This is a genomic window from Burkholderia seminalis (genome assembly GCF_001718535.1).
Classification (GTDB): Bacteria; Pseudomonadota; Gammaproteobacteria; order Burkholderiales; family Burkholderiaceae; genus Burkholderia; species Burkholderia seminalis.
The window spans coordinates 2,504,526-2,733,598 of sequence record NZ_CP013398.1; the positions used below are offsets into that span (position 1 = coordinate 2,504,526).

Below are 229,073 nucleotides of genomic sequence, written 5' to 3' on the forward strand. Positions count from 1 at the left end.
CGAAGCCGCCCTGGGCGTCGGGCACCGGCAATGCGGTCAACCCCAGTTCGGTGAATGCGCGCCATTGCGCGTCCGAGACACCCGTGTCGCCGCGCACGATCGCCTGACGCGCGTCGAAGCCGTATTGCTCGCCGAGATACCGGCGCAGCGCGTCGGCGAACTGCTGCTGCTCATCGGTAAAGCTGAAATCCATGGTTGTCTCCGTTCCCTGATCACAGCCCCAGAATCATCTGCGCGATGATGTTCTTCTGGATCTCGTTCGAGCCACCGTAGATCGACGTCTTCCGGTAATTGAAGTAGTACGCGGCAAGCGGCGCCGCATCGTCGTCGCCCGCGATGCTGTGCTCGCGCTCGCCGTCGAGGAACGGCACGTCGAACGGCGCGGCGAGCGGGCCGATCGCATCGACCATCAGTTCGGTGAGCGCCTGCTGCACCTCGGTGCCCTTGATCTTCAGCATCGATGCCTCGGGGCCGGGCCCCTTGCCGCTCGTCTCGCGGCTGACGACACGCAGCACCGTCACCTCGAGCGCCATCAGCTCGACTTCGAGCGCCGCGACCTTCGCGGCAAATACCGGATCGGCGAGCAACGGCTTGCCGTTCTTGCGCTGGTTCGACGCCACGCGCTTCAGGAACGCGAGCTCGCGTTTCGACGCGCCGACGCGTGCGATGCCGGTGCGCTCGTGGCCGAGCAGGTATTTCGCGTAGGTCCAGCCGCGGTTCTCGTCGCCGACGAGGTTCTCGACCGGCACCTTCACGTCCTCGAAGAACACTTCGTTGACCTCGTGGTCCTCGTCGAGCATGACGATCGGGCGCACGGTGATGCCGGGCGTCTTCATGTCGATCAGCAGGAACGAGATGCCCTCCTGCTTCTTCGCGGCCGGATCGGTCCGGACGAGGCAGAACATCATGTCGGCGTGCTGGCCGAGCGTCGTCCAGGTCTTCTGGCCGTTGACGACGTAGTGGTCGCCATGGCGCTCGGCGCGCGTGCGCAGCGATGCGAGATCGGATCCCGAACCGGGCTCCGAGTAACCCTGGCACCACCAGTCGGAACCGTCGAGTATGCGCGGCAGATAGTGGCGTTTCTGCGCCTCGCTGCCGTACTTCATCAGCACCGGTGCGACCATCGACACGCCGAACGGCAGCACGGTCGGCGCGCCGATCCGCGCGCACTCCTCATCCCAGATGTGTCGCTGCGTCGCGTTCCAGCCCGGGCCGCCGTATTCGACGGGCCACGCGGGCGCGGACCAGCCGCGCTGGCCGAGAATCCGGTGCCAGCTCGCGAAATCCTCGCGGTCGAGTCGTTTGTGATCGAGTACTTTGGCGCGCAGCGCGTGAGGCAGGTTGGCCTCGAGCCAGGCGCGGACGTCAACGCGGAACGCGTCGTCGGCGGGGGAATAATCCAGATCCATGCGCAGTGTCTCCTGTCGGCCGGAGTGCGCGCTTCAGCGGTTGCTCCGGTCTCATGCAGACGCTCGCCGCGGCCGTCCGCCCCGGCAAGGATCCGCTGCATGCGTCATTGCAGCGGTTCTTTCAGCGCGGCAGGAATCGGCAGCGGCATCACGTCGATGCCTTCTTCGGCCAAGGATTGCGCATCTTCCGGCGTCGTGACGCCACGAATGCTGCGTGCGGGCGCCTCGTTGTAATGGATGCGCCGCGCTTCCTCGGCGAAGCGCTCGCCCACATTCTCGGTTTTCTCCAGCACCTCGCGCAGCGCACGCATCACCTGCGCCTGCAGCGCACGCGGATCGGCCGGCCGGGCCTGCGTCGCGCCCGACAAGTTCAGGCGCGGCGCCGACGGCAGACGGTTGACCTCGGTCGTTCCGCACACCGGACATTCGACCAGCTTGCGGGACAACTGCGCTTCGAATTCATCGGCGGAAGCGAACCAGCCTTCGAACCGATGACCGTGCGGGCACTGTAAATCGAGGACCTTCATGCTGAATCAGGGCGTGTGACGAGTGTAGCGCAAATTGCGGTTTTGTGAACGATCGTGCTAAATCCCGATCGCGCGGGACGAACGCACCGCGTCACCGGATTGTAACGCGGCGCCCCGCCCGCCGTTGGCGCGACGCTCAGGGCGTCAGGACCGGCCCGAGCGGCCAGGCGCCGGACAGCGCCTTGTCGAGCCACATCATGCCGATGATCGTCTTCACGTCGGTGATCTGGCCCGTGCGCACCCACTCCTGCAGATCGGCCTGCGTCGCGGTGAAGGTCTCGAGGAATTCGCCTTCGTCGAGCTTGCGCTCGCCGGCCGTCAGCCCGCGCGCAAGGTACAGGTCGATGAATTCGGTCGAATAGGAAATGATCGGGTGAATGCGGGCCAGGAACACGTATTCACGCGCCGTGTAGCCCGTTTCCTCGCGCAGTTCGCGCACCGCGCACGCGAGCGCGCCTTCGTCCGGATCGAGCTTGCCGGCCGGGAATTCGGCCATCACCTTGCCGATCGGATAGCGATACTGGCTTTCCATCAGCACGCGGCCGTCGTCGAACAGCGGGATCACCATCACCGCGCCCGGATGCTGGACGTATTCGCGCGTGGCCTTCTTGCCGTCCGGCAGACGGACGGTGTCGCGCTTGAGCTTGAGGAACGCGCCTTCGAAAATCGCCTCGCTCTCGAGGCAGGTTTCGGTCAGTGCGGCGTCGTGATTGGGTAGTTCGGCCATCGGCGGCTCCTGGATGAGCACGACGGACGGCCGGGGGCCGTCAGCGTCGTTTGACGAGATACTGGAACGTGAAGCCGGGGAACGCGAACACGACGAACAGACTGAACGTGATCGCGTAAAACTGCCAGCCCTGTTCAAAGCGGTTGCCGGCACGCGATTCGAGCCAGAAGCCGAGCGCGCCGACGATGAAATACAGCACGATCAGCTCGCCGATCCGCACCCACGCGCTCTTCTTCGCCGCGCCGAACGGCACGACGGCGAAGAGGCGTTGGTTCAGGAACGGGAGGTTGGCGCATACGAGCGCCAACAGCACGATAAACCAGCCGGCTGCCGACATTACAGCGGCAGCGTGTGACGAATTGCCTGCAGGCAGGCCGTCAGCAGCGGGCTCGGAATCAGGCCGAGCACGACGACCGCCAGGCCGTTCAGCACGAGGATCGTGCGCTTGCAGAAATCACCCGTGATCGGCGTCGAATCCTGCGGTGCATCGAAATACATCAGCTTCACGATGCGCAGGTAGTAGAACGCGCCGAACAGCGACGTGATCACGGCCAGCACGGCCAGCCACGTGAGGCCCGCGTTGACGGTCGCCTCGAGCACGGCCAGCTTCGCATAGAAGCCGACGGTCGGCGGGATGCCGGCCAGCGAGAACATCATGACCATCATCACGAACGCGAACACCGGGCTGCGCTTGTTGAGGCCCTTGAAGTCGTCGATCGTTTCCGCTTCGAAATCGCGGCGTGCGAGCAGCATCACCACGCCGAACGAGCCAAGCGTCGTGATCAGGTAGACGATCGCGTAGAACATCGCCGAGCTGTAGGCGTTCGCCGGTGCCGCCGCGTCGCCCTTCACGATGCCCGCGAGCAGGCCGAGCAGCACGAAGCCCATGTTCGAGATCGCCGAGTAGGCGAGCATCCGCTTGATGTTGCGCTGGACGATACCGGTGATGTTGCCGACGATCAGCGACAGCGCGGCGAGGATCACGAGCGCGGTCTGCCAGTTCTGAGCGAGCGGCAGCAGGCCCATCACCAGGAAACGCAGGCCCCACGCGAACGCGGCAACCTTCGGGCCGCCGCCGACGAACAGCGTCATCGCGGTCGGTGCGCCCTGGTAGACGTCCGGCACCCACATGTGGAACGGCACGGCACCCAGCTTGAACGCGATACCGGCGACGATGAAGACCACGCCGAACATCAGCACGGCTGCGTCGGTGTTGCCGCCGACGGCCTTGTACACCTCGCCCAGCTCGAGCGAGCCGGTCGCGCCGTAGAGCATCGAGATGCCGTACAGCACGAAGCCCGACGCGAGCGCGCCCAGCACGTAGTACTTCATCGCGGCTTCGCTCGACTGCGCGGCGTCGCGGCGCAGCGCGATCACGGCATACAGCGACAGCGACATCAGTTCGAGACCGAGGTACAGCGTCAGGAAGTTGTTGCCCGACACCATGACCAGCTGGCCGAGCAGCGAGAACATGCCGAGCAGGAACACGTCGCCGCGGAACATGTCGCGATCTTCGAGGTACTTGCGCGAATAGACCAGCGAGACCGCGAAACCGAACGACACGACGGCCTTCATCGTGCTCGCGAACGAGTCGACGACGACCATCTTCGAGAAGAAGTAGTACTGCTGCGGGTCGAGTGCCTGCACCGCGAACCACACGCCCGCGACGACCGACGAAACGACCGCGATCAGATAGGTCAGGCGGCGGCCGGAAGCACCGGTAAAGGTGTCGTTCAGCCATGCGACGACGATGGCGGCCATCACCAGCGCGTCAGGCAACAGGACATTCATAGGAGCATTCATGATCTTGGTTTCCTCCGCTCGCGATTACTGGGCCAGCGGCAGCTTCGACTGCGCGACGTGGGAGAGGAGGTTTTCCACGGAAACGTGCATCACGTCCGTGAAAGGCTTCGGATAAAGACCCATCAGCAGCGTGAACGCGGCGAGCACGGCCAGCATCAGGAATTCGCGACGGCCGATGTCCTTCAGCTTGGCAACGTGATCGTTCGCCACCGCGCCGAAGTACACGCGCTTGTACATCCACAGCGTGTAGGCCGCACCGAGGATCAGCGTGAACGCCGCGCCGAAGGCGATCCAGAAGTTGTACTGGACGGCCGCGAGAATCACCATGAACTCGCCGACGAAACCCGACGTACCCGGCAGGCCGCAGTTGGCCATCGAGAACAGCATCGCGAATGCCGCGAACTTCGGCATCACGTTGACGACGCCGCCGTAATCGGCGATCTGGCGCGAGTGCACGCGGTCGTACAGCACGCCGATGCAGAGGAACATCGCGCCCGACACGAAGCCGTGCGAGATCATCTGGATGATCGCGCCTTCGACGCCGAGCTGGTTGAAGATGAAGAAGCCGAGCGTGACGAAGCCCATGTGCGCGATCGACGAATACGCGACCAGCTTCTTCATGTCGGCCTGCACCATCGCGACGAGGCCGATGTAGATCACCGCGATCAGCGACAGCGTGATCACGACCGGTGCCAGGAAGTGGCTCGCGTCAGGCGTGATCGGCAGCGAGAAGCGCAGGAAACCGTAGGCGCCGAGCTTCAGCATGATCGCGGCCAGCACGACCGAGCCGCCCGTCGGCGCTTCCACGTGCGCGTCCGGCAGCCACGTGTGCACCGGCCACATCGGCACCTTCACCGCGAAGGCGAGGAAGAAGGCGATGAACAACAGGATCTGCGGCGTCATCGCGATCTTCGCGTTCTGCCACGTCGCGAGGTCGAACGAGTGCGTTTCCGTGTACAGGTAGATCAGCGCGACCAGCATCAGCAGCGAGCCGGCCAGCGTGTACAGGAAGAACTTGAACGCCGCGTACACGCGGTTCGGGCCGCCCCACACGCCGATGATGATGTACATCGGGATCAGGGTCGCCTCGAAGAACACGTAGAACAGCAGGCCGTCGGCCGCCGAGAACACGCCGATCATGATCCCGGACAGGATCAGGAACGCCGCGAGGTACTGCGCGACGTTCTCGGTGATCACTTCCCACGCGGCGATCACGACGATCACCGTGATCAGCGCGGTCAGCACGACGAACCACATCGAGATGCCGTCGACGCCGAGGTGATACGCGATGTCGAAGCGTTCGATCCAGGTCGACTTCTCGACGAACTGCAGCGCGGCCGTGCTCGAGTCGAAGCCCGTGATCAGCGGGATCGTGACCGCGAGACCGAGCAGCGAGCCGATCAGCGCGATCCAGCGGGCCGTCCCCGGATTTTTGTCGTTACCTACCGCGAGTACCAGGAGGCCGAAAACGATCGGCAACCAGATCGCGGTACTGAGAATCGGAAAAGCGTGCATTGTTCTTGTCCCCTCGCCTTATTTGCCGCCGAGCGTTACAAACAGGGTCAGGAGCCCCAGCATGCCGATGATCATGGCGAACGCGTAGTGATAGATGTAACCGGATTGGAGGAAGCGGATCACGCCGGCGAACCAGCCGATGAACCGGGCGCTGCCGTTGACGAGGCCGTCGATCACCACGACGTCGCCTTCCTTCCACAGGCCGCGGCCGATCGCCACCGAACCACGGGCGAACACCACTTCGTTGATCTTGTCCAGGTAGTACTTGTTGTCCAGCAGCGTGTAGATCGGGCCAAACGCGCGGCGGATCGACGCCGGCAGTTCCGGACGCTTCAGGTACAGGAACCAGGCGACCACGACGCCGGCGAGCGCGAGCCAGACCGGCAGGCCCGACACCGAGTGCAGGCCCATGCCCACCCAGCCGTGGAACTCTTCGGCCATCTCGGCGAGCGCCGGGTGGTTTTCGCCGATGAAGATCACCTTGTCGAAGGCGACGCCATGCTGGAAGAAGTCGCCGAACAGCATCGGGCTGATCGCGATCGCACCGATGATCACCGACGGGATCGCCAGCAGGACCAGCGGCACCCACACGACCCACGGGGTCTCGTGCGGCTCGTGCGCGTGGTCGTCATGACCGTGGCCATGGCCGTGATCGTCGTGGCCGTGCGCGGCCGCCATGCCCATCGGCGACTCCGGATGCTTCGGCTTGCGGAAGCGCTCCTCGCCGTGGAACACCAGGAAGTACATGCGGAACGAGTACAGCGCCGTGACGAACACGCTCGCGACGACCGCGAAGTACGCGAAGCCCGAACCCGGCAGGTGCGACAGCTTCACCGCGTCGATGATCGAATCCTTCGAGTAGAAGCCCGAGAAGAACGGCGTGCCGATCAGCGCGAGCGAACCGACGAGCGACGTGATCCACGTGATCGGCATGTACTTGCGCAGGCCGCCCATGTTGCGCATGTCCTGGTCGTGGTGCATGCCCATGATGACCGAGCCGGCGCCGAGGAACAGCAGCGCCTTGAAGAACGCGTGCGTCATCAGGTGGAACACGGCGACCGGGTAGGCGGACACGCCGAGCGCGACGGTCATGTAGCCGAGCTGCGACAGCGTCGAGTACGCGACCACGCGCTTGATGTCGTTCTGGACGATGCCGAGGAAGCCCATGAAGAGCGCCGTGATCGCGCCGATCACCGTGATGAACGACAGCGCGGTATCCGACAGCTCGAACAGCGGCGACATGCGCGACACCATGAAGATACCGGCCGTCACCATCGTCGCCGCGTGAATCAGCGCCGAAATCGGCGTCGGACCTTCCATCGAGTCCGGCAGCCACACGTGCAGCGGGAACTGTGCCGACTTGCCCATCGCGCCGATGAACAGGCAGATACAGGCCACGGTCAGCAGGCCCCAGTCGGTGCCCGGGAAGTGCAGGCTCGCGAGTTCCGCGCGCTTCGCGAACACTTCGCCGTAGTTCATCGAGCCGGCGAACGCGAGCAGCAGGCCGATGCCGAGCAGGAAGCCGAAGTCGCCCACGCGGTTCACGAGGAACGCCTTCATGTTCGCGTAGATCGCGCTCTCACGCGTGAAGTAGAAGCCGATCAGCAGGTACGACACCAGACCCACCGCTTCCCAGCCGAAGAACAGCTGCAGGAAGTTGTTGCTCATCACGAGCATCAGCATCGAGAACGTGAACAGCGAGATGTACGAGAAGAAGCGCTGGTAGCCGTCTTCTTCCGCCATGTAGCCGATCGTGTACACGTGCACCATCAGCGAGACGAAGGTCACGACGACCATCATCATCGCGGTCAGCGAATCGACGAGGAAGCCGACTTCGAGTTTCAGCGAGCCGACGTTCATCCATTCGTAGACGGTCGCGTTGAAGCTTGCGCCGCCCATCACGTCGAGGAAGACTTTCGCCGACAGGAGGAACGCGATCATCACGCCGAGGATCGTGATCCGGTGTGCGCCCTTGCGCCCGACTGCGTTCCCGAACAGCCCCGCAATCAGCGAGCCGGCCAGCGGAGCGAGCGGAATCGCCAGCAGCAGGTTTTCATTGAGTGTCGTTGACATAACAGCGTTGCCTGAAATTAACCTTTGAGCTGATCGAGATCCTCGACATTGATCGTGTCGAGCTTACGGAACAGGGTCACCAGAATCGCAAGACCGATCGCGGCTTCCGCTGCCGCGACGGTCAGCACGAAGAACACGAAGATCTGGCCGTGCACGTCGCCGAGGTAATGCGAGAACGCGACGAAGTTGGTATTCACCGCCAGCAGCATCAGTTCGATCGACATCAGGATGATGATGACGTTGCGGCGGTTCAGGAAGATCCCGACGATCGCGATCGCAAACAGGATCGCGCCGAGCACAAGGTAGTGAGCAAGAGTCAGCATGATTTTCTTTTCCTCCGCTTAGCCGTTGGTGCCCGAACCGGCTTCGCTCTGCGCCGTTTCCGGCTGCGGCTTGTCCGCTTCCATCTTCACGAGGCGCACGCGGTCGTTGCGGCGCACCTTGACCTGATCCGACACGCGCTGGCGCTTGCTGTCCTTGCCCTTGCGCTCGGTCAGCCCGATCGCGGCGATGATCGCGACCAGCAGCACGAGACCGGCGATTTCGAACGCGAAGATGTAGTCGGTGTAGATGACCTTGCCGATCAGGCGCGTGTTCGACCAGTTGGCCATCTCGCCCGTCGCCATCGCATGCACGGTGTGCGTGTCGCCGTAACCGCGCCACAGGATCAGCGCGGTCTCGATCACGATGATCGCGCCGACCACGGTCGCCATCGGCACGAAGCGCTTGAAGTCGCGGCGCAGGTAGTCGATGTTGATATCCAGCATCATCACGACGAACAGGAACAGCACCATCACGGCGCCCACGTAGACCAGCACCAGCAGGATCGCGAGGAACTCCGCTTCCAGCAGCATCCAGATCGCGGCGGCGTTGAAGAACGCCAGCACAAGGAAAAGCGCAGACGCCACCGGGTTGCGCGAAGTGATCACCTTCAGCCCTGATACCACCAGGAGCAGCGCGAAGATGTAGAACAGTACGGTCGTGAATTCCATGATTACCGGTTCATCGTTAGGCCATAGTCAGGCGCGGCTTGCGGGACGCTCTCGCGTGCCGCACCCGTCGCGGCGGCTCGGCCCTGGCTGCGGGCCGGCACTGCAAACACAATCAACGATACGGCGCGTCGGCAGCCTTCGCCGCGGCGATGTCCTTCTCGTAGCGATCGCCCACCGCGAGCAGCATTTCCTTCGTGAAATACAGGTCGCCGCGCTTTTCGCCGTGGTACTCGAGAATCTGTGTCTCGACGATCGAATCGACCGGGCAGCTCTCTTCGCAGAAACCGCAGAAGATGCACTTCGTCAGGTCGATGTCGTAGCGCGTCGTGCGGCGCGTGTTGTCCGCGCGCGTTTCCGATTCGATCGTGATCGCCATCGCGGGGCACACGGCCTCGCACAGCTTGCACGCGATGCAGCGCTCTTCGCCGTTTTCGTAGCGGCGCAGTGCATGCAGCCCGCGGAAACGCGGCGAGATCGGGGTCTTCTCTTCCGGGAACTGCACGGTGAACTTGCGCTTGAACGTGTAACGACCGGTCAGCGCGAGCCCCTTCAGCAGCTCGGTCAGGAAGAAGGTCTTAAAGAAGTGTTGGATAGCCGTCATGATTTCGTCCTTACTTCACCCAGATGTTCAGCGGCGACATCATCCAGCAGCCGACCACGACCACCCAGATCACCGTGACGGGCAGGAACACCTTCCAGCCCAGACGCATGATCTGGTCGTAACGGTAGCGCGGGAACGTCGCGCGGACCCAGATAAACACCGACAGCAGTGCGAATACCTTCAGCACCAGCCAGAAGATGCCCGGGATGAACGACAGGAATTCGAACGGCGCATCCCAGCCGCCGAGGAACAGCGTCGCAGCCAGCGCCGAGATCACGATCATGTTGATGTACTCGGCGAGGAAGAACAGCGCGAACGCCATACCCGAGTAGTCGATCATGTGACCCGCGACGATTTCCGACTCCCCTTCCACCACATCGAACGGGTGGCGGTTCGTTTCGGCGATGCCCGAGATGAAGTACACGACGAACGCCGGCAGCAGCGGCAGCCAGTTCCACGACAGGAAGTTCACGCCGTGGCCGGCGAAGAAGCCGTGCTGTTGCGAACCGACGATCTCCGACAGGTTCAGGCTGCCGGCCGTCATCAGCACGAGCACCAGCGCGAAGCCCATCGAGATTTCGTACGACACCATCTGTGCCGCGGCGCGCATCGCGCCGAGGAACGCGTACTTCGAGTTCGATGCCCAGCCCGCGAGAATCACCGCGTACACGCCGATCGACGAGATCGCCATCGCGTACAGCAGGCCCGCGTTCACGTTCGCGAGGACCGCTTCGGCCTGGAACGGGATCACGGCCCACACGGCGAATGCCGGCACGACGGTCATCACCGGCGCGATCAGGTACAGCCAGCGGCTGGCGGCGCTCGGCTGAATGACTTCCTTCAGCAGCAGCTTCAGCACGTCGGCGATCGGCTGCAGCAGGCCGCCGGGGCCGACGCGGTTCGGGCCGAGACGCACGTGCATCCAGCCGATCAGCTTGCGTTCCCACAGAATCAGGTACGCGACGCACAGCAGGATGACGACGGAGACGACGAGGATGCGCACGACTGCCCACACCGTCGGCCACGCGAAGCCGAGAAGCTCGGCCCCGCCCGCGTTGATCGTATCGAACAAGCTCATTTACGCCTTCTCCACCACCAGTTCACCGGACAGGCTGCCGAGCGCTGCGCCGGCAGGCGTCGCCGCCGACACGCGAACGACCGTCTCCGCAAGATTCGCGTCGCGCACGGCCGGCAACTGCACCGCACGCTCGCCCTGGCGCACGCGCACGGCGTCGCCTTCCTTCAAGCCCAGCTTGTCGAACAGCGCGGCCGGCAGGGCTGCGGCATTCGCCGCCTTCGCGGCAGCCGTCAGGTGCAGCGCACCCGCGCGGCGCACGAGCGCGTCGGCGTGATAGATCGGCACATCGGCCAGGCGCTCGAAACCGCCGTTCGCGGCATTCGCCGCGGCACGCACCGGCGCGACCGACGTCTGGTTCGACAGACGGCCCGCGACGCCGGCGTCGCCGAGCGCGGCGAGACGCACTTCTTCCGCGGTCTCGTATTCGAAGTTCGGCAGGCCGAGCAGGCTGCCGAGCACGCGCAGCACCTTCCAGCCCGGACGCGTGTCGCCGAGCGGGCGCACGACGCCGTTGAAGCTCTGCACGGTGCCTTCCGCGTTCACGTACGTGCCGGCCGTTTCGGTGAACGGCGCAACCGGCAGCAGCACGTCGGCGTAGTCGAGGCCGTGCTTGAACGGCGACATCACGACGACCATTTCCGCCTGGTTCAGCGCGGCCAGCGCCTGGGCCGGATCGGCCGTGTCGAATTCCGGCTCGACGTTCAGCAGCACGTAGCCCTTGCGCGGCTGCGCGAACGCTTCGCGTGCGTTCAGGCCGCCTTCGCCCGGCAATGCGCCGACGACGTGCGCGCCGACCGTGTTCGCCGCTTCCGTCAGGAAGCCGAACGTGGCGCCGGTGTTGTCGGCGATCCACTTGGCGACGGCATGCAGCTTCGCGAATTCGGGGTGGCGGACCGCGACGTTGCCGAGCAGCACCGCGCGGCGTTCGCCGTTCGACAGCGACTGCGCGACAGCCTGCGCGGCCGGCGATGCGGTGACGCCTGCCAGCGCGTCGGGCAGCGCGACGCCGCGCAGTTGCGCGACGGCCGCGGCGATGCCGGCCAGCTCGTCGAGCCACGCGGACGGTGCGGCCACGATGCGTTGCGCGGTCGGAATCAGTGCGTCGTCAGCGGTCGCGTGCAGGAAATGCAGCTTCGCGCCGTTCTTCGCGGCCTGACGCAGGCGCGACGCGAACAGCGGGTGGTCGCGGCGCAGGAACGAGCCGACGACGAACGCGGCGTCCACGTTCGACAGGTCGGCGATCGGCATGCCGAGCCACGGCGCGCCCTGGACCGGCGCCGAGAAATCCTGCTGACGCAGACGGAAGTCCACGTTCGGCGTCTTCAGTTCGTTGGCGAGCTGCTTCACGAGGAACAGCTCTTCAGCGGTGCTGTGCGCGCTCGCGAGCATCGCCAGCGCGTTCGCGCCGTGATCCGCGGCGATGCCCTTCAGGCCCTTCGCGACGTATTCGAGCGCGGTCTGCCAGTCGGTTTCGATCCACTGGCCGCCCTGCTTCAGCATCGGCTTCGTCAGGCGCTCTTCGCTGTTGAGGCCTTCATACGAGAAGCGGTCCTTGTCCGAGATCCAGCATTCGTTGATCGCTTCGTTCTCGAACGGCAGCACGCGCATCACGCGGTTGTTCTTCACCTGCACGACGAGATTCGCGCCGACGGAATCGTGCGGGCTCACCGACTTGCGGCGCGACAGTTCCCACGTACGGGCGCTGTAGCGGAACGGCTTGCTGGTCAGCGCACCGACCGGGCACAGGTCGATCATGTTGCCCGACATTTCGGAATCGACCGTCTTGCCGACGAACGTCGTGATTTCCGAGTGCTCGCCGCGGCCCAGCATGCCGAACTCCATCACGCCGGCGATTTCCTGGCCGAAGCGGACGCAGCGCGTGCAGTGGATGCAGCGCGACATTTCTTCCATCGAGATCAGCGGGCCCACGTTCTTGTGGAACACCACGCGCTTTTCTTCCGAGTAGCGCGACGACGACTTGCCGTAGCCGACCGCCAGATCCTGCAGCTGGCATTCGCCGCCCTGATCGCAGATCGGGCAATCGAGCGGGTGATTGATGAGGAGGAATTCCATCACCGACTGCTGCGCCTTCACGGCCTTGTCGGACTGCGTGTGGACGATCATGCCGGCCGACACGGGGGTCGCGCAGGCAGGCACGGCCTTCGGCATCTTCTCGACTTCGACGAGACACATCCGGCAGTTGGCCGCAACCGACAGTTTCTTGTGATAGCAGAAGTGAGGAATGTACGTATCCGCCTTGTGCGCAGCCTGGATCACCATGCTGCCTTCGGGCACCTCGACCTTCTTGCCGTCTATTTCAAGTTCAACCATGATGGTGAATGGTCCTTAACCTATTTCCGCCCGTTCGCGCCTTGGCCCGACCGTGCGCTCAAATTCCGCAACCGGGTTCGCTTCAGGCCGCCGCCGCGTGCGCGTGGCCGCCGACCATGCAGTGCTTGTGCTCGACGTGGTACGCGAATTCGTCCCAGTAGTGCTTGAGCATCCCGCGTACCGGCATCGCCGCCGCATCGCCGAGCGCACAGATCGTGCGGCCCATGATGTTCTCGGCCACCGAGTTCAGCAGGTCCAGATCTTCCTGGCGGCCTTCGCCGTGCTCGATACGGTTCACGACGCGATACAGCCAGCCGGTGCCTTCACGGCACGGCGTGCACTGGCCGCACGATTCCTCGTAGTAGAAGTACGACAGGCGCAGCAGCGAGCGCACCATGCAGCGCGTCTCGTCCATCACGATCACCGCGCCGGAACCGAGCATCGAGCCCGCCTTCGCGATCGAATCGTAGTCGAGATCCGTCTGCATCATGATGTCGCCCGGGATCACCGGCGCCGACGAGCCGCCCGGAATCACGGCCTTGATCTTCTTGCCGCCGCGCATCCCGCCGGCGAGCTCCATCAGCGTCGCGAACGGCGTGCCGAGCGGCACTTCGTAGTTGCCCGGACGCTCGACGTCGCCCGACACCGAGAAGATCTTCGTGCCGCCGTTGTTCGGCTTGCCGATCTCGAGGTAGTTCTGCGGCCCGATGGACAGCAGGAACGGCACCGCGGCGAACGTCTCGGTGTTGTTGATCGTGGTCGGCTTGCCGTACACGCCGAAGCTCGCCGGGAACGGCGGCTTGAAGCGAGGCTGGCCCTTCTTGCCTTCGAGCGATTCGAGCAGCGCCGTTTCCTCGCCGCAGATGTACGCGCCGTAACCGTGGTGCGCGTGCAGCTGGAACGAGAATTCCGAGCCCATGATGTTGTCGCCGAGGAACCCGGCCGCGCGCGCTTCGTCGAGCGCGGCTTCGAAGCGTCGATACACTTCGAAGATTTCGCCGTGGATGTAGTTGTAGCCGACGGTGATGCCCATCGCGTACGCGCCGATGGCCATGCCTTCGATCAGCGCGTGCGGGTTCCAGCGCAGGATGTCGCGATCCTTGAACGTGCCCGGCTCGCCTTCGTCCGAGTTGCAGACGAGGTACTTCTGCCCCGGGAACTGGCGCGGCATGAAGCTCCACTTCAGGCCGGTCGGGAAGCCCGCACCGCCGCGGCCGCGCAGGCCCGACGCCTTCACGTCGGCGATCACCTGCTCGGGCGGAATCTTTTCTTCGAGAATGCGGCGCAGCTGCTTGTAGCCGCCGCGCGCGACGTAATCTTCGAGATGCCAGTTCTCGCCGTTCAGACCAGCGAGGATCAGCGGTTTGATGTGACGGTCGTGGAGGGACGTCATTTCGAGAGCTCCTCAAGCAGCTGGTCGATCTTCTCGCGGCTCATGAAGCTGCACATTCTGTGATTGTTCACCAGCAGCACCGGCGCATCGCCGCACGAGCCCATGCATTCGCCTTCCTTCAGCGTGAACTTGCCGTCGGGCGTCGTCTCGCCGAAGCCGATGCCGAGCTTCTGTTTCAGGTAGTCGGCAGTCGCTTCCGCGCCGCCGTGCGGGCCGAGCTGGCACGGCAGGTTCGTACAGAGCGTGATCTTGTGCTTGCCGACCGGGTTGAGCTCGTACATCGTGTAGAACGTCGCGACTTCCTGCACGGCAACGGCCGGCATGCCGAGATAGTCCGCGACGAACTGCATCAGTTCGGGCGACAGCCAGCCGTGCTCTTCCTGAGCAACGGCCAACGCCGACATCACGGCGGACTGTTTCTGATCGGCGGGATACTTCGTCAACGCTCGATCGATTTCCTTCAGGCCTTCAGCTGAGATCATTTTCAGACACGACTCTTTCAATTCCTACCGAACGAACAACCTGCCGCACACTGGGGTGCATGGACGGCAGACCTGGCGCTCACTCTGTTGACAGCTTGCGAAGCCGCGCCGGTTCAGCGCGCATCGCGTGTGACTTACTGCTTCGCCGCCCGCTCGTGCGGGCGGCGCAACCATTAGCGATCGATCTCGCCGAACACGATGTCCTGCGTACCGATGATCGTGACGGCGTCGGCGATCATGTGACCGCGCGCCATTTCGTCGAGCGACGCCAGGTGCGCGAAACCCGGCGCGCGAATCTTGAGGCGATACGGCTTGTTGGCGCCGTCCGACACGAGGTAGATGCCGAATTCACCCTTCGGATGCTCGACCGCCGCGTACGCTTCGCCTTCCGGCACATGGAAACCTTCGGTGAAGAGCTTGAAGTGGTGAATCAAGTCTTCCATGTTGGTCTTCATGCCGACGCGCGACGGCGGGGCAACCTTGTGATTGTCCGTCATCACCGGGCCCGGATTCTTGCGGAGCCACTCAATACACTGTTTCGCGATGCGGATCGACTGGCGCATTTCCTCGACGCGCACCAGATAGCGGTCGTAGCAATCGCCGTTCACGCCGACCGGCACGTCGAAATCCATGCGATCGTACACTTCGTACGGCTGCTTCTTGCGCAGATCCCAGGCGATACCCGAGCCGCGCAGCATCGGGCCCGTCAGGCCCATCTGCAGCGCACGTTCCGGGCTGACCACGCCGATCCCGACCAGACGCTGCTTCCAGATCCGGTTGTCGGTGAGCAGCGTTTCGTATTCGTCGACGCACTTCGGGAAGCGCGTGAAGAAGTCGTCGATGAAGTCGAGCACCGAGCCGCTGCGCGCTTCGTTCATCTTCGCGAGCGCCTTCTCGTTGCGAATCTTCGACGCCTTGTATTGCGGCATCACGTCAGGCAGGTCGCGGTAGACGCCGCCCGGACGGTAGTACGCCGCATGCATCCGGGCGCCGGACACCGCTTCGTACACGTCCATCAGGTCTTCGCGTTCGCGGAAGGCGTACAGGAACACGGCCATCGCGCCGACGTCGAGCGCATGCGCGCCGATCCACATCAGGTGGTTCAGCACGCGCGTGATCTCGTCGAACAGCACGCGGATGTACTGCGCGCGCTCCGGCACTTCAATGCCGAGCAGCTTCTCGATCGCGAGCACGTAGCCGTGCTCGTTGACCATCATCGACACGTAGTCGAGACGGTCCATGTACGGCACGGACTGGATGAAGGTCTTGGATTCCGCGAGCTTTTCCGTCGCGCGGTGCAGCAGGCCGATGTGCGGATCGGCACGCTGGATGACTTCGCCGTCGAGCTCGAGCACGAGGCGCAGCACGCCGTGCGCTGCCGGGTGCTGCGGGCCGAAGTTGAGCGTGTAGTTCTTGATTTCTGCCATGACGCCCCCTTAATGTTTCAGACCGCCATAGCGATCCTCGCGGATCACGCGCGGCGTGATTTCGCGCGGCTCGATCGTCACCGGCTGGTACACGACCCGCTTCTCTTCCGGGTCGTAACGCATTTCGACGTAGCCCGACACCGGGAAGTCCTTGCGGAACGGGTGGCCGATGAAGCCGTAGTCGGTGAGGATGCGGCGCAGGTCGGGGTGGCCTTCGAACACGATGCCATACAGGTCGAACGCTTCGCGCTCGTACCAGTTCGCGGAGGTCCAGGTGTCGACCAGCGATGCCACGATCGGCAGGTCGTCGTCCGGCGCGAATACGCGCAGGCGCAGGCGCCAGTTGTTCGTGACCGACAGCAGGTGCGACACGGCCGCGAAGCGCGGGCCGTCGTAGGCACCGTCGCCGAAGGTCTGGTAATCGACACCGCAGAGGTCGAGCAACTGCTCGAATCGGAGCTTCGGATCGTCGCGCAGCGTCTTTGCGACTTCGAGGTAATCGCTCGCCTTCACGACGAGCGTCAGTTCACCGATCGCTTCGGTGAGGCTCACCACGCGCGCGCCGAGCGCGGCTTCGAGGTTTGCCTTGAGGGTCTCGATTTTGCTTGCCATATTGAGGGGACGCTCGGGGCTTTATTGACGGGCAATGGTGTTGGTGCGACGGATCTTCGCCTGAAGCTGGATCACGCCGTAGACCAACGCCTCGGCCGTGGGCGGACAGCCCGGCACGTAGACGTCGACCGGCACGATCCGGTCGCAGCCGCGAACCACCGAATACGAGTAGTGGTAATAACCACCGCCGTTCGCGCACGACCCCATCGAGATCACCCAGCGCGGCTCGGCCATCTGGTCGTACACGCGGCGCAGCGCGGGCGCCATCTTGTTGCAGAGCGTGCCGGCGACGATCATCACGTCCGACTGACGCGGACTCGGACGGAACACGACGCCGAACCGGTCCAGGTCATAACGGGCCGCGCCCGCATGCATCATCTCGACGGCGCAACACGCGAGCCCGAACGTCATCGGCCACAGCGAGCCGGTACGCGTCCAGTTGATCAGCTTGTCAGCCGTCGTGGTGACAAACCCTTCCTTCAAGACCCCTTCGATACTCATTTGCTTTCCACTCCAGACGAGCGACCGAGCGTGGCCGCCCATGCAAACCGGCGATTAACCCATCACTCCCAGTCGAGCCCGCCTTTCTTCCAGATATAGGCAAAGCCCAGCAGGAATTCGAGCAGAAAAATCATCATTGCGATGAAACCCGGCCAGCCGATGTCCCGGAGCGCGACGCCCCACGGGAACAGGAATGCGGTTTCGAGATCGAAGATGATGAACAGGATGGCGACGAGGTAATACCGGACGTCGAATTTCATCCGGGCGTCTTCAAAGGCTTCGAAGCCGCACTCGTATGGTGCGTTCTTCTCGACGTCCGGCTTGTTGGGACCCAGGAGCTTGCCGATGCTGACCAGCGCTATACCTAAACCAGTGCCCACGAGAAGGAACAACAAGACGGGGTAATAGGCTGCGAGGTTCAAGGCAATCCTCTATCGGTTGGTTCTGAGCGTCCGGAGAATACCACTTCCGGCGGAAGGAATCATTTCGGAGTGCAGGCGATCGCAAGACAACCGCAAGCACACCCCAGAAATGAAAAATGCCAGCCACTAGAAGCGGCTGGCATTGAGTAACTTTGGTGCCGACGGCGAGACTCGAACTCGCACAGCTTTCGCCACTACCCCCTCAAGATAGCGTGTCTACCAATTTCACCACGTCGGCACTGCATGCAACTCGGGTTGTGCTGCTTGTTTCCCGCGAATCGCTTCAAGAATTAAATTCTAACCCGAGTTCCAGATTTGTTCAACGCACAACCGCAAAAAAATTAACTTTTTATTTCGGGACATCCTGGCCCGGCGCGCTTGCCGCCGAGCCCGCGACGGCCGCGGATGCCGCGACGGCCGGCGTCGATGCTGCAGGTGCCGGCGCGGTCGCTGCCGAGCCGAGCACGCCGGCCGACGGCGTCGATTTGTACGAACCGAGATACGTCAGCGCGAGCGTCGCGACGAAGAAAATCGTCGCGAGGATGCCCGTCGTGCGCGACAGGAAGTTCGCCGAGCCCGTCGCACCGAACAGGCTGCCCGACGCGCCGCTGCCGAACGCGGCGCCCATGTCGGCACCCTTGCCGTGCTGCAGCAGCACGAGACCAATCACACCGAGTGCAGACAGTACCTGCACCACAATAATCAGCGTCTTGAATAACAGCATCACACCCACCCGATTGGATCGGGCGACCGGACCGTCCGGCCGCCGTCATGGTTCAATTCGATCTCGGACCGCTTATCGCGCGGCCCGGCAGATCGCCAGGAAATCTTCCGCCTTCAGCGACGCGCCGCCGATCAGGCCGCCGTCGATGTCCGGCTGCGCGAACAGCTCTTCCGCGTTGTCCGGCTTCACGCTGCCGCCGTACAGCACGGAGACGTCCTCCGCCCCCTTCGCCGCGAGACGCGCGCGCAGGAACGCGTGCACGTCCTGCGCCTGCGCCGACGTCGCGCTCCTGCCCGTGCCGATCGCCCAGACCGGTTCGTACGCGACGACGATGCGTGCGGCCTCGTCAGCCGTCAGCACGGCCAGCACCGCGTCGAGCTGCGCACCGACGACCTGCTCGGTCGCGCCCGATTCGCGCTCGTCGAGCGTCTCGCCGACGCACACGACCGGCGTGAGCCCGGCTGCGAGCGCGCGCTGCGTCTTCGCCGCGACCGTCTCGTTGCTTTCGCCGTGATACGCGCGACGCTCCGAGTGACCGACGATCGCATAACGCGCGCCGAACTCGGCGACCATCGCGGCCGCCACTTCGCCGGTGAACGCGCCCTGTTCGTGCGCGGACACGTCCTGCGCGCCGAAGACGACACGACCGTCACCCAGCTGCGCCTGAACCTGCGCGAGATACGGGAACGGCACGCACACGCCGACCGACGTATCGGCCGCCACCGCGCCCGCGCCCTGCACCACTTCGTTCAGCAACGCCTGGTTGCCGGCCAGCCGGCCGTGCATCTTCCAGTTGCCGATCACCCGCTTAGTTCTCTGTTTCGACATCGTGTCTGTCTCGTCACCGCTGTGTCATTGACGCGCCGGAAACCGGCCGTCAGGTTTGATCTGGCGAAGCAAACCCGCGATTTTACTGCGCACGGCTTGAACCGGTCAAACCGCGCATGTCAAGTCCGGCCACGCGGGCCGTCAGGCGTTCGTACCCCAATCGAGCACGATCTTGCCGGTGTGCTCGCTGCTTTCCATCAGCGCATGCGCCTGCGCGGCGTCCGCGGCCGGCAACACGCGGTAGATCACCGGCTTGATGCGCCCGTCGGCTATCAGCGGCCACACGCGCGCCTTCAGTTGCGCGGCGATGCGCGCCTTGAACTCGACCGGACGCGGGCGCAGCGTCGAACCCGTGACGGTCAGCCGGCGGCGCAGGATCTCGCTCAGGTTGACGTCGGCCTTCGCGCCGCCGAGCAGCGCGATCAGCACGAGACGGCCGCCGTCCGCGAGCGCGGACAGCTCGCGTGGCACGTACGAGCCCGCCACCATGTCGAGGATCACGTCGACGCCACGATCGTGCGTCAGCGACTTCACGACCTCGACGAAATCCTCGGTCTTGTAGTTGATCGCGCGTTCGGCGCCGAGCGCCTCGCACGCGCGGCACTTGTCGGCGGTGCCAGCCGTCGCGAACACGCGAAAGCCGAGCGCGTGCGCGATCTGGATCGCCGTCACGCCGATGCCGCTCGAGCCGCCCTGCACGAGCAGCGTCTCCTGCTCGCCGCCCTCGCCCGCGCCGAGCCGCGCACGGTCGAACACGTTGCTCCACACGGTGAAGAACGTCTCGGGCAGCGACGCGGCCTCGATATCGGTGAGCCCGTCAGGCACCGGCAGGCACTGCGGCAGCGGCGCGACCGCGTATTCGGCATAACCACCGCCCGCGAGCAACGCGCACACGCGATCGCCCAGCTTCAGGCCGAACGGGTTCAGCGCGGCATCGGACAGGTCGCCGCCGACGATCTCGCCCGCCACCTCGAGGCCCGGCAGATCCGACGCCCCCGGCGGCGGCGCATAGCCGCCCTTGCGCTGGAACACGTCGGGCCGGTTCACGCCGGAAGCCGCCACCTTGATCAGCACCTCGCCGCGCTTCGGTTCGGGGCGCGGGCGCTCCGCGAGCTTCAGCACGTCGGGGGCGCCGAATTCGGTGATTTCGATGGCTTTCATGGTGAAGGAGGCTCCAGGATCGGAATCGGATGGCCCGCCCGCGCACGCGGCTCGGACGCCTTGCCGGCGCTGCTGCGCCGCACAACGATGCTACAGAAAAAACGGCCGGCACGCTTTCGCACTGCCGGCCGCTGGTCCGCCCGTCCGCTTACTGCTGCGGCGGCGTATCCGACTGCGCTGCCGCAGCGGCTTCGTTCAGCAGCGCCTTGGCCGACAGGCGCACACGGCCCTTCTCGTCCGTCTGAATGACCTTGACCTTGACCTGCTGACCTTCCTTCAGGTAGTCGTTGATGTCCTTCACACGCTCGTTGACGATTTCCGAGATGTGCAGCAGGCCGTCCTTGCCCGGCAGCAGGTTCACGATCGCGCCGAAATCGAGCAGCTTGAGCACCGTGCCTTCGTACACCTGGCCGACTTCGATCTCGGCCGTGATTTGCTCGATGCGCTTCTTCGCTTCGGCCATGCCTTCGCTGCTGGTGCTCGCGATCGTCACGACGCCGTCATCCGAGATGTCGATGGTCGTGCCCGTTTCTTCCGTCAGCGCGCGGATCACCGAACCGCCCTTGCCGATCACGTCGCGGATCTTTTCCGGGTTGATCTTGATCGTGATCATGCGCGGCGCGAATTCCGACAGCTGCGTGTTCGCCCCCGAGACCGCCGAGGTCATCTTGCCGAGGATGTGCATGCGGCCTTCCTTCGCCTGCGCGAGCGCGACCTGCATGATTTCCTTCGTGATGCCCTGGATCTTGATGTCCATCTGCAGCGCCGTCACGCCTTGTTCCGTGCCGGCCACCTTGAAGTCCATGTCGCCGAGGTGATCTTCGTCGCCGAGGATGTCGGTCAGCACCGCGAACTTGTTGCCTTCGAGGATCAGGCCCATCGCGATACCCGCGACGTGCGCCTTCATCGGCACGCCGGCGTCCATCAGCGCGAGGCAGCCGCCGCACACCGACGCCATCGACGACGAACCGTTCGACTCGGTGATTTCCGACACGACGCGGATCGAGTAGCCGAATTCGTCGGCGCTCGGCAGGCACTTGACCAGCGCGCGCTTCGCGAGGCGGCCGTGGCCGATTTCGCGGCGCTTCGGCGAGCCGACGCGGCCCGTTTCGCCGGTGGCGAACGGGGGCATGTTGTAGTGGAGCATGAAGCGCTCGCGGTATTCGCCTTCGAGCGCGTCGATGATCTGCTCGTCACCCTTCGTGCCGAGCGTCGCGACGACCAGCGCCTGCGTCTCGCCGCGGGTGAACAGCGCGGAGCCGTGGGTGCGCGGCAGCACGCCGGTGCGGATTTCGATCGGGCGCACGGTGCGCGTGTCGCGGCCGTCGATACGCGGCTCGCCGTTCAGGATCTGCGAACGGACGATCTTTGCCTCGATGTCGAACAGCACGTTGCCGACGGTGGCCTTGTCGGCCGCAGCCGTACCGGCCGCCAGCGCTTCTTCCTCGAGCTTCGCCGAGGTGGCCGAGTAGACTTCCTTCAGCTTCGCCGAACGCGCTTGCTTGTCGCGGAGCTGGTAGGCGGCGAGCAGGTCGTTCTGCGCCAGTTCGGTCACGCGGGCGATCAGCGCCTCGTTCTTCGGCGCCGGCTGCCAGTCCCACTCGGGCTTGCCGCCTTCGCGCACCAGTTCGTGGATCGCGTCGATCGCGACCTGCATCTGCTCGTGACCGAACACGACCGCGCCCAGCATCACTTCTTCCGACAGCTGGTCGGCTTCCGATTCGACCATCAGCACGGCGCGCTCGGTACCCGCGACGACGAGGTCGAGGCTCGATGCCTTGATCTGGTCACGCGTCGGGTTCAGCACGTACGCATTGTCGATGTACGCCACGCGTGCGGCACCGACCGGGCCGTTGAACGGCAGGCCCGACACGGCGAGCGCGGCCGATGCGCCGATCAGCGCGGGGATGTCCGCCGGGATTTCCGGGTTCACGGACAGCACGTGGATCACGACCTGGACTTCGTTGTAGAAGCCTTCCGGGAACAGCGGGCGCAGCGGGCGGTCGATCAGGCGCGACGTCAACGTCTCATGCTCCGACGGACGGCCTTCGCGGCGGAAGAAGCCGCCCGGGATCTTGCCGGCCGAGTAGGTCTTCTCGAGGTAATCGACGGTCAGCGGGAAGAAATCCTGGCCCGGCTTCGCCGACTTCGCGCCGACGACGGTTGCCAGCACGACGGTGTCTTCGACGTCGACGATCACCGCACCGCTCGCCTGGCGAGCGACTTCACCGGTTTCGAGGCGCACCTTGTGCTGGCCCCACTGGAATTCCTTCACGACCTTGTTGAACATGGACATGGTTGCTCCTTTGTATTCATGCATTTCATTCGCCGCGCCGGCCATCCGGCACGGCGGCGTCTCGACCGAATCACCCGGAGCAAGGTGTGTTTTTTATGCCATTCCAGCGCGGCGCTCGTGCAGCAGCGCGCTGGAATGACACAAATCCTGCCCCGGAATCAGTCGTTGCGGCGGCCCCGCACGAACGTGCCGGACAGCCTGCGATGCGCGTGACGCTACGCACCGCGCAAAAACAAAATGCCTGTATCAGCGGACTGACACAGGCATCTTGCTGGCGGCAATCGCCTCGATTACTTACGCAGACCCAGCTTCTCGATCAGTGCGCGGTAACGGTCGGCATCCTTGCCCTTGAGGTAGTCGAGCAGCTTGCGGCGGCGGCTCACCATGCGCAGCAGGCCGCGGCGGCTGTGGTGATCCTTCGCGTGGGTCTTGAAGTGACCCGTCAGTTCGACGATACGTGCGGTCAGCAGTGCGACCTGGACTTCGGGCGACCCCGTGTCGTTGGTACCGCGGGCGAACTGAGCAACAACTTCCGACTTCTTGATATCTGCAACAGACATGTGATTTCCTTTCTAACTGAACAGGCGGACACGGAAGAATGGCCGTGCCGTGACTTACAACCGGCGGGCATTGTAGCACAACTCCCCGCCGTTCTTACCGCCTCCTGTCACGGACGCGTCATCGAGCACGCCGACGGCATCTCCGTGCGCTGCGCCGGCACCGCCAGCACCGTCCGGAAGCCATAACCCGACCCCTCGTTGTCGAAGCGCACGCCCGGCGCGCCGGCCTTGTCCATCTCCATCACGTAAAGGGGCTGGATCAGCTGGTGATCCTGCGCGCGCATCCGCGACGCATGAAAACCGTCGTCGAACGACAGGCCCTCGAGCGACCGCGCGACCGCGACGGGGTCGGCCGACCTCGCCCGGTTCATCGCCGCGGCCAGCATCTCGATCATCAGGCTCATGCGCCGCACCGGATAGTCGTCCTGCGCGGCCGGGAAACGGGTCCGGAACGCGCGGTAGAACGCGTCGGATTTCGCGCCGCCCGCATTCGGGTGCCAGTCGGCCACGGCCACGACGCGCCCGACGCCGGCATCGCCAAGGGCGGCCGGCGCACCGAGGCTGTTGCCGTAGAACGTATAGAACTTCGCGTTCAGCCCCTGCTCGCGCGCCGCCTTCACGAGCAGCGTGAGGTCGTTGCCCCAGTTGCCGGTCACGACGGCATCCGCGCCGCTCGCGCGGATTTTCGCGATGTACGGCGAGAAATCCTTGATCCGGCCGATCGGGTGGAATTCGTCGCCGGCGATCGTCACGTCCGGGCGCCGCGCGGCCAGCGCCTGCCGCGCGAGCGTGCTGACGTCGTGACCGAAGCTGTAGTCCTGGTTCAGCAGGTAGACCTTGCGCAGCGCGCGGTCGCGCGCCATCACGTCCGCGAGCGCGGCCATCCGCATCCCCGCGTGCGCGTCGAAGCGGAAATGCCAGAAGCTGCAGCGCGCGCCGGTGAGCGCCGGATCGTCGGCCGAATAGTTCAGGAACAGCATCCGGTTGTCGGGGTCGCGCGCGTTCAGCTTGTCGAGCGCCGCGACCAGCGCGGCCGCGACGGCCGAGCTGTTGCCCTGCGCAACGAAGCCGATATGGCGGTCCGCGGCCGCGCGCAGTTGCACGAGCGCCTCCTCCGGGCTGCCCTTGCTGTCGAGCACGACGAGTTCGAGCGGGTGTGCGCCGTCGCGCAACTTCACGCCGCCCGCCGCGTTGACCTGCTCGACGCCGAAGCGCAGGTTGCGCTCGACCGCCGCGCCCGCGTTCGCGAACGGGCCCGACATCCCTTCGATCAGCGCGATCCGCACCGGCTCGCCGCCGGCGAACGCGGACGCAGCCAGCACCCATCCTGCGCTCAACGCGAGCGCGTACCGCTTCCACCCCTGCATCGGCCACCTGCCCTTCGATTTGCCCGAGAAGCGCGGATCATAGGCCGGCGCGCCCGCCGCCCGCAAGCCTCGCCGCGCCGCCGATCCGCACCGATTTTTTCCGCGCGATGCACCGGCACGCGCCGTCCGTGATACAACGGGGCCTGTTTCCGTGTTCTGGAGGATCCCATGCGCATTCGCATTCCCGCGCGCCTGCCGGTGCTGGTCGCCGGCGCCGCGGCACTGCTGGCCGGTTGCGCGCAACCGTGGCAGCAATACCAGGCCGGCCAGGACGAATCGGCGATCGTCGCGCGCATGGGCCCGCCGCGCGAGATCTACGACCTGCCCGGCGGCGGCAAGCGGCTGATGTGGCCGACCCAGCCGATGGGCGAAATCACGATCGCGGCCGACGTCGACGCGGCCCACAAGATCGTCAACGTGCGCCAGGTGCTGCAGCCGAGCGAGTTCTATCGCGCGGAGATCGGCAAGTGGACGAAGACCGACGTGCTCGTCAATTTCGGACGCCCGGTCGAGACGTCCTACTTCCCGCTGATGAAGCGCGAGGTATGGACGTACCGGTATCTCGAGGACAACGTCTGGTACATGATGTACAGCTTCTATTTCGATCCGCAGGGCATCCTGCGCATCACGCAGAAAACACCGGACCCGATGCACGATCCCGATCGTCGCAACCTGTTCTGACCGATTACGCATTTACGCGCAATTTTCACCATGGCCATTCACGAATTATTGCGTGAATGGCCATTTCGTTTTTTCCGATCCGCTATTTAATTCACGGAATATGACGGAAAACTTTTCCGGTCGATGACATCCCGATGACAATCCGCTGAACGCCCCGTCATGCGGCCGTCTGCGCGGATACTGTCATGCCCGATGCCTGTCGTGCGTCGGGTTGGTGCAAGCAATGCACTGCGCCAAATCAATTTGAAACAATTTGTTTCAATGCCCCCGGAATGCTAGGGCATACCCCTAATATCAGTCGAAATCCAACCTTTCAATTTAGAAAGAATGGGGTTGCGTCATTTCGATCGATATTGATTTGCCTTTATTACAAAGGAGTCCTCATGAATCGCCCCAAGAGCATGCTGGTTGCCAACATTGCCTGGGCCCGCGAGACGCGTGAACACACGCCCGGTTTCTTCGACACGCTCGCGCGCGGCCAGAACCCGCGCGTGCTGTGGATCGGCTGCGCCGACAGCCGCGTGCCGGCCGAAACCATCACGCACTGCGCGCCCGGCGAACTGTTCGTCCATCGCAACATCGCGAACCTGTTCCATCCCGACGACGACAACTCCGCCAGCGTGCTCGAGTACGCGGTGCGGGTGCTGAAGGTCGACCACGTGATCGTGTGCGGGCACTACGGCTGCGGCGGCGTGCGCGCATCGCTGCTGCCGCCGCCGGCCGACCTGCCGCACGTCGCGCGCCGCATCGCGCCGCTCTGCGCGCTCGCGCGGCGCCATCGCGACACGCTCGACGGCCTCGACGACACGGCCGCCGCCGACCGCCTCGCCGAACTGAACGTCCTCGAACAGGTGCGGCTGCTGCGCGCATCGCCGATCGTGCGCGGCCGCGAACGGCCGCCGCTCGTGCATGGCTGGATCTTCTCGCTCGCCGACGGTCGCCTGCTGGAGCTCGATTCCGGCTACGCGGCCCCGCCCGTCGACGTCGAACCCGCGCTGGCCACGACCGCCGCCGCGCTCGGCTGATTCATCCCCCGCCCCAACGCCCACGAAAACGCCCCAACCATGAAACTGAACGAGCGCCTCTCCACCCTGCCGCGCGACATCGTCGCCGGCATCGTCGTTTTCCTCGTCGCGCTGCCGCTCTGTCTCGGCATCGCCAACGCCTCCGGCGTCGAGCCGTTCGCCGGGCTCGTGTCCGGCATCGTCGGCGGCATCGTCGTCGCGCTGCTGAGCGGCTCGTCGCTGTCCGTCAGCGGGCCGGCCGCCGGCCTCGTCGTGATCGTCGTCGAAGGGATCGCGCAACTCGGCAGCTTCTCCGCGTTCCTGCTCGCGGTGCTGCTGTCCGGCGTGCTGCAGTTCGGGTTCGGCATGCTGCGCGCCGGCCGCTTCGCCGCCTACGTGCCGTCGCCCGTCATCAAGGGCATGCTCGCCGCAATCGGCCTGCTGCTGATTGTGAAGCAGATGCCGTTCGCGTTCGGCATCGGCGGCTCGGCCGCGCAATCGTTTGCGAATTGGCCGAGCCTGCCGGTCGCCTGGGCCGCCACGGCCATCGCGCTCGCGTCGCTCGCGCTGCTGATCGCCTGGGACACGCCCGCGCTGCGCCGCTTCGCGCTGGTGCGCGCGGTGCCCGCGCCGCTCGCGGTCGTCGTGCTCGGGATCGGCGCGACGCTCGTGCTGGGCTTCGTCGCGCCGGCCGTTGCGCCGGGCGCGGCCCATCGCGTGACGCTGCCCGAGCTCGGATCGTTCGCGGCGTTCGCGGCCTCGCTCAAGCACGCGGAGCTCGGCCCGAACTTCGCGCAGCTCGTCAATCCGGACGTGTGGCGCGTCGCGATCACGCTCGCGGTCGTCGCGAGCCTCGAGACGCTGCTGAGCCTCGAAGCGGTCGAGCAGATCGACCCGAAGCGCCGGCCGACCCAGCCCGATCGCGAGCTGAAGGCGCAGGGCGTCGGCAATCTCGTCGCGGGCGCGGTCGGCGGACTGCCGATCACGTCGGTGATCGTGCGCAGCTCGGTGAACGTCAACGCGGGCGCGCAAAGCCGGATGTCGGCCATCGTCCACGGGATGCTGCTGCTCGCGAGCGTGTTCGCGCTCACCGGCCTCATCAACCTGATCCCGCTCGCGAGCCTGGCCGCGATCCTGATCCATACGGGCTTCAAGCTCGCGAAGCCGGCGCTGTTCCGTTCGGTGATGAAGCAAGGGCCGGCCGCCTTCGTGCCGTTCGCGGCGACGATCGTCGGCGTGCTCGCGGTCGACCTGCTGTTCGGCATCGCGCTCGGCCTCGCGTGCAGCGTGCTGGCCGTCGCGGTCGCGAACCTGAAGAGCCCCGTCACGCTCGCGCAGCACGACGACCACTTCCTGCTGTCGTTCCGCAAGGACGTGTCGTTCCTCGGCAAGGTGCAGGTCAAGCACCACCTGCGGCACATTCCGGATCGCGCGGCCGTGATCATCGACGCGACGCGCGCCGACTACATCGATCACGACGTGCTCGAACTGCTCGACGCGTTCGTCGCCGACGCGCCGCGGCGCGGGATCGCGGTCGAGTTCCGCCGGCGCAGCCCGGCGCCGCGCCCCGCCGCGCGCCGCTGGCTGTTCCGCGCCCCCGCGGCCGAATGAGCGGCCGATGAAAAAACGCCCCGGCGGCACACGGCCGCGGGGCGTTTCGGTGGTGCGCTGCGCGCGGCGCTTACGCGCGCTGCGGGTTGAGCTTGTCGTCCTTCGAGTGCAGCTTGTTCAGCGCGGAAATGTACGCCTTCGCCGACGCGGCGACGATGTCCGGATCGGTGCCGACGCCGTTGACGATCCGCCCGCTCTTCGACAGCCGGACGGTCACTTCGCCCTGCGCCTGCGTGCCGGTCGTGATCGCGTTCACCGAGTACAGCAGCAGCTCGGAACCGCTGCCGACTTCACCCTCGATCGCATTGAACGTTGCGTCGACCGGGCCGTTGCCGCGTGCCTCGCCCGTCACTTCCCGGCCTTCGACCGCGAACACGACCTTCGCCTGCGGCTGCTCGCCGGTTTCCGAGCGCTGCGCCAGCGACACGAACTTGTAGTGCTCCTGCTCGTGCGCGAGTGCCGACTCCTCGGAGACGATCGCGATGATGTCCTCGTCGAAGATCTCGGCCTTGCGGTCGGCCAGGTCCTTGAAGCGCATGAATGCGGCATTCAGTTCGGCTTCGCTGTCGAGCGACACGCCGAGCTCCTGCAGGCGCTGCTTGAACGCGTTACGGCCCGACAGCTTGCCGAGCACGATCTTGTTCGCGGTCCAGCCCACGTCTTCCGCGCGCATGATCTCGTAGGTGTCGCGCGCCTTCAGCACGCCATCCTGGTGAATGCCCGACGCGTGCGCGAACGCGTTCGCGCCGACCACCGCCTTGTTCGGCTGCACGACGAAGCCGGTGATCTGCGACACGAGCTTCGACGTCGGCACGATCTGCGACGTGTCGATGCCGACGTCGAGACCGAAGTAGTCCTTGCGCGTCTTCACGGCCATCACGATTTCTTCAAGCGACGTGTTGCCCGCGCGCTCGCCGAGACCGTTGATCGTGCACTCGACCTGACGCGCGCCGCCGATCTTCACGCCGGCGAGCGAGTTCGCGACGGCCATGCCGAGGTCGTTGTGGCAGTGTACCGAGAAGATCGCCTTGTCCGAGTTCGGAATGCGCTCGCGCAGCGTCTTCACGAGGTTGCCGTAGAGCTCGGGCACGCCGTAGCCGACCGTGTCGGCGATGTTGATCGTCGTCGCGCCTTCGGCGATCACGGCTTCCAGCACGCGGCACAGGAAATCCATGTCGGAGCGGCTGCCGTCTTCCGGCGAGAACTCGACGTTGTCGGTGAACTTGCGCGCGAAACGCACCGCGAGGCGCGCCTGCTCGAACACCTGGTCGGGCGTCATCCGCAGCTTCTTCTCCATGTGCAGCGGCGACGTCGCGATGAACGTGTGGATCCGGAAGCTGTTGGCCGGCTTCAGCGCGTCGGCCGCGCGCTGGATGTCCTTGTCGTTGGCCCGCGCCAGCGAGCAGATCGTGCTGTCCTTCACCAGACCGGCGATCGTGTGGATTGCGTCGAAGTCGCCGTTCGAACTGGCCGCGAAGCCGGCCTCGATCACGTCGACCTTCATCCGCTCGAGATTCTTCGCGATGCGGATTTTCTCTTCCTTCGTCATCGACGCGCCGGGCGATTGTTCGCCGTCACGCAACGTCGTATCGAAAATGATCAGCTTGTCTGTCATGGGGGGCTCCAGGGCTCTTTATACGGAAGTCAAACGTAATGAGATCGCGCCACCGCTGGCGACGCTCAACAACAGACGAGGCTTGACGGAGGGCGAGAACGGTCAGCGCGGCAGGCGCGCCAAAGCTAGCGCGCGTAGCGGCGCACCGGCTAGAAGGAGGGAGAGGCGGGAAAATGCAGTCATGCCGAAGACTATAGCGGCATTCCGCTGGCCGCGCAATCGGACGCCGCCCGGGGATTCCGGCCGCCCGGCGCGGAAAAGGGGCAAATGAAAACGGCGGCCTTGAGGCCGCCGTTTCCGGTCGATCGCCCGTCAGTGATCGCGCTGCGACGAGCGCGCCGGATTCGCGCGCCCGCGGACGGCCATGTAGGCCCAGAACACATAGCCGGACAGCCCGTACAGCACGAACAGGCAGAACAGCATCAGCGGCGGATCGGACGACACGAGCACGAACGCGACGACGACCAGCAGGATCGCCGCGAACGGCACGCGGTGCCGCACGTCGAGCGCCTTGCCGCTGTAGAACGGCGCGTTCGACACCATCGTCACGCCGGCGTAGATCGTCAGCACGAACGCGACCCACGGCAGCCAGCCGAGCTTCATCGGCACGCGGTTGTCGGTCGCGAGCCACACGAAGCCCGCGATCAGCGCGGCGGCGGCCGGGCTCGGCAGCCCCTGGAAGAAGCGCTTGTCGACCACGCCGATGTTCGTGTTGAAGCGCGCGAGGCGCAGCGCGGCACCCGAGCAGTAGACGAACGCGGCCAGCCAGCCCCAGCGACCGAGATCCTTCAGCACCCACTCGTACATCACGAGCGCGGGCGCGACGCCGAACGACACCATGTCCGACAGGCTGTCGAACTGCTCGCCGAACGCGCTCTGCGTGTGCGTCATGCGCGCGACGCGCCCGTCCATCCCGTCGAGCACCATCGCGACGAAAATCGCGATCGCGGCGATCTCGAAGCGCACGTTCATCGCCTGCACGACCGCGAAAAAGCCGCAGAACAGCGCGGCGGTCGTGAATGCGTTCGGCAGCAGGTAGATGCCGCGCGTCTTCAGGAACCGCTGGCGCGCGGCGCGACGGCTCTCGAGCGGCGCCGGATCGGGCGCCATCCCCTTGTTGCGGCGGAACGGTCGTGGCGTCTGGCCGGAGCCGTTACGCGGCCGACGCGGTTTGAATGCGGCCATCGTGCGCCCCGCCGCTTACTGCTCGAGCTCGGCGAGGATCGTCGACGACGCGTAGACCTTCTCGCCGATCGACACCTTCGCGCGGCTGCCGAGCGGCAGGTACACGTCGACGCGCGAGCCGAAGCGGATGAAACCGTAGCGCTGCCCGCGCGACAGCGGCTCGCCGGCACGCACGTAACAGAGAATCCGGCGGGCGACGAGGCCCGCGATCTGCACGGCGGTGACGGTCTTGCCGCTCGCCGTCTGGATCACGACCGCATTGCGCTCGTTCTCGGTCGAGGCCTTGTCGATCGCCGCGTTCAGGAACGCGCCCGGGAAGTACTCGACCTTGGTGATCGCGCCGTCGACCGGCGAACGCTGCGAATGGACATTGAATACGTTCATGAACACGCTGATCTTCAGCGCTTCACGGTTCGCGTACGGGTCTTGTGCGGTCTCGACCGCGACGATGCGGCCGTCTGCCGGGCACAGCACCGCGTTCGGCTGCGCGGGGATCGGGCGCTGCGGATCGCGGAAGAACTGGACGACGAAGACGAGCAGCAGCCAGAACGGCCACGCGAAGCCGAAGCCCCCGACGGCGTGGATCAACAGCGCGATGACGGCAGCAATCGCGATGAACGGCCAGCCTTCGCGCGCGATGATCGGATGAGGATAGTTCATGGATTCGTTCTGTGTTCGGTGAATTGCAAAGCCCGTAGGATAGCAAAAGCCGCCCGGGGCACTGCTGCCTTCGGACGGCTTTTTGAAACCGACCCTCCACTCGAAGGGCCGGAACAGCTCGCGGTGCTTAGTTCTTCGTCTGGTCGACGAGCTTGTTCTTCGCGATCCACGGCATCATCGCACGCAGCTTCGCACCGACCTGTTCGATCTGGTGCTCGGCCGTCAGGCGACGGCGCGACTGCAGCGTCGGGGCGCCTGCCTTGTTCTCGAGAATGAAGCTCTTCGCGTACTCGCCGGTCTGGATGTCGGTCAGGCACTGCTTCATCGCCTTCTTCGTCTCTTCCGTGACGACGCGCGGGCCCGTCACGTACTCGCCGTACTCGGCGTTGTTCGAGATCGAGTAGTTCATGTTCGCGATGCCGCCTTCGTAGATCAGGTCGACGATCAGCTTCAGTTCGTGCAGGCACTCGAAGTACGCCATTTCCGGCGCGTAGCCTGCTTCGACCAGCGTCTCGAAGCCCGCCTTGATCAGCTCGACGGTACCGCCGCACAGCACGGCCTGCTCGCCGAACAGGTCGGTTTCGGTCTCTTCACGGAAGTTCGTCTCGATGATGCCGGCACGGCCGCCGCCGTTCGCCGCCGCGTACGACAGCGCGATGTCGCGTGCCGCGCCCGACTTGTTCTGCGCAACCGCGATCAGGTGCGGCACGCCGCCGCCTTGCGAGTACGTGCCGCGCACGGTGTGGCCCGGTGCCTTCGGCGCGATCATGATCACGTCGAGATCGGCGCGCGGGATCACCTGGCCGTAGTGGACGTTGAAGCCGTGCGCGAATGCCAGCGCCGCGCCTTGCTTGATGTTCGCGTGCACTTCCTTCGCGTACACGTCGGCGATCTGCTCGTCCGGCAGCAGCATCATGACGACGTCCGCGCCCTTCACCGCTTCCGCGACTTCCTTGACCGACAGGCCGGCGTTTTCGGCCTTGCTCCACGACGCGCCGTCCTTGCGCAGGCCGACCGTCACGTTCACGCCGCTTTCCTTCAGGTTCAGCGCGTGCGCATGGCCTTGCGAGCCGTAGCCGATGATCGTGACTTGCTTGCCCTTGATGAGGGAGAGGTCGGCGTCTTTGTCGTAGAAAACGTTCATGATGGTTCCTTCGCTAATTCAAAAATTCAACAATTCGTTCGGATGGAGTACTGCGAGCCGGGACATGACGGCGCACCCGGCGTGCCTGTCTGGCAAATTCGGCATCACACCTTCAGGATGCGCTCGCCGCGTCCGATGCCGGAGCTGCCGGTGCGCACGGTCTCTAGGATCGCGCTCGCGTCCAGCCCCTGGATGAATGCGTCGAGCTTGTCGCTCGCGCCCGTCAATTCGATCGTGTAGGTCTTCTCGGTCACGTCGATGATGCGGCCGCGGAAAATGTCCGACATCCGCTTCATTTCTTCGCGCTCCTTGCCCACTGCACGTACCTTGATCAGCATCAGCTCGCGTTCGATGTGTGCACCGTCGGTCAGGTCCACCACTTTCACCACCTCGATCAGGCGGTTCAGATGCTTCGTGATCTGTTCGATCACGTCGTCGGAGCCAATGGAAACGATGGTGAGCCGCGACAGCGATTGGTCTTCGGTCGGCGCCACCGTCAAGGTTTCGATGTTGTAGCCGCGTGCGGAAAACAGACCGACCACGCGCGACAGCGCGCCCGGTTCGTTCTCCAGCAGGACGGAAATGATGTGTCTCATGTTCGCTTCTTCCAGAATGTGTCCGTGTCGATTCACTCGCGCCGCGCGCCGCCGCGTGCCGCACCGCCCTTCGTGAAGGCGGCCGCCTCGGGCCAGGCGCGCGTCGCGCCGTTACAGATCTTCCGATCCGAGCAGCATCTCGGTGATGCCCTTGCCGGCCTGTACCATCGGCCAGACGTTTTCGGTCGGATCGGTCTGGAAGTCGAGAAACACGGTGCGGTCCTTCAGGCGCAGCGCTTCCTTCAGCGCCGGCTCCACATCCGAGGTCTTTTCGATCCGCAAGCCGACATGGCCGTACGCTTCGGCGAGCTTCACGAAATCGGGCAGCGCATCCATGTACGAATGCGAATAGCGCTTGCTGTATTCGATCTGCTGCCACTGGCGGACCATGCCGAGGTAGCGGTTGTTCAGCGAAATGATCTTCACGGGCGTGTCGTACTGCAGGCAGGTCGACAACTCCTGGATGCACATCTGGATCGAGCCTTCGCCCGTGATGCACAGCACGTCGTCGTCCGGGTGCGCCATCTTGACGCCCATCGCCGCCGGCAGGCCGAAGCCCATCGTGCCGAGGCCGCCGGAGTTGATCCAGCGACGCGGCTTGTTGAAACGGTAGAACTGCGCGGCCCACATCTGGTGCTGGCCGACGTCCGAGCACACGAACGCATTGCCGTCCGTCAGCTCCCACGCCTTCTCCACCACGTACTGCGGCTTGATGATCTCGCTTTCGCGGTCGTACTTCAGGCAGTCCTTCGCGCGCCAGCCCTCGATGTCCTTCCACCATTGCGCGAGCGCCTCGGTGTCGGGGCCGTGCTCGGCCGTCTGCAGCTGCTCGATCAGCTCCTTGAGCACTTCCTTCACGTCGCCGACGATCGGGATGTCGACCTTCACGCGCTTCGAGATCGACGACGGGTCGATGTCGATGTGGATGATCTTGCGCGGACGCGACGCGAAGTGCGCCGGGTCGCCGATCACGCGGTCGTCGAAGCGGGCACCGATCGCGATCAGCACGTCGCAGTGCTGCATCGCCATGTTCGCTTCGTAGGTGCCGTGCATGCCGAGCATGCCGAGGAATTTCTTGTCCGACGCGCGATAGCCGCCGAGGCCCATCAGCGTGTTCGTGACCGGGTAGCCGAGCAGGTCCGCGAACTGGTTCAGTTCACGCGACGCGTCGGCGAGGATGATGCCGCCACCCGTGTAGATGTAAGGACGCTTCGCCGTCAGCAGCAGCGACACGGCCTTGCGGATCTGGCCCGAATGGCCCTTCGTGACGGGGTTGTACGAACGCAGCGACACGCTCTTGACGGGCTCGTACTGGCACGGCGTCTTCGAGATGTCCTTCGGGATGTCGATCAGCACTGGGCCCGGACGGCCGGTGCGGGCGATGTAGAACGCCTTCTTGACGGTTTCCGCGAGGTCGCGCACGTCCTTCACGAGGAAGTTGTGCTTCACGCACGGACGCGTGATGCCGACGGTGTCGCACTCCTGGAAAGCGTCCTGGCCGATCGCGGCAGTCGGCACCTGGCCGCTGATCACGACCATCGGGATCGAATCCATGTAGGCCGTTGCGATGCCGGTCACCGCGTTGGTGACACCGGGGCCCGACGTCACGAGGCAGACGCCGACATTGCCGGTGGAACGCGCATACGCATCGGCTGCGTGCACGGCCGCCTGTTCGTGGCGCACCAGCACGTGCTGAATCTTGTCCTGCTTGTACAGCTCGTCGTAGATATAGAGAACCGAGCCGCCGGGATAGCCCCAGATGAATTCGACGTTTTCGTCGGCGAGTGCCTTCATCAGCACGGTGCCGCCGATGGAGTCGCTATCGGGAGGGGAAAGGGGTTCCGACGTGGAGAATTCCGCGCTGGGCATGTTCATTTTGACCTTTCGAATTTTCGGCAAAAAATTGATCGGGTGCTCTCTGCCGGGCTTGTGGCTCGGGTTCAAGCGGCGCGTCCAGTTTGAAGGGCGGGCTTCTTGGGCCAGCCTCAAATGAGACCATCACTTCATGTTGCGAATCGTTGACGATAGCGGGTCGTGGTTGGGTCGTCAAGCAAAATATCCCGCACCGCATCATGCGCGCCGCCCGGCGCCCCGCCGCCGCGGCTCGCGCGCAACGTGCGGCGCCCGACCCGGTGCCAAGCGGCACGAAAATTTGATAGCATCCGCGGGTTTTACGAAATTTTTCGACCTTTTACACCACGCAGCGGCCCGCAGCGCATACCTTCACGGAATGGCATCAGACAAGGAACTCGCCGACTTTCTGGCGGGCGTCGAAAGGCGCGCGTTCAAGCAGGCTGCGTACGCCGTGCGTGACGACGATGCGTCGCTCGACATCGTGCAGGACGCGATGATCAAGCTTGCGGAAAAGTACGGCGACCGGCCGGCGGCCGAATTGCCGCTGCTTTTTCAGCGGATCCTGCAGAATACGGTCCACGACTGGTTTCGCCGGCAGAAGGTCCGCAACACGTGGGTCACGCTCTTCTCGTCGCTGAACAATACCGACGACGAAGACTTCGACCCGCTCGAAACACTCGAATCCGCGGACGACAACGCGGGCGTCGAGAGCAGCGAGCACCGCCTCGAAAGAGAGCAGGTTCTGGCCCTGATCGACGAAGAAATCCAGAAGCTTCCGGCGCGTCAACGGGAAGCGTTCCTGATGCGTTATTGGGAAGATATGGATGTCGCCGAGACTGCCGCCGCAATGGGGTGCTCCGAGGGCAGCGTGAAGACGCACTGCTCGCGGGCCACCCATACCCTGGCGCAAGCGCTCAAGGCCAAAGGAATCACGCTATGAGCTCCGCTCCCGCAAACCGAGAACACGAATTCGCGCTGAAGGTGCGCCGCGCGCTTGACGAGCGTGCGGCCGCGCTGCCTGCCGCGACCACCGATCGTCTGGCCGTCGCCCGCCGGGCCGCGCTCGCGCGCAAGAAGCCCGAAGCCGCGACCGCGCCGGTGTTCGTGCCGGCCTTCGCCGGCGCGGCCGGCGCCTACGGACCGGCGCCCGTGAACCGCCCGAAAGCGTCGTTCGCGCGCCGCCTGCTGCGCGCGTGGCCGCTTGCGCTGCTGCTCGCGGGGCTCGTCGGCATCGCCTACTGGGAAGACATGCAGCGCACCGCCGAACTCGCCGACATCGACGCGGCGATGCTCAGCGACGACCTGCCGCTCAACGCGTATCTCGATCACGGGTTCAACGCGTATCTTTCGCGCGCTCACTAACAGACAATAACGAGGGGATCGCACGGGTGAGTCAGAAGCGCGGCCTGGCCGTATTTTTCGGATGCGTGATCGCGATCGCCGTTTCCTACGTCGCCACCTATTCCCGATTTCACCCGGCCCCCGCGACGACCACCGTCGCGGCCGTCAGCCCCGCCGCGCCTGCCTCGGCCGCGACCGGGCTGGCCACCGAACTCCCGCCGCTGCCGCTGCCGGCCGCCACCGGCCCGCTGTCGTGGGCACGCCTCACGCCGGCGCAGCACGCGGCACTCGCGCCGTTCGCCGATCAGTGGGATGGCTTCAGCGACGCCCGCAAGCGAAAATGGCTGAAGATCGCGTCGCGTTTCGCGAAGTTGTCGCCCGATGACCAGAAGCGCCTGCAGGACCGGATGGCCGAATGGGCCAAGATGACGCCCGAGCAGCGCCGCGTCGCGCGCGAAAATTACCAGAGCGCGAAAGAGCTGTCCGCGCAGGCGCGCGAGCGCGCGTGGAAGGCCTACCAGCAACTCCCCGAGGAGCAGAAGGAACGTCTCGCGGCCGCCGAGCGCCGCCGCAGGCCGAGCGTCGTCAGCGCACCGCCGACCGTCGCCGACCGTGACGTCCGCCGCCTCGTCAATTCGCACGAACATCCGGCAAGCGGCGCCGCAGCCGCACCGGCGCCGGCCTCGGGCGGCGCCGCCGCGCAGCCGGTGCCCGCGTCGTCGACGGCCGGCACCGCGTCCGCGCCGGCCGCCGTGGCGCCGGTGTCGCCCGCCGACGCACCGTCGCTGTTCAAGGGCTCCTGAGCGGCCGTGGTAGACGCCCGCGCCCCCGAGATCCCGGCCACCGCGCCCTCCGTGCGGCGGCGCCTCGCCGCGCTGCTCTACGAAGGCGTGCTGCTGTTCGGTGTCGTGTTCTTCGCCGGGCTCGCATTCGGCCTCGCGACGCAGCAACGCAACGGCCTCGTCCATCACAACCTCCTCGCCGCGTGGATCGCGCTCGTCGTCGGCGCGTACTTCGTCTGGTTCTGGACCCACGGCGGCCAGACGCTGCCGATGAAGACCTGGCGGCTGCGCCTCGAATCGTCGAACGGCCGGCCGCTGAGCGCCGGCCACGCGCTCGTCCGCTATGCGCTCGGCTGGCTGTGGTTCCTGCCTCCGCTCGCGCTGCATCCGCTCCTCGGCCTGTCGGTGCCCGTCACGCTCGCGCTCACGGCCGCGTGGATCGTCATCTGGGCCGGCGCGGCCCGGCTGCATGCCGGCCGCCAATTTCCGCACGACCGGATCGCGCGCACCCGCGTCGTCGCGATACCGCGCTGACGCGCCGCACTCCTCAGACGAAAACCGCTCGTCCCGCCTTCCGTCATCCGGCCAGACGGCGCTGCCGGACAACCGCCGGCCGTTCCGTGCGGCAGGTCACGCAAGGGCCGTGATTCACTGCTAAACACCCGGCAGCGGTCGTAATAAGAACGTCTCGTGACTGTCACGGCACAGTCATGCCCGCATGGCGGAATGCCGGTAATGTCAACCGGCGCGAGTCATGCATGGGCCAGAAAACGTCCGCGACCTCCCTGTTCCGTCACCCTATCGGCGCCCGCGCCGCCACCGCCTTCCTGTCCGGCTCGGCTGCAACCGATGACCTGGCGTCGCAAGAACCGCCTGCCACGCATCCCGCGCGGCACGACGATCCCGACCCGTCCGCCCATCGCTACCGCACCATCTGGCTGTCCGACATCCACCTCGGCTCGAGCGGCTGCCAGGCGCCGTACCTGCTCGACTTCCTGCGCCACAACGATTCGGAATACCTGTATCTCGTCGGCGACATCATCGACGGCTGGCAGTTGAAGAAAGGCTGGTACTGGCCGCAGGCGCACAACGACGTCGTGCAGAAGATCCTGCGCAAGGCGCGCAAGGGCACGCAGGTCGTCTACATCCCCGGCAATCACGACGAGGGCGCGCGACAGTTCTGCGATCTCGCGTTCGGCGACATCCAGGTGCGCGGCGAGGCCTTCCACACGACGATTGCGGGCAAACGTTTGTGGATCGTGCACGGCGACCTGTTCGACGGCGTGATCCAGCACGCGAAATGGCTCGCGTATCTCGGCGACACGCTGTACACGCTGATCCTCGTGCTGAACCGCTGGTTCAACCGGATCCGCAGCCGGCTCGGCTTCCAGTACTGGTCGCTGTCGCAGTACCTGAAGCACCAGGTCAAGAACGCGGTCAACTTCATTTCGCAGTTCGAGACCGTGATGACCGACGAGGCGCGCCGCCGCGGCTGCGACGGCGTGGTATGCGGCCACATCCACAAGGCGGAGATCCGCGACATCGACGGCGTGCTGTACTGCAACGACGGCGACTGGGTCGAAAGCCTGTCCGCGCTCGTCGAAACGATGGAAGGCGAACTGAAGATCGTCTACTGGACGGTGATGCGCTCCGCACCGTCGGAGACCACGTCGCGCAAGGCCAAGGCCACTGCCTGACACAACCCTACTTACAGGACAAAGCCGCGATGAAGATCATGATCGTCACCGACGCGTGGGAACCGCAGGTCAATGGTGTCGTGCGCACGCTGAAAAGCACGTCGCGCGAGCTCACCGCGCTCGGCCACCGCGTCGAACTGCTGACGCCGCTGGAATTCCGCACGGTGCCCTGCCCGACCTACCCCGAGATCCGCCTGTCGATCCTGCCGTACCGCAAGCTGCGCGCGCGGATCGATGCGTTCGCGCCCGACGCGCTGCACATCGCGACCGAAGGCCCGCTCGGCCTCGCCGCACGGCGTTATGCGCGCGCGCGCAAGCTGCCGTACACGACCGCGTACCACACGCGCTTTCCGGAATACGTGCAGGCGCGTTTCGGCATCCCGCTGGCCGCGACCTACCGCTTCCTGCACTGGTTCCACGGCCCGTCGCTCGCGGTGATGGCGCCGACGCCGGTCGTCAAGCAGGACCTCGAGAAATTCGGCTTCACGAACGTCGTGCTGTGGACCCGCGGCGTCGACCTCGAGATCTTCCGCCCGATGGAGTCGAAGGTGCTCAACACCGCGCGGCCGATCTTCCTGTACGTGGGCCGCGTCGCGATCGAAAAGAACGTCGAGGCGTTCCTGCGCCTCGACCTGCCCGGCTCGAAGTGGGTCGCGGGCGAAGGCCCCGCGCTCGCGGAACTGAAGTCGCGCTATCCGGAGGCGAACTATCTCGGCGTGCTGTCACAGGCCGAGCTTGCAAAGGTGTATGCTGCGGCCGACGTGTTCGTGTTCCCGAGTCGCACCGACACGTTCGGCCTCGTGCTCCTCGAGGCGCTCGCCTGCGGCACGCCGGTGGCCGCGTATCCCGTCACGGGCCCGATCGACGTGCTCGGCGAAGGCGACGCGGGCGCGATGCACGAGGACCTGCAGGAAGCCTGCCTCGAAGCGCTGAAGATCGAACGCACGACCGCGCGCGCGTGGGCCGAACGCTTCTCGTGGCGCGCGGCATCCGAGCAGTTCGCGTCGCATCTGAAGCCGCTGCCGAAGACCGCGTACTCGCCAGCCGAAGGTGCCGCCGTTTGAAACGAGACCTGAACGACAAGATCCCGCCTCCCGTCTCCACGCCGCAACGGCACCGTCCGTTCGACGAGGACGAGCCGCATGCCGAAGCGGACGTGCACGCGCACGAGCCGCTCGGCCCCGACGACCCATTGTCGCCGCTGCCGCCGAACCCGTACAAGCGCCACCGCGGCATCACGCGCGCGTGGTATGCCCTCAAGCATTCGCTGAACGGCTTTCGCGTCGCGATCCGCGAGGAGAGCGCGTTTCGCCAGGAACTCACGCTCGCCGCGCTGATGCTCCCGATCGGCGCATTCGCGCCGGTGCCGGCCGCGTCTCGCGCGCTGCTGATCGGCTCGGTGTTGCTCGTGCTGATCGTCGAGCTGCTGAACTCGAGCGTCGAGGCCGCGATCGACCGCATCTCGCTCGAGCGTCACGAACTCTCCAAGCGTGCGAAGGATCTCGGCAGCGCGGCCGTGACGGTCGCGCTGTTCGCGTGCGTGACGACGTGGGGCTTCGTGCTCGGCCCCGTCGTCGCACGCTGGCTCGGCTTCTAGACGGGGACCGGGCGCGCGCGCCGCGGGCCGCCCGCGTGCGGCGCTGCACCATGCGCCGCGCGGGGGCGCGATCACGAAATGCCCCCGATGTGGCGAAACCCCGGTTTATAATCGTCCGCTAGACATAGAACAGCAACCCGCGCCGGACGAATCACGCAGCATCGATTGCAGCGCCCGCCAGTCCGGCACACACAGGGCCGGACGACATGGAAGCGAAACCTCCCCGCCGCACCCGCGAACGGATTCTCGAGTTGTCGTTGAAACTCTTCAACGAGATCGGCGAGCCGAACGTCACGACCACGACGATCGCCGAGGAAATGGAAATCAGTCCAGGCAACCTGTACTACCATTTCCGCAACAAGGACGACATCATCAACAGCATCTTCGCGCAGTTCGAGCAGCAGATCGAACGGCGGCTGCGCTTCCCCGAAGATCATCGTCCGACGATCGACGAAACCTGGTCGTACCTGCAGTACATGGCCGATTTCATGTGGACCTACCGGTTCCTGTACCGCGACCTCAACGACCTGCTCGCCCGCAACCGCACGCTCGAGACGCACTTCAAGCAGATCATCAGCCACAAGGTGCGCTTCGCGCGCGAGATGTGCGAGCTGCTCGTGTCCGACGCCGAAATGGTCGCGACGCCCGCCGAGATCGAAGTCATCGCGACCAACATGGCCGTGATCTCGACCTACTGGCTGTCGTATCAGTACGTGATGCATCCGCGCAAATACAACGACCAGGACGCGATTCGCGAAGAACTGCACCAGGTCAGCATGCACGTGATCTCCGTGATGGCGCCGTACCTGCGCGGCCGTTCGCGCCAGTTGTTCGACGATCTGGTCTCGGGCAAGCTGCCCAAGCGCCAGTTCACCGACTACCTGCCGCCGCGCGACGGCTCGCCGCGCCCGGCCGACAGCCCCGTCACCCTCGGGCAGGCCTCCGCCAAGGATTCCAAGCAATGAAGGCAGTCTGCGTTTATTGCGGCTCGTCGCCCGGCGTGCGGCCCGTCTATGCCGACGCCGCGCGCGCATTCGGCCGCGCGCTCGTCGAGGCGGGCCTCACGCTCGTGTACGGCGGCGGCCGCGTCGGCCTGATGGGCGTGATCGCCGACGAGGTGATGGCCGCCGGCGGCCATGCGGTCGGCGTGATCCCCGAGCTGCTCGTCGACAAGGAAGTCGGTCACACGGGGCTGTCGGAACTGCACGTCGTGCCCGACATGCATCACCGCAAGAAAATGATGGCCGACCTCTCCGACGCGTTCGTCGCGATGCCCGGCGGCGCCGGGACGCTCGAAGAGCTCTTCGAGGTCTACACGTGGGCGCAGCTCGGTTATCACCGCAAGCCCGTCGCGGTCTACAACATCGATTCGTTCTACGATCCGTTGATCGCGCTGCTGCGCCATACGGTCGACGAAGGCTTCATGCGTCCGGCCTATTTCGACGCGCTGTGCGTCGAATCCGAACCCGTCGAACTGATCGAGCGGCTGCGCCGCTATCAGCCGCCCGCCCGCGACAAGTGGGCGCCCGACGCAGCGAAGTAACCGTCACCGGAAACCGCACGCCATGGCCGCACCGTCCGATCGCAAGGCCGTCCTCATCACCGGCGCGAGCCGGGGCATCGGCCGCGCGACCGCCGTGCTCGCGGCCGAACGCGGCTGGGACGTCGGCATCAACTACGCGCGCGACGCGGCGGCGGCCGAGCTCACCGCGCAGGCTGTCCGCGACGCGGGCGGCCGCGCGTGCATCGTCGCGGGCGATGTCGCGAACGAGGCGGACGTCATCGCGATGTTCGACACCGTGACGGCCGCGTTCGGACGGCTCGACGCGCTCGTCAACAACGCGGGCATCGTCGCGCCGTCGATGCCGCTCGCCGACATGACGGCCGACCGGCTGCGGCGGATGTTCGATACCAACGTGCTCGGCGCGTATCTGTGCGCGCGCGAAGCCGCGCGCCGGCTGTCCACCGACCGGGGCGGCCGCGGCGGCGCGATCGTCAACGTGTCGTCGATCGCATCGCGGCTCGGTTCGCCGAACGAATACGTCGATTATGCGGGGTCGAAAGGCGCGGTCGACTCGTTGACGATCGGTCTGGCGAAGGAACTCGGCCCGCACGGCGTGCGCGTCAACGCGGTGCGCCCCGGCCTGATCGAGACCGACATTCACGCCAGCGGCGGCCAGCCCGGCCGGGCAGCGCGCCTCGGCGCGCAAACGCCGCTCGGCCGCGCGGGCGAGGCACCGGAGATCGCCGAAGCGATCGTCTGGCTGCTCGGCGACGCGGCGTCGTACACGACGGGCGCCCTGCTCGACGTCGGCGGCGGCCGGTAATCTCGCCCGCCCGGCGCCCCCGAAGCGCCGCCAGGCATGCCCTGTCGTCACGACACCACAAATCTCCACAATTTCGTGACGGTTTCAGTAAACATTCGTAACAGTTCCGTGCTCTACTAGCGGGCAATCAGACAGGCGTCGTCTACGCCAAGTCTCCGCCACCCTGATGTGGCCCTTATCGGTCCCGCCCAAGTAGCGGACCGGCTCGACTCGACCCGAGATCTTTTCCATGCCTGGAACCGCAGCGCCCAGCCGGCGACGCACGTCTGTGCCCGCGCCGGCTCAGCACGCCCGCTCGACAGCCGACACCGACGCCACCGCGACGCTCGACGCCGCCGGCACGCCCGTCGTGGCGTCGACCACCGCAACCCGCACCGCGCGCGACCGCGCGACCCTGCTCGGCTGGCGGGCCTGGCTGCTCGTCGTCGTGCTGGTCTGCGCGTACACGCTGCCGGGCGTGCTCGGCCACGATCCGTGGAAACAGGACGAAACCTATACGTTCGGCATCATCCAGCACATGCTCGAGACCGGCGACTTCGTCGTGCCGACCAATGCCGGCCTGCCGTTCATGGAAAAGCCGCCGCTTTACGCATGGGTCGCGACGAGCCTCGCCTGGCTGCTGCAGCGCGTGATGCCGCTGCACGATGCGGCGCGACTCGCCAGCGCGCTGTTCGCCACGCTCGCGTTCGGCTTCATCGCACGTGCGGCGCGCGTCGCCAGCCGCGCGGACAGCTGGTTCGACCTGCGCGTGATCGGCCCCGTCGTGCTGAGCGCGAGCACGCTCGTCGTCATCAAGCACCTGCACGACATGATGACGGACGTCGCGCTGTTCGCCGGCACGGCGATGGGCTTCTGCGGGCTGCTCGAACTCGTGATGCAGCACGTCGCGCGCGCGCAGCAGATGCGGCACGGGCTGCCGGTCCGGCCGTCGGGCCGCTGGGCCGCGCCGCTCTTCGGCGCGGGCGTCGGCATCGCGCTGATGACGAAGGGGCTGTTCGTGCCGCTCGTGTTCGCGGCCACGCTCGTCTGCACGCTGGTGCTCTACCCGGCCTGCCGCACCCGCTCGTTCGCGCGCGCGCTCGGTGTCGCCGCGCTCGTGTTCGCGCCGTTCGCGCTGATCTGGCCGACCGCGCTGTTCCTGCGCTCCGAAACGCTGTTCATGACGTGGTTCTGGGACAACAACGTCGGCCGGTTCTTCGGCTTCTCCGTCCCCGAACTCGGCGCGGAAAACGACAAGCCGTTCTTCATCCTGCGTGCGTTCCTGCTCGTCGGCTTCCCGGTCGCGCCGCTCGCGATCGTCGCCGTCGCGCGCGGCGCATGGCGCGACTGGCGCACGCCGCGCGTCGCGCTGCCGGTGCTGTTCGCCGGTATCGGGCTCGTGGTGCTGCAAATATCCGCGACGTCGCGCCAGCTCTACATCCTGCCGTTCTTCGCGCCGCTCGCGCTGGTTGCCGCGCAGGCGATCGACCGCCTGCCGCGCCGGTTGCATCTCGCGTGGGATTATTTCAGCCGCGTGCTGTTCGGCACGACCGTCGCGCTCGCGTGGGCGATCTGGGCCGTGATGGCCGATCCGGCCGCGTCGCGCGCCGATCTCGCGCTGCTCGGCCGCTGGCTGCCGCTCGACTGGACGATGCCGATCCGGCCCGCGCTCGTGATCGGTGCGCTCGCGCTGACCATCGGCTGGCTGACACTGTTGCCGAAGCTGCGCTCGACGGGCCTGTGGCGCGGCGCGCTGTCGTGGGGCGCCGGCGCGCTCGTCGCGTGGGGCCTCGTCTATACGCTGCTGCTGCCGTGGCTCGACGTCGCGAAGAGCTACCGCTCGGTGTTCGACGACCTGAACGCGCATCTCGCGCTCGAATGGAACGACGGCGACTGCATGGCGAGCCTGCACGGGCTTGGCGAATCGGAAGCGCCAATGCTGTACTACTTCTCCGGCATCCAGCACACGCCGATCGACGACGCGAAGTCGACGCGCTGCACATGGATGATCGTCCAGGGCGTGCGTGCCGTCGATCCGGCACCCGGCAGCGAATGGCAACTGTTCTGGACCGGCGCCCGCCCGGGCGACAACGAGGAACTGCTGCGCGTGTACGTGCGGACGCCCGAACAGCACCTGCAGTGACACGGGGCGGTGCGCCGCCCTGCCCGCCTTCATCTTTCGCGCCGGTCGCGCCCGCCCGGTCGGCCGGCGCGCAACCTCTGCGCGATATCCATCCTTGACGCCCCCGCATCAAGCCGCGGGCTCGCACTCCCCTTCACACCACGGCCTGGATCTTCAGAACGACGAACCGGGCTCGCGCAGGAACGCCGTTTCCTCGTCGGTCGACGCGCGGCCGAGGATCGCGTTCCGGTGCGGGAAACGGCCGAAGCGCTCGACGACCGCCGCGTGCAGCACGGCGAAGCGGTGATAACGCTCGCACCCGGCCTCGTCGCGAATGCCCGCGCACAGGCGCACGGCTTCGCGCTGGCTCTCGACCGACTCGTCGTGCTCAAACGGCAGGTACGCGAACGCACGATGATGCCCGCTCGGCAGCCGTGCGTCCCAGCCGGTCGCGACGACACGGCGGGCGATCGCGAGCGCCTTCGGATCGGCGGCAAACGCGCGCGGCGTGCCGCGATGGATGTTGCGCGAGAACTGGTCCAGCACGACGATCAACGCCAGCGCACCCGACGGCGAGCCGGCCCAGTGATCGCAGGCGCCGTCGCATGCGGCGTCGAGCAACGCGCCATAGCGTGCGCGCAGCAGATCGTCGAAGGCGGCGCCGCCGTTGAACCACACCTTGCGTTGCCGCCCGAATTCGGCCGAGCCCGGCTCGCCGAACCAGAAATCCAGAATCTCCCGTGCTTGCGGATCCAGCGCTGCCGCGCCGGCGTGGCCGGTGTCGATCGTCATGCAAACGCCAGGACGAGGCGCCGTGTACGCGCGCTCTTCTTTTCCAGTTTCGCGACCCGCAGCGCGCCGATTTCGGACGTGTTGCGCACATGCGTGCCGCCGCACGGCTGCAGGTCGACTTGCTCGATCCGCAGCAGCCGCACGCGGCCGAGGCCCATCGGCGGCTTCACGCTCATCGTGCGCACGAGTTCGGGCCGCTCGGCCATCTCGTCGTCGGTGATCCATTCGGTCGTGACCGGATGCGCGCCGCCGACCAGCGCCGCGAGACGCCGCTCGACGTCGTCGCGGTCGATCGCATCGGACGTCGCGAAATCGAGCCGCACGTAGTCGGCCGTCACGCTGCAGCCATCGACCGCATACGGCAGCACCGCGCACATCAGGTGCGCGGCCGTGTGCAAACGCATGTGCCGGTAGCGGCGCAGCCAGTCGATCTCCGCGATCACGCGCGTGCCGGGCGCGAGCGCCGCGACGCGGGCCTCCTGCCCCGGCGCCGGCACGTGGACGGCGTCGTCGGGCGTCGCGCCGTCGAACTTCGCCTTGCGCGTGTCGGCGATCACGATCGTGCCGCCGTCGGGCAGCGTCAGCGTGCCGGTGTCGCCGGCCTGGCCGCCGCCGAGCGGATAGAACACCGTGCGGTCGAGCCGGATGCCGTCGTCGCCGATGGCCCGGACGACCGCGTCACATTGCGTGAGGTACGCGTCTTCGCGAAACAGCGCTTGTGTCGTCATCGGGCGAGCCTCGTATCGGTGGGGGAAACGGCCAGTGTCGCGCGATGCCTCCCGCGCGCCCAGACGCAGATCGTCCGGCGCACGGACAGCGGCGTACCGGTCGATCAACCGGGCCGGTTGCGCATCCAGTCGGCCGTGTCGTAGAACGAATGCATCAGCCGCTCGCGCAGCGGCTCGGCCAGCCCGACATCCTCCATCGCCCACGCCATGCAGCGCAGCCACTGGTCGCGCTCGACCGACGCGATCGGGAACGGCAGGTGCCGCGCGCGCAACCGCGGATGGCCGAACCGGCTGATGTAGTGGTCGGGGCCGCCGAGCCAGCCGCACAGGAACCAGAACAGCTTGTCGCGCGAGCCGTCGAGCGACTGCGGATGCAGCGCGCGAATCTGCGCGAACTCCGGCTCGAGGTCCATCAGGTCGTAGAAGCGGTCCACCATTTCGCGCACGCGGGCTTCGCCGCCCACGAGTTCGAACGCCGTCGGCTGCGACGGCGCATCGTCATTCACATCGGTCATACGGATAGTCGGAAAACGGGATCTTCGGGGCCGCCGGCAACGCTCATGCGTCGCGCAGCGACTGCAGCGCGGGGCGCCGCAACACATTATGCAGGCTCAGCCAGCCGGCCGCACCGGCGCAGGCGACACCGGCCGCGATGCCGGCCGGCACGAGCCACGGATCGACGGCGAGCTGGAAGTCGAACACGCGCGACGCGAGCACCCAGCCGACCGCGATCGCGCCCGCCGAAGCCAGCACGCCGGCCAGCGCGCCGACCACGAAGAATTCCGCGCGCTGTACCGCATTGACCTGCGCGCGCGACGCGCCGAGCGCGCGCAGCAGCGCGGCCTCGCGCACGCGCTCGTCGCGCGAGCCGGCAAGCGCCGTGTACAGCACGAGCACGCCGGCCGCGAGCGTGAACGCGAACAGGAACTGCACCGCGCCGACCACCTGCAGCATCATCCGCTGCAACTGCGCGAGGATCGGCGCGACGTCGATCGCGGTCAGGTTCGGATAGCGCGCGATCAGCGGATCGAGCAGCGCGGCGTTCGATGCGGGCAAATGGAAGCTCGTCAGGTAGACGGCCGGGAAATCCTTCAGCACCGGCGGCGGCATCAGCACGAAGAAGTTCACGCGGAACGAACCCCAGTCGAGCTTGCGCACGCTCGTGACCGGCGCGTCGACCGTCAGCCCCGTCACGTCGAAACGCAGCGTGTCGCCCGGCTTCACGTTCAGCGTCTTCGCGAGGCCGGCCTCGATCGAGATCTGCGGCGTCGCCGCGGTGCCGAACCAGTCGCCCTCGACGATCCGGTTGTCGGACGGCAGTTCGGTCGTATACGACAGGTTGAACTCGCGGTCGACGAGCCGGCGCGCCTCGTCGGACGGATACGCGTCCGGATTCACCGGCTTGCCGTTGATCGCGACGAGGCGGCCGCGCACCATCGGCGCGGGCACCGCGTCGCGCACGCCGTGCGCGGCCAGATAGGCCGCGACGTCGTCGCGCTGGTCGGGCTGGATATCGATCAGGAACTGGTTCGGCGCATCGGGCGGCGTCGACTGCCGCCAGCCCGCGACGAGATCGTTGCGCGTGATCGCGATCAGCAGCAGGCACATCAGGCCGAGCGCGAGCGCGGTGATCTGCAGCGCGCTCGCCGTGCCGCGCCGGTGCAGCGACGCCAGCGCGTAGCGCCAGCCGACGCCGGCGGCCACGCGCGCGTTGCGTACCGCACGTGCCGCCGCGAACAGCACGAGCCGCGCGATCAGTGCGAAACCGACCAGCGCACCGGCGAAGCCGCCCGCGACGATCAGGCCGAGCTTCAGGTTGCCGGCCGCCACGATCAGCAGCCCCGCGAACAGCACGACGCCGATCGCATACGCGGCCCACGCGGTGCGCGACGCGTCGCCCCACTCGCGGCGCAGCACGCGCACCGGCGGCACGCGCGTGAGCGGCACGAGCGGCGGCAGCGCGAAGCCGAGCAGCAGCACGAGCGCCGCGCCCATGCCGATCAGCGCCGGCCACAGCGTCGGCGGCGGCAGCGCGACGTCGATCAGGCCGCCGAGCGCGGCCAGCAACGCCCAGTGGCCGCCGTAGCCGAGCACCGCGCCCGCGGCGCCCGAGACGATGCCGACCCCGGCGAATTCGAGCGCGAACAGCGCGCCGAGCGTGCGGCGGCTCACGCCGAGGCAGCGCATCGTCGCGCAACCGTCGAGATGGCGCCGCATGTAGCGCTGGGCGGCCATCGCGATCGCGACCGCCGCGAGCAGCGCGGTCAGCAGCGCGACGAGCGTCAGGAAATGGCGCGCGCGGTCCAGCGTCTGCCGCACCTGCGGCTGCCCCTCCTGCAACGACTCGAGCCCGACGCCGCGCAGTTTCCCGCCATCGACGCGCGCGTGCGCATAGGCTTCGAAACGCGCGACGGCCGGTGCGTCGCCGGCGACCAGCAGCCGGTAGGTGACGCGGCTGCCGTAGCCCGTCAGCCCCGTCGCGGCGAGGTCGTCCGCGCGCATCATCAGCCGCGGCGAAAAATTGACGAACGAAAAACCGCGATCGAGCTCGCGGGAAATCGACGCGGCGACCGTGAACGTGCGCAGACCGATGCGCACGGTGTCGCCCGCCTTCAGGTGCAACGCGTCGAGCAACGCGGGATCGGCCCACACGGTGCCGGGCGCGGGAATCGCGGCCGCCTTCTGCGCGGCGGTCGCGCCGGCCGGCACGATGTCCACGGCGCCGCGCAGCGGATACCCGGGCGACACGGCCTTCACGGCCGCGAGGCGCGACGGCGCGGCATCGGCTGCCTGACCGCCCGCGGCGGACGCGATCATGCTCGGGAAGATGGCGGTCGTCGCGGTGCGCAGGCCGAGCGCCCGAGCCTGCCGGTCGAACGACGGATCGACGGGACGATCGGCGCGCACGACGAAATCGGCGCCGAGCATCTGGCGTGCATCGCGCTCGAGCCCCTGGCGCAGCCGGTCGGCCAGAAAACCGACGCTCGTCAGCGCCGCGACCGCCAGCACCAGCGCGAGGACGAGCAACGTCAACTCGCCCGCGCGCCAGTCGCGCGCGGTCATCCGGGCGGCCTGGCGGATCAGGTCGTGCAGGCCGAAGCGGCCTGCCTGCGCGGGCCCGTCATGGCCGGGCTGCCCGGCCGGCGGCTGCGCCGCGTGTCGCCGCTCGTTCAATCGCGCTTGCCCCCGATCGAGTTGAGCCGCGACACCATGTGGTTCGCCATCCCGCGGAAGCCGCCCGACACGCCGCGCCACAGACGCGGCAGCGCCCACGCCGACGCCGCGATGAACGCGGCGAGCAGCACGAGGAACGCGAGCGGAACGAAGAACGCGAGCACGAGCCCGCCGACGACGAGGCCGTCCTCGGTCGACGACGCGACCCAGTTCGAAATCGGCTCGGGGGACAGGTTGATCAGCGCGCGCGTGCCGGCCTTCGCGACGTGCGCGGCGCCGGCCAGCGAGCCGCCGGCGAGCCCCGCGACCGCGAGCACGGTCGGATCGGCATGGCCGAGCGCGCCGGCGGCCAGGACGGCACCGGCGGGAATGCGGATGAAGGTATGCACGGCATCCCACAGCGAGTCGAATGCGGGGATCTTGTCGGCCAGGAATTCGGTGAGGGTGAGCACGGCCGCCGCGCCGATGACCCACGGCGACATCAGGACGGCCAGCGTATCGGGCAGATGGAGCCAGCCGACCCGCGCGAGCACGCCGGCGATCAGCACCGTCAGGTACAGGCGCAGCCCGCTCGCCCACGCGAGCCCCGCGCCGAGCGAAATGGCTTCGATCATCGCCCTCTCCTTGCACTTTCCGTGCGATTCGCCGATTGACCGGATCGGGTCGGACAGGCCGGCCGCGCGGCGCGTGGCGACCGGCACCGCGTGCCGCGAGAGGCACGACGGTATTCAGGCCCGAATGCGTTCCATTATAGACAGGCTATCCGGGTGACCGGCGCAATTCCGCAGCGCGACATGCCGGGCACACGCGCGGCCGGATGCCGGTGCCGCGGTATCGACGCCCTGACGCCGGCGTCAGGCGGCCGACGACAGCTTGAGGCCGACCAGCCCCGCGACGATCAGCGCGGCGCTCGCGACGCGCGCGGCGGTCAGTGCCTCGCCCATCATCACGATGCCGAACACGAACGCGCCGACCGCGCCGATGCCCGTCCACACCGCGTACGCGGTGCCGAGCGGCAACTGGCGCATCGCGACCGCGAGCAGCCCGAAGCTGGCCAGCGCCGTCACGATCGTGAACACCGACGGACCAAGCTTCGTGAAGCCGTCCGACGATTTCAGGCCGGCCGCCCAGGCCACTTCCAGCAAACCGGCAATCAACAACCATACCCACGCCATCTCGACGTACTCCGTATCGGATGGGGCCGTCCCCGTTGAAGCGAATGACCCGGGGTCGTCCCCGGGCGGCGCCGAGTATAACAAGTTGCTTACGGACCGCCGCGGCGGGGCAGCCCAACGGCCGATCCGGGGCGCGATCGGCCGGGCCCGGCCAGTTCGGTCAGTTCGACACGCGCTTGGGCGCGCCGCCGCCGACGCAGCGGTCGTCGCGGTACAGCGCCCACTCCTCGCACACGCGGCCATCCTTGAACATGCACATCCCGACCTGCCCGCGCGGCAGGCTGCGGACCACGTGGCGGCCGCCGAGCTTCTCGCAGTTGACCGACGCGGGGTTGGCCAGCGCCGCCTGGGCGGGCGGCTGCTGCCCGGGCGGCAGCGGCTGGGCGAACGCGCCGGGCGCAGCAAGCGCCAGCGCACAGATGACGACCAGACGGACGGACATTGCACGCTCCTCGTTTTCGTTCGCGGAACGGTCAGGATAACGGGGAATGAGCGGACGGTGTGCGAGGCCGGCGCGCGGCGCGAGATTGTCGCGCCGGCGCAACCCTGCCGGCGCGCGACGTCCGGCGCGGGGATGCCGCCAGCGCCCTCGCCGCGCCGTCACGCGGCGCCGACGAGCCGGTAGCCGACGCCCGTCTCGGTGACGATGTACTCGGGCTGCGCGGGGTCGAGTTCGAGCTTCTGCCGCAGGTGCGCCATGTAGATGCGCAGGTAGTGATGGCTTTCGACGTGCGACGGCCCCCACACGTCGCGCAGCAGCTGGCGGTGCGTGAGCACACGCCCCGCGTGCCGCACGAGCGTCGCGAGCAGCCGGTATTCGAGCGGCGTCAGGTGCACGATCTCGCCGTCGCGCCACACCTGGCGCAGCGCGAGATCGACGGTCACGGTGCCGAAGCTCACCTTCGGCGACTCGTTCGCGCCGCCCTGGTTGCGCCGGCGCAGTTGCGCGCGGATCCGCGCGCGCAGCTCGGACACGCCGAACGGCTTGGTCAGGTAGTCGTCGGCGCCCGCGTCGAGCGCGGCGACCTTCTCCTCTTCCTGCGTGCGCGCGGACAGCACGATCACCGGCACCTCGGACCAGCCGCGCAGTTCGCGGATCACGTCGAGGCCGTCGGTGTCGGGCAGGCCGAGGTCGACGATCACGAGGTCGGGCTTGCGCGTGGCCGCGTCGATCAACCCCTGCTTGCCGGTCTCGGCCTCGAACACCGCGATGTCCTCCTCCTCGAGCGCGGCGCGCACGAAACGGCGGATCTGCTTTTCGTCCTCGATCAGGACGACGGTCAGGCTGGGTTCACTCATGGTCTGGCAATGACTCGGATGGGGACGAGGCGCCCGGCAGGTCGGATTCGTCGTCGGGCACGGCGGGCGCGGCCGGCGGCGTCTCGACCGGCAACGTGAACCAGAAGCGCGCGCCCGTCACGTGGCCGTCGGGCGCGGTGCGGTTGAGCGCGCCGATTTTACCGCCGTGCGCCTCGACGATCGCCCGGCAGATCGCGAGACCGAGCCCGATGCCCGGCGTCGCCGACTCCTTCTCGCCGCGCGTGAACTTGTCGAAGATGCGCGTTTCCATCCCGGCCGGCAAGCCCGGGCCGTGATCGTCGACATGCACGCGCACGAACGGCAGCCCGTCGTCGGTCACGCGCTCCGCGCCGATCTCGATCGACGTATCGGGCGGCGTGTACTTCGCGGCGTTCTCGAACAGGTTGGTGAACAGGCGCTCCATCAGCACCGCGTCCATCTGCAGCAGCGGCAGGTCGGCCGGCAGCGCGACGCGCGCGGGATGACGCGCGAGCACGCGCTTGCACGCGGCGAGCGCGGCGCCGACGGTCTCCTCGAGCAGCGACCACTGGCGCTTGAGCTGCAGGCTGCCGGCCTGCAGCCGCGCCATGTCGAGCAGGTTCGTGACGATGCCCGTCATGCGCAGCGCCTCGTCGTGGATCGCGTCGACCAGCTCGCCCTCGCGCTGCGCGAACCGCTCGGCCGCCGCCGCGTCGCCGCCCTGCGCGGCCGCGCGCCCGTTCGCGAGCATCGACGAGAAGCCGACGATCGTCGTCAGCGGCGTGCGCAGGTCGTGCGAGATCGCGGACAGCAGCGAGTTGCGCAGCCGCTCGGACTCCATGTTAACGAGCGCGTCGCGCGCGATCTCGACGTAGTGCACGCGCTCGAGCGCGAGCGCGATCTGCGCGGCGAACGCGTCGAGCATCCGCTGCTGCTCGGGCACCTCGAGCTCGCGCGGCTCGCGCGACGCGACCGCCAGCACGCCGCGCGTGCGCATCGGCGCCTTCAGCGGCAGGTACAGCGCGGCCGTCGCGGGCAAGGTGTCGGTGCCGCGGCCGGCCGGCTTCTGCTGGTCGTACACCCACTGGCCGACGTCGCTGTCGAGGTCGGCACCCGTCAGCGTGACGGCGGCGTCCGGCTCCTCGATCTTCTGCCGCACCTTGTCCGCGCTGTCGGGCAGCAGGAACGCGACGCGGGCGCGGAACACCTCGCCCACGTGGCGGCTGCCGATCTCGACGATCTGCTCGGTGGTGAGCGCCGCGCCGAGCTCGCGCGCCATCGCGTAGATCGCGCCGGTGCGGCGCTCGCGGCGCTGCGCGACACTCGCCTGGCGCGTCAGCGTCGACGTCAGGTGGCTGATCACGAGCGACGTCAGCAGCATCCCGAAGAAGGTCAGCAGGTATTGCGTGTCGCTGACCGAGAACGACATGCGCGGCGGCACGAAGAAGTAATCGAACGCGGCCACCGACAGGAACGACTGCAGCACGCCCGGGCCGCGCCCGAGCCGCACGGCCGAGAACACCACGCCGAGCAGGTACAGCATCACGAGGTTCGTCAGGTCGAGCCGCTCGGACACGAGGCTCGCGACGACCGTGATCGCCGCGCAGATCGCGGCCGCATAGATGTAGTGGCGCGGCGGCGAACGGTGCGTGCCGAACTGCGCGAACGCATCGCGCCAGTCGCGCGCCCGCGCGTCGAGCGGCGCGGCGCGCGCCTCGTCGCTCGCGGACGCGCGGATCAGCATCAGGTCGACGTCGCCCGCGCGTTCGGCGAGCTGCTCGCCGAACGGCCGCGCGAGGCGGCGCAAGAGCCCGGCCTTCGGCGAGCCGCCCGCGACGATCTTCGACACGTTGCGCACCTTCGCATAGCCGATCAGCGCGGCCACCGCGTCGGCGCCCGCGAGCGTGGCCGTTTCCGCGCCGAGCTCGGCGGCGAGCTTCAGCGCATCGAGCGTGCGCTGCCGCCGCGCGTCGGGCAGCCGCTGCAGGCGCGGCGTCTCCACGTACACGGCAAGCCAGTCGGCCTTCAGGCTCGCGGCGAGCCGCGCGGCCGCGCGCACGAGCGTCGGCGCTTCGGCGCCCGGCCCGACGCACACGAGCAGCCGCTCGCGCGCCTGCCAGATGCGCTGGATCGAACGGTCGGCGCGGTATTCGCGCATTTGCGCATCGACCCGATCGGCCGTGCGGCGCAGCGCGAGTTCACGCAGCGCGATCAGGTTGCCCTTGCGGAAGAAGTTGCGCACCGCGCGCTCGGCCTGCTGCGCGAGATAGACCTTGCCGTCGCGCATCCGCTCGAGCAGCTCCTCGGCCGGCAGATCGACGAGCGTGACCTCATCGGCCGCGTCGAACACGCGGTCGGGCACGGTCTCCCACACGCGGATGCCGGTGATCGCGCCGACCACGTCGTTCAGGCTTTCGAGATGCTGGACGTTGACGGTCGTATAGACGTCGATGCCCGCGTCGAGCAGTTCGTAGACGTCCTGCCAGCGCTTCAGGTGCCGCGCGCCCTGCACGTTCGAATGCGCGAGTTCGTCGACGAGGATCAGTTGCGGCTGGCGGGCGAGCGCACCGTCGAGGTCGAATTCGGCGAGCGTGCGGCCGCGATAGTCGATGCGCGCGAGCGGCAATACGTCGAGGCCGTCGAGCAGCGCGGCGGTCTCGCCACGGCCGTGGGTCTCGACGATGCCGACGACGACGTCGACGCCTTCCTGCAGGCGCTGGCGCGCGGCCTGCAGCATCGCGTAGGTCTTGCCGACACCGGCCGACGCGCCGAAGAAGATCTTGAGCTGGCCGCGCCGCTGCTTTTCTTCGTCTCGCTGCAGCTTGTCGAGGAGTTGGTCTGGATCGGGACGGTTCATGCGTCAGGAAAGCGGAGCGCCCGGATGCGCGCGAGTACGAGCATTGTTGTGCCAAATCGCCGCAAAAGGCAAAGACGGCGCATGCGCCGTCGGGAATGAATGCGTCCGGCGCGGGTCATGCCGCGCCGGACGCCGGTCGTCGGGTACCCGAATCAGTGCGCGGCCTGCGCCGCGTCGAGCGCGAGGTTCAGCTTCAGCACGTTCACGCGCGGCTCGCCGAGCACGCCGAACTGGCGGCCCGTCGTGTTCGCGGCGACCAGCTGCGCGACCGCGTCCGGCGTCAGGTTGCGCGCCTTTGCGACGCGTTCGACCTGGTATGCGGCCGCAGCCGGCGTGATCTCCGGATCGAGACCGCTCGCCGACGCCGTCACGAGGTCGACCGGCACGGGCTTCGACATGTCGGTCCCGGCGTCGCGCAGCGCGGCGATACGCCCCTTCACCTGGTCGGCGAGCGACGGATTCAGCGGGCCGAGGTTCGAGCCGCCGGAGCCGGTCGCGTTGTACGGCATCGGCGCGGTGGCCGACAGCCGGCCCCAGAAATACTTCGGCGCATCGAACGACTGGCCGATCAGCGCGGAGCCGACCGCCTGGCCGTTCTTCTCGATCAGGCTGCCGTTCGCCTGCGACGGGAACACGGCCTGGCCGAACACGGTCATCACGGCCGGGTAGGCCAGGCCCGTCACGGCCGCCAGGACCACAAAGAGCACGACGAGCGGGCGAATCAACGTTTTCATGATGTTTCCTTCAAGGACGGCCGGCTCAGGCCCAGCCGAGTGCGGCGAGCGCCATGTCGATCAGCTTGATGAACGGGAACGGCAGCAGCACGCCGCCGAGACCGTAGACCAGCAGGTTGCGGCGCAGCAGCGACGCGGCACCGAGCGGCCGGTACGTGACGCCCTTCAGCGCGAGCGGGATCAGCGCGACGATGATCAGCGCGTTGAAGATCACCGCCGACAGGATCGCGGACGCCGGCGACGTCAGGTGCATGATGTCGAGCACGCGCAATTGCGGGTAGGTCGTCACGAACGCGGCCGGGATGATCGCGAAGTACTTCGCGATGTCGTTCGCGATCGAGAACGTCGTCAGCGAGCCGCGCGTCATCAGCATCTGCTTGCCGATCTCGACGATCTCGATCAGCTTCGTCGGGTTCGAGTCGAGGTCGACCATGTTGCCGGCTTCCTTCGCGGCCTGCGTGCCCGTATTCATCGCGACGGCCACGTCGGCCTGCGCGAGCGCCGGCGCGTCGTTCGTGCCGTCGCCCGTCATCGCGACGAGCCGCCCGGCCGCCTGGTGCTCGCGGATCGTCGCGAGCTTGGTTTCCGGCGTCGCTTCCGCGAGGAAGTCGTCGACGCCCGCTTCCGCCGCGATCGCCGCGGCCGTCAGCCTGTTGTCGCCCGTCACCATCACGGTCTTGATGCCCATCTTGCGCAGCTCCGCGAAGCGCTCCTTGATGCCGCCCTTCACGATGTCCTTCAGCTCGATCACGCCGAGCACGCGCGCCGCCCCTTCGTGCAGGTCGGCCACGACGAGCGGCGTGCTGCCGCGGCGCGCGACGTCGTCCACCGCGCGGCGCACGTCTTCCGGGAAGCGGCTGCCATGCGTCTCGACGTAGCGGCGGATCGCGTCGGCCGCGCCCTTGCGGATCTCGCGGCCCGGCAGGTCGACGCCGCTCATCCGCGTCTGCGCGGAAAAGCCGAGGAACGTCGCGTGCAATTGCGCCATGTCGCGCTGGCGGATGTTGAAGCGCTCCTTCGCGAGCACGACGATGCTGCGGCCTTCCGGCGTTTCGTCGGCGAGCGACGACAGTTGCGCGGCGTCGGCCAGCGCTTCCTCGGTCACACCCGGTGCCGGCACGAACGTCGACGCCTGGCGGTTGCCGAGCGTGATCGTGCCGGTCTTGTCGAGCAGCAGCACGTCGACGTCGCCGGCCGCTTCCACCGCGCGGCCCGACGTCGCGATCACGTTCGCCTGCATCATCCGGCTCATCCCCGCCACGCCGATCGCGGACAGCAAGCCGCCGATCGTCGTCGGGATCAGGCACACGAGCAGCGCGACGAGCGCGGTGATCGTCACCACGTGGCCGGCCTTCATCGCGTCGACCGAGAACATCGAGAACGGCAGCAGCGTCGCCGTGGCGAGCAGCATCACGATCGTCAGCGCGACCAGCAGGATCGTCAGCGCGATCTCGTTCGGCGTCTTCTTGCGCTTCGCGCCTTCGACCATCGCGATCATCCGGTCTAGGAATGCCTCGCCCGGGTTCGCGGTGACCTTGACGACGATCCAGTCGGACAGCACGCGCGTGCCGCCCGTCACCGACGAGAAGTCGCCGCCCGATTCGCGGATCACCGGCGCGGATTCGCCGGTGATCGCCGATTCGTCGACCGACGCGACGCCGTCGACGACCTCGCCGTCGGCCGGGATCACGTCGCCGGCCTCGACCAGCACGACGTCGCCCTTACGCAGATCCGACGCGGTCGTGACGCGGATCGGCGACTTCGGATGCGGCTCGTTGAGCTTCTTCGCCATCACGTCCTTCTTCGCGCTGCGCAGCGACGCGGCCTGCGCCTTCGAGCGCCCTTCGGCGAGCGCCTCGGCGAAGTTCGCGAACAGCACCGTGAACCACAGCCACAGCGCGATCGCGAGGATGAAGCCCGCGGGCGCCTCGGCCTGACCGGCGAGCGCCGCGATCCACAGGATCGTGGTCAGGATGCTGCCGACGTACACGCAGAACATCACCGGGTTGCGGAACTGCGTGCGCGGCGTGAGTTTCTTGAACGAGTCCACGATCGCCGGGCGCAGCAGCGCCGGGTCGAACATGGACCGTGTTGCGGAATGTTGAGTCATTGCGATCTCTTCAATCTCTTCAGTCTTTTCAACGTGTCGCCGCGCGTCATGCGCCCAGCCACATCATCAGGTGCTCGACGCCCGGGCCGAGCGCGAGCGCCGGCACGTAGGTCAGCGCGCCCACCAGCAGCACGGTGCCCAGCAGCAGCACGACGAACAGCGGACCGTGCGTCGGCAGCGTGCCGCTCGTCACCGCGATGCGCTTCTTCGCGGCGAGCGAACCGGCGATCGCCAGCACCGGCACGATCGTGCCGAAGCGACCGAACCACATCGCGATCGCGGTCATCCAGTTGTAGAACGGCGTGCCGACCGTCAGGCCCGCGAACGCGCTGCCGTTGTTGTTCGCGGCCGAGCTGAACGCGTACAGGATTTCCGAGAAGCCGTGCGGGCCGGGATTCGCGATGCCGGCCTTGCCCGCATCGGCGAGCACGGCGATCGACGTGCCGACCAGCACGAGCAGCGGCGTGAGCAATACGACGATCGACACCATCTTCATCTCGTACGCCTCGATCTTCTTGCCGACGTACTCCGGCGTGCGGCCGATCATCAGGCCCGCGACGAACACCGCGAGCAGCGCGAACACGAGCATCCCGTAGAGGCCCGAACCAACCCCGCCGTAGACCACCTCGCCCAGCTGCATCAGCAGCATCGGCACGAGGCCGCCGAGCGGCGTCAGCGAATCGTGCATCGTGTCGACCGCGCCGCACGACGCGGCCGTCGTCGCGACCGTGAAGATGCCGGTCTGCGCGATGCCGAAGCGCGTTTCCTTGCCTTCCATGTTGCCGCCCGGCTGCAGCGCGCTTGCCGACTGATCGACGTGCAGCGCGGCGAGCGTCGGGTTGCCGCCCTGCTCGGCATTCACCTCGACACCGATCGCGATCACGAACGCGACCGTCATCGCCGCGAGCACCGCGATGCCCTGCCGGCGGTCGCCGATCATGCGGCCGAACACGAGACACAGCGCGGCCGGAATGATCAGGATCGCGAAGATCTGGATGAAGTTCGCGAACGGCGTCGGGTTCTCGTACGGATGGGCGGAGTTCGCGTTGAAGAATCCGCCGCCGTTGGTGCCGAGCATCTTGATCGCTTCCTGCGACGCGACCGGCCCCATCGCGAGCGTCTGCCTGGTCAGCGGCGTCGGCACCGTGACCGCATTCCCCTTGTCGTCCTTCACCGGATTGCCCTGCGCGTCGAGCTTCGGCGCCGCGTAGGTGCTCGTCTGCAGCACCGGCACGTCCTGGTAGGCCTTCATGTTCTGGATCACGCCCTGGCTCATCAGCAGCGCGGCGATCACGACCGACATCGGCACGAGCACGTACATCGTCACGCGCGTCAGGTCGACCCAGAAGTTGCCGATCGTCTGCGCGGTGTGACGTGCGAAGCCGCGGATCAGCGCGATCACGACGACGATGCCGGTCGCCGCCGACAGGAAGTTCTGCACGGTCAGGCCGAGCATCTGCGTCAGGTAGCTGACGGTCTGCTCGGGCGTGTAGTCCTGCCAGTTCGTGTTGGTGACGAAGCTGACGGCCGTGTTGAACGCGCCGTCGACCGTCATCGCGCCGAATTGCTGCGGGTTGCCGGGCAGGAAGCCCTGCAGGCGCAACAGGCCGTAGAGGAACAGCGCGCCGAGCGCGTTGAACGCGATCGTCGCGATCGCGTACTGTTTCCAGTTCATCTCGCTGCCGGCATCGACGCCGGCAATGCGGTACAGCGCGCGTTCGAGCGGCCCGAACACGCGCACGACGCGCGAGCTGCCGTCCATCACCGCGCTCAGGTAGCGCGCGACCGGCACGGCCGCCGCGAGCAGCACGACGATGAACAGCAGCGTCTGCAACAGGTTGTTCGCGTTCATTCGATGTCCTCCGCGCGCAGCAGCGCAAAGACGAGATACGCGAACAGCAGGGCCGTCGAGGCGCCCGCCAGCCAAAGCATCCAGGTCATGCCCGCCCCCCGCGACCGTATTGCACGAGCTTGTCGCAACCGGCAACCAAGCCGAGGATCAGCGTGGTGAAGAGCACCAGAGCGCCGATGAAAACCCCATCCATTTTTGTGTTCTCCGTCGTCGAAATCAGACGACTAGAACCTTATGGGAACGCACGTAAAGGACGGGTCAAAGGTATCGGGGCGGATATAAAAAACGTGTAAACACGCGGACGAGGCGAACCGGAGGGCGGGACGGGCGGCGCCGGCACGGAGAATCGGGTCAGGGAACGAGGATCGTCGAGCCGGTGGTCTTGCGCGCTTCGAGCTCGGCATGCGCGCGGCCGACTTCCGCGAGCGGATAACGCTGGTTGATGCTGGTCTTCACCTTGCCCGACAGGATCACGTCGAACAGCTCGGCGGCCGCGGATTCGAGATCGGCGCGCTTCGCGATGTACGAGAACAGCGTCGGCCGCGTGAAGAACAGCGACCCGCGCGACGAGAACTCCTTCGAATCGATCGGCGGCAGCGGGCCCGACGCGTTGCCGAAGCTGACGAAATAACCGAGCGGCGCGAGGCAGTCGAGCGAGCCGATGTAGGTGTCCTTGCCGATCGAATCGTAGACGACCGGCACGCCCGCGCCGTGCGTGATCTCCTTCACGCGCTGCGTGAAGTTCTCGCGCGTGTAGACGATCGGGTGATCGCAGCCGTGCGCCTTCGCGAGCGCGGCCTTTTCGTCGGAACCGACCGTCCCGATCACGGTCGCGCCGAGCGCCTTCGCCCACTGGCACACGAGCAGGCCGACGCCGCCGGCCGCCGCGTGGATCAGGATCGTGTCGCCGGCCTTCACCGGGTATGTGCGACGCAGCAGGTAGTGCGCGGTCAGGCCCTGCAGCATCACCGATGCCGCATCGTCGTAGCTGATGCCGTCCGGCAGCTTCACGAGCCGCCCGACCGGCATCACGCGCTCCTGCGCATACGCGCCGGGCGGCTGCCCGACATACGCCACGCGGTCGCCGACCTTGAACGCGGTCACGCCGTCGCCGACGGCCGTCACCTCGCCCGCCGCCTCCATCCCGAGGCCGCCGGGCAGCGGTTGCGGATAAAGGCCGGTGCGGAAATACACGTCGATGTAGTTGAGCCCGACCGCGTGCTGCCGGATGCGGACTTCGCCCGCCTGCGGCTCGCCGACATCGACATCGACCCACTTCATCACCTCCGGGCCGCCCGGCTGGTCGTATCGGATTGCTTTCGGCATCGTTTCGCTCCTCGTCTGTCTATCGGTCAGGAAAAAATCCGGGTCGCCGATGCGCGGGCCGGCCGGTTCATCCAGGAACCGGGCTGCGGGTGCGCATCGAGACGCACGATTCTCGCGCGTTGCCGCCGTGCGTGCATGGCCCTGCCGCCGGCAGGGGCAATCGGGCGCGGCCCGCGCCTAGCACACGTCCTGCATGGTGCGCGCCAGGTCGTCGAGCAGCATCCGCGCGGTGGCGACGTTGGTCGCGACCGGCACGTCGTGCACGTCGCACGCGCGCACGAGCGCGGTGATGTCGGGATCGTGCGGCTGCGCGGTCATCGGGTCGCGCAGGAACACGACGATGTCGACGCGGCCCTCGGCCAGTTCCGCGCCGATCTGCAGGTCGCCGCCGAGCGGGCCCGACAGCTTGCGCTCGACCTCGAGCCCGTGCGCGGCCGCGATGCGGCCGCCCGTCGTGCCCGTCCCGACCAGCCGGCATTGCGCGAGCGTCGCGCGGTATTCGCCCGCGAGCGCGACGATCTCGTCCTTCTTCGCGTCGTGCGCAATCAATGCGATGCGGGGTTTGCTCATCTCCAGTTCCTTCGTCGTCCGGTTGTTGTCGTGATCGTGAATCGAAAAGCCGCGCGTCAGAACGTGCCCGGATACGCGCCGCCGTCGAGCAGCCAGTTCTGCCCGGTGATGTAGCCGGCATGCACGCTGCACAGGAATGCGCATGCCGCGCCAAATTCGGCGCGCGTGCCGAGGCGGCCGGCCGGGATGTCCTTCGTGCGCCGCGCGCGCAGGTCGTCGACCGTCACGCCCTGCGCCCGCGCCGAGGCGGCGAGCGTGGTCGCGATCCGGTCGGTGTCGAACAGCCCCGGCAGCAGGTTGTTGATCGTCACGCCCTGGCCCGCGACCTTGCGCGACAGCCCCGCGACGAAGCCGGTCAGCCCCGAGCGCGCGCCGTTCGACAGCGCGAGCACGTCGATCGGCGCCTTCACGGCGGAACTGGTGATGTTGACGATCCGGCCGAAGCGGCGCGCGATCATCCCGTCGAGGGTCGCGCGGATCAGCTCGATCGGCGTCAGCATGTTCGACTCGAGCGCGCGGATCCAGTCGTCGTGCGAGAAGTCGCGGAAATCGCCGGGCGGCGGGCCGCCGGCATTGTTCACGAGAATGTCCGGTTGCGGGCACGCGGCGAGCGCGGCCGCGCGGCCTTCCGGCGTCGTGATGTCGCACGCGACCGGGGTGATCGACACGTTCGACGCCGCGCGGATCTCCTCCGCGGTTTCCTCCAGCGTGTCGCGCGTGCGCGCGACGATCACGAGGTTCACGCCCTCGGCGGCCAGCGCTTCCGCGCAGCCGCGACCGAGCCCCTTGCTCGCCGCGCATACGAGCGCGGTCTTTCCTTCGATACCGAGATCCATCGTCGACTCCCTGGTGGCGACGCGCGCCGGGACGGCCCCGCCGCGCCGGTGGGCGGGCGAACGGGCGGGCGCGGCGCGCGGATTGTCGTGAGACGTCGATAATATCCGGATCATGCGGCGCGCCTTGGTAAAATTGCGGCCATAAGCGGCGGCCGGCGTTCGCCCGCCGCCGCCCCGATCCCCTTTTGCCGCCAAGGCGCCTCCGTCATGAAACAGGACAGCCGTTTCCCGAACCTCTTCATCACCGATCACCCGCTGATCCAGCACAAGCTCACGCACATGCGCGACAAGGACACGTCCACGCGCACGTTCCGCGAACTGCTGCGCGAGATCACGCTGCTGATGGGCTACGAGATCACCCGCAACCTGCCGATCACGACCAAACGGGTCGAAACCCCGCTGGTGGCGGTCGACGCGCCCGTGATCGCGGGCAAGAAACTCGCGATCGTGCCCGTGCTGCGCGCGGGCATCGGGATGTCGGACGGCCTGCTCGACCTGGTGCCGTCCGCACGCGTCGGCCACATCGGCGTGTATCGCGCCGAGGACCACCGCCCGGTCGAATACCTGGTGCGCCTGCCGGACCTCGAAGACCGCATCTTCATCCTGTGCGACCCGATGGTCGCGACCGGCTATTCGGCCGTGCATGCGGTCGACGTGCTCAAGCGCCGCAACGTGCCGGCCGCGAACATCATGTTCGTCGCGCTGGTCGCCGCGCCCGAGGGCGTCCAGGTGTTCCAGGACGCGCACCCGGACGTGAAGCTGTTCGTCGCGTCGCTCGATTCGCACCTGAACGAGCACGCGTACATCGTGCCGGGCCTCGGCGACGCGGGCGACCGCCTGTTCGGCACCAAGAACTGAGTGCCCGCACGGCCGCGCGGCGCGCGGTCCGGTCCGCGACGGCCTGCCCGGCCGTTCGGCCAGGCGCGGCGGCCCCGAACCGGCGGTCGCCGCGTGATAAAATCACGATCCACTCGATACGCGCGGCCCCGCGGCTTCATGCCCGCCGACACGGCCGCCGACTCAACGACACACTGAAACAATCGCCCGCGCCGCGCGCCCGGGCACGGAGAAAGGTATGGCTGGTCATTCGAAATGGGCCAACATCAAGCATAAGAAGGCAGCGGCCGACGCGAAGCGCGGCAAGATCTGGACCCGCCTGATCAAGGAAATCCAGGTCGCGGCGCGCCTCGGCGGCGGCGACGTCAACTCGAACCCGCGCCTGCGCCTCGCGGTCGACAAGGCGGCCGACGCGAACATGCCGAAGGACAACGTCAAGCGCGCGATCGATCGCGGCGTCGGCGGCGCGGACGGCGCGAACTACGAAGAGATCCGTTACGAAGGCTACGGCATCAGCGGCGCGGCGATCATCGTCGACACGCTGACCGACAACCGCACGCGTACGGTCGCGGAAGTTCGCCACGCCTTCTCGAAATTCGGCGGCAACATGGGCACCGACGGCTCGGTCGCGTTCATGTTCGATCACGTCGGCCAGTTCCTGTTCGCGCCCGGCACGTCGGAAGACGCGCTGATGGAAGCCGCGCTCGAAGCCGGCGCGAACGACGTGAACACGAACGACGACGGCTCGATCGAAGTGCTGTGCGACTGGCAGGAATTCTCGAAGGTGAAGGACGCGCTCGAAGCCGGCGGCTTCAAGGCCGAACTCGCCGAAGTGACGATGAAGCCGCAGAACGAAGTCGAATTCACCGGCGACGACGCGGCGAAGATGCAGAAGCTCCTGGACGCGCTCGAGAACCTCGACGACGTGCAGGACGTGTACACGAACGCCGTCATCGTCGAGGAATGAGATGCCGGCCGCCGCTCGCCTGTCGCGGGCGGCGGCCCGACCGATTCCGCGGCCGGCGCGCCTGAGCGTGCCGGCCGCCCTGTTTTCTAGTCTGCGGGGAATCCCATGAAACTACTCGTCGTCGGTTCCGGCGGCCGCGAACATGCGCTGGCGTGGAAGCTCGCGCAGTCGCCGCGCGTCCAGATGGTCTACGTCGCGCCCGGCAATGGCGGCACGGCGCAGGACGAGCGTCTGAAGAACGTCGATATCACGGCGCTCGACGCACTCGCCGATTTCGCGGAAAGCGAAGGCGTCGCGTTCACGCTCGTCGGGCCGGAAGCACCGCTCGCGGCCGGCATCGTCAACCTGTTCCGCGCACGCGGCCTGAAGGTCTTCGGCCCGACCCGCGAAGCCGCGCAGCTCGAAAGCTCGAAGGATTTCGCGAAGGCGTTCATGAAGCGCCACGGCATCCCGACGGCCGACTACGAAACCTTCGCCGACGCGGCCGCCGCCCACGCGTACATCGACGCGAAGGGCGCGCCGATCGTCGTGAAGGCCGACGGCCTCGCGGCCGGCAAGGGCGTCGTGGTCGCGATGACGCTGGAAGAAGCGCACGCCGCCGTCGACATGATGCTGTCGGGCAACAAGCTCGGCGATGCCGGCGCGCGCGTCGTGATCGAGGAATTCCTCGACGGCGAGGAAGCGAGCTTCATCGTGATGGTCGACGGCAAGCACGCGCTGGCGCTGGCTTCGAGCCAGGACCACAAGCGCCTGCTCGACGAAGACCGCGGCCCGAACACCGGCGGCATGGGCGCGTATTCGCCCGCGCCGATCGTCACGCCGCAGATGCACGCACGCGTGATGCGCGAGATCATCATGCCGACCGTGCGCGGGATGGAGAAGGACGGCATCCGCTTCACGGGCTTCCTGTACGCGGGCCTGATGATCGACAAGGACGGCAATCCGCGCACGCTCGAGTTCAACTGCCGGATGGGCGACCCGGAAACGCAGCCGATCATGGCGCGCCTGAAGAGCGATTTCTCGAAGGTCGTCGAGCAGGCGATCGCGGGCACGCTCGACACGGTCGAGCTCGACTGGGACCGTCGCACCGCGCTCGGCGTCGTGCTGGCCGCGCACGGTTATCCGGACGCGCCGCGCAAGGGCGACCGCATCAACGGGATCCCGGCCGAGACCGAGCAGGCCGTGACGTTCCATGCGGGCACGACGCTCGGCGACGGCGACAAGCTCGTGACGTCCGGCGGCCGCGTGCTGTGCGTGGTCGGCCTTGCCGATTCCGTGCGCGAAGCGCAGCAGCATGCGTACGACACGATCAACCAGATCAATTTCGAAGGCATGCAGTACCGCCGCGACATCGGCTTCCGCGCGCTCAACCGCAAGAGCGCGTGACGTCGCAATCGCCGCCCCGCCCCCGCGCGGCGGCGGCTCCTCTGCCGGGGTTCGATAGAATGCCCGGCAGAGGCCTTTTTTTACGGCCCCCGCTTCGGGCGGGGGCGCCCAGTCCAGACATGACCGATTCGACCTACGACGTGGCGCGCGTGCGCACGTACCTCCAGGGCCTGCAAACACGCATCGCCGACGCGCTCGGTGCGCTCGACGGCACGCCGCTCGCGACCGACACGTGGCAGCGCGGGCCGGCCGAACGCCTGCGCGGCGGCGGCTGCACGCGGATTCTCGAAGGCGGCCGCGTGTTCGAACGCGCGGGGATCGGCTTTTCCGACGTCGCGGGCGACGCGCTGCCGCCGTCGGCGAGCGCGGCGCGCCCGCAGCTCGCGGGCCGCGGCTTCGAGGCGCTCGGCGTGTCGCTGGTACTGCACCCGCGCAATCCGTACTGCCCGACCGTCCACATGAACGTGCGGATGCTGATCGCGACGAAACCGGGCGAGGCGCCGGTGTTCTGGTTCGGCGGCGGCATGGATCTGACACCCGTTTACGGTTTCGAGGACGACGCGCGGCATTTCCACCAGACCTGCAAGGATGCGCTCGACCCGTTCGGCGCCGAACTCTACCCGCGCTTCAAGAAATGGTGCGACGAGTACTTCTTCCTGAAGCACCGCAACGAAATGCGCGGCATCGGCGGGATCTTCTTCGACGATTTCTCCGAGCCCGGTTTCGAACGCTCGTTTGACCTGATGCAAAGCGTCGGCGATGCGTTCCTGCAGGCCTACCTGCCGATCGTCGAGCGCCGCGCCGGGCTGCCGTACGGCGAGCGCGAGCGCGACTTCCAGGCGTATCGCCGCGGCCGTTACGTCGAATTCAACCTCGTGTTCGACCGCGGCACGCTGTTCGGCCTGCAAAGCGGCGGCCGGACCGAGTCGATCCTGATGTCGATGCCGCCGGTCGCGAACTGGCGCTACAACTGGCAGCCCGAGCCGGGAACGCCCGAAGCGCGCCTGTACAGCGACTTCATCGTGCCGCGCGACTGGGTGTGAGCCCGCGCGCCCCGCTGCCCCAAGGAAAGGACGCGTTTCTGGACACCACCGCCCGCCCCGCCCCGCTGCCGCGTCGTATCGGCTTGCTGGGCGGTACTTTCGACCCGATCCACGACGGCCATCTCGCGCTCGCGCGCCGGTTCGCCGAGTTGCTCGGCCTGACCGAACTCGTGCTGCTGCCCGCCGGGCAGCCGTACCAGAAGCGCGACGTGTCGGCCGCCGAGCACCGGCTCGCGATGACGCGCGCGGCCGCCGGCTCGCTGTCCCTGCCGGGCGTGACCGTGACCGTCGCCACCGACGAGATCGAGCACGCCGGCCCGACCTACACGGTCGAGACGCTCGCGCGCTGGCGTGAGCGCATCGGTGCGGATGCCTCGCTGTCGCTGCTGATCGGCGCCGACCAGCTCGTGCGGCTCGACACGTGGCGCGACTGGCGCAAGCTGTTCGACTTCGCGCACATCTGCGTGTCGACGCGCCCGGGTTTCGACCTGGGCACCGCGCCGCCGGACGTCGCGCGGGAAATCGCCGCGCGGCAGGCCGGCGCCGACGTGCTGAAGGCCACGCCGGCCGGCCACCTGCTGATCGATACGACCCTTTCGTTCGACATCGCCGCGACCGACATCCGCGCGCACCTGCGCGAATGCATCGCGCGCCATGCGCAAATGCCCGATGCGTCGGCCGAGCATGTGCCGGCCGCCGTATGGGCCTATATTCTTCAACATCGCCTCTACCATTCCTGAATCCATGGATATTCGCAAACTGCAGCGCGTGATCGTCGACGCCCTCGAAGACGTCAAGGCGCAAGACATCAAGGTGTTCAACACCAGCCACCTGACCGAACTGTTCGACCGCGTGGTCGTCGCATCGGGCACGTCCAACCGCCAGACCAAGGCACTCGCCTCGAGCGTGCGCGACAAGGTCAAGGAAGCCGGCGGCGACATCGTCAGCTCCGAAGGCGAAGACACCGGCGAATGGGTGCTGGTCGATTGCGGCGACGCGGTCGTGCACATCCTGCAGCCGGCCCTGCGCCAGTACTACAACCTCGAGGAAATCTGGGGCGACAAGCCCGTGCGGATGAAGCTCGGCGGCGACAAGGGCCCGAACGGCTTTGCCACGGCCAGCGAAGGCGACGAGGACGACGAGGAAGCCGCGCCCGCACGCCCGGCGCGCAAGACGGCCGCCCGCCGCCGTTAAGCCGTCACGCGTGTTCCGATGAAGCTTTTCATCCTCGCGGTCGGCCACAAGATGCCGGGCTGGATCGCATCCGGCTTCGACGAATACACGAAGCGGATGCCGCCCGAGCTGCGCATCGAGTTGCGCGAAATCAAGCCCGAACTGCGTTCGGGCGGCCGCAGCGCCGAAAGCGTGATGGCGGCCGAGCGGCAGAAGATCGAAGCCGCGCTGCCGAAGGGCGCGCGCCTCGTCGCGCTCGACGAGCGCGGCCGCGACTGGACCACGATGCAGCTCGCGCAGGCGCTGCCCGGCTGGCAGCAGGACGGCCGCGACGTCGCGTTCGTGATCGGCGGCGCCGACGGGCTCGATCCGGAACTGAAAGCGCGCGCCGACGTGCTGCTGCGCATCTCGAGCATGACGCTGCCGCACGGGATGGTGCGCGTGCTGCTCGCCGAACAGCTTTACCGGGCGTGGAGCATCACGCAGAATCACCCCTACCACCGCGCATGACGTGTCGTCCTCGAGACGCGCGCCGCGCGCGCACACCGAGATAACGACACCATGCCGTCCAGCACGTCCCCCGCGCTTTTCCCGATCCTTTACCTCGCTTCGCAAAGCCCGCGCCGCCAGGAGCTGCTGCAGCAGATCGGCGTTCGCTTCGAACTGCTGCTGCCGCGCCCCGACGAAGATGCCGAAGCGCTCGAGGCCGAGCTGCCCGGCGAAGCCGCCGACGCCTACGTGCGGCGCGTGACCATCGCGAAGGCCGAGGCCGCGCGTGCGCGCCTCGTCGCGAGCGGCAAGCCGGCCGCGCCGGTGCTGGTCGCCGACACGACCGTGACGATCGACGGCGCGATCCTCGGCAAGCCGGCCGACGCGAACGACGCGCTCGCGATGCTCATGCGCCTCGCGGGCCGCGAACACGCGGTGCTGACCGCCGTCGCCGTGATCGATGCCGGCGGCGAACTGCTGCCGCCCGCGCTGTCGCGCTCGTCGGTACGCTTCGCGGCCGCGTCGCGCGACGCCTACGCGCGTTACGTCGAAACCGGCGAGCCGTTCGGCAAGGCCGGCGCGTATGCGATCCAGGGACGCGCCGCCGAATTCATCGAGCGGATCGACGGTTCCCATTCGGGTATCATGGGTCTGCCCCTTTTTGAGACCGCGGCGCTGTTGCGCACCGCGCGTGTCGCCTTCTGAAGCCCACCATGAACGAAGAAATCCTGATCAACCTCACGCCGCAGGAAACGCGGGTCGCACTCGTGCAGCAAGGCGCGGTGCAGGAGCTTCACGTCGAGCGCACGCTGTCGCGCGGGCGGGTCGGCAACATCTATCTCGGCAAGGTCGTGCGCGTGCTGCCGGGCATGCAGTCGGCGTTCATCGACATCGGCCTCGAGCGCGCGGCATTCCTGCACGTCGCCGATATCTGGCATCCGCGCCTCGCCGGCGAACCGCAGTCGGGCACGCCGCACCAGCCGATCGAGAAGATCGTGTTCGAAGGCCAGACGCTGATGGTCCAGGTGATCAAGGATCCGATCGGCACGAAGGGCGCGCGGCTGTCGACGCAGGTCAGTATCGCGGGCCGCACGCTCGTCTACCTGCCGCAGGAGCCGCATATCGGCATCTCGCAGAAGATCGAGAGCGAAGCCGAGCGCGAGGCCGTGCGTGCGCGCCTGACGGCCGTGATCCCGCCGGACGAGAAAGGCGGCTACATCGTGCGCACGATCGCCGAGGATGCGACCTCCGACGAACTGGCCGGCGACGTCACGTACCTGCGCAAGACGTGGGCGACGATCGTCGCGCAGGCGCAGCGCTTGCCGGCGACGAGCCTGCTGTACCAGGATCTCGATCTCGCGCAGCGCGTGCTGCGCGATTTCGCGAACGACGACACGACGCGCATCCAGGTCGATTCGCGCGAGACGTACCAGCGCCTCGCGGAATTCGCGGGCGAGTTCACACCGGCCGTGAGCCCGAAGCTGCACCACTACACCGGCGAGCGGCCGCTGTTCGACCTGTACAACATCGAGACGGAGATCCAGCGTGCGCTGTCGCGCCGCGTCGACCTGAAGTCGGGCGGCTACCTGATGATCGACCAGACCGAGGCGATGACGACGATCGACGTGAACACGGGCGGCTACGTCGGCGCGCGCAACTTCGACGACACGATCTTCAAGACCAATCTCGAGGCCGCGCATACGATCGCGCGCCAGCTGCGGCTGCGCAATCTCGGCGGGATCATCATCATCGACTTCATCGACATGGAGAACGCCGAGCATCGCGACGCGGTGCTGTCGGAGTTGAAGAAGGCGCTGTCGCGCGACCGCACGCGCGTGACGGTCAACGGCTTCTCGCAGCTCGGGCTCGTCGAGATGACGCGCAAGCGCACGCGCGAATCGCTCGCGCACGTGCTGTGCGAGCCGTGCCCGACCTGCCAGGGCAAGGGCCAGGTCAAGACGTCGCGCACCGTGTGCTACGACATCCTGCGCGAGATCCTGCGCGAGTCGCGGCAGTTCAATCCGCGTGAATTCCGCGTGATCGCCGCGCAGCAGGTGATCGACCTGTTCCTCGACGAAGAGTCGCAGCATCTCGCGATGCTGATCGACTTCATCGGCAAGCCGGTATCGCTGCAGGTCGAGTCGAATTTGAGTCAGGAGCAGTACGATATCGTGCTGATGTAGCGCTCCGCCCCTGCGCCGCCGGCATCGCCGCGCGGCGTCCGGATGCGGTGCCCGGGCCGCTCGCGCCTGTCGCGCCGGCGCCCGCCGCCCTTTCATTCACCCCTTTTCGCATTCATCACCCACCATGAGCCAAGGCCACAACCGCCGCCAGCGCAAGAAACTCCATATCGGCGAGTTCCAGGAACTCGCGTTCAACGCCACCGCGCACTACCGCAACGACATGACCGATCTCGCGCGCGGCGAACTGATCGACGCGTTCATCGACTTCGTCGAGGCGAACGGGCTGATGACCGTCGCATCCGCGGACGAAGGCATCGGCGCCTACGTGATCTCCGGCGCGCCGCGCGGCACGACGACCGACGCCGATCGCGAGCTCGTGCGCGGCTGGCTGGCCGCCCGTCCGGAACTGACGGACGTCAAGGTCAGCGATTTCACCGACGCGTGGTATCCGGACGCCTGACCTTCCGGTTTCCTGCGCCGCGCATCGGGCCATGCGCGGCGCCCGCATCGTCGCCGATGACCGGGCGCCGCGGCGCCGCGCTTCGCTTCACCTCGCCCGCCACCGATCCCTTCCTTTTCCCGACGGTCAGCCTGCGACAAGCCGTCGAAATCGGTCCTGAAAGCAAGACACGTTAAACTCTCACCTCGCGTGGTGCGCCGCCCGCACCCGCCATCCATCGCCAGCCGCGTGCCCTCGGGCCGCCCCCGACCCATGGAGTGAGTGTCAATGAGCGGCGGACTTCCGTTTCCCGCATCCCGCAAGTCGTTGCCGTCCTCGACGGTCTTCCTGATTCTCGCCGCCGTCGCGCTGCTGTCCGGCTGCGGGCTGCTGCCGGTCCAGAACCCGCCCGCGCCGATCAGCGAGGCGCTCGTCGAGCCCATCGAGGAAACCGCCGGCGAGCCGCTGACGATGCCGCCCGTGCCGGCGCCGACGCAACCCGAGGCGCCGGAAGCACCGAAGAAGCCGCACCGCGAAGTGACGCGGCCGAAGCCCGTGCAGCGGCCCGAATCGCCGACACCGCCACCGCCGCCGCCCCCGCCGATCGTCGCGACGCGCCCGCTCGACCGCACCCAGATCCACGCGCTGCTCGACAGCGAAGTCGCGCGCCGCAACGGCAAGGTGGTCGGTCGCGCGGTCGACATGGTGGTGGACGGAAGCGGCAAGCCGCGCGAGATGATCGTCAACCTGCAGGGCTTCATGGGCGTCGGCGACCGCAAGGTCGTCTTCCCGTGGAACGTGTTCCGCTTCACGCCGGGCGGCAAACAGGAGCCGATCGTGCTCGACGTGCCGTCGGGCGACCTGCCGCCGGCCGCGCGGCCGAAGGCCGTGCCGCTGTCGGGTTCGGCCGCGGCGTCGCCCGCGACGCGGCTGCCGATGCTCGACAGCGACGTCGAGCGCCCGAACGGCACGAAGATCGGCCGCATCGTCGACGTGCTGATCGACCGCGCCGCGCAGCCGCAGGCGGTCGTGCTCGACCTCGGCGGCCTCGTCAATACCGACCGCCGCTCGATCGCCGCGAGCTGGGGCGCGCTGCGCTTCGTCACGCGCGACAAGGCGCTGCACCCGCAGCTCGACCTGAACGACGCGCAGATCAAGGCGTCGCCGCCCTACGCGGCCGACAAGCCGGTCGTCGCGGTCTACCCGCCCGTCGCGCCAGCCCCGGCTTCCTCTGCGAGTGCTGCCCGATGACGATCAAGCATTCCGTCAGCGTACGCAGTCTGCGGTCCCTCGACTGGCTCAACTTCTTCGTTGCAAACGTTCAAACCGGCTTCGGCCCGTTCATCGCGTCCTACCTCGCATCGCACAAGTGGACGCAGGGCGAAATCGGCATGGTGCTGTCGATCGGCACGATCAGCGCGATGGTCAGCCAGGTGCCGGGCGGCGCGGCCGTCGATGCGCTGAAGAACAAGAAAGGCGCGGCCGCCTGGGCGATCGCAGCCATCATCCTGTCGGCGGTGCTGCTCGCGTCGAGCCCGACGATCGTGCCGGTGATCGCCGCCGAGGTGTTCCACGGTTTCGCGAGCTGCATGCTCGTGCCGGCGATGGCCGCGATCTCGTTCTCGCTCGTCGGCCGCGCCGACCTCGGCGACCGGCTCGGCCGCAACGCGCGCTGGGCATCGATCGGCAGTGCGGTCGCGGCAGGCCTGATGGGGCTCACCGGCGAATACTTCTCCGCGCGCGCGGTGTTCTGGCTGACCGCCGTGCTGGCGCTACCCGCGCTGTTCGCGCTCGCGATGATCCAGCCGACCCACGAAGTGATCCCGCAATCGTCGAAGCCCGACGATCACCACGACGAAGCCGGCGAACGCGAAACGCTGCTCGAACTGCTGCGCGACCGCCGGATGCTGATCTTCGCGGCGTGCGTCGTGCTGTTCCACCTGTCGAACGCGGCGATGCTGAACCTCGCGGCCGGCGAAGTCACGGCCGGGATGGGCGAGAACGTGCAGCTCGTGATCGCCGCGTGCATCATCGTGCCGCAGGCGATCGTCGCGATGCTGTCGCCGTGGGTCGGCCGCTCCGCGCAACGCTGGGGGCGCCGGCCGATCCTGCTGCTCGGCTTCTCCGCGCTGCCCGTGCGCGCGCTGCTGTTCGCCGGCGTGAGCAGCCCGTACCTGCTCGTGCCGGTGCAGATGCTCGACGGCATCAGCGCCGCCGTGTTCGGCGTGATGCTGCCGCTGATCGCGGCCGACGTCGCGGGCGGCAAGGGCCGCTACAACCTGTGCATCGGGCTGTTCGGGCTCGCGGCCGGAATCGGCGCGACACTCAGCACGGCCGCGGCCGGCTACGTCGCCGATCACTTCGGCAACGCGGTCAGCTTCTTCGGGCTCGCGGGCGCCGGCGCGCTCGCGGTGCTGCTGGTCTGGCTCGTGATGCCCGAAACGCGCGTCGCAAACGGCGAGGCGGCGGCCGACGAGCCGGCTGCCGCCTCGCCCGAACAGGCGCACTGAACGCGGCGCGCCGCCGTTACCCGCTTCTTGGCCGACTCACGATGGATACGATCAGGACACTCAACGAAGCCCGCCAGCAGATCCAGCAGTCGATCTTCGATCTGTTCAAGGGGCTGTCATTCAGCGAACGGCTCGCGCAAGGCGGGCTGATGGCGCTCCAGGCCGTCTGCGGCGCGTGCCTCGCGTATGCGATCGGCCGCGCGATGCATACCGAGCAGGCCGTATGGGCGGCGATCACCGCGATCGCCGTCACGCAGCACAACTACTCGGACACGATGTCGCTGTCGCGCGACCAGTTCATCGGCGCAATGGTCGGCGGCATGCTGGGCTTCGCCGGTGCGGCGGTCGGCGGCGATCGCCTCGTCACGTATGCGATCACGGTCGCGGTCGTGATCGTCTGCTGCTGGTGCCTGAACGTCGGCAGCGCGGCACGGCTCGGCGGCGTGACCGCGACGATCGTGATGCTGTTCCCGGGCAACGGCCCGCTGTGGGACATCCCGCTGGTGCGGCTCGGCGAAGTGACGCTCGGCACCGTCTGTGCGCTGGGCGTGTGCTGGGTGATGTCGAGAATCGAGCGGCGCTGGTTCCGCCGCGCGCAAGCGAAGTGACGCGGCTGCCCGGCGCGCATCGCGGCATCGCGATACGTGCCGGGCGCTCGGCAAGGTCAGTCGCCGATCCGCAGCACGATGCCGGAACCGATCTGCACCAGCAGGTGATCCCCGCCGACGCCAACCCATTGATAGCCGCGCGGCGGCGGGCTCAGGCGATAGCCGCGCCAGTCGTCGATCACGTACTGGCGATCGCGGAATTCGGGGGGAAGCCGGTCGCCCTTGTGCCACTCGCGGCGCGGCTGGTCGGCCCAGCGCGGCGGCACGTCGTCCTCATGGCGCATCTGGCCGGGCGGCATGTGTTTCGGGCCGTGGCCATGCTGCATGCCGTGGCCGCCCCGGTCGTCGTGGTTGCCGTGGTCCTGCGCCATCGCGGCCGGCGCGGCGCAACCCGCCGCGATCATCGCGGCCAGCATCATCCCGTGCATCTTCCTCATCGCGCTCTCCCTCCGTGTCGTCACGTCGAACGAAACCACTCGAACTGCCCGATGAAGACTAGCACACGGCACCGCGCGGCCGCATGACCGCGCGTTACGCGGCCTGCTGCTGGTACTGGATCCGGTGCAGGTGCGCGTAGAGGCCGCCGTGGCGCAGCAGTTCGTCATGGCTGCCCTCCTCGACGATCTTGCCGGCCTCGAGCACGAGGATGCGGTCCGCACGCTCGATCGTCGACAGCCGGTGCGCGATCACGAGCGTCGTGCGGCCTTCCATCAGCCGTTCGAGCGCGGCCTGCACGTGGCGCTCCGATTCCGAGTCGAGCGCCGACGTCGCTTCGTCGAGGATCAGGATCGGCGCGTCCTTGTAGATCGCGCGCGCGATCGCGAGCCGCTGGCGCTGGCCGCCGGACAGCCGCATCCCGTTGCCGCCGACGAGCGTGTCGAGGCCCTCGGGCATCGCGGCGACCGCATCGGCAAGGTTGGCGGCCTCGAGTGCGGCCTGCACGCGCGCGCGATCGGGCGTCTGCCCGTACGCGACGTTCGCGGCGATCGTGTCGTTGAACAGCACGACGTCCTGGCTGACCATCGCCATCTGGCCGCGCAGCGCATGGAGGTCGTAGTCGGAAACCGGCACGCCGTCGACCAGGATCGCACCGTCGGTCGGGTCGAAGAAGCGCGGCAGCAGGTTCACGAGCGTCGTCTTGCCGCTGCCGGACGGGCCGGCCAGCGCGATCATCTCGCCCGGCGCGACCTTGAACGAGATGCGGTCGAGCGTCGGCCGCTCGGCCGCGCCGTAGTCGAACGACACGTTGCGGAATTCGATCTCGCCGCGCGCGTGCGTCAGCGGCCGGCCGCCGCCCTGCGGTTCGGCCGGCTCGTCGATCAGCCCGAAGATCAGCTCGGCGGCCGTCATCCCGCGCTGCAGCGGCTGGTTGACGTCGATCAGGTGCTTGAGCGGCGAGATCACCAGCAGCATCGACGTGACGAACGCGACGAAACCGCCGACCGTCGTCTGGTCGTTCGACGACTGCACGACCGCGATCGTGATCACGACCGCGAGCGCGATCGACGCGAGGAACTGCGTGAGCGGCTGCGCGAGGCCGCCCGAGATCGTCATGCGCATCGCGTAGCCGCGCAGGCGCTTGCTCATCGTCGTGAAGCGGTCCATCTCGTACGCTTCGCCGTTGTGCACCTTGACGACCTTGTAGCCGCCGACCGTCTCCTCGACGATGTACGACAACTCGTTGGTGAGCGTCTGGTGCTCGCGGTTCAGGCGGCGCAGGCGGCGGTTGATCTTGCTGACGAGCCAGCCGATGCCGGGCAGGATCACCGCGACGATCAGCGTGAGCCGCCAGTTCAGGTAGAACAGATAGCCGAGCAGGAAGATCACGGTCAGCGAATCGCGCACGAGCGTGACCATCACGCCGGTCAGCACCGACAGGATCTGGTTGACCTCGAACACGATCGCGTTGATCACCGTGCTGGCGGTTTCGCGCTGGAAGAACGACGCGCCGGTGTGGAGCATCCGCTGGAACATCTCGAGCCGCAGTTGCAGCAGGATGCGGTTCGATACGTAGTTGAGCAGGTAATTCGACGTGTACTGCGACACGCCGCGTACGAGCGCGAGGCCGATCACCGCGATCGGCACGTACCATTTCGCGTTGTCGCTGCCGTGCGCGCCGAAACCGTGGTCGAGCAGCGGCTTGAGCAGCGCCGGGATACCGGCCTCGGTGGCCGCGACGACGCCCATCGTCATCACGGCGAGCACCACGATGCCGATCAGCGGCCGGATGTACGGCCACAGGCGCTTGAGGACCGTGACCGGCGAGGTGCCGGTGCCGTCCATCGGTTTGCGAAGTGTGTTCTGGGTTTCCAAGGCAATCCTTCTTGAGCCGCGATGCGGCGCCCGGCGCGTGGCCGCCCGGGCGTTCGCCCCTGTCGGGCGGGTGCCTAAAAGGGCCCAACATTATAGCCGCACCGCCCCCGCCGGCACGGGCAGGGACGATGCGGCCGGCGGCCGGGCCGCGAGTATACTGCCGCTCACCGATTTCACCGCCTTTCCGACGATTTCATGGCTGAACCCTCCCTCGGCGTCGCCCTCATCGCCCTCAACGCGTCCGCACGGCTCGCGCAGTGCCTCGGCGCGCTGTCGTTCGCCGACGACGTCGTCGTCATCGACGGCGGCAGCACCGACGATACCGTCGCGATCGCGCAGGCGCACGGCGCGCGCGTGATCGTCGAGCGCGACTGGCCGGGCTTCGGCCCGCAGAAGAACCGCGCGCTCGACGCGCTCGGCACCGACTGGATCCTGTCGCTCGATACCGACGAAGTCGTCACGCCGGAACTCGCCCGGTCGATTCGCGACGCGATCCGCGCGCCGGCCGCGCAGGTCTATGCGGTCGACCGGCTGTCGAGCTTCTGCGGCCAGTGGATCCATCACAGCGGCTGGTATCCGGACTGGGTGCCGCGCCTGTTCCGGCGCGGCACCGCGCGGTTCTCGGACGACCTCGTGCACGAGCGCCTCGTGTTCGACGGCGCCGCGCAGCGCCTGGCCGGCAAGCTGATGCACTATTCGTACGAGGACTTCGAGACCGTCGTGCGCAAGCTCGACGCGTATTCGACGGCCGGCGCGCGCCAGCGCCGCGCGGCCGGCCAGCGCGGCGGCTTCGGCAAGGCGCTCGCGCGCGGCGCGTGGGCGTTCGTGCGCACCTACGTGCTGCGGCGCGGGTTCCTCGACGGTCGCGCCGGCTTCATGATCGCCGTCTTCAACGCGGAAACCGTGTATTACCGCTTCCTGAAGCTCGGCCACGAAGCCGCGCGCTGAGCGCCCGCCCCGCACACCGCCGGCGTGCGGGCGGCCCGGCGTTACAATGCCGGGCTGCCCGCGCCGCGCGTGCCCGCCCGAAGGCGCCGCCGCCCGCCGCCCGCCACGACGACCACCGAATCCGACCGCCATGTTCTCCATCATCATTCCGACCTGGAACAACCTGCCGTACCTCAAGCTCGTCGTCGACAGCCTGCGCCGCCACTCCGCGTACGATCACCAGATCATCGTGCACGTGAACGACGGCTCGGACGGCACGCTCGACTGGGTGCGCGGCGAAGGCATCGAACACACCGCGTCACCGGCCAATATCGGCATCTGCCATGCGGTGAACCTGGCCGCCGCCCGGGCGACGCGCGATTACGTCGTCTACATGAACGACGACATGTTCTGCTGCCCCGGCTGGGACACGGCCCTCGTGCGCCGTATCGAGCAGATGCCGACCGATCTCTTCATGCTGTCGGGCACGATGGTCGAGCCGGTCGACACGCGCAACCCGTGCGTCGTCGTCAGCAATTTCGGCCGTGACGCCGAGCAATTCGACGCGGCGGGCCTCGTCGCCGCGACGCCGAAGCTCGCCCGCGCGGACTGGCTCGGGTCGACCTGGCCGCCGACGCTCGTGCACCGCGACTGGTGGAACCGCATTGGCGGCTACAGCAGCGAACTGTCGCCCGGCATGAGCAGCGACAACGACTTCTCGATGAAATTCTGGGACGCCGGCTGCCGGATCTTCCTCGGCGTCGGCGACAGCCTCGTCTATCACTTCCAGCAGAAAAGCACGGGCAAGATCGTCAAGAACGACGGCCGCCGCCAGTTTCTCAATAAATGGGGCATGACCCAGGCGACGTTCGACCGCTACTACCTGCATCGCGGCGAGCCCGCCGGCCCGAACATCACGCTCGACACGCCGGCCGTGGAAGGCCGCCTGAAGCGCGCGCTGCTGCGCTCGCGGATCAAGCGCGCCTTCAGCTGATCGGGCCCCGAAAACGGCACGGAAACCCGTCCCGCTTCGCGTATACTTTGCGGTTCGTCCCGAATCTCCCGTCGGGACGCGCGGCGACGTGCAGCAGGATGTCCGCCAGCCGCATTCGTCCATTCGACAGGTTCCGATGCTTTCGTTTTCCGCTCCCGCCTCGCGGCGCCTGACCGCCGCACGCGCATTCGCCGTTGCCGCGCTCTGCATGGTGCCCGTCTCGACCGCGCTGACCAATGTGTTCTGCGGGCTGTTCGCCGCCGCGCTCGTGATCTCTCCCGAATTCTGGCGCAACCTGCGCTCGTTCTTCACCGATCCGGCTTCGCTCGCGGCACTGCTGATCCTCGCGGCGCTCGCCGTCAGCGTCACGTATACGATCGCGCCGCACAACAAGGCATGGAACTGGGTCGCGAAGTACGACAAGCTGCTGTTGCTGCCATTTGCCGTGCTCGCGTTCCGTCATTCGAACTGGGCGCCGATCGTGCAGCGCTGCTGGTTCGGCACGCTGTGCGTCATCCTGTTGCTGTCGACGACCAACTATCTCGGGTTGACCGCGATCGGGCCCGCATATGCGTCCGCGCTGCCGGTATCGCGCGCGTGGGTGTTCAAGAACCACATCGCCGCCGGCATGTTCGGCGCACTGCTGTTCTACCAGGCTGCGGATCTCGCGCTGGCGGCTCGCACGGCGCTGTCGCGCATTGCCTATGCGGTTGTCGCCGCATGGACGCTCGTCAACGTGTTCGTGATGCTGCAGGGACGCACGGGGCAGGTCATCGCGCTACTGCTGATTCTCGTTGTCGCGGTGCGTTTCGTGCTGTTGCTGCGTCGGCAGTCGGCGCTGCGCGCCGGGCTGGCCGCCGGCGTGCTCGTCCTGTCCGGCATTGCACTGGTCGTCGCAGCGTGTACGGTTCACAACGGCCGGCTCGCGGAGGTCGTGACGGAAGTGCAGCAATATCGGCAGAGCGATGCCGTCACGTCATCCGGCCTGCGCCTCGAATGGTACAAGAGAGGGCTCGAGCTGTTCAGCCAGCGCCCCGTGATCGGCTACGGTGCGGGCGGCCTCGAGGTCGAGTTCCAGAAGCTCTCGGCCGGCAAGACGGCGGCCGAAGGCCAGCTCACGTCGAACCCGCACAACGAATACCTGCTGATGGCCGTCCAGCTCGGCTCGGTCGGCCTGCTGCTGTTCGTCAACCTGATCGTGCAGATCGCGCGCGGCAGCCGCGCGCTCGATCCGCGCTCGCGGCACCTGCTGCTCGGGTGGCTCGCGATCTTCGCGATCGGCAGTCTCGCGAACTCGCTGCTGCTCGATTTCGCCGAAGGGCACCTGATCGTGCTGCTGGCCGGCATCCTGCTCGGTTGCGGCGAACGCAGCGAGGCGTTGCCGCGCGAAACGTCGGCGATCCGGCGCAGCGCGTAACGCATGACGAAACGGGTTCCGCTGCCGGCCTGCTCCGGCGGCAGCGCCCGCACATCACGCCGACGCGAGCGGGCTGCGCCGCCTCGGCACGGCGCCCCTTCGAAAGCGGAAAAGCGCGCGCCTCGCGCGCACGTCAGTCGGACCCGGCGCGAGGCAGTCGCGACGTGTCGACGATCGCGTGGGCCGCACCCGGCGGATTCAGCCCGAGCATCTCGGCCGCCGCGGCCTTCACGCGCTGCGCGCCGAGATTGGCGAGGCAGTCGCTGCGGCTGTCGACCTTGCGCTCGCAGCCTTCGTGCCGGCACGGCACGCAATCGCCCTCCCCCTGCAGCAGCCATACGTTCCCGTGCCGTCCCGAGCCGCGCAACGGCCAGGGATTCTCGGTCGCGGGCCAGTGCTGCGGCCACGGCCCCCAGCGCACCGGATCGGACGGGCCGAACAGCGCGATCGTGTCGGTGCCCGTCGCGGCCGCCACGTGGGTCGCGCCGGTGTCGGGCCCGATGAAGAGGCGCGCGCGCCGCACGAGCTCCGCGCTCTCGCCGAACGTCAGCCGGCCGACCAGGTTCAGCACGTCGCCGCCCGCTTCGGCCGCGACCTGCTCCGCATACTCGCGTTCGCTGTCCGCCGGCCCGCCCGACAGCGCGACCGCGAAGCCGTGCTCGCGCAGCCAGCCGATCATCTCGACCCAGCCGTCGAGCCGCCATTGCTTGTAGCGGAACATCGGATACGGATGCAGGACGACCAGCGGCTTGCCGGCGCGAATCGCCGGCGACTCCGCGAGCCGCGCGTCGAAGCGCGCGCGCCGCGCGGGATCGTCGCCGATGCCGGGCGCAACGACCTCGGACACCGGCTCGATGCCGATCACCGGCGCGAGTGCGAGCGTGCTGACGACCGTATGCGCGGATGCGTGATGATTGATCGCGATCCCGTTCAGCATCATTCGCGTGAGCCATGTGACACGATCCGGATCGACGAGGCCGACCCGCTTGCGGCCGGCGAACCAGCTGTAGAAACGCGGCCGGTCGGAACTCAGCGCCGCGCACGCGAGATCGTAGCGGCGCCACATCGACAACGCGTCGCGCAGCCGCTCGCGGAATCCCGCTCGCTGCGCGACGACGATCACGCGGCGTACGTCGGGATTGTGCTCGAGCACCCCCTCGGTGCCGCGAAATACCAGCATGTCGATCTGCGCATCCGGCCAGCGGGCCTTCAGCGAACGGACGAGCGGCGTCGTCAGCAGGACGTCGCCGATCCGGCGCGGCGCGGCAACGAGGATGGTTCTGGGCGGGCGGGCAGAAGAAAACAGGGCCACGGCGATCGATCTGTCTAGCTGGCTGAACAAGGCTGGCAATGTACAGGATTTTGCCGCAGCCGGCGCAGCGCGGCGCACCGGCCGTGCATGCCGTCCCGAAACGGCCCTGATGCGGCCCCGCCGGCGGGCCGCGCCCACCGTCAGCGCCGTACGGGTGCGCCCGCTACGACGCGATCGTCGCGATCGCGGGCGCGGCGGCAGCCGGCTGCTCGTGTCCCGCAGCGGCCACCGGCTCGTCGCGATGGCCGGCCCGCGGCAGCAGATGGCGCACCGCCCGCTCGACCGCGTCGACGCCGATCGCGTCGACGGTCGCGCCGGCGCGCAGGATCACATGCGGCACGCCGAGCGGGTGCCAGCGCAGGTATTTCTCGGGGCGGTCCTCGAACAGCGCGGCGACCGGCACGCCGAGCGCCGACGCGAGATGCACGGGCGCGCTGTCGGCCGACACGATCACGTCGAGCAGGCTCGCGGCAGCCATCAGTTCGGCAACCGACGACGGCGCCACGTGCCGCGCATTCACGTCGCGCCACGCCTCGTCCTCGCCGCACGTGCCGATCGCCGGGTCGCGGAACACGATCACGTCGGCGCACGGTGCAAGCCGCAGGCCGAGGTCGCGCCAGCGGTCCGCGGGCCAGCGGCGCTCGACCGCCTTGTTCGACACGAACAATCCGACGCGCGGCTTCGTGCGCGCGCCGAGCAGGCGGTACCACGTGTCCTGCAGCGTACGGTCGGGATGAACCGACAGTTCGAGGCGGTCGAGATCGGCACGGCCCAGTTCGGGCACCAGCCGGAAACCCGACAGCGCCTCGTGACACATCTGCCGCTGCGCAACGTGCTCGGGCTTGCGATCGTCGAATTCGCTGTCGGCATCGTGCCAGCGGCAATCCTTCGCGCGAAGCTGGCGCGCGAACTGCATGCTGCTGCGATGCATGCCGCCGTTCGGGACGACCACGAGGTCGAACCGCAGGCGACGCAGGCGGCGCACGAGCCGCAGCCGGTCGAAGAATGCGCGCATCCGCCCGGGACGGTCGTTGCGCTCGCACTGGCGGCTGTACACGTAGGTGTGGACCGCGTGCACGTCCGGGTTGCCGGCCAGCGCGGCCGCGTTGTAGCGGTTCGCGACCACATGGAGCTCCGCACCGGGCCAACGCGCCTTCAGCGCGCCGAGAAACGCCGTTGTACACAGCATGTCGCCGAGAAAATCAATCCGGATCACGAGGATCCGCCGCGTCGGGTTCCCATTGGCCATGGTCATGTGGTGACAGTCAGTTTTTTATCGTCGCGACGGGCCGTTCCACGGCATCCCGATCCAGGGTGATCCTGTCGCGCGTCCCGCAGACCGCCCCCGTGCATGCACACGACACACGACGGCGGTGCCGTTCGCCGCGCGAACCCGCGGCAGGCGCCGCATACATGCGGCCAGCGCGCGATTGTATAGCGTCCGGATGACCGGCCCAAGGCCCGATTACCCTCGGATGAAAGAAAACGGCCCGCCGCACCGCGCGATGGCGATGCGCCGGGCCGTCTGTCGCGACAGCCGTCTAAACAGGACGCGATCAGTACGTGATTTCGACGACGCTGCCGTCGAACGCCGCGCGCAGTTCCGCGAGCAGCACGTCGCTCGGCTTCACGCGCCACGCGTCGCCCAGACGCATTTCGCCTTGCGCCCGCGCATTGCTGTACTGGATCTGGACCGCGAGCCCGTTCGGCAGCGGCGCCTGCGGGCGACGGCCGCCATCGCGCCCGCCGCCGCGCGGCGCCGGCGCTTCGACCGCGGTCGCGGCCGCCGGATCGTCCTTCGACACGTGCGGCTCGAGCACGCGGCGCAGCGCGACCGCGTCGGCGTTGCCGTTCATCGTCAGCCGCACGGCCTGCGCATAACGGCTGCGTGCGCGTTCGAGATCCATCACGGTATCGGCCGTGAAGCGGATGCCGCCGGTGAACGCGTCATTGCGCGCCTGCCCCTGCACGATCAGCAGTTCGTCTTCCTTGAACAGCGCCTTGTTGGCCTCGAACTGTTCGTTGAAGATCGTGATCTCGCACTGGCCCGACCCGTCGTCGAGCAGCGCGATCAGCATCTTGCCGCGCTGGGTCATCTGCGTGCGCAGCGACGCGATGATGCCCGCGACGAGCTTGTCGCGCCCTTCCTTCAGGTCGCCGACCTTCTGCCGCACGAAGCGGCGCACTTCGTCACGATATGCGTCGAACAGGTGGCCGGACAGGTAGAAGCCGAGCGCCCCCTTTTCCTCCTGCAGGCGGCGCTTGTCGTCCCAGGCGGGCTCGTCGACGAGCGCATGCGCGTGCGGCGACTCGGCGCCCATGTCGAACAGGCCGGCCTGCATCGCGTTCGCCTCGGCCTGGTCGGCCGCTTCCATCGCGAGCGGCACCGACGCGATCAGCTGCGCGCGGTTCGCATTCAGCGAATCGAACGCGCCGGCGCGGATCAGCGCCTCGACCGTGCGGCGGTTGACGACGCGACGGTCGATCCGTTCGCAGAAGTCGAACAGGTCGGTGAACGCCTTCTCCTCGCGAGCGCGCAGGATTTCCTCGATCGCGTTCTGGCCGCTGCCCTTCACCGCGCCGAGGCCATAGCGAATCGTGCGCGAACGCTTGCCGTCGGCTTCGGCGACCGGCTCGAACCGGTAATGCGACTGGTTGATGTCGGGCGGCAGCACGGCGAGGTTGTTCACGACGCAGTCGTCGAACAGGATCTTCACCTTGTCGGTGTCGTCCATCGCGAGCGTCATGTTGGCCGCCATGAATTCGGCCGGATGGTGCGCCTTCAGCCACGCGGTGTAATACGCGAGCAGTGCGTAGGCAGCCGCGTGCGACTTGTTGAAGCCGTAGCCCGCGAACTTCTCCATCAGGTCGAAGATCTCGTCGGACTTCTCGCGCGAGAGGCCGTTCTTCGCCGCACCCTCGGCGAAGATCTCGCGGTGCTTGACCATCTCCTCGGGCTTCTTCTTGCCCATCGCGCGACGCAGCAAGTCGGCGCCGCCGAGCGAGTAGCCGCCGATGATCTGCGCCATCTGCATCACCTGCTCCTGATAGACCATGATGCCGTAGGTCTCTTTCAGGACGGGTTCGACGCGCGGATCCGGATACTCGACCTTCTCGCGGCCGTGCTTCCGTGCGCAGAAACTCGGGATCAGGTCCATCGGGCCCGGACGGTACAACGACACGAGCGCGATGATGTCCTCGAAGCGGTCGGGCTGCGCATCCTTCAGCATGCCCTGCATCCCGCGACTTTCCAGCTGGAACACCGCGACCGTGTTGGCCTTCTTCAGGATCTGGAACGAAGCCGGATCGTCGAGCGGCACCTGCGCGAGCGACCAGTCGGCCTTCGACGGATCGAGGCGGCGAATGTAGCGCTCGGCCCAGTCGAGGATCGTCAGCGTCGTGAGACCCAGAAAGTCGAACTTCACGAGGCCGACGGCTTCGACGTCGTCCTTGTCGTACTGGCTGACGACACCGCCTTCGTCGCCCTGCGTGTACAGCGGGCAGAAATCGGTCAGCTTGCCGGGCGCGATCAGCACGCCGCCCGCGTGCATCCCGACGTTACGCGTGAGGCCCTCGACACGCTGCGCGAGATCGAGCAGCTGGTGGACTTCGTCCTCGTGGTCGTAGCGCTCCTGAAGCTGCGGCTCTTCCTTCATCGCGTCGGCGATGGTCACGTGCTTGCCCGGCTTGAACGGGATCAGCTTCGCGACGCCGTCGGTGAACATGTAGCCGAGGTCGAGCACGCGGCCGATGTCGCGCACGGCCGCCTTCGCGGCCATCGTGCCGAAGGTGGCGATCTGCGACACGGCGTCCGCGCCGTATTTTTCCTTCACGTACTGGATCACGCGATCGCGGCCGTGCTGGCAGAAGTCGATGTCGAAGTCGGGCATCGACACGCGTTCCGGGTTCAGGAAGCGCTCGAACAGCAGGTTGTAGCGCAGCGGATCGAGATCGGTAATGCCGAGCGCGTACGCGACCAGCGAACCGGCGCCCGAGCCGCGGCCCGGGCCGACCGGCACGCCGTTGTTCTTTGCCCAGTTGATGAAGTCCGCGACGATCAGGAAGTAGCCGGGAAAGCCCATCTTCGTGATGGTCCCGCACTCGAATTCGAGGCGCTTGTAGTAGGTGTCGCGCTGCGCGTCGCGCTCGGCTTCGACCGGATACAGCTGCGCGAGACGGGTCTCGAGCCCTTCCTTCGACAGCTGGACGAGGTAGTCGTCGAGCGACATGCCGTCGGGCGTCGGGAACAGCGGCAGCTTCGGCTTGCCGAGCTCGAGCTTCAGGTTGCAGCGCTTCGCGATCTCGACCGTGTTCGCGACCGCCGACGGCAGGTCGGCGAACAGCGCGACCATGTCGTCCTGCGTGCGGAAGTACTGGTCGGTCGTGAACCGCTTCTGGCGCCGCGGATTCGCGAGGATGTCGCCTTCCGAGATACACACGCGCGCTTCGTGCGCGGTGAAATCGTCGTCGGTCATGAACTGCGTCGGGTGCGTCGCGACGACCGGCAGCTTCAGCGCCGCGGCGAGCGTCGCGGCCTGCTGGATGTACGCCTCCGCGCCCGGCTGGCCGTAACGCTGCAGCTCGATGTAAAAGCCGCCCGGGAATACCTTCGCCCAGCGCTCGGCGTGACGGCGCGCGGCGTCCTCGTTGCCGGCGGCCAGCGCGAGCCCGATGTCGCCCTGCTGCGCGCCCGACAGCGCGAGCAGCCCCTGCGAAAGCGGGCCATCGAGCCAGCTCGCGTCGAGTTCCGCGCGGCCGCGGTACTGGTTCGTGAGCCATGCCTTCGACAGCAGCTCGCAGAGATTCAGGTAGCCGACCTTGTCCTTGACGAGCAGCAGCAGCCGCGACGGCTTGTCGCGATCGTCGGGATTGGCGATCCAGACGTCGCAGCCGGCGATCGGCTTGATGCCCTTGCCGCGGGCTTCCTGGTAGAAACGGACGAGGCCGAATGCGTTGCCGAGATCGGTGAGCGCGAGCGCGCCCTGACCGTCCGCGGCCGCCGCCTTGACGATGTCGTCAATGCGCACGATGCCGTCGGCAATCGAGAATTCGGAGTGAACGCGAAGATGGACGAAGCGGGGATCTGACATGGGCGCTATTGTAGCCGCCCCGCCGCGCAGGCTGCCCAAAAAATCCCCGCGCCGGCCGTTCGGCCGATGCGCGCGGCGACACGTCGCGCGGCCGGCCGGACAGCCGGGTGCCGATGCCCGCGCGGTTTGCGGGATAATACGGGTTTTCGAATCAACGCCCCGGCTTCGCACCCTATTTTGCGGGCCGCCGTGCGGCCGTTTTCCCGTCGGACCATCATGACCATCGTCAACCTCGCCGCCTACCACTTCGTGTCGCTCGACGCGAACGAACAATGGCGCCCGCTCGTCACCGCCCGCTGCAACAAACTCGGCCTGCGCGGCACGATCCTGCTCGCCCCGGAAGGCATCAACCTGTTCATCGCCGGCACGCGCGACGCCACCCACGCGTTCATCGCGTACCTCCGCCACGATCCGCTGTTCGAAGGCAAGTTCGCGTCGCTGCAGTTCAAGGAAAGCCTGTCCGACTCGCAGCCGTTCCGCCGCATGCTCGTGCGCCTGAAGCGCGAGATCATCACGATGAAGAAACCCGCGATCAAGCCGGAGCTCGGCCGTGCGCCGTTCGTCGACGCGCACACGCTGAAGGCGTGGCTCGACCGCGGCCACGACGACACGGGGCGCCCGGTCGTGATGCTCGACACGCGCAACGCGTTCGAGGTCGACGTCGGCACGTTCGACAACGCGCTCGATTACCGGATCGACAAGTTCAGCGAATTCCCCGAAGTGATCGACGCGAACCGCGCCGACCTCGAAGGCAAGACGGTCGTGTCGTTCTGCACCGGCGGCATCCGCTGCGAGAAGGCCGCGATCCACATGAAGGAAATCGGCATCGAGAACGTGTACCAGCTCGAAGGCGGGATCCTGACGTACTTCGAGGAAGTCGGCGGCGCACACTATCACGGCGACTGCTTCGTGTTCGACTACCGCACCGCGCTGAACCCGCAACTCCAGCCGACCGAGAACGTCACCTGCTTCGCATGCCGCGCGGTCGTCACGCCGGAAGCGCAACAATCGCCGAGCTACGTGCCCGGCAAGTCGTGCCCGGCCTGCGCGCAGGCAGCCAGCGCCGCGTAAGCGCGCAACCGGCGTTCCGATGAACGACTATCGCGGCCGCTTCGCGCCGTCGCCCACCGGCCCGCTGCACTTCGGCTCGCTGGTCGGCGCGCTCGCGAGCTGGCTCGACGCACGCGCGCACGGCGGCGCGTGGCTCGTGCGCATCGAGGATCTCGACGGTCCGCGCACGGTACCCGGCGCGGCCGACGACATCCTCGCGACGCTCGCGCATTTCGGCATGACGCCCGACGAACCGCCCGTGTGGCAAAGCACGCGCGACGCGGCCTACACGGCCGCGCTCGAACAGCTCGTCGCGGCAGGGCTCGTCTATCCGTGCGGCTGCACGCGCAAGGAAATCGCCGATTCGCTGCGTGCCGCGCACGAACGCCACACGACGCTCGCGTACCCGGGCACGTGCCGCACCGGCCTGCACGGCAAGCCCGCACGCGCGTGGCGGCTGCGCGTGCCGGACGGCGGCGACGCGATCGTCGCGTTCGACGACCGCTGGCAGCACACGCAATCGCAGAACCTCGCGACCGAAGTCGGCGATTTCGTGCTGAAGCGCGCGGATGGCCAATGGGCCTATCAGCTCGCGGTCGTCGTCGACGACGCCGCCGCGCGTATCACGCATGTCGTGCGCGGCGCCGACCTGCTCGATTCGACCGCGCGCCAGATCCATCTGCAACACTGCCTCGGGGTGCCGACGCCACGGTATCTGCACGTGCCCGTCGTCGTCGATGCAAACGGCGAGAAACTCAGCAAGCAGACGGGCGCGACCGCGCTCGAACGCGCCGCCCCGCTGCCCGCGCTGCAGGCCGCGGCAGCGCACCTGGGCCTCGCGCCCGACGGTGCGCTGCCCGGCGCGACGCTGGAGGCGTTCTACGCGGCCGCGACGGCAGCGTGGGCGCGGCGCTTCGGCCCGCGGGCCGGCTGACGCGCGTGCAGCGAGCCGGCTTCGCGGCAATCGCGGCCGGCGCCCCATGACGGATGCGTCGCCTGCCGCGCCACGATCCCCCAGCCGCACCCCCAATGAAAAACGGGCACATGCTTGTCGCATGCACCCGCTCGTCCGGCAGCGCTCGCGCGCCGCCCCTGCCTTCCGCCGACCTTACGCCGACGGCTTGCGCGGCATCCCGAACCCGCCGAGCAGCGCCGCAACCTGACGCTTCGGCCCTTTCTTCTCGGGCTGTTGCGCGGGTTGTGCGTCGTCCGCCTGCTTCGCCGGCGCCGACGGCTCATACGGCTTCAGGAAGAAATCATCGACCGGCGCTTCGTGGCGACGGTGATGACCGCCGCGCTCGGAACCGCCCGACCGGCGCCCCGATGCGCCGCGATGCTCGTCGCGATCGCGACGGCCGCCTCGTTCGCCACCGCGTTCGCTGTTGCGATCGCCGCCACGGTCACCACCGCGCTCGCCGCCGCGGTCGTCGTGACGATGGCGCGCCGGCTTGTCGAGCGTGAGCGTCTGCACGTCGAGCGGACGCTTGATCAGCTTCTCGATATCGGCAAGCTGCTTGCGCTCGTTCGGGCTGCACAGCGACAGCGCATCGCCCGTCGCGCCCGCGCGGCCGGTACGGCCGATCCGGTGCACGTAGTCTTCCGCGCTGAACGGCAGGTCGAAGTTGATCACGGCCGGCAGCTCGGCGATGTCGAGGCCGCGCGCGGCCACGTCGGTCGCGACCAGTGCCTCGATCTCGCCGCGCTTGAACGCGTCGAGTGCCTGCATCCGCTCGATCTGCGTCTTGTCGCCGTGAATCGCCGACGCGACGACACCGTCGCGCTCGAGATTGCGCGCCAGGCGGCTCGCGCCGATCTTGCTGTTGCAGAACACGATCACCTGTTTCAGGCCGCGATCGCGCAGCAACTGCACGACGGCCGCCTGCTTGTCGCCTTCGGCGACGTCGTAGACGATCTGCGTGACGTTCGCGTTCGTCGAGTTGCTGCGCGCGACCTCGATCGTCTGCGGGCTGCGCAGGTAGGTCGACGCGAGCTTCTTGATTTCAGGCGAGAACGTGGCCGAGAACAGCAGCGTCTGGCGCTCCTTCGGCAGCAGGTTCAGGATGCGCTGCAGATCGGGCAGGAAGCCCATGTCGAGCATCCGGTCGGCTTCGTCGAGCACGAGGATCTGCACCTGGCCGAGGTTCGCGGTCTTCTGCTGCACGTGGTCGAGCAGGCGGCCCGGTGTCGCGATCAGGATCTCGACGCCGCGGCGCAGCTCCGCCGACTGCGGGTTCATGTCGACGCCGCCGAACACGACCGCGCTGCGCAGCGGCGTGTGCTTCGCATACGCGTGCACGTTCGCGGCGACCTGGTCGGCGAGTTCGCGGGTCGGCGTGAGGATCAGCGCACGCACGGGGTGGCGCGCCGGTGACGCGCTCGTGTTGGCCTGCGGCAGCAGGCGCTGGATGATCGGCAGCGAGAAGCTCGCGGTCTTGCCGGTGCCCGTTTGCGCGGCGCCCATGACGTCGCGGCCGGCGAGCACGACCGGAATGGCCTGCGCCTGGATCGGCGTCGGCGTCGTATAACCCTGCTCCGCAATGGCTTTCAGGATATCGGCGGCAAGGCCGAATTGGTCGAAGGTTGCGTCGACGGGCTTGGCGACAGAATCGGACATGGTGGCGTTTCGCTCAAAAGGCGCGGCGGGGACATCGTGCGTCAGGCCGGCCGGGCCTGCGCTCATCACAATTCGGAAATAGACGGAGCCGCGGCGCGCCGCGCGGCGCCGCTCTGGCGCTTGGGACCGGTTCAATGCGAACGCTGGACGCCAGGCCGTGCGGACTCCGTTCGGCGCGAATGCCGGCGGAAAGGGCCGTATTGTAGCACTGTGCGGCCGTCTGTCCGTGACAACGCCGCGAACGGCCGCACCGGCGGTTCGCGCGGCCGGCCGGTACAGGCCCGCGCGGGGCGACGGACGGCCCGCGCGGGCTATCCCGATCGGCCGGCGGCAATATCAGGGGACTGATCGCGGAGTGTCGCGTCCGGAGGCCCGTCGCCTGCCCGCGGAACGGGTGAACGGGCGGCCAGGCCCGGCAGCCGGTCGATGCGAGCGGCGCGTACGGTCCGCGACCGCGCCCGGCGCTCAGCCCTTCTTCTTTTTCTTCTCGACCTGCGCGCAATCGCCCAGCAGCGGCGGCGAATTCGGGTCGGCGATCTCGTCGCGCAGCGTCGCTTCCTTGCCCTTCGTCCACCACGTATAGCGGCCGGCCTGGTAGCGCGCGCCCGACGCCGACACGGTGTCGACGAACAGCATCTGCTTCCCGTTGACCGGCACGAGCGCGAAGCTCTGGCCGTTGCCCGCGAGCCAGTACGACACGCGCACGGGCTGCTTCTGGTTCGCGCACTGGTAGACGGCCTGCTGGCGCGCATCGGCATCGATTTCCTCGACGGTCAGCTGCGCGGCGTGCGCGACGGAAACGGCAGTGCCCGCAAGCGCGAGCGCGGCAAGGGTGTGGCGAATCATGCAGGTCCTCTCACGAGACGGGTGGAAGCGCGCCCTCCCGGGGCGCGCGATTACTGTTGACGGGCGAGCGCCCCGGCTGGCGGGGATCAGGGATCGATGACGTCGGCGCACGCGTCGGTCGGCGCCGCCGCGACGTGGCCGACGAGCGGCACGATCTTGAGCCCGGCCGAAGCCACCCGGCACGGCGCGGCCGCGAGGCCGCAACCCGCGAGACTCGCGACGAGCGCCAGCGCGGCGCCCAGCTTTCCGATACGCAACCACCTCGACGCCATCGCCCTCTCCTCGTCCCGTCAGCGGACCGACACGGGCCGGACGGCCGCGGCGGCGCGCTTCGCGCGTTCGCGGGCTTCGTCGACGGTCGCGCCGGTCGCCAGCGCGACGCCCATGCGCCGCTTCGCAAAACTTTCCGGCTTGCCGAACAGGCGCAGGTCCGCGCCCGGCACCGCGAGCGCGTCGCGTACGCCTTCGAACGCGATCCCGCGCTCGTCGAGCCCGCCGTAGATCACGGCCGACGCGGCCGGGGTCCCGAGCGCCGGATCGACCGGCAGCCCGAGAATCGCGCGCGCATGCAGCTCGAATTCCGACTGGCGCTGCGACGCGAGCGTGACGAGGCCCGTATCGTGCGGCCGCGGGCTCACTTCCGAGAACCACACGTCGTCGCCGCGCACGAACAGCTCGACGCCGAACAGCCCGCGCCCGCCGAGCGCCTCGGTGACCTTGTGCGCGATCTCGCGCGACTTCTCGAGCGCCACCGCGCTCATCGGCTGCGGCTGCCACGATTCGACGTAGTCGCCCGCGACCTGCACGTGGCCGACCGGCTCGCAGAAGTAGGTGCGCGTGGCGAGCGTCGCCGGGTCGATCGCGCGCACGGTCAGCTGCGTGATCTCGTAGTCGAAATCGATGAAGCCCTCGACGATCACGCGGCCGTGGTTCACGCGCCCGCCCGCCATCGCGTAGTCCCACGCGGCCTTCACGTCGGCGTCGGTCTTCACGACCGACTGCCCCTTGCCCGACGACGACATCACGGGCTTCACGACGCACGGCATGCCGATCTTCGCGACCGCCGCGCTGAAGGCCTCGAACGAATCCGCGAACGCATACGGCGACGTCGGCAGGCCGAGCTCCTCGGCCGCGAGCCGGCGGATCCCTTCGCGATTCATCGTGAGCTGTGTCGCGCGCGCGGTCGGGATCACCTCGGCAAGACCGGCCGTCTCGATCGCCGCGAGCGCGTCGGTGGCGATCGCCTCGATCTCCGGCACGATCAGGTGCGGACGCTCGGCCTCGACGATCGCACGCAGCGCGGCGGCGTCCGTCATGTCGATCACGTGCGCGCGATGCGCGACCTGATGGCCCGGCGCGTCCGGATAGCGGTCGACCGCGATGACTTCGACACCGAGACGCTGCAACGCGATGATGACTTCCTTGCCGAGCTCGCCGGCGCCGAGCAGCATGACGCGCGTGGCCGAGGGTGAAAGCGGCGTACCGAGCCGCTGACCGATCTGCATGTGATTTCCCGCTTCTGGTGGAGGACGAAAACGGCTCCGATGTTAACACGCGCGATGACGCCGGTTGGGGGCGTTTCGACGCGCCGGCGCCCGACCGCGCACGACGCGCAGGCACGCTGCGAACGTTTTCATGCATGAAGTGTCGGCTCGCCTGCCGCGGGGCGGGTGCGTTACTCTTACGCCTTGATCAGAATCCGATGAGGAACGAGGCTCATGTCCCACCTGTCCGCCGCCGCACGCGCACGCACCGGCCTGCTTCGCCCGTTGCGCGCGCCGCTCTGCGCGTTGACGCTTGCCACGCTTCTCGCCGCCTGCGCGATGCCGACCCATCCCGATTCCGCCGCCCCCGCGCCCGACCCGTACAACCCGGCCGCCGTCCAGCTGCTCGACGACACGAGCTGGGAACTCACCAGCTGGACGAATGCCGACGGCACGCCGCGCGCGATCCCGCACGGCGACAACGGCGAGCCGATCAAGCTCGCGCTGTCGACCGAGTCGGGCATCCGGCGCGCCAGCGGGTTCTCGGGCTGCAACCGCTACACGGGCACCTACGCGATCAAGAACGGCCTGCTGAGCTTCGGGCCGCTCGCCGGCACGCGGATGGCCTGCCCGAATTCGCTCGGCGGCCAGCTCGAGCGCGCGTACCTCGACGCGCTTGCGCACGTCGACAAGACCGGCGTGCAGATGCGCGAGCCGCAGCAATTGCAGATCGTGACCAGCGCCGGCGCAACGCTCGTTTTCACGCACCGGAGCCCTTGATGCATCACGCACGCGAAGGCTGGCCGACCGCCTTCGCGTCGCGTGTCGCGCGCGTGTGCCGGCCGCACGCGCCGCACGGCGTGAACCGAATTCACGTCGCCCGGGAATCTTGTTCGCCGGCCGGTTAAACTCGGCGGGTCGCGCCTCGCGCGCCCCTCCCTACTCCTGTTTCAAAGCATGCACACGGTAGTCTTCGGCTGGTTCGGCATCTCCGCCGTCTGGTTCCTCCTTCTCTTCTGGCGTCTCGTGCAGGCGATGCTGCCCGGCGGCGGCGGGCTCGCCGGCCGCGGCTCGATCCGCCTGTGGCTCGGCTTCGTCGCGGTATTCGTCGCGAGCTGCACGCTGACGAGCCCGCTGTCGGGCCCCGACACGAACGCGCTCGGCCATGCGTTCTCGGCGGGCTTCGCACACGTACTCGGTCCGATCGGCACGCCGGTCGCGATGGTCGTCCTGTTCTTCGCCGGGTTGCCCTGGCTGACCGGCATCGGCTGGCGGCAGTTCGCCGCGTGGGTCGACACGTCGTTCGGCGTCAAGCTGTCGCGCGACGGCGGCGACGACGACGCGCGCGGGATCGCCGACCTGCCGCGCAGCGCGCTGCATCGCGACGACGACCTCGTGCAGCCGACCACCGCGCATACCGTCAACTCGATGGCGCCGCGCCAGAACGGCCGGTATTCACGCCCGACGCTGTGGAAACCCGATCCGCAGGCGCGGCCGAAGCCGCGCGGCAAGACGCCGCCGCGGCCGCACACGGAACCCGTCGCGCCGTCGGGCTGGCTGAAGCCGACCGTGCCGCAGCGCACGCCGGTGGCGCCCGCCGCGCCGATTCCGGCCGGCGCGATGCCGCCGCCGACGACCGGCAGCACCGCGAGCCTCGCGCGCGCGGCAGCCAACTCGCAAGTGCCGCGCCCCGATCCGGCCCCGCTTCCTGTCGGATTCGAACCCGTCCGGCCGCGGCCGACTGCCGTGCGACCGGCCACCGCCGCGCTGAAACAGACGCCACCGCGTGCGACGGTCACGCCGCGCCCGGCCGCCGCGCCACCGCAGCGTCCGCCGGCACGCCCGGTCGCGGGAACGGCCGCAGCCGGCGTGTCGCCGGACACGACGCGACGCCGTCCGGTGCCGCCGACGCCGGCGCGCGCGCCGCTCTATGCCTGGACTGAAAAACCCGCCACGCCGATCACGCCGGCGCCGAGCGTTCACGACACGCTGCGTTCGATCGAAGCCAGCACCGCGCAATGGGCCACGCTCGGCGGCGCACAGTCGACCGATGCGACGCACGCCGCGACGGCCGCCGCAGCCACGGCTGGAATGGCTGCGACAGCAGGCAGCGTCGCCGCGCCGGCAGCGGCGGCCGTGTCGAACGCATTCGTTTCGGCAACGCACGGTATCGCGGCCCGTGACACTGGTGCTCCGGTCCAGCACGATGCCGCGCCCGCACGCGACGACAGCGCGCCGATCGTACTGGATGCGTTCATGCCGGCGGAGCCCGGCATCCCCGCGACGATTGCCGATTGGGCCACCCCGGCGCTCGACGGCGCCGCACCGCACGCGCTGCCGAATGCTGACACGGGCGCCGGCAGCGACGATGCCGCGTCGTCGCATCAAACCGACGATGACATCCGTCACGTCGACGCTGCGCCCGCCGCACACGCACCTGCACCTGCACCTGCACATGGGATCCCGCCGGCGCCGTCGTTCGACGCCCCGGTCAATCTCGCGCCGTGGGAGGACCTCGGCCGCCCGTCGGTTTCCTCGTTCGAAGCATCGCCCGCGCATCCGATCGCTGAATCACCGGCAGACGCAACGCAACCGGAGCCGGCCCACGCCGCCTTCGCGCAACAAGCTGACGAAGCAGCGGTCGACGAAGCCCCCGCACGCAATCCGGCAGCATTCTTCGATACCGCCGCCCCGGCGATCGAACGCCCTGCATCGGCTTACCTGCCACCGGGTGTCGATGACGCACATGACGACCTGAAGCCCGCCGGTGGCATCGCGCCGTTCGCAGCGCTCCCCTCTTCGTCGATCGCTGCGACATCGGCACGCGCCATGACCGGAACGACGCCGATTGCGGCAACGTCGGCACGCCCTGCATCGAACCTCGTTCCGGAGGCCGCCCAACCGGCAGGGGCGGAACGTAGTGCATCGCTGTCGGCCATCGCCGAAGGCGGCACGCCCGTCACGCATTGGGCGCCGCCGGTGCAACCCGCAACGACACCCGCGGCGGCTTCCGCGGAATTGCCTGAATCGCCGACGATTCAACCGTTTGCCGCGGCTGCGTCGCCGTTCGTCGGCACGGCCCTCGGTTCGACCGCACCGGTACCTGCCTCCGCTTCGGGTGTTGCGCCCGTCACCGCCATACCCGCCGCGACACCATCGACGGCCGGCATGACCGGCACGGCATCGGCATCGGTTTCGCCGTCGCAACCGGCCGTATCGGCATCGACCGGCGCCTCCGTTGCGCCGGCAGCGCCGATCGGTGTCCCGGACATGAGCTACGGTGCGTTCGTCCGCGCATCGATGCCCGAGACAACCGCCACGCCCGCCGCGGCACCGTCGACGACCGGCGCACCGGGTTCGGCCGCGCAAGCGCCCGCGGCACCGGCGCCCGTGAGTTTCACGTCCGCCCCGCTTGCGGCACAACCGTCCGTGCCGACACCGGCGCACCAGGCCGGCACGGCAACCTCGTCGAGCGGCACGGCAATCGACGGCTCCGGCTCGTTCGGCGCAACCGCCGCGCAACCGGCAACCCGCCTTCCCGTGCCGCCGGCCGCTTCCGCTGCGGTCGGATCGCTCGCCTCCATCGGTGCAGCGGCCGCGTCGCCGACTCCGTCGGTCGCTGCCACGCCGGCCGCCGCCACGACGTTCACGACGGCGCCCGTCCCCGCCGCGTCGCCGGCAAGCTGGTCCGTGTCGAACGACGTGTCCGCGGCGCCGCAACCGGCCGCCCCGCTCCCGGGCGCGATCCTGTCAGTGCCGGCAGCGATCGTTGCTGCGCCGACCGGCGCAACCGCCGCCGTGACGGCCGAGCCGGCCGCAACCGACACCGCGGCCCCCGACGCCCCCGTGCGCCAGCCGCGCCCGAACGCGTTCGAATTCCACGCACCCGCGTCGTTCAGCGTCGAACTGCCGACGCTCGACCTGCTCGAGCCCGCATCCGACGACGTCGAAACGATCACCGAGGAACACCTCGCGCAAACGGCCCAGGTGATCGAACAGCGGCTGCAGGAATTCAAGGTGCCGGTGACGGTGGTCGGCGCCTCGGCCGGCCCCGTGATCACGCGCTTCGAGATCGAGCCGGCGCTCGGCGTGCGCGGCAGCCAGATCGTCGGGCTGATGAAGGATCTGTCGCGCGGCCTCGGCCTCACGTCGATCCGCGTCGTCGAGACGATTCCCGGCAAGACCTGCATGGGCCTCGAGCTGCCGAACGCGAAGCGCCAGATGATCCGCCTGTCGGAAATCCTCGCGTCGCGCGAGTATCAGCATTCGCAATCGCAACTGACGATCGCGATGGGCAAGGACATCACGGGCCGCCCGGTCGTCGCCGATCTCGCGAAGGCGCCGCACATGCTCGTCGCCGGCACGACGGGTTCGGGCAAGTCGGTCGCGATCAACGCGATGATCCTGTCGCTGCTGTACAAGGCGACGCCGGAAGACGTACGGCTCATCATGATCGACCCGAAGATGCTGGAGCTGTCCGTCTACGAAGGCATCCCGCACCTGCTCGCGCCGGTCGTCACCGACATGAAGCTCGCGGCGAACGCGCTGAACTGGTGCGTCGGCGAAATGGAGAAGCGTTACCGGCTGATGTCGGCTGTCGGCGTGCGCAACCTCGCGGGTTTCAACCAGAAGATCCGCGATGCGGAAGCGAAGGAAAAGAAGATCGGCAACCCGTTCTCGCTGACGCCCGAGGATCCCGAGCCGCTGTCGAAGCTGCCGCTGATCGTCGTCGTCATCGACGAGCTGGCCGACCTGATGATGGTCGCCGGCAAGAAGATCGAGGAGCTGATCGCGCGCCTCGCGCAGAAGGCGCGCGCGGCCGGCATCCACCTGATCCTCGCGACGCAGCGCCCGTCCGTCGACGTGATCACCGGCCTGATCAAGGCGAACATCCCGACGCGCGTCGCGTTCCAGGTGTCGTCGAAGATCGACTCGCGCACGATCCTCGACCAGATGGGCGCGGAGTCGCTGCTCGGGATGGGCGACATGCTGTTCCTGCCGCCGGGCACCGGTTATCCGCAGCGCGTGCACGGCGCGTTCGTCGCCGACGAGGAAGTGCACCGGATCGTCGAGTATCTGAAGCAGTTCGGCGAGCCGCAGTACGAGGAAGGCATCCTCGACGGCCCGGCCGCCGACGGCGCGACGCAGGACCTGTTCGGCGAAGCGCCGGACGCGGAAGCCGATCCGCTGTACGACGAAGCCGTCGCGTTCGTCGTGCGCACGCGGCGCGCGTCGATCTCGTCGGTGCAGCGGCAGCTGCGCATCGGCTACAACCGCGCGGCACGCCTCGTCGAGCAGATGGAAGCGGCCGGGCTCGTGTCGGCGATGGGCATCAACGGTAGCCGCGAGGTGCTGGTGCCGGCCGCGGCCGACTAAGCGCGGCGGCCGAACGGCCGCCGTCGACCGATACGGGCGCACCGGGAAACCGGGCGCACCGAAAAAAACGGGCGCTGCGTCCGCAGCGCCCGTTTCATTTACCGCGTTTACATCGACTGCACCGGCACCAGTTTGAAATCGACCGGCTTGCCGACCGCGACCTTCTGCGGATTCGCGCCGAGCTGCCCCGTTTCGACATCGCGGCTGAACACGTAGAACGTGTCGCTGTCCTGGTTGCCGACGATCAGCCACTTGCCGGTCGGATCGATCAGGAACTCGCGCGGCGTCTTGCCGAGGCTCGACTGGCGGCCGACCTGCTTGAGCCGGCCGTCGGCCTGGTTCACCGCGTAGATCACGAGGTCGTTCGCGTCGCCGCGGTTGCTCGCGTACAGGAAGCGGCCGTCCGGCGACAGGTGGATCGCGCCGCCGCCGACCTTGCCCTTGAAGCCCGGCGCCGTCATCGACACCGTCTGGACCGGCGTCAGCTTGCCGTCGTGATAACCGAGCACCTCGACCGACGCGTTGAGCTCGCTCGTCACGTACGCGAACCGGCCGTCGGCGCCGAACACCATGTGACGCGGGCCCGAGCCGGCCTTCACCGGCGTGTAGCGCGTGTCGGTCGGGCTGATCAGCCCGCGGCTGCCGTCCACCGTGTAGCGGTAGCCGTAGATCTTGTCCGCGCCCAGATCCTGCACGAACAGGTAGCGGCCGTCCGGCGAAAACACCGTCGAATGCACGTGCGCGCCGTCCTGACGGCCCTTCACGGGCCCGGTGCCTTCGTGGTGCACGGCCAGCACGGCCTCGCCGAGCGCACCGTCGTCGCGCAGCGGAAACACCGCGAAGCTGCCGCCCGGATCCTTCGCGACCGAGTAGTTGGCCGTCACGAGATACTTGCCGTCCGGCGACAGCGCGAGATAGCAAGGATCGTTCCCTTCCGACGACACGCGGTCGATGAAGCTCAGCGCGCCCGTCTTCGCGTCGAAGCGGAACGCGCTGACGCCGCCGCGCTGCGACGCCGGCCCGTCGTCGCCGGGTAGTTCGTTGACCGCGTAGACGGTGCGACCGTCGCGGCTCGGCAACAGATACGACGGATTCACGGTCTTCGCCGACGATACGGGCGCGACGCTGCCATTTTTAGTATCGAAGCGGTAAACATAGATCCCGTCGCTGCCGCCGCCCGTGTAGGTGCCGACCAGCAGGTTGTAGACGCCGTCGGCCGGTGCGGGCGATTGCTGCGCAAATGCATGGGTCGCGGACAGGGAAAGCACGATCGCGAAACCTTTCATCCAGTGAGCGAGCCTAAGCGGGAACCCTCGTGTCGAAGCGTGTGCGTCACGCTCGCGTAAACGGTTGGGCATTGAATCCTCCTTGCATCGAGTCGCTTCAAGTGTTGAGATAGGACGAAACGCCGGCCGTTCATGCGCTCCGCCGCCCGGCCGAGTATACGGGGCGCGACGCCCGGGCGTGAAGCCCGGCCGCCGCCGTCCGCATTGTGAACTCGATACCCAAGGACCGCCTGCCCATGCCTGCCCTGATCGAAGACTACGCCCTCGTCGGCGACGGCCACACGGCCGCGCTGATCTCGAAAGACGGCTCCGTCGACTGGCTGTGCTGGCCCCGCTTCGATTCGGGCGCCTGCTTCGCGGCACTTCTCGGCACCCCCGAGCACGGCCGCTGGCTGCTTGCGCCTGCCGCCGACGCCGCAGTCACGCACACCACGCGCCGCTATCGCGGCGACACGCTGATTCTCGAAACGGATTACGAAAGCGCCGACGGCGCCGTCACCGTGATCGACTTCATGCCGCCCGGCAACGGCTGGTCCGAACTCGTGCGGATCGTCGTCGGCCGTCACGGCACGATGAAGATGCGCATGGAGCTCGTGTTGCGCTTCGACTACGGTTTCTCGATCCCGTGGGTCACGCAACTGACTCGCGAGGACGGCATGAAGGCGATCGCGGGCCCCGACACCGTCGTGCTGCGCACGCCGGTGCCGCTCACCGGCAAGAATCTCCATACGCTCGCGGAATTCACGGTCGGCGCCGACCAGCGCGTGCCGTTCTCGCTCAGCTACGCGGCCTCGCACATGCGGCTGCCGCCCGCGCGCGATCCGCTGTCGATGCTCGCAAGGACCGAGAACTACTGGCTCGAGTGGTCGGGCCGCTGCCAGGTGCAGGGCCGCTACGCGGCGGCCGTGCGCCGCTCGCTGATCACGCTGAAGGCGCTCGCGTACGAGCCGACCGGCGGCATCGTCGCGGCGCCGACCACGTCGCTGCCCGAAAAGATCGGCGGCAACCGCAACTGGGACTACCGCTACTGCTGGCTGCGCGACGCGACGATCACGCTGCTCGCGCTGATGCGCGGCGGCTACTACGACGAGGCGCGCGCGTGGCGCACGTGGCTCGGCCGCGTGATGGCCGGCTCGCCCGAGCAGATCCAGATCATGTACGGGATCGCCGGCGAGCGCCGGCTGCCGGAAATGGAGCTCGACTGGCTGCCCGGCTACCAGGATTCGAAGCCGGTCCGCGTCGGCAACGGCGCCGCGAACCAGCTTCAGCTCGACGTGTTCGGCGAGGTGATGGCCGCGCTGCACCTCGCGCGCGTGGGCGGCCTGCAGGCCGACGACACGGTCTGGTCCGTGCAGTGCGCGCTGCTCGACCATCTCGAGAAGATCTGGCAGGAACCCGACGAAGGGATCTGGGAAACGCGCGGCGGCCGCCTGCATTTCACGTTCTCGAAGGTGATGGCATGGGTCGCGTTCGACCGCGCGATCAAGTCTGCGGAAATGTTCCGGCTGCCCGGCTCGCTCGACCGCTGGCGCGCGCTGCGCGAGCGAATCCATGCCGACGTCTGCGCCAACGCATGGCACGCGGGCAAACAGGCGTTCGCGCAGAGCTACGGCAGCGACGAGCTCGACGCGAGCGTGCTGCTGATGCCGCTGCTCGGCTTCCTGCCGCCGGAAGACCCGCGCATCGTCGGCACGGTCGAGGCGATCGAGCGCGAACTGCTGCACGACGGGCTCGTGATGCGCTACCGGACGACCGAGTACGACGACGGCCTGCCGCCCGGCGAAGGCACGTTTCTCGCGTGCAGCTTCTGGCTGGTCGACAACTACGCGCTGCTCGGCCGGATCGACGACGCGCACCGGCTGTTCAGCCGGCTGCTCGCGCTGTCGAACGACCTCGGGCTGCTCGCGGAGGAGTACGACCCGGTCGCCGGGCGGCTCGTCGGCAACTTCCCGCAGGCGTTCTCGCACGTGGCGCTCGTGCATACCGCGATGAACCTGATGCACCACGAGGACGCGATGGCGCGGGCCGCCGGCCAGCCCGCGCCGGCCGTGGCGACCGGGCGTTGACGGACGTTGGCGGGGTGTCGGGCGGCGGCGCGGGCGGCTTGGTCAGAGATCGTCAAATCGCAAAATTTTGATGAAAAATCGGGGAAATGTTGCATTGCACCACCCATCGTTGTCCGATATGATCGACGCGATTGTCCGGCCGCACTGCAATATGGCCGGCCGCTGACCCACACGGCACGCCGCGACGCCCCACGCCGCCCTTGCGCTCCGTCCCCCACGCGGGAGTAGTCTGCATGCTTTACCAATTGCACGAATTCCAGCGCGCCATGCTGAGCCCGCTGACGGCCTGGGCCCAGGCCGCGTCCAAATCGTTCGCCAACCCGTCCAGCCCGTTCTCGCTGATGCCCGGCGCGCCGCGCATGGCCGCCGCGTACGAACTGATGTACCGGCTCGGCAAGGATTACGAGAAGCCCGAATTCAACATTCATCAGATCGTCAAGGACGGCCACAACATCCCGATCGTCGAGCAGACGATCGTCGAGAAGCCGTTCTGCCGGCTGCTGCGCTTCAAGCGCTATTCGGACGACGCCGACGCCGTCACGCAACTGAAGGACGAGCCGGTCGTGCTGGTCTGCGCGCCGCTGTCGGGCCACCACTCGACGCTGCTGCGCGACACGGTGCGCACGCTGCTGCAGGACCACAAGGTCTACATCACCGACTGGATCGACGCGCGGATGGTGCCGGTCGAGACGGGTCCGTTCCACCTGCACGACTACATCGCGTACATCCAGGATTTCATCCGTCACATCGGCGCGCGCAACCTGCACGTGATCTCGGTGTGCCAGCCGACGGTGCCGGTGCTCGCGGCGATCTCGCTGATGGCGAGCCGCGGCGAGGATACGCCGCTCACGATGACGATGATGGGCGGCCCGATCGACGCGCGCCGCAGCCCGACGTCGGTGAACTCGCTCGCCACGCAGCACTCGACCGCGTGGTTCGAGAACAACGTGATCCACACGGTGCCCGCGAACTATCCGGGCGAAGGCCGCCAGGTGTATCCGGGCTTCCTGCAGCATACGGGCTTCGTCGCGATGAACCCGGAACGGCACGCGCAATCGCATTGGGATTTCTACCAGAGCCTGCTGCGCGGTGACGAGGACGACGCCGAGGCGCACCGCCGCTTCTACGACGAGTACAACGCGGTGCTCGACATGGCCGCCGAGTATTACCTCGAGACGATCCGCGTCGTGTTCCAGGAATTCCGGCTCGCGGAAGGCACGTGGGACGTCGAAGGCGAACGCGTGCGGCCGCAGGATATCAAGCACACCGCGCTGATGACGATCGAGGGCGAACTCGACGACATCTCGGGCAGCGGCCAGACGCACGTCGCGCACGAGCTGTGCACGGGCATCCCGCAAGACGATCGCCGCACCCTGACCGCCGAGAAATGCGGCCACTACGGGATCTTCTCCGGCCGCCGCTGGCGCACGATCATCTACCCGCAACTGCGCGACTTCATCCGCGAGCATGCGCCGGAGCCGAAACACGGCACGACGAAGGATCATCCGGACGCGCCGGCGGCCACGACGCTCGCGGCCGTGCCGGCCGCCAACGCACCGACCGAGGCGACACGCGCCACGGTCGCGAAGCGCACGCGCGCCAAGGCGCCGGCCAAGGCCGCCGCCCCCGCCAAGGCCGCACCGGCCGCGAAGCGGGCCGCCGAAACCCCGCGCGCAAAAACCGTCCGCACGCGCAAGGCAGCCTGACGCGCTGCGTTCCGACGCAAAAACGCCGCCGTTGCCTGCGCACGGCGGCGTTTTTACATGCGGCGCCCGCTCGCCGGCGCGTCAGCGCCGCAGCAGGTACGCGAGCAGCACCTCGGTGTTCATCCGGACCATCTCCGCGCGCTCGTCGGTATCGGTGAAGTCGCGACCGAGCGTCGCGGCGAGCGTGAAGCGGTTCGACACGATGTAGTAGCCGAGCCCCGACAGCGTCACGTAGAAGCGCAGCGGATCGACGTCGCCGCGGAACAGCCCGGCCTTCTGGCCGCGCATCAGCACGTTGCCGAGCTTCGCGACGATCGGCGACATCATCTCGCGGATCCGCGTCGACTTGTGCAGGTAGCGCGCTTCGTGCAGGTTCTCGTTGTTGATGAGCCTGAGCAGCTCCGGATGGTCGCGGTAGTAGTCCCAAACGAAATGCGCGAGCCGCGTGACGGCTTCGACCGGCGCGACGCCGTCGAGATCGAGCACGCGCTCGGCCTCGGTCAGCGCGGAGAACGCGTGTTCGAGCACGGCCGTGAACAGCTGTTCCTTGCTGCCGAAGTAGTAATAGAGCATGCGCTCGTTGGTTTCGGCCCGGCGCGCAATCTGGTCGACGCGTGCGCCGAACAGCCCTCCACTCGCGAACTCTTCGGCGGCCGCCATCAAGATGCGGCGGCGCGTACCTTCAGGATCTCTTTTGATTTTTGGCTGATTCATGGTGGCGTTTTGCTATGTGAGCCGCTTGATCCGGACCGGCACCCCCACCGCCTCGGCGCCGGCCGCCCTGGAACGGGCGCGCCGCGTGCGGCCGCCCTCCTGCTGAGCCCCTGCAAAAAAGCGGTTCGATTATGCGCACAGACGGCGTCCAGCGCAATGCGGGAAATCGGCGATAATCGAGCTTTGGCAAACCTTTCCGGCCGCGCCCCGCACGGCCGAGAGCCATTCGGCGCTGCTGCGCCCGTTGTCACCGTGACCGATTCCAAAACCCTCGCGGATCGCATCGAAGATCTGCTGCCCCAGACACAATGCACGAAGTGCGGCTATAACGGCTGCCGTCCGTACGCCGAGGCGATCGCCGCCGGCGACGCGAACTACAACCAGTGCCCGCCCGGCGGCGCCGAAGGCATCGCGCGCCTCGCGGGCCTGCTCGGCAAGCCGGTGATCCCGCTGAATCCCGTCAATGGCAGCGAACATCCGCGCGCGGTCGCCTTCATCGACGAAAGCCTGTGCATCGGTTGCACGCTGTGCATGCAGGCGTGCCCGGTCGACGCGATCGTCGGCGCGCCGAAGCAGATGCACACGATCATCGAAGCGCAGTGCACCGGTTGCGATCTGTGCGTGCCGCCGTGCCCGGTCGACTGCATCGCGATGCTGCCCGTGACGGGCGAGCGCACCGGCTGGGATGCGTGGTCGCAGGAGCAGGCCGACGCCGCGCGCGAACGCCACGACCTGCGGCTCGCACGCCAGCGCCGCGAACGCGAAGCCGCCGAGGCCCGCGCCGCCGCCCGCCGCGCGGCCAGTGCCGCGAAGCCGGCCGCGGGCCCTCACCCGGCGGCCCCGCCGGACGCCCCGGCCGCCGACGACGCCGAAGCGAAGAAACGCGCGATCATCGCCGCCGCGCTCGAACGCGCGCGCAAGAAGAAGGAAGAACTGTCCGGGCAAGGCGCCGGGCCGAAGAACACCGAAGGCGTGAGCGCAGCCGTCCAGGCCCAGATCGACGCGGCCGAGGCGCGCCGCAAACGGCTCGCCGAACAGCAGGCGCGGCGCGACGCCGACGCCGCGGCGGCAAGCGGCAACGATCAACCGAACGACGCAGGCAACGACGACCCAGGCAGCCCATCCGCGCCGCCCGACCAGAACGCCCCATGAACGCCAGCAAACGACGCGCGATCTACGAAACGCTGCAGAGCCTCAATCCGCATCCCACCACCGAACTCGAATACTCGACGCCGTTCGAGTTGCTGATCGCCGTGATGCTGTCCGCGCAGGCGACCGACGTATCGGTCAACAAGGCGATGCGGAAGATGTTCCCGGTCGCGAACACCCCGCGACAAATCGTCGCGCTTGGCGAGGAAGGCGTCACCGAGTACATCAAGACGATCGGCCTGTACCGGACCAAGGCGAAGAACGTGGTCGCGACGAGCCGGATCCTGCTCGAGCGCTACGACGGCGAGGTGCCGGCCGATCGCGAAGCGCTCGAAGGCTTGCCGGGCGTCGGCCGCAAGACCGCGAACGTCGTGCTGAACACCGCGTTCGGCCAGCCGACGATCGCGGTCGACACGCACATCTTCCGCGTCGCGAACCGCACGGGGCTCGCGCCGGGTAAGGACGTGCGGGCCGTCGAGACCGCACTCGAGAAGTTCACGCCGAAGGAATTCCTGCAGGACGCGCATCACTGGCTGATCCTGCACGGGCGCTATGTATGCAAGGCCCGCAAGCCCGAATGCTGGCACTGCGCGATCGAGCCGTTGTGCGAATTCCGGCCGAAGACGCCGCCGCCCAACGAGTAAGCGTCAGGCCCGCCGGCGACACGCGATGCGGGCCGGCACCGCAGGCGCCGACGCGGCGCCCGCGTCGCGCCCCTCCCCGACTACGCGTTCGACGTCGCGGTCGCATCGTCGGCGGCCGCGCCGCCTGCGCGCACGAGCGCCAGCACCGCCGCCAGAATCGCGACGCCGCCCGCCCACTGCAGCGGCGACAACGCTTCCCCGAACAGCAGCGCCGCGAGCGCGACCGTCACGACCGGCTCGAGCGTCGACAGCATCGACGTCCGCGCGGCCCCGAGCCGTTCGAGCCCGGAGAAGAACGCGAGCATGGCCGCGACCGTCGACACCAGCGCGATCGCGAGCATCGCCGCCCAGCCGCCGCTCGTCGCGGGCCAGCGCGGTGGCGCGCCGAACGCGGCGGTCCGCACGACGGCGATCACCACGAGCGTGGCGGTCGCCGACAGGCAGATGATCGCCGTCGTCGCGAGCGGATCGACGCCGCGCGTCGCCTTCGTGCCGCCGACGATGTACAGCGAATAGATCACCGCGGCCGCCAGCGCGAGCGCGATCCCGAGCGGCTCGCCATGCCCGCCGCCGACCATCAGCGCGGAACCCGGGACGCACAGCACGAGCGCGACGGCCTTCGCGCGCGTCAGGCGCTCGCCCAGCCACCACGCGGCCAGCAGCGTGACGAACGCCGGATACAGGTACAGCAGAAGCGCGACGAGGCTCGCCTGCGCGTGCTGCAGCGCGCTGAAATAGCAGAACGACTGCCCGACGTAGCCGAGCGCGCCCATCGCGACGAGCGGCACGAGCGCGCGTCCGCGCGGCCAGGCGACGCGACGATGTCGCGCGATCGCGGCCAGCACCGCGCCGCCGATCGCGAAGCGCACGATCAGCAGCCCGAGCACGTCGACACCGGCCGCATACGCGTAGCGGCCGAAAATCGCCATCGCGCCGAACGCGGCCGCGGACAGCGCGACATAAAGCGCGCCCTGCAGGGCGGCGGACGACGGGCGGGCGGTGGCGGTCATGATGAAACGGGCGAGCGAGGCGCCGGGGCGGGAACCGTCGGAGTGTAGCGGCGCGGCGGCCGCCCGCCTAGCCCGCGCTTGCCCGCCGCGCCGCGCGGGGCAGCCGCGACCGGTGCTGGCGGTACCGCCGCGCCGCCAGCGCCGTCCGCCGACCCGGCGTACAATGCCCGACGCGGCATGAGGCCGCCCGAATCACGACGTTTCCCCACCATGTTCAATCCAAGTCGCGACGACGTGCGTCGCTTTTTCACCGAGACCTGGCGCAAGCAGCGCGCGGGCGAGATCCTGACGCCGCTGGAAGCGATGGCCGCCGACTGGATCGTCGAGCATCCCGAATACCACGACGAACTCGCCGACGCCGACGGCGCGGCCGCGCGCAACTACACGCCCGAGGAAGGCCGGACGAACCCGTTCCTGCACCTGTCGATGCACCTCGCGATCAGCGAGCAGTTGTCGATCGACCAGCCGCCCGGCATCCGCGCCGCGCACGACAAGCTGGCCGCGAAGCTCGACTCGACCCACGACGCGCAACACGCGATCATGGAATGCCTCGGCGAAACGATCTGGGAAGCGCAGCGCACGAACACGCCGCCCGATACCGACGCGTACCTGCAGCGCATCCTGCGCCGCGCGTCCCGCGACTGAGCGCCGGGACCGGCCCGATCGCGGACAAAAAAATACCCCGCCGAAGCGGGGCATGCTTGCTGCGCGGGCCGCGGAGGCCCGGCACGCTTACTTCTTGAACACGAGGTCGGTTTCCTTCAGCGACTCGATGTAGGCCGCGATGTCCTTCATGTCGCTGACCGACAGGTTCTGCACCTGGGCCTGCATGATCGCGTTGTTGCGGCCGAGCAGCGGGTTCGTCAGCCCCATCTGGTACTGGCGCATCGACCACACGAGGTAGTCGGCGTGCTGGCCGGCCAGGCGCGGATATTCGGCGTTGATCGGCTTGTTCAGCTGCGCGCCGTGGCAGGCCGCGCAGTTGTGCGACTCGACCAGTTCCTTGCCCTTCGAGATGTCCGCTGCGTGCGCGGTACCGATCGCGAGGCCGGCCGCCAGTGCAACCGCCGCCGTCTTGAATGCGTTGTTCATGAATGCTCCTGTCCCGCCGGGAAGATCGGCGGCGCGCGCTTTACTTGTAGGGATTGTCCTTCGTGTCGGCCTTCTGGGCGGCGTAGTAGGCCGCCAGATCCGCGATGTCCTGGTCCGTCAGCGAACCGGCGATCGCATTCATCGACGGGAAGTGACGATCCTTCTTGCGGTAGGCCTTCAGCGCGTTCTCGAGGTATTGCTGGTTCTGGCCGCCCAGGACAGGCACCCGGTAGACCTCCGGATACGCCGCGCGGTAGTCCTGGATGCCGTGGCAACCGATACACATGGCGGCCTTGCTCGCCCCGTCCTTCGGGTTGCCGACCACACCGGCCGCCTGCGCGCTGCCCGCGAGCGCCACGAGCGCTGCGACAACGACGTGTTTGCCGACGAATTTGTTCATAGCTCTTGTAACCTAGCTTGAGGGGAAACTGGCGCCGAAGCGGCAACGGCCCGCGCCGTTTTGCTTGTCGGTCGCCACGCAGGCCAAAAAAAACGGCCAGATTGTACCGCGTCGGCAGGGAACGCGTCCATACGGCGCCCCCGTTCGCCCCGCCACAGCCCCGCAACGATACGCGGGCGCGGCCCAACCGGACAGCCCTTCTGACTTATACTGGGTTTTTTTCCCGATGAAGAAGAGCGCCGCCATGCGTTTCGAAGGGTCCTCGCACTACGTCGCCACCGACGATCTGAAGCTCGCGGTCAATGCCGCGCTGACGCTGCAACGCCCGCTGCTGATCAAGGGCGAGCCCGGCACCGGCAAGACCATGCTCGCAGAGGAAGTGGCCGCCGCGCTCGACATGCCGCTGCTGCAGTGGCACATCAAGTCGACCACCAAGGCGCAGCAGGGCCTGTACGAATACGACGCGGTGTCGCGGCTGCGCGATTCGCAGCTCGGCGACGAGCGCGTGAAGGACATCTCGAACTACATCGTGAAGGGCGTGCTGTGGCAGGCGTTCGACGCCGAGCATCCGAGCGTGCTGCTGATCGACGAGATCGACAAGGCCGACATCGAATTCCCGAACGACCTGCTGCGCGAGCTCGACCGGATGGAATTCCACGTGTACGAGACGCGCGAGACGGTGCGCGCGAAGCACCGCCCGCTCGTGATCATCACGTCGAACAACGAAAAGGAGCTGCCCGACGCGTTCCTGCGCCGCTGCTTCTTCCACTACATCCAGTTTCCCGACCCGTCGACGATGCAGAAGATCGTCGCGGTGCACTTTCCCGACATCCGCGAGGAGCTGCTGCGCGCGGCGCTCGAGAGTTTCTTCGAATTGCGCGGCGTGTCGGGCCTGAAGAAGAAGCCGTCGACGTCCGAGCTGCTCGACTGGCTCAAGCTGCTGCTCGCCGAGAACATCCCGGCCGACGCGCTGCGCGGCGCGGACGCGAAGCAGATCGTGCCGCCGCTCGCGGGCGCGCTGCTGAAGAACGAGCAGGATCTGAGCCTGCTCGAACGGCTCGTCTACATGAACCGGCACAACCGGTAATCCACTCACCCGCGAAGGCCCGGCCATGCTGCTCAATTTCTTCTACGCGCTGCGCGCAGCCAAGCTGCCCGTCTCGGTGAAGGAATACCTGACGCTGCTCGAATCGCTGAAGGCCGGGCTGATCTCGCCGTCGATCGACGCGTTCTACTTCCTCGCGCGGATGACGCTCGTCAAGGACGAGCAGTATTTCGACAAGTTCGACCAGGCGTTCGGCGCGTATTTCCACGGCGTGTCCGCGCTGCCGTCCGAGGCGTTCGACATTCCGCTCGACTGGCTCGAGAAGCGCCTCGAGCGCGAGCTGTCGCCGGAGGAAAAGGCGCAGATCGAGGCGATGGGCGGGCTCGACAAGCTGATGGAGCGGCTGAAGGCGCTGCTCGACGAGCAGAAGGAACGCCACGAAGGCGGCAACAAGTGGATCGGCACGGGCGGCACGTCGCCGTTCGGGCACGGCGGCTACAACCCCGAAGGCGTGCGCATCGGCGGCCCGTCGAACGGCAACCGCACCGCGGTGAAGGTGTGGGAGGCACGCGCCTATCGCGACTACGACGATTCGGTCGAGATCGGCACGCGCAACATCAAGGTCGCGCTGCGGCGGCTGCGCCGCTTCGCGCGCGAAGGCGCGGCGGAAGAGCTCGACCTGCCCGGCACGATCCGCAGCACGGCCGCGAACGCGGGCTGGCTCGACCTGCGGATGGTGCCCGAGCGCCACAACAACGTGAAGGTGCTGATGCTGCTCGACGTCGGCGGCTCGATGGACGACCACATCAAGCGCACCGAAGAGCTGTTCTCGGCCGCGAAGGCCGAATTCAAGCATCTCGAATTCTTCTACTTCCACAACTGCGTGTACGACCACCTGTGGAAGAACAACCGCCGCCGCCACTCGGAGCGCACCGCGACGTGGGACGTGCTGCACAAGTTCACGCCCGACTACAAGCTGATCTTCGTCGGCGACGCGACGATGAGCCCGTACGAAGTGCTGCAGCCCGGCGGCTCGGTCGAATACAACAACCCGGAGGCCGGCGCCGTATGGCTGCGCCGGCTGGCCGACCAGTTCCCCCATCATGCATGGCTGAACCCCGAGCCCGAGCGGCTATGGGAGTACCGGCAGTCGGTCGCGGTGATCCGCGACCTGCTCGGCCATCGCATGTATCCGCTCACGCTCGCGGGCCTCGAAACCGCGATGCGCGCACTCAGCAAGTAACGCCACCCCACTCGCACCAAACAAGGGCCGCGTCCGAGCGGCCTCCCCCGGAGATAGCATGAATCCCTCGCCCACCGCGAGCGCCAGCCGCGCCGGCGGCCGCCGCTTTTTCGCCGATACGTCCGTGTCGGCGCTCGTCGCCGGCTTCGTCGCGATGATGACCGGCTACACGAGTTCGCTCGTGCTGATGTTCCAGGCCGGCCGCGCCGCCCACCTCACCGATGCGCAGATCTCGTCGTGGATCTGGGCGCTGTCGATCGGCATGGCGCTGACGACGATCGGCCTGTCGCTGCGGTTTCGCGCGCCCGTCGTCGTCGCGTGGTCGACGCCCGGCGCCGCGCTGCTGATCGCGTCGCTGCCCGGCGTGCCCTACGCCGAGGCGATCGGCGCGTTCGTCGTGTGCGCGCTGCTGCTGACGGCCGTCGGCATGAGCGGCCTGTTCGACACGCTGATGCGCCGGATTCCGGCCGGCATCGCCGCCGCGCTGCTCGCGGGCATCCTGTTCGAGATCGGCATCGAGATCTTTCGCGCCGCGCAGTTCCAGACCGCGCTCGTGCTCGCGATGTTCTTCACCTACCTGATCGTCAAGCGGCTCGCGCCGCGTTATGCGATCGTGACCACGCTGATCGTCGGCACGGCGGTGGCCGGCGGCCTCGGCCTGCTCGACTTCAGCCGCTTCCACATCGCGCTCGCGCAACCGGTGTTCACGATGCCCGCGCTCTCGATCGCGTCGATCGTCAGCATCGGCATTCCGCTGTTCGTCGTCGCGATGGCGTCGCAGAACGTGCCGGGCATCGCGGTGCTGCGCGCGGACGGCTACCCGACACCGTCGTCGCCGCTGATCGCGACGACCGGCCTCGCGTCGCTGCTGCTCGCGCCGTTCGGCTCGCACGGCGTGAACCTCGCGGCGATCACGGCCGCGATCTGTACGGGCCCCGAAGCGCACGAGGATCACGCGAAGCGCTACACGGCCGCCGTGTGGTGCGGCATGTTCTACCTGGTCGCCGGCATCTTCGGCGCGACGATCGCCGCGCTGTTCGCGGCGCTGCCGAAGGCGCTCGTGGTATCGGTCGCCGCGCTCGCGCTGTTCGGCTCGATCATGAGCGGGCTCGCGAACGCGATGCAGGACGTGAAGCAGCGCGAGGCCGCGCTCGTCACGTTCATGGTCACCGCGTCGGGCCTCACGCTGCTGTCGATCGGCTCGGCGTTCTGGGGGCTCGTCGCGGGGATCGTCACGCAGGTGATCCTGAACGCGCGGCGCCCCGCGTGACGCGGCTCGCGGCCTGTCGCGGCGTGCCTCAGGCACGCCAAAACGTGCTCGACACGAATCGGGCCTAAAATGATGGATCCGGAAGCGGCGCCGCGCGCCGCTTCGCTTCGCCGCCGCGCTCGCGCGGCCCGTGAGAACCCGGCGCCCCGCGCCCTTCTTCCGAATCGCCATGACTACCGCACTCGACCAGCTGAAGCAGTACACGACCGTCGTCGCCGACACGGGCGACTTCCAGCAGCTTGCGCAATACAAGCCGCAGGACGCGACCACGAACCCGTCGCTGATCCTGAAGGCCGTCCAGAAGGATGCGTACAAGCCGATCCTCGAGAAAACCGTCCGCGATCACCGCAACGAAAGCACCGATTTCATCATCGACCGCCTGCTGATCGCCTTCGGCACCGAGATCCTGAAGCTGATCCCGGGCCGTGTGTCGACCGAAGTCGACGCGCGCCTGTCGTTCGACACGCAACGCTCGATCGACAAGGGCCGCGAGCTCATCAAGCTGTACGAAGCAGCCGGCATCGGCCGCGACCGCATCCTGATCAAGCTCGCGTCGACGTGGGAAGGCATCCGCGCGGCCGAGGTGCTGCAGAAGGAAGGGATCAAGTGCAACATGACCCTGCTTTTCTCGCTCGTGCAGGCCGCCGCGTGCGCGGAAGCCGGCGCGCAACTGATCTCGCCGTTCGTCGGCCGCATCTACGACTGGTACAAGAAACAGGCCGGCGCGGAATGGAACGAAGAGAAGGACGGCGGCGCGAACGATCCGGGCGTGCAGTCGGTGCGCCGCATCTACACGTACTACAAGACGTTCGGCTACAAGACCGAAGTGATGGGCGCGAGCTTCCGCACCACGAGCCAGATCACCGAACTCGCCGGCTGCGACCTGCTGACCATCAGTCCCGATTTGCTGCAGAAGCTGCAGGACAGCAACGAGACGGTCGCGCGCAAGCTGTCGCCGGAATCGCTGCAGGACAAGCCGTCCGAGCGCGTCGCGATCGACGAGGCGTCGTTCCGCTTCCAGCTGAACGACGAAGCGATGGCGACCGAGAAGCTCGCGGAAGGCATCCGCGTATTCGCCGCCGACGCGGTGAAGCTCGAGAAGCTGATCGACGCGCTGCGCTGACCCGCCACGCGCGTCAGCGGCTGTCAGCAACACGGGCAACAGCCGTCGGCAAGCACGCCGCACACGGCCGCGAACGGGATGTTCGCGGCCGTTTTTATTTTTCATTCCATCGTCAAGCGCGCGCACTACAATCCACGTCACGGGTGCGGCGGCCGCCTCCCGATGCGCCCTTCCCCAGTCAATCTTGCACGACGCCGAACCCGCGCCGACGCGCTGGCACGGCCCATTACAGGAGACAACGATGCAAGTCCAACCGTACCTGACGTTCTACGGTCGCGCCGACGAAGCCCTTCAGTTCTACGAAAAGGCGCTCGGTGCGAAGACCATGTTCAAGATGCACTTCAAGGATGGGCCGCCGAACCCCGACCACCCGATGTCGCCGGAGATGGCCGACAAGGTGATGCACGCGAGCTTCACGATCGGCGACTCGATGATCATGTGCTCGGACGGCGACTGCAGCCAGCCGGCCGGCGCCGCGCACGCCGGTTATTCGCTGTCGCTGAACCCGGCGACGGTCGACGAAGGGCAGAAGCTGTTCAATGCGCTCGCCGACGGCGGCGAAGTGACGATGCCGTTCGGCAAGACGTTCTGGGCGCTCGGCTTCGGGATGGCGAAGGATCGTTTCGGCGTGCACTGGATGGTCAACGTCGAGGACCTGTCGCAACGCGAGGCACTCGCGAAACACGCGCAGGGCTGATGCAAAAGGAACGCCCGCCACGTTGCGGTGGCGGGCGTTTTCGTTGCCGCGCGACGCATGCGCGGCACACCGCCGCGCATGCCGCCGCCGTCAGCCCTCGACGACGTCGAGATAGTCCTCCGGCCGCGTGCGGTCTTCCGCGTGCGCCATGCCCATCACGCGCACCAGCACGCTCACCGCCACCGCCACCACCAGGTTCACGATCAGCGACCAGACGGCCGCGTAGCCGGGAATCGCGAGGCCGAACAGGTGGATCGTGAAGATCGAGCCGGCCAGCTTCAGCGAAATCGCCATCCACGTGCCGCACACGATGCCTGCCGCCCAGCCGGCCAGCAAACCGCGATGGTCGAGCATGCGCGTGTACAGGCCGAGCACGATCGCAGGCAGCGTCTGGATGATCCAGATCCCGCCGAGCAGCTGCAGCTGGATCGCATAGGTCAGCGGCAGCCCGAGGATGAACGCGACCGCGCCGACCTTCACGATCAGCGACACGAGCTTCGCGACGTGCGTCTCCTGCTCGTGCGTCATGTTGCGGTTCACGAACTCGCGGTGGATGTTGCGCGTGTACAGGTTCGCGGCCGCGATCGACATGATCGCCGCCGGCACCAGCGCACCGATGCCGATCGCCGCGAACGCGACACCGACGAACCACGACGGGAAGTACTCGAGGAACAGCGCGGGCACCGCGAAGTTCGGACCGAACGCCTTGAAGTACGGCGCGTACTGCGGCATGTCCTTCACGCCCGACGCGAGCGCCATGTAGCCGAGCAGCGCGAGCAGGCCGAGCACGAACGAGTACGCGGGCAGCATCGCCATGTTGCGGCGAATCGAGTTGCCCGACGACGACGACAGGATCGCCGTGACCGAGTGCGGGTACAGGAACAGCGCGAGCGCCGAGCCGATCGCGAGCGTCGCGTACGCGCTGTAGCCGTTCAGGCTCGCCGCATCGGGCGCCTTCAGCAGCAGCTTCGCCGGCGGCACGCTCGCGAAGATGTGCCCGAAGCCGCCGAGCTTCGCCGGGATCACGACGACCGCCGCCGCGATCGTGATGTAGATCAGGATGTCCTTCACGATCGCGATCATGGCCGGCGCGCGCAGCCCCGACGTGTACGTGTACGCGGCGAGGATCGCGAACGCGATGATCAGCGGCAGGTCGCCGACGAAGCCGGTCGTGTCGAAGCCGAGCGCGCCGATCACCACTTCGATGCCGACGAGCTGCAGCGCGATGTACGGCATCGTCGCGACGATGCCCGTCACCGCGATCGCCAGCGCGAGCATCCGGCTGCCGTAGCGCGCGTTGACGAAGTCGGCGGACGTCACGTAGCCGTGCCGCTTCGCGATGCTCCACAGCTTCGGGAACACGACGAACGCGAACGGATAGATCAGGATCGTATAGGGCAGCGCGAAGAAGCCCATCGCGCCGGCGCCGAACACGAGCGCGGGCACCGCGACGAACGTGTAGGCCGTGTAGAGGTCGCCGCCGAGCAGGAACCACGTGACGATCGTGCCGAAGCGGCGTCCGCCGAGGCCCCATTCGTCGAGATGGGCGAGATCGCCGCGCCGCCAGTTCGCGGCCAGGAAACCGATGATCGTGACGCCGATGAACAGCAGGACGAAGACGAAGGTTGCGCCGAGATTCATCGCGCACCTCCCTGCGGGCCGCCCGCCTTCCACGCGTTCTTGGTCTTGAAGTACACGAACGCGGTGATCACCGCGCTGATGAAGACCCAAAGCAGCTGATACCAGTAGAAAAACGGAAAACCGAACATCTGCGGTTCGATCTTGCTGTACGACGGTACCCAGACCATCGCAATCAGCGGCAGTACCAGCAGCCAGAGCCAGCGCTTCGCGGCCCGGTTGGCGTCGGCATCGTGAGCCATGACGTCTCCTCTTCTTTCCCGGATATCGATCTTGTTGAGCGGGTACGGCGCCGGGAGGAGCGGCGAAACGGGTAGGCTGCGGCTCCCCTGGCTTCGCGCCAGTATAGGAGCCGCGAGCACGCGGTCAAGCAGGGGCGAACCCGAGGTGATCCGCCCCTTGTCGCATGGTTGCACCGGGCTGCCGCCGGTGCGTGAAGCGTCAGATCGCGAACGAGGTGTCGCGTGCGCCGGTCGTTGCTTTCAAAGCTTTCACCCACTTGCGCGCGGGCAGCTTCAGCGTGTCCTCGATCAGCTTCGCGCGGGCGTCGAGCTGCGCGAACGGCACGTCGAGCGCCGGGCCCGAGAACGCGATCGCGATCCGGTTGCCGTCGTGCACTTCGGGCAGCGCGATCACGCGATGATCGAACGCCGCGTTCAGGTGCTTCATGTTGCGCACGAAGCTCGGATGATCGCCGAACAGGTTGATCGTCGCGATGCCCGCCTCCGCGAGACAGCCGCGCACCGCGCGGTAGAACGCGACGCTGTCGAGCACGGGGCCGCGCGCGGTCGCGTCGTACAGGTCGATCTGGATCGCGCCCGTCGTGCCGCGGTTGGCCGGGTCGTTGACGAAGTCCCACGCGTCGGCTTCATGCACGACGAGGCGCGCGTCGTCGGGCGGCAGCGCGAACATCGTGCGCGCGGCGACGATCACGGCCGGATTCAGTTCGACGGCCTCGACCTTCGCGTCCGGCAGGAAACGGTGCGAGAACTTGGTCAGCGCGCCGGTGCCGAGCCCGAGCTGGACGATCCGCTCGGGCGTTTCGAGGAACAGCAGCCATGCCATCATCTGCTGCGCGTATTCGAGCTCGATGGCGAGCGGCTTCGAGATCCGCATCGCGCCCTGCACCCATTCGGTACCGAAGTGCAGGAAGCGCACGCCGCCTTCTTCGGAGAACGTAACGGGCGCGAAGCGCGGCTTGCGCGGCGCTTCGAGCACCGGCACGTCGTCGTGTTCGTCGATGTCCGGGCGACGCTTCACGCGCGGCGGCTGGAGCTTTTCGGAGCCGTTGTACGAGGACGGCTTGCCTTGCTTGAATGCACGCGCCTCGGCGGACGCGCGCTTGATCAGTCGGGTCATGATTGAATCTCGCTGGGTGATGCTGGTTTTGGCGGACGAGAGGATAGCATTGGTGCGTGATGGCGGCCGCGACGCGCGGTGCACGATCCCGGATGCCGTCGACGCGAGGCTGCCTTCATCGATCGAAGGAGGACACATGACATCGAACGACAGGAAGATCTGGTTTCCGGCGAAACGCTACGGCTGGGGATGGGGTTTGCCGGTCGCGTGGCAGGGCTGGGTCGTGCTGCTGCTGTTCGCGGCCGGCATCATCGCGACTGCGTGGCGGGTGCCGCCGCAACGCTCGCCGCTTGCATACGCCGTTTGCATCGCGGTGTGGGTCGCGCTGCTGATTGCGGTGTGCTGGCTCAAAGGCGAGAAGCCCCGGTGGCGATGGGGCGAGGACGATTGACGATCGTGCCGAACCGGCATCGGCCGTCGACACCGGAATTCCAGCCCCCGCTCGAACGACGGCATTGCCTTCGCCGGGCTCGACGAAGGCAGCACGAGCGTCTCGTACCCGGCCTGGCCGATCACGTCGGCAAACCGCCCCGCCGTCTTGCCGTTGACGCACACGCGCTTCAGCCGCGGCGTATGCTCGCGCGACGAATCGAAATCGTTCGGTCTTGCTTTCCGGATCGCCGAATCGAGACTGCCCTGGCGATGGCAAGCATCGAGCACGTCCCGGATGCCGATGCCATGCGAAAGCACGCACACGAGCCGCGCGTCGTACGACAGCGCATGCAGCATCGGCTCGCCGAGCACCGCGCCGAGCAGCCGCCAGAACGGGTTGCCATTTTGTTCAGTTTGACATCGGCGTCGGTCAGACAGCATGCTGCTGTCGCACCTGCATGCTCTTTCGACGTGACCTGTACGCAGTAACGTCATCGAAGCCTGCCAACATCCGTTCCGGCCATACCTGCTCCATCACACGGGATTTCGCATTCATGAGTCACATCCACTTCATCGGCGGGGAAAAAGGCGGCGTCGGCAAATCGCTCGCCGCCCGTGTGCTGGCCCAGTATTTCATCGATCGGAGCGTGCCCTTCGTGGGCTTCGATACCGACCGATCGCACGGCGCGCTACTGCGGTTCTATGCCGATTTTGCCGCGCCTGCCGTGCTCGACCAGCACGACAGCCTCGACCCGGTCATGGAATCGGCGCTCGAAGATCCGCAGCGGCGCATACTGGTCGACCTCGCGGCCCAGACGCGGCAGTCGCTCGCAAGATGGCTCGACGATTCGGACGTGCTGGATTTTGCCGCAGAACACGGCCTCACGTTGACGTGGTGGCACGTGATGGACACCGGACGCGATTCGGTCGATCTGCTGCGGCAATGGCTCGACGAATTCGGTGGACGAATCAAGCTGGTGCTGGTACTGAATGAAGTTCGCGGCGATCGCTTCGAGATTCTGGAGGCGTCCGGCGAACGCGAGCGGGCCGAGGCCCTCGGCGCCAGCGTGATTACGCTGCGCCGCCTGCCCGATACGACGATGCAGAAGATCGATCGTCAAAGCGCGAGCTTCTGGGCGGCGGTCAATCATCCCGACCGCGCCGCCACGGGGCTCGGCTTGCTGGAGCGGCAGCGCGTCAAGGTCTGGCTGCATCGTACTTACGAGGAGCTGGGCACGCTCGCCTTGTAGTGCGGGGCCGCTGCGACGGCGCGGCGGGTGCGGCGAGTGGCCGGAATGGCTCATGCGGGGAAACTTGGAGGTTGCGATGGCCGATCACGACAGACTGCATCCACTCCGTCCGTTCCTGAAAAATTGGGTTTGGGAGCACGGCCGGATCGGGACGCGCTATCTCGACTGCGTCGATGGCGAAATCAAGTTCGATGCAGGCAAGAAATCGCATTTCGCTGCCGAGCAATATATCTACGTGCCGCTGGGCAAGAACACTGACGACGACGCATCCGCGGAGGGTCCCGCGATCCACGAGGAAGGACTTGCCCGCTTTTTGCGGGCTGCGCAGCTGGGAACGCCAGGGGAAGCCGGTTCCGTAGCGGAGGTTCAGCGTGCGGTGCAGGACTGCGTGGAAATCGGCCTGTTCAGCGCGTATCAATGGGAGGCTCGACAGGCATTTGCCCGCTACGCGCAGGAACCCATGTTCGAGGACGAGATCCGCGCGGCGGTCGTCGACGACATCCGGCGAACGTACGTCGCCATGCGAGAGCAGCTGGCGCTGTACGACTTCAGTGTGCTCTACGGCTTGCCCACGCCGCTGCTGATCAGCGATACACCCTTCATCGACTGGCGCGTGATCGCCAGTCCGGCACTTCCGTTCGTATCGCTTCCGCTGGGACCTTACTGCCTGCTGGTGGGCGCGCCGTCGGGCAGGAGTAGCCGAATCGGCCCGGTGGTCTGGAAGGCCGCTGCCGCGATGGGCCCGTTGAAGGACCACAACCGCCGGATCGAAGAGCACGCGCGTCTGTGGCTGGTGGCGACCACCGACGACCCACTCGTCGCCGCACAGGGTCGCATCACCGCGGCCAGGGGCGCCAGGCACCTGCCGCCACCCGCCTGATAGCGCTGCTTCACCGACCCGGCCTCCACCGCGCCTCAGGTGCGAAGTGCACGCCAGAGCACCAGTTTCTGTTCGAACGACAACGTCGCGTTCGCTGGACTCGACGAAGGCAATACGAGCGTTTCATAACCCGCCGCGCCGATTACATCGGCAAACCGCCCCGCCGTCTTGCCGTTGAAGCAGACTTTCTTCAGCAACGGCGCGTGCTCGCGCAACGAAGCAAAGTCGTTCGGCTTCGCATTCCGGATCGCCGAATCGAGACTGCCTTGTCGATGGCAGGCATCGAGCACGTCCCAGACGCCGATGCCGTGCGCAAGCACGCGTTCGAGCCGTGCGTCATACGCGAGTTCGTGCAGCCCGGGTTCCTCGAGCACCGCGCCGAGCAGCCGCCAGAACTGGTTGCGTGGATGCGCGTAGTACTGCGCGGCATCGAGCGACGCCTCGCCCGGAAAGCTCCCGAGGATCATCGTGTGCGTATCCGGCGCGACGACCGGCGGAAAACCCCGCAGCATCACGCGTCCCCACGCGGCCCGACGGAGCGCGGCCCGTCGCCGTGCGCGGCGAGATGGCGCCACAGCGCCGGCAGCATGCACTCGGTGACCATCAGCGGCTTGCCGTGACGCTGAAACACCGAACGCCGCGCCGCGAACGCATGCGGCGCGCGCGCGCCGATGCCGAGCGCATGGCTCGCGAGCGCATACAGCGGATGACCGGCGATCACGCGCCGGCTGACGAGCGCCGAGCGCTCGACCTGCGGATCGCTGTACAGCAGCTCCGCGAGCGGCCGCGTGCGCAGCCGCCGCATCGCCTGCCACACGCCCTTGCTGGCCGCGAGCGGCGCGATGCTGTGCGCGGCGACGTACGGCACGCCGTCGACCGACAGGATCACCTCGCGCACCCACATCGGCGCGCGCGGCGCACAGGCAAGCGCGTCCGGCTCGTCGAACCACGGACCGTCGACGGCCTCGCGCGTCACGCGCACGCTCACGCGGCCGAGCCGCGCGAGATGGGCCGTCAGCGATCCGCCGCGCGTCAGCCAGTCGCGCTGGTCGGGCGAGCAGCCCGGCCGCGGCGTCTCGCGCCAGCCGGCCTGACCGCCGTCGAATCGCATGCGCGGATTCACGCGGCGCGCGACAGCAGCAGCGCGTTGGTCCGCTTCACGAAGCTCGCCGGATCGTCGAGCATGCCGCCTTCGGCCAGCAGCGCCTGATCGAACAGCAGATGGCACCAGTCGCCGAAATCGGCGCTGTCTGCGTTCAGCTGCTTCACGAGCGCGTGCTCGGGATTGATCTCGAGGATCGGCTGCATCGCCGGCGCGTTCTGCCCTGCGGCCTTCAGCATCCGCTGCAGGTAGCCGCTCATGTCGTTGTCGTCCGCGACGAGGCACGACGGCGAATCGGTCAGGCGGAACGTGACGCGCACTTCCTTCACCTTGTCGCCGAGCGCTTCCTTCATCTTCTCGACGACCGGCTTGATCGCTTCGCCCGCCTGCTCCTGCGCCTTCTTCTCCTCGTCGTTCAGCTCGCCGAGATCGAGATCGCCGCGGGCCACGCTCGCGAGCGGCTTGCCGTCGAATTCATGCAGGAACGACAGCATCCATTCGTCGACGCGATCGGTCAGCAGCAGCACCTCGACGCCCTTCTTGCGGAACACTTCGAGGTGCGGGCTGTTCTTCGCGGCCTGCCAGGTGTCGGCGGTCACGTAGTAGATCTTGCTCTGCTCGGGCTTCATGCGCGACACGTAGTCGGCGAGCGACACGTCCTGTGCGTCGGTGTCGCCGTGCGTCGACGCGAAGCGCAGCAGCTTCGCGATGCGCTCGCGGTTCGCGTGATCCTCGCCGAGGCCTTCCTTCAGCACCTGGCCGAACGCGCCCCAGAACGTCTTGTACTTTTCCTTGCCGGTTTCGTCTTCCGCATTGGCGAGTTCCTCGAGCATCGACAGCGCGCGCTTGGTCACGCCTTCGCGGATCGCCTTCACGTCGCGGCTTTCCTGCAGGATCTCGCGCGACACGTTCAGCGGCAGGTCGGCCGAATCGACGACGCCCTTCACGAAACGCAGGTATTGCGGCAGCAGCTGCTCGGCGTCGTCCATGATGAACACGCGCTTCACGTACAGCTTCAGGCCGCCGCGATAGTCGCGGTTCCACAGGTCGAACGGCGCGTGCGACGGCACGAACAGCAGTTGCGTGTATTCGCTGCGGCCCTCGACGCGGTTGTGCGTCCAGGTGAGCGGATCCTGGTGATCGTGCGCGATGTGCTGGTAGAACTGCGTGTACTGCTCGTCGGTGACGTCGCTCTTCGAACGCGTCCACAGCGCGCTCGCCTGGTTGACGGTCTCGTCCTCGTCCTTCAGGACCATCTCGCCCTTTTCCTGATCCCATTCTTCCTTGCGCATCAGGATCGGCAGCGCGATGTGGTCGGAATACTTCTGGATGATCGAGCGCAGGCGGTGCGACGACAGCAGCTCGTCCTCGCCCTCGCGCAGGTGCAGCGTGATCGTCGTGCCGCGCTGCGCGCGCTCGATCGCGTCGATCGTGAAGTCGCCCTCGCCCGCGCTTTCCCAGCGCACGGCTTGGTTCGCCGGCAGGCCGGCGCGGCGCGTCTCGACGGTGATCTTGTCCGCGACGATGAAGCCCGAGTAGAAACCGACGCCGAACTGGCCGATCAGCGCCGCGTCCTTCTGCTGGTCGCCCGACAGCTTCGTGAAGAATTCCTTGGTGCCCGAGCGCGCGATCGTGCCGAGGTTCGCGATCGCCTCGTCGCGGCTCATGCCGATGCCGTTGTCGTCGATCGTGATGGTGCGCGCGGCCTTGTCGTAGCCGATGCGGATGCGCAGGTTCGGATCGTTCTCGTACAGCGCGTTGTCCGCGAGCGCTTCGAAACGCAGCTTGTCGACCGCGTCGGACGCGTTCGACACCAGTTCGCGCAGGAAGATTTCCTTGTTGCTGTAGAGCGAATGGATCATCAGGTGGAGGAGTTGCTTGACCTCTGCCTGAAAGCTCATCGTTTCATGTGCCATGGATGCTGTTTCCTCTTACTTGAACAGGGATGGTGTGGCGCAGGCGCCCGGGGCGCGATGCCCGCGAGTCCGTGGAGGACGACCGCCCGGCGCCAGCGGTTTGCGCGCGTATCTGGGGACGGCGCGCGCGATTTCAAGACACGACGCGCCGCGTCACGACGCGCGCCGCACCGCCGAGTCGATATAGCCGGCCAGCAGCCCCGGCAGCGCCGGATCGCCGCAGTTCGCGACATTGAAGCGCATCCAGGTCGACGGCGACTGCTGCGGCGAGAACAGGCTGCCCGGCGTCAGCAGGAAGCCGGCCTCGTGCGCGACCGCCGCGAGCGCGTCCGAATCGACGCCCGTGTCGGCCCACAGGAACATCCCGGCCGCCGGCATCGTGAACAGCCCGAGCCCGGTGCGCTCGAGCATCCGCGCGGTCTTGTCGCGCACGCCGTCGAGCCGCGCGCGCAGCCGCTCGACGTGGCGCCGGTAATGCCCTTCGGTCAGGATCTTGTACAGCACGCGCTCGTTGAGCTCGGGCGTCGTCATCCCGACCAGCATCTTCTGGTCGGTGACCGCCTTCGCGATCTCCGGCGCGCACGCCACGTAACCGACCCGCAGGTTCGCCGCGAGCGTCTTCGAATAGCTGCCGAGGTAGATCACGCGCTTCAACTGGTCGAGGCTCGCGAGGCGCGTGGCCGGATAACTCGGCGGGCACAGGTCGCCGTACACGTCGTCCTCGACGACGAGGAAATCGTACGCCTCCGCGAGCTTCAGGATCCGGAACGCCTGCGCGGCCGACAACGACGTGCCGGTCGGGTTCTGCAGCACCGAGTTGATCACGAGCATCTTCGGCCGCCACATCTGCACCAGCGTTTCGAGCGCGTCGAGATCGGGGCCGTCGGGCGTGTACGGCATCCCGACGAGCTGCGCGCCCTGCGCCGCGAAGCGCCCGAACATCTGGAACCACGCGGGATCGCCGACGATCACCGCGTCGCCGGGCCGCATGTAGATCCGCGAAATCAGGTCGATCGCCTGCGTGATTCCCGAGACGAGCACGATCTGCTCGGGTTTCGCGCCGATCTCGACTTCGGCGAGGCGCGTCTGCAGTTGCTGGCGCAGCGGCAGGAAACCCTGCGCGGTGCCGAAACCGAGCATCTGCGCGCCCGACTGGCGCCCCAGCGCGCGCAGCGCGCCGGTGATCAGCTCGCCGTCGAGCCAGCGGCCCGGCAGGTAGCCGAGGCCCGGCCCCTTCTCCGGGCTGACGGTGTGCAGCATGTTGCGCAGCAGCCAGACGACGTCGATCGTGTTGTGCACGGGCGCGGCCTCGGCCACGCGCGCGACGCCGTCGGCCGGCTGCGGGCCGGCGCCCGTGCGCTCGCGCACGTAGAAGCCCGAGCCGCGCCGCGAGTCGAGGTAGCCCTGTGCGACGAGGCGCTCGTACGCCTCGACGACGGTGAAACGCGACACGCTCTTGTCGAGCGCGAGCTTGCGGATCGACGGCATCCGCATGCCGGGACGGAACACGCGTTCGTCGATGCGCCGCCGCGCCCACTGGACCAGCTGGTCGACGAGCGTGAGCGTGGCCGTGTCGTGCGGCGCGGGAATCTGGGCGAGTGGGACGATGGACATGGGCGGCAGCTCCAACTGTACCGAAGGCTATCGCGCCGATTGTACCGTTACTGTGCCGGTAACGCCGATTACAGTTGACCGGAATGGCGCACGTGCGGCCGTCGCTCTGGCCCCGCCGCACCGGCGCCGCGCCGCCCGGCCCGCGTCGCGGCCGGTGCGCCGGCCAGGCCGGCTACCGCCCGGCGCCTCGCCCGCCTACCATGACACTTTCGCTTCCCGACCGACGTTCATGCCAGCCCGCTCCCTGACACTCGACCATCTCGTGATCGCCGCGCGCACGCTCGACGAAGGCGTTCGCCATGTCGCCGACGCGCTCGGCATCGATCCGGCCGGCGGCGGCCGCCACCCGCTGATGCGGACCCACAATGCGCTGTTCGGCGCGTGGGGCGGGCTCTACCTCGAAGTGATCGCGATCGACCCCGACGCGCCTGCCGCGGACGACGGCGCGAAGCCGCCGCGCGCACGGCTGTTCGGCCTCGACGATCCGGCGATGCACGCGCGGCTCGCGCAGGGCCCGTTCCTCGCGCACTGGGTCGCGCGCGTCGACCGCCCGCGCCAGCTTGCCCTGTGGCAGAGCCAGTACCCGGCCCGCATCGCGCCCGTGGTCGCGATGAGCCGCGGCGACCTGCGCTGGGGCCTCACAGTGCCCGACGACGGCAGCTTCCCCGCCTGGCAGGGCTCGGGCGACGGGCTCGCGCCGTCGCTGATCCAGTGGGACAGCCCGCGCCACCCGGCCGAGTCGCTGCCGGGCAACGGCGTCGCGCTGAAGGCGCTCAAGGGCACCCACCCGCGTGCCGACGTCATCCGCGAGCAGCTCGACTGGCTCGGCGCCGCCCAGCTGCTCGATCTCGACGCGGGTGAAGGTCCGCCCGCGCTCGTGGCCGAATTCGATACGCCGCAAGGCGCCCGTACGCTGCGCTGAACGCGCCGCCGCGTTCCCGACGACAACGACCTGCAATACGGAGACACCGCCACATGAATTCGCGCGAAACCCGGGGCATGCTGCTCGGCCTGATCGGCGTGATGATCTTCAGCCTGACGCTGCCGATGACGCGAATCGTCGTGTCCGAACTCAACCCGCTGCTCAACGGGCTCGGCCGCGCGCTCGCCGCGGCCGTGCCGGCCGGCCTGCTGCTGTGGTGGCGCCGCGAGGCGCTGCCGACCCGCGCGCAAGTGAAAAGTCTCGCGATCACGTCGGCCGGCGTGATCATCGCGTATCCGGTGTTCTCCGCGTGGGCGATGAAATCGGTGCCGGCGTCGCACGGCGCGGTCGTCAACGGGCTGCAGCCGCTGTTCGTCGCGCTGTACGCGGCGTGGCTGTCGCACGAGCGGCCGTCGAAGGCGTTCTGGGCCAGCGCGGTCGCGGGCAGCGCGCTCGTGATCGCGTTCGCGCTGCGCGACGGCGGCGGCACCCTGCAGGCCGGCGACGCGCTGATGCTCGTCGCGGTCGGCATCGGCGCGCTCGGCTACGCGGAAGGCGCGCGCCTCGCGCGCCAGATCGGCGGCTGGCAGGTGATCTGCTGGGCGCTCGTCGTGTCGGCGCCGTTCCTCGTGCTGCCGGTCGGCTGGCTCGCGTGGATGCAGCATGCCGCGCATCCGGGCCCGCTCGCGCCGCGCACGTGGCTCGCGTTCGGTTACGTGACCCTTTTTTCGCAATTCATCGGCTTTTTCGCCTGGTATGCGGGGCTCGCGATGGGGGGCACCGCACGTGTCGGCCAGGTGCAGCTGCTGCAGATTTTCTTCACGATCGCCTTTTCCGCCCTGCTGTTCGGCGAGACCGTCACGCCGTCGACGTGGCTGTTCGCGGCGGCCGTGATCGCCACCGTGGTGCTCGGGCGCCGCTCGGCGGTGGCCACGGCCCCGCGTCCCGCTCGCGCCGGTTGATGAGGTGCGCCATAATGTTTGTTTTGCCTGATCGGTTTTGCCCACCCGGCCGCGAAGGCTCGATCGCGCTCGCGCCTGCCCACCCGGCGGTGTCGAAACGATTCGCCCGAACGACCTTTCTTGACTGACCACGATATCCGAACGAGGAGACTATGAATCCGAGCGACCTGCATCCGCCGCACTGGCAGCTTTCCGAACGCGCCCGCAAGCTGACGAGCTCTGCGATCCGCGAGATCCTGAAGGTCACGGAACGCCCCGAGGTCATCTCGTTCGCCGGCGGCCTGCCCGCCCCCGCGACGTTCCCGGCCGAGCGCATGCGCGCCGCCGCCGACCGCGTGCTGCGCGACGCGCCGGCCGCCGCGCTCCAGTACAGCGCGACCGAAGGCTACCTGCCGCTGCGCGAATGGATCGCCGAGCGCTACAGCGTGCGCGTGTCGCAGGTGCTGATCACGACCGGCTCGCAGCAGGCGCTCGACCTGCTCGGCAAGGCGCTCGTCGATCCGGGCAGCCCGATCCTGGTCGAAACGCCGACCTACCTCGGCGCGCTGCAGTCGTTCTCGCTGTACGAGCCGCGCTACGTGCAGGTGCCGACCGACGAACAGGGCCTGCTGCCGGAAGGCCTGACACCCGAACTCACGCAAGGCGCGCGCCTGCTGTACGCGCAACCGAACTTCCAGAACCCGACCGGCCGCCGCCTGCCCGTCGAGCGCCGCCGCGCGCTCGCCGCGTTCGCGCAGTCGAGCCCGTTCCCGGTGCTGGAGGACGATCCGTACGGCGCGCTGAACTATCGCGGCGAACCGCTGCCGACGATGCTGTCGATGGCGCCCGACCACGTCGTGCACCTCGGCACGTTCTCGAAGGTGCTCGCACCGGGCCTGCGGATCGGCTACATCATCGCGCCCGAGGAACTCCACTTCAAGCTCGTGCAGGCCAAGCAGGCCACCGATCTGCACACGCCGACGCTCACGCAGCGCATCGCGCACGAAGTGATCAAGGACGGCTTCCTCGACGAGCACATCCCGACGATCCGCGAGCTGTACAGCGCGCAGTGCGACGCGATGCTCGGCGCGCTGGCGCGTCACATGCCGGAAGGCGTCACGTGGAACCGCCCGGAAGGCGGGATGTTCATCTGGGTGAACCTGCCCGCGCAGATCGACAGCATGAAACTGCTCGCCGCGGCCGTCGACAACCACGTCGCCTTCGTGCCGGGCGCGCCGTTCTTCGCGGACGACGCGCAGCAGAACACGCTGCGCCTGTCGTTCGTGACGGTGCCGCCCGAGAAGATCGAGGAAGGCGTCGCGCGCCTCGGCAAGCTGCTGCGCGAGCGCCTCTGATCCCCTTTTTCCTGTCACGACTCTCTACGAGGAATCGATTACATGGCTAACGTCTACGACAAGCTGAAGTCGCTCGGCATCGAGCTCCCGACCGCCGGCGCACCGGCCGCCGCCTACGTGATGAGCGCGCAAAGCGGCAACACGGTGTACCTGTCGGGCCACATCGCGAAGAAGGACGGCAAGGTCTGGGCCGGCAAGCTCGGCGCCGACCTGCAGACGGAAGACGGCAAGGCGGCCGCGCGCGCGATCGCGATCGACCTGCTCGCGACGCTGCACGCGCATACCGGCGACCTGAACAAGGTCACGCGCATCGTGAAGCTGATGAGCCTCGTCAACTCGACGCTCGACTTCACGGAACAGCACGTCGTGACGAACGGCGCGTCGGAGCTGATCGCCGAGGTGTTCGGCGACGCCGGCAAGCACGCCCGCTCGGCCTTCGGCGTCGCGCAGATCCCGCTCGGCGCATGCGTCGAGATCGAGCTGATCGCCGAAGTCGCGTAACGGGCCCGGCACGATGTCCGGCCGCCTCGTCCGCTTCAAGCAGGTCGACGTGTTCTCGTCGGTGCCGTTCAAGGGCAATCCGCTGGCCGTGGTGTTCGACGCCGATTCGCTCGGCGACGACGCCATGCTCGAGATCGCCCGCTGGACGAACCTGTCGGAAACGACGTTCCTCTGCACGCCGACCGATCCGGAAGCCGACTACCGCGTCCGGATCTTCACGACGGGCGGCGAATTGCCGTTCGCCGGCCACCCGACGCTTGGCACCGCGCATGCGTTCCTGGAAAGCGGCGCGCGGCCACGCACGCCGGGCCGGCTGATCCAGCAGTGCGGGGTCGGCCGGGTCGCGCTGCGCGAGCAGGCCGGCGGCTGGGCGTTCGCCGCGCCGCCGGCACGCGTCACGCCGCTCGACCGTTCGGACTACGCGGCGCTGGCCGCCGCGCTGCGCAGCGACGCGCTCGACCTCGATGCCGAGCCGTGCGCGGTCGACAACGGCGCGCCGTGGCTGGTCGTGCGGCTGAAGTCGGCCGACGCGTGCATCGGCCTGTCGCCCGATCCGGTCGCGCTGGAAGCGCTGACCCGCCGCTACGGCGTGGACGGCCTCGCCGCCTACGCGCCGCACGCCGAAGGCGGCCCCGCGACGTTCGAGATCCGCTGCCTGATGACGGGCGGCCAGTTCGGCACCCCCGGCGAGGATCCCGTCACCGGCAGCGCGAACGCCGCGCTGGCCGGGCTGCTGACGCGGCAGAATCGCCGCCCCGGCCCGTCGTACACGGCCCGCCAGGGCACGGCGATCGACCGCGACGGCCGTATCGCCGTCCGCTACGACGAAGACGGCACGACATGGATCGGCGGCGATGTCGTGACGGTCGTCGACGGCACCTTCCGGTCGCCTGCCTGACATTCCGCGATGTGCGATGGCGCCGGCTCGTTCGGCGCCCTACACTTCGCCCAACTATCGCAAAAACGTTCCAGCCAGTAATATCGGGCCTAATCCGTTGTTTCGGACGTCTGTCCATGGTTGCGCATCCCGCGAACGAACAGACGCCGGGATAACCCCAACCCAAGCCAGCCATCCGGACGGATGGCGCACGCGAGCAGGACGCCACCCGCTTCGATGAGCTCCGCCCGGTCCAACCACACGCCGCCGAACCGGCCGCTGCGCACGCCGCGCAAATCGCGCCGGCGGGCGCTATTTGCGATCCCGCTGCTCGGGATGCTGGCGCTCGCGTTGCTGTGGGCCGTGATCATCGCGCGGCTGTCGGTGGAAAAGGACAGCGCGTACAAGGAAGCGGCGGCCTCCGCCGCGATCCTCTCCTCCGCGCTCGAGCAGCATACGGTCAAGGCGATCCACCAGGTCGACCAGATCACCCGCTTCGTCAAGTTCGAATTCGAGAAGTCCCCCGCGCACTTCAACCTCGCGAGCGCCGTCGAAAAAGGCGTCGTGCCGAGCGATACGCTGATCCAGGTGTCGCTGGTCAACGCGAAGGGCATCCTGTTCGCGAACACGGCCGAGCTTCATCCGCAGCCGATCAACCTGTCCGACCGCGAGCACTTCAAGGTCCACCTCGCGCACAACGACGACCGCCTGTTCATCAGCAAACCCGTGCTCGGCCGCGTGTCGAGCCACTGGACGCTGCAGATGACGCGGCGCCTGAACAACCCGGACGGCAGCTTCGCGGGCATCGTCGTCGTGTCGGAAGACCCGAGCTACTTCACCAACGACTTCTACAACAACGCGGCGATCGGCAAGGAAGGCGTGATCGCGGTGGTGTCCGACACGGGTACGGTGCTCGCGCGGCGCACGGGTTCGCTGAACAACGCGCCCGGCGCGTTTTCGGCATCGGGCGTCTACCCGATCGCCGAGCGCGTGACGGGCACGATCATCGACCCGATCGACGGCGTGACGCGCATCGTGTCGTACCGCCACCTCGACGGCTATCCGCTCGCCGTGATGGTCGGGCTGTCGCAGACGGAAGAGTTCGCGGACTACTACCACACGCGCAACGTCTACCTGTTGATGACGAGCTTCATCACGCTCGCGATGCTCGCGTTCTTCGGCGTCGCGACGGGCCTGATCGGCAAGCTGCTCGGCCGCGAGCGCGAGATGACGCAGCTTGCCGAATACGACCTGCTCACCGGCCTCGCGAACCGCTACGCGACGCTGCGCGGACTGCGCAACGACGTGTCGATGCCGGCGAGCCTGTCGCGGCTCGGCCTGCTGTTCATCGATCTCGACAACTTCAAGACCGTCAACGACACGCTCGGCCACAACGCCGGCGACATCGTGCTGCAGATGACCGCGTCGCGCCTGGCCGATGCGGTCGGCGACGAAGGCTCGCTCGCGCGCATCGGCGGCGACGAGTTCGTCGTCGTGATGAAGGGCGACGACGTCGAGCGGCGCGCGGTGCGGCTCGCCGAAGCGATCATCCGGATGTTCGGCGAGCCGTTCGACGTGCGCGGCAGTTCGTTCGTGCTGCATGCGAGCATCGGCATCGCGCTGCACACCGTCGCGAACGAAAGCGAGATCGACCTGCTGAAGAAGGCCGACCTCGCGATGTACAGCGCGAAGGACGCCGGCAAGAACTGCTACCAGTTCTATGCGCCGCACCTGTCGCACCGCGCCGATCACCTGATGCGCTGGGAACAGCAATTGCGCGTCGCGCTCGCCGAGGGGCAGCTGTTCCTCGCGTACCAGCCGAAGATCGACCTCACGCACCGGTACATCACCGGCTTCGAGGCGCTCGCGCGCTGGGATCACCCCGAGCACGGGATCATCTCGGCGAACGAATTCATTTCGATCGCCGAATCGACGGGCCTGATCGTGCCGATCGGCGACTTCGTGATCCGTACCGCGTGCGAGCAGATCGCGCGCTGGCGCGACGAGGGCCACGACACACTGACGCTCGCGGTCAACATCTCGCCCGTGCAGTTCTGGCGCGGCGACCTGATCGAGACGATCTCGCGCACGCTGCTGGAAACCGGCATCGACGCGAACCGGCTCGAACTCGAAATCACCGAGACCGCGATGATGGAATATCCGGAGCTCGTGTCCGAGAAGATCGTCGCGCTGAAGAAGCTCGGCATCCGCATCGCGCTCGACGATTTCGGCACCGGCTATTCGTCGCTGTCGTACCTGCACCGCTTCTCGGTCGACACGCTGAAGGTCGACCGCTCGTTCGTGCAGGCAATCCCGAACGATCGCAGCGTGTGCGTGATGGTGTCGTCGATCGTGCATCTCGCCCGCTCGCTCGGCCTGACCGTCGTCGTCGAAGGCACGGAAACCGAGGAGCAGATCACCTGGCTGTCCGCGCTCGGCGAGATCGAGGCACAGGGCTTCCTGTTCTCGCGCCCGGTGCCGGCCGACGCGATTCCCGCCCTGATCGCGCGCTTCGGCGTGCGCGGCGACCATCCGAACGTCATCGCCCATCGCGCGACCGGCAGCACGGGCGCCTGAGCGGCGAAACCGCCGCTATCACGGCGCGCGTTGCGCACCGCCGCAATTGTTGCGTTTCCCGATCCGATCGTTTAGTTCATTAACTAGCGTTTTCGCGCATGGCAGTGTCACGATGCGCGGCGGACAATCGGGAGGGCCTACGTGTCGGCGGGCCGCCGGCATGGCCATACGCGAGAGATCCGGCCCTGCGCCAACCACACAACCATGACTACCGTCGAAGTCGAAGCGACCGCTCGTGTCGAAGAGGCACAGGCATCCCTATGGACCTTGTTCAAGGTCGTCGCCGGTATTTCCGCGCTCTCGTGGGGCGGGCTTTCGATGATGGCGCAGCTCGAACGCCACTACGTTGAACGGCTGCAGCGCATCGAACCGCACGTATTCGGCGATCTCGTCGCGCTCGCCTGGCTCGTGCCGGGCCCGGTCGGCTGCAACGTGGCGGTGCAGGTCGGCCAGACGCTGCACGGCCGCGCCGGCGCCTGGGTTGCCGGTATCGCGAGCGTGCTGCCGTTCTCGATCCTGATGACGCTGTTCGCGATCTTTTATCAGACGCCGCTCGTGCGCTCGCTGGCCGCGCCGATGCTGATCAATCACTTCGGGATGGTGCTCGCCGCGCTGATCGGCGTCACGTGGGTCAAGCAGCTGCGCGCGCTCGCGCGCACGCGGCTCGAGCAGGCGATCGCCGCGCTGTCGACGATTCTGCTCGCTTTCGCGCATACTCCCGCCGCTTTCGTCGGGATTCTCTTCGCCGCGTTTGCAGCGGGCTGGCTGACGGGGCCGACCCAGCGCGACGCGGTCGAATTCACGCTGTCGAAGCGCGACCGCAACCTGCTCGTGCTGCTCGGCGTGCTCGTCGCGCTGTTCGCGGTGCCGCTGCCAGGCGATTACCAGGCGCAGCTACTGTGGCCGCGCCTCGCGGGCGCCGGCATGACGCTGTTCGGCGGCGGCTTTTCCGCGCTGCCGGTGCTCAAGACGCTGTTCGTGTCGCCGGCGACGGGCATCTCCGATCATGACTTCACGCTGGCGTTCGCGCTGTCGCCGGTGGCACCGGGCCCGCTGCTGAACGTCGTGCCGTTTCTCGGCTACCTGACCGACGGCTGGGTCGGCGCGCTGCTCGCGACGGCCGCGCTGTTCATCCCGTCGGGATGCCTCGTCGTGTTTGCGCAGAACCACCTGTCCCGGCTCAAGCGCCACGCGCGCTTCGAGCACGGCATGCGCCTGCTGCGCGCGGCGACCACGGGCTTTCTCGTCGTCGCCGTCGCGAAGATCCTGCATCGCGAGCCGGCCGACCCGGTTTACTGGCTGACGGGCGCCTTCGCGACGCTGTGCTTCGCGCGCTTCAAGGTGCCCGTCTATGCCGTCTACGGCGCGGTCGCCGTGGCGTGCGGCGTGTGGCTGTGGGCCGCCGCGCACTGACAGGCCCCCGCAGCCCTGCTCCACCGGCCGCCACCGGCGCGCCGCCCCTCCTCAACCGGCCTGCACCGCGACCCGGCGAGCCATCCAGCGGGTCCGCAGCGCGTCATACGCGAGATTGAAGCAGAACGTGTAAGGCAGGAAGAACAGCACGATGCCGAGGTCGAGCAGCAGTGCCTCGACGAGGCTCACGTTCAGCCACCACGCGGCCACCGGCACCACCATCGCGACGAGGCCGAGCTCGAACATGACCGCGTGCGCGATCCGCATGCCGAGCGTGCGCTTCAATCCCGCGCGACGCTCGAAGCGGTCGAACAGCGTGTTGAACGCCATGTTCCACGCCATCGCGATCAGCGACACCATCACCGTCAGCACGCCGACGTGCGACACCGGCATGTCCAGCAGCCATGCACCGATCGGCGCGCACAGCGCGATCGCGACCAGCTCGAACGTCAGCGCGTGCAGCAGCCGTTCCGTCACCGTTTTGTTCACCTGTTTCATGATGCCCTCCTATTCGTTACGTCATGCATGTCGGCCATTTTGATCGGCGATACCGGTTGAATCCAGTTTGTTATCATCGGTTTTGCCGATAACAAGAAGTCTGGAGCACCGCATGCACCACGCCCCCGAAGCCCTGCTCGCATTCGCCGAGGCCGCGCTGCTCGGCTCGTTTACGGCCGCCGCACGCAAGCTCGGCAAACGCCAGTCGACCATTTCGGAAGCCATCGCGAACCTCGAAATCGATCTCGGCGTGCAGCTGTTCGACCGCTCGACGCGCGCGCCGACCCTGACCGACGCCGGCCGCGCGCTGTTGCCGCAGGTGCAGCGCGCGCTCGAGGCCAGCGCGGCGATCGACCGAACGGCCGCGCGGCTCGCGCACGGCGAGGAAGCGCGGCTGACGCTCGTCGTGTCCGACACGTACCAGTCGAAACGCTACGAGGAAACGCTGATGGCGCTCGAGCGACGCTTTCCGGCGCTCGAGCTCGAATGCCAGATCGCCGAACACGAGGACGTGCTCGACCTGATCCAGCAGGGCCGCGCGCAGCTCGGGCTGATGGCCGCGCGCGCGGCCTACCCGGCCGATATCGGCGCGGCGACGGTGGCGGAGGAATCGGAGATCGGGCTGTTCGTCGGGCGCACGCATGCGCTCGCCGAATACGGCGACGCCGAGGTGCCGCACGCGGTGCTGCGCGACGTGCGCGAGCTGCGCCTCAATACCTATGTGAAAACGGAAGGCCGCGGCACCGACGACCGGATCGTCGTCGGCACGCAGCACTGGCTGGCGCCCAGCTACCTGATGCTGCTGGAGATGGCCGTACTGGGGTTCGGCTGGGCGGAACTGCCGCGCTGGATGGTCGAGCACTTCGCGCGCGATCGCCTGTGCGAGCTGCGCTCACGCGGCTGGCCGCGCCGCGTGCGCGTGGATGCGGTCTGGTCGCGCAACCGGCCGCTCGGCCCGGCCGGCGCGTGGTTGCTCGATGCGATGCTGGCCGCGTAGCGGCGCGGGCGGCCCGGCCGGCAGCCCGCGGCGAGCGATCAGAACCCGCGCGACAGCACGGCCGCGCCGATCGTGACGACGCCGAGCACGAGATTGACGACGACGAGCAGGCGCACGGCATTCACCGCGCGCGCGCCGTCCGGCCAGTTCTGCGCCTGCACCGCGCGGCGGATGCGCGGGAACAGCGCGAAGCGGATATGGCCGAAGATCAGCATCATCACGACGCCGAGCCCGGCCATCGCGTGCAGCGACCACGTCGCGTGCGCGCCGCCGAATTCCACGAGCAGGAAGCCGCCGGACAGCAGGATCACGATCACGGAACCGGCCACCCAGTTGAAGAAACGGCCGAACACGCCTTCGATCAGCGGCAACCGGAGCTGCGGCGACAGGTCGGACAGCGCCGGGCGCAGGCAGAAGTGCGCGAAAACCATCCCGCCCACCCACACGGCAACGGCCAGCAGGTGAAGAAACAGCGCGACGGCAACAGCGTGGGACATGGCGACAATCCTGTGATGAGTGGGGACCAGCGAACGGCCGCGTCGCGCGCGGCATCAAGCGACGTTCGACCGGCCAATTGCGTCCCGGTTCAGACCCCCGGCGCGATTTCACATTATTTTGCAAGTTCCGCGTGACAGCGCCACACGTGGCTTACCCGAATCGCCGCATCCAAACAAAAGGCCGCCCACCCGCCGAAGCGGATGGGCGGCCTGTCGATCGCGGCCGAACCGGGCCCGGCGTCAGCCGAGCAGCGGGCGCAGTTCGTTGACGACCTTGAGCTTCGTCTCCGGCGCGCGGCCCTTGCGTGCGCGCTTGCCGATGTGCGGCGCGAGCCCGGCGTACGACAGCGTCTCGTCCTGCGCCTTGCCGCCGCGGCCGGTACCGATCAGCACGACGCCGGCCGGATCGATCGCCAGCGCCTGCACGAGCGTTTCCTTGTCGTCGAGCGCCATCAGGATCACGCCGCGCCCGCCGCCGGACAGCGTCTTCATCTCGTCCATCCCGAATACGAGCAAGCGGCCGCCGCTCGACAGGCATGCGACCTGCGTCGCGTTCGGCAGGACCGGCATCGGTGCAAGCGGCACCGCACCGGCGTCGATCGTCATGAACGCCTTGCCGGCCTTCACGCGGCTCACCATGTCGCCGACCTTCGCGAGGAAGCCGAAGCCGTTGCTCGACGCGAGCAGCAATTGCTGGTCGGCCGACGCCGCGTAGTAGTGCATCAGGTGCGAGCCCGATTCGAGCTCGATCAGCGACGTGACGGGCACGCCGTCACCGCGCCCGCCCGGCAGCACCGACACGTCGACCGAGTACACGCGGCCGCTGCTGCCCCACGCGATCAGCCGGTCCGGCGTGCGGCACTGGAACGCCGCGTACAGGCTGTCGCCCGCCTTGAACGAGAACGCGGCCGGGTCGAGCCCGTGGCCCTTCAGCGCGCGCACCCAGCCCTTCTGCGACACGACGACCGTCACCGGCTCGTCGACCACCTTCGCCTCGAACGTCGCGCGCTTTTCCTGCTGGATCAGCGTGCGGCGATCGTCGCCGTACTGTTTCGCGTCGGCCTCGATCTCCTTGATCATCAGCCGCTTCATCGCGCTTTCGTTCGCGAGCAGTTCCTCGAGCTTCGCCTTCTCGTCGCGCAGCGCGTCGAGTTCCTTCTCGATCTTGATCTTCTCGAGCCGCGCGAGCTGACGCAGCCGGATTTCGAGGATGTCTTCCGCCTGCCGCTCGCTGAGGCCGAACGCGCTCATCAGCGCGGCCTTCGGCTCGTCCGACTCGCGGATGATGCGGATCACCTCGTCGATGTTCAGGAAGACGATCATCCGCCCTTCGAGGATGTGGATGCGGTCGTCGACCTTCGCGAGACGATGGCGGCAACGGCGCGTCATCGTCAGCTGGCGGAACTTCACCCACTCGTCGAGGATCGTCAGCAGGCCCTTCTGGCCCGGCCGGCCGTCGGCGCCGATCATCACGAGGTTCAGCGTCGCGTTCGACTCGAGGCTCGTGTACGCGAGCAGCGTGTTCACGAATTCAGTCTGGTCGATCGTGCGCGACTTCGGCTCGAACACGAGCCGCACCGCCGCTTCCTTGCCCGACTCGTCGCGCACCGCGTCGAGCAGGTCGAGCATCGCCTTCTTCGTGTTGAGCTGCTCGGGCGTCAGCGTCTTCTTGCCGAGCTTGAGCTTCGGGTTGGTCAGTTCCTCGATTTCCTCGAGCACCTTCTGGCCCGACGTGCTCGGCGGCAGCTCGGTCACGACGAGCTGCCACTGGCCGCGCGCGAGATCCTCGATCTTCCATTTCGCGCGCACCTTCAGGCTGCCGCGGCCGGTTTCATAGGCCGCCGCGATTTCGGCGTCGCTCGAGATGATCTGGCCGCCGCCCGGGAAATCCGGGCCCGGAATCAGGTTCATCAGCTCCGCGTGCGTGAGCTTCGGATTGCGGATCAATGCGACCGCAGCGGCCGCGACTTCGCGCAGGTTGTGCGACGGGATTTCGGTCGCGAGGCCGACCGCGATGCCCGACGCGCCGTTCAGCAGCACGAACGGCATGCGGCTCGGCAGCGTCTTCGGTTCCTCGAACGAGCCGTCGTAGTTCGGCATGAAGTCGACCGTGCCCTGGTCGATCTCGTCGAGCAGCAGCTTCGCGATCGGCGTGAGGCGCGCTTCCGTGTAACGCATCGCCGCCGCGCCGTCACCGTCGCGCGAGCCGAAGTTGCCCTGCCCGTCGATCAGCGGGTAGCGCAGCGAGAAATCCTGCGCGAGACGCACGAGCGCGTCGTACGCCGACTGGTCGCCGTGCGGGTGGTATTTACCGAGCACGTCGCCGACCACGCGCGCCGACTTCACCGGCTTCGCATCGGGCCCAAGACCCATTTCGTTCATCGCGAACAGGATTCGGCGCTGCACCGGCTTCTGGCCGTCGCACACGTCGGGCAGCGCGCGGCTCTTCACGACGCTGACCGCGTAGCTGAGATACGCCTGCTCCGCGTAGTTGCCGAGCGTCAGCGCTTCGGCGTCCGGTGCATCGGACCCGGCGAAGAGATCGGAAGTATTGTCGTCCATCAGAATTCCGTATTCGTAAGTGGCGTGAGGCCGGGCCGGGCGTCATGCCCGGCCGCGCGGATGCGTGGCTTAGATGTCCGCTTCGACGTCGTTGCCCTTTTCCTCGAGCCAGCCGCGCCGCGCGGCTGCCTCGCCCTTGCCCATCAGCATCGTCATGCGCGCGACGGTTGCCTCGTAGTCGAGCTCGCCGAGCTTCACGGGCATCAGGCGGCGCGTATCGGGGTTCATCGTCGTGTCCCACAGCTGCTCGGCGCTCATTTCGCCGAGACCCTTGAAGCGGCTGATGCTCCACTGCGTCTCGCGCACGCCGTCCTTGCGCAGCTTGTCGAGCGTCGCCTCGAGTTCGCCGTCGTCGAGCGCGTAGAGCTTCTGCGCGGGCTTCTTGCCGCGCGCGGGCGCATCGACGCGGAACAGCGGCGGACGGGCGACATACACGTGGCCACGCTCGATCAGCTGCGGGAAATGCTTGAAGAACAGCGTGAGCAGCAGCACCTGGATGTGCGAGCCGTCGACGTCCGCGTCCGACAGGATGCAGATCTTGCCGTAACGCAGGTTCGACAGGTCGACGGTGTCGTCGGGGCTGTGCGGATCGACGCCGATCGCCACCGAGATGTCGTGCACCTCGTTGTTCGCGAACAGGCGGTCGCGCTCGGTTTCCCACGTGTTCAGCACCTTGCCGCGCAACGGCAGGATCGCCTGGTATTCCTTGTCGCGGCCCATCTTCGCGGAGCCGCCCGCCGAGTCGCCCTCGACGAGGAACAGTTCGTTGCGCGCGATGTCCTCGGTTTCGCAGTCGGTCAGCTTGCCGGGCAGCACCGCGACGCCCGAGCTCTTGCGCTTCTCGACCTTCTGGCCCGCCCGCGTGCGCGCCTGCGCCTGCTTGATCACGAGCTCGGCGAGCTTCTTGCCGTGCTCGACGTGCTGGTTCAGCCACAGTTCGAGCGCCGGGCGCGAGAACGACGACACGAGCTTCACCGCGTCGCGGCTGTTCAGGCGCTCCTTGATCTGCCCCTGGAACTGCGGATCGAGCACCTTCGCGGACAGCACGAACGACACGCGCGCGAACACGTCTTCCGCGAGCAGCTTCACGCCCTTCGGCTGCAGGTTGTGCAGCTCGACGAAGCTCTTCACGGCCTGGTACAGGCCGTCGCGCAGGCCGGATTCGTGCGTGCCGCCGGCCGGCGTCGGGATCAGGTTCACGTACGACTCGCGCACGAGCGACCCTTCCTCGCTCCAGGCGACGACCCACGATGCGCCCTCGCCTTCGGCGAACGAATCGTCGCCCGAACGCGAATCGGCGAACCGCTCGCCTTCGAACAGCGGGATCAGCAGCTCGCTGCCGTTCATTTCGTCGAGCAGGTAACCGCGCAGGCCGTCTTCATACTTCCACGCCTGGCGCTCGCCGGTCTTCTCGTTGACGAGCACGACCTCGACGCCCGGCAGCAGCACGGCCTTCGAGCGCAGCAGGCGCTGCAGCTCGCCGAGCGGCAGGTTCGGCGAATCGAAGTACTTCGGATTCGGCCACACCTGCACGCGCGTGCCGGACTTCTTCTCGCCTCGGCCCGCGGCCTGCGTCGCGAGCGGCTTGACGACGTCGCCTTCGGCAAAGCCGAGCTCGGCGATCTTGCCGTCGCGCCACACCGTCACGTCGAGGCGCGTCGCGAGCGCGTTCGTCACCGACACGCCGACGCCGTGCAGGCCGCCCGAGAACGTATAGGCGCCGCCGGCGGCCTTGTCGAACTTGCCGCCTGCGTGCAGGCGCGTGAACACGATCTCGACGACCGGGACACCCTCTTCGGGGTGCATGCCGAACGGGATGCCGCGGCCGTCGTCCTCGACCGAGACCGACTGGTCGGCGTGCAGCGTGACCGTGATCTGCTTGCCGTAGCCGCCGAGCGCCTCGTCGGACGCGTTGTCGATGACTTCCTGGATGATGTGCAGCGGATTCTCGGTACGGGTGTACATGCCGGGCCGCTGCTTGACCGGCTCGAGACCCTTGAGCACCTTGATCGATGCTTCGCTATAGGCCGCGCTGGGTTTCTTCGTTGACATAGGCGCTGAATTTCGTCATTCATCGGGACGTTGTCCACACCTCGTGTGGATAACATCGTGGACAAAACGTTGAGTTCCGTAAAAAAGCGAATCGAAACAACGGTGTGCTTGGACTGCTCCGAAAGCGGGCGCGCGGCGTGCGCTGCGCGGCCCTGAACGCGCGGTATTTTACTGGTTCCGCGTGGCGCGCCAATCGCGGGATCGGCGCGCGCCGCACGCGTCACGCCGGCTTGCGCTTCGCCTCGAGCGTTTCCCACCGTTCGAGCGCGGTGAGCAGTTCGTCGTCGATCGCCGCGAAGCGCTCGGTCAGGCGCGTGCCTTCCTGCGGATCCTTCGCGAAAATCGAACCGTCCTCGAGCTGCGCATTGATCGTCTTCTGCTCCGCTTCGAGCGCGGCGATCTTCTCCGGCAGCGAATCGAGCTCGCGCTGCTCGTTGAACGACAGCTTCACCGTGCGCTGCGCGTTGCGGCCCGGGGCGCTCTTCGCCGCGTCTTCCTTCACCGGCACCGCTTCCTTGACCGCGCGCTTCGCGGCTTCCTGTTGCGCGAGCTGCTCCGAACGCTCGCTCTGGATCTGCCAGTCGCTGAAGCCGCCGACGTATTCGCGCCACTTGCCGTCGCCCTCGGCCGCGATCACCGACGTCACGACGTTGTCGAGGAACGCGCGATCGTGGCTGACGAGCAGCACCGTGCCGTCGTAGTCGGCCAGCAGCTCCTCGAGCAGCTCGAGCGTCGGGATGTCGAGGTCGTTGGTCGGTTCGTCGAGCACCAGCACGTTGGCCGGGCGTGCGAACAGGCGCGCGAGCAGCAGCCGGTTGCGCTCGCCGCCCGACAGCGACTTCACCGGCGAACGCGCGCGCTCCGGCGCGAACAGGAAATCGCCGAGATAGCTCATCACGTGCTTGCGCACGCCGCCGATCTCGACCCACTCGCTGCCGGGGCTGATCGTATCGGCGAGGCTCTTGTCCTGGTCGAGCTGCGCGCGCATCTGGTCGAAATACGCGACCTGCAGGTTCGTGCCGGTGCGCACGGTGCCCTCGTCGGGCTTCAGCTCGCCGAGGATCAGCTTGAGCAGCGTGGTCTTGCCCGCGCCATTCGGGCCGACGAAGCCGATCTTGTCGCCGCGCATGACCGTCGCCGAGAAGCGGTCGACGACCGTGCGGCCGCCGTAGCGCTTCGTCACGTCGGTCAGCTCCGCGACGATCTTGCCGGACTTCTCGCCCTGCGCGACGTCGAGCCGCACGTTGCCCTGCGCATTGCGGCGCTCCGCGCGCTCGTTGCGCATCTGCACGAGCCGCGCGATGCGGCCGACGCTGCGCGTGCGGCGCGCCTCGACGCCCTTGCGGATCCACACTTCTTCCTGCGCGAGCAGCTTGTCGAACTTCTCGTTTTCCACGCGCTCGACTTCGAGCTGCTGTGCCTTGCGCGTCTGGTACGCGGAGAAATTGCCCGGGTACGACAGCAGCCGGCCGCGGTCGAGCTCGACGATGCGCGTCGCGACGCGATCGAGGAACGCGCGATCGTGGGTGATGAACAGCAGACCCGCGCGCTGCGAGACGAGCAGCTCCTCCAGCCAGCGGATGCCGTCGAAGTCGAGGTGGTTGGTCGGCTCGTCAAGCAGCAGCACGTCGGGCTGCAGTACCAGCGCGCGCGCCAGCGCGACGCGTTTCTGCATCCCGCCCGACAGCGCGTCGACGCTCGCGTCGCCGTCCTGCAGGCCGATCTGCGCGAGCGTCATCGCCACGCGCGTGCGCCAGTTCCATGCGTCGTGCGCGTCGAGCGACGACTGCAGCGCGTTCATCCGCGCGAGCAGCGCGTCGTGTTCGGCGCCTTCGGGCGTATCGGCGAGACGATGCGCGATCGAATCGTATTCTTCGAGCAGTTCGCGCGTGTGCGCGAGCCCCGACGCGACCGCGTCGAACACCGTCGCGCCCGGTTCGAACTCGGGCTCCTGCGGCACGTAGACGGTCACGAGCTCCTGCTGGCGCGTGATCAGGCCGTCATCGGGCTTCGCGAGGCCGGCGACGATCTTCAGCAGCGACGACTTGCCCGCGCCGTTGCGGCCGATCAGACCGACGCGTTCGCCGGCTTCCAGCGAGAAATCCGCGTAATCGAGCAACGCGACGTGACCGAACGCGAGCTGCGCGCCGGTAATGGAATAGAGCGACATGGGGAGACGGCGAAGAGAGGAATCGGAAGCGCCCATTGTACCGGGCGCGGAGGCCGGCACCGGCATGGCTGGATGGACGAGCATTGCAACCGGCGCGCGAAACGCGCCGACGCGGTGCGACGCGTGGCTGGCGGCCGGTATCCGGGCCGAAAACCGCCGTGCGGGTTGCGTGCCCGCACGAACGGGCGAAGGCCGGCCCGATGCCCGTGGCCGGCCGATCGGCGATCCCGCGCGCGGCACACCGGGCGCCCGCGCGAGACGTACGATTACTTCACGTTGACGGTGATCGTCGAGCTGATTTCGGGGCCGTACGAACGGTGGGCGCCGTCGCCGAGCTGCAGCGTCAGCGTGTGCTTGCCGGGTGCCAGCTTCACGTCGGTTTCGGTCTGGCCCTTGCCGAAATGCAGCGAATGGTCGCTCGCCGGGATCACGTCGCCCTTCGGCACCGGCTTGCCGTCGATCAGCAGGTGATGGTGGCCGGTATCCGGCGTCATGTCGCCGGCGGGCTTGAGCTCCATGCCGTCGAGACCGAACTTCACGTGCACGGGGCTCGACACCGTCGCGCCGTCCTGCGGCTCGACGAAGAACACGCGCGCTTCGGCACGCGCGAGCGTCGACACGGCCAGCGCCGCGACACACACCGCACCCGCGATCCACTTTCTGTTGAGCATCGTTTTCCTCCTTCAGATTGACAGGCCCACGAAGCATACACTGCATGCCCGCGCCACGCGATGATGCCCGTTGTTCGCGATGCGTACGTTTAAAACGACGTTGCCTAGGTGTTCGGCGAAATTCCGGTACTATTGCGCCTTTCGTCCGCTGGACAGGGTGCGGACGGCATTACCGAGTTTCCATTTTTCCCGAGCACCACATGAGCGAAGTAACCGAATACCAGAGCTGGGTCTGCCTGATTTGCGGGTGGGTCTACAACGAAGCCGAAGGGCTGCCCGACGAGGGCATCGCGGCCGGCACCCGTTTCGCCGACATTCCCGCCGACTGGCGCTGCCCGCTGTGCGACGTGGGCAAGGAAGATTTCGTCGTCGTCGATTTCTGATGGTTCGTTCCGATCGCGGGTGATTCCGCGATACGCGCGTCGGCACGCATTCCGCCCCGCCGACGCGCCGCGCGTTTGCTATACTCTGCGCGCTGTCCACACCGCCGTCCGGCTCGCGTTTTTCGCGTGATCGACTGGATATGGCTCTCCCCGTAGTTCAATGGATAGAACAAGCGCCTCCTAAGCGCTAGATACAGGTTCGATTCCTGTCGGGGGGACCAGCCAAGCCCCAAACCTCCCCCAAGATTCACAAGAAACTCCCCGCTCAAGCCCATCTGGCGGCCTTCTCGCGCCCATCGTTACCCAACGTTGCTCAGTGACAGCCGGAGAAAGTGTTGGTATTTTTGTTGGTATCAGCAGATACCAACAATGCCTCTCACTGTGACATACAGGTACGGAACGCAAAGGCCAGCGCCGCACCGTACAAACTCACGGACGGCAACGGGATGTTCTTGCTCGTCCAACCGAACGGCGCGAAGTACTGGCGCTTGTCCTACCGATTCCTTGGCAAGCAGAAGACGCTCGCCCTCGGCGTCTATCCGGCCGTCACGCTCGCGACGGCGAGGAAGAAGCGCGACGAAGCCCGCGAGCAGATCGCGGCCGGCATCGATCCGGGCGAGGCGAAGAAGGACGCGAAACGGGCCGCCGAGATCGCGGCGGCCAACTCGTTCGAAGCGGTAGCCCGCGAGTGGTTCGACTCTCGGCGTCCGGGCTGGAGTGACGGCTATGCCGAGAAGGTGCTGAATTCGCTTGAGGTCGACGTGTTTCCGAAGATCGGCCCTCGCCCGATCACGGAGATCGATTCGCCGCAGATGCTCAGCATCGTTCGCAAGGTCGAGGCGCGCGGCGTGCGCGAGACGGCGAAGCGGATTCTCCAGCGCTCGCGCGCGGTCTTCCAGTACGGGATCATGACGGGACGATGCTCCAGGAATCCAGCGGCCGACATCGATGCGCAGACGGTCTTGAAGAAGGGGCCGGGCGTGCAGCACATGGCCCGCGTCAAGGCGACAGAGATCCCGCAGCTCATGCGCGACATCGATGCTTACCAAGGCGACCTCGTTACCCGGCTCGCGCTCCGCCTGATGGCACTGACCTTCGTGCGGACAACGGAAATGATCCGTGCGGAGTGGTCGGAGTTTGACGAGACAGCCGCAGAATGGCGCGTGCCTCCTGAACGCATGAAGATGCGCGATCCGCACATCGTGCCGCTATCGCGGCAGGCACTCGAAGTGCTCGCTCAGCTCCGCGCGCTCAACGGCCAGCATCGATTCGTGTTCTACAGTGTGCAAGGCCGAAGCCACATTTCGAACAACACCATGCTCTATGCGCTCTACCGCATGGGCTACAAATCACGAATGACGGGGCACGGGTTTCGCGGGCTGGCGGCCACTGCTCTGCGTGAACTCAGCTTCGGCAGGGATGTTGTAGAGCGCCAGATGGCTCACGCCGAACGCAATCAAGTGACTGCCGCCTACGTCCACGCTGAATACCTGCCGGAACGCAGGCGCATGATGCAGGTATGGGGCGATCATCTCGATCGCCTAAAGGCAGGGGCCGATATCTTCCGTGTCGCATGAGCCCGATAACGCCCCCCTCTCTCCCACTTCCCGTCGCGGTCAACGATGGGAGGTGGGCACTACTTGAGATTGCCCGCCACCCACCGAGGTATCCGTCACTTACGCCCCAGAACAAACCTCCATGCTCCGCGAATATGATCGCACTTTATAACCAATGCAACTTTAGGGGGCGAGACGTCCCTAAACAGCGTATTTGTCGATGACTAGAGCATTGTTGCAATGGAGGCCAGCACCATACAAATCCGGGAAAAGAGTGGTATGGTTAATATTCATCATATTTAACGCCCTCAAACACTCCTCCCGCCCTTGATCCGGAATCAGCAGCCTCATCAAAATTGCCAATTCTTTATTTTCCCCCTTCTCAGAATTCTCCTCTATCCACGTTTTCACGGTAAAACCCAATGGCACTCGCGTGAAGAGGCCACCTTGACTCACCAGCCTTGCATTCTCATCTTGATGCGGACGAATATACTCAAGTACGGGAGCCGAAGCATTTTCGTTTTTTATGGCTTTGACCATGTCACTAACAGGCCCGAGAGCCCATACAGCTCGATTACCAGATTTAGACGGCTCTTTGTTGGCGAACGCGAAATACAAAGCGACAAATGGTGAAGTACTCCAATCCAATAACGGCGTCGCCAATCCATTATGTTGACCGAGCGCCCACCAATCATTTTCCGACAGTTCCGCTCTCGGATTAGGTCCTCGCCGTCCGCGCGAGGCAAGCTTGAATTTATTTAAATGCCTTTGCAACGTGAATTTGTTCGCCCCCTTATTCGTCGAATTTAATATACGATCAAGACTGGTTTCGAGCCCCCAATTGGAATCCCTTTGCCCCCTCCAGATGTAATGAGAATAATCAAGCATCTCCGTAACAACATATTCATGAAAATGTCTCCATGACGATATGCGAACATCCATGATGCGCTTCTCAATATCAAGTTCTTCGTAATTTTTTTGTTCACTCATGATTTTATTTTTAAATTTAATGATCTCTGGCTATTTTTACCAATCATCCAACCCAATGGAAAACACCCGCTCCTTCTGCAATCGTCTTATTGATGAGCTTAGCAGAGCTCTCGCCGCCGCGTCGAATATCCGCAGCTCCCAAGCTCCGACTCAAGCGGACCATCACGGCGATAAACGCTGGATTTGATGCAAGGAGCCTACGTCGCACGACAATGTATGGCGACCATATCGCATATTCGCTTTCCCAGCGCACGCGACCGCGCACTATTGACGCGGGCACGCGAATAGACATCGACAGTTTTGGAATGGCCGCCGCACTGGCTCCGCGCGGACGGCGGTATTGAACTGCCTGATTTCTTCGGGCCATTTCAAGCTTGGGGAACGGCCTCGGTTGATCGGCTTGCGGACGGTCGGGCAGACAGCGACCTGTGTTAGCTGTTCGCCCACGCCTCCACGATGCCTGTCGAATATTGATCTTCGTTTAGATGACCATCCCCAGGACGGACTCCACGCTGCGGGCATTTTCGCCGTCGGCACGACGCGCTATCAACAAGAGCGACGTTACCCCGAATTCCTCAAACCACGAATACGAAGAGTCCCTCCCAGCAGCCGCGATCCGCTTCAGGTTAGTGGTAGATCGCGGTTCAAGAAAAGTTGGTTGAAGAATGCCGCACTAGTGTACGCGGCGTAAGCTTGCCAATTGTCACCCTTTTCCGCGTCCGCGAAATCGCAAACCGACTTGATAGCTAGTGCGCACGGCGCGGGCTGGCGCGCGTAGTCCGCTGCCGCCATGACTGCATACGCCTCCATCTCGACGCCAAGTAGTTCACGGTTTTGAGCAGTGATTGGGTCAAGAGCACCGTCCGTCGCCAAGACAGCAGCACCTGAAGCCATCGGGCCAACCCGAACGGAAAACTTGCCAGCAGGAGCTGAATGAGTCCATCCGGAACGGATCGCCGCCACGACTTCCGGGCGACTGCTAAGCTCCATCGCGAGTTGAGACACATGCGAGCTAAGCGGGCGCTGATACGGGGCGGCTTGGAACACCACCGAGCCGTCAGGTTTTTCGGCTAACTTGCCGCTGCCCCAGTCCCAGGAGGGATCAGCCACGATCACATCACCGAGTTCTGTCTTACCCTTCACGCCAGCGCAGATCCCCAGCATCACGATGTACCTTGGGCGAAAGCGTTCGACCATTTTTGCGGCGAGCGCCGCAGAGGATGGCATGCCCTTTCGGCGTGCCGACGCCGCTACAACCGTCAATGGCCCCTCAGCTCGCGGAATTTGGCCAAAGTGGTAACCAGTAGGATCATCCGGGAAGCGCTTGTTCGCCCATTGATAATTTAGATTCAGTACTGCGTCGAGCTCTGGGGTACCTAGGGCTGTGACTATGGCCACATCCGCACGAGGGGAAAGCCGAGCTACACGCTTAACGCGTGCGCTTGCTAGGTGGAGCTTGCCAACCAGCATAGCCTTCCATGAGCTATCTGCGGTTTCATTAAATAGGCAGAATGAGGCCCCGCGGTCCCGCACGTTCGCCTGCGCCACTTCAACTAGCTCCTCGCGGGCAGTCAGAAACAAGATGTCAGGCGGCAGCCACGCGCTCTCGTCCATTATCAGCATGTCAAAAAGTGCCAAACCACCCTGATGTGTGGGCGCCGCCCCCAATACATCTGGCAGGTTCAAATCGACAATAAGCAAGTCGAATTTTTTGGTGGTCAGAAAACGCCTTGCCGCCGCGGACGTTGTCGCATGCTCGATCTCAATGCTCGCATCATGCTCCAAGACAACCTCAGAAATGGCGCGGGCCTTGTCGTATTCATCATCTACAATCAGGATTCGAGTCATCGCGCAGTAACAACACCTTCAATCAGACTTTTCAACGAGGATCTCCAACCGTCTTCCGCGACGTTATAGTAAGTAAGCCCGCGGAAGATCGGTCGGTACTGAGTATCCAGCTTTTCAATTAATTGCTTAAGCGACAACCGATTTGGTTCGTCGCCGAACTTGTCGAACATCGTAACTACGATGGTCGGCGTGTGAATACCCCGCAGTTTCATCTGGGACAGCAAATCGATCCCAGCAAAACTCTCTGGCGTCCCACCACCTGGCTCATCGAGTGATACGTCGTAGTTGGGCATACTCATATCCAGCAGAATCGCCGCGTATGAGTCCGCCCCTTTGATTACCGCTCGCAACCCACTACTGAATGACCTAGCCGTCTCGAGTTCGACTCCGAGAAACTCGTCACACACAAAATCCGCAAGGATTCGACTCTTTTCTTCATCATCTTCAATAAGCAGTATCTTCATCATCCGCAATCTCGATTCTGAATCCGATGGCCACCTCGAAAGCTCCATCGTCGGTAAAACCGAACAGCAGCGATGGATCCCGGTACTGTGGTGCATTTATGGTCGCCCAGAGCTTATGAAAACCGCTGCGCCCCTCCATCTGAGCCTTCCGCCGAGTATCACTCTTGCGAATCTCATTGCGAATTCTCTCCAGGCGATGTTCGTCACGCCGCTCGAAGGTTAGCGCTTCGACCGGATTACGCACCCGCGCACTGAACTTCCCGTCCGACAAACTCAACGAGACATCGATATTGAGCCTATCGACGCTCACACCAGAATGGGCGATCGCATTCTCGAATAGCCCGCAGAATACATCAACCATGCCGTCGAGTGTCCTCCCGGGCATGACAGCCGCCCCACCTTCACCCTTGATGCTGACACCATCCCACCCCGTCGCGCCCGAGATTGAGTTCTCAATCATCGAACGAGCGATGAGGACAGGAAAATCGACTCCGTAGTCCTGTCGGTCGTAAACCTCGCTGCGCTTGAACCACGACGACACCGTGGAGATTCTCGTTTGGATATTCGTTCGCGCACGTCCAATGTGGTTATGTAGCTCGCCGAGTCGGTCCGCATAGTGCAATGCCGCAAGAGATTCCGTAAGGTGATCAAAAGCATCCAGAAACCGGGAACGAATATCGGTATTTAAAACCTGTTGAACCTTTGCCAAGTTAGCGTCAGTTTTTTCCCACAGGGTCTCGACGCAAAGATTAATGAAGTCATCAATATGCTTAATGCGTCGATCGCTGGCTTGAACAAACATCCGTTCCAAATTCGAAGTTTGGTAGACGAAGAGCGCATGCGGATTGTCGCCACTGGTTACAAGTTCATGAACTACGACGACCTGGATCAGACTGTCACGCACGTACGCAATGATTGAGTCAATGCTCGTAGCAAACCGCCCGAGTACCTGCAAAACGTTGGCCCGCTCTCCATGAGTAAGAGCCGTAAGCGCCGAGTCCCAGTAGTCGTTCGGAACGTAGTCGGAGGTTCCCACTTTTCGTTCGGTCACAAGGAACTCGTCTGCCACTGGCTTGCGTAGCGCATTGCTGAGTTTGCCGTGGCGGACGCGTGTGCTGAGATAGGCATTCAGCCCATGATCGCCGCGCAGGAACTCATTTGTCACTTCGGCGAACATCGCAGCAAACTGAACATCAAGCTCCGAGTTCGACGTCTCACTGTTGATAACGTGTAAGGTCGAGAGCATTTTGGTCAGCGAGTGACCAGTAGCTTCCACCTCGGACAGAACGTCGGTAAGTCGCTCAATGAGCGAATTCTCAACCACAGGCACGGTCTGCATTGCAGATTTGTAGCGAGCATAGGCGTCCCCAAGGCGGGTGCGCAACGCCTTTTTGATAGCGCTGATGTCTACGTATACGCGGCTTTGCTCAACGAGGTTCGTCGCTTTTGCAAGCTCCTGTGCTTTAACGCGCTCCCGAATTTCCGCCAAATACTCGGAAGCGTTGCCGGGGTCGATCTCGGCAAGGATGCGGCAGACCCGAATGCGTTCCTCTTCAATTTCCCGCGTTCCTTCGTAAAGTATCGTCTGCCGCATGACTTCGGGTCGCCAGACCCGACTCAGGTACAAGATCACATTCTGCAGGCCGAACTCATTTATGCGCTCCCGAAGTGCTCCTGGTGAGGCAATACCCTGCTGAGTCTGAAACCGCTCGAACGCATAGCGTAAGTGCGTTAGTCGGTCGTTGTTGAAGAAGCTGAAATAGAGCTCGAATATGAGAGGCAGCGAGATCGATGTGGGCCATTCGCCCGGAGACTCCAACGCAGCAACGAGTTCGGGCAATGGTAGAACCGTTGGCACCGATGGCCAACTTAGATAAGCCGCGACCGTTGCCGACACTGCCGACGCCAAGTCCCCGCTCCTAATATAAGCGACCACGGCGGCTGTACTGCAGCGCAGTGCGTCAGATCCATCAAGATGTTCCCGACACCAAGTGAAATTTGCAATTGCATCCGCATACATGCCACTCGCAAGCTGAAAGCGACCCACATAGCGCTTTTGGCGCTCCACGCTTATGGCGGAAGCGTCGCCGAGTATAGTGCCGGTCGTTGCCAACTCGTAGACCTGCAGAGTGGTGCCAAAAACATCCGCATGCCGGAAGGTCTCGGTAAGTTTAGAGCGTCCTGAAGGTCGTTCCAGCAATGCAGAGAACGGGGTCAAATTCGGGTCTAAGGCGAGCACTCGACGGAGCGAGCTGGATGGATATTCAAACTGGTCGTGCGAAAGCTCCTGCATGACGATCGCACGCAAGTAGGTCGCCCACGCATGTCCGTAAAATCGGTCGTAAATCGTGTACAGCGACAACGCCGATGCATAAGTGTCGCCCGTGAACGCGAGGACCGCCCGCAGGTGCTGGGCTATTTCCCCCAACGGGCCCGCATATTGAACTGTTTTCGCTCTCTGCTTGAGCTCGGCACGTATACGCAGTACGAATGCCGAAATGTCAGAGGGATTTTCGTCCAAATGGCTGTCAGCTATTAAAATGGCATCCGCATATCGGCCTTCACTGTAGGCCTCAATGAAAGCGACGCGACGCAGCTGTTTTAAGGCATCCCACCGAACCTCGCCACCAAGCGCTAGCAGGACAGGCACCAAGCGGCGGTCGCTCGTGCGTCCCAGGAGTGATGCTACGGGCTTGACCAGTAAATCCGAAAAGTGTGCACACGCACCCTCGTCAGCTACAACGGCCTGAAGCATGGCGACGAGGGTCTCGTAATAGTCGACCACGCCAGACTGGGCTTCGATCGAAAGCGTCACCCCCACGAATTGTATTGCTGGGCTAGCGAGGTCGAAAAGCTTCGTTTTCAGATACGCTTGGATCTGCGTCAGCGGGGCTTCAGGGAACATTCTCGCAAGTTCGGCCTGCAGATAGCCTGGAACCGCAGTGCCCTCAGTGCGCTTGCCGATGAAGCTGACGATCATACTCAACAGATCGTTCGCTGCTATGAGATCCTCGTATGTTCGTGCAAGCTTGCGCTTCTCGTCCAAGCCATCCCACAACTGCACAGCAGAGAGTCTGTTTTGAATCAGCCAGACGGACCAGCCTAGTTCGTCCTCTACTCGCTGAAGTGTCGCAAACGCTGCAGCTCGATCACTGCGCAGTACCGCACACTCCAGCGCCTCTCGGTGCAACACAAACGCTCGGATTTCTTCACTGTACTGCAGCGCGTAGGCTATGGCCCAGATCAACTCGCTGGCAATCGGTGCGGGTGGGATCAGTCTACGAGTTACAAGGATCTCGGCCGGCTGCCGCGGAAATGGAGCACCATGAATTCTAGAAAGTACTTCACGCCTCCGAATAATCTGAGGAAAGAGTCGAAATAGCTCGGCGGTAGGAGTTGCGTTCTTGAGGGATCGCAGCGCCTCGATCTGAAAACCCGTTTTTGAATAGATTTTCGCTTTAAGGCTGTGCTGATCTGCAGGGGCTCTCCTGCCGTTCCATTTGACCTTCGACCTGCGCCCACTCATGTTGCCTCGAATATTAGCTTTTCTTGTGTTCGCGTCACGTGCTCACCCCGCCGATGGCGGCGCACGATCATTCGCCCCGAAATCATGCAAATCATACCGAAAACCTTTCGTCACGTGGTCGACTAGTTTTCCACTAGCGGAACTGTGCGGTCGCGGACCATCAACAGGCAAGGGCTCGTTTGACGCATGACAGTTGATCAATCGGCACGCTACGGCTGACGGGCTCCGGCTCATGGTAATTCGCTTCCATCTGGTGCAAAAACCAGTGGCACTCCTGCCACCGATCGAGCGACAGTTCGAGATTGGCGTGTGCGCACGTGTCCATGCGATCCCCCGTTCTTTTCGTCCAAGCTGCTATTAACCGCCTCTTGCCGGCAATCGGAGAGGCGTGCCGGGCTGCATAATATTGTCACCCCCGTAACGATTCCGCAGTGATCGCGCTCTATCTGGTTCAGTACCGCCCTGTAGTGACGATCATCGTCGCCCGGCAAGCCAAACCATCGCGCACGATCGAGACAAGGACGAAGAAATGCAATTCAAACAGCGCACGCTCATGCAGATCGCCGATATGATTTGCGGCAACTTTCCGGCGGAAACCAGCTTCTTTCCGTACCGCAGCAGTAGTCGGCTGACCGATTTTTTTTACGACTGTGACACCGATTACGCGCACGACGGATCAACCCGAAATTACTGGGTTGCGGAAACTCTACGCGCCATCCTCGCCGAACCTCAACCGGGCCCGAACACGCCCCCGGAGACTTTCGCCCGTGTAATCGCAACACTAATGGATCAGGCGGATCCGCTAAATGAAGGGCACGACCGGCCGGGAGCACTGGCGGCGCTGGCGGCGACCTTGGCTAGAGAAGGCTTCGAGCCGTTCTATGCTCAGGACAAGAAGTGCTATCTACGCCACATCGCCACCAACACGATCGCAATCACGTCGGCTAACCCTCACCGGCCGTTTTCAGCGGCCGAGCTAAAGCGGAGGGAACAGTTGATCGCTTATCTTGATCTGGCATCCGAGGACGAGTTGATCGAGGAGGTCCTGCTACCCTTGTTCCGCCAACTGGGATTCCATCGCATCACTGCGGCTGGCCACAAAGACAAGGCGCTCGAATACGGCAAGGATGTGTGGATGAAGTACGTACTACCTACCCAGCACGTACTTTACTTCGGCATTCAAGCGAAAAAAGGAAAGCTCGACGCGTCCGGTATGACCAAAGGCGAGAACGCGAACGTCGCAGAAATTCATAACCAAGTATCAATGATGCTCGGACATGAGATTTTTGACCCCGAGATTGGCAAGCGTGTGCTCGTCGACCATGCATTCATCGTCGCTGGCGGTGAAATAACGAAGGCGGCCAGAAATTGGCTCGGCAACAAACTCGACGCGACGAAACGCAGTCAGGTGATGTTCATGGACCGCGACGACATCTTGAACCTGTTCGTCGTCACAAACTTACCACTGCCGGCAGGTGCTCTGCCCACAGCATTCGAAGACAACGACCTGCCGTTCTAACCGACACTCGTCACCTCTCACGGTAACTTCGGCCGGGGTCCATTCGCATCGACGCGAATCGACTTCGGTTGCAAAGCAACTTTGCGACTCCCGTTACAACTCCGCTACGGCGTGCGGGCAAGCGGCGGGCCGGGGAAATTCTTTGCGCGGAGCGTTCCAGATGGCGGGCAGTTCGGAGCGCGCTATGTCGCTGTTTCCGACCAAGCCGTTATCTCCAATGTTATCTCCAAGAAATTTGGTGTTCTGAGAGATAACATTGGAGATAGTCGAAGCCTTGCCGGATAAGGCTGACAAGCGACAGAACGTACTTATCTCCAACTCTCCAGAATTTTTAGCTTCTGGCGGCAAGACAAGGGAGCACATGGCGCTTCCTCAACGCGTCCAGCGTATGCACCGGTCCCTGTTGGTATCTATGGGCAGTCTCCGTCGATAAGGACCACCTAGTCTAGAGATATGAATTCTGTCGGGGGACCAACATTCCACCCGCCAACCTCACCCCACCCAGCCCCCTCACATCAACCCCGTCCTCACCTGCGGCATCAAACTCGCATCCGCCCCCGTCACGGAAAACGCCCCTTTCGCCGCCGACACCCCCGCCGGCTGCGCCAGCAAGCTGCCATCGCCCAACCGATTCGCATCGACGACCATCTGGCTCGCCGCACACCCGCTCGCCAGCAGCGACACGGGCGAACCGGCGATCGACGAGAACGTGTTCCCCGTCACGCTGAACGAGCACACGTTCCCATACGCCCGGAAACCCGCATAACCGGAGCCGGACACGCTGTTGCCCGTCACCGCGACATTCGTCACCGTGCCCGTCGACGTGTCCAGTTCGAGCGCCGCCTGCTGCGTCGGCTGCAGCCCGTTGTTTGCGTTCGAGTTCTGGATGTTGGTCACGACGTTGCCGCTAATCATCACGTTCGACGCACCGAACGAGTTCCAGCTGTCCTCCTGCGCCACCAGGATGCCCGCCGCCTTCTGCACGCCGTCGACCGTATTGTTCGAGATCGTCACGGCCTGGCCGCCGACCACCGCCATGCCGCGCCCCCACACGTTGCCGGACACCGCGTTATGGTCGATCAGCACATTGCTGCTGACGCGGCCGTCCCCCCGATAGCTGACGACCGCGATCATGTCGTCGCCGGTGGCCGTCACCGTATTGTTCTGCACGAGCACGTTGATCGATCCGTTGGTCGTATGGATCCCGTCCGCCAGTGTGGCGCTCACCGTATTGCCGACAATCGCGACGTCGCTGCCGCCGAACACGAAGATCCCGGCGCTGGCGCCGCCCTGGATCGTCACGCGCAGCACCTGGACGCCCGCACCGGTCACGTCGACCTTGGTTGAGGCCGGCGTCGTGAGCCGCGTCGTGCCGGTACCGACCAGCGTCACGCCCACGAGCGTCGAACCGGTGCCGCTCATCACGATCGTCTGGTCCGCGGGATTCGTGGCGGCCAGCGTCGCGCCGTATCCGGAAATCACCGCCTGCGGCACGCTGACCGTGAGCGAATGCCCGACGACGTAACGCCCCGGCGAGATGACGAGGCGCTGGCCGGCTTTCAGGCTGTCGAATGCCTTTTGCAGCGCGTCGGCCTGATCGCCGCCGTTGGCTGCCGGATAGACGGTCACATCCGCGACGAGCCCGGAATTGGCACCCTGCGTGGGCGCGCGCGCCGCGCCGGGCGTCGTGCCGGCCGCGGTGGACGCGGGCACGGGGCTGGCGGGATTCGCCGACGACGGCGAGCCGCCGGACGCCGCGCTGGCAGGCTCGGCAGGCGATGCCGGCGGAACGGGTGTGCCCGCAACGGTCTGCGCGGGCGGCGCCGCACTGTCGCCGCCACCGCCGCACGCGGCAACGCCAAGGCAAAGCGCGGCGAGCATCGCGCGATCGACTATATGCATAGGATTTCTGACGGACCGGAGGTGGCGTCATCCTAAGGATGCGTCGCGCCTTTGTAAATGAGGCCTTCGTCCGCCCCGGCGCACTGTATGTCCGACGCACGAACCGTTGGCGCGCCTCTCCGATTCATCGCCGTGTCATGCGACATGTGATCGCACTTTGTCCGTGCACCACGGTGAGGCACCGCGCATTGCGTAGAATCCCGAACCTTCGCTCGCACCGGACCCGATCATGATTCGAACCATCGCGGCACTGACCGCCCTTTCGGCGCTGACCTGCACGGCGAACGCCACCGACACCGATATCGGCACGGCTCGCGCCACGCCGCGCTATGTCAGCCCGGGCATCGCCAACGTCACGACGGCGGCAGCACCACTTCGGGACAGCACATCGCCCGACGCACGCTGCCGCGAACTGGCCGCGCGCATCGACGCGGTCACGCACGCCCCCGACCGCGGCCACAAGGTCGTGCGCCGCGTCGGCCCGGACGGCAAGCTGCGCAACGAACTGCACGCCTACGACAAACGAGCCGACCTCGAAGCCGAGCATCAACGGCTCGGCTGCCGATAACAAACGTCGCGCCGCCCGGCCGGATCCCGCCGGGCCCGGCCCTTACGCGTTCGCACCGCCGTCGATCGTCAGGCCCGTGCCGTTGATCGACCGCCCTTCCGGTCCGACGACGAATGCCACGAGCGCGGCGACGTCGTCGGCCTTGCCGTACTGCGGAATCGCCATGCGCGAACGCTGCGCACTGGCGTGTTCTCCGTCGGCCGGATTCATGTCGGTATCCGTCGAACCCGGATGCACGATATTGACCGTGATGCCGCGCGAGCCGAGGTCGCGTGCGAGCCCCTGCGTCCAGCCGATCAGCGCGGCCTTGCTCGCCGCATAGAGACTCATTCCCGCATCGGGCACGCGCGTCGCGAGGCAACTGCCGGTCGACACGATGCGCCCGCCCTCCCCGAGATGGCGCGCCGCCGCCTGCGACGCGACGATCACCGCGCGCACGTTCACGTTCAGCGTCGCGTCGATGTCGTCGAGCGTGAGGTCGTCCAGCGCGCCGGCCCGGAAAATCCCCGCGTTGTTGACGAGGATGTCGAGGCCGCCGAGCGCCTCCGCGGCACGGTCGACCGCGTCGCGCACGGCAACCGGATCGGCGCTGTCGGCCTGGATCGCGACGGCGCGGCGGCCCTGCGCCTCGATGCCCGCGACGACGGCCTGCGCCCGCTCGGCCGATTTCTCGTACGTAATCGCGACGTCCGCGCCCTCGTCCGCCAGCCGTTTCGCGATCGCCGCGCCGATGCCGCGGCTGCCGCCGGTGATGAGTGCACGCTTGCCCTGAAGTCGGTTCATGTCGGTTCCTTTCCTTATTTATGTAACGACCGACACAGAATGTAGCGAGTTGCGTCGCACAGTCAATTGATTTATTTTATCGATCGATACAGAAATCGACGCAGGGATGGACGCAATGGCTGAACGGGGCCGACCGAGAAGCTTCGACAAGGAAGCGGCGCTGGATCGCGCGATGGAGGTGTTCTGGCGCCTCGGCTACGAAGGTGCGTCGATGACGGACCTGACGGCCGCGATGGGCATCGCGTCGCCGAGCCTGTATGCGGCGTTCGGCAGCAAGGAAGCGTTGTTCCGGCAGGCGCTCGAGCACTACGTCGCGACGGAGGGACGGGAAATCTGGGGTGGCGTCGAACGGGCGGACAGCGCACACGACGCCGTGCGGAACTACCTGATGGATACGGCGCGCGTGTTCACCCGGCGCTCGAAGCCGCCCGGCTGCCTGATCGTGCTGTCGGCGCTGCATCCGGCCGAACGTTCCGACACGGTCCGGCAAACGCTGATCGGGATGCGCGAGGGCACGGTCGAGGCGCTGCGGGATCGTCTCCGGCACGGCGTCGCGACGGGCGAGATCTCGGCGCACGCGAACCTCGATGCAATCGCCCGTTACTACGTGACGGTTCAACAGGGCATGTCGATCCAGGCGCGCGACGGCGCGAGCCGCCGCGATCTGGAGGCCATCGCACAGGCCGCGCTGGGCGCATGGCCCGCGCTCGTCGGTGCGGGCAGCACGGGCGGCGCGTAGCGTCTGGACACTGCCGCACGCAACCGCGCCGGCGGGTGGCTTACTGCTTCGTGGCCTGCTGCACGTCCTTCGACGCATGCCACACGCGATAGCGCACCTCGAAGCCGTCCGGCACATAGACGACGAGCGGCAGGCGGCTGTTGTAGCGCAGCAGCTGGCCGTCGCCGCGCACCTGCACGAACCGTTGCTGCGGCGCCTGTCCCGGGCACGCCATCAGCGTCGATGCCGGCCCCTTCACGTCGGTGAGCTGGTAGTACGTATAGCCCCAGCCCTTCACGTCCTCGGCGGTCAGCTCGCCGCCGAACCATTGCTGGTTGCAGTCGGTCTGCAGCGTCTTGCCGATCATCAGCTCGACACGCGCATCGCCTTCGTTCTCGAGCGCGGGCAGCCCGATCACGACGCGCTGCTGGCCGGCCGCCGCCTGCGGAAACATCTTGATCGACTCGGCCGGCACGGCGGGCGCCGATGCGGGGCTCGCCACGCACGCGGCGGCAGTCGTTACGCAGATAGCGGCCAGGGCGGCCCGGATCGCGAATTTCATCGATGTGCTCCTGAAAAACAAAAGAGCCCCGGATGCTAACACTTTCGCATCAAAACCTTACTGAGCTGTAATTTGCGGACACAATTGCAAACAGCTGCCGGTTCCCGTGCGCGGTACTTATACGGCAATCAACGGAGAACATCATGCTGAAGCTCATTGCTGCCGCCGGCGTCGCGACCTTGCTGGCCGGCTGCGTCGTCGCCCCGGACGCCGGATACGGCTACGGACAGCCCTATTATTCCGATCCCGGCTACGCGTACGCGCCGTCGCCCGTGTACGGCACGGTCAACATCTGGGGCGGAGGCGGCGGGCGCGACTGGGATCGCGGCCGCCGCGACTACCACCGCTGGGACGGCGATCGCGGCAACCGCGGCAACGGCTGGGGACGCGGCGGACGCCGCGGCGACTGGAACGACGGCGGCGGGCGCGGCGACGGCGGTGGCGGCCATCGTCACTGACGCGCAATTGCAACCGTTTGTATCCGCGCACGGCCCGCCGGTGGCCGGTCGCGCGTCACGCAGGCGAACGGATGGCCGCACAAAAGCACAGGCCCTCGCATGAAGCGAGGGCCTTTTGTCGTCCGGTCCCGCGAATGAACCCCGGCGGGTGCCGGCCTGCCGGCGCCCTGTCCGTTCACGCGTCGCGTGCGCCCGCTTACCAGCCGGCCGGCTGCGCGTAGCCGCCCCGCACCGGCGCACCGCACACATACGCGCGCTGGTAACGGTCGTAGCAATAGTTCGGGCCGTCGTCCTGGTACTGCGCCTGCTGATAGGTCGGATACGCCGGCTGCTGGTATGCCGGCGCCTGGTAGTACGTCGGCGGCTGATAGGCCGGTGCCTGGTACACGGGCGCCTGATACGCGACGGGCGGATTCATCGCGGACGTCACGATCGCGCCCAGCACCGCGCCGCCGATCAATGCGCCGATGACGGCGCCGCCGTCGCGGCCATGCGCGGACGCCGGGCCCGCGATGGCGAGCGAACCGGCGAGGACACACACTGCGGCAATCTTTTTCATGATGGACTCCCACGCGAAGTGGTACTGGATGCGATGCATTGTGGCGGCACGCGGCCGTAATAGATGCAGCAAGTGGTAACGCGCGATTACCGGCATCGGGCCCACCGGAACGCCGCGCCGCCGTGCTACGATTTTCGGCACACAGGAGACGCCTTCATGCAGCCCGAAACCGCCCGCCGTTTCGATACCGAATTCGCGCCGCGCATCGCGCAGGCAATCGCCGCCTTCTTCGCCGAGCACGTACTGACCGACGTCGTCCCGTACGGCGGCCACGGGCATCCGACGCGCGTGCAGATCCGCAGCGCGCCGCACGAGCATGTGAGCGGCTTCGAGCATCCGCTGAATCTCGAGCTGACCTGGGACACCGACGAAATCGAGCGGCTGATGGAGCCGGACGGCCCGCAGCGCTTCGAGCACTACCTGGCCGCGCTGCCGAGAAAGCTGGGCGCGTGGCAGGGCGCGCGCGACATCGATCTCGCGTCGCGCACGCAAGCCGATCCGCTCGTGCGGCTCGGCGGCCTCGACTTCGAAGGCTGAGTGCCCGCGCCGGCCCGCGGCCGCGCATGCCGGCGTCGCGTCATGCGGCCCGGTGATACACTCGACCGGCCCCGTTCCGGTGCCGCCGCACCGAGCGGGCCGTTCATCGCCGCCACCCTCACGCATGGTTGCGCACGCAACCGGCAACCGGGTGCGCGGACAACCAAGCTCTCGCTCCCGTCATGAACGCCGATACCGGCCTGCCGCTTCCGCAACGCTACTGGGCGATCGTCTGCGTCGCCCTGGGCATCACGCTCGCCGTGCTCGACGGCGCCATCGCGAACGTCGCGCTGCCGACGATCGCGCGCGACCTCCACGCGTCCGACGCCGCATCGATCTGGATCGTCAACGCGTACCAGCTCGCGGTCACGATCACGCTGCTGCCGCTCGCGTCGCTCGGCGAGCGCATCGGCTATCGCCGCATCTACATCGCCGGGCTCGCGCTGTTCACCGCGGCCTCGCTCGGCTGCGCGCTGGCCGGCTCGCTGCCGATGCTGGCCGTGATGCGCGTGATCCAGGGGTTCGGCGCGGCCGGCATCATGAGCGTCAACGCGGCGCTCGTGCGGATGATCTACCCGTCGTCGATGCTCGGGCGCGGGCTGTCGATCAATGCGATGGTCGTCGCGCTGTCGTCGGCGATCGGGCCGACGGTCGCCTCCGCGATCCTGTCGTTCGCATCGTGGCCGTGGCTGTTCGCGGTCAACGTGCCGATCGGCATCGCCGCGGTCCTCGGCAGCCTGCGCGCGCTGCCGGCCAACCCGCTGCACGACGCGCCTTACGATTTCCCGAGCGCGCTGATGAACGCGTGCGTGTTCGGCCTGCTGATCACGGCCGTCGACGGGCTCGGCCACGGCGAACGCCATGCGTACGTCGCGGCCGAGCTGGCGGTGGCGTTCGTCGTCGGCTACTTCTTCGTGAAGCGCCAGCTGTCGCAGCCGGCGCCGCTGCTGCCCGTCGACCTGATGCGCATCCCGATGTTCGCGCTGTCGATCTACACGTCGATGGCATCGTTCACGTCGCAGATGCTTGCGTTCGTCGCGCTGCCGTTCTGGCTGCAGAACTCGCTCGGCTTCTCGCAGGTCGAGACGGGCCTGTACATGACGCCGTGGCCGCTCGTGATCGTGTTCGCCGCGCCGCTCGCGGGCGTGCTGTCGGACCGCTATTCGGCCGGCATCCTCGGCGGGATCGGGCTCGCGTTGTTCGCGGCCGGGCTGCTGTCGCTCGCGACGATCGGCGCGCATCCGGGCACCGTCGACATCGTGTGGCGGATGGCGCTGTGCGGCGCGGGCTTCGGGCTGTTCCAGTCGCCGAACAACCGCGCGATGCTGTCGTCCGCGCCACGCGAGCGCAGCGGCGGCGCGGGCGGCATGCTGAGCACCGCGCGCCTGACCGGCCAGACGCTCGGCGCCGCGCTGGTCGCGCTGATTTTCGGGCTGTCGCCCGATCGCGGGCCGACGATCGCGCTCTATGTCGCCACGGCATTCGCGGCGGTGGCGGCCGTCGTGAGCATGCTGCGCATCACGTCGCCAAGGCCGGACACGGCGACCTGAGACTACCGCGCGACGGGCGTCACGCGCCGTCGAGCGCGTCCATCACGAAGCGCACGCGCGCCTTGACGCCGACGCGCGGCAACTCGATCAGCCGGTAGCCGTACGACGTGTAGCACTCGACCATCGCGTCGTAGGTCCGCTCGGCTTCCGCGAAATCCTGCCGGCGCTCGGTGTCCTGCATATAGATGTCGGGCCACGGCGGCGCGATGAACACGCGCCGGTGATAGCGAAAACGGCGGGCCGCCGCTTCCGCGTGCGCGGGGACCGGCAGGCCCGTCAGCCGCAGGTAGCCGACCACGTCCGGCACGCCGCGATCGAAGAACACGGGCCCGCGCGCCTGCCGCGCGAGGTGGTACGAACGCATCTCCCAGCTCAGCATCAGCTCGGCGAACGCCGCCGGGTCGCGCCACGGCAGCGCGAGGCCGTCGATCGCCATCTGGTCGCGGATCACGCCGCGCCCGGCTTCCTGCGAGCGCGCAAAGCCGGCGCGCTCCAGCGCATCGAGCAGCGTGCTCTTGCCCGAACCCGGGCCGCCCGTCACGACGAAGAAACGGCCGGCGGCGTCCGTCTCTTCGTCCTCGGCACCCGCGCCCGGGGCGAACTCACGCATGCGCGACGCGCCGGCCCGCACGCCGCGTGACCGACGCGGCCGCCGCGACGCTGCGCAAGTCGGCGACGAACGTGTCGCGCCAGACCGACAGGTCGTTTTCACGGAGCCGCGCGAGGTTTTCCTCGTGACGCGCCTGCCGTTCCGCGAGCGGCATCGACAGCGCACGTTCGAGCGCTTCCGCCATCTGCGACAGGTCGTACGGATTGACGAGCAGCGCACCGGTCAGCTCGGCCGCCGCACCGGCAAACTCCGACAGCACCAGCACGCCGGGATCGGCCGGATCCTGCGACGCGACGTACTCCTTCGCGACGAGGTTCATCCCGTCGCGCAGCGGCGTCACGTAGCCGACCTGCGACATCCGGAAAAACGCCATCAACAGGTTGCGTTCGTACTTGCGGTTCAGGTACTGGATCGGCGTCCAGTCGAGTTGCGAGAAGCGGCCGTTGATGCGGCCGGCTTCGCCTTCGAGCGTTTCGCGAATGTCCTGGTAGGTCTGCACGTCCGAACGCGTCGGCGGCGCGATCTGCAACAGCGACACGCGCCCCTGCCAGCCCGGCGCGTTCGCGAGCATCCGCTCGAACGACTGGAAACGTTCCACGAGCCCCTTCGAGTAGTCGAGACGGTCGACGCTCATCACGAGCTTGCGGCCGTCGAGCGCCTCGCGCAGCATCTTCACCGGCTTGCGCGTGCCGTACTGGACGGCCGCCTGCGCGATCGCGTCGGGATGCACGCCGATCGGATAGGCGGCGACCTTCACGACACGGCCGTGCGCATGCAGCATCCCGTCGTCGCTGGCCGCGCCGATTCCGCGCCGTTCGATGTAGTCGGTGAACGCCTGCTTGTCGGCGTCGGTCTGGAAGCCCGCGACGTCGTACGCGCACATGAACTTCACGAGTTCCTCGTGCGGCGGCACGAGGCGCAGCATGTCGGGCGACGGAAACGGGATGTGCAGGAAGAAGCCGATCGGGTTCTTCACGCCGAGCTCGCGCAGGTAATGCGCGAACGGCAGCAGATGGTAGTCGTGCACCCAGATCAGGTCGTCGGGCCGCAGCAGCGCCGCGAGCTGCTTCGCGAGCATCGCGTTCACGCGCAGGTAACCGGCGTACTCCTGACGATCGAAGCGCGCGAGATCGCCGCGGTAGTGGAACACCGGCCACAGCGTCGCGTTCGAGAAACCGCGGTAGTACTGGTCGTAGTCGCGCCGGGTCAGGCCGACCGTCGCGTACGTGACGTTGCCGTCCCGCTGGATCGCGGGTTCGGCGTCGGGCGTGCCGACGATCTCGCCGTTCCAGCCGAACCAGACGCCCCCGCTTTCCTTCAGCGCGTCCATCACGCCGACGGCCAGGCCGCCCGCGCTCGGGCGCGTGTCCTCGCCGGCGGCGACACGGTTCGATACCACGATCAATCTGCTCATGCGGTTTCCCTCCTCGATTCGATAAGCTCGCGCGCGGCGCGCGCCGAAGCGGGCGCGGCGGCCCGAAGGCGGCCGCGCGGCGATTCAGTTCCGAGAAATGCAATGAAATACGGCGGTGGAATGCAACGCCGACGACATCAAGCGTCCTGCTCCTGACCGAGGTCGCGTTGATAGTCGAGCCCTTCCGGGCGAGCGCCGCCCTGGTTGTGATCGCCGTCGGACGGCGTCTCGTCGGGCGCGCCGGCGGGCGGCGCCGGTGGCGCGTCGGTCCGCGGACGCGGGCGGTCTGCTCCCGCGTCGGGCGGCCGGTGTGACAACCGTTTTGAACGGCGCATGGCTGGGTGTCTCATGTGCGGCGCGGCTCGAGGCCGTCGGAGAAACATTCCATAGCGAAACAGTCTAGGTCGGTTCGCGGCACGCCAAGGTAACAATTACCTTCAATTTGTAACGTTTCGACCCCTCGCCAATCATCTATCCGACAATAGCGCCGCGCGTGCGCGCGGCATGCCGGCCGGCGATTTGTCAAAGCTTTGCAATTTTCCTATGACAATTGCGAAACAATGATGCGGCATCAGGGCGTGCATGCGCCGCCGCTCACCCAGACAGGACTTGCACTCAGGGATGAACATTCGCTTCGAATCGCCGCGTCGGGCCATGCCGGCGCGCATCGTGCTGGCCGTCATCGCCACGGCCGCACTGTTGTCAGGCTGCAACTCGCTGTACAGCGAAGGCGCGACGGCCGGCGCCGGTATCGCGGGCGCCGCGATCGCGTCCAAGGTCACGAACAACGCCGCCGTCGCGACGGGTATCGGCCTCGGCGCCGTGGCCGGCGCGCGGGCCGGCGTCCAGTACTCGCAGCGCGTCGCCCACCGTTACACCCAGGAACAGATCGCGAAGGCGGCCGGCCCGCTCGATGTGGGCGGCGTCGCGCCGTGGTCGACGCACCACTCGTTCCCGATCGAGGACGACGAACAGGGCCGCGTGACGGTCAGCCGGATGATCAGCGTCGGCCCGCTCGACTGCAAGGAAATCGTGTTCGCGGTCGACACGCCTGCGAAGGCCGACAAGGCCGCGCAATCGGCGTTCTACGTCGCCACCATCTGCCGCGACGGCCCCGCATGGAAATGGGCGTCCGCCGAGCCGGCGACCGAGCGCTGGGGCGCGCTGCAATGAGCGTCGCCCTCCGTCTGGCGGCCATCGGCGCGCTGTGCGCGGCAACCGCCGCGCTGTCCGGCTGCGGCTCGGTCGGCGCGGCAAGCGGCGCGCTGGCCGGCGCGGCGACGGGCCTCGTCACCGCGAATCCGGCGGTCGGCGTCGGCGTCGGGATCGCCGTGCAGGCCGCGACCGACGAGGCCGTCAACCGCACGATGAAGCAACTCCATCAGAACCAGCAGGACGCGATCGCGAAGACGGCCGGCGGCCTGGCCGTCGGCGAAGTGAAGCCGTGGAAGGTGAAGAACACGCTGCCGCTGGAAAACGGCGAAGGCGAAGTGCGCGTCACGCGCGCGTACGCGTCGGCGCTCGCGATCTGCAAGGAATTCGCGTTCTCGGTGAAGGACGGCGACAAGGCCGACTGGTATTTCGCGAATGCATGCCAGCAAGGCACGCACTGGAAGTGGGCGTCGGCGGAGCCGGCGGTCGACCGGTGGGGGAACCTGCAGTAACGGACGATGCGCGCCGCGTCACGCGCGGCGCCTGCGAATGCCGGGCCGACGGCCCGGCATCGTCGATCAGGACTCGACGTCCTCGAGACTGAAGATCTCGGTCTGGTCGTTGTACGAGAAGATCTCGCCGTAACGGCCCCAGTCGATCACCGCGTCGAGCGTTTCCTCGGCCGCGCCGTCCGACAGCGAATCCTCCAGCTCCTGCTCGAAGCGCACGCGCGGCGCGCGATGGCCCGGGCGCTCGTTCAGCACCTTCTTGATCCGGGCCGCCAGCGGCACGTGCTTCAGCAGGTGATCGGCAAACATCAGCTTGCGCTCCTGCGTGCCGAATTCCGCGAACACGCGCCCCGGCGGCGTCAGGAACACATCGCCTTCGCGCACGTCCGCGAAACCGAGGTACTGCAACACTTCGGCGATCGGAAACAGGTCGTCGACTTCCAGATGCAGCGTACGCGCGATTTCCGGCATGTCCGCGCGGCCGTGGTACGGCGCCATCGCGAGCGTCTCGATCAGGCCGGCCATCAGGTTGGTCGACACCTGCGGCAGCCAGCTGCCGAGTTCGAGCCCCTTCTTCGTCGCCTCGCCGGTCTGGCGCGCCGTCATCTTCGCGTAGATGTCGTCGACCAGCTTGCGAAACGCCGGGTCGAGCCGGTTGCGCGGATGCTTGAACGGCACCTTGATCTCGGCGATCACGCGGCCCGGGTTCGACGACAGCACGAGGATCCGGTCGCACATGAACACGGCTTCCTCGATGTTGTGCGTGACGATCAGCACCGACTTGATCGGCATGCGGCCCTGCGTCCACAGATCGAGCAGGTCGGTACGCAGCGTTTCGGCCGTCAGCACGTCGAGCGCCGAGAACGGCTCGTCCATCAGCAGGATCGTCGGATCGACCACGAGCGCGCGCGCAAAACCGACGCGCTGGCGCATGCCGCCCGACAGCTCGCGCGGGTACGCGTTCTCGAAGCCGTCCAGACCGATCAGGTCGATCGCGGCCAGCGCGCGCTCGCGCCGCTCGCGCGCGCCGACGCCGAGCGCCTCGAGGCCGGCTTCCACGTTCTGCAGCACGGTGAGCCACGGGAACAGCGCGAAGGTCTGGAACACCATCGCGACGCCTTCGGCCGGGCCGGTCAGCGGCTTGCCGAGGTAGGTCACCTCGCCGCCGGTCGGTTCGATCAGGCCGGCGATGATGCGCAGCAGCGTCGACTTGCCCGAGCCGGAACGGCCGAGCAGCCCGACGATCTCGCCTTCGCGCAGCGACAGGTTCGCATCGTCGAGCACGAGCAATTCGCCCTGCGTCTTGTTGAAGCCGCGGCAAACGTGATCGACGCGCAGGATTTCCTCACCGAGGCGCGGCGGCTGGGACGTCTGGACGGGGGCGTTTACAGCATTCGGATTGTGCATCGCGTTTCGCTCTCAATCGATCTCAGTCGAGCCGCAGCTTCGCTTCGGCGAAAGCATACAGCGGCCGCCACAGCAGGCGGTTGAACAAGGTGACGAACAGGGACATCACGGCGATGCCCAGGATGATCTTCGGGAAATCGCCGGCGGCCGTGGTCTGCGCGATGTACGCGCCGAGGCCGTGCGCCTCGATCTTGGTGTTGCCCCACTGCACGGCTTCCGACACGATGCTCGCGTTCCATGCGCCGCCCGACGCGGTGATCGCGCCGGTCACGTAGTACGGGAAGATGCCGGGCAGGATCGCCTGCCGCCACCACTGCCAGCCGCGGATGCGGAAATTCGTCGCCGCTTCGCGATAGTCGTTCGGGTAGGACGTGGCACCGGCGATCACGTTGAACAGGATATACCACTGCGTGCCGAGCACGATCAGCGGCGACAGCCAGATGTCCGCGTTCAGGTGGAAGCGCGCGATCACGATCACGAACACCGGGAACAGCAGGTTGGCCGGGAACGCGGCGAGGAACTGCGCGAGCGGCTGCAGCTTCTCGGCCAGCTTCGGGCGCAGCCCGATCCATACGCCGATCGGCACCCAGATCACCGACGCGATCGAGATCAGCACGACCACGCGCAGCAGCGTGATGAGCCCGAGCGTGATCACGTGGCCGACCTCGGCCATCGTCACGCCGGTCGCGACGAAGCTCACGACGCGCCACACGATGTAGGCCGTGCCGACCAGCACGAGGATCGCCCACGCGATGTCGACGGTGCGCGACGCCTTCTTCTCGACGCGCGGCAGCGAAAACCGCATCGCGCCCGACAGCGGCAGGCGCAGCGGAATCCGTGCGGCCTTCGCGAAGAACCAGCCGGCCGGCACGAGCAGCTGATGAATCAGGCGCGTGCGGCGCACGAGGTCGAGCAGCCAGGATTGCGGCGCATCGCCCGACGCGGTGTTCTCCATCCGGAACTTGTCGGCCCACGCGATGAGCGGACGGAACAGGAACTGGTCGTACGCGAGGATCACGACCGTCATCGTAAGGATCACCCAGCCGATCGCGCCGAAGTTCTTGTCCGAGATCGCCTGCGCGAGATACGCGCCGATGCCGGGCAGCGTGATCGTCTGGTTGCCGACGGTGATCGCCTCCGACGCGACGACGAAGAACCAGCCGCCCGACATCGACATCATCATGTTCCAGATCAGGCCCGGCATCGAGAACGGCACTTCGAGCTTCCAGAAGCGCTGCCACGACGTCAGGTGGAAACCGCGCGACACTTCGTCCAGATCGCGCGGCACCGTGCGCAGCGACTGGTAGAAGCTGAACGTCATGTTCCACGCCTGGCTCGTGAAGATCGCGAAGATCGCCGCGAGCTCGGCGCCGAGCACGCGGCTCGGGAACAGCGCGAGGAAGAACGTGACGGTAAACGAGATGAAGCCGAGCACCGGCACCGACTGCAGGATGTCGAGGATCGGGATCAGCACCATGCCCGCGCGACGGCTCTTGGCCGCGAGCGTGCCGTAGACGAGCGTGAACGCGAGCGACGCGACCATCGCCGCGAGCATCCGCAGCGTGGTGCGCAACGCGTATTCGGGCAGGTTCGACGGGTCGAGCGAGATCTTCTGCGTCTGCAGCGTACCGATCGGCGCCATCGTTTCGTGGAAACCGACGACCGCCATCGCGATCAGGCAGATGATCAGCGGAAACGCGATGAAGTCCCAACGGTTCGGCAGAACGCGCCACGCGGACGCGTTGGCGGTCCGGTTCGGATTGAAGAATCCGACATTCATCAGGCGCCCTCCCCGGTAAGGCCGAACGAAGCCGGCAGTCGATGTTGATTCATGGCAAAGCGCACGGGCGCGGTAATTCTCGATTGACTGACGATCTCGCGCACGCGCGATGCGCCGTGCGTGCACGCTGCGCCCGCGCTCCCGGGGGCGAGTCGGCCCGCGACGGCACGACACTACACCAACCTGTATTTCAGGTTCAACCGTCCGGGGTCGGTGCACCGATCGTGCCCGACGCGCGGGCGGACGGCCGGTGCGCGGTACGGAGCAGCCCGGCCTGAGTCCTTCGGCCGGCAGCAGGCCCGAATTATGCCGTGATCCGGCCCGGCCGGGAACCCGCCAGCCCCACACGGGCGCAAACCGTGTCGGACATCAGGGGCCGAATACGGTGAAGCGGGTATGATCGGGGCTAGCCCCCTTGGGGATCGACCGACGAGCGGGAGGAAAGGGAATGGCAGGAAACTTGGTGATCGTCTGCCGCGATCAGGATGCCGACGCGTTCTACGAACTGATGCAGGAGTACGGGTCGTTCCAGACGCGGCTGTCGTCGACCGCATGGTACCTGAATATGAACGTCGTGCCGGAATCGCTGCAGGAGGAAATCCTGGAGCGCCTCGGCCGGTATACGACCGTCTACATCTTCGAGGCCACCAGCGTGACCTACAACACGATCGACAGCAACGCGGCCGAGACGCTGGGCACGCTGTTCGGCGAATGACGCCGCGCGGCGCCCGCCCGGCCGGGCAGGCGCCGCAGCCGCCTACGCGGCCTGTGCGTGGGGTTCGTCCTTCGGCACGGCCTCGAACGGGAACGTCATCGCGACGCGCAGACCGCCCTCGGGGCGGTTGCCGATGTCGCACGCCCCGCCCAGCCTGAGCACCAGCCGCTCGACGATCGCAAGCCCGAGCCCGCTGTGGCCGTTCCCGCCGCGCGCGGGGTCGAGCCGCACGAACGGCCGCGTCGCGGCCGCCAGATCGCGCGGCGCAATCCCGCCACCGCTGTCGCTGACCGACAACACATAGCCGGCCGGCGTGCGCGCCGTTTCGACAAGCACCGGCGGTGCGCCATACGCATGCGCGTTGTCCAGCAGGTTCGACAGGATCCGGTCGAGCGTGGCCGTCGGCAGCCGGAAACCCGGATCGGCATCGAGCCGGGTCTGGACCGTCGGCGCATTCGGCGCGACCGCGCGATAGCTGCGCGCGATCCGCTCGCATGCCTGGTCGACCGGCACCGGTTCGCTGCGGTCGGACCCGCCGTGCGCGAACACCAGGAACTGGTCGACGATGTGCGACATCGAGTCGACATCGCGCACGACGCCGTCGCGCAACCGCGCGTCGTCCATCATTTCCGCCCGCAGGCGCATTCGCGCCAGCGGCGTGCGCAGGTCGTGCGCGACGCCCGCCAGCATCACCGCGCGATCGTTCTCGGCCTGCGACACCTGCTCCACCATCTGGTTGAAGCCGTGCGTGAGCTGGCGCAGCTCGCGCGGGCCGCGCTCGCGCAGCGGCGGCACCGGCTGCCCGCGGCCGAAACGCCCGACCGCGCGCGCGAGCGAGCGCAGCGGCTGCTGCAGCTGCCAGGCCGCGAACAACGCGGCGATCACGCCGGCCGAGAAGATCGTGCCGAGCCACAGCAGCATCCGGTCGAGCGAGCGCGGCGGCCGCAGCGGCTGCACGGGCACCACGATCCAGTTGCGATCGGCCGGCTCCTTCACCCACAGCACGGGCGGATGGCCCGGCGTGCCGATCTCGACCTGCGTGCCGGGCGGCATGCGCTCGCTCACGTCGTCGCGGAACCGCTTGAGCGGCGGCGGCAACGCCGAATCGCCGCCCTTCGGCACGTCGGCGCTGTCCGGCGGCACCAGCCGCACGCGCGACGGCAGCGGCTGGTCGGGCGTGCGCTCGACGTGCTGGCGCACGGCGTCGACAAGGAACGCGGCTTCCTCGACCGCATAACGCGTCTGCATCTGGTTGCGCTCGAGCCGCATCGCGAAGAACCACGCGAAGTGCGACAGGAGCAGGACACCGATGACGAGCAGCGCCAGCCGCCCGAACAGTGAATCAATGGGTTTGCGCATGAGCCTCGCCGTCGGGCACGAACACGTAGCCGCGCCCGCGCACCGTCTGGATGAAGCGCGGCGTCGACGGATCCGTTTCTAGGATGCGGCGCAGGCGCCACACCTGGACGTCGATGCCGCGGTCGGTACCGTCGTACTCGGGCCCGTGCAGCAGCTCGAGCAGCCGCTCGCGCGTGAGCGTGCGCAGCGCATGGTTCACGAAGATCTTCAGCAGCGCGAATTCGCTGCTCGACAGCGTGGCCGGCTTGCCGTCGACCGACAGCGTGCGCGCCTGGAAGTCGAGCAGGAAACGGCCGAACGCGAACGGCTCGCGCTGTTCGGGCGCCGCCGCCGACGGCGTCGCGCGGCGGCGGCGCAGCACGGCCTGCACGCGCGCGAGCAGCTCGCGCGGGTTGAACGGCTTGCCGAGGTAGTCGTCCGCGCCGAGTTCGAGCCCGACGATGCGATCGACGTCGTCCGCCCGCGCGGTCAGCATGATCACGGGGATGTCGTCGCCGGCCGCGCGCAACTGGCGCAGCGCGGTCAGGCCGTCCACGCCCGGCATCATCAGGTCCAGCACGATCAGGTCGGGCCGCTCGCGCTCGAGGCGCTTCTCGAGCGTCGCCGCGTCGTGCAGCACGGACACTTCCATCCCCTGGCGCACGAGATAGTCGCGCAGCAGGTCTCGGAGTTCTTGGTCGTCGTCGACGATGAGGATCTGGGTAGTCATGGCTCGAAGTTTACCGCGCGAGGGCGGAGTCGAAGAACGAAACAAAGGGACGAAAGGGTTACTGCGGGTTACCGCGCAAGGGAACTGTAATGCACGGTAACCGGGCCGCCGCCCCACGTAACACCGGCCGGAGCCTGCATCGCTAACCTGCGTCTTACCGGATGCGGTACCCGGCTTTTCCGGCACCGCATCGCCGGACCCTTTGGATACAAGGAGTTTCTGAAATGTATAAGAAGACTTCCCGCGTGGCCATCGCGGCCGCCGCCGTGCTCGCTCTCGCCTTCGGCACCGCGCATGCCGCGCAGCCCAACGACATGCCGCCTCCGGGCGGCCCCGGCATGCACCAGATGCACGGCGGGCACGAAGGCGGCCCGTTCGGCGCGATCATGAAACTGCACGACCAGCTGAAGCTCAACGCGTCGCAGGAACAGCAATGGCAGGCGGCCGTCAACACGATGAAGCAGAACCATGACGCGATGCGCAAGAACCACGAGCAGGTGCGCGAGCAGTTCAAGGCGCAGCAGAACCAGCCGATCCTCGACCTGAGCGCGATGCATTCGGCACGCCAGCAGGCCGAAGCGCAGAACGCGCAACTGCGCGAGCAGACGTCGGCTGCGTGGCTCACGTTCTACAACGGGCTGAACGACCAGCAGAAGACGACGGTCAGCACGGCGCTCAAGCAGCAGTACGCGAAGATGGAACAGCGTCACGAGAAGATGAAGGAGCGCTGGGAGCAGCATCGCGCCGCCAAGGGCGCATCGGCGCCGGCGCAGTAAGCCGGCGGGCCGCTTCCCGGAGCGGCGCCGACGGGGACGCGGGCACCGGCCCGCGTCCCCTTTTTTCGTTTCAGGCGACGTCGAACAGCAGTACTTCGGCCGCCCGGCCGCGCGCGAACGCCACCGCGTCCACGCCGCCGATCCGCGCGCCGTCGCCGGCGGCCAGCGCGCGGCCGTTGACCTCGATGTCGCCGCGCGCCACGTGCACGTAGGTGCTGCGCCCCGCGCGGACCTCGAAGGTCACCCCCTCGTCGCCGTCGATCAGCCCCGCGAAGATGCGGGCATCCGCCCCCATCGACAGCGCGCCGTCGCCGCCGCCGGGCGCCGCGACGAGCCGCAGCCGGCCGCGTTTCTCGGCGGCGGCGAAATGCCGCTCCTCGTAACCGGGCCGCCCGCCCCGCTCGGCCGGCTGCAGCCAGATCTGCAGCAGATGCAGCGGACGGTCGCGCGACGCGTTGGTTTCGCTGTGCACGAGCCCCGTCCCGGCACTCACCCGCTGGACGCCGCCGGCGCGGACGATCGCGCCGCAGCCGAGGCTGTCGCGGTGCGCGAGCGTGCCGTCCAGCACGTAGGTCACGATCTCCACGTCGCGACGCGGCTGCATCCCGAACCCGCGCGTCGGCGCGATCAGGTCCTCGCTCAGCACGTGCAGCGCGCCGACCGGCGGATGCGCGTTCGCGGCGCGGCCGGCCGACGAAAAGCTGTGACTCGATTCGAGCCAGCCTTGGCGCGTGTGGCAACGGTCTTCGGCGCGGCGGATCTGGAACATGGCGCGGGCACTCCGGGGGCAGATACTTGTTCGGGTTTACCGCCACTGTAGGGGGACACCGAACGCGCCACAATCCGCCGCCAATGCACAGCATTGTTGCGCTAGCGCAACCAATCGCCAAAATATTCGTTGCCAATACCACGATTGTCGCAACAGCCGATTCGAAGAATCGATCGGTCGCGCCGGATTGCCGTTTTCCGGGAATCGCGTTCGGGTAAAATACCGCCCTTTTGGCGTTCGCCGTTCCGGCGGCGCCATCGCCAGAGCGCCGTCCGGCGAATTTTGGCCGTCTAGAATACGCCGCGGCGCCCGGTCCCGCCGGCCGCGAGCGCCCCCGGAAAGTCAGCAACAGAAGGATGGAAATGAAGAAGGCCGCCCTGTGCGCCGCCCTCGCCCTCGTGGCGGGCAGCGCCTTCGCGAAGGAGTGGAAGACCGTGCGGATCGGCGTCGATGCCAGCTACCCGCCGTTCGAGTCGACCGCGCCGAGCGGCGAGATCGTCGGTTTCGACGTCGATCTCACCAAGGAAATCTGCAAGCGGATCAACGTGAAATGCGTGTGGGTGGCGCAGGATCTCGACGGGATCATCCCGGCGCTGAAGGCGAAGAAGTACGACGTCATCGTGTCGTCGCTGACCGTCACGGACAAGCGCCGCGAGCAGATCGACTTCTCCGACAAGGTGTATGACGCGCCGGCCCGGATGATCGCGAAGACCGGCTCGCCCCTGCTGCCGACGGTCGCGTCGCTGAAGGGCAAGCGTGTCGGCGTCGAGCAGGGTTCGACGCAGGAAACCTACGCGAAGACGTACTGGGAACCGCAGGGCGTGACGATCGTTCCTTACCAGAACCAGGACCAGGTCTACACCGATCTCGGCTCGGGCCGCCTCGACGCGACGCTGCAGGACGAGCTGCAGGCCGACTACGGCTTCCTGCGCACGCCGCGCGGCAAGGGCTTCGCGTTCGCCGGGCCGGAAGTGAAGGATCCGAAGACGATCGGCGACGGCACCGCGATCGGCCTGCGCAAGGACGATACGGACCTGAAGCTCAAGATCAACCAGGCGCTGGCCGACATGCACAAGGACGGCACGTACGACCGGCTGTCGCACAAGTACTTCTCGTTCAGCGTCTATTCGGCGCCGGCCCGCTAAGCGCCGACAAGAAGAAGCAACGGATGCGGGGGCGGCCCCGTGTCCACGCAGTAAAGGCAGTCAACCACGCGCCGCCCGCCCCCTTGCCCGCCGCTCGCGCGACGGGCTCGCCCGGCACCGTTGCCGGGGCGGACGGTCATGATACGCACGGGGCGTTCCGCGCAGCTTGGCGGGCGCGTCTTTCGCGGCGCACCGCGTGCGCCGTCAAGGACCACATATGTTTCTACAAGGTTACGGCCCGCTGATCCTCGCTGGCACCTGGCAAACCGTCAAACTGGCGGTGCTTTCGCTCGCGCTGTCGTTCCTGCTGGGGCTGCTCGGCGCAGGCGCGAAGCTGTCGCGCAACCGCGTGACGAACGGCATCGGCACCGTCTACACGACGCTGATCCGCGGCGTACCCGACCTCGTGCTGATGCTGCTGCTGTTCTACAGCCTGCAGATCTGGCTGAACATGGCGACCGACGCGCTCGGCTGGGACCAGATCGACATCGACCCGTTCCTCGCCGGCGTGCTCGTGCTCGGCTTCATCTACGGCGCGTACTTCACCGAGACCTTCCGCGGTGCGTTCCTGTCGGTGCCGCGCGGCCAGCTCGAGGCCGGCAGCGCATACGGGATGACGAACTGGCAGGTGTTCACGCGAATCATGTTCCCGCAGATGATGCGCTTCGCGCTGCCGGGCATCGGCAACAACTGGCAGGTGCTCGTGAAGTCGACCGCGCTGGTGTCGATCATCGGCCTCGCCGACGTCGTGAAGGCCTCGCAGGACGCCGGCAAGGGCACGCTGCGGTTCTTCTTCTTCACGCTGATCGCGGGCGCGGTCTACCTCGCCATCACGACGATCTCGAACTTCGTGCTGATGTGGCTCGAAAAGCGCTACTCGACCGGTGTCCGCAAGGCTGACCTATGATCGAACTCATCCAAGAATACTGGCGCAACTATCTCTACACCGACGGCTATCGCATCACCGGTGTCGCGATCACGCTGTGGCTGCTCGTCGTGTCGATCGGCCTCGGCTTCTGCCTGTCGATACCGCTCGCCGTGGCGCGCGTGTCGAAGAAGAAGTGGCTGTCGAGCGCCGTGTGGCTGTACACGTACGTGTTCCGCGGCACGCCGCTCTACGTGCAGCTGCTGCTCTGCTACACGGGCCTCTACAGCCTGCAGGCCGTGCGCGGCACGCCGGTGCTCGATGCATTCTTCCGCGACGGGATGCACTGCACGCTGCTCGCGTTCACGCTGAACACCTGCGCATACACCACCGAGATCTTCGCCGGCGCGATCAAGGCGACGTCGTATGGCGAGATCGAAGCCGCGCGCGCGTACGGGATGTCCCCGTTCACGATGTATCGCCGCGTGATCCTGCCGTCGGCGCTGCGCCGCGCGCTGCCGCTGTACAGCAACGAAGTGATCCTGATGCTGCATGCGACCACCGTCGCGTTCACCGCGACCGTGCCGGACATCCTCAAGATCGCGCGCGACGTCAACTCGGCGACCTACATGTCGTTCCATGCGTTCGGCATTGCCGCCCTGCTCTACCTCGCGATCTCGTTCACGCTCGTGTGGCTGTTCCGCCAGGCCGAGCGTCGCTGGCTCGCGTATCTGCGCCCGCAAGGCAAGTAAGTTTTCGCAGGACTATTGATGAACTCCCAGACTCAGAAGCTTTTCGTCGACGATCTGCACAAGCGCTACGGCGACAACGAAGTGCTCAAGGGCGTGTCGCTGAGGGCGAACTCGGGCGACGTGATCAGCGTGATCGGCTCGTCCGGCTCCGGCAAGAGCACGATGCTGCGCTGTATCAACTTCCTCGAGCAGCCGAATGCGGGCCGCATCTTCGTCGACGGCGAGGAAGTGCGCACCGCGCTCGACAAGACGGGCGCGCTGCGCGCGGCCGATACGAAACAGCTGCAGCGCGTGCGCACCAAGCTGTCGATGGTGTTCCAGCACTTCAATCTCTGGTCGCACATGAACGTGATCGAGAACGTGATGGAAGCGCCCGTGAACGTGCTCGGCATCCCGAAGAAGGAAGCCGAGGACCGCGCGCGCGAGTATCTCGAGAAAGTCGGCCTCGCGCCGCGCGTCGAGAAGCAGTACCCGTCGCATTTGTCCGGCGGCCAGCAGCAGCGCGTCGCGATCGCACGTGCGCTCGCGATGCATCCGGACGTGATGCTGTTCGACGAGCCGACGTCGGCGCTCGACCCGGAGCTGGTGGGCGAAGTGCTGAAGGTGATGCAGAAGCTGGCCGAGGAAGGCCGCACGATGATCGTCGTCACGCACGAGATGGGCTTCGCGCGCAACGTGTCGAATCACGTGATGTTCCTGCACCAGGGCCGCGTCGAGGAAGAAGGCGTGCCGGCCGAGGTATTTGCCAATCCGAAGAGCGAACGCCTGCGCGGGTTCCTGTCGGGCAGCCTCAAGTAACACGCACGAAACGCACGACGGTCGAACGGGCGCCCCGCGGCGCCCGTTTTGCGTTTACGCGGCGCTCACCGGCGCGCCGTCGGCGAACGCGCGCAGCGCGTCGCCCGCCAGCCGGTATCGCACCCATTCGCTCTGCGGCGCCGCGCCGACGCTCTCGTAGAAGCGGATCGCCGGCTCGTTCCAGTCGAGCACGCTCCATTCGAACCGCCCGCAGCCCGACTCGACCGCGATCCGTGCAAGCGTCTTCAGCAGCCGCAGCCCGGCGCCCGCCCCGCGAAAACGCGGCGACACGTACAGATCCTCCAGATACAGGCCCTGCCGCGCGAGCCACGTCGAATACGAGAAGAAATACACGGCGAAGCCGGCCGGCTCGCCGTCGACCTCGCAGATCAGCGCGCGCGCGGGCGACCCATCGCCGAACAGGCTGCGTTCGAGGGACGCGGGCGTCGCGATCACTTCGTGCTCCGCCTTCTCGTAGACGGCCAGCTCGGTGATGAAGCGCAGGATCAGCGGCACGTCGGCGACGGTGGCGCAACGGATATCGATTTGCACGGGTTGAGCCCTCCTCCGGCCCGGTTCTGAAACAGAAAGCAGCGCCGCGCACGCGCGCTGGCGCCGATCGAACCGTCATGCTACGTTCGCGCAACGACTGCAGGAAGTGCAGTTTCTTCATCCAGACCTGAACATGATGCATCCCGACCTGCGCCGTCTCGACCTGAACCTGCTGCTCGTGTTCGACGCGCTGTACCGCCACCGGTCGGTCGCGGCGGCCGCGCACGAGCTCGCGTTGAGCCCGTCCGCGTTGAGCCACGCGCTCGCGCGGCTGCGCGACGCGATCGGCGATGCGCTGTTCGTGCGCCTCGGCAACGAGATGCAGCCGACCGTGCGCGCCGACGACATCTCCACGTGGGCCGGCGACGCGCTCGACACGATGTCGAAGGGTCTCGCCCGCGCGCGCCGCTTCGATCCCGCGCAAAGCGACCGCACGTTCGTGTTCGCCGCGACCGACTACACGGCCTTCGCGGTGCTGCCGGCGTTCCTCGCGCGGATCCAGCACGTCGCGCCGCACCTGCGGATCCGCGTCGTGCATTCCGACCGGAAGATCTCCGTCGACGAGCTTGCGGCCGGCCGCATCGACTTCGCGCTCGGCTATCACGAGGAATCGGCGGCCGATGCGCCGGGCATCGAGGATTTCGACTGGTTCTCCGACGACTACGTCGTGATCGCCAGCGCCGCGCATCCGGCGATCCGCCGGCGGCTGACGCTCGACCGGTACCTGGCCGCCCGCCACGTGGTCGTCACGCCGTGGAACGAATCGCGCGGCGTCGTCGACTACGTGCTCGACCGGCTCGGCCTCGCGCGGCACGTCGCCGTGCAGTTGCCGACCGTGCTGGCCGCGCCGTTCGTGATCGCGGAATCCGAATTGCTGATGACCGTGCCGAACCGCGCCGCGCAGGCGCTGCGGCACGCGGCGCCGATCCGCATCTTTCCCGCGCCGTTCGAAATCCCGCGCTACACGGTGAAGGTCTACTCGCACGCGAAGCATGCGCGCACCGATGCGCACCGCTGGATTCGCGCGCAGTTGCTCGACGCGCGGCCGGGCCCGCGCTAGGTTCCGCGCGCCTTGTGCGACGGGCGTTTCAGGCGCCGGCCTGCGTTCGCCGAAACCGCCCGAATCATTACGAAATACTTACCAATTTCGCGACTTTCGCGCTTACGCCCGCGCATTCGCAACGTCAATAGTGGCAATCCTTGACCCCTATCCAAAAAATTCGTGTCTCCCTTGCGGGACAAGGGTTTTCCGTTAATCGCCAACCCTCGGTGCACCTGTTGCCCACCGTGTTGCATGGCAATTTGGCGACAGCGGTTAGTCAAACAACGATTTCCATCGCCACAAAATTGTATTTTTGCTAAATTAGTAACCAAAGTAGCAAAACGAAGTTCGTGAAATGTAGTTTAGCTTCACGACACTACAAGGAGACCCCGCAGGCCGACCCGGCTGCGCGGGACCGCTCAACGGTTTTCCGTCCGCTTGCCCGCGTGCCGCGCTTACCGGCCCTGCACGAGGTCTCCCTGGTTATCCCGCTTTTGCCCGGCGCTCGCGCTCCGGGCATCTCGTGCAGTCTGGGTTGACTTTTTGACAGGGTATGGAGGAGATGATGAAGAAAGCTTTGGTCGCGGCCGCGCTGATGGCTGCTGGGGTGGTGACGGCGCACGCGCAGAGCAGCGTCACGCTGTATGGCCGCCTGGATGCGGGCATCGAGTACCTGAACGGCCTGCAAAACGGCCACCAAGTGCGCGCGGAAAGCGGCGACTGGGGCACGAGCCTGTGGGGCTTGAAGGGTAGCGAGGACATCGGTGGCGGCAACAAGGTCCTGTTCCACCTCGAAGGCGCGTTCAACACGATGACGGGCGGCTTCAGCGGCTCGATCTGGGATCGTTTCGCGACCGTCGGTATCTCGAACGACCGCTACGGTACGCTGCTGCTGGGTCGCGAGCTCGCGATCGCCAACGGCGTGTGGGACTTCGACCCGTTCGGCCAGTCGGCCTGGTCGACGGCCTCGCTGGTGCGCGGCCGCAACTGGAACAAGACCAGCAACAACGTGTCGTACCAGTCGCCGTCGCTCTACGGCCTCGACTTCTACGGCCAGTTCTCGTTCTCGAACTCGACCAGCTTCAACGGCAACACGACGGCCGGCCAACCGGGCCGTGCAATGGGCGGTCAGGTCACCTACACGAACTCGCTGTTCCAGTTGCGCGGCATCTACGACGAAACGCGCGACAGCAACGGCCGCTTCTCCGACGTGTTCAACTACTCGCGTGAATACTTCGCGGGCGTGAACGTGTTCCTCGGCCAGTTCAAGGTGCAGGCGGCCTACCAGGCATCGCGCGCGGACGGCAGCGGCGGCCCGGCAGTGAACGCCGGCGTGACGGGTACCCAGCAGGTCTGGGGCGGCGTGACGTGGCAGGCAACGCCGGCAGCGGCGCTGATCGCAGCCGTGTATCACGTGAACGCGAACCACGGCGGCGGCAACGCGAACATCTACACGGTCGGCGGCTCGTACAACATCTCGAAGCGCACGCTGTTCGACCTGCAGGTCGCAACCGTGCGCAACAGCAAGAACGCGAACTTCGGCCTGAACGCGAACGGTGCAGGCACGGCCGTGTCGACGGGCAACCCGAATCCGGGCGGCAGCCAGACCGGCGTCTACGCCGGTATCCAGCACCTGTTCTGATCAGGCGCCGTCAAAGAACGATTCGACAACACTTTCCACGCTGCTGCGAGAGGCGCGTATCGGTGCGGTACCCAACCGGGTATCCGCACCGTTTTTTCTTGGGCGGGCCGGCTTGGCGCCTGCTCCCGCAAACCACGGGCTTGCGCAGGCCCGGCGACGCACGACGGCGTTCAGACGGCCGCTTCGTTCTCTTCGCCGGTGCGGATGCGGATCACGCGCTCGACGTCCGACACGAAGATCTTGCCGTCGCCGATCTTGCCGGTCCGCGCCGCGCCGATCACCGCGTCGATCACCTGGTCGACCTGCGCTTCCGCGACGACCACCTCGATCTTCATCTTCGGCAGGAAGTCGACGACGTATTCGGCGCCGCGATACAGCTCGGTATGGCCCTTCTGGCGGCCGAAACCCTTCACTTCCGTCACGGTCAGGCCCGTGAGACCCACTTCGGCGAGCGCTTCGCGGACTTCGTCCAGCTTGAACGGCTTGATGATGGCGGTGATGCGTTTCATGGTGGTTGTCCCCCAATGCTCGTTTGGATGAAAAATCGCGTTCCCGATTGTAAGCCTGCGGGCCGCCTCCGGCCCAGCACGGCTCAATCGAGACGTTCGGTGAACCGCGACGTGATCGGGTAGCGCCAGTCACGCCCGAACGCGCGATGCGTGACGCGGATGCCGATCGGCGCCTGGCGGCGCTTGTATTCGTTGATCTTGATGAGCCGCGTCACGCGTTCGACGTCGGCCTGCGCATAACCCGCCGCGACGATCTCCGCGAGCGGCCGGTCTTCTTCCATGTACATCCGCATGATCGCGTCGAGCACGTCGTACGGCGGCAGGCTGTCCTGGTCGGTCTGGTTATCGCGCAGTTCGGCCGACGGCGCGCGCGTGAGGATCCGCTCGGGAATCACGTCGCGCAGCCCGTAGTCGGCCGTGGCGTTGCGATAGCGGCAGAGCCGGTAGACCAGCGTCTTCGCGATGTCCTTGATCACCGCGAAACCGCCGGCCATGTCGCCGTACAGCGTGCAGTAGCCGACCGCCATCTCGCTCTTGTTGCCGGTCGTCAGCACGATCGAGCCGAACTTGTTCGACAGCGCCATCAGCAGCGTGCCGCGGATGCGCGCCTGGATGTTCTCCTCCGTCGCGTCTTCCGCGCGGCCCGCGAACTCGCCGGCAAGCGCCGCGCGGAATGCGTCGAACATCGGCTCGATCGCGATCTCGTCGTAGCGCACGCCGACGCGCCGCGCCATCTCCGCCGCGTCGGTGGTCGAGATGTCGGCCGTGAAGCGCGACGGCATCATCACCGCGCGCACGCGCCCGGGCCCGAGCGCATCGCACGCGACGGCCAGCACCAGCGCCGAATCGACGCCGCCCGACAGCCCGATCAGCACGCCGGGAAAACCGTTCTTGCCGATGTAGTCGCGCACGCCGGTCACGAGCGCGCGGTACACCTGCGCATCCGTCGACAGCTCGGGCGCGATCGTGCCGGGCAACGGCCGCGCGCCGTCGAATTCGACGATCGCATGGCCTTCGTCGAACTGCGGCATCTTCGCGACGAGCGCGCCCTGCGCGTCGAGCACGAACGAGCCGCCGTCGAACACGAGCTCGTCCTGACCGCCGACGAGGTTCACGTACACCATCGGCAGCCCGGTCTCGCGGATCCGCGCGCGCAGGATGTCGATGCGCACCGCTTCCTTGTTCATGTGGTACGGCGAGCCGTTCGGGATCAGCAGCACCTGTGCGCCGGCCGCCTTCGCGATCTGCGCGGCCGACGCATGCCACGCGTCCTCGCAGATGATCACGCCGTATTTCACGCCGTTCAGCTCGAACACGAGCGGCTCGGCGTCCGTCGCGAAGTAGCGCTTCTCGTCGAACACCTCGGCGTTCGGCAGATCCTGCTTGCGGTAGGTGCCGACGATTGCCCCGCCGACGATCAGCGATACCGCGTTGAAGGTATCGGTGGGCGGCACGCCGCGCTCGATCGGGCGGTTTGCATTACCATCGACGGCTGGCGCGTGCGGATCGGCGCCCGCACCGCTGCCCGGACCCCTGCCCGGACCGCGCAACGGATGGCCGACCAGCACCGCGAGCCCGTCGAACGCCTTCAGCGCGTCGGCCAGGGCAGCGAGCGCAGATGCCGCCGCCGCGTAGAACGCGGGCCGCAGCAGCAGGTCTTCCGGCGGATAGCCGGACAGCGCGAGTTCGGGCGCGACCATCAGCTGCGCACCATCGTTGTGCGCGGCGCGTGCGGCCGCGACGATCCGCGCGACGTTGCCGGCGAAATCGCCGACGGTGACGTTGATCTGGGCAAGAGCGAGTCGGGTCTTCATGGCGGGATCGGGCGGCGCGCCCGGAACGGCTGACGAAATCGAACCGGACGCGGGCCGCGGCGGCACGCATCCGGCAACATCCAACGGTACGGATTCACGCTTGAAACACGCACGCATCGATTATCGCACGGGCATCCTGTCGTCCCCCGCCGAGGTGCCGGCCGACGAATGGAACGCGCTGCTCGCCCGCGACGCGCAGCCGACGCCGTTCCTGCGCCACGAATTTCTCGACGCACTGCACGTCGCGCGCTGCGCGGTCGACGAGACCGGCTGGTCGCCGCACTTCGTCACGCTGACCGACGAGCGCACCGGCCGCCTCGCGGCCGCCGCGCCCGTCTACGCGAAGCAGCATTCTTACGGCGAATACGTGTTCGACTGGGCGTGGGCCGACGCCTATCAGCGCAACGACCTGCCCTACTACCCGAAGCTGCTGTGCGCGGTGCCGTTCACGCCCGTGCAGGGCACGCGCCTGCTCGCGGCCGACGACGACGCACGCCGCCGGCTCGCGGCCACGCTGCTCGCGTTCGCCGAGCAGAGCGACGTGTCGTCGCTGCACGTGCTGTTCCCGACCGGCGACGAGGCGCGGCTGCTCGAATCGATGGGGATGATGCTGCGCGAAGGCGTGCAGTTCCACTGGCTCAACGACGGCTACCGTCACTTCGACGACTTCCTCGGCACGCTCGAGCAGAAGAAGCGCAAGAACATCCGCGCGGAGCGACGCAAGGTGCACGACGCGGGCGTGACGTTCCGGCGGCTGACCGGCGACCGGATCACCGACGCCGACTGGCGCTTCTTCTCGCGCTGCTACCGGCAGACCTACCGCGAACACTTTTCGAGCCCGTACCTGAACCTCGATTTCTTCCGCACGATCGGCGCGACGATGCCCGAGAACCTGCTGCTCGTGATCGCGGAAGCCGACGGCCGGCCGATCGCGAGCGCGCTCGCCGTGTACCGGCGCGGCGAGCACGGCGGCGGCACGCTGTACGGCCGCTACTGGGGGGCGATCGAACACGTCCCCTGCCTGCATTTCGAAACGGCCTACTACCAGTTGCTCGAATTCTGCATCGAGGCCGGGCTCGACACGTTCGAAGGCGGCGCGCAAGGCGAGCACAAGCTCGCACGCGGCTTCCTGCCGACCGTCACGCACTCCGCGCACTGGCTCGCGCACCCGGCGTTTTCCGATGCGGTCGCGCGCTTCCTCGAACGCGAGACCGAACATATCCACGCGTACGTCGACGAGTTGCGCGAACACGATCCGTTCCGGCGCGGCACCGAATAGCACCGGCAGACACGTCGTCATGCGGCGAGGCCACGACCGGCCTCGCCGCATGACGCACGGCCGCCTCCGGCTCAGTGCGCGGCGAGCGTCACCGTCTGCGACAGCGCCTGCGGGTCGCGCGACGACGCGGCGGCCGACAGCACGTAGCTCCCCGCGCCGACCCGCCACGCATGCGCATTCGCATCCCATACCGCGAAGCGCTGCGCCGGCACCGCGACGCTGACCGTGCGTGCTTCGCCCGGCTGCAGCGCGACCTTGGTCCAGCCGACGAGCCGCTTCGGCGGCTCGCCGAGCGAAGCGGGCAGCGCCGCGTAGATCTGCACCGTCTGCGCACCGGCACGCGCGCCCGTGTTCGTCACCGTCACGCCGACCTTCACGTTGCCCGCCGCGTCGGCCTGCGCCGACATCCCCGACATCGCGTACGTCGTGTACGACAGCCCGTAGCCGAACGGGAACAGCGGCTCGATCGCCTTCGCGTCGAACCAGCGATAGCCGTACGCGAGGCCTTCCGCATAGACGGTCTGCGTGCGCGACGGATCGATCGCCGGCTGCGGCAGGTCGGCTTCCTGCTTCGGGAACGTCAGCGGCAACCGGCCCGACGGATTCGCGTCGCCGAACAGCAGGTCGGCGATCGCCTGGCCGCCCTGCGCGCCCGGATACCAGGCATCGAGCACGCCGTGCACGTTCGCGAGCCACGGCATCAGCACCGGGCTGCCGTTCTCGAGCACGACGACCACGCGCTTCGCCTTCGCGGCGACGGCCGCGATCAGCGCGTTCTGGTCGTATTGCTGGTTGTACGGATCGGCCTTCGCATCCGGCAGCGACAGGCTCGCGAGGTCGAGCCCTTCCGTTTGCCACTGCGTCGCGAACACGATCGAGACATCGGCCTGCGCGGCCGCGGCCGCCGCGGCATTCGCATCGGTCCCGTCGAGATAGCTGACCGACGCGTTCGGCGCCTTCGCGCGGATCGCCGCGAGCGGCGCGGACTTGTACCAGGTCGCGCAGCCGCCGAACAGCGTGCCGGCCGGTTGCTCGCAGGTCGTCACCGCGTTGCCGTCGATCGCCGGTACCGCGCCCGAGCCGCCGCCCGACAGCACGCCGGCATCCGCATGCCCGCCGATCACGACGACCGACTTGAGCGCGCCGGCCGCGAGCGGCAGCACGGGCTGCGCATCGCCGGGCGCGGCCGCGTTCTTCAGCAGCACCGCCGCTTGCCGCGCGATCGCCAGCGCGTCGGCGTTGCCGGCGGCCTCGTCGATCGCACCGCCCGGCTTCGGCGGCGCATCCATCACGCCGATGCGGATCAGCGTGCGCAGCTTGCGCTGCACCATGTCGTTCAGGCGCGCGGCCGACACGCTGCCGGCCTGCAGCGCCGCGCGCAGCTTCGAGTTGAAGTAGGAGCCGAGCGGCGCGTTGCCGTCGTCGGCCGCGCCCGGCTGCTCCTCGTCGAGCCCGGCCTGCACGGCCGCGACGGTCGAGTGCGTCGCGCCCCAGTCGGACTGCACGACGCCCTTGAAGCCCCATTCGTTCTTCAGCACCGTCGTCAGCAGATACGGGTTCTCGCAGGCATACACGCCGTTCAGCTTGTTGTACGAGCACATCACGTTGCCCGGCTGACCGTCCTTCACGCCGATCTCGAACGCGAGCAGCTCGGCCTCGCGCATGGTCCGCTCGTCGACGACCGAATCGATCGTCATCCGGTTGGTTTCCTGGTCGTTGAACGCGAAATGCTTGATCGTCGCGATCACCTTCTGCGCCTGCGTCGCCTGCGTGCGCGCGGCGCTCAGCGTGCCCGCGAGCACCGGATCCTCGCCCATGTATTCGAACGTGCGGCCGTTGCGCGGCTCGCGCGCGAGGTTCACGCCGCCGCCGAGCCCTTCCGCGAAACCGAGCGCGCGCAGTTCCAGCGCGATGCGCGTGCCGTAAGTGCCCGCCAGCGCGGGATCCCAGGTCGCCGCGAGCGCGACCGGCGCCGGCAGCGCGGTCACGCGCGCGTTCTTCACGTTCACGCCGCCCGCCGAATCGGCGCTGCTGAGCGCCGGAATGCCGAGCCGCGGCACGCCGGGGATGTAGCTGGCGCCGTTCAGCGCGTCGGCCGGAAACGGGCCGCCCAGGTCGAGCGCGGGCATGCCCGTGCCGTGCACGAGCTGCAGCTTCTCGTCGGTCGTCAGTTGCGCGACGAGCGCGGCCGCGCGCTGGTCGGCCGCCACATCGGGGTCGGCCGGCGCGCTCGGGCCCGCCTGGATGTCGTCGCCGCCGCACGACGCGAGCAGCACCGTGAGCGCACACGCGGACGCAATCGTCGAACACCGGAACAGCGAAGTTTTCATTGATCCTCCAGAATCGTTCTGTTGTACTTGTCGCCACACTCCAGCGTCCGAGTCTAAAAAGTGACCGGTCACCACGCTTGACCGGCAGGAGCATGCGTTGACCTCTCGCAGCGGGGACAAACCCGAACGGCATGACGACAGGGAGACAGACATGGAGTTGCAACAGAAATCGGTATCCGTACGGATCTACCGCTGGCTGTGCGAGGACGCGCGCGCGAACGGCATCGATCCCGCGCCGCTTTACGACACGCTCGGCATCGGGCCGGCCGAGCTCGCCGACGACGCGCGCCGCATCGCGGGCGACCGGCATGTGGCTGCGATGCAGCTGACGAGCGGCTGGCCGCTGTCGTGGCGTCGCCCGCCGCCGCAAGTCGTGCCGTGGCTCGTGCAGTTTCCCGAACTCGCGGGCATCACGTGCAACGCGGCGACGCTGCGCGACGCGCTGCACGGCTACCTGCACTATCGCGAGCTGATCGGCAACGTCGACTGGGTGTTCGCGCACGAGCATCGCGATGCGATCGCGCTCGAGTACGTGAACGAAGGCGACGGCCGGCACGCGGGCAGCGCATTCACCAACCTCGCGATCCTCGCGGCACTCGCGCGCCTGTACGATCCGCACGCACGCATCGCCGACGCCGAATTCGCCGGCCGCGCGTTCGCGCCCGCCGCCGCGCTGCGCGACATGCTCGGCGCGCCGATGTCGTTCGACGCCGCGCACAATCGCATCGTGCTGCGCTCCGCGCACCTCGACACGCCGTTCGAGCGCTACAACGCGCCGCTCGCCGGCATCCAGCGTCATGCGGCCGACGCCGCGCGCGAGCGCGTGCGGGCACGCTCGACGTTCGGCTCGTCGGTCGAGCAGTGCGTGCGCGACTGGCTGCGCACGTCCGACGAAGTCGACGTGCCGACCGACACGCTGATGCAGCACGTATGCACGCGCTTCGCGATGTCGCGCTGGACGCTGCGCCGGCGGCTGCATCGCGAAGCCGTCGGGTTCCATGCGCTCGTCGCGCAGGCGCGACTGGGCGAAGCACGCGACCTGCTGCTGAACACGCAGTTGCCGATCGGCGAGATCGGCGTGCGCGTCGGCTTCCGTTCGACGAGCGCGTTCACGCGCTTCTTCACGCGCGAACTCGGCGCGGCGCCGAGCCGCTTTCGCGACGGACACGGCGACCGGTGGCGTTGACGCGCGTTTTTTCTGAGACACTGGCGGCTTCGCACTCCGCCGCCCTGCCATGTCCTGGTTTCTGTATCTGATCGAATGCGCCGACGACAGCGTCTATACGGGCATCACGACCGACGTTGCCGCGCGCTTCGACGAACACGCGTCCGGCAAGGGCGCGCGCTACACGCGCTCGCGCAAGCCGCGTGCGGTGCTCGCATCGTTTCCGCTGCCCGACCGGTCGAGCGCGTCGCGGGCGGAATACTGGGTGAAGCGGCTTACGCCCGTGCAGAAGCGGGAGCTGGCGGCCGGGTTGCGGACGCTCGAATCGGTGTTGCCCGTCGTGGCGACGCTCGATGAAAGCGCGGACGCGGCCGGCTCACCGGTGCGCACGCGCGGGCGCAAGCAGGCGAAGGCGGAGAACGCCGACAACCTGGCGGACACGGCCGCGGCGCAACCGGCTGCAGCGGAAAACGTGAAGGCCGGGAAAGTCGGCAAACCGGCAAAGGCGGCAACGCGCAAACCAGCGGCGACGAAAGCCAAAAAGGCCGCGCCGGAAGCGAAACGTGCACAAGCCGACGGCGCCACAGCCGTAAAAAAGACCGCGTCGCGCGGCATGTCGGTAAAGAAGACCAGGCCGCCCGCATCCGCTTCATCGAAACCGAAGGCCCCGGCCGCCGTCGGCCAGCCCGCGGCGAACACGCGCAAGAACGCCGCTTCCGAGCCGGCCCGTCGCCGGCCATCGGCCGCGACAACCATCGAAGCGGCCCCGCCCCGCGCAACACGTGCGAAGACCGCGCCGGCCGCGGCGCCGTCCGCACGCCGGAAACCCGCGCGCCCAAAACAAAACCGCGCGGCCTCCTGAGGAGACACGCGCGGTCTGCGTTCCGTACGAACCGGCCGTCGGCCGGCACGCCGCTTACTTCTTGTAGTTCGCGGCGCCGTCGGTGATTTCCTTGTGCGCGGCTTCGATGCCGGCCCAGCCTTCGACCTTCACCCACTTGCCCTTCTCGAGCGCCTTGTATTGCTCGAAGAAGTGCTTGATCTGGTCCTTCAGGTACTCGGGCACGTCGTCGATCGACTTCAGGTTCGCCGTCATCGGGCAGACCTTGTCGTGCGGCACGGCGACCAGCTTCGCGTCGACGCCCGACTCGTCGGTCATCTGCAGCATGCCGAGCACGCGCGAGCGCACGATCGAGCCTGCCAGCAGCGGGAACGGCGTGATCACCAGCACGTCGACCGGATCGCCGTCGCCCGACAGCGTCTGCGGGATGTAGCCGTAGTTCACCGGATAGCGCATGCCCGTGCCGATGAAGCGGTCGACGACGAGAAGGCCCAGTTCCTTGTCCGCCTCGTACTTCACCGGGTCGCTTTGCGCGGGAATCTCGATGATCACGTTGAAATCTTGCGGCAGGTCCTTGCCGGCCGGAACATGATTGAAGCTCATGAGCACTCTCTGTAGGTCGATGGGAATTCGGGACAGGGCGCAGCGGCCGATGCACCGGCGCGGGCGCCCCCCAAGGGAATGCGCCATTATAGCCAATCGACCGGTGGCGTCCGGATGACGATCGGCGCGATAATCGTTCCGGATGGTCGGCCGTCGCACTGCCGGCCGCGTGGCACGGCATCGGCGTCGGCGCTGAAGCGCCAACCCGGGTACACGGGAGCAGGCATGGAAGAGGCGAAGCACTTCATCGCGGGCGAATGGACGTTGCCCGCGCAACTGGAAACCATCGCGGTCGTCGATCCCTCCGATGGCCAGCCGTTCGCGGTCATCGCGCGCGGCACGGCGCCCGATGTCGAGCGCGCGGTCGCCGCGGCCCGCGACGCGTTCGCGGGCCCGTGGGGCGCCGCGAGCGCCGCCGAACGCGGCCGCGTGCTGATGCGGCTGTCGGCGCGCGTGACCGATTCGATCGAGGAACTCGCCGCGATCGAGGCGCGCGATACCGGCAAACCGCTGAAGCAGGCACGCGCCGACGCGGCCGCGCTCGCGCGCTACTTCGAGTTCTACGCGGGCGCCGCCGACAAGCTGCACGGCGAAACCCTCCCCTACCAGGCCGGCTACACGGTGCTGACGGTGCGCGAGCCGCACGGCGTCACGGGCCACATCGTGCCGTGGAACTACCCGATGCAGATTGTCGGGCGCAGCGTCGGCGCGGCGCTCGCGGCCGGCAACGCGTGCGTCGTCAAGCCGGCCGAGGATGCGTGCCTGTCCGTGCTGCGCGTCGCCGAGCTCGCCGCCGAAGCCGGTCTGCCGGCCGGTGCGCTCAACATCGTCACCGGCTACGGCCACGAAGCCGGTGCCGCGCTCGCGCGCCATCCGGGCATCGACCACATCTCGTTTACGGGTTCGCCGGCCACCGGCAAGCTGGTCACGCAGATGGCGGCCGAGAACCACGTGCCCGTCACGCTCGAACTCGGCGGCAAGTCGCCGCAGATCTTGTTCGCCGATGCCGATCTCGAGGCGGCGCTGCCCGTGCTCGTGTCCGCGATCGTGCAGAACGGCGGGCAGACCTGCTCGGCCGGCAGCCGCGTGCTGATCGAGCGCGCTGTGTACGAGCCGCTCGTCGAGCGCCTCGCCACCGCGTTCAACGGGCTGCGCGTCGGCCCGAGCCGCGCCGATCTCGACTGCGGCCCGCTGATCAACGCGAAGCAGCAGCAGCGCGTGTGGGATTTCCTGTCCGACGCGCAGCACGACGGCATTCCGATGGCCGCGCACGGGCAGGTCGTCGCCGATGCGCCCGAAAGCGGCTTCTACCAGGCCCCGGCGCTGTTGCGCGACGTACCGCCGTCGCACCGCCTCGCGCAGGAGGAAGTGTTCGGCCCCGTGCTCGCCGCGATGCGTTTCGTCGACGAGGACGAAGCCGTCGCGCTCGCGAACGGCACGCCATACGGCCTCGTCGCGGGCATCTGGACGCGCGACGGCGCGCGCCAGATGCGGCTTGCGCGCCGCCTGCGCGCGGGCCAGGTGTTCATCAACAACTACGGCGCGGGCGGCGGCGTCGAGCTGCCGTTCGGCGGCGTCGGCCACTCGGGCCACGGCCGTGAAAAAGGCTTCGAGGCGCTGTACGGCTTCACCGCGCTGAAGACGATCGCGATCCGCCACGGCTGAACGCGCCGGCGGCGGCCGGTCGCGACATGACGCACGACGATTCTGATAACCAGTACAGGAGACACACCATGCGGTTGAGCGGCAAGACGGCCATCGTCACGGGCGGCGGCTCGGGCTTTGGCGAAGGCATCGCGAAGACGTATGCGCGCGAAGGCGCGAACGTCGTCGTCAACGACCTGAACGGCGCGGCGGCCGAGCGCGTCGCGAGCGAGATCGCGCTCGCGGGCGGCAAGTCGATCGCGGTCGCCGGCGACGTGTCGAGGCAGGACGACTGGCATGCGCTGCTGCAGACCGCGCTCGACGATTTCCACGCGGTGCAGATCGTCGTGAACAACGCGGGCACCACGCACCGCAACAAGCCCGTGCTCGACGTGACGGAAGCCGAGTTCGATCGCGTGTACGCGGTCAACATGAAGAGCCTGTTCTGGTGCGTGCAGACCTTCGTGCCGTACTTCCGCGCCCAGGGCGGCGGCGTGTTCGTCAACGTCGCGTCGACGGCCGGCGTGCGGCCGCGCCCGGGCCTCGTCTGGTACAACAGCACGAAGGGCGCGATGATCACCGCGAGCAAGTCGCTCGCGGCCGAACTCGGCGCCGACCGCATCCGCGTGAACTGCATCAATCCCGTGCTCGGCGAGACGGCGCTGATGACCGAGTTCATGGGCTGCGAGGACACGCCGGAAAACCGCCGCCGCTTTCTCGCGACGATCCCGCTCGGCCGCTTCTCGACGCCGCAGGACATCGCGAACGCGGCGCTCTACCTTGCATCCGACGAGGCCGAGTTCATCACCGGCGTGTGCCTCGAAGTCGACGGCGGGCGCTGCATCTAGTCGTAACGGGCGGCACGACAATCACGCCATTGCTTCGCACGAAACCGGATCGGGCGCCGCTGCGCCCGCTCCGGCCAACTACAAGGACTGGAGACAACATGGCAACATCGACGCAGTCGCTGCCGGGCTCGTCCGGCGCATTCGAGGAAGCAACCTACCGCAAGGTCTCGTGGCGGCTCGTGCCGCTCCTGCTGCTGTGCTACGTGGTCGCGTATCTCGACCGCGTGAACGTCGGCTTCGCGAAACTGCAGATGGCGAGCGACCTGAACCTGAGCGACACCGTGTACGGGCTCGGCGCCGGGATCTTCTTCTTCGGCTATTTCCTGTTCGAAGTGCCGAGCAACATCATCCTGCACAAGGTCGGCGCGCGGGTGTGGATCGCGCGCATCATGGCGACCTGGGGCGTGATCTCGATCCTGACGATGTTCGTCACGACGCCCGCGATGTTCTACGTGATGCGCTTCCTGCTCGGCGTCGCCGAAGCGGGCTTCTTCCCCGGCGTGATCCTCTACCTCACGTACTGGTATCCCGCGCACCGGCGCGGCCGGATGACGACGTTCTTCATGACGGCCGTCGCCCTGTCCGGCGTGATCGGCGGGCCGATCTCGGGCTTCATCCTGAAGGCGTTCGACGGCGTGAGCGGCTGGCACGGCTGGCAATGGCTGTTCCTGCTCGAAGGCATCCCGTCGGTGCTCGCCGGCGTGCTCGTGTTCTTCACGCTCGACGAGCGGATCGCGAAGGCGACGTGGCTGACCGACGAGGAGAAGGCGCTGCTCGCCCGCAACGTCGACGCGGAGGAAGCGACCAAGGAGGACCTGTCGCTCGGCGCGGTGATGTCGAGCCCGCGCGTATGGCTGATGGCGCTGATCTATTTCTCGTTCGTGATGGGGCTCTACGGCGTCGGCTTCTGGCTGCCGACGATCATCAAGGCGACGGGCGTGACCGACACGATCATGATCGGCCTGCTGTCGGCGATTCCGTATGCGGCCGCGGTGGTCGCGATGATCCTGATCGCGCGCAGCGCGGACAAGCGCCGCGAACGCCGCTGGCACCTCGCGATTCCGGCGGCGATCGGCGCGCTCGGGCTCGTGCTGTCGGTGATCTGGGCGCACCAGACCGCGCTCGCGATGTTCGGCCTCACGCTCGCGACGATCGGCATCCTGACGACGCTGCCGCTGTTCTGGAGCCTGCCGACCGCCTTCCTCGGCGGCACGGCCGCCGCGGCCGGCATCGCGATGATCAATTCGATCGGCAACCTCGCCGGCTTCCTGAGCCCCTACCTGATGGGATGGCTCAAGCAGGCGACGAGCGCCAACGATGCGGGCATGTACATGCTCGCCGGGTTCCTCGTGCTCGGCGGGCTGCTCGCGCTGTCGGTGCCGAAGCGGCTGGTCGACAAGTGATGCGCGGCGCGTAACCGCACACCGGGCACACGGAGCGCGCCGGCCGACCGACTGCCTCCACCGAAACGCCCCGGCGACCGGCATCCGTCCGGTCGCCGGGGCGTTTTTGCTTTCGGACCGGCGCCACGCGGATCGACCGGACGCCACGCCAGACGGACGATGGCACCTTATCCATCAAATTATTCCCTTATGCTCCTATATATATGGAACAATAAAGAACATTCAGGGAATCATTTGCCGATCATGTTCCACACCGTCGAAGACACTGCCGCACGCCTGCGCGTCCATCCGAAGACCGTCCTGCGGTTCATTCGCGACGGCAAGCTGCGCGCGACGCGGGTCGGCCGTGCGTACCGCATCCTCGACACCGACCTCGCCGCGTTCGCGCCGGCGGCGCCGGCCGCCGCGCCGCGCGCGGTGCGCGTCACCAGCATCGTCGACATCCCCGACGCGTCGCAATCGCTGCACCAGTACCTGTCGCGGTCGCTGCACGCGATGGCGTCGGGCCGCACGTCGTACGTCGATCCCGTGCGGATCGACGTCACGTTCGACCCCGCCTCGAGCCTGGTCAAGGTCGTCGTCGCCGCGACGCCGGCCGACACGGCGGCGCTGATGTCGTCGCTCGACATGCTGCTGCAGAAAAGCGGGACATGAGCGCGATCTTCCGGTCGCCCCGCCACGCACGCGCGATTCGCGCCGCCTACGCGGCCGCGCTGTCGCACTGGCCGGCCGGCCATCGGCGCATCACGGTGCAAACGCGCCACGGCGCGACGCACGTGATCGCCTGCGGCCCCGAACACGCGCCGCCGGTCGTGCTGATCCATGGCGCGCAGACGACGGCGGCCAGCTGGCAGCACTACGCGGCCGCATGGTCGACGCACTTCCGGCTCTACGCGATCGACGTAATCGGCGAAGCGGGGCCGAGCGCGCCGTCGCGCCCGCCGCTGGCAAGCGACGCGTACGCGCAATGGCTCGACGACGTGCTGGACGGCCTGCAGGTGTCGCGCGCCGCGTTCGTCGGCATCTCGCTCGGCGCGCGCACGGCGCTCGACTTCGCGTTGCGCCGGCCCGCGCGCGTGACGCGGCTCGTGCTGCTCTGCCCGTCCGGCATCGGCCGGCAAAAGCCGTTTCTGTGGTGGGCACTCCCGCTGCTGCTGCTCGGCGAGGTCGGGCGCGCCTGCGTGCGACGGCGCGTGCTCGGCCGCCTGCCGCCCGCGTCGACGCCGGCCGAACGTGACGCGCTCGCACTGATGCGCGCCGTCGATCGCGGGTTTCGCCCGCGCCTCGAACCGATCCCGGTATTCGACGACGCGACGCTGCGCACGCTGTCCGCGCCCGTCCTGGCGATCGTCGGCGGTCGCGACGCGCTGCTCGATTCACGCGACACGCACGATCGCCTGACGCGTCTCGTACCGCACGCGCAGGTCCTGATGCTTCCCGAGCAGCGTCACTTCATCCGCGGGCAGCGCGACAACGTGCTCGCGTTTCTCATCTCGACGAAACCGATCGACATGCACCACCGAATCGTTCAGGCAGCCGGCAGCCGCGTGCTGGTCCGCGATCCTTGTGCCGGCCTCGTGCGGCGGGAAAGCGATGCGCTCGACCTCGTCGCGCTTGCGCACGAGCACGAAGCCGACTGGATCGCGATCGCCGCGGACGCGCTGCACGACGACTTCTACCGGCTCGACAGCGGGCTGGCCGGCACCGTGCTGCAGAAGCTCGTCAACTACGGCGTCCGGCTCGGCGTGGTCGGCGACATCGACCGCCGGCTCGCGCGCAGCGAAGCGCTGCGCGCGCTCGTTCGCGAGTCCAATCGCGGGGAGTCGGTCTGGTTCGTCGCGAGCGAGGCGGACCTGCTGCGCAGGCTCGGCGCATGACGGACAAAAAAAGCCCCGAAGGCCGCCTGGCGTTCGGGGCGTCTTGCGCGGCGCAGCCGCCGCGTCAGACCACGGTGATCGCGAGCGCGCTTTCGCGATAGTGCTTCGCCGCCTTGTCGGTTTCGCCGAGCTGCTCGAACAGGCGCGCGAGCGCGCGATGCGCCCGCACCTTCAGCGCGTCGTTGTCGGCCAGCTTCAACGCCGATTCGAGAAACGACTGCGCCTTGCCCCACAGCTGCTGCTGCTGGCAGAGGCGGCCGAGCGCGAACAGCAGGTCGGCATCGTCCGGGTGATCCTTCTTCCACCCTTCCGCCTTCTGGATCAGCGGCAGCGCATCGGCGCCGGCCGTATCCGGGTAACGGCGCAACAGTCGTGCATCCCAGTTGTGCGCGAGCGCGTCCTCGACGATGCGGCGCGCTTCGTTGCGACGCTCGAGCGGCACAAGCAGGTCGGCCGCGAGATCGGCCAGACGCGGCGACTGGCGCTCGACCGGCGACAGCGACTGCCACACTTCGAGCAGCGCGTCCGGGTCGTGCCGGCGTTCGCGCAGCAGGTTTTCCGCCGCCTGCTGGCGCAACCGCACGGCCGCGGCCGGATGCAGCGCCTCGCGCTTCTCGAGCGCCTTGGCGAGCTTCAGCACCTCGGCCCAGTTCTTCAACTGCTGCTGCGCACGCAGCGCGACCTGCTGCGCATGGATGCGCTTGCCGCCGGCCTGCATGTCGGCGAGCGCGGCGAGCGCGCCGTCGGCATCGCGCGCATCCGCGCGCATGTCGGCCGCGGCGAGCAGCCGTGCGTCCTGCCATTCCGGCGCATCGACTTTCGACAGCCAGTCGTCGCGGCGCGTGTACTCGTGCATCCGGTGCGCGGCCGTGGCGCCGACGAGACTCGCGGCGCCCAGGTTCGCGTCGACCGACAGCGCTTCACGCGCGGCCTTCTCCGCGCGCGAGAAGCGGCCCGCGTACAGGTTCGAAATCGCATCGCGCAGCGACGCCTGCGCCTTCTCGTTGCGCGAACGCGCACGATACGCGGCAACCCGCTGCGGCATGCGCCAGATGTTGCGCACGATGCGCAGCAGCGCGTACACGACGATGAACAGCACGACGATGGCGATCACGAACAGGTTCAGCGACACGTCGACCCGGTACGGCGGATAGACGAGCAGCACCTGCCCCGCGTCGAAACGGCCGACGGTGGCGAGCGCCGCGGCGATCGCGAACAGGACCGCGAGCCAGACGATTCCTCGAAGCGTCATCGTTACCCCCGGCTCTTGAACTGCTGAACGGCGTTCAGGCTGGTGTTCAGGTTCGGCACCGCGACCGTCAGCGACGCGCCGTCAACCTGCTTGAGCAGATCCTCGACGGTCTGCGTGTCCTTCGATGCCTGATCGAAATACTTCCCGAGCGACGCCTGCGCGGCGTGCAGGTCGGCCTTCATCGCGCTGTCGTTGCGCGCGAGCAGCGACAGCCGCGCGGTGAGCAGGCGCAGCTTCACGTTCTCGCGCACGAAGTAGCCCTGGTCGGGTGACGCGAGCATCGCGTCCGCGTTGTCGATCCGGCGCACCTGCACGAGGCCCTTGAGCTGCTGGCCCAGGCCGGCCGAGAAGTCGTGCCACCACACCTTCCAGCGCGGCTCGCCGGCTACCGCCGACGAAGCGGCTTCAACCGGCGCGGCCTTCGGCGCCGCATGCGGCACAATCGCCTCGCCGGACAGCGGCAGCGCGTCGATCTTCGCGATCGCGTCGTCGAGCTTGATCGCGAGGCCCGTGAGATCGGCCGCCGGCGCGGCCTTCAGTTTTTCGATGTCCAGCGCGAGCGCCTTGCGCACCGTGACGGCCTGCGCGCTCTGCGATGTCGCGAGACGCGCGTCGGCGTTCTGCAGCGCGATCAGCGCGAGCTGCGTGTTGCCGGTCAGCTGCAGCTGCTGGCTCGCGCTCGACAGCATCTGGTCGACTTCCTCGAGCATCCACGCATCGCGGTTGCGCGACAGGTCCTGGTATTGCTGCTGCAGCGCCTGCTGCGCGCTCTGCGCGTCCGCGAGCTTGCCGTCGAGCTGCGCGAGCTGCGTGTCGACCTGGTGCGTGCTGGCGAGCGCCTGCTCGGTCTTCATGCGCGTTTCGGCCGTCTGCGCGTCGAGCGCCTTCTGGCGCGCGACGAACGTGCCGTCGAGCCGGTCGATCTTGCGGTTCAGCGCATAGCCGCCGACACCGGCCGCGCAGCCGAGCACGACGACGACGAACCACAGCACCGCGCTGCCGCCGCGGCGCGCGTGCGGCTCGGGCGCGAGATAAGGGGGGCTGGACGGCAGTGCGGATGCAGCGGCCGGCTGGGAAGCGACGCTTTTGGAATCGTTGGTATCTGTCATGCGTTTAGTCACCGGTACGGCTGTCGCCGGTTGGACGGCCTCGTCGGCCATCGTTCGAAACGCGCGGACGATGCGCTCATCGCCCGCGCCGGTCAGCGTAATCCTATCAAAACCCAATGCGCGCGCGGTCTGCTCGATCCGCGGGTGCGGCGTGACGAGCGGCGCATGCTTCAGCGCGTCGATCTCCACATCGTTCAGGTGCGCGCGGGCCAGCTCGTGCAGGTTGCGCACGCCTTCCGAACTGGTGACGAGCCACGCATGCGGCCGGCCGTCGAGCAGCGCGTGCACGCGCTCCCATGCGCCGACGCGCGGCTCCGGCACGACGCGCCGGTAGGCGGCGACGAGCGTGACGTCCGCGCCGGCCTCGCGCAGCCGGTCGGCGAGCCATTCGCGCCCGCCGTCGCCGCGCACGATCAGCACGCGCTGGCCCGCCAGCGCCTGCGCGCCGCCGAACGCGGCCTCGATGCACGCGAACAGGCTTTCCGAATCGTAATGGGGGACGCCGCCGTCGGCCGGCGCCTGCGGCGCGATCACGCGGTGCGCGGGCGCCGCGATGCCGTGACGCTCGAGCGCCGCGACGCTGCCCGGCCCGACCACGCCGACCGGCAGCGCATTCGGCCAGATCGCGCCGTACTGCGCGAGCGCGCGGTCGATCGCGTTCGGCGACACGAAAATCACCAGCGCGTAATCGGCGAGCGCCGCGAACGCGGCATCGAGCGGCGCCGGGTCGTCGACCGGCGCGATGTCGATCAGCGGAAATTCGAGCACGTCGCAGCCGGCCTCGGCGAGTTGCGACGCAAGCGCGTCGGACTGGCCGTCCGGACGTGTCAGGACAGCGGTGAACGCGCGCGCGCCGCCCGCCATCAGGCGTCGCCCTTGCCGGCCTGCGAGGCCGAGAGCAGCGCCTGGACGATGTCGAGCGCGCCTTGCGCCTCGAGTTCGTCGGACACCGCACGGCCGAGCGCGAGCGCATCGGCGACCGTCATCACGGCGCCCCGCTCCTCGGCCGTCAGCACGCGCTTGCCGTCGGTCGTCGACACGCGGCCCGTCAGGTACAGTTCGCCCGCGCGCCACACCGCATGCGCGGCGAGCGGCACCTCGCAGCTGCCGCCGAGCGCGCGCGACACCATCCGTTCGGCCTCGACCGCGAGCGCCGTGCGTGGGTCGTGCAGCGGCGCGAGCCACGCGGCGACGTCGTCGCGGCGCGCGGCGATCTCGATGCCGAGCGCGCCCTGGCCGGCCGCGGGCGGGCTGGCTTCGACGTCGATCAGCGTGCGGATGCGCGCGTCGAGGCCGAGGCGTTTCAGGCCGGCGGCCGCGAGGATGATCGCCGCGTAGTCGCCGCGGTCGAGCTTCGCGAGGCGCGTGTCGAGGTTGCCGCGCAGCGGCAGGACTTCCAGGTGCGGATAGCGCGACCGCAGCATCGCTTCGCGGCGCAGGCTCGACGTGCCGACGACCGCGCCGGCGGGCAGCGCGTCGAGCGACGCGTAGTCGTTCGACACGAAGGCATCGCGCGGGTCTTCGCGCGCCATGATCGCGGCAAGCGAGAAGCCGTCGGGCAATGCCATCGGCACGTCCTTCAGCGAATGCACGGCGAGATCGGCGCGGCCGTCGGCCAGCGCGCTCTCCAGTTCCTTCACGAACAGGCCCTTGCCGCCGACCTTCGACAGCGTGCGATCGAGAATCTGATCGCCGCGGGTCGTCATCCCGAGGATTTTCACGTCACAAGCTGGATATAATTTGCGCAGCGCATCACGCACATGTTCGGCTTGCCACATCGCCAGGCGGCTCTCGCGCGAAGCAATCGTCAACGTCGCGGGCGGCTGTGCCTGTCGCGGCCCGGCCGCGGGGGTCTCGGAATTCATTGCTGGAACATCGAAGGACGGGATTGAAGATCGAACAATGGTAGCACGCACGCCCCGGCCCGCCCGGGCCCGGAGCCCGCGCCCGGCCTGCCCCCGTGCGGGTCGCGGCGCCGATGTGCGGATGTGCCGCACGTAGCTGGTTGCTTGACCGCAGTTCCCGCAGTTTCCGCAGTTCCTTTTGACTCGAGCTTTCCCAAGGAAACCCATCGTGAAGTCTTCCGGATCGGCGCGCACGGCGCGCCGCAATGCTGCCCTGTCCTCCTCCGACGCCTCGACGGACACCGTCGCCACCGCCGCGAACGGCCGTGCGAAAACGGCAACGAAACCGAAAGACCCGATACGTCAGACAAAACGCGTGACGAAAGCCGCCGGCGCCGCCGCCCGCACGGCCGCCGCGCCGAAGGCCGGCACGCGCACGCGCGAGGACAAGGACCGTCCGCTGTTCGAAGACATCCGCTTCCTCGGCCGCCTGCTGGGCGACGTCGTGCGCGAGCAGGAAGGCGATACGGTATTCGACGTCGTCGAGACGATCCGCCAGACCGCGGTCAAGTTCCGCCGCGAGGACGACAACGAAGCCGCGCAGACGCTCGAGAAGAAACTGCGCAAGCTGACGCCGGAACAGACGGTGAGCGTCGTGCGCGCGTTCAGCTATTTCTCGCATCTCGCGAACATCGCGGAAGACCGCCACCACAACCGCCGCCGCCGCATCCATGCGCTGGCGGGCTCGGCGTCGCAACCGGGCACGGTCGCGTACGCGCTCGAACAGCTGAAGACGACCGGCAACGCGTCGAAGCGCCTGCTGCAGCGCTTCTTCGACGATGCGCTGATCGTGCCGGTGCTGACCGCGCACCCGACCGAAGTGCAGCGCAAGAGCATCCTCGACGCGCAGCACGACATCGCGCGCCTGCTCGCCGAGCGCGACCAGGAACTGACCGCGCGCGAGCGCCAGTACAACGAAGCGATGCTGCGCGCGCGCGTCACCGCGCTGTGGCAGACCCGCATGCTGCGCGACGCGCGCCTGACGGTCGGCGACGAGATCGAGAACGCGCTGTCCTACTACCGCGCGACGTTCCTCGACGAGCTGCCCGCGCTGTACGGCGACATCGAGGCCGCGCTCGCCGAGCACGGCCTGTCCGCGCGCGTGCCCGCGTTCTTCCAGATGGGCAGCTGGATCGGCGGCGACCGCGACGGCAATCCGAACGTGACCGCCGCGACGCTCGACGAGGCGATCAACCGCCAGGCCGCGGTGATCCTCGAGCACTACCTGGAACAGGTGCACAAGCTCGGCGCCGAGCTGTCGGTGTCGAACCTGCTGGTCGGCGCGAACGACGCGGTGAAGGCGCTCGCGGCCGCCTCGCCCGACCAGTCGCCGCACCGCGTCGACGAACCGTATCGCCGCGCGCTGATCGGCATCTACACGCGGCTTGCCGCGAGCGCGCGCGTGCGCGTCGGCGAAGGCACGGTGCCCGTGCGCAGCGCGGGCCGCGGCGCGCCGCCGGTGCGCGCGATCCCGTATGCGGATTCCGAGGCGTTCGTCGCCGACCTGAAGGTGCTGACCGCCTCGCTCGACGAACACCACGGCACGTCGCTCGCCGCGCCGCGCCTCGCGCCGCTCGTGCGCGCGGCCGAGGTATTCGGCTTCCATCTCGCGAGCATCGACCTGCGCCAGAGCTCCGACATCCACGAAGCGGTGGTCGCCGAATTGTTCGCGCGCGCGGGCGTCGAGGCGAACTACGCGGCGCTCGCCGAGGAAGACAAGCTGCGCGTGCTGCTCGCCGCGCTCGCCGACCCGCGCCCGCTGCGCTCGCCGTACTTCGAATACTCGGCGCTCGCGCAGAGCGAGCTCGGCGTGTTCGAGAAGGCGCGCGAAGTCCGCGCGCAATTCGGCGCGCGCGCGGTGCGCAACTACATCATCTCGCATACGGAAACCGTCAGCGACCTCGTCGAGGTCCTGCTGCTGCAGAAGGAGACGGGGCTGCTCGAGGGCGCGCTCGGCGTGCCGGGCGGCGACGCGAGGAACAGCCTGATGGTGATCCCGCTGTTCGAGACGATTCCCGACCTGCGCGACGCCGCGCGCATCATGCGCGAATACTTCGCACTGCCGGGCATCGACGCGCTGATCGCCCACCAGGGCGCCGAGCAGGAAGTGATGCTCGGCTACTCGGACAGCAACAAGGACGGCGGCTTCCTCACGTCGAACTGGGAGCTGTACCGCGCGGAACTCGCGCTCGTCGACCTGTTCCGCGCCCGCAAGATCACGCTGCGGCTGTTCCACGGCCGCGGCGGCACGGTCGGCCGCGGCGGCGGCCCGACCTACCAGGCGATCCTGTCGCAGCCGCCGGGCACCGTGAACGGCCAGATCCGCCTGACCGAACAGGGCGAGGTGATCGCGAGCAAGTTCGCGAACCCCGAGATCGGCCGGCGCAACCTGGAGACCGTCGTCGCCGCGACGCTCGAGGCGTCGCTGCTGCCGCAGTCGAACGCGCCCGCGCAGTTGCCCGCGTTCGAAGCCGCGATGCAGACGCTGTCCGATTCGGCGATGGCCGCGTACCGCGCGCTCGTCTATGAGACCCCGGGCTTCACCGACTACTTCTTCTCGTCGACGCCGATCACCGAGATCGCCGAGCTGAACATCGGCAGCCGCCCGGCATCGCGCAAGCTGCAGGATCCGAAGCAGCGCAGGATCGAGGATCTGCGCGCGATTCCGTGGGGCTTCTCGTGGGGCCAGTGCCGGCTGCTGCTGACGGGCTGGTACGGCTTCGGCAGCGCGGTGAGCGCGTATCTCGACGGCGCCGGGGACGACGCCGAACGCACGAAGCGCGTCACGCTGCTGAAGAAGATGAACAAGACCTGGCCGTTCTTCTCGAACCTGATGTCGAACATGGACATGGTGCTCGCGAAGACCGATCTCGCGGTCGCATCGCGCTATGCGCAGCTCGTGTCCGACCGCAAGCTGCGCAAGCACGTGTTCGAGCGGATCGTCGCGGAATGGGAGCGCACGTCGCAGGCGCTCGCGGAGATCACCGGGCAGGAAGGCCGCCTCGCGACCAACCCGCTGCTCGCGCGCTCGATCAAGAACCGCTTCCCGTATCTCGATCCGCTGAACCACCTGCAGGTCGAGTTGATCAAGCGTCACCGCGCGGGCGACACGAACGCGCGGCTGCGCCGCGGGATCCACCTGACGATCAACGGGATCGCGGCCGGCCTGCGCAACACCGGCTGATCCGCCCGCGGCGCGGGCGCGTTCCGCGCCGGCCTGGACGCGAAAGCCGCGATACGCACGAGCGCGTATCGCGGCTTTTTTCATGGCGCGGCGCGCCGCGCGTTCAATGCGCGTCGATCAGCAGCGCGTCGTGCTCGAACGAACCGTCGGGCTGCACCGCGTAGTAGCCGCGCACCTCGTCGGGCGCGTGCGCCCACAGCGCGCGAATGCCGGTCACGCTGTCGGCCGGCGTGCGGATGCGCGCGACCCACGTGTCGAAATCGATCGGCAGCCGCCAGCGGCTGTGTACCTGCGCGTCGAAGCCGGCTTCGCGGAACATCGCGAGCCATTCGTCCGCCCGGTAGTCGCGCACGTGCGATGCGTCGCGCAGCACTTCCGCGGCCTGCAGGTACGTGTCGAGGAGCGGATGGTCGTTGCCGGCGATGTCGATCATCAGCACGCGGCCGCCCGGCTTCAGCACGCGGCGCACCTCGGCGAGCGCCGCGCGCAGGTCGTGCCAGTGGTGCGCGCTCATCCGGCTCACGACCCAGTCGAACGTCGCGGTATCGAACGGCAGCCGCTCGGCCGGCCCCTGCTGCGTGCGGATGTTCGCGAGCCCGCGCTCGCGCGCGGCCGCATCGACGGTCGCGAGCATCGGCGCGGCGAGATCGTAGGCGACCACGTCGCGCACGTGCGGCGCGACCGCGAAGCTCGCGTGGCCGGCGCCGCAGCCGAGATCGAGCACCGCGGCCTCGGGCGTCGCACTCACCGCGTCGGCGAGCGTCCGCAGGTCGGCACCCGTCGCATGAACCGTGCTCGTCAGATAGGCGGCGGCCGTCGTGCCGAATGCGTCGGCGACCTGGTCGTGGTGTTTCATCGTTCGCTCCTTTCTCTTGCGCAAGCGGCCGGCATGGATGCGCCAGCGCGCATTCCGGCCCCCTGCAACACGTTTGGTGGGACGCCCGCTGCCCTGCCAGCGTGCGACCCGCTACAATAGGCCCGCGTCTGTACCAGTACAAGTTAAGCAGTTATTCTGGTATTCAATCCACCTGCCTGAACGTTGCCGCGCCCCCGCTTCCCTTTTGCCGTTTCCGCATGAACCAGCCGTCCTCCGCCTCCGTCCCGCCGCTCGACGCCACGCCCGCCCGTGCGCTCGGCGAATTCATCCGTGCCCATCGCGAGCGGCTGTCGCCGCAGGCCGTCGGGCTGCCGCCCGGCCCGCGCCGCCGTACGCCGGGGTTGCGGCGCGAGGAAGTCGCGCAGCTGTGCGGCGTCAGCCCGACCTGGTACACGTGGATCGAGCAGGGCCGCCCGGTGTCCGCATCGGCCGACGCGCTCGCGCGGATCGCCGTCGCGCTGCAGCTGTCGAAGGCCGAGCGCGCCTACCTGTTCGAGCTGGCCGCGCAGCGCGATCCGGCCGAGCCCGACGTCGCGGGCGGCGACCTGCCGCCGACGCTCGCCGCGACCGTCGCGGCGATCGCGACGCCCGCGTACGTGCTCGACCGGCAATGGAACGCGCTCGCGTGGAACGCGCCGGCCGCCGCGCTCTTTTCCGGCTGGCTCGACGGCGAGCACGACCGCAACCTGCTGCGCTTCACGTTCATGTCGCCGGCCGCGCGCACGCTGATCGTCGACTGGGAAACCCGCGCCCGGCGGCTCGCGGCCGAATTCCGCGCCGATTCGATCCGCCACCTGGCCGACGCGCCGACGCGCGCGCTGATCGACGCGCTGACCGCCGGCAGCGACGCGTTCGCGCAGTACTGGGCGTCGCAGGACGTGTTCGAACGCGAAGGCGGGCGGCGCGAATTCGACCATCCGGCCGACGGGCGCCTCGTGTACCAGCAGATCACGCTGAAGCCCGCGCACCGCGAGGACCTGAAGCTGGTCGTGCTCGTGCGCGACTGAGCGGGCCGGCCCGCGCGGGCCACGGCCGGCAGGCCCGCGAATGTTAGAATTGCAGGATTCCCTCGGCGGCGCACGCTGCCCAACTCCCCTTCGAAGAATCGCCATGACGTCCCAACTGCACAAAAAGGGCGAGGCCTGGTCGGCCCGCTTCTCGGAACCGATGTCGGAACTGGTCAAGCGCTACACGTCGTCGGTGTTTTTCGACAAGCGCCTCGCGCTCGTCGACATCGCCGGCTCGCTCGCGCACGCGAACATGCTCGCCGCGCAGAAGATCATCAGCGCCGACGACCTGGCCGCGATCGAACGCGGAATGGCACAGATCAAGGGCGAGATCGAGCGCGGCGAATTCGAATGGCAGCTCGACCTCGAAGACGTCCACCTGAACATCGAGGCGCGCCTGACCGCGCTGATCGGCGATGCCGGCAAGCGCCTGCACACGGGCCGCTCGCGCAACGACCAGGTCGCGACCGACATCCGCCTGTGGCTGCGCGGCGAGATCGACCGCATCGGTGGCCTGCTGAACGACCTGCGCGGCGCGCTGATCGACCTCGCGGAACAGAACGCCGACACGATCATGCCCGGCTTCACGCACCTGCAGGTCGCGCAACCCGTCACGTTCGGCCACCACCTGCTCGCGTACGTCGAGATGTTCACGCGCGACGCGGAACGCATGCGCGACTGCCGCACGCGCGTGAACCGCCTGCCGCTCGGCGCGGCCGCGCTCGCGGGCACGAGCTATCCGATCGATCGTCATGCGGTCGCGAAGACGCTCGGCTTCGACGGCATCTGCGCGAACTCGCTCGACGCGGTGTCCGATCGCGACTTCGCGATCGAATTCACGGCCGCCTCGGCGCTGGTGATGACGCACGTGTCGCGCTTCTCCGAAGAGCTCGTGCTGTGGATGAGCCCGCGCGTCGGCTTCATCGACATCGCCGACCGCTTCTGCACCGGCAGCTCGATCATGCCGCAGAAGAAGAACCCGGACGTGCCCGAGCTCGCGCGCGGCAAGACGGGCCGCGTGAACGGCCACCTGATGGCGCTGCTGACGCTGATGAAGGGCCAGCCGCTCGCGTACAACAAGGACAACCAGGAAGACAAGGAACCGCTGTTCGACACGGTCGACACCGTTGCCGACACGCTGCGGATCTTCGCCGAGATGGTCGCGGGCATCACCGTGAAGCCGGACGCGATGCGCGCGGCCGCGCTGCAGGGCTTCTCGACCGCCACCGACCTCGCCGACTACCTCGTGAAGCGCGGCCTGCCGTTCCGCGACGCGCACGAAGCCGTCGCGCACGCGGTGAAGATCTGCGACGACCGCGGCATCGACCTCGCCGACCTGACGCTCGACGAGATGAAGCAGGAACTGCCGAACGTCGCGCACCTGATCGGCGACGACGTGTTCGGCTACCTGACGCTGGAAGGGTCGGTCGCGAGCCGCAACCACCCGGGCGGCACCGCGCCCGACCAGGTGCGTGCGGCCGTCAAGGCAGCCCGCGCCGCACTGGGCCGGTAACCGCCTGCCGTCATGGACGGACGCCTTCGGCGTCCGTTTTTCATTCGGGCGGCCGTCGCGCCGCCCATCGCCCGCCCTGCTTCCCGGATGCCGCCGATGACTTTTTCCGCCGCGCTCTTCGACATGGACGGCCTGCTCGTCGATTCCGAGCGGACCATCATGAACACGTGGATCGACGTGTCGAACGCGCACGGTGTCGTGCTGACCGTCGCCGACTACCTGCAGATCGTCGGCCGCTCGTTCGCCGAAGGCCAGGTCATCCTGGCGCGGCTGATCGGCCAGCCCGAGACGTTCGATGCCGTGCGCACCCGCGTGCGCGAACAACTCGCGGCGCCCGAGCCGCATCCGAAGTTTCCGCTGAAGCCCGGCGCGCTCGCGCTGCTCGATGCGCTCGCACAGGCCGGCATTCCATGCGCGGTCGCGTCGTCGTCCGCGGGCGACGTGATCCGCGCGCGGCTCGATGCGGTCGGCGTGCTGCCGTTCTTCCGCGCGATCGCGGGCGGCGACGAAGTCGCGCGCGGCAAGCCCGACCCGGCCGTCTACCGGCTCGCGGCCGAACGCCTCGGCGTGCCGGCGCACCGGTGCGTGGCATTCGAGGACAGCGACTTCGGCGCGCAGTCGGCCGCCGGCGCCGGCGCATCGGTCGTGACCGTGCCGGACCTGAAGGCGCCGACGCCCGAGATCGTCGCGCTGAGCCTGCACGTGCTCGCCTCGCTCGACGACGCGGTCGCGCTCGTGCCGTCGTGGTTCGGCCTGCAGGGCACGTCGCAGCCCGCCTAGGCATCCCCGCGCGCCGCGCCATTCCATGCAAAACGGGCACCCGAGGGTGCCCGTTTCGTCGTGCCGCCGAACGACCGGCGTCGCGATGGTCCTTACTTGTTGCCGGCCGTCTCGGACAGCCGCTTCATCGTCGCGATGCGCGCACCGATCAGGTCGACGCGCCCGTCCTCGCCGACGAGCGGCGCCGTCGCGTCGCGGAACCCGACCCACGCGCGCTGCGCACGCACGAGCGTCGCGGCCGAGTGGGCCGGCATCTTGCGACGCAGCTTCTGGTAATAGCGGTTCAGGTCGAACAGCGCGTGCTCGCACGCGGCATCCTGTTCGCACGGCCGCACGCGGCGCACGGCCGGACCACGCGGCGCGTTTGCCGCCGGCTTCGCGTTCGGCGTGGCCGCGGCAGCCTGCGCCGCGTTCGTGCCGCCCTGCGCGCCGCTCGCGCCCGCGACCGGTACCGCGGCGGGCGGCGCATAACGATCGGCCGCGCCGCGCAGCGCCAGCGCGCGATCGCGCACCGGCTGCAACTGCAGGTCGGCGCTCGACATCGCATACGACGTGCCGCGCGTCGTGTCGTATACGGCCTTCAGCAAATGCACTTCGTCCTTGCGCCAGGTGAGCCAATGGCGCTGGCTGTCCTGCCAGCCGCGCTTCGCATCGGCCGGCGCGTCCTTCAACAGGCGCTGGTACGCGCCGTCCATCACGGCCTGCCACTGCTGCTGCGCTTCGCCCATGCACTGGATCTGGCCGGCCGGCGACGACCGGTCGCGCCGCGCGAGGCATTGCCGCATCGCGACGTCGATCGGATCGGCCGCCGCGACTTCCGCGTGCGCGACGCCCGACCCTGCCAGTCCCGCCGCGCCTGCCGCCCAGACGACGAGCGCGGCCAGCGCCGCGCGCATCGCCCGGATTCGTCCGTGCGTCGCCATCAGTCGCGCACGCAGTCGACGAAGTACTCGACGCGGCCGTTCACTTCTTCCGCGACGAGGCCGTGGATGTCGGTGTGGAAGCCCGGGAAACGCTCGTTGAAGTCGCGCGCGAACCGCAGGTAGTTCACGATCGTCTTGTTGAAGCGCTCGCCCGGGATCAGCAGCGGAATGCCCGGCGGGTACGGCGTCAGCAGGATGCTCGTCACGCGGCCTTCGAGCTCGTCGAGCGGCACGCGGTCGATCTTGCGGTGCGCGAGCTTCGCGAACGCGTCCGACGGCTTCATTGCGGGCTCCATGTCCGACAGGTACATCTCCGTCGTCAGGCGGGCGATGTCGTTCGCGCGGTACACGTCGTGGATCTGCGTGCACAGGTCGCGCAGGCCGACGCGCTCGTAGCGCGGATGCTGCGCGACGAATTCCGGCAGCACGCGCCACAGCGGCTGGTTGTTGTCGTAGTCGTCCTTGAACTGCTGCAGCTCGGTCACCATCGAGTTCCAGCGGCCCTTCGTGATGCCGATCGTGAACATGATGAAGAACGAGTACAGGCCGGTCTTCTCGACGATGATCCCGTGCTCGGCCAGGTACTTCGTGACGATCGCGGCCGGAATGCCGGTCTCGCCGAACTCGCCGTCGACGTCCAGCCCCGGCGTGATGATCGTCGCCTTGATCGGGTCGAGCATGTTGAAGCCTTCCGCGAGCGGGCCGAAGCCGTGCCAGTGGTCGTTCGGCTTCAGCATCCAGTCGTCGCGCGAACCGATGCCCTCCTCGGACAGGTTGTCCGGGCCCCACACGCTGAAGAACCAGTCGTCGCCGTATTCGGCGTCGACCTTGCGCATCGCGCGGCGGAAGTCGATCGCCTCGGCGATCGATTCCTCGACGAGCGCGGTGCCGCCCGGCGGCTCCATCATCGCGGCCGCGACGTCGCACGACGCGATGATCGCGTACTGCGGGCTCGTCGACGTGTGCATCAGGTACGCCTCGTTGAAGCGGTGCTTGTCGAAGGTGCGGTTCTCGGAGTCCTGCACGACGATCTGCGACGCCTGCGAGATGCCCGCGAGCAGCTTGTGCGTCGAGTGCGTCGCGAACACGAGCGCGCCCGTGCGCGGACGGCCGTCGCCGATCGCGTGCATGTCGCGGTAGAAATCGTGGAACGTCGCGTGCGGCAGCCACGCTTCGTCGAAGTGCAGCGTGTCGAGCAGGTCGCCGAGCAGATCCTTGATCATCTCGACGTTGTAGACGACGCCGTCGTACGTGCTCTGCGTGATCGTCAGGATCCGCGGCTTCATGTCCGGGTTCTCGCGCAGCGCCTCGCGCGCGAACGGGTTCGCCTCGATCTTCTTGCGGATGTTCTCCGGCTTGAATTCGTCGCGCGGGATCGGCCCGATGATGCCGAAGTGGTTGCGCGTCGGCGTGAGGAACACGGGGATCGCGCCCGTCATCGTGATCGCGTGCAGGATCGACTTGTGGCAGTTGCGGTCGACCAGCACGATGTCGCCCGGCGCGACCGTCGCGTGCCAGACGATCTTGTTCGACGTCGACGTGCCGTTGGTCACGAAGAACAGGTGGTCGGCGCTGAAGATGCGCGCCGCATTGCGCTCGGACGCCGCGACCGGGCCCGTGTGGTCGAGCAGCTGGCCGAGTTCGTCCACCGCGTTGCAGACGTCCGCGCGCAGCATGTTCTCGCCGAAGAACTGGTGGAACATCTGGCCGAGCGGGTTCTTCAGGAACGCGACGCCGCCCGAGTGGCCCGGGCAGTGCCACGAGTACGAGCCTTCGTCCGCGTACTTGACGAGTTCCTTGAAGAACGGCGGCGCGAGCGAGTCGAGATAGACCTTCGCCTCGCGGATGATGTGGCGCGCGACGAACTCCGGCGTGTCCTCGAACATGTGGATGAAGCCGTGCAGCTCGCGCAGGATGTCGTTCGGCAGATGGCGCGACGTGCGCGTCTCGCCGTACAGGAAGATCGGGATGTCCGCGTTGCGGCGGCGCACTTCGGTGACGAACGCGCGCAGCTCGATGATCGCGGTCGCGAGTTCGGGCAGCTCGCCGTCCTGGCCGGTCTCGCCGAGCATGAGTTCGTCGTCGTCGATCGACAGGATGAAGCACGACGCGCGGCTCGACTGCTGCGCGAACGACGTCAGATCGCCATAGCTCGTGAGGCCGAGGACTTCGACGCCCTCCTTCTCGATCGCTTCGGCCAACGCCCGGATGCCGGAGCCCGAGATGTTCTCGGAGCGGAAATCTTCGTCGATGATGACGACGGGAAAACGAAACTTCATGGGCGATTCTCCAAAAAGAACGACCGCGGCGCGTCACGCGCAGCGGTCACCCGAAAACTGGTGAGACGTTATGCAACCAGATCAGGTTTTCGGCAGCGTGACACCGCGCTGCCCCTGATACTTGCCGCCGCGATCGGCGTACGACACGTCGCACACTTCGTCGCTCTCGAAGAAGAGCACCTGCGCAACGCCTTCGTTCGCGTAGATCTTCGCGGGCAGCGGCGTGGTGTTCGAGAATTCCAGCGTGACATAGCCTTCCCACTCGGGTTCGAACGGCGTCACGTTGACGATGATCCCGCAGCGCGCATAGGTCGACTTGCCGAGGCAGACCGTCAGCACGGTGCGCGGGATGCGGAAATATTCGACGGTGCGGGCCAGCGCGAACGAGTTCGGCGGGATGATGCACACGTCGCCCTTGAAATCGACGAACGAGCCTTCGTCGAAGTTCTTCGGATCGACGATCGTCGAGTTGATGTTCGTGAAGATCTTGAATTCGTCTGCGCAGCGAATGTCGTAGCCGTAGCTCGACGTGCCGTAGCTGACGATCCGGCGGCCGTCCTCGGACGCGCGAACCTGATCGGGCACGAACGGCTCGATCATCTTGTGCTCTTCGGCCATGCGCCGAATCCACTTGTCGGACTTGATGCTCATAGGGGGCGCCAGGAAACGCTGCGTGACAGTCAGGAAGGGCCGCGCGCGCAAGGCGGCGGCCGGGAAAGGCGCATATTTTACGCGATCATCGGCGCACGCACGCGGCGGCCGTCAACGGATCACGCCGCAGGCCAGCGCGGGCCCCGCGCCATGCTGCGGAAACGCGGGATCGCTCGGGTCGCGGTGCACCAGCGCCGCGCGGTTCATCGCCGAGCGCACGCCGTCGAGGGCCAGATCGGGCGCGACGATGAAGCCGGCCGCGACGCCGTTCGCGTCCGCATGGATGTTGCCGAGATCGCCGGCGACGCGGGCGCCCGCGCGCAGGCGATCGGCGGCCGGCGCGAACACCTGGCCGGCGCTCGAGCCGTCGCCCGCGTTGCAGTCGCCGCGTTCGTGCACCTGCAGCGCATGATCGCTGTTCGGCGGCAGGCCGGCCAGGTTGTAGGTGACCTGGACGCCGTCCGGGCGCTCGACGAACGTCACCGCGCCGCGCGCCTGCGCGCCGACCGTCGGCTGCAGTTGTGCGTCGGCCCGTTTTTCGTACGACGAGGAAAAGGAGGTACAGCCGGCCAGCAGGCCCAGCGCGGCGGCGGCCAGCAGCGCGCGCTGCGCGCGGCCGGCGCGCACGCCGTGATGTCGTTGTTTCATTCGATCCTCATGCCGGCTGGCGGCCGTTTGATACGACGGCCGCGCCGGGCGGGTAAAGGGACCCGGGAAAAGTCGCCATGATACCGCGCCTCGCGGCGCCGTAAACAGCGTAAGGCCCCGCCCCGCAAGGGTTTTACGTATTTTGAACAACGATCGACGGGAACTTCGACGTCATGTCGCGCGATCGCTCGGCAATCGCCAGCGCGACGCCGCGCGCGATATCGCGGTAGCGGCGCGCCAGCGCGCCGTCCGGATCGGCCGCGACCGTCGGCGTGCCGCTGTCGGCGCGCTCGCGGATCGCGATGTCGAGCGGCAGGCTGCCGAGCACGTTCACGTCGTAGTCCTTCGCCATCCGCTCGGCGCCGCCGGCGCCGAAGATGTGCTCTTCGTGGCCGCAGTTCGAGCAGATGTGGATGCTCATGTTCTCGACGATGCCGAGGATCGGAATCCCGACCTTCTCGAACATCTTCAGCCCCTTCTTCGCGTCGAGCAGCGCGATGTCCTGCGGCGTCGTGACGATCACCGCGCCGGTGACGGGCACGCGCTGCGCGAGCGTGAGCTGGATGTCGCCGGTGCCGGGCGGCATGTCGACGATCAGGTAGTCGAGTTCGCGCCAGTTGGTCTGGCGCAGCAGCTGTTCGAGCGCGGAGGTCGCCATCGGGCCGCGCCACACCATCGGGTTGTCTTCCTCGATCAGGAAGCCGATCGAGTTCGCCTGAAGCCCGTGGCCGACGAGCGGGTTCATCGACTGGTTGTCCGGCGACTCGGGGCGCTGGCCGTGGATGCCGAGCATCGTCGGCAGCGACGGACCGTAGATGTCGGCATCGAGGATCCCGACCGACGCGCCTTCCGCCGCGAGCGCGAGCGCGAGGTTCACGGCCGTCGTGCTCTTGCCGACGCCGCCCTTGCCCGACGCGACCGCGACGATGTTCTTCACGTTCGGCAACAGCTTCACGCCGCGCTGCACCGTGTGCGCGACGATCTCCTGCGACACGGCGACGCGCGCGTCGCGCACGCCCGGCACGGCCTGCAGCGCCGCGGCGACGCGTGCGCGCACGTCGCCGTGCTGGCTGCGCGCGGGGTAACCGAGCACCACGTCGAGCGTCACGACATCGCCGTCGATCGCGACGTTGCGCACGCCCTTGTTCGCCGCATACGGGCGGCCGGTATTGGGGTCGACGACTGCCGCCAGTGCGGCGTCGACTTGTGCCCGGTCAATGCTCATCGAAACTCCGTGAAAACGTTTTTCTCGCGCGCAAACGTCAAAAAATATCAAATTACGCTGCGAAAATCGGGAAAAGTGAAAGAATCTGTTGCATGCCATTGCGCGAACGCGCAACCCGGCGCACTCTTCGCGTGCGGCACGCTATAGGGCCAAATCGGCCACTCACCGCCTATATTGTAGAGGCTGACGCGTCGCGCTGTCCGAACAGCCACGCTGGCGGACAGGGCATGCGGCCGCCTCGGCGGCTGCCGCGAGCGCAGGCCTGCCCTCCTTTTTCGGGCGGCCCGCGCAGGGAGCCGTAACTGTTGTTGTCGTCGTTGTCGACTCGTTCAACCAAGAGAGGAATCCAAGATGAACATGAAAATCGCGACCCGCTTGTCCGTCTTCGCATTGGCCGGCGCACTGCTGGCAGGCTGCGCCACGCAGCAAGGCAACAACACGGCCGTCGGTACCGGCACGGGTGCGGCGCTGGGCGCGGGCATCGGCGCGCTGGCGGGCGGCGGCAAGGGCGCGGCGATCGGCGCAGGCGTCGGCGCGCTGGTCGGCGGCGTGACGGGCTACAACTGGCAGGCGATCAAGAACAAGCTCGCACCGTCGGCAGCGAAGACGGGCACGCAGGTCACCGAGCAGCCGGACGGCTCGCTGAAGCTGAACGTGCCGAGCGCGGTCACGTTCGCGACGAACCAGTACGCGATCACGCCGGCCTTCACGCCGCTGCTGAACGACCTGGCCACGACGCTGAACCAGAACCCGCAAGTGACGGCCTCGATCGTCGGCTACACCGACAGCACGGGTTCGGCCCAGCTGAACCAGACGCTGTCGCAGAACCGCGCGCAAAGCGTCGTGAACGCGCTCGCGCAGCGCGGCGTGAACGCCGGCCGCCTGTCGGCGCAAGGCATGGGCGCATCGAACCCGATCGCGGACAACGCGACCGAAGCCGGCCGCGCACAGAACCGCCGCGTCGAAATCTACCTGCGCGCAGCGCAGGCGCAGTAAGCACGCGACAAGGAGAATGCGCGGGCAGACCGCCCGCGCAGCCCCGCCGGACAAGCCTTCCGGCGGACCCGGTAACAAATCGAAAAAATTTTCGAACTTCTGTCGCAGGCCGTGGTCAGTATTTACGGTACGCGGCTGGTGTTGCCGGCGCGTCACCATTCTCCTCTTGTCGTTGTTGCTCCGGGGCCGTATCCGCCCCGGTTTTTTTTGCCCGCAGAATTCGTGCTGCATTGCAGCACAACACCACCGGGCACGCCGCTTGCGCTGCTCCGCCGCCTCCGGCGCGCGGTCCGCGGCGCCCGCCCGCCGCGCCGATGCGCGCCCCTGCTAGAATCGCACTTTCCCGTCGTTTTTCCGCTGTTCCTCTACAGACCCTATGTCCGCATCCGACCTCACTTCCGTGCAGGCTGCGGCGCCGCAAGGCAGCCGCCAGATCCTCGTCACGTCCGCACTGCCCTATGCCAACGGGCAGATCCACATCGGCCACCTGGTCGAGTACATCCAGACCGACATCTGGGTGCGGACGCTGCGAATGCATGGCCATGAGGTCTACTACATCGGCGCCGACGACACGCACGGCACGCCCATCATGCTGCGCGCGGAGAAGGAAGGCCTGACCCCGAAGCAGCTGATCGAGCGCGTGTGGATCGAACACAAGCGCGACTTCGACAGCTTCGGCGTGTCGTTCGACAACTTCTACTCGACCGATTCGGACGAGAACCGCGTGCTGAGCGAGAAGATCTATCTGGCGCTGCAGGAAGCCGGCCTGATCGCCGAGCGCGAGATCGAGCAGGCGTACGACCCGGTCAAGGAAATGTTCCTGCCCGACCGCTTCATCAAGGGCGAGTGCCCGAAGTGCCACGCGAAGGATCAGTACGGCGACAGCTGCGAAGTGTGCGGTTCGACCTACCTGCCCACCGAACTGCTGAACCCGTATTCGGTCGTCTCCGGCGCGACGCCGGTGCGCAAGACGTCGAAGCACTACTTCTTCCGCCTGTCCGACCCGCGCTGCGAGTCGTTCCTGCGCGAATGGGTGAGCGGCCTCGCGCAACCCGAAGCGACCAACAAGATGCGCGAATGGCTCGGCGACGCCGGCGAGTCCAAGCTCGCCGACTGGGACATCTCGCGCGACGCGCCGTATTTCGGCTTCGAGATCCCGGGCGCGCCCGGCAAGTATTTCTACGTGTGGCTCGACGCGCCGGTCGGTTACTACGCGAGCTTCAAGAACCTGTGCGATCGCAACGGCGTCGACTTCGACGCATGGATTCGTCCGGGCTCGAAGGCCGAGCAGTACCACTTCATCGGCAAGGACATCCTGTACTTCCACACGCTGTTCTGGCCGGCCATGCTCGAGTTCTCGGGCCACCGCACGCCGACCAACGTGTTCGCGCACGGCTTCCTGACGGTCGACGGCGCGAAGATGTCGAAGTCGCGCGGCACGTTCATCACCGCGCAGAGCTACATCGACACGGGCCTGAACCCCGAATGGCTGCGCTACTACTTCGCCGCGAAGCTGAACGCGACGATGGAAGACATCGACCTGAACCTCGACGACTTCCAGGCGCGCGTGAACAGCGACCTCGTCGGCAAGTACGTGAACATCGCGAGCCGCGCGGCCGGCTTCCTGATCAAGCGTTTCGACGGCCGCGTGCAGGACAGCGCGATGAACCACCCGCTCGTCGCGAAGCTGCGCGACGCGATTCCGCAGATCGCCGCGCACTACGAAGCACGCGAGTACGGCCGCGCGCTGCGCCACACGATGGAGCTCGCGGACGAAGTGAACGCGTACGTCGACGGCGCGAAGCCGTGGGATCTCGCGAAGGATCCGGCCAACGCGGTCGCGCTGCATGAAACCTGCAGCGTGAGCCTCGAGTCGTTCCGCCTGCTGTCGCTCGCGCTGAAGCCGGTGATGCCGCGCGTCGCCGAAGCCGTCGAGGCATTCTTCGGCATCGCGCCGCTCGCGTGGGCCGATGCCGCGAAGCCGCTGTCGTCGGCGCAGCCGATCAAGGCGTACCAGCACCTGATGACGCGCGTCGACGCGAAGCAGATCGAGGCGCTGCTCGCCGCGAACCGCGATTCGCTGCAGGCCGAGGCCACGGGTGCCGCCGCCGCGAGCGCGAACGCCGCGAAGGATGCGAAGAACAATGCCAAGGCGAACGCGAAGCCGGCGGCCGCGAACGGCGCCGACGACGCCCCGATCTCGATCGACGATTTCGCGAAGATCGATCTGCGCATCGCGAAGATCGTCGCGTGCCAGGCGGTCGAAGGCTCGGACAAGCTGCTGCAGCTCACGCTCGACGTCGGCGAGGAAAAGACCCGCAACGTGTTCTCGGGCATCAAGTCCGCCTACCAGCCCGAGCAGCTCGTCGGCAAGCTGACGGTGATGGTCGCGAACCTCGCGCCGCGCAAGATGAAGTTCGGCCTGTCCGAAGGGATGGTGCTCGCCGCGTCGGCCACCGACGAGAAGGCGGAGCCGGGCCTCTACATCCTCGAGCCGCACAGCGGCGCGAAGCCCGGCATGCGCGTGAAGTAAGCCGCACGCGCCGCCGCTGGCGCAAGAGAAAAACCCCGCACGCATCGTGCGGGGTTTTTTTCATGGCTGCTCGGAACGCCGCGTGCGCGCGGCGTCGCTGCCGAACCACCGGTCGAAACGACGCGTGTAGTTCAGGTCGACGCCCTGGAACGTGCCGCCGTACGCGGACACCGACCAGAAGCGCGTCAGGTTGATCGTCGCCTTGAACGCGTTGCTCGCCGACTGCAGCCCCTGCTCGAAGCCGAGCACGAACCGCTCGTTGATCGCCTTCGACACCAGCACGACCTGCGGATCGGTCAGGCCGACTTCGCTGCGGCCGACCGAGACCTCGTCGAGGCCGAAGGTCTGCGCGACGCGCTTGCCGGTCACGCTGCCGAGCAGCCCGAGCGCCGCCGTCATCGCACCCTGCTGGCCGACGTTGTTGCCCTGGTCGGTGCCGTGCCCGAACAGCAGCCACGACAGCTTTTCGTTGTCCGTGACGTTCGGCTCCGACACGAGCTTGACCGTCAGCGACTGGATCGTGCCCGTCACCTGCACGCCGGCCTCGACCTCCTGGTTGCGCCGCATCGCGAGGATGTTGACGCCCGGGTTCGACACCGGGCCGTTGAACGTGAAGAAGCCGTTCTCGATCGCGAGCTTGCGGCCGAACGACGTGTACGTCGAGCCTTCGGTCACGCGCACGTTGCCGACCGCGCGCAACGGCACGCCCGGCGCGCTCATCACGGTGATCGTGCCGCGCAGCCCGAGATCGGCGCCGTGGCCCTTGAAGCGGAAGTTGTTGCCGAGGCCGATGTCGATGTTCGCGCGCGGCGCCAGCGACGGCGCCGGCTTGTCCCCGGCCGGCTTCGGCTTCGCGGCCGCGGTGCCGGTGGGCGTCTCGCCGCGCACCGTGCCGTCCGGCTGCACGATCACGACGTCGTCGGACAGGTGTGGCGCCGATTCCTCGGGCAGGTCGAACAGCGCGCGGTCGACCACGAACTTGCCGTCGATCGACAGCGCGCCGCGCGGCCCGTCGTTCGCGACGGTCGCCTTGCCCGACAGCGACAGCTTGCGGTCCGGCGCCGCGAACAGTTCGAGCTTGTCCGCGACGATGCTCGCGGTCAGGTCGGGCGCCTCGCCGTCGAGGCGCACGCGGCCGAGCGCGCGCAGCGTGCCGTCGCCGCCGTGGAACTCGACCTGCTGGAATTCGACGAGGTTGTCCGACAGCTTCACGCGCACGATGCCGTCCTTCAGCTGCACGCCCTGGTCGATCAGCGTCGCGGACAAATCGTCGCCCGTCAGCATCCCCGACAGGTTCGGCTTCGCGGGCGTGCCGGCGACCGTCAGCTTCAGCGCCGCGCGCCCGCCCAGCAGATAGCTCGGCCCGAACAGGTTGCCGGTCGTCTTCAGCGCCGGAATGTCGGCGTCGATGCGGCCCGACAGCGGCCCGTCGTTGACGACCCCGAACACGCCGTCGCGCAGCGCGAACGGCACCGTGACGTTCGCATCGAGCGTGCCGATCCGGCTCGCCTTCGCGAGCGCCGTCACGTTGAGCCGGTTGCCGGGCGTGAAGCTCGCGCGCGCGGACAGGTCGGTGAGCCCGAGCGACGCGATGCCGCGCCCGCTCTCGATCGTCACGTCGCCGCCGCGGCGCTTCACCTGCACGTGGCCCGTCGCGTTCGCGCCGAGCGAGAAATCCCAGTCGGCGTCGAGCACGACGTCGGTCCGCACCGGCGGCCGCTGGCCGGTCAGTTCCTGGCGAACCTCGAGGAACCGCGCGACCGACACGCCGCTCACCGAACCGGCCGAGCGCATCTGGCCGTGATCGAACACGAACGACTTCAGGTCGATCGCCGCGCCTTCGAGCGTGAGCCGCGTCGCGCCGAGCGTCACGCGGCCGGCGCCGGCCGACACCGTCAGCGGCGCCTGCAGCGCGACGGCCGGCGTACCGCGATTGGCCAGACGCGTGACGGTGCCGTCCCAGCGCATCCCGTCGCGATTCTCGACCACGCCGCCATTCGCCGCGAGCGTCAGGTCGATCACGCGGCCGTCGGCCATCCCGAGCGCCGACGCGTCGAGCGTATGTTTCGCGCGCGTGCCGTCGAGGTTCGCGCGCAGCGATTTCAGCTTGAACGACCCGAGCGCGATGTCGGTCGCGTCGGCCGTGAACACGAGTGCGCCGTGCGCGCCGTCGCGGATGTCCGCGCGGCCTTGCGCGGCGCCGATCCGGTTCGAACCGACGACGACGCGCTCGGCCTTGTAGGTGGCCGTCACGTTCGGATGCGCGAAGCTGCCCGTCAGGTCGCCCTGCGCCTGCACGAGCCCTTCGATGCCGAAGCCGAGTCGGTCGAGCTGCGGCGCGTCGACGACGAAGCGCAGCCGGTCGCCGGGCGCGCCGAAGCTGCCGCGCAGGTCGACGTGGTTGCCCGCGATCGACAGGTTCGCGTTGCTCGGCAGGATCCGCGAACCGGCGAGCTGCACGACGCCGGCGCCGGTCAGCGGCACGCCGTCGTACAGGCTGTCGCCGAGCTTGAAGGTCGCCTTCGTCGAGACCTGCGGCGCGAACGCGCCCGACGCCGTCAGCGTGCCCGACACGCGCGTCTCGCCGTGCTTGGCCGGCGCCTTGGCCGCCTTGGCGGGCGCCTTGCCGCCGCCGGCCTGCGGGGCGCTCATCGCGGCGAGCAGCAGCGGATCGAACGCCGTCAGCGTCGCCTTCGCGTCGTAGCTCGAATGCGCGTCGTGGCGGAACACGCCCGTCAGGTCGATACGCCCCTTGCCGGCCGTCACGCGCGCATCGGTCAGCACAGTCTGCTGCGGCGTCAGCGCGACTTTCGCGCGCGCGCCGAGCGCGAGCTTCGGGTCGTTCAGGTTGAAGTCGACGGTCGTCGCGTCGCCCGCGAGCGTCACGCCGAGCGGGCCGCCGAGACGCATCGGCCGCAGCTCGGCGACGAACGCGTTCAGGTCGAGGTTCGCGACCTTCAGGTCGAAGCGGCCCTTGCCGCCCTTCAGCGTGCCGTTGCCCGTCACGCTGCCGTCGCGGATCAGTTTCAGCGCGAGATCGTCGATCCGCTGCGCGTGCGCGTCGAGATGCACGTTCGCATGCGCATCGATCACCGGCAGCAGATGGTCGCCGAGCGTGCCCGGTTTCGCGTTGACGATCGACACGGGGCCCGTCACCGCGAACCCCTTCACGGGCGCCGCGCCGGCCGGCGCGGTCACCGGCGCGAGTGCCGCGCGTACCGCGAGATCGGCCGCCGGCGCGCCGGGCGAAAGCGCCTGCGGGTTCACGTGATCGAATGCGAGCGATGCGCGCGTGAGCGGCACGTCGCCGAACGGCGCCGCTTCGACGTGCGCACGCCCGTTCAGCTTCATCCCGCTCGCGTCGACGTCGGCGACGAGTGCTTCGAGCGAGCCCGACACGCGGGCCCGCGCGTCGACCGGCTCGTCCGACAGCTTGCCGGCGTAGGTCGCCTCGCCGCTCAGCGCGAACGGCTTCACGCCGTCGAGCTTCGCGCGCGCGGTCAGCGCGCCGTACGGCGTATCGACGCCGTCGAGCACGAGTTCGTGGTGGCGCCCGTCGCTGCGGCCGCTCAGCGCGAGGTGATCGAGCTGCGTCGTCGAGCCGCCGTCGTGGATCGCGAGGTGATCGACGCGCAGGTCGTCGATCCGCAACTGCAGCGGCAGGCTCAGGTCCTGCGGCGTCGTGCCCGGCGTCGACGGCCCCGGCGCGATCCGCACGTCGATCGTGCCGGCGCGCAGATAGGCGATCGACAGCCGCCACGGCGCACGCGTGAGCGCCCAGCGGCCGTCGAGCCGGTCGATCCGAACCTCGGTGCCCGACCCGTCGGGGCTCGTCCACGCGAAGCCGCGCAGCCGCACGCCGGTCGCGAGCGAGCCGCCTTCCAGCGTCCCCGCAAGCCGGGTGCCGAGCACGTGCCCGGCCACCTGCCACGCGAGCCGCGTGCCGCGCTCGGTCGTCACCGCGCCCAGCACGAGCCCCAGCGCCAGCACGACGAGCAGCACGACCGTCGCGAACGTCCATGCGGCGATGCGCACCACCCGGCCGCGGCGCGGCGCGCGCGGCGGCGTGTCGGGCGCGCCGTCGGGCGAGTCCGGATCGTGAGGCGGCGGCGTGTCGTTCGGGTCCTTCGTCATGCGGTTCGTCGTCGATGAAGCGGTACGGTCAGAAAGCGATGCCGAGCGTCAGGTACGGGCGCACGCTATGGTTGCGCAGCCCGTACGCGACGTCGACGTTGATCGGGCCGACGGGGCTGCGCCAGCGCGCGCCGACGCCGACACCCGGGTAGAACACGCGCTCGCCCCACGCATCGGTCGCGGTGCCGATGTCGAAGAAGGTCGCGGCGCCCCAGTCGCGGTTGAACCAGTGCTGGTATTCGGCGGTGCCCGTCATCAGGTACTTGGTGGGCAGCACGGAGCCGCCCACGCTGTTGCCGATGCTCTGGTAACCGTAGCCGCGCACCGAGTTCGAGCCGCCCGCACGGAACAGCAGCGACGCCGGCACGCCGGTCGAGCTGCCGCTCGTGAACACGCCGCCGAGCTCCGCGCGGAACACGAACAGGTCACGCTTGCCGACCGGCAGGTACTGCTGCCCGCGCGCGTAGCCGCGGATGAAGCTCTGGTCGGTCAGCACGCCCTTCACCGCGAAGCCGGCCTCCGCGTGGATCAGGTTCCCCGAACGCGGGAACAGCGGATCGTCGACGTTGCGGCGCGTCCACGCCCATTGCGGCACCAGCGCGCGGCTCGTGGTCGGCCCCGCGCTGTTCTGGTCGAGCCGGTCCTGGTAGAACATCAGCGAATACGAATAGTCGATGAACTGGCCGGTGCGCGTGCGCTGCGCGCCGACCCGCGCGCTGTAGATGCGCGTGTCCGACACGTTGGTATTCGTATAGGACGCGAGCACGCTGTTGGTCCAGCCCTTCTCGCCCGGCGGCATCGACAGCTGGACCTGCCCGTACTGCTGGATCTGGTCGAGCCGGCCCGACACCGTCAGCGGCCACGCGGCGCCGAACGTGTCGAGATACGTGTAGGAGCCCTGCACGTGCGGTCCGGTATCGGTGGCGAAGCCGACGCCGCCGCGGATGTTGTTGTACGGGAACTCGCTGACCTTCACGTGCACGGGCGTGCGCTCGGGCTTCGACGTATCGTCGCCGACGTCGATCGCGACGCTCGCGTAGTACGGCGTGTTCTGCAACTGCCGCTGCAGTTCGGTGATCCGTCGCACGTCGTAGATCTCGCCTTCCGACAGCGGATTGACGTTCGTGACGATCTTCTCCGGATAGCGGCGCACGCCGTCCACGTCGACCTTGCCGATCGTGAACGTCGGGCCGCTGTCGAACGTGACCGCGAGCGTCGCGCGCTGCGTGCGCGGATCGATGCGTGCCTCGGACGACGCGATCTTCGCGCCGAGATAACGGCGCGACTGCAGCTGCCTGAGCGCCGCGTCCTTCGCGCCGTCCCAGTCGGACTGCGTGAACGGGTCGCCCGGCTTCAGCGAGAACGCGAAACGGGTCGCGGCCTCCTGCTTCGGATCCTCGGTGTCGACGGGCCCCTTGAACGTCAGGTCGACCGTCGACACGACGGTCTGCTTCCCCGGATCGACCGCGATGCGCACGTCGCGCTTGCCGTCGCGCGTGCGCACGTCGGTCCGCACGACCGGCGAGAAATAGCCGGCCGTCGCGGTCAGGTCGCGCACCTGCTGCGGCGTGGCGGTCACGAGGAAGTCGAACTGGTCGTCGCTGATGTCGTCGCGCTTCGCGAAGCGCGCGATATCGAGATGCGACTTGAGGAGCTTGCGGATCGAGCGCGGCGCGTCGATGTCGACGTCGTACTTCGCGTGGGCCGGCAGCGCGAAGCACGCGGCGAGGCACCCGGCGAGGGCCGCCCGCGCGATGCCGGCCGCGGCGCCGGCGCGACCGCGCGCCACGCGCGGGCCCGCGTGATGCACCGTAGGTGCTTGCTGGTTCGACTGCCCCGCCAAATATGACCTCGCCGTCCTGGATTGTTACGGTTTCGTGGAAAACCCTGTATTTGACCACAGGGCGCGGGCGCCAAAGCCAAACGATTGTGAAAGAGTGCAGGGTCCGGCACGACCGCCGAACCCCGCACGCCGGCGGCCGACCCGCGGATTCGACGCGCGATTGGCGCCGGCTGTTCCCCGCGATGCGGTAAAATCCCGCCATCGCGAATCCGGCGCATCGTGCGCCGCCCGAAACGGAAGATCCAGCCATGCCGTACCAGTCCGACGTCACGCAATTCCTGAACCAGCTCAAGCAGCAGAAGCCGACGCTCGAAGAAGAGCAGCGCAAGGGCCGTTCCCTGCTGTGGGACAAGCAGCCGATCGATCTCGAAGAGCGCGCCGAGCAGCAGGAATCGCGCGTGAAGCAAACGTCGTACGTCTACTACCAGAACTTCTGACGACGTGAGCGCCGCCGACGAGGCCAGCGCCGCCCGGCAGGACGACGCGATCGCCGCGCCCGCGGGCGCCGATTCGACGCCCGACACGGTCGACGGTGTCGCGGCGTTCGCTCGCCTGTACGGCGAGCCGCTCTTCAAGCTGCCGCAGGATCTGTACATCCCGCCCGATGCGCTCGAGATCTTCCTCGAGACGTTCGAGGGCCCGCTCGACCTGCTGCTGTACCTGATCCGCAAGCAGAACTTCAACGTGCTCGACATCCCGATGGCGCAGGTCACCGCGCAGTATCTGGGTTATGTCGACCAGATCCGCACGTCGAACCTCGAGCTGGCGGCCGAGTACCTGCTGATGGCCGCGATGCTGATCGAGATCAAGTCGCGGATGCTGCTGCCGGTCAAGAAGGCCGACACCGGCGAGGAAGCGGAAGATCCGCGCGCCGAACTCGTGCGCCGCCTGCTCGAATACGAGCAGATGAAGCTTGCCGCGCAGCGGCTCGACCAGTTGCCGCAGCTCGGCCGGGACTTCCTGCGCGCCGAGGTCTACATCGAGCAGAGCATCACGCCGCGCTTCCCCGACGTGAACTCGGACGACCTGCGCGCCGCATGGGCCGACGTGCTCAAGCGCGCGAAGCTCGTCCAGCACCACAAGATCTCCCGCGAGGAGTTGTCGGTGCGCGAGCACATGAGCCTGATCCTGCGCCGGCTGCAGAACGCGCGCTTCATGGAGTTCGCCGACCTGTTCGACACGTCGCGCGGCGTGCCGGTCGTCGTCGTGAACTTCATCGCGATGCTCGAACTCGCACGCGAATCGCTCGTCGAGATCACGCAGCCCGAACCGTTCGCGCCGATCTACGTGCGCCTCGCGTACCTGCCCGCGTAACACCCGCCCCCGCCGCTTACCGTTCCCCGGCGCCTCGCCACGCTCGCCGCCGCGCCGCGGCGGCTGGCCGTCGGGCGGGTTTCCGCCACGCCCGGATAAAAAATGAACGATCGTTCTTTTATCGGTGCGTCCGGCGGCCAAATCCTCTACAATCCGCCGACGCCGATGCGCCGCCCGCGCGCCGGCGTGCTCCGCTTCGACCCCGACGCCGCTGCCGCGGCGCCAACGCGCGCATGCGCGAGGAAACCCGCTACCCGATCATGAAAGTCATCAGCTCGATCCAGGAACTGCGCGACCAGCTGCGCGGACAGAACCGCACGGCGTTCGTGCCGACGATGGGCAACCTGCACGAAGGGCACCTGTCGCTGATGCGTCTCGCGCGCCAGCACGGCGACCCGGTCGTGGCGAGCATCTTCGTCAACCGGCTGCAGTTCGGCCCGAACGAGGATTTCGACAAGTACCCGCGCACGCTGCAGGACGATATCGAGAAGCTCCAGAAGGAAAACGTCTACGTGCTGTTCGCGCCGACCGAGCGCGACATGTACCCGGAACCGCAGGAATACCGCGTGATGCCGCCGGACGATCTCGGCGGCATCCTCGAAGGCGAGTTCCGGCCCGGCTTCTTCACCGGTGTATGCACGGTCGTGTCGAAGCTGATGGCCTGCGTGCAGCCGCGCGTCGCCGTGTTCGGCAAGAAGGACTACCAGCAGCTGATGATCGTGCGCCGCATGTGCCAGCAGCTCGCGCTGCCGGTCGACATCATCGCCGCCGAAACCGTGCGCGACGAGGACGGCCTCGCGCTGTCGTCGCGCAACCGCTACCTGTCGACCGACGAGCGCAAGGAAGCGCCGGAGCTCGCGAAGACGCTGCAGCGCATGCGCGAAAGCGTGCTCGGCGGCGAGCGCGATCTCGGCAAGCTCGAGCAACAGGCGCGCACGCACCTGGCCGAGCGCGGCTGGGCGCCCGACTACCTGTCGATCCGCCGCCGCGCGAACCTGATCGCGCCGAGCGCCGCCGAACTCGAAGCCGGCGAGCCGCTCGTCGTGCTCGCGGCCGCGAAGCTCGGCGCGACGCGCCTCATCGACAACCTGGAAATCTGACGGGCGGCCCGCCCGCGCCTCTCATATCGCATCACGGAGACACCATGCAGCGCCACATGCTCAAATCGAAGATCCACCGTGCGGCGGTCACGCACTGCGAACTGCACTACGAAGGTTCGTGCGCGATCGACGAAGACCTGCTCGAAGCCTCGAACATCGTCGAAAACGAACGGATCGACATCTGGAACATCAACAACGGCGAGCGCTTCTCGACGTACGCGATCAAGGGCGAGCGCGGCAGCGGGATGATCTCGCTGAACGGCTCGGCCGCGCGCCGCGCGCAGCTCGGCGACCTCGTGATCATTGCAGCGTTCGCGATGGTCGACGAAGCCGAACTGCAGGCCGGCTGGAAGCCGAAGCTCGTGTTCATCGACGACGGCAACAAGATCAAGGGCCACCGCGATCACGTGCCGACGCAGAACTGGACGTAACCCGGCTGCCGCCCACGGACAAAGGGCCGGATCCCGTACTGCACGGGATCCGGCCCTTTTCGTTTCGTCGTGCGTGCGCGGCGGCTGCGCGCTCAGGAGGCCTTGGCGACCTTCTCGGCCTTTTCCGACTTCGGCGGCCGGCGCTCGGCCCATTCGACGATCGGCCGCCACTGTTCGAGATCCTTCTCGACGCGGCTCTTCGCGACGTCCCACAGCGTCAGGCCGTGCGCGGCGATCTGCACGTAGTTCTGCGTGTCGCGCACGTAGCCGAGCACCGGCAGGCCGAGCCCTTCGACGAAGCGGTGCAGCTGGTCGGACGAGCGCGTGCGCGCGTCGACCCGCATCCCGACGATCCCGACCTCGACGCTGCCCTTGCGCACGGCCTTCTCGCCGGCCAGGCGCTCCAGAAACTGCTGGGTCGCGAGAATATCGAACATCGACGGCTGCAGCGGCACGATCACCTTGTCGGCCAGTTGCAGCGCGAGGTTGAGGCGGGTGCCGTGCAGGCCCGCCGGCGTGTCGATCACCGCATATTCGAGGCCGCGCGGCGGCTTCGACGGCGCGTCCGGGTCGAGATCCCACGCCTCGATCGGCGGCAGGCCGGCCGGCCGCAGGTCGAGCCACGCATGCGCGGACTGCTGCCGGTCCAGGTCGGCGAGCGCGACCCATGCGCCCTGCGCCGCGAAATAACCGGCAAGATTGGTGGACAGCGTGCTCTTGCCCACGCCGCCCTTCGGATTCGCCACCACGATCACCGTCATGAATTCCCCCGAAGAAGCCACGCGGCGCCGGCCGCATGGCTGGCGCCGCTCGATTGCGGATACAGGGAGCGATGATATCGGCAAACGGGGTGTCACCGGAACGGGTTGCGCCGATCCGCGCACCACTTTCGTCCGACTTACGCGCGCCGGACCGCGGCCTCCGGCGCGCCGATCGCGAACGCGCCGCCGCCCAGCAGCGCCTGCACGGCCAGCGTGACGGCCCAGAACGCCGGATATTCCCAGCCGCCGTGCGGCGACGCGAAGCTCCAGCCGTTCGGCAGATGGGCGGCGGTCGCGCCGAGCATGAACGGCAGCAGCACGAGCGCGGCGACGCGCACGCGCACGCCCGCGAGCAGCGCGAGGCCGCCCGCCAGCTCGACGAACGTCGTCAGGTAGGCGAGCCAGCCCGGCAGGCCGATCGACGCGAAAAACTGCGCGGTGCCGGGCAGCGTGAAGACGAACACCTTCTGCGCGACGTGCGCGAGGTACAGCACACCGAGCGTGACTCGCAGCAGCGTCGCGGCGAAATCGTTCAGGCGATTGGCGTTCATGGCGGATTCCTTCATGAGTGGATGAGAATGGATCGCACTCTATTCGAATCATTTCGACCGATAAACACGCCAATTCGCTTTAACTATCTCCAAACAGGAACGAATCGGATTAAAAAAAGGCATGACCGATCATGCCCGTTGCGATACGTCAGTAGCCGCGCTTGCCTTGAGTCGCGTCGCCCGAGCCGGACGGGCCGCCGGGCGCCGGCGAATCGCACGCGTGCGCCACCGCCGACACGCCCAGCAGCGCCGCGAGCAGCACGCTCCACCACCATCGAGCCTTCATCGTCGCACACCTCCGGGCGGACCTCCGCCCTCCTCTGTTGTACGCGATCGGGCGGAAAAAGCGAGAGCCGGCCGCCCGCGCGTCAACGAAATTCGGCGTACAGCGCGTCGAGATCGAGATGGTCGGCGAACGTGTCGGCCAGCCGCTCGAGCGATGCCTCGCGCAGCGCCGGATAGTCGATGCGCGCCGCGCCGTCGAGCCCGGCCCAGGCGAGCAGCGCCGCGCAGGCGTCGGGCGTGTCGAACAGCCCGTGCACGTAGGTCGCGAGGATCTGGCCGTCCGCGGACACCGCCCCGTCCGGCCGCGCGCCGTCCTGCGTGCCGCCGGCTGCCAGCGTCAGCGCGGGCGCCGCGAGCGCGGGCCCGCGCGTGTCGCCCATGTGGATCTCGTAGCCGCGCACGGCGCCGCCGCCCGGCAGCGCGAGGTGCCCCGTCACGTTCTTCAGCGTCTTGTCGGGCCGCAGCGTCGTGTCGAAATCGAGCAGCGCGAGCCCCGGCACGCTGCCGGGCGCGCCTTCGAGGCCGAGCGGATCGTCGAGCGTGCGCCCGAGCATCTGCATCCCGCCGCAGATGCCGATCACCTTGCCGCCGTAGCGCAGGTGGCGACGGATCACCGCCTCCCAGCCCGCGTCGCGCAACCATGCGAGATCGCGCTGCACGCTCTTCGAACCGGGCAGGATCAGCAGGTCGGCGTCCGGCACGGGGCCGCTCTTCCAGTACGTGAATTCCACCTGCGGGTGCGCCCGCAACGGATCGAAATCGGTGTGGTTGCTGATGCGCGGCAGCGCGGGCACCACGACGCGCAGCACGTCGGCATCGCCGCGCGCGGCGGCGCTGCGCGCCTGCGCGGGCAGCATGTCCTCGGCGTCGAGCAACAGCCCGTGCAGGTACGGCAGCACGCCGAACACGGGCTTGCCCGTCTGCGCGCGCAGCCAGTCGAGCCCCGGCTCGAGCAGCCGGATGTCGCCGCGGAAGCGATTGATCACGAAACCGCGCACGCGTGCGCGTTCGCTGTCCGACAGGCACGCGAGCGTGCCGACCAGATGCGCGAACACGCCGCCGCGGTCGATGTCGGCGACCAGCACGACCGGACAGTCGACGCGTTCGGCGAAGCCCATGTTCGCGATGTCGCCTTCGCGCAGGTTGATCTCGGCCGGGCTGCCGGCGCCTTCGACGATCACCGTGTCGTAACCGGCGCGCAGGCGTGCATAGGACTCGAGCACCGCATCGAACGCGACCGGCTTGTAGTCGTGATACGCGCGCGCGTCGAGGTTCATGCGCGCCTTGCCGTGAATGATCACCTGCGCACCGCGGTCGCTCGTCGGCTTCAGCAGCACGGGGTTGAAATCCGTATGCGGCGCGACGCCCGCGGCCAGCGCCTGCAGCGCCTGCGCGCGACCGATCTCGCCGCCGTCGGCCGTCACCGCGCTGTTGAGTGCCATGTTCTGCGGCTTGAACGGCGCCACGCGTGCGCCGGCGCGGCGCGCGAGGCGGCACAGACCCGCGACGAGCGTACTCTTGCCCGCATCGGACGTCGTGCCCTGGATCATCAGCGTGCCGCGCGGCCGCGGCTCGGGTGCATTCATCGTGTCAAGGTCGTCGCTAAGCAAAGGCCGCATTATCGCCCGCGACGGGTCGCGCGCGCCGTTACAATCACGCGATGATTCCGCACGACCTCACCTTCGTCCTCGGCGGCGCGCGCTCGGGCAAGAGCGCTCACGCCGAGCGGCTCGCCGCCGACAGCGGCCGCCCCGTCACCTACATCGCGACCGCGATCGCCGCCGATGCCGAATTCGCGCAGCGCATCGCGCATCACCGCGCGCGCCGGCCGGCCGACTGGGGCTTCGCCGATGCCCCCGTCGATCTCGCGGGCACCCTCGCGCGGCTCGACGATCCGCACGCGTGCCTGCTCGTCGACTGCCTGACGCTGTGGCTCACGAACCTGCTGTGCCCGGCCGACGGCGCACCGCTCGACGATGCGCAGTACGCGGCCCAGGCCGACCGTCTCGAGCACGCATTGCGCGGCGCACGCGCGAAGGTGATCGTCGTCAGCAACGAGATCGGGCTCGGCGTCGTGCCGCTCGGGTCGGTCACGCGCCGCTACGTCGACGAACTCGGGCGCCTGAACCAGCGCGTTGCCGCGCTCGCGACGCGCGTGACGCTGCTCGTCGCCGGGTTGCCGCTCGACCTGAAGGCCGGAGCATCGTCATGCTGATGCTGTCGCTGCCCGTCGTCGCGATGCTCGCGGTCGCGGCCGCGATCGTCGACCGCGCACTCGGCGAGCCGGCCGGCTGGCATCCGCTCGTCGCGTTCGGCCGCCTCGCCGCACGCCTCGAAGGCGCGCTGAACACGGGCCGGCGCGGCCGCATGGTCGGCGTCGCCGCGTGGATCGCGGCCGTCGTGCCGCCGGTGGCCGTCGCGGCATGGCTCGTCACCGTGCTGCCGTGGCCGTTCGCGGCCGCGCTGCACGTCGCGCTGTTGTGGTTCGCGCTCGGCGCGAAGAGCCTCGCCGACCATGTCGCGCCGATCGCTGCCGCGCTGCTGCGGCACGACCTCGCCGCCGCCCGCACGCTGACCGCCCGCATCGTGTCGCGCGACACGAGCGACGCGGACGAAGGCGCGCTGTCGCGCGCGGCCGTCGAATCGGCGCTCGAGAACGGCAACGACGCGATCTTCGGCGCGCTCTTCTGGTTCGTCGTCGCGGGCGGTCCCGGCGCACTGCTGTTCCGGCTCGCGAACACGCTCGACGCGATGTGGGGCTACCGCACGCCGCGCTTCCTGACCTTCGGCTGGGCCGCCGCGCGTCTCGACGACGCGCTGAACTGGCTGCCCGCCCGCCTCACGGCCGCGAGCTACGCACTGCTCGGCGACACGGCCGCCGCATGGCACTGCTGGCGCACGCAGGCGCGTCACTGGGACAGCCCGAACGCGGGCCCCGTGATGGCAGCGGGCGCCGGCAGCCTGAACGTGCAGCTCGGCGGTCCGGCCGTCTATCACGGCGAGATCGAGGATCGCCCGGCGCTCGGCACGGGCGCCTCGGCCACCGCCCTTCACATCGTCGCCGCGCTGTCGCTCGTCACGCGCACGCTTGCCCTGTGGCTCGCGCTGCTGGTCGCGAGCGGCGCACTCGCCATGGCCGCCCATCATGTCTGATACCCCCATCGCGCACGGCGGCAACCTGCACGAAGCCGCCCGCCGCCACGGCATTCCGTACGACGCCTGGCTCGACCTGTCGACCGGCATCAATCCGGTCGGCTATCCGGTGCCGCCGGTTCCGGCCGACGCATGGCGGCGGCTGCCCGACGACGGCGACGGCCTCGCGGCTTGCGCCGCGCGGTACTACCGCGCGCCCGATCCCGCACACGTGCTGCCGGTCGCCGGCAGCCAGGCCGCGATCCGCGCGTTGCCCGCGTTGCTGCCGGCCGGCGACGCCGGTGTCGCGGCGCTCGCGTACGGCGAATACGCGCCTGCCTTCGCGCGGCACGGCCATCGCGTCGTGCCGCTCGACATCGGCACCGATACGCTGCCGGCAACGCTGCGCCACGTCATGATCGGGAATCCGAACAATCCGACCGCCGAATTCGTGCCGGCGGAGCGCCTGCTCGGCTGGCATGCGCAACTGGCGGCACGCGGCGGCACGCTGATCGTCGACGAGGCGTTCGCCGATACGGGTGCGTCGCAATCGCTCGCGCCGCAGGTCGATCGCCCGGGGCTCGTCGTGCTGCGCTCGGTCGGCAAGTTCTACGGGCTCGCCGGCATCCGCGCGGGCTTCGTGCTCGCGAGCCCGGAACGGATCGCCGCGCTGCGCGACATGCTCGGCGCGTGGACGGTCGGCGGTCCTGCACGTCATGCCGTGACCGCGGCGTTCGACGATCGCGCGTGGCAGGCTGCCGCCCGCGAACGGCTCGCGGCCGACGGCGAACGACTGGCCGCGCTGCTGCGCGCACACGGCTTCGCGGTTCGTGCAACGCCGCTCTTCAGCTGGACCGACGACCCGCGCGCCGCGGCACTGCACGCGGCGCTCGCGGCGCATGGCATCTGGACGCGGCACTTCCCGGCACCGTCGAGCCTACGCGTCGGCCTGCCGGGCAGCGAAGCCGAATGGCGGCGCCTCGGCGACGCGCTCGCGCACTGCGTGCCGCTGCTGCAACGGGCACCCGCATGAGCCCGCGCAGGTTTCGCCGCCTGGCGCCGGTCGCGATGCTGGCCGCGCTTGCGCACGCGCCGCTCGTCCGCGCCGAAGTCGCGACGCGCGACGATGCCGGCAACACCGTCACGCTGCCCGCCGCCGCGCAACGCGTGATCAGCCTCGCGCCGCACGCGACCGAACTCGTCTACGCGGCCGGCGGTGGGGCGAAGCTCGTCGGCACCGTCACGTACAGCGACTATCCGCCCGCCGCGCAGGCGGTGCCGCGCGTCGGCGACAACAAGGCGCTCGACCTCGAACGGATCGCCGCGCTCAAACCCGACCTGATCGTCGTCTGGCGGCACGGCAACGCCGAGCGGCAGACCGACGCGCTGCGTGCGCTGCATATCCCGCTGTTCTTCAGTGAACCGAAGCATCTCGACGACGTGTCGTCGTCGCTGCGCAGGCTCGGCACGCTGCTCGGCACGCAGCCGGCGGCCGATGTCGCCGCGGCCGCCTATACGCGCGACATCGCGGCACTGCGCACACGCTACGCGGCGCGCGCGCCCGTCACGATGTTCTTCCAGGTCTGGGACCGGCCGCTGACGACGCTCAACGGCACACACCTGATCAACGAGGTGATCGAGCTATGCGGTGGCCGCAACGTGTTCGCATCGCTCAAGCCGCTCGCACCGACCGTCACCGACGAGGCCGTGCTCGCGGCCAATCCGGAAGCGATCGTGACGACGAGCGCCGGCGCGACCCGTTCGAACGAACCGCTGCCGAGCCTGGCGCGCTGGCGCGCGTGGCCCGCGCTGACGGCCGTGACGCGCAACAACCTGTTCGCGATCGACGGCGATCTGCTGACGCGGCCGTCGCCGCGGATCGCACAGGGCGCGGCCGCGCTGTGCGAGGATCTCGATGCCGCGCGGGCACGGCGGCCGGCGCGCTGAGTCACGCGCCGCCGGCGCATTGCGCGCCTATGCGCTCCAGTGCATGACTTCCCATGCTCGCGCGCCGTGGTCCGCCCGCAGCCAGACACCTCCGCCCGTCGGCACCGGCCGCGACAGCAGCGTCTCGAGGGGGACCCGCAATACGTGAGACGCGAACGCGCGGATCACGCCCGCATGCGTGACGACCCATTGCGGTTCATCGAACCGCGCAAGCGCATCGGCCCGCCGTGCCACCCGTTCGACGAGCCGCGCGACGCTTTCGCCGCCGTGCGCACACGCATGCATCAGGTCGGCCGCCCATGCATCGAGCGCCGCGCGATCGATATCGTCCCAGCGCTGCATTTCCCACGCGCCGAAATCCATCTCCTGCCAGTCGGCATCGCACCGCAGCGGCACGTCGAACACCTGCGCGAGCCGCTCGGCAACCGATACGCAGCGCGTCAACGGGCTCGTCCAGACCTGTCGGGGCAACGGCGCGCCGAGCGCCGACAGATGCGCACGCACGGTCCGCGCGCCGGCGTCGGCAGGCGCGGCGAGCGGCACGTCGCTGCGCCCGTAGCAGATGCCCGGCTCGATATCGACGGCCGGATGACGGATCAGGACGACGTCCATCCGAGCACCACGAGATAGATCGCCAGTTCGCACAGTTGCTGCGCGAAGCCGAGACAGTCGCCCGTATAACCGCCGATCCGCTTCACGAAATAGCGGGCTGCCCATGCGCGCACGAGCACGAGCGCCGCGCACACGGCAACGCCCATGCGCCAGTCGGGCCAGAACAGCCAGGGCAATCCGAATACCGCCGCGACGCACGCCGCGCGACCGCCCATCCGCTGCGCGACCGGCTTCGCCTTGCCTTCGGGCCGCACGTAGTCGAGCGTCATCAGCAGGCTCACGGCCGCCGCGCGGCTCGCCGCATGCGCGGCGATCATCGTCCATGCGGCGCGCAGCGGCAGCATCGACGCAAGCGCCTGCCATTTCAGGCCGAGCGTGATCACGAGCGCGACCGCGCCGAACGTGCCGATCCGCGAGTCGTGCATGATGCGCAGCACGTCGTCGCGCGTATAGCCGCCGCCGAACGCATCGCAACTGTCGGCGAGGCCGTCCTCGTGGAACGCGCCGGTCGCGAGCAGGGTTGCCGCCATCGACAGCCCGACCGCGATCGACGGGGGCAGCACCCGCAGCGCGGCGAGATAGACGAGCGCACCCCACGCGCCGACGCACGCGCCGACGAGCGGGAAATAACGCGCGGCCTGGTCGAGATCGCCGGCCGCGTAGCCGATCGAACGCGGCACCGGCACGCGCGTGAAATAGCCGAGCGCGACGAAGAAGTAGCGCAGTT

At 67.5% G+C, this 229,073-nt stretch carries 206 protein-coding genes, 2 tRNA genes and 2 pseudogenes (2 of these 210 cut by a window edge); 96 read left to right on the forward strand and 114 right to left on the reverse strand.

The features are described from left to right. The 26 genes from WJ12_RS11315 to WJ12_RS11440 form a co-directional block, all read right to left on the reverse strand. Nucleotides 1–193 carry the start of an acyl-CoA dehydrogenase family protein gene (locus WJ12_RS11315; RefSeq protein ID WP_059558094.1) on the reverse strand. 941 nt of this gene lie to the left of the window's left edge, so 193 of the gene's 1,134 nt are visible here — the first part of the coding sequence; its start codon is at nt 191–193; its stop codon lies beyond the left edge, outside the window. Nucleotides 194–212: 19 nt separating this feature from the next. Next, nucleotides 213–1,409, reverse strand: coding sequence for an acyl-CoA dehydrogenase family protein (locus WJ12_RS11320; protein ID WP_059558095.1), 1,197 nt, complete (start codon nt 1,407–1,409; stop codon nt 213–215). A gap of 104 nt (nt 1,410–1,513) precedes the next feature. Then, complete coding sequence (locus WJ12_RS11325; protein ID WP_034190812.1) at nt 1,514–1,936, reverse strand: DUF1178 family protein; 423 nt, start codon at nt 1,934–1,936, stop codon at nt 1,514–1,516. A gap of 136 nt (nt 1,937–2,072) precedes the next feature. Continuing rightward, nucleotides 2,073–2,663: an NUDIX domain-containing protein gene (locus WJ12_RS11330; RefSeq protein ID WP_059558097.1), complete on the reverse strand. Its 591-nt coding sequence runs from the start codon at nt 2,661–2,663 to the stop codon at nt 2,073–2,075. Between the two features lie 40 nt (nt 2,664–2,703). Continuing rightward, entirely contained in the window at nt 2,704–3,000 is a 297-nt protein-coding gene (locus WJ12_RS11335) for a DUF2818 family protein (RefSeq protein ID WP_034190810.1), read from the reverse strand. Further along, nucleotides 3,000–4,454, reverse strand: coding sequence for an NADH-quinone oxidoreductase subunit NuoN (nuoN, locus tag WJ12_RS11340; RefSeq protein WP_175028768.1), 1,455 nt, complete (start codon nt 4,452–4,454; stop codon nt 3,000–3,002). Before nuoN ends, WJ12_RS11335 begins: the two co-directional genes overlap by 1 nt. 36 nt (nt 4,455–4,490) lie before the next feature. Beyond that, entirely contained in the window at nt 4,491–5,981 is a 1,491-nt protein-coding gene (locus tag WJ12_RS11345) for an NADH-quinone oxidoreductase subunit M (RefSeq protein ID WP_021162817.1), read from the reverse strand. Between the two features lie 18 nt (nt 5,982–5,999). After that, complete coding sequence (nuoL, locus tag WJ12_RS11350) at nt 6,000–8,054, reverse strand: NADH-quinone oxidoreductase subunit L (RefSeq protein ID WP_034190808.1); 2,055 nt, start codon at nt 8,052–8,054, stop codon at nt 6,000–6,002. Nucleotides 8,055–8,071: 17 nt separating this feature from the next. After that, nucleotides 8,072–8,377 carry an NADH-quinone oxidoreductase subunit NuoK gene (nuoK, locus tag WJ12_RS11355; protein WP_006478272.1) on the reverse strand — a complete coding sequence of 102 codons (306 nt, stop codon included), beginning with the start codon at nt 8,375–8,377 and terminating at the stop codon, nt 8,072–8,074. A gap of 18 nt (nt 8,378–8,395) precedes the next feature. Next, a complete protein-coding gene (locus WJ12_RS11360) occupies nt 8,396–9,046 on the reverse strand; it encodes an NADH-quinone oxidoreductase subunit J (protein WP_011545812.1) in 651 nt (216 codons plus the stop codon). A gap of 112 nt (nt 9,047–9,158) precedes the next feature. After that, nucleotides 9,159–9,647, reverse strand: coding sequence for an NADH-quinone oxidoreductase subunit NuoI (gene nuoI, locus WJ12_RS11365; RefSeq protein WP_009691265.1), 489 nt, complete (start codon nt 9,645–9,647; stop codon nt 9,159–9,161). Nucleotides 9,648–9,657: 10 nt separating this feature from the next. Continuing rightward, nucleotides 9,658–10,725 (reverse strand): NADH-quinone oxidoreductase subunit NuoH, encoded by a 1,068-nt coding sequence (gene nuoH, locus WJ12_RS11370; RefSeq protein ID WP_034190807.1) that lies wholly within the window; start codon nt 10,723–10,725, stop codon nt 9,658–9,660. After that, nucleotides 10,726–13,056 carry an NADH-quinone oxidoreductase subunit NuoG gene (nuoG, locus tag WJ12_RS11375; RefSeq protein WP_034190806.1) on the reverse strand — a complete coding sequence of 777 codons (2,331 nt, stop codon included), beginning with the start codon at nt 13,054–13,056 and terminating at the stop codon, nt 10,726–10,728. A gap of 82 nt (nt 13,057–13,138) precedes the next feature. Next, nucleotides 13,139–14,449: an NADH-quinone oxidoreductase subunit NuoF gene (gene nuoF / locus WJ12_RS11380; protein WP_006478267.1), complete on the reverse strand. Its 1,311-nt coding sequence runs from the start codon at nt 14,447–14,449 to the stop codon at nt 13,139–13,141. After that, complete coding sequence (nuoE, locus tag WJ12_RS11385; RefSeq protein ID WP_006756903.1) at nt 14,446–14,931, reverse strand: NADH-quinone oxidoreductase subunit NuoE; 486 nt, start codon at nt 14,929–14,931, stop codon at nt 14,446–14,448. The genes nuoF and nuoE overlap by 4 nt, the downstream gene beginning before the upstream one ends. A gap of 173 nt (nt 14,932–15,104) precedes the next feature. Then, nucleotides 15,105–16,358 carry an NADH-quinone oxidoreductase subunit D gene (locus tag WJ12_RS11390; protein WP_034190805.1) on the reverse strand — a complete coding sequence of 418 codons (1,254 nt, stop codon included), beginning with the start codon at nt 16,356–16,358 and terminating at the stop codon, nt 15,105–15,107. A gap of 9 nt (nt 16,359–16,367) precedes the next feature. Beyond that, nucleotides 16,368–16,970: an NADH-quinone oxidoreductase subunit C gene (locus WJ12_RS11395; protein WP_034190804.1), complete on the reverse strand. Its 603-nt coding sequence runs from the start codon at nt 16,968–16,970 to the stop codon at nt 16,368–16,370. 21 nt (nt 16,971–16,991) lie between these two features. After that, nucleotides 16,992–17,471: a NuoB/complex I 20 kDa subunit family protein gene (locus WJ12_RS11400; protein WP_006398799.1), complete on the reverse strand. Its 480-nt coding sequence runs from the start codon at nt 17,469–17,471 to the stop codon at nt 16,992–16,994. Nucleotides 17,472–17,533: 62 nt separating this feature from the next. Next, nucleotides 17,534–17,893, reverse strand: a complete 360-nt coding sequence (locus tag WJ12_RS11405) for an NADH-quinone oxidoreductase subunit A (protein ID WP_006398798.1) — start codon at nt 17,891–17,893, stop codon at nt 17,534–17,536. Nucleotides 17,894–18,046: 153 nt separating this feature from the next. Further along, nucleotides 18,047–18,131 (reverse strand) — tRNA-Leu (locus WJ12_RS11410). Between the two features lie 111 nt (nt 18,132–18,242). Further along, on the reverse strand, nt 18,243–18,617 hold the full coding sequence (secG, locus tag WJ12_RS11415) for a preprotein translocase subunit SecG (protein WP_034190803.1): 375 nt from the start codon (nt 18,615–18,617) through the stop codon (nt 18,243–18,245). A 72-nt stretch (nt 18,618–18,689) separates the two neighbouring features. After that, nucleotides 18,690–19,445: a triose-phosphate isomerase gene (tpiA, locus tag WJ12_RS11420; RefSeq protein WP_059558100.1), complete on the reverse strand. Its 756-nt coding sequence runs from the start codon at nt 19,443–19,445 to the stop codon at nt 18,690–18,692. A 141-nt stretch (nt 19,446–19,586) separates the two neighbouring features. After that, on the reverse strand, nt 19,587–20,606 hold the full coding sequence (locus WJ12_RS11425; protein WP_034190801.1) for an NAD(P)H-quinone oxidoreductase: 1,020 nt from the start codon (nt 20,604–20,606) through the stop codon (nt 19,587–19,589). 148 nt (nt 20,607–20,754) lie between these two features. Beyond that, a complete protein-coding gene (pnp, locus tag WJ12_RS11430) occupies nt 20,755–22,902 on the reverse strand; it encodes a polyribonucleotide nucleotidyltransferase (RefSeq protein ID WP_059558205.1) in 2,148 nt (715 codons plus the stop codon). A 290-nt stretch (nt 22,903–23,192) separates the two neighbouring features. Next, nucleotides 23,193–23,462, reverse strand: a complete 270-nt coding sequence (gene rpsO / locus WJ12_RS11435) for a 30S ribosomal protein S15 (protein WP_006398792.1) — start codon at nt 23,460–23,462, stop codon at nt 23,193–23,195. 107 nt (nt 23,463–23,569) lie between these two features. Then, on the reverse strand, nt 23,570–24,829 hold the full coding sequence (locus WJ12_RS11440) for a branched-chain amino acid ABC transporter substrate-binding protein (RefSeq protein ID WP_059558102.1): 1,260 nt from the start codon (nt 24,827–24,829) through the stop codon (nt 23,570–23,572). Nucleotides 24,830–24,997: 168 nt separating this feature from the next. Here WJ12_RS11440 and WJ12_RS11445 point away from each other — a divergent pair, with 168 nt between their 5' ends. The 3 genes from WJ12_RS11445 (at nt 24,998) to WJ12_RS11455 (ending at nt 28,125) form a co-directional block, all read left to right on the forward strand. Continuing rightward, complete coding sequence (locus WJ12_RS11445; RefSeq protein WP_034190799.1) at nt 24,998–25,510, forward strand: hypothetical protein; 513 nt, start codon at nt 24,998–25,000, stop codon at nt 25,508–25,510. Between the two features lie 383 nt (nt 25,511–25,893). Then, nucleotides 25,894–26,535, forward strand: a complete 642-nt coding sequence (locus WJ12_RS11450; protein WP_059558104.1) for a carbonic anhydrase — start codon at nt 25,894–25,896, stop codon at nt 26,533–26,535. Between the two features lie 39 nt (nt 26,536–26,574). Next, entirely contained in the window at nt 26,575–28,125 is a 1,551-nt protein-coding gene (locus WJ12_RS11455) for a SulP family inorganic anion transporter (RefSeq protein ID WP_069245677.1), read from the forward strand. 70 nt (nt 28,126–28,195) lie between these two features. Here WJ12_RS11455 and WJ12_RS11460 read toward each other — a convergent pair whose 3' ends face one another. The 6 genes from WJ12_RS11460 to WJ12_RS11485 form a co-directional block, all read right to left on the reverse strand. Next, the gene (locus tag WJ12_RS11460; protein ID WP_034190796.1) at nt 28,196–29,740 is read right to left on the reverse strand and encodes a 2-isopropylmalate synthase; all 1,545 of its coding nucleotides are present in this window, start codon (nt 29,738–29,740) and stop codon (nt 28,196–28,198) included. Nucleotides 29,741–30,052: 312 nt separating this feature from the next. Next, a complete protein-coding gene (gene pssA / locus WJ12_RS11465; RefSeq protein ID WP_034190795.1) occupies nt 30,053–30,925 on the reverse strand; it encodes a CDP-diacylglycerol--serine O-phosphatidyltransferase in 873 nt (290 codons plus the stop codon). 15 nt (nt 30,926–30,940) lie between these two features. Then, nucleotides 30,941–31,585, reverse strand: a complete 645-nt coding sequence (locus tag WJ12_RS11470) for a phosphatidylserine decarboxylase (protein ID WP_031401923.1) — start codon at nt 31,583–31,585, stop codon at nt 30,941–30,943. Between the two features lie 127 nt (nt 31,586–31,712). After that, the gene (ilvC, locus tag WJ12_RS11475; protein WP_034190794.1) at nt 31,713–32,729 is read right to left on the reverse strand and encodes a ketol-acid reductoisomerase; all 1,017 of its coding nucleotides are present in this window, start codon (nt 32,727–32,729) and stop codon (nt 31,713–31,715) included. Nucleotides 32,730–32,833: 104 nt separating this feature from the next. Then, entirely contained in the window at nt 32,834–33,325 is a 492-nt protein-coding gene (gene ilvN, locus WJ12_RS11480; protein ID WP_006750445.1) for an acetolactate synthase small subunit, read from the reverse strand. A gap of 111 nt (nt 33,326–33,436) precedes the next feature. After that, the gene (locus WJ12_RS11485) at nt 33,437–35,200 is read right to left on the reverse strand and encodes an acetolactate synthase 3 catalytic subunit (RefSeq protein WP_034190793.1); all 1,764 of its coding nucleotides are present in this window, start codon (nt 35,198–35,200) and stop codon (nt 33,437–33,439) included. 355 nt (nt 35,201–35,555) lie between these two features. Here WJ12_RS11485 and WJ12_RS11490 point away from each other — a divergent pair, with 355 nt between their 5' ends. The 11 genes from WJ12_RS11490 to WJ12_RS11540 all read left to right on the forward strand — a co-directional run bounded on the left by WJ12_RS11490 (nt 35,556) and on the right by WJ12_RS11540 (nt 45,045). Then, nucleotides 35,556–36,119, forward strand: coding sequence for an RNA polymerase sigma factor (locus WJ12_RS11490; protein WP_034190792.1), 564 nt, complete (start codon nt 35,556–35,558; stop codon nt 36,117–36,119). After that, entirely contained in the window at nt 36,116–36,541 is a 426-nt protein-coding gene (locus WJ12_RS11495) for a DUF3619 family protein (protein ID WP_059558108.1), read from the forward strand. Before WJ12_RS11490 ends, WJ12_RS11495 begins: the two co-directional genes overlap by 4 nt. Nucleotides 36,542–36,567: 26 nt before the next feature. Next, on the forward strand, nt 36,568–37,323 hold the full coding sequence (locus WJ12_RS11500; RefSeq protein ID WP_059558111.1) for a DUF3106 domain-containing protein: 756 nt from the start codon (nt 36,568–36,570) through the stop codon (nt 37,321–37,323). A 6-nt stretch (nt 37,324–37,329) separates the two neighbouring features. Next, nucleotides 37,330–37,836: an RDD family protein gene (locus WJ12_RS11505; protein ID WP_059558113.1), complete on the forward strand. Its 507-nt coding sequence runs from the start codon at nt 37,330–37,332 to the stop codon at nt 37,834–37,836. A 224-nt stretch (nt 37,837–38,060) separates the two neighbouring features. Next, on the forward strand, nt 38,061–38,999 hold the full coding sequence (locus WJ12_RS11510) for a UDP-2,3-diacylglucosamine diphosphatase (protein ID WP_049029370.1): 939 nt from the start codon (nt 38,061–38,063) through the stop codon (nt 38,997–38,999). A 29-nt stretch (nt 39,000–39,028) separates the two neighbouring features. After that, on the forward strand, nt 39,029–40,063 hold the full coding sequence (locus tag WJ12_RS11515) for a glycosyltransferase family 4 protein (RefSeq protein WP_034190787.1): 1,035 nt from the start codon (nt 39,029–39,031) through the stop codon (nt 40,061–40,063). Next, nucleotides 40,060–40,596 carry a diacylglycerol kinase gene (locus WJ12_RS11520; RefSeq protein ID WP_059558115.1) on the forward strand — a complete coding sequence of 179 codons (537 nt, stop codon included), beginning with the start codon at nt 40,060–40,062 and terminating at the stop codon, nt 40,594–40,596. Before WJ12_RS11515 ends, WJ12_RS11520 begins: the two co-directional genes overlap by 4 nt. Before the next feature lie 206 nt (nt 40,597–40,802). Continuing rightward, a complete protein-coding gene (locus tag WJ12_RS11525; RefSeq protein ID WP_034190785.1) occupies nt 40,803–41,561 on the forward strand; it encodes a TetR/AcrR family transcriptional regulator in 759 nt (252 codons plus the stop codon). Then, entirely contained in the window at nt 41,558–42,139 is a 582-nt protein-coding gene (locus WJ12_RS11530; RefSeq protein WP_049031317.1) for an LOG family protein, read from the forward strand. Before WJ12_RS11525 ends, WJ12_RS11530 begins: the two co-directional genes overlap by 4 nt. A 22-nt stretch (nt 42,140–42,161) precedes the next feature. Continuing rightward, nucleotides 42,162–42,923: an SDR family oxidoreductase gene (locus tag WJ12_RS11535; RefSeq protein ID WP_034190783.1), complete on the forward strand. Its 762-nt coding sequence runs from the start codon at nt 42,162–42,164 to the stop codon at nt 42,921–42,923. 229 nt (nt 42,924–43,152) lie between these two features. Continuing rightward, nucleotides 43,153–45,045, forward strand: coding sequence for an ArnT family glycosyltransferase (locus tag WJ12_RS11540; protein ID WP_069245678.1), 1,893 nt, complete (start codon nt 43,153–43,155; stop codon nt 45,043–45,045). Nucleotides 45,046–45,198: 153 nt separating this feature from the next. Here the strand turns inward: WJ12_RS11540 and WJ12_RS11545 are convergent, their stop codons facing one another. From WJ12_RS11545 to WJ12_RS11620, 16 genes are all read right to left on the reverse strand, one after another. After that, entirely contained in the window at nt 45,199–45,816 is a 618-nt protein-coding gene (locus WJ12_RS11545) for a DUF924 family protein (protein ID WP_059558120.1), read from the reverse strand. After that, entirely contained in the window at nt 45,813–46,544 is a 732-nt protein-coding gene (locus tag WJ12_RS11550) for an alanyl-tRNA editing protein (protein WP_034190780.1), read from the reverse strand. Before WJ12_RS11550 ends, WJ12_RS11545 begins: the two co-directional genes overlap by 4 nt. A gap of 104 nt (nt 46,545–46,648) precedes the next feature. Further along, a complete protein-coding gene (locus tag WJ12_RS11555) occupies nt 46,649–47,059 on the reverse strand; it encodes a group II truncated hemoglobin (protein WP_034190779.1) in 411 nt (136 codons plus the stop codon). 43 nt (nt 47,060–47,102) lie between these two features. Next, nucleotides 47,103–49,607, reverse strand: coding sequence for an ABC transporter permease (locus WJ12_RS11560; RefSeq protein WP_404824227.1), 2,505 nt, complete (start codon nt 49,605–49,607; stop codon nt 47,103–47,105). Nucleotides 49,608–49,714: 107 nt separating this feature from the next. Beyond that, entirely contained in the window at nt 49,715–50,332 is a 618-nt protein-coding gene (locus tag WJ12_RS11565; protein WP_034190778.1) for a DUF4126 domain-containing protein, read from the reverse strand. 240 nt (nt 50,333–50,572) lie between these two features. Beyond that, entirely contained in the window at nt 50,573–50,893 is a 321-nt protein-coding gene (gene sugE / locus WJ12_RS11570; RefSeq protein ID WP_034190777.1) for a quaternary ammonium compound efflux SMR transporter SugE, read from the reverse strand. Between the two features lie 160 nt (nt 50,894–51,053). Continuing rightward, nucleotides 51,054–51,335 (reverse strand): DUF333 domain-containing protein, encoded by a 282-nt coding sequence (locus WJ12_RS11575; RefSeq protein ID WP_034190835.1) that lies wholly within the window; start codon nt 51,333–51,335, stop codon nt 51,054–51,056. Nucleotides 51,336–51,493: 158 nt separating this feature from the next. Beyond that, on the reverse strand, nt 51,494–52,192 hold the full coding sequence (gene kdpE / locus WJ12_RS11580; protein WP_034190776.1) for a two-component system response regulator KdpE: 699 nt from the start codon (nt 52,190–52,192) through the stop codon (nt 51,494–51,496). Next, the gene (locus WJ12_RS11585) at nt 52,185–55,028 is read right to left on the reverse strand and encodes a DUF4118 domain-containing protein (RefSeq protein ID WP_059558123.1); all 2,844 of its coding nucleotides are present in this window, start codon (nt 55,026–55,028) and stop codon (nt 52,185–52,187) included. The genes kdpE and WJ12_RS11585 overlap by 8 nt, the downstream gene beginning before the upstream one ends. A 152-nt stretch (nt 55,029–55,180) precedes the next feature. Continuing rightward, nucleotides 55,181–55,762: a potassium-transporting ATPase subunit KdpC gene (gene kdpC / locus WJ12_RS11590; RefSeq protein WP_059558125.1), complete on the reverse strand. Its 582-nt coding sequence runs from the start codon at nt 55,760–55,762 to the stop codon at nt 55,181–55,183. Between the two features lie 25 nt (nt 55,763–55,787). After that, the gene (gene kdpB, locus WJ12_RS11595) at nt 55,788–57,872 is read right to left on the reverse strand and encodes a potassium-transporting ATPase subunit KdpB (protein WP_059558127.1); all 2,085 of its coding nucleotides are present in this window, start codon (nt 57,870–57,872) and stop codon (nt 55,788–55,790) included. 46 nt (nt 57,873–57,918) lie between these two features. After that, nucleotides 57,919–59,724 carry a potassium-transporting ATPase subunit KdpA gene (kdpA, locus tag WJ12_RS11600; RefSeq protein ID WP_049036779.1) on the reverse strand — a complete coding sequence of 602 codons (1,806 nt, stop codon included), beginning with the start codon at nt 59,722–59,724 and terminating at the stop codon, nt 57,919–57,921. Next, nucleotides 59,721–59,813: a K(+)-transporting ATPase subunit F gene (kdpF, locus tag WJ12_RS11605; protein ID WP_006752209.1), complete on the reverse strand. Its 93-nt coding sequence runs from the start codon at nt 59,811–59,813 to the stop codon at nt 59,721–59,723. Before kdpF ends, kdpA begins: the two co-directional genes overlap by 4 nt. 262 nt (nt 59,814–60,075) lie before the next feature. Continuing rightward, a complete protein-coding gene (locus tag WJ12_RS11610; protein ID WP_059558129.1) occupies nt 60,076–61,050 on the reverse strand; it encodes a quinone oxidoreductase family protein in 975 nt (324 codons plus the stop codon). Nucleotides 61,051–61,227: 177 nt separating this feature from the next. Next, the gene (locus WJ12_RS11615) at nt 61,228–61,620 is read right to left on the reverse strand and encodes a methylglyoxal synthase (RefSeq protein WP_034190770.1); all 393 of its coding nucleotides are present in this window, start codon (nt 61,618–61,620) and stop codon (nt 61,228–61,230) included. Between the two features lie 56 nt (nt 61,621–61,676). After that, on the reverse strand, nt 61,677–62,456 hold the full coding sequence (locus WJ12_RS11620) for an SDR family oxidoreductase (RefSeq protein WP_034190769.1): 780 nt from the start codon (nt 62,454–62,456) through the stop codon (nt 61,677–61,679). Between the two features lie 207 nt (nt 62,457–62,663). Between WJ12_RS11620 and upp the strand changes: the two genes are divergently transcribed. From upp to WJ12_RS11685, 13 genes are all read left to right on the forward strand, one after another. After that, nucleotides 62,664–63,314 carry a uracil phosphoribosyltransferase gene (upp, locus tag WJ12_RS11625; protein ID WP_006478229.1) on the forward strand — a complete coding sequence of 217 codons (651 nt, stop codon included), beginning with the start codon at nt 62,664–62,666 and terminating at the stop codon, nt 63,312–63,314. A 217-nt stretch (nt 63,315–63,531) separates the two neighbouring features. After that, nucleotides 63,532–64,260, forward strand: coding sequence for a YebC/PmpR family DNA-binding transcriptional regulator (locus WJ12_RS11630; protein ID WP_034190768.1), 729 nt, complete (start codon nt 63,532–63,534; stop codon nt 64,258–64,260). A 105-nt stretch (nt 64,261–64,365) separates the two neighbouring features. Next, entirely contained in the window at nt 64,366–65,646 is a 1,281-nt protein-coding gene (gene purD, locus WJ12_RS11635) for a phosphoribosylamine--glycine ligase (RefSeq protein ID WP_059558131.1), read from the forward strand. Nucleotides 65,647–65,765: 119 nt separating this feature from the next. Next, complete coding sequence (gene hemF, locus WJ12_RS11640; RefSeq protein ID WP_034190766.1) at nt 65,766–66,689, forward strand: oxygen-dependent coproporphyrinogen oxidase; 924 nt, start codon at nt 65,766–65,768, stop codon at nt 66,687–66,689. Then, nucleotides 66,680–67,429: a nicotinate-nucleotide adenylyltransferase gene (locus WJ12_RS11645; protein ID WP_376698793.1), complete on the forward strand. Its 750-nt coding sequence runs from the start codon at nt 66,680–66,682 to the stop codon at nt 67,427–67,429. Before hemF ends, WJ12_RS11645 begins: the two co-directional genes overlap by 10 nt. Nucleotides 67,430–67,433: 4 nt before the next feature. Then, complete coding sequence (gene rsfS / locus WJ12_RS11650) at nt 67,434–67,883, forward strand: ribosome silencing factor (protein ID WP_034190765.1); 450 nt, start codon at nt 67,434–67,436, stop codon at nt 67,881–67,883. 18 nt (nt 67,884–67,901) lie between these two features. Beyond that, nucleotides 67,902–68,372, forward strand: coding sequence for a 23S rRNA (pseudouridine(1915)-N(3))-methyltransferase RlmH (gene rlmH / locus WJ12_RS11655; protein ID WP_006484265.1), 471 nt, complete (start codon nt 67,902–67,904; stop codon nt 68,370–68,372). Nucleotides 68,373–68,423: 51 nt separating this feature from the next. Further along, nucleotides 68,424–69,056 carry a Maf family protein gene (locus tag WJ12_RS11660; RefSeq protein ID WP_034190764.1) on the forward strand — a complete coding sequence of 211 codons (633 nt, stop codon included), beginning with the start codon at nt 68,424–68,426 and terminating at the stop codon, nt 69,054–69,056. A gap of 8 nt (nt 69,057–69,064) precedes the next feature. Then, on the forward strand, nt 69,065–70,534 hold the full coding sequence (gene rng, locus WJ12_RS11665) for a ribonuclease G (protein ID WP_034190763.1): 1,470 nt from the start codon (nt 69,065–69,067) through the stop codon (nt 70,532–70,534). Nucleotides 70,535–70,658: 124 nt separating this feature from the next. Beyond that, nucleotides 70,659–70,994 carry a YggL 50S ribosome-binding family protein gene (locus WJ12_RS11670; protein WP_034190762.1) on the forward strand — a complete coding sequence of 112 codons (336 nt, stop codon included), beginning with the start codon at nt 70,659–70,661 and terminating at the stop codon, nt 70,992–70,994. Between the two features lie 267 nt (nt 70,995–71,261). Beyond that, nucleotides 71,262–72,224 (forward strand): PRC-barrel domain-containing protein, encoded by a 963-nt coding sequence (locus tag WJ12_RS11675; protein WP_034190761.1) that lies wholly within the window; start codon nt 71,262–71,264, stop codon nt 72,222–72,224. Continuing rightward, a complete protein-coding gene (locus WJ12_RS11680; RefSeq protein WP_034190760.1) occupies nt 72,221–73,483 on the forward strand; it encodes an MFS transporter in 1,263 nt (420 codons plus the stop codon). The genes WJ12_RS11675 and WJ12_RS11680 overlap by 4 nt, the downstream gene beginning before the upstream one ends. 41 nt (nt 73,484–73,524) lie before the next feature. After that, nucleotides 73,525–74,091, forward strand: coding sequence for an FUSC family protein (locus WJ12_RS11685; protein WP_034190759.1), 567 nt, complete (start codon nt 73,525–73,527; stop codon nt 74,089–74,091). A gap of 56 nt (nt 74,092–74,147) precedes the next feature. Here the strand turns inward: WJ12_RS11685 and WJ12_RS11690 are convergent, their stop codons facing one another. Then, nucleotides 74,148–74,528 carry an RcnB family protein gene (locus WJ12_RS11690; RefSeq protein WP_034190758.1) on the reverse strand — a complete coding sequence of 127 codons (381 nt, stop codon included), beginning with the start codon at nt 74,526–74,528 and terminating at the stop codon, nt 74,148–74,150. A gap of 94 nt (nt 74,529–74,622) precedes the next feature. Further along, nucleotides 74,623–76,374 (reverse strand): lipid A export permease/ATP-binding protein MsbA, encoded by a 1,752-nt coding sequence (gene msbA, locus WJ12_RS11695; protein ID WP_059558135.1) that lies wholly within the window; start codon nt 76,372–76,374, stop codon nt 74,623–74,625. Nucleotides 76,375–76,599: 225 nt separating this feature from the next. Between msbA and WJ12_RS11700 the strand changes: the two genes are divergently transcribed. The 3 genes from WJ12_RS11700 to WJ12_RS11710 all read left to right on the forward strand — a co-directional run bounded on the left by WJ12_RS11700 (nt 76,600) and on the right by WJ12_RS11710 (nt 79,742). Then, nucleotides 76,600–77,352 (forward strand): glycosyltransferase family 2 protein, encoded by a 753-nt coding sequence (locus WJ12_RS11700; RefSeq protein ID WP_034190756.1) that lies wholly within the window; start codon nt 76,600–76,602, stop codon nt 77,350–77,352. Between the two features lie 130 nt (nt 77,353–77,482). Further along, complete coding sequence (locus WJ12_RS11705; protein WP_034190755.1) at nt 77,483–78,325, forward strand: glycosyltransferase family 2 protein; 843 nt, start codon at nt 77,483–77,485, stop codon at nt 78,323–78,325. Nucleotides 78,326–78,461: 136 nt separating this feature from the next. Beyond that, entirely contained in the window at nt 78,462–79,742 is a 1,281-nt protein-coding gene (locus WJ12_RS11710) for an O-antigen ligase family protein (protein ID WP_034190754.1), read from the forward strand. Nucleotides 79,743–79,875: 133 nt separating this feature from the next. On the opposite strand, the gene WJ12_RS11715 is transcribed toward WJ12_RS11710, so the two are convergent. From WJ12_RS11715 to dnaE, 3 genes are all read right to left on the reverse strand, one after another. After that, complete coding sequence (locus WJ12_RS11715) at nt 79,876–81,054, reverse strand: glycosyltransferase family 9 protein (protein ID WP_059558138.1); 1,179 nt, start codon at nt 81,052–81,054, stop codon at nt 79,876–79,878. Nucleotides 81,055–81,217: 163 nt separating this feature from the next. Beyond that, nucleotides 81,218–82,303 carry a glycosyltransferase family 9 protein gene (locus tag WJ12_RS11720; protein ID WP_059558140.1) on the reverse strand — a complete coding sequence of 362 codons (1,086 nt, stop codon included), beginning with the start codon at nt 82,301–82,303 and terminating at the stop codon, nt 81,218–81,220. A 307-nt stretch (nt 82,304–82,610) separates the two neighbouring features. After that, a complete protein-coding gene (gene dnaE / locus WJ12_RS11725; protein WP_034190751.1) occupies nt 82,611–86,144 on the reverse strand; it encodes a DNA polymerase III subunit alpha in 3,534 nt (1,177 codons plus the stop codon). Nucleotides 86,145–86,360: 216 nt separating this feature from the next. Between dnaE and WJ12_RS11730 the strand changes: the two genes are divergently transcribed. Then, nucleotides 86,361–87,215: a sulfurtransferase gene (locus WJ12_RS11730; protein WP_069245679.1), complete on the forward strand. Its 855-nt coding sequence runs from the start codon at nt 86,361–86,363 to the stop codon at nt 87,213–87,215. A gap of 19 nt (nt 87,216–87,234) precedes the next feature. Further along, nucleotides 87,235–88,128: a tRNA glutamyl-Q(34) synthetase GluQRS gene (gluQRS, locus tag WJ12_RS11735; protein ID WP_059558144.1), complete on the forward strand. Its 894-nt coding sequence runs from the start codon at nt 87,235–87,237 to the stop codon at nt 88,126–88,128. A 174-nt stretch (nt 88,129–88,302) separates the two neighbouring features. Here gluQRS and WJ12_RS11740 read toward each other — a convergent pair whose 3' ends face one another. The 4 genes from WJ12_RS11740 to purT form a co-directional block, all read right to left on the reverse strand. Next, a complete protein-coding gene (locus WJ12_RS11740; RefSeq protein ID WP_462477492.1) occupies nt 88,303–89,808 on the reverse strand; it encodes a DEAD/DEAH box helicase in 1,506 nt (501 codons plus the stop codon). A 465-nt stretch (nt 89,809–90,273) separates the two neighbouring features. Then, the gene (locus tag WJ12_RS11745; protein ID WP_034190747.1) at nt 90,274–90,654 is read right to left on the reverse strand and encodes an MliC family protein; all 381 of its coding nucleotides are present in this window, start codon (nt 90,652–90,654) and stop codon (nt 90,274–90,276) included. 86 nt (nt 90,655–90,740) lie between these two features. After that, nucleotides 90,741–90,926, reverse strand: coding sequence for a DUF6726 family protein (locus WJ12_RS11750; RefSeq protein ID WP_006497052.1), 186 nt, complete (start codon nt 90,924–90,926; stop codon nt 90,741–90,743). 18 nt (nt 90,927–90,944) lie between these two features. Next, on the reverse strand, nt 90,945–92,159 hold the full coding sequence (gene purT / locus WJ12_RS11755; RefSeq protein ID WP_059558146.1) for a formate-dependent phosphoribosylglycinamide formyltransferase: 1,215 nt from the start codon (nt 92,157–92,159) through the stop codon (nt 90,945–90,947). Nucleotides 92,160–92,372: 213 nt separating this feature from the next. Between purT and WJ12_RS11760 the strand changes: the two genes are divergently transcribed. Next, the gene (locus WJ12_RS11760; RefSeq protein WP_034190745.1) at nt 92,373–92,918 is read left to right on the forward strand and encodes an META domain-containing protein; all 546 of its coding nucleotides are present in this window, start codon (nt 92,373–92,375) and stop codon (nt 92,916–92,918) included. Nucleotides 92,919–93,095: 177 nt separating this feature from the next. Beyond that, nucleotides 93,096–97,514 (forward strand): FtsK/SpoIIIE family DNA translocase, encoded by a 4,419-nt coding sequence (locus WJ12_RS36610; protein WP_059558148.1) that lies wholly within the window; start codon nt 93,096–93,098, stop codon nt 97,512–97,514. Nucleotides 97,515–97,621: 107 nt separating this feature from the next. Here WJ12_RS36610 and WJ12_RS11770 read toward each other — a convergent pair whose 3' ends face one another. Then, nucleotides 97,622–98,872, reverse strand: coding sequence for a lactonase family protein (locus WJ12_RS11770; RefSeq protein ID WP_124609477.1), 1,251 nt, complete (start codon nt 98,870–98,872; stop codon nt 97,622–97,624). A gap of 164 nt (nt 98,873–99,036) precedes the next feature. Between WJ12_RS11770 and WJ12_RS11775 the strand changes: the two genes are divergently transcribed. Then, complete coding sequence (locus WJ12_RS11775; RefSeq protein ID WP_034190742.1) at nt 99,037–100,866, forward strand: glycoside hydrolase family 15 protein; 1,830 nt, start codon at nt 99,037–99,039, stop codon at nt 100,864–100,866. A 233-nt stretch (nt 100,867–101,099) separates the two neighbouring features. After that, on the forward strand, nt 101,100–102,572 hold the full coding sequence (locus WJ12_RS11780) for a polyhydroxyalkanoate depolymerase (protein ID WP_034190741.1): 1,473 nt from the start codon (nt 101,100–101,102) through the stop codon (nt 102,570–102,572). Nucleotides 102,573–102,653: 81 nt separating this feature from the next. Here WJ12_RS11780 and WJ12_RS11785 read toward each other — a convergent pair whose 3' ends face one another. After that, on the reverse strand, nt 102,654–103,286 hold the full coding sequence (locus WJ12_RS11785; protein ID WP_049031880.1) for a TetR/AcrR family transcriptional regulator: 633 nt from the start codon (nt 103,284–103,286) through the stop codon (nt 102,654–102,656). A 156-nt stretch (nt 103,287–103,442) separates the two neighbouring features. Between WJ12_RS11785 and rsxB the strand changes: the two genes are divergently transcribed. Then, complete coding sequence (gene rsxB / locus WJ12_RS11790) at nt 103,443–104,438, forward strand: electron transport complex subunit RsxB (protein ID WP_059558149.1); 996 nt, start codon at nt 103,443–103,445, stop codon at nt 104,436–104,438. After that, on the forward strand, nt 104,435–105,079 hold the full coding sequence (gene nth / locus WJ12_RS11795; protein ID WP_034190738.1) for an endonuclease III: 645 nt from the start codon (nt 104,435–104,437) through the stop codon (nt 105,077–105,079). The genes rsxB and nth overlap by 4 nt, the downstream gene beginning before the upstream one ends. Before the next feature lie 80 nt (nt 105,080–105,159). Here the strand turns inward: nth and WJ12_RS11800 are convergent, their stop codons facing one another. Then, nucleotides 105,160–106,089, reverse strand: a complete 930-nt coding sequence (locus WJ12_RS11800; RefSeq protein ID WP_069245680.1) for a DMT family transporter — start codon at nt 106,087–106,089, stop codon at nt 105,160–105,162. Nucleotides 106,090–106,266: 177 nt separating this feature from the next. Between WJ12_RS11800 and WJ12_RS11805 the strand changes: the two genes are divergently transcribed. After that, nucleotides 106,267–106,734, forward strand: a complete 468-nt coding sequence (locus tag WJ12_RS11805) for a DUF1841 family protein (RefSeq protein ID WP_376698792.1) — start codon at nt 106,267–106,269, stop codon at nt 106,732–106,734. Between the two features lie 87 nt (nt 106,735–106,821). Here WJ12_RS11805 and WJ12_RS11810 read toward each other — a convergent pair whose 3' ends face one another. Beyond that, nucleotides 106,822–107,181, reverse strand: coding sequence for a c-type cytochrome (locus tag WJ12_RS11810; RefSeq protein ID WP_034190735.1), 360 nt, complete (start codon nt 107,179–107,181; stop codon nt 106,822–106,824). Nucleotides 107,182–107,221: 40 nt separating this feature from the next. Beyond that, nucleotides 107,222–107,581: a c-type cytochrome gene (locus WJ12_RS11815; RefSeq protein WP_011885616.1), complete on the reverse strand. Its 360-nt coding sequence runs from the start codon at nt 107,579–107,581 to the stop codon at nt 107,222–107,224. A gap of 244 nt (nt 107,582–107,825) precedes the next feature. Here WJ12_RS11815 and WJ12_RS11820 point away from each other — a divergent pair, with 244 nt between their 5' ends. From WJ12_RS11820 to WJ12_RS11840, 5 genes are all read left to right on the forward strand, one after another. After that, complete coding sequence (locus WJ12_RS11820) at nt 107,826–108,668, forward strand: AAA family ATPase (protein WP_021158556.1); 843 nt, start codon at nt 107,826–107,828, stop codon at nt 108,666–108,668. A 25-nt stretch (nt 108,669–108,693) separates the two neighbouring features. Further along, complete coding sequence (locus WJ12_RS11825) at nt 108,694–109,869, forward strand: vWA domain-containing protein (RefSeq protein WP_034190734.1); 1,176 nt, start codon at nt 108,694–108,696, stop codon at nt 109,867–109,869. 58 nt (nt 109,870–109,927) lie between these two features. Continuing rightward, entirely contained in the window at nt 109,928–111,139 is a 1,212-nt protein-coding gene (locus tag WJ12_RS11830) for a benzoate/H(+) symporter BenE family transporter (RefSeq protein ID WP_034190733.1), read from the forward strand. A gap of 169 nt (nt 111,140–111,308) precedes the next feature. Then, nucleotides 111,309–112,262: a transaldolase gene (tal, locus tag WJ12_RS11835; protein WP_034190732.1), complete on the forward strand. Its 954-nt coding sequence runs from the start codon at nt 111,309–111,311 to the stop codon at nt 112,260–112,262. A 241-nt stretch (nt 112,263–112,503) separates the two neighbouring features. After that, entirely contained in the window at nt 112,504–112,959 is a 456-nt protein-coding gene (locus tag WJ12_RS11840) for a VOC family protein (RefSeq protein WP_034190731.1), read from the forward strand. A gap of 90 nt (nt 112,960–113,049) precedes the next feature. On the opposite strand, the gene mctP is transcribed toward WJ12_RS11840, so the two are convergent. The 3 genes from mctP to WJ12_RS11855 form a co-directional block, all read right to left on the reverse strand. After that, nucleotides 113,050–114,600, reverse strand: coding sequence for a monocarboxylate uptake permease MctP (mctP, locus tag WJ12_RS11845; protein ID WP_059558151.1), 1,551 nt, complete (start codon nt 114,598–114,600; stop codon nt 113,050–113,052). Further along, on the reverse strand, nt 114,597–114,839 hold the full coding sequence (locus tag WJ12_RS11850; RefSeq protein ID WP_034190729.1) for a DUF3311 domain-containing protein: 243 nt from the start codon (nt 114,837–114,839) through the stop codon (nt 114,597–114,599). Before WJ12_RS11850 ends, mctP begins: the two co-directional genes overlap by 4 nt. Nucleotides 114,840–115,038: 199 nt before the next feature. Further along, on the reverse strand, nt 115,039–115,956 hold the full coding sequence (locus WJ12_RS11855) for a class I SAM-dependent methyltransferase (RefSeq protein WP_059558153.1): 918 nt from the start codon (nt 115,954–115,956) through the stop codon (nt 115,039–115,041). A gap of 136 nt (nt 115,957–116,092) precedes the next feature. Here WJ12_RS11855 and WJ12_RS36745 point away from each other — a divergent pair, with 136 nt between their 5' ends. Further along, a complete protein-coding gene (locus tag WJ12_RS36745; RefSeq protein ID WP_082744701.1) occupies nt 116,093–116,347 on the forward strand; it encodes a hypothetical protein in 255 nt (84 codons plus the stop codon). A gap of 41 nt (nt 116,348–116,388) precedes the next feature. Here the strand turns inward: WJ12_RS36745 and WJ12_RS11860 are convergent. Further along, nucleotides 116,389–116,727: pseudogene (locus WJ12_RS11860) on the reverse strand (DNA-deoxyinosine glycosylase); the annotation flags it as partial. A gap of 155 nt (nt 116,728–116,882) precedes the next feature. On the opposite strand from WJ12_RS11860, the gene WJ12_RS11865 reads away from it, so the two are divergent. Then, a complete protein-coding gene (locus tag WJ12_RS11865; RefSeq protein WP_049031027.1) occupies nt 116,883–117,578 on the forward strand; it encodes a P-loop NTPase family protein in 696 nt (231 codons plus the stop codon). Nucleotides 117,579–117,654: 76 nt separating this feature from the next. After that, nucleotides 117,655–118,458: a hypothetical protein gene (locus WJ12_RS11870; protein WP_034190831.1), complete on the forward strand. Its 804-nt coding sequence runs from the start codon at nt 117,655–117,657 to the stop codon at nt 118,456–118,458. A gap of 35 nt (nt 118,459–118,493) precedes the next feature. Here WJ12_RS11870 and WJ12_RS11875 read toward each other — a convergent pair whose 3' ends face one another. The 4 genes from WJ12_RS11875 to WJ12_RS11890 all read right to left on the reverse strand — a co-directional run bounded on the left by WJ12_RS11875 (nt 118,494) and on the right by WJ12_RS11890 (nt 123,090). After that, the gene (locus tag WJ12_RS11875) at nt 118,494–118,970 is read right to left on the reverse strand and encodes a DNA-deoxyinosine glycosylase (RefSeq protein WP_059558155.1); all 477 of its coding nucleotides are present in this window, start codon (nt 118,968–118,970) and stop codon (nt 118,494–118,496) included. Then, on the reverse strand, nt 118,970–119,569 hold the full coding sequence (locus WJ12_RS11880; RefSeq protein WP_059558207.1) for a chorismate--pyruvate lyase family protein: 600 nt from the start codon (nt 119,567–119,569) through the stop codon (nt 118,970–118,972). Before WJ12_RS11880 ends, WJ12_RS11875 begins: the two co-directional genes overlap by 1 nt. 8 nt (nt 119,570–119,577) lie before the next feature. Further along, entirely contained in the window at nt 119,578–121,476 is a 1,899-nt protein-coding gene (gene htpG, locus WJ12_RS11885; protein ID WP_034190725.1) for a molecular chaperone HtpG, read from the reverse strand. A 153-nt stretch (nt 121,477–121,629) separates the two neighbouring features. Continuing rightward, nucleotides 121,630–123,090: an aminotransferase-like domain-containing protein gene (locus WJ12_RS11890; RefSeq protein WP_034190724.1), complete on the reverse strand. Its 1,461-nt coding sequence runs from the start codon at nt 123,088–123,090 to the stop codon at nt 121,630–121,632. Between the two features lie 229 nt (nt 123,091–123,319). On the opposite strand from WJ12_RS11890, the gene WJ12_RS11895 reads away from it, so the two are divergent. The 7 genes from WJ12_RS11895 to WJ12_RS11925 all read left to right on the forward strand — a co-directional run bounded on the left by WJ12_RS11895 (nt 123,320) and on the right by WJ12_RS11925 (nt 131,676). Beyond that, complete coding sequence (locus WJ12_RS11895) at nt 123,320–124,012, forward strand: VOC family protein (protein ID WP_059558158.1); 693 nt, start codon at nt 123,320–123,322, stop codon at nt 124,010–124,012. A 53-nt stretch (nt 124,013–124,065) separates the two neighbouring features. Then, nucleotides 124,066–124,974, forward strand: coding sequence for a DMT family transporter (locus WJ12_RS11900; protein WP_059558159.1), 909 nt, complete (start codon nt 124,066–124,068; stop codon nt 124,972–124,974). 152 nt (nt 124,975–125,126) lie between these two features. Further along, nucleotides 125,127–126,308 (forward strand): aminotransferase-like domain-containing protein, encoded by a 1,182-nt coding sequence (locus WJ12_RS11905; RefSeq protein WP_049031287.1) that lies wholly within the window; start codon nt 125,127–125,129, stop codon nt 126,306–126,308. A 42-nt stretch (nt 126,309–126,350) separates the two neighbouring features. Next, on the forward strand, nt 126,351–126,809 hold the full coding sequence (locus WJ12_RS11910; protein WP_034190720.1) for a RidA family protein: 459 nt from the start codon (nt 126,351–126,353) through the stop codon (nt 126,807–126,809). A gap of 13 nt (nt 126,810–126,822) precedes the next feature. Next, nucleotides 126,823–127,707 carry a PhzF family phenazine biosynthesis protein gene (locus WJ12_RS11915; protein WP_049029078.1) on the forward strand — a complete coding sequence of 295 codons (885 nt, stop codon included), beginning with the start codon at nt 126,823–126,825 and terminating at the stop codon, nt 127,705–127,707. Nucleotides 127,708–127,923: 216 nt separating this feature from the next. Further along, a complete protein-coding gene (locus tag WJ12_RS11920; protein ID WP_034190718.1) occupies nt 127,924–130,263 on the forward strand; it encodes a bifunctional diguanylate cyclase/phosphodiesterase in 2,340 nt (779 codons plus the stop codon). Between the two features lie 204 nt (nt 130,264–130,467). Further along, complete coding sequence (locus WJ12_RS11925; RefSeq protein WP_059558161.1) at nt 130,468–131,676, forward strand: chromate transporter; 1,209 nt, start codon at nt 130,468–130,470, stop codon at nt 131,674–131,676. 51 nt (nt 131,677–131,727) lie between these two features. On the opposite strand, the gene WJ12_RS11930 is transcribed toward WJ12_RS11925, so the two are convergent. Further along, on the reverse strand, nt 131,728–132,174 hold the full coding sequence (locus tag WJ12_RS11930; protein WP_059558163.1) for a multidrug/biocide efflux PACE transporter: 447 nt from the start codon (nt 132,172–132,174) through the stop codon (nt 131,728–131,730). Between the two features lie 112 nt (nt 132,175–132,286). Here WJ12_RS11930 and WJ12_RS11935 point away from each other — a divergent pair, with 112 nt between their 5' ends. Further along, the gene (locus WJ12_RS11935) at nt 132,287–133,171 is read left to right on the forward strand and encodes a LysR family transcriptional regulator (RefSeq protein WP_059558165.1); all 885 of its coding nucleotides are present in this window, start codon (nt 132,287–132,289) and stop codon (nt 133,169–133,171) included. A 38-nt stretch (nt 133,172–133,209) separates the two neighbouring features. On the opposite strand, the gene WJ12_RS11940 is transcribed toward WJ12_RS11935, so the two are convergent. The 5 genes from WJ12_RS11940 to WJ12_RS11960 form a co-directional block, all read right to left on the reverse strand. Next, nucleotides 133,210–133,668 carry a CopD family protein gene (locus tag WJ12_RS11940; RefSeq protein ID WP_034190714.1) on the reverse strand — a complete coding sequence of 153 codons (459 nt, stop codon included), beginning with the start codon at nt 133,666–133,668 and terminating at the stop codon, nt 133,210–133,212. 240 nt (nt 133,669–133,908) lie between these two features. Further along, on the reverse strand, nt 133,909–136,230 hold the full coding sequence (parC, locus tag WJ12_RS11945; RefSeq protein ID WP_034190713.1) for a DNA topoisomerase IV subunit A: 2,322 nt from the start codon (nt 136,228–136,230) through the stop codon (nt 133,909–133,911). A 69-nt stretch (nt 136,231–136,299) separates the two neighbouring features. After that, a complete protein-coding gene (locus WJ12_RS11950; RefSeq protein WP_034190712.1) occupies nt 136,300–138,282 on the reverse strand; it encodes a DNA topoisomerase IV subunit B in 1,983 nt (660 codons plus the stop codon). A gap of 220 nt (nt 138,283–138,502) precedes the next feature. After that, complete coding sequence (locus WJ12_RS11955; protein WP_059558166.1) at nt 138,503–140,452, reverse strand: ATP-binding cassette domain-containing protein; 1,950 nt, start codon at nt 140,450–140,452, stop codon at nt 138,503–138,505. A gap of 266 nt (nt 140,453–140,718) precedes the next feature. Beyond that, entirely contained in the window at nt 140,719–141,123 is a 405-nt protein-coding gene (locus WJ12_RS11960) for a DUF4399 domain-containing protein (RefSeq protein ID WP_059558167.1), read from the reverse strand. 200 nt (nt 141,124–141,323) lie between these two features. On the opposite strand from WJ12_RS11960, the gene WJ12_RS11965 reads away from it, so the two are divergent. The 3 genes and pseudogenes from WJ12_RS11965 to WJ12_RS11975 all read left to right on the forward strand — a co-directional run bounded on the left by WJ12_RS11965 (nt 141,324) and on the right by WJ12_RS11975 (nt 143,083). Then, complete coding sequence (locus WJ12_RS11965; protein ID WP_034190709.1) at nt 141,324–141,506, forward strand: rubredoxin; 183 nt, start codon at nt 141,324–141,326, stop codon at nt 141,504–141,506. A 146-nt stretch (nt 141,507–141,652) separates the two neighbouring features. Next, a tRNA-Arg gene (locus WJ12_RS11970) sits at nt 141,653–141,727 on the forward strand. A 148-nt stretch (nt 141,728–141,875) separates the two neighbouring features. Further along, nucleotides 141,876–143,083: pseudogene (locus tag WJ12_RS11975) on the forward strand (tyrosine-type recombinase/integrase). Between the two features lie 180 nt (nt 143,084–143,263). On the opposite strand, the gene WJ12_RS34735 reads toward WJ12_RS11975, so the two are convergent. The 4 genes from WJ12_RS34735 to WJ12_RS11990 all read right to left on the reverse strand — a co-directional run bounded on the left by WJ12_RS34735 (nt 143,264) and on the right by WJ12_RS11990 (nt 149,890). Next, complete coding sequence (locus tag WJ12_RS34735; RefSeq protein WP_083262743.1) at nt 143,264–144,052, reverse strand: FRG domain-containing protein; 789 nt, start codon at nt 144,050–144,052, stop codon at nt 143,264–143,266. 621 nt (nt 144,053–144,673) lie between these two features. Then, nucleotides 144,674–145,900 carry a phosphorylase family protein gene (locus WJ12_RS11980; RefSeq protein ID WP_069245681.1) on the reverse strand — a complete coding sequence of 409 codons (1,227 nt, stop codon included), beginning with the start codon at nt 145,898–145,900 and terminating at the stop codon, nt 144,674–144,676. Next, entirely contained in the window at nt 145,897–146,367 is a 471-nt protein-coding gene (locus tag WJ12_RS11985; protein ID WP_069245682.1) for a response regulator, read from the reverse strand. The genes WJ12_RS11980 and WJ12_RS11985 overlap by 4 nt, the downstream gene beginning before the upstream one ends. Further along, nucleotides 146,345–149,890, reverse strand: coding sequence for a hypothetical protein (locus tag WJ12_RS11990; protein WP_156810493.1), 3,546 nt, complete (start codon nt 149,888–149,890; stop codon nt 146,345–146,347). The genes WJ12_RS11985 and WJ12_RS11990 overlap by 23 nt, the downstream gene beginning before the upstream one ends. Before the next feature lie 529 nt (nt 149,891–150,419). Here WJ12_RS11990 and WJ12_RS11995 point away from each other — a divergent pair. Then, nucleotides 150,420–151,409 carry a PDDEXK family nuclease gene (locus WJ12_RS11995; RefSeq protein ID WP_069245684.1) on the forward strand — a complete coding sequence of 330 codons (990 nt, stop codon included), beginning with the start codon at nt 150,420–150,422 and terminating at the stop codon, nt 151,407–151,409. A 510-nt stretch (nt 151,410–151,919) separates the two neighbouring features. Here the strand turns inward: WJ12_RS11995 and WJ12_RS12000 are convergent. Next, on the reverse strand, nt 151,920–153,038 hold the full coding sequence (locus WJ12_RS12000; RefSeq protein WP_059558214.1) for a right-handed parallel beta-helix repeat-containing protein: 1,119 nt from the start codon (nt 153,036–153,038) through the stop codon (nt 151,920–151,922). A gap of 502 nt (nt 153,039–153,540) precedes the next feature. Between WJ12_RS12000 and WJ12_RS12005 the strand changes: the two genes are divergently transcribed. Beyond that, nucleotides 153,541–153,879 (forward strand): hypothetical protein, encoded by a 339-nt coding sequence (locus tag WJ12_RS12005; protein WP_059558201.1) that lies wholly within the window; start codon nt 153,541–153,543, stop codon nt 153,877–153,879. A 42-nt stretch (nt 153,880–153,921) separates the two neighbouring features. Here the strand turns inward: WJ12_RS12005 and WJ12_RS12010 are convergent, their stop codons facing one another. Beyond that, entirely contained in the window at nt 153,922–154,662 is a 741-nt protein-coding gene (locus tag WJ12_RS12010; protein ID WP_049032606.1) for an SDR family NAD(P)-dependent oxidoreductase, read from the reverse strand. 115 nt (nt 154,663–154,777) lie between these two features. Here WJ12_RS12010 and WJ12_RS12015 point away from each other — a divergent pair, with 115 nt between their 5' ends. After that, entirely contained in the window at nt 154,778–155,401 is a 624-nt protein-coding gene (locus WJ12_RS12015; protein ID WP_034190703.1) for a TetR/AcrR family transcriptional regulator, read from the forward strand. A gap of 40 nt (nt 155,402–155,441) precedes the next feature. Here the strand turns inward: WJ12_RS12015 and eco are convergent, their stop codons facing one another. Next, a complete protein-coding gene (eco, locus tag WJ12_RS12020) occupies nt 155,442–155,942 on the reverse strand; it encodes a serine protease inhibitor ecotin (protein ID WP_034190702.1) in 501 nt (166 codons plus the stop codon). Between the two features lie 143 nt (nt 155,943–156,085). Here eco and WJ12_RS12025 point away from each other — a divergent pair, with 143 nt between their 5' ends. Continuing rightward, the gene (locus tag WJ12_RS12025) at nt 156,086–156,400 is read left to right on the forward strand and encodes a hypothetical protein (protein ID WP_034190701.1); all 315 of its coding nucleotides are present in this window, start codon (nt 156,086–156,088) and stop codon (nt 156,398–156,400) included. 196 nt (nt 156,401–156,596) lie between these two features. Here the strand turns inward: WJ12_RS12025 and WJ12_RS12030 are convergent, their stop codons facing one another. After that, nucleotides 156,597–156,998, reverse strand: a complete 402-nt coding sequence (locus WJ12_RS12030) for a hypothetical protein (RefSeq protein ID WP_034190700.1) — start codon at nt 156,996–156,998, stop codon at nt 156,597–156,599. A 117-nt stretch (nt 156,999–157,115) separates the two neighbouring features. Between WJ12_RS12030 and WJ12_RS12035 the strand changes: the two genes are divergently transcribed. Both WJ12_RS12035 and WJ12_RS12040 read left to right on the forward strand, forming a co-directional pair. Further along, nucleotides 157,116–157,496: a DUF5594 family protein gene (locus tag WJ12_RS12035; protein WP_034190699.1), complete on the forward strand. Its 381-nt coding sequence runs from the start codon at nt 157,116–157,118 to the stop codon at nt 157,494–157,496. 182 nt (nt 157,497–157,678) lie between these two features. Then, entirely contained in the window at nt 157,679–159,046 is a 1,368-nt protein-coding gene (locus WJ12_RS12040) for an MFS transporter (RefSeq protein WP_034190698.1), read from the forward strand. A 19-nt stretch (nt 159,047–159,065) separates the two neighbouring features. Here the strand turns inward: WJ12_RS12040 and WJ12_RS12045 are convergent, their stop codons facing one another. The 3 genes from WJ12_RS12045 to WJ12_RS36750 form a co-directional block, all read right to left on the reverse strand. Beyond that, nucleotides 159,066–159,656: an AAA family ATPase gene (locus tag WJ12_RS12045; protein ID WP_059558215.1), complete on the reverse strand. Its 591-nt coding sequence runs from the start codon at nt 159,654–159,656 to the stop codon at nt 159,066–159,068. Then, on the reverse strand, nt 159,649–161,070 hold the full coding sequence (otsA, locus tag WJ12_RS12050; RefSeq protein WP_059558202.1) for an alpha,alpha-trehalose-phosphate synthase (UDP-forming): 1,422 nt from the start codon (nt 161,068–161,070) through the stop codon (nt 159,649–159,651). Before otsA ends, WJ12_RS12045 begins: the two co-directional genes overlap by 8 nt. A 137-nt stretch (nt 161,071–161,207) precedes the next feature. Beyond that, nucleotides 161,208–161,405, reverse strand: a complete 198-nt coding sequence (locus WJ12_RS36750) for a hypothetical protein (protein ID WP_080287933.1) — start codon at nt 161,403–161,405, stop codon at nt 161,208–161,210. Nucleotides 161,406–161,691: 286 nt separating this feature from the next. On the opposite strand from WJ12_RS36750, the gene WJ12_RS12055 reads away from it, so the two are divergent. Together WJ12_RS12055 and WJ12_RS12060 are read left to right on the forward strand one after the other, a co-directional pair. Then, on the forward strand, nt 161,692–162,243 hold the full coding sequence (locus WJ12_RS12055; RefSeq protein WP_034190696.1) for a hypothetical protein: 552 nt from the start codon (nt 161,692–161,694) through the stop codon (nt 162,241–162,243). Beyond that, the gene (locus WJ12_RS12060) at nt 162,240–162,734 is read left to right on the forward strand and encodes a hypothetical protein (protein ID WP_034190695.1); all 495 of its coding nucleotides are present in this window, start codon (nt 162,240–162,242) and stop codon (nt 162,732–162,734) included. The genes WJ12_RS12055 and WJ12_RS12060 overlap by 4 nt, the downstream gene beginning before the upstream one ends. A 66-nt stretch (nt 162,735–162,800) precedes the next feature. Here WJ12_RS12060 and WJ12_RS12065 read toward each other — a convergent pair whose 3' ends face one another. Both WJ12_RS12065 and WJ12_RS12070 read right to left on the reverse strand, forming a co-directional pair. After that, nucleotides 162,801–164,138, reverse strand: coding sequence for an ABC transporter ATP-binding protein (locus tag WJ12_RS12065; protein ID WP_069245685.1), 1,338 nt, complete (start codon nt 164,136–164,138; stop codon nt 162,801–162,803). A gap of 22 nt (nt 164,139–164,160) precedes the next feature. Further along, entirely contained in the window at nt 164,161–165,918 is a 1,758-nt protein-coding gene (locus WJ12_RS12070) for an ABC transporter permease (protein ID WP_034186229.1), read from the reverse strand. Nucleotides 165,919–166,366: 448 nt separating this feature from the next. Between WJ12_RS12070 and WJ12_RS12075 the strand changes: the two genes are divergently transcribed. After that, the gene (locus WJ12_RS12075; RefSeq protein ID WP_027786765.1) at nt 166,367–166,633 is read left to right on the forward strand and encodes a double-stranded DNA-specific endonuclease; all 267 of its coding nucleotides are present in this window, start codon (nt 166,367–166,369) and stop codon (nt 166,631–166,633) included. Nucleotides 166,634–166,675: 42 nt separating this feature from the next. Here the strand turns inward: WJ12_RS12075 and WJ12_RS12080 are convergent, their stop codons facing one another. Next, on the reverse strand, nt 166,676–167,992 hold the full coding sequence (locus WJ12_RS12080; protein WP_049033472.1) for an ATP-binding protein: 1,317 nt from the start codon (nt 167,990–167,992) through the stop codon (nt 166,676–166,678). After that, nucleotides 167,976–168,701 carry a response regulator gene (locus tag WJ12_RS12085; RefSeq protein ID WP_006493394.1) on the reverse strand — a complete coding sequence of 242 codons (726 nt, stop codon included), beginning with the start codon at nt 168,699–168,701 and terminating at the stop codon, nt 167,976–167,978. The genes WJ12_RS12080 and WJ12_RS12085 overlap by 17 nt, the downstream gene beginning before the upstream one ends. A gap of 224 nt (nt 168,702–168,925) precedes the next feature. On the opposite strand from WJ12_RS12085, the gene WJ12_RS12090 reads away from it, so the two are divergent. Then, nucleotides 168,926–169,477 (forward strand): Spy/CpxP family protein refolding chaperone, encoded by a 552-nt coding sequence (locus WJ12_RS12090; RefSeq protein WP_034186231.1) that lies wholly within the window; start codon nt 168,926–168,928, stop codon nt 169,475–169,477. 70 nt (nt 169,478–169,547) lie between these two features. On the opposite strand, the gene WJ12_RS12095 is transcribed toward WJ12_RS12090, so the two are convergent. After that, nucleotides 169,548–170,246, reverse strand: a complete 699-nt coding sequence (locus WJ12_RS12095; protein ID WP_034186232.1) for a pirin family protein — start codon at nt 170,244–170,246, stop codon at nt 169,548–169,550. 362 nt (nt 170,247–170,608) lie between these two features. On the opposite strand from WJ12_RS12095, the gene WJ12_RS12100 reads away from it, so the two are divergent. The 4 genes from WJ12_RS12100 (at nt 170,609) to WJ12_RS12115 (ending at nt 173,806) form a co-directional block, all read left to right on the forward strand. After that, nucleotides 170,609–171,391 carry an ABC transporter substrate-binding protein gene (locus tag WJ12_RS12100; RefSeq protein ID WP_049030099.1) on the forward strand — a complete coding sequence of 261 codons (783 nt, stop codon included), beginning with the start codon at nt 170,609–170,611 and terminating at the stop codon, nt 171,389–171,391. Between the two features lie 217 nt (nt 171,392–171,608). Beyond that, the gene (locus WJ12_RS12105; RefSeq protein ID WP_034186233.1) at nt 171,609–172,298 is read left to right on the forward strand and encodes an ABC transporter permease; all 690 of its coding nucleotides are present in this window, start codon (nt 171,609–171,611) and stop codon (nt 172,296–172,298) included. Next, nucleotides 172,295–173,008 (forward strand): ABC transporter permease, encoded by a 714-nt coding sequence (locus WJ12_RS12110; RefSeq protein WP_034186234.1) that lies wholly within the window; start codon nt 172,295–172,297, stop codon nt 173,006–173,008. Before WJ12_RS12105 ends, WJ12_RS12110 begins: the two co-directional genes overlap by 4 nt. An 18-nt stretch (nt 173,009–173,026) precedes the next feature. Further along, the gene (locus tag WJ12_RS12115) at nt 173,027–173,806 is read left to right on the forward strand and encodes an ABC transporter ATP-binding protein (protein WP_034186235.1); all 780 of its coding nucleotides are present in this window, start codon (nt 173,027–173,029) and stop codon (nt 173,804–173,806) included. 54 nt (nt 173,807–173,860) lie between these two features. On the opposite strand, the gene WJ12_RS12120 is transcribed toward WJ12_RS12115, so the two are convergent. Next, nucleotides 173,861–174,358 carry a GNAT family N-acetyltransferase gene (locus tag WJ12_RS12120; protein WP_059560407.1) on the reverse strand — a complete coding sequence of 166 codons (498 nt, stop codon included), beginning with the start codon at nt 174,356–174,358 and terminating at the stop codon, nt 173,861–173,863. 133 nt (nt 174,359–174,491) lie between these two features. On the opposite strand from WJ12_RS12120, the gene WJ12_RS12125 reads away from it, so the two are divergent. Together WJ12_RS12125 and WJ12_RS12130 are read left to right on the forward strand one after the other, a co-directional pair. Beyond that, nucleotides 174,492–175,418, forward strand: a complete 927-nt coding sequence (locus tag WJ12_RS12125; RefSeq protein ID WP_059560404.1) for a LysR family transcriptional regulator — start codon at nt 174,492–174,494, stop codon at nt 175,416–175,418. Nucleotides 175,419–175,962: 544 nt separating this feature from the next. After that, nucleotides 175,963–177,042, forward strand: a complete 1,080-nt coding sequence (locus WJ12_RS12130; protein ID WP_049032448.1) for a porin — start codon at nt 175,963–175,965, stop codon at nt 177,040–177,042. Between the two features lie 170 nt (nt 177,043–177,212). Here WJ12_RS12130 and WJ12_RS12135 read toward each other — a convergent pair whose 3' ends face one another. Further along, a complete protein-coding gene (locus tag WJ12_RS12135) occupies nt 177,213–177,551 on the reverse strand; it encodes a P-II family nitrogen regulator (RefSeq protein ID WP_006398637.1) in 339 nt (112 codons plus the stop codon). A gap of 83 nt (nt 177,552–177,634) precedes the next feature. Next, on the reverse strand, nt 177,635–179,365 hold the full coding sequence (locus WJ12_RS12140; protein WP_059560401.1) for an NAD+ synthase: 1,731 nt from the start codon (nt 179,363–179,365) through the stop codon (nt 177,635–177,637). 100 nt (nt 179,366–179,465) lie between these two features. Between WJ12_RS12140 and WJ12_RS12145 the strand changes: the two genes are divergently transcribed. After that, nucleotides 179,466–180,644, forward strand: coding sequence for a GNAT family N-acetyltransferase (locus tag WJ12_RS12145; RefSeq protein WP_049030133.1), 1,179 nt, complete (start codon nt 179,466–179,468; stop codon nt 180,642–180,644). A gap of 71 nt (nt 180,645–180,715) precedes the next feature. Here WJ12_RS12145 and WJ12_RS12150 read toward each other — a convergent pair whose 3' ends face one another. After that, on the reverse strand, nt 180,716–182,974 hold the full coding sequence (locus WJ12_RS12150; protein ID WP_059560398.1) for a glycoside hydrolase family 3 C-terminal domain-containing protein: 2,259 nt from the start codon (nt 182,972–182,974) through the stop codon (nt 180,716–180,718). 151 nt (nt 182,975–183,125) lie between these two features. On the opposite strand from WJ12_RS12150, the gene WJ12_RS12155 reads away from it, so the two are divergent. Further along, on the forward strand, nt 183,126–184,160 hold the full coding sequence (locus tag WJ12_RS12155) for a helix-turn-helix transcriptional regulator (RefSeq protein ID WP_034186240.1): 1,035 nt from the start codon (nt 183,126–183,128) through the stop codon (nt 184,158–184,160). A gap of 49 nt (nt 184,161–184,209) precedes the next feature. Then, a complete protein-coding gene (locus WJ12_RS12160) occupies nt 184,210–185,001 on the forward strand; it encodes a GIY-YIG nuclease family protein (RefSeq protein ID WP_049029528.1) in 792 nt (263 codons plus the stop codon). Nucleotides 185,002–185,055: 54 nt separating this feature from the next. On the opposite strand, the gene ppa is transcribed toward WJ12_RS12160, so the two are convergent. Then, nucleotides 185,056–185,583: an inorganic diphosphatase gene (gene ppa / locus WJ12_RS12165; protein WP_011352863.1), complete on the reverse strand. Its 528-nt coding sequence runs from the start codon at nt 185,581–185,583 to the stop codon at nt 185,056–185,058. A gap of 225 nt (nt 185,584–185,808) precedes the next feature. On the opposite strand from ppa, the gene WJ12_RS12170 reads away from it, so the two are divergent. From WJ12_RS12170 to WJ12_RS12190, 5 genes are all read left to right on the forward strand, one after another. Beyond that, a complete protein-coding gene (locus WJ12_RS12170) occupies nt 185,809–187,248 on the forward strand; it encodes an aldehyde dehydrogenase family protein (protein WP_059560413.1) in 1,440 nt (479 codons plus the stop codon). Nucleotides 187,249–187,316: 68 nt separating this feature from the next. Further along, the gene (locus WJ12_RS12175; protein WP_059560395.1) at nt 187,317–188,075 is read left to right on the forward strand and encodes an SDR family oxidoreductase; all 759 of its coding nucleotides are present in this window, start codon (nt 187,317–187,319) and stop codon (nt 188,073–188,075) included. Between the two features lie 98 nt (nt 188,076–188,173). Then, on the forward strand, nt 188,174–189,478 hold the full coding sequence (locus WJ12_RS12180) for an MFS transporter (protein ID WP_034186243.1): 1,305 nt from the start codon (nt 188,174–188,176) through the stop codon (nt 189,476–189,478). Between the two features lie 243 nt (nt 189,479–189,721). Next, complete coding sequence (locus tag WJ12_RS12185; protein ID WP_034186333.1) at nt 189,722–190,132, forward strand: helix-turn-helix domain-containing protein; 411 nt, start codon at nt 189,722–189,724, stop codon at nt 190,130–190,132. Further along, entirely contained in the window at nt 190,129–191,355 is a 1,227-nt protein-coding gene (locus WJ12_RS12190) for an alpha/beta fold hydrolase (RefSeq protein ID WP_059560392.1), read from the forward strand. Before WJ12_RS12185 ends, WJ12_RS12190 begins: the two co-directional genes overlap by 4 nt. A 64-nt stretch (nt 191,356–191,419) precedes the next feature. Here WJ12_RS12190 and WJ12_RS12195 read toward each other — a convergent pair whose 3' ends face one another. The 3 genes from WJ12_RS12195 to hemC are packed head-to-tail and all read right to left on the reverse strand — an operon-like array spanning nt 191,420 to nt 195,581. Beyond that, the gene (locus tag WJ12_RS12195) at nt 191,420–192,607 is read right to left on the reverse strand and encodes a heme biosynthesis protein HemY (protein WP_034186245.1); all 1,188 of its coding nucleotides are present in this window, start codon (nt 192,605–192,607) and stop codon (nt 191,420–191,422) included. Between the two features lie 2 nt (nt 192,608–192,609). Then, nucleotides 192,610–194,580 carry a fused uroporphyrinogen-III synthase HemD/membrane protein HemX gene (hemDX, locus tag WJ12_RS12200; RefSeq protein WP_069245686.1) on the reverse strand — a complete coding sequence of 657 codons (1,971 nt, stop codon included), beginning with the start codon at nt 194,578–194,580 and terminating at the stop codon, nt 192,610–192,612. After that, nucleotides 194,580–195,581, reverse strand: a complete 1,002-nt coding sequence (gene hemC, locus WJ12_RS12205; RefSeq protein WP_059560386.1) for a hydroxymethylbilane synthase — start codon at nt 195,579–195,581, stop codon at nt 194,580–194,582. The genes hemDX and hemC overlap by 1 nt, the downstream gene beginning before the upstream one ends. Before the next feature lie 208 nt (nt 195,582–195,789). Between hemC and ppc the strand changes: the two genes are divergently transcribed. Beyond that, entirely contained in the window at nt 195,790–198,804 is a 3,015-nt protein-coding gene (ppc, locus tag WJ12_RS12210) for a phosphoenolpyruvate carboxylase (protein WP_034186248.1), read from the forward strand. 103 nt (nt 198,805–198,907) lie between these two features. On the opposite strand, the gene WJ12_RS12215 is transcribed toward ppc, so the two are convergent. After that, entirely contained in the window at nt 198,908–199,660 is a 753-nt protein-coding gene (locus tag WJ12_RS12215; RefSeq protein WP_034186249.1) for a class I SAM-dependent methyltransferase, read from the reverse strand. A gap of 218 nt (nt 199,661–199,878) precedes the next feature. Between WJ12_RS12215 and WJ12_RS12220 the strand changes: the two genes are divergently transcribed. The 3 genes from WJ12_RS12220 (at nt 199,879) to WJ12_RS12230 (ending at nt 202,981) form a co-directional block, all read left to right on the forward strand. Next, a complete protein-coding gene (locus WJ12_RS12220; RefSeq protein ID WP_034186250.1) occupies nt 199,879–200,688 on the forward strand; it encodes a helix-turn-helix transcriptional regulator in 810 nt (269 codons plus the stop codon). 103 nt (nt 200,689–200,791) lie between these two features. Then, on the forward strand, nt 200,792–202,201 hold the full coding sequence (gene argH / locus WJ12_RS12225; RefSeq protein ID WP_059560384.1) for an argininosuccinate lyase: 1,410 nt from the start codon (nt 200,792–200,794) through the stop codon (nt 202,199–202,201). Nucleotides 202,202–202,297: 96 nt separating this feature from the next. Then, entirely contained in the window at nt 202,298–202,981 is a 684-nt protein-coding gene (locus tag WJ12_RS12230; protein ID WP_049034415.1) for an HAD family hydrolase, read from the forward strand. Between the two features lie 92 nt (nt 202,982–203,073). On the opposite strand, the gene WJ12_RS12235 is transcribed toward WJ12_RS12230, so the two are convergent. From WJ12_RS12235 to apbC, 5 genes are all read right to left on the reverse strand, one after another. After that, a complete protein-coding gene (locus WJ12_RS12235; protein ID WP_049034414.1) occupies nt 203,074–203,904 on the reverse strand; it encodes a lysozyme inhibitor LprI family protein in 831 nt (276 codons plus the stop codon). After that, nucleotides 203,904–206,183 carry an arginine/lysine/ornithine decarboxylase gene (locus WJ12_RS12240; RefSeq protein ID WP_034186253.1) on the reverse strand — a complete coding sequence of 760 codons (2,280 nt, stop codon included), beginning with the start codon at nt 206,181–206,183 and terminating at the stop codon, nt 203,904–203,906. Before WJ12_RS12240 ends, WJ12_RS12235 begins: the two co-directional genes overlap by 1 nt. Before the next feature lie 81 nt (nt 206,184–206,264). Further along, nucleotides 206,265–206,834, reverse strand: coding sequence for a dCTP deaminase (gene dcd / locus WJ12_RS12245; RefSeq protein WP_006398615.1), 570 nt, complete (start codon nt 206,832–206,834; stop codon nt 206,265–206,267). A 111-nt stretch (nt 206,835–206,945) separates the two neighbouring features. After that, entirely contained in the window at nt 206,946–207,482 is a 537-nt protein-coding gene (sodC, locus tag WJ12_RS12250; protein WP_034186254.1) for a superoxide dismutase [Cu-Zn], read from the reverse strand. 133 nt (nt 207,483–207,615) lie between these two features. Beyond that, entirely contained in the window at nt 207,616–208,707 is a 1,092-nt protein-coding gene (gene apbC / locus WJ12_RS12255) for an iron-sulfur cluster carrier protein ApbC (RefSeq protein WP_059560382.1), read from the reverse strand. Nucleotides 208,708–209,058: 351 nt separating this feature from the next. Between apbC and WJ12_RS12260 the strand changes: the two genes are divergently transcribed. Together WJ12_RS12260 and metG are read left to right on the forward strand one after the other, a co-directional pair. Next, nucleotides 209,059–209,703: a YiaD family glycine zipper/OmpA-like lipoprotein gene (locus WJ12_RS12260; RefSeq protein ID WP_034186256.1), complete on the forward strand. Its 645-nt coding sequence runs from the start codon at nt 209,059–209,061 to the stop codon at nt 209,701–209,703. A 376-nt stretch (nt 209,704–210,079) separates the two neighbouring features. Beyond that, a complete protein-coding gene (metG, locus tag WJ12_RS12265; protein ID WP_059560379.1) occupies nt 210,080–212,236 on the forward strand; it encodes a methionine--tRNA ligase in 2,157 nt (718 codons plus the stop codon). Nucleotides 212,237–212,296: 60 nt separating this feature from the next. Here metG and WJ12_RS12270 read toward each other — a convergent pair whose 3' ends face one another. Together WJ12_RS12270 and WJ12_RS12275 are read right to left on the reverse strand one after the other, a co-directional pair. Beyond that, nucleotides 212,297–216,370, reverse strand: coding sequence for a translocation/assembly module TamB domain-containing protein (locus tag WJ12_RS12270; protein ID WP_059560377.1), 4,074 nt, complete (start codon nt 216,368–216,370; stop codon nt 212,297–212,299). Between the two features lie 28 nt (nt 216,371–216,398). Then, nucleotides 216,399–218,213 (reverse strand): autotransporter assembly complex protein TamA, encoded by a 1,815-nt coding sequence (locus WJ12_RS12275; RefSeq protein WP_059560374.1) that lies wholly within the window; start codon nt 218,211–218,213, stop codon nt 216,399–216,401. Nucleotides 218,214–218,461: 248 nt separating this feature from the next. Between WJ12_RS12275 and WJ12_RS12280 the strand changes: the two genes are divergently transcribed. The 4 genes from WJ12_RS12280 to panD all read left to right on the forward strand — a co-directional run bounded on the left by WJ12_RS12280 (nt 218,462) and on the right by panD (nt 221,058). Beyond that, nucleotides 218,462–218,650 (forward strand): DUF3460 family protein, encoded by a 189-nt coding sequence (locus WJ12_RS12280; RefSeq protein WP_006478107.1) that lies wholly within the window; start codon nt 218,462–218,464, stop codon nt 218,648–218,650. A 4-nt stretch (nt 218,651–218,654) separates the two neighbouring features. Then, on the forward strand, nt 218,655–219,527 hold the full coding sequence (locus WJ12_RS12285) for a segregation and condensation protein A (protein ID WP_034186260.1): 873 nt from the start codon (nt 218,655–218,657) through the stop codon (nt 219,525–219,527). A gap of 260 nt (nt 219,528–219,787) precedes the next feature. After that, nucleotides 219,788–220,627, forward strand: coding sequence for a pantoate--beta-alanine ligase (gene panC, locus WJ12_RS12290; RefSeq protein ID WP_034186335.1), 840 nt, complete (start codon nt 219,788–219,790; stop codon nt 220,625–220,627). A 44-nt stretch (nt 220,628–220,671) separates the two neighbouring features. Continuing rightward, a complete protein-coding gene (panD, locus tag WJ12_RS12295; RefSeq protein WP_031398432.1) occupies nt 220,672–221,058 on the forward strand; it encodes an aspartate 1-decarboxylase in 387 nt (128 codons plus the stop codon). A 92-nt stretch (nt 221,059–221,150) separates the two neighbouring features. Here panD and WJ12_RS12300 read toward each other — a convergent pair whose 3' ends face one another. The 4 genes from WJ12_RS12300 to WJ12_RS12310 all read right to left on the reverse strand — a co-directional run bounded on the left by WJ12_RS12300 (nt 221,151) and on the right by WJ12_RS12310 (nt 224,241). Next, nucleotides 221,151–221,819, reverse strand: coding sequence for a ParA family protein (locus WJ12_RS12300; protein WP_059560371.1), 669 nt, complete (start codon nt 221,817–221,819; stop codon nt 221,151–221,153). A gap of 137 nt (nt 221,820–221,956) precedes the next feature. Beyond that, entirely contained in the window at nt 221,957–222,370 is a 414-nt protein-coding gene (locus tag WJ12_RS12305; protein ID WP_049028495.1) for a DoxX family protein, read from the reverse strand. Between the two features lie 148 nt (nt 222,371–222,518). After that, nucleotides 222,519–222,656: a hypothetical protein gene (locus WJ12_RS36395; protein WP_167361873.1), complete on the reverse strand. Its 138-nt coding sequence runs from the start codon at nt 222,654–222,656 to the stop codon at nt 222,519–222,521. A gap of 82 nt (nt 222,657–222,738) precedes the next feature. After that, on the reverse strand, nt 222,739–224,241 hold the full coding sequence (locus tag WJ12_RS12310) for a cobyric acid synthase (protein ID WP_059560368.1): 1,503 nt from the start codon (nt 224,239–224,241) through the stop codon (nt 222,739–222,741). Between the two features lie 74 nt (nt 224,242–224,315). Between WJ12_RS12310 and cobU the strand changes: the two genes are divergently transcribed. The 4 genes from cobU to WJ12_RS12330 are packed head-to-tail and all read left to right on the forward strand — an operon-like array spanning nt 224,316 to nt 227,734. Continuing rightward, entirely contained in the window at nt 224,316–224,870 is a 555-nt protein-coding gene (cobU, locus tag WJ12_RS12315) for a bifunctional adenosylcobinamide kinase/adenosylcobinamide-phosphate guanylyltransferase (protein ID WP_034186263.1), read from the forward strand. Then, on the forward strand, nt 224,864–225,808 hold the full coding sequence (gene cbiB / locus WJ12_RS12320) for an adenosylcobinamide-phosphate synthase CbiB (protein ID WP_034186264.1): 945 nt from the start codon (nt 224,864–224,866) through the stop codon (nt 225,806–225,808). Before cobU ends, cbiB begins: the two co-directional genes overlap by 7 nt. Beyond that, the gene (gene cobD, locus WJ12_RS12325) at nt 225,801–226,820 is read left to right on the forward strand and encodes a threonine-phosphate decarboxylase CobD (protein ID WP_059560365.1); all 1,020 of its coding nucleotides are present in this window, start codon (nt 225,801–225,803) and stop codon (nt 226,818–226,820) included. Before cbiB ends, cobD begins: the two co-directional genes overlap by 8 nt. Next, nucleotides 226,817–227,734, forward strand: coding sequence for a cobalamin-binding protein (locus WJ12_RS12330; RefSeq protein WP_059560362.1), 918 nt, complete (start codon nt 226,817–226,819; stop codon nt 227,732–227,734). Before cobD ends, WJ12_RS12330 begins: the two co-directional genes overlap by 4 nt. A gap of 27 nt (nt 227,735–227,761) precedes the next feature. Here WJ12_RS12330 and cobC read toward each other — a convergent pair whose 3' ends face one another. After that, nucleotides 227,762–228,346 carry an alpha-ribazole phosphatase gene (gene cobC, locus WJ12_RS12335; protein WP_059560360.1) on the reverse strand — a complete coding sequence of 195 codons (585 nt, stop codon included), beginning with the start codon at nt 228,344–228,346 and terminating at the stop codon, nt 227,762–227,764. Further along, on the reverse strand, nt 228,331–229,073 hold the 3' portion of the coding sequence (locus tag WJ12_RS12340) for an adenosylcobinamide-GDP ribazoletransferase (RefSeq protein WP_034186268.1). 34 nt of this gene lie beyond the right edge of the window; only the last 743 of its 777 coding nucleotides appear in the window; its start codon lies off the right edge, out of view; it ends in the stop codon at nt 228,331–228,333. The genes cobC and WJ12_RS12340 overlap by 16 nt, the downstream gene beginning before the upstream one ends.

Coding starts and splice junctions, on each gene's coding strand:
- WJ12_RS11905 (WP_049031287.1), top strand. CDS start 125,127: ATGAATCCGAGCGACCTGCATCCGCCGCACTGGCAGCTTTCCGAACGC.
- htpG (WP_034190725.1), bottom strand. CDS start 121,476: ATGGCACATGAAACGATGAGCTTTCAGGCAGAGGTCAAGCAACTCCTC.
- nuoH (WP_034190807.1), bottom strand. CDS start 10,725: ATGAGCTTGTTCGATACGATCAACGCGGGCGGGGCCGAGCTTCTCGGC.
- WJ12_RS12105 (WP_034186233.1), top strand. CDS start 171,609: ATGTTTCTACAAGGTTACGGCCCGCTGATCCTCGCTGGCACCTGGCAA.
- WJ12_RS11910 (WP_034190720.1), top strand. CDS start 126,351: ATGGCTAACGTCTACGACAAGCTGAAGTCGCTCGGCATCGAGCTCCCG.
- WJ12_RS11680 (WP_034190760.1), top strand. CDS start 72,221: ATGACGATCAAGCATTCCGTCAGCGTACGCAGTCTGCGGTCCCTCGAC.
- WJ12_RS12190 (WP_059560392.1), top strand. CDS start 190,129: ATGAGCGCGATCTTCCGGTCGCCCCGCCACGCACGCGCGATTCGCGCC.
- WJ12_RS11660 (WP_034190764.1), top strand. CDS start 68,424: ATGCCGTCCAGCACGTCCCCCGCGCTTTTCCCGATCCTTTACCTCGCT.
- WJ12_RS12330 (WP_059560362.1), top strand. CDS start 226,817: ATGAGCCCGCGCAGGTTTCGCCGCCTGGCGCCGGTCGCGATGCTGGCC.
- WJ12_RS11890 (WP_034190724.1), bottom strand. CDS start 123,090: ATGTCCATCGTCCCACTCGCCCAGATTCCCGCGCCGCACGACACGGCC.
- WJ12_RS12130 (WP_049032448.1), top strand. CDS start 175,963: ATGATGAAGAAAGCTTTGGTCGCGGCCGCGCTGATGGCTGCTGGGGTG.
- WJ12_RS11940 (WP_034190714.1), bottom strand. CDS start 133,668: ATGTCCCACGCTGTTGCCGTCGCGCTGTTTCTTCACCTGCTGGCCGTT.
- WJ12_RS11780 (WP_034190741.1), top strand. CDS start 101,100: ATGCTTTACCAATTGCACGAATTCCAGCGCGCCATGCTGAGCCCGCTG.
- WJ12_RS12220 (WP_034186250.1), top strand. CDS start 199,879: ATGAACCAGCCGTCCTCCGCCTCCGTCCCGCCGCTCGACGCCACGCCC.
- WJ12_RS36750 (WP_080287933.1), bottom strand. CDS start 161,405: ATGCGCCGTTCAAAACGGTTGTCACACCGGCCGCCCGACGCGGGAGCA.
- nuoL (WP_034190808.1), bottom strand. CDS start 8,054: ATGTCAACGACACTCAATGAAAACCTGCTGCTGGCGATTCCGCTCGCT.
- otsA (WP_059558202.1), bottom strand. CDS start 161,070: ATGAGCAGATTGATCGTGGTATCGAACCGTGTCGCCGCCGGCGAGGAC.
- msbA (WP_059558135.1), bottom strand. CDS start 76,374: ATGGACGGCACCGGCACCTCGCCGGTCACGGTCCTCAAGCGCCTGTGG.
- WJ12_RS11925 (WP_059558161.1), top strand. CDS start 130,468: ATGACTACCGTCGAAGTCGAAGCGACCGCTCGTGTCGAAGAGGCACAG.
- WJ12_RS12030 (WP_034190700.1), bottom strand. CDS start 156,998: ATGCATCGCATCCAGTACCACTTCGCGTGGGAGTCCATCATGAAAAAG.
- WJ12_RS11585 (WP_059558123.1), bottom strand. CDS start 55,028: ATGAACCGTCCCGATCCAGACCAACTCCTCGACAAGCTGCAGCGAGAC.
- WJ12_RS11895 (WP_059558158.1), top strand. CDS start 123,320: ATGCCAGCCCGCTCCCTGACACTCGACCATCTCGTGATCGCCGCGCGC.
- WJ12_RS12060 (WP_034190695.1), top strand. CDS start 162,240: ATGAGCGTCGCCCTCCGTCTGGCGGCCATCGGCGCGCTGTGCGCGGCA.
- WJ12_RS12070 (WP_034186229.1), bottom strand. CDS start 165,918: ATGAATGTCGGATTCTTCAATCCGAACCGGACCGCCAACGCGTCCGCG.
- WJ12_RS12195 (WP_034186245.1), bottom strand. CDS start 192,607: ATGACGCTTCGAGGAATCGTCTGGCTCGCGGTCCTGTTCGCGATCGCC.
- WJ12_RS11535 (WP_034190783.1), top strand. CDS start 42,162: ATGGCCGCACCGTCCGATCGCAAGGCCGTCCTCATCACCGGCGCGAGC.
- kdpB (WP_059558127.1), bottom strand. CDS start 57,872: ATGACTCAACATTCCGCAACACGGTCCATGTTCGACCCGGCGCTGCTG.
- pnp (WP_059558205.1), bottom strand. CDS start 22,902: ATGTCCATGTTCAACAAGGTCGTGAAGGAATTCCAGTGGGGCCAGCAC.
- WJ12_RS12235 (WP_049034414.1), bottom strand. CDS start 203,904: ATGGCGACGCACGGACGAATCCGGGCGATGCGCGCGGCGCTGGCCGCG.
- sugE (WP_034190777.1), bottom strand. CDS start 50,893: ATGGCGTGGGTATGGTTGTTGATTGCCGGTTTGCTGGAAGTGGCCTGG.
- WJ12_RS11445 (WP_034190799.1), top strand. CDS start 24,998: ATGCGCATTCGCATTCCCGCGCGCCTGCCGGTGCTGGTCGCCGGCGCC.
- nuoI (WP_009691265.1), bottom strand. CDS start 9,647: ATGACGGCTATCCAACACTTCTTTAAGACCTTCTTCCTGACCGAGCTG.
- kdpE (WP_034190776.1), bottom strand. CDS start 52,192: ATGAGTGAACCCAGCCTGACCGTCGTCCTGATCGAGGACGAAAAGCAG.
- mctP (WP_059558151.1), bottom strand. CDS start 114,600: ATGAATCTCGGCGCAACCTTCGTCTTCGTCCTGCTGTTCATCGGCGTC.
- WJ12_RS11560 (WP_404824227.1), bottom strand. CDS start 49,607: ATGACCGCGCGCGACTGGCGCGCGGGCGAGTTGACGTTGCTCGTCCTC.
- WJ12_RS12310 (WP_059560368.1), bottom strand. CDS start 224,241: ATGAATGCACCCGAGCCGCGGCCGCGCGGCACGCTGATGATCCAGGGC.
- nuoE (WP_006756903.1), bottom strand. CDS start 14,931: ATGATCTCAGCTGAAGGCCTGAAGGAAATCGATCGAGCGTTGACGAAG.
- WJ12_RS11510 (WP_049029370.1), top strand. CDS start 38,061: ATGGGCCAGAAAACGTCCGCGACCTCCCTGTTCCGTCACCCTATCGGC.
- WJ12_RS11990 (WP_156810493.1), bottom strand. CDS start 149,890: ATGAGTGGGCGCAGGTCGAAGGTCAAATGGAACGGCAGGAGAGCCCCT.
- WJ12_RS12270 (WP_059560377.1), bottom strand. CDS start 216,370: ATGACGAAGGACCCGAACGACACGCCGCCGCCTCACGATCCGGACTCG.
- dnaE (WP_034190751.1), bottom strand. CDS start 86,144: ATGTCAGATCCCCGCTTCGTCCATCTTCGCGTTCACTCCGAATTCTCG.
- parC (WP_034190713.1), bottom strand. CDS start 136,230: ATGGACGACAATACTTCCGATCTCTTCGCCGGGTCCGATGCACCGGAC.
- WJ12_RS11525 (WP_034190785.1), top strand. CDS start 40,803: ATGGAAGCGAAACCTCCCCGCCGCACCCGCGAACGGATTCTCGAGTTG.
- WJ12_RS12115 (WP_034186235.1), top strand. CDS start 173,027: ATGAACTCCCAGACTCAGAAGCTTTTCGTCGACGATCTGCACAAGCGC.
- rng (WP_034190763.1), top strand. CDS start 69,065: ATGAACGAAGAAATCCTGATCAACCTCACGCCGCAGGAAACGCGGGTC.
- upp (WP_006478229.1), top strand. CDS start 62,664: ATGAAACAGGACAGCCGTTTCCCGAACCTCTTCATCACCGATCACCCG.
- WJ12_RS11730 (WP_069245679.1), top strand. CDS start 86,361: ATGACCATCGTCAACCTCGCCGCCTACCACTTCGTGTCGCTCGACGCG.
- WJ12_RS11920 (WP_034190718.1), top strand. CDS start 127,924: ATGAGCTCCGCCCGGTCCAACCACACGCCGCCGAACCGGCCGCTGCGC.
- WJ12_RS11620 (WP_034190769.1), bottom strand. CDS start 62,456: ATGGATCTCGGTATCGAAGGAAAGACCGCGCTCGTATGCGCGGCGAGC.
- WJ12_RS11400 (WP_006398799.1), bottom strand. CDS start 17,471: ATGAGTATCGAAGGGGTCTTGAAGGAAGGGTTTGTCACCACGACGGCT.
- WJ12_RS12215 (WP_034186249.1), bottom strand. CDS start 199,660: ATGAAACACCACGACCAGGTCGCCGACGCATTCGGCACGACGGCCGCC.
- WJ12_RS11880 (WP_059558207.1), bottom strand. CDS start 119,569: ATGCGATTCGACGGCGGTCAGGCCGGCTGGCGCGAGACGCCGCGGCCG.
- WJ12_RS12180 (WP_034186243.1), top strand. CDS start 188,174: ATGGCAACATCGACGCAGTCGCTGCCGGGCTCGTCCGGCGCATTCGAG.
- rlmH (WP_006484265.1), top strand. CDS start 67,902: ATGAAGCTTTTCATCCTCGCGGTCGGCCACAAGATGCCGGGCTGGATC.
- nuoF (WP_006478267.1), bottom strand. CDS start 14,449: ATGACGTCCCTCCACGACCGTCACATCAAACCGCTGATCCTCGCTGGT.
- WJ12_RS11750 (WP_006497052.1), bottom strand. CDS start 90,926: ATGGCGTCGAGGTGGTTGCGTATCGGAAAGCTGGGCGCCGCGCTGGCG.
- WJ12_RS11575 (WP_034190835.1), bottom strand. CDS start 51,335: ATGTCCGTCCGTCTGGTCGTCATCTGTGCGCTGGCGCTTGCTGCGCCC.
- WJ12_RS11830 (WP_034190733.1), top strand. CDS start 109,928: ATGAATCCCTCGCCCACCGCGAGCGCCAGCCGCGCCGGCGGCCGCCGC.
- WJ12_RS11395 (WP_034190804.1), bottom strand. CDS start 16,970: ATGGCAAGCAAAATCGAGACCCTCAAGGCAAACCTCGAAGCCGCGCTC.
- WJ12_RS12160 (WP_049029528.1), top strand. CDS start 184,210: ATGTCCTGGTTTCTGTATCTGATCGAATGCGCCGACGACAGCGTCTAT.
- WJ12_RS12005 (WP_059558201.1), top strand. CDS start 153,541: ATGATTCGAACCATCGCGGCACTGACCGCCCTTTCGGCGCTGACCTGC.
- WJ12_RS11495 (WP_059558108.1), top strand. CDS start 36,116: ATGAGCTCCGCTCCCGCAAACCGAGAACACGAATTCGCGCTGAAGGTG.
- WJ12_RS11325 (WP_034190812.1), bottom strand. CDS start 1,936: ATGAAGGTCCTCGATTTACAGTGCCCGCACGGTCATCGGTTCGAAGGC.
- ilvC (WP_034190794.1), bottom strand. CDS start 32,729: ATGAACGTTTTCTACGACAAAGACGCCGACCTCTCCCTCATCAAGGGC.
- WJ12_RS11980 (WP_069245681.1), bottom strand. CDS start 145,900: ATGACTCGAATCCTGATTGTAGATGATGAATACGACAAGGCCCGCGCC.
- WJ12_RS11820 (WP_021158556.1), top strand. CDS start 107,826: ATGCGTTTCGAAGGGTCCTCGCACTACGTCGCCACCGACGATCTGAAG.
- apbC (WP_059560382.1), bottom strand. CDS start 208,707: ATGAGCATTGACCGGGCACAAGTCGACGCCGCACTGGCGGCAGTCGTC.
- WJ12_RS12015 (WP_034190703.1), top strand. CDS start 154,778: ATGGCTGAACGGGGCCGACCGAGAAGCTTCGACAAGGAAGCGGCGCTG.
- secG (WP_034190803.1), bottom strand. CDS start 18,617: ATGCTGTTATTCAAGACGCTGATTATTGTGGTGCAGGTACTGTCTGCA.
- purD (WP_059558131.1), top strand. CDS start 64,366: ATGAAACTACTCGTCGTCGGTTCCGGCGGCCGCGAACATGCGCTGGCG.
- WJ12_RS12135 (WP_006398637.1), bottom strand. CDS start 177,551: ATGAAACGCATCACCGCCATCATCAAGCCGTTCAAGCTGGACGAAGTC.
- WJ12_RS11540 (WP_069245678.1), top strand. CDS start 43,153: ATGCCTGGAACCGCAGCGCCCAGCCGGCGACGCACGTCTGTGCCCGCG.
- WJ12_RS11865 (WP_049031027.1), top strand. CDS start 116,883: ATGAGTCACATCCACTTCATCGGCGGGGAAAAAGGCGGCGTCGGCAAA.
- cobU (WP_034186263.1), top strand. CDS start 224,316: ATGATTCCGCACGACCTCACCTTCGTCCTCGGCGGCGCGCGCTCGGGC.
- pssA (WP_034190795.1), bottom strand. CDS start 30,925: ATGGCCGCATTCAAACCGCGTCGGCCGCGTAACGGCTCCGGCCAGACG.
- ilvN (WP_006750445.1), bottom strand. CDS start 33,325: ATGAGACACATCATTTCCGTCCTGCTGGAGAACGAACCGGGCGCGCTG.
- WJ12_RS12025 (WP_034190701.1), top strand. CDS start 156,086: ATGCTGAAGCTCATTGCTGCCGCCGGCGTCGCGACCTTGCTGGCCGGC.
- panD (WP_031398432.1), top strand. CDS start 220,672: ATGCAGCGCCACATGCTCAAATCGAAGATCCACCGTGCGGCGGTCACG.
- kdpA (WP_049036779.1), bottom strand. CDS start 59,724: ATGAACGCGAACAACCTGTTGCAGACGCTGCTGTTCATCGTCGTGCTG.
- WJ12_RS11935 (WP_059558165.1), top strand. CDS start 132,287: ATGCACCACGCCCCCGAAGCCCTGCTCGCATTCGCCGAGGCCGCGCTG.
- WJ12_RS11825 (WP_034190734.1), top strand. CDS start 108,694: ATGCTGCTCAATTTCTTCTACGCGCTGCGCGCAGCCAAGCTGCCCGTC.
- rpsO (WP_006398792.1), bottom strand. CDS start 23,462: ATGTCTGTTGCAGATATCAAGAAGTCGGAAGTTGTTGCTCAGTTCGCC.
- WJ12_RS11390 (WP_034190805.1), bottom strand. CDS start 16,358: ATGGCAGAAATCAAGAACTACACGCTCAACTTCGGCCCGCAGCACCCG.
- nuoG (WP_034190806.1), bottom strand. CDS start 13,056: ATGGTTGAACTTGAAATAGACGGCAAGAAGGTCGAGGTGCCCGAAGGC.
- WJ12_RS12085 (WP_006493394.1), bottom strand. CDS start 168,701: ATGACTACCCAGATCCTCATCGTCGACGACGACCAAGAACTCCGAGAC.
- cbiB (WP_034186264.1), top strand. CDS start 224,864: ATGCTGATGCTGTCGCTGCCCGTCGTCGCGATGCTCGCGGTCGCGGCC.
- WJ12_RS11335 (WP_034190810.1), bottom strand. CDS start 3,000: ATGTCGGCAGCCGGCTGGTTTATCGTGCTGTTGGCGCTCGTATGCGCC.
- WJ12_RS11630 (WP_034190768.1), top strand. CDS start 63,532: ATGGCTGGTCATTCGAAATGGGCCAACATCAAGCATAAGAAGGCAGCG.
- WJ12_RS11720 (WP_059558140.1), bottom strand. CDS start 82,303: ATGGCCAATGGGAACCCGACGCGGCGGATCCTCGTGATCCGGATTGAT.
- WJ12_RS12035 (WP_034190699.1), top strand. CDS start 157,116: ATGCAGCCCGAAACCGCCCGCCGTTTCGATACCGAATTCGCGCCGCGC.
- sodC (WP_034186254.1), bottom strand. CDS start 207,482: ATGAAACAACGACATCACGGCGTGCGCGCCGGCCGCGCGCAGCGCGCG.
- WJ12_RS11705 (WP_034190755.1), top strand. CDS start 77,483: ATGTTCTCCATCATCATTCCGACCTGGAACAACCTGCCGTACCTCAAG.
- WJ12_RS12040 (WP_034190698.1), top strand. CDS start 157,679: ATGAACGCCGATACCGGCCTGCCGCTTCCGCAACGCTACTGGGCGATC.
- WJ12_RS11985 (WP_069245682.1), bottom strand. CDS start 146,367: ATGATGAAGATACTGCTTATTGAAGATGATGAAGAAAAGAGTCGAATC.
- WJ12_RS12065 (WP_069245685.1), bottom strand. CDS start 164,138: ATGCACAATCCGAATGCTGTAAACGCCCCCGTCCAGACGTCCCAGCCG.
- argH (WP_059560384.1), top strand. CDS start 200,792: ATGACGTCCCAACTGCACAAAAAGGGCGAGGCCTGGTCGGCCCGCTTC.
- WJ12_RS11330 (WP_059558097.1), bottom strand. CDS start 2,663: ATGGCCGAACTACCCAATCACGACGCCGCACTGACCGAAACCTGCCTC.
- WJ12_RS12045 (WP_059558215.1), bottom strand. CDS start 159,656: ATGCGTGAGTTCGCCCCGGGCGCGGGTGCCGAGGACGAAGAGACGGAC.
- WJ12_RS11850 (WP_034190729.1), bottom strand. CDS start 114,839: ATGGCTCACGATGCCGACGCCAACCGGGCCGCGAAGCGCTGGCTCTGG.
- purT (WP_059558146.1), bottom strand. CDS start 92,159: ATGCAGATCGGTCAGCGGCTCGGTACGCCGCTTTCACCCTCGGCCACG.
- WJ12_RS11515 (WP_034190787.1), top strand. CDS start 39,029: ATGAAGATCATGATCGTCACCGACGCGTGGGAACCGCAGGTCAATGGT.
- WJ12_RS11685 (WP_034190759.1), top strand. CDS start 73,525: ATGGATACGATCAGGACACTCAACGAAGCCCGCCAGCAGATCCAGCAG.
- WJ12_RS11610 (WP_059558129.1), bottom strand. CDS start 61,050: ATGCCGAAAGCAATCCGATACGACCAGCCGGGCGGCCCGGAGGTGATG.
- WJ12_RS11815 (WP_011885616.1), bottom strand. CDS start 107,581: ATGAACAAATTCGTCGGCAAACACGTCGTTGTCGCAGCGCTCGTGGCG.
- WJ12_RS11555 (WP_034190779.1), bottom strand. CDS start 47,059: ATGACCGATGTGAATGACGATGCGCCGTCGCAGCCGACGGCGTTCGAA.
- WJ12_RS11805 (WP_376698792.1), top strand. CDS start 106,267: ATGAGGCCGCCCGAATCACGACGTTTCCCCACCATGTTCAATCCAAGT.
- WJ12_RS11930 (WP_059558163.1), bottom strand. CDS start 132,174: ATGAAACAGGTGAACAAAACGGTGACGGAACGGCTGCTGCACGCGCTG.
- WJ12_RS11470 (WP_031401923.1), bottom strand. CDS start 31,585: ATGAACTATCCTCATCCGATCATCGCGCGCGAAGGCTGGCCGTTCATC.
- hemDX (WP_069245686.1), bottom strand. CDS start 194,580: ATGGCGGGCGGCGCGCGCGCGTTCACCGCTGTCCTGACACGTCCGGAC.
- WJ12_RS11995 (WP_069245684.1), top strand. CDS start 150,420: ATGCAATTCAAACAGCGCACGCTCATGCAGATCGCCGATATGATTTGC.
- WJ12_RS12095 (WP_034186232.1), bottom strand. CDS start 170,246: ATGTTCCAGATCCGCCGCGCCGAAGACCGTTGCCACACGCGCCAAGGC.
- WJ12_RS12055 (WP_034190696.1), top strand. CDS start 161,692: ATGAACATTCGCTTCGAATCGCCGCGTCGGGCCATGCCGGCGCGCATC.
- WJ12_RS11670 (WP_034190762.1), top strand. CDS start 70,659: ATGAGCCAAGGCCACAACCGCCGCCAGCGCAAGAAACTCCATATCGGC.
- WJ12_RS12140 (WP_059560401.1), bottom strand. CDS start 179,365: ATGAAGACCCGACTCGCTCTTGCCCAGATCAACGTCACCGTCGGCGAT.
- WJ12_RS11455 (WP_069245677.1), top strand. CDS start 26,575: ATGAAACTGAACGAGCGCCTCTCCACCCTGCCGCGCGACATCGTCGCC.
- tpiA (WP_059558100.1), bottom strand. CDS start 19,445: ATGTCGAAACAGAGAACTAAGCGGGTGATCGGCAACTGGAAGATGCAC.
- ppa (WP_011352863.1), bottom strand. CDS start 185,583: ATGAGCTTCAATCATGTTCCGGCCGGCAAGGACCTGCCGCAAGATTTC.
- WJ12_RS11875 (WP_059558155.1), bottom strand. CDS start 118,970: ATGCTGCGGGGTTTTCCGCCGGTCGTCGCGCCGGATACGCACACGATG.
- WJ12_RS12260 (WP_034186256.1), top strand. CDS start 209,059: ATGAACATGAAAATCGCGACCCGCTTGTCCGTCTTCGCATTGGCCGGC.
- WJ12_RS11710 (WP_034190754.1), top strand. CDS start 78,462: ATGCTTTCGTTTTCCGCTCCCGCCTCGCGGCGCCTGACCGCCGCACGC.
- WJ12_RS12240 (WP_034186253.1), bottom strand. CDS start 206,183: ATGAAGTTTCGTTTTCCCGTCGTCATCATCGACGAAGATTTCCGCTCC.
- WJ12_RS11810 (WP_034190735.1), bottom strand. CDS start 107,181: ATGAACAACGCATTCAAGACGGCGGCGGTTGCACTGGCGGCCGGCCTC.
- WJ12_RS11855 (WP_059558153.1), bottom strand. CDS start 115,956: ATGACCCGACTGATCAAGCGCGCGTCCGCCGAGGCGCGTGCATTCAAG.
- WJ12_RS11345 (WP_021162817.1), bottom strand. CDS start 5,981: ATGCACGCTTTTCCGATTCTCAGTACCGCGATCTGGTTGCCGATCGTT.
- cobD (WP_059560365.1), top strand. CDS start 225,801: ATGTCTGATACCCCCATCGCGCACGGCGGCAACCTGCACGAAGCCGCC.
- WJ12_RS12230 (WP_049034415.1), top strand. CDS start 202,298: ATGACTTTTTCCGCCGCGCTCTTCGACATGGACGGCCTGCTCGTCGAT.
- WJ12_RS36610 (WP_059558148.1), top strand. CDS start 93,096: ATGCACACGGTAGTCTTCGGCTGGTTCGGCATCTCCGCCGTCTGGTTC.
- WJ12_RS11700 (WP_034190756.1), top strand. CDS start 76,600: ATGGCTGAACCCTCCCTCGGCGTCGCCCTCATCGCCCTCAACGCGTCC.
- kdpC (WP_059558125.1), bottom strand. CDS start 55,762: ATGAAAACGTTGATTCGCCCGCTCGTCGTGCTCTTTGTGGTCCTGGCG.
- dcd (WP_006398615.1), bottom strand. CDS start 206,834: ATGAGCATCAAGTCCGACAAGTGGATTCGGCGCATGGCCGAAGAGCAC.
- WJ12_RS11320 (WP_059558095.1), bottom strand. CDS start 1,409: ATGGATCTGGATTATTCCCCCGCCGACGACGCGTTCCGCGTTGACGTC.
- WJ12_RS11490 (WP_034190792.1), top strand. CDS start 35,556: ATGGCATCAGACAAGGAACTCGCCGACTTTCTGGCGGGCGTCGAAAGG.
- WJ12_RS12155 (WP_034186240.1), top strand. CDS start 183,126: ATGGAGTTGCAACAGAAATCGGTATCCGTACGGATCTACCGCTGGCTG.
- WJ12_RS11840 (WP_034190731.1), top strand. CDS start 112,504: ATGCAAGTCCAACCGTACCTGACGTTCTACGGTCGCGCCGACGAAGCC.
- WJ12_RS12010 (WP_049032606.1), bottom strand. CDS start 154,662: ATGAACCGACTTCAGGGCAAGCGTGCACTCATCACCGGCGGCAGCCGC.
- WJ12_RS11785 (WP_049031880.1), bottom strand. CDS start 103,286: ATGAATCAGCCAAAAATCAAAAGAGATCCTGAAGGTACGCGCCGCCGC.
- WJ12_RS12125 (WP_059560404.1), top strand. CDS start 174,492: ATGATGCATCCCGACCTGCGCCGTCTCGACCTGAACCTGCTGCTCGTG.
- WJ12_RS12090 (WP_034186231.1), top strand. CDS start 168,926: ATGTATAAGAAGACTTCCCGCGTGGCCATCGCGGCCGCCGCCGTGCTC.
- WJ12_RS11565 (WP_034190778.1), bottom strand. CDS start 50,332: ATGATCGAAGCCATTTCGCTCGGCGCGGGGCTCGCGTGGGCGAGCGGG.
- WJ12_RS11960 (WP_059558167.1), bottom strand. CDS start 141,123: ATGCTCAACAGAAAGTGGATCGCGGGTGCGGTGTGTGTCGCGGCGCTG.
- metG (WP_059560379.1), top strand. CDS start 210,080: ATGTCCGCATCCGACCTCACTTCCGTGCAGGCTGCGGCGCCGCAAGGC.
- WJ12_RS11870 (WP_034190831.1), top strand. CDS start 117,655: ATGGCCGATCACGACAGACTGCATCCACTCCGTCCGTTCCTGAAAAAT.
- rsfS (WP_034190765.1), top strand. CDS start 67,434: ATGGATATTCGCAAACTGCAGCGCGTGATCGTCGACGCCCTCGAAGAC.
- WJ12_RS11425 (WP_034190801.1), bottom strand. CDS start 20,606: ATGAAAGCCATCGAAATCACCGAATTCGGCGCCCCCGACGTGCTGAAG.
- kdpF (WP_006752209.1), bottom strand. CDS start 59,813: ATGACCTGGATGCTTTGGCTGGCGGGCGCCTCGACGGCCCTGCTGTTC.
- WJ12_RS11450 (WP_059558104.1), top strand. CDS start 25,894: ATGAATCGCCCCAAGAGCATGCTGGTTGCCAACATTGCCTGGGCCCGC.
- rsxB (WP_059558149.1), top strand. CDS start 103,443: ATGCGGGAAATCGGCGATAATCGAGCTTTGGCAAACCTTTCCGGCCGC.
- WJ12_RS12300 (WP_059560371.1), bottom strand. CDS start 221,819: ATGACGGTGATCGTGGTGGCGAATCCGAAGGGCGGCGTGGGCAAGAGC.
- WJ12_RS11800 (WP_069245680.1), bottom strand. CDS start 106,089: ATGACCGCCACCGCCCGCCCGTCGTCCGCCGCCCTGCAGGGCGCGCTT.
- WJ12_RS11360 (WP_011545812.1), bottom strand. CDS start 9,046: ATGGAATTCACGACCGTACTGTTCTACATCTTCGCGCTGCTCCTGGTG.
- WJ12_RS11760 (WP_034190745.1), top strand. CDS start 92,373: ATGTCCCACCTGTCCGCCGCCGCACGCGCACGCACCGGCCTGCTTCGC.
- WJ12_RS11775 (WP_034190742.1), top strand. CDS start 99,037: ATGCCTGCCCTGATCGAAGACTACGCCCTCGTCGGCGACGGCCACACG.
- gluQRS (WP_059558144.1), top strand. CDS start 87,235: ATGAACGACTATCGCGGCCGCTTCGCGCCGTCGCCCACCGGCCCGCTG.
- WJ12_RS12175 (WP_059560395.1), top strand. CDS start 187,317: ATGCGGTTGAGCGGCAAGACGGCCATCGTCACGGGCGGCGGCTCGGGC.
- WJ12_RS12075 (WP_027786765.1), top strand. CDS start 166,367: ATGGCAGGAAACTTGGTGATCGTCTGCCGCGATCAGGATGCCGACGCG.
- WJ12_RS11900 (WP_059558159.1), top strand. CDS start 124,066: ATGAATTCGCGCGAAACCCGGGGCATGCTGCTCGGCCTGATCGGCGTG.
- eco (WP_034190702.1), bottom strand. CDS start 155,942: ATGAAATTCGCGATCCGGGCCGCCCTGGCCGCTATCTGCGTAACGACT.
- hemC (WP_059560386.1), bottom strand. CDS start 195,581: ATGAATTCCGAGACCCCCGCGGCCGGGCCGCGACAGGCACAGCCGCCC.
- WJ12_RS11740 (WP_462477492.1), bottom strand. CDS start 89,808: ATGTCCGATTCTGTCGCCAAGCCCGTCGACGCAACCTTCGACCAATTC.
- WJ12_RS12280 (WP_006478107.1), top strand. CDS start 218,462: ATGCCGTACCAGTCCGACGTCACGCAATTCCTGAACCAGCTCAAGCAG.
- WJ12_RS11530 (WP_049031317.1), top strand. CDS start 41,558: ATGAAGGCAGTCTGCGTTTATTGCGGCTCGTCGCCCGGCGTGCGGCCC.
- WJ12_RS11675 (WP_034190761.1), top strand. CDS start 71,262: ATGAGCGGCGGACTTCCGTTTCCCGCATCCCGCAAGTCGTTGCCGTCC.
- WJ12_RS12080 (WP_049033472.1), bottom strand. CDS start 167,992: ATGCGCAAACCCATTGATTCACTGTTCGGGCGGCTGGCGCTGCTCGTC.
- panC (WP_034186335.1), top strand. CDS start 219,788: ATGAAAGTCATCAGCTCGATCCAGGAACTGCGCGACCAGCTGCGCGGA.
- WJ12_RS34735 (WP_083262743.1), bottom strand. CDS start 144,052: ATGAGTGAACAAAAAAATTACGAAGAACTTGATATTGAGAAGCGCATC.
- WJ12_RS11915 (WP_049029078.1), top strand. CDS start 126,823: ATGTCCGGCCGCCTCGTCCGCTTCAAGCAGGTCGACGTGTTCTCGTCG.
- WJ12_RS11770 (WP_124609477.1), bottom strand. CDS start 98,872: ATGCCCAACCGTTTACGCGAGCGTGACGCACACGCTTCGACACGAGGG.
- WJ12_RS11460 (WP_034190796.1), bottom strand. CDS start 29,740: ATGACAGACAAGCTGATCATTTTCGATACGACGTTGCGTGACGGCGAA.
- WJ12_RS11615 (WP_034190770.1), bottom strand. CDS start 61,620: ATGAGCAAACCCCGCATCGCATTGATTGCGCACGACGCGAAGAAGGAC.
- WJ12_RS11485 (WP_034190793.1), bottom strand. CDS start 35,200: ATGAACATGCCCAGCGCGGAATTCTCCACGTCGGAACCCCTTTCCCCT.
- WJ12_RS11545 (WP_059558120.1), bottom strand. CDS start 45,816: ATGACGATCGACACCGGCCACGCCGGCGCGGCAGCGCTGGATCCGCAA.
- WJ12_RS11550 (WP_034190780.1), bottom strand. CDS start 46,544: ATGACGACACAAGCGCTGTTTCGCGAAGACGCGTACCTCACGCAATGT.
- hemF (WP_034190766.1), top strand. CDS start 65,766: ATGACCGATTCGACCTACGACGTGGCGCGCGTGCGCACGTACCTCCAG.
- WJ12_RS11950 (WP_034190712.1), bottom strand. CDS start 138,282: ATGTCAACGAAGAAACCCAGCGCGGCCTATAGCGAAGCATCGATCAAG.
- WJ12_RS11745 (WP_034190747.1), bottom strand. CDS start 90,654: ATGATTCGCCACACCCTTGCCGCGCTCGCGCTTGCGGGCACTGCCGTT.
- WJ12_RS12170 (WP_059560413.1), top strand. CDS start 185,809: ATGGAAGAGGCGAAGCACTTCATCGCGGGCGAATGGACGTTGCCCGCG.
- WJ12_RS36745 (WP_082744701.1), top strand. CDS start 116,093: ATGACATCGAACGACAGGAAGATCTGGTTTCCGGCGAAACGCTACGGC.
- nuoN (WP_175028768.1), bottom strand. CDS start 4,454: ATGAATGTCCTGTTGCCTGACGCGCTGGTGATGGCCGCCATCGTCGTC.
- WJ12_RS11440 (WP_059558102.1), bottom strand. CDS start 24,829: ATGCAGGGGTGGAAGCGGTACGCGCTCGCGTTGAGCGCAGGATGGGTG.
- tal (WP_034190732.1), top strand. CDS start 111,309: ATGACTACCGCACTCGACCAGCTGAAGCAGTACACGACCGTCGTCGCC.
- nuoK (WP_006478272.1), bottom strand. CDS start 8,377: ATGCTGACTCTTGCTCACTACCTTGTGCTCGGCGCGATCCTGTTTGCG.
- WJ12_RS12110 (WP_034186234.1), top strand. CDS start 172,295: ATGATCGAACTCATCCAAGAATACTGGCGCAACTATCTCTACACCGAC.
- WJ12_RS36395 (WP_167361873.1), bottom strand. CDS start 222,656: ATGAAGGCTCGATGGTGGTGGAGCGTGCTGCTCGCGGCGCTGCTGGGC.
- nth (WP_034190738.1), top strand. CDS start 104,435: ATGAACGCCAGCAAACGACGCGCGATCTACGAAACGCTGCAGAGCCTC.
- WJ12_RS11955 (WP_059558166.1), bottom strand. CDS start 140,452: ATGTCGCTCTATTCCATTACCGGCGCGCAGCTCGCGTTCGGTCACGTC.
- WJ12_RS11690 (WP_034190758.1), bottom strand. CDS start 74,528: ATGAGGAAGATGCACGGGATGATGCTGGCCGCGATGATCGCGGCGGGT.
- WJ12_RS12185 (WP_034186333.1), top strand. CDS start 189,722: ATGTTCCACACCGTCGAAGACACTGCCGCACGCCTGCGCGTCCATCCG.
- WJ12_RS12150 (WP_059560398.1), bottom strand. CDS start 182,974: ATGAAAACTTCGCTGTTCCGGTGTTCGACGATTGCGTCCGCGTGTGCG.
- WJ12_RS12100 (WP_049030099.1), top strand. CDS start 170,609: ATGAAGAAGGCCGCCCTGTGCGCCGCCCTCGCCCTCGTGGCGGGCAGC.
- WJ12_RS12305 (WP_049028495.1), bottom strand. CDS start 222,370: ATGAACGCCAATCGCCTGAACGATTTCGCCGCGACGCTGCTGCGAGTC.
- WJ12_RS11965 (WP_034190709.1), top strand. CDS start 141,324: ATGAGCGAAGTAACCGAATACCAGAGCTGGGTCTGCCTGATTTGCGGG.
- cobC (WP_059560360.1), bottom strand. CDS start 228,346: ATGGACGTCGTCCTGATCCGTCATCCGGCCGTCGATATCGAGCCGGGC.